The organism is Mycobacterium sp. G7A2, assembly GCF_041902445.1.
Classification (GTDB): Bacteria; Actinomycetota; Actinomycetes; order Mycobacteriales; family Mycobacteriaceae; genus Mycobacterium.
This window is the reverse complement of sequence record NZ_CP169251.1, coordinates 5,515,599-5,746,284: the sequence shown is the minus strand read 5'-3', so window position 1 is coordinate 5,746,284 and position 230,686 is coordinate 5,515,599. Positions and strand designations below refer to the sequence as shown.

Here is a 230,686-nt window from a genome sequence, read left to right as displayed (position 1 = left end):
GACTCAAGCGCGTCGTGGTGGGGCACAGCATGGGCGGGGCGATCGTGTTCACCTACGGAGTCGAGCGCCCGGACGACTACGCGGCCATGGTGCTGTCCGGCCCGGCCGTCGCCGCCCAGGCCTCGGTGTCCCCGGTGATGGTGCTGGCGGCGAAGGCACTGGGCCGGGTCGCGCCGGGACTGCCGGTCGAGAACCTGCCGGCCGACGCGGTCTCGCGCGACCCGCAGGTCGTGGCGGCCTACGAGAACGATCCGCTGGTGCACCACGGCAAGCTGCCCGCCGGCGTCGCCAAGGCGTTGATCGGCGTCGGCGAAACGATGCCGCAACGCGCGGCCGCGATCAGCGCGCCGCTGCTGGTGGTGCACGGCGAGGCCGACAAGTTGATCCCCGTCGAGGGCAGCAGGCACCTGGTGGAGTGCGTTGGTTCAGAAGACGTGCACCTCAAGAGCTACCCGGACCTCTACCACGAGGTGTTCAACGAGCCCGAACAGGACCTGGTGCTCGACGACGTCACCGCCTGGATCGAGTCGAAGCTGTGACACGCGTCAAAGTTGCTGCGGCGCTGCTGCTCTCGTTGTCGCTGGCGCTGCTGGCCGGGTGCTCGTCGGACGCTTCGCGCGGTGACGCGGCACCGACCTGGGCCGACGAGGAGGTGACGTTCGAGGCCGACGGGCTCACCCTGCACGGCACCTACCGCCACCGCGACGACGACCAGAGCGGTCCCGCGGCGTTGCTGATCTCCGAGAGCGGCAACACCGACCGCAACGGCGACAACCTCGTCGCCGGGCCGATCGGCAACATGCGCCAGCTCGCCGAGCTGCTCTCCGAGCGCGGAGTCGCCAGCCTGCGCTATGACAAGGTCGGCACCGGTCGCACCGGGCTGGGACCCTACGAAGCGAACCCCAACGACGTCGTCAGCGCCGTCTACACCACGGGTGCGAAGGCCGCGATCCGGTTCCTGGCCGACCGTCCCGGCACCGACCAGGACCGGTTGTCGGTCTACGCCCTGGGCGAGGGCACCGTGCACGCGATGACGCTGGCCGGCGACACCAGCCCGGGTGCGCCGACGGTGCACTCGCTGGGCCTGTTCCAGCCGCTGCCGGGGCGCTACCTCGACATCATCAGCAACCGGGTCAAGGCCGACGGCTCCCCGGAGACGATCGCCGCCTGGGAGGCCGCCGTCGAGCAGGTTCGTGCCGACGGAACCGCGCCCGCCGAACTGCCCGACGGTCTCGGCGCCATCCTCAACCCGGGCAACGTCAAGGCGGTGGCCGAAGCCGACAAGATCGACCCCCTTGCCCTGGCCGCCGCCATTCCCGCCGGCACCCCCGTGTTGGTGACCTGCTCGGACTCCGACAACCAGGCGCTGTGCAGCGCCGTCCAGCCTCTGGTCGACGCGCTGGGGCACACCGACCTGACTCTGGTCGAGCTCGACGGCGTCAACCACGTGCTGCGCGACGACCCCACCGACAACATCGCCAACTACGCCTCCGGGAAGCCGCTCTCGCCGCAGGTGGTCTCGGCCCTCGACGAGTTCGTGACCAAGTAGGACCGATGGGCCTGTGGATGAAAACCGCTGTGGGGACAGCGATGCGGACACGTCGTAGCGCCGACCTAACCTCGCGACCATGACAGACGACAAGATGCTGGCCCGTATCGCCGCGCTGCTGCGCCAGGCCGAGGGCACCGACAACCCGCACGAGGCCGAGGCGTTCATGGCCGCAGCCCAGCGGCTGGCCACCGCGACGTCGATCGATCTCGCCGTCGCGCGCTCGCACTCGGACAAGCGCACCGCAGCGCAGGCCCCGGTGCAGCGCACCATCACCATCGGTGAGGCCGGCACCCGCGGATTGCGCACCTACGTCCAGCTTTTCGTCTTGATCGCCGCCGCCAACGACGTCAAGTGCGACATCGCCTCCAACTCCACGTTCGTCTACGCCTACGGCTTCGCCGAGGACATCGACACCAGCCACACGCTCTACACGAGCCTCGTGCTGCAGATGGTGCGGGCGTCCAACGACTACATCGCCTCGGGCGCGCACCGGCCGACCCCGACGATCACCGCCCGGATCAACTTCCAGCTCGCGTTCGGCGCCCGCGTCGGTAAGCGGCTGGCCGATGCGCGGGAACAGGCCCAGCAGGAGGCCACCAAGGGTCCGGCGGCGGCGCCGGGCACCGCGATCGCCCTGCGCGACAAGGATCTGGAGTTGAAGGACTACTACCGTCAGGCTTCCCGGGCGCGCGGGACGTGGCGCGCGACGAGTGCGACCGCCGGGTACTCGTCCGCCGCGCGGCAGGCCGGTGACCGGGCGGGCCGGCGGGCGCGGCTGGGCGGGAGTTCGGAGCTGAGCGGCGCCCGTCCGTCCCTGGAGCGATGACGGGAGACGCTCGACGCGGTACGGCCCGCGATGTGCAACGCGCCCGGGTCCGCGATCCTCGAAGCGACACGGCCCGCGATGCGCAACGCGCGCGGGTCTATGCCGCCGAGAACTTCGTCCGGACGATGTTCGACCGGGCGGCCGAGCGCGGCAACCCCGTGGTGGACTTCTTCGGCACCTCGTTGACGTTGCCGCCGGAGGCGAGGTTCTCGTCGTCGGAGACGGTGCAGCGGTACGTCGACGACGTGCTGGCCCATCCCGCGGTCCGCGAGAGGTGGCCGGGGGTCTCTCCGCTGCGGGTGCGTGCGCGTCGGGGACACACCGCCGCGCACTACGAGTGCACCGCCGACGCCGACGGACGTGACGAGGCTCGCGCCGCGGCGATCATCGCGGTGCCGGAGCGCGGTACCTCGTGGGCGCTGCGCGAGCTGGTGGTGCTGCACGAGATCGCCCACCACCTCGTTCACCAGGTGAACGAGACAGCCGCCGCGCACGGACACGAGTTCGTCGTCACGTTCTGCGAACTGGCCGCCGCGGTCATGGGCCCGGAGGTGGCGCACGTCCTGCGGGTCGTCTACGCCAAGGAGGGCGCACGGTAGCGGCAGCCGGCGGAGGTACCGTCGGATCGTGACTGCCGACACCGACGCGGCGGCGTTGGACGACCTGTTCACCCGCCTCCTGCACACCGAGGACGACGCGCTGCGTGCGGCCCGCGACACCGCGACCAACGCGGGAATGCCGCCGATCGAGGTGTCGGCTCAGCACGCCAAGCTGTTGTCGCTGTTGGTGCGGATGGCCGGGGCACGCCGGGTTCTCGAGATCGGCACACTCGCCGGATACAGCACCATTGCGCTCGCCCGGGCCGTCGGGGCCGACGGTGCGGTGGTGTCACTCGAATACGATCCCGCCCACGCCGAGTTGGCCCGCGCCAACCTCGACCGGGCCGGTGTCGCCGACCGGGTGGAGGTCCTGGTCGGCGCCGCGCTGGACACGCTGCCGCAGCTGCAGGGCCGTGGCGAGCTGTTCGACCTGGTGTTCGTCGACGCCGACAAGGAGAACAACATCGCCTACGTCGAATGGGCGATCACGCTGGGCCGCCCCGGCACCGTGATCGTCGTCGACAACATCGCGCGGCACGGCCGGGTGCTCGACCCGGCGCCGTCGGACGCGCAGGCGCACGCCGTGCGGGACATGATCGAGATGATGGGCGCGCACCCCCGATTGGACACCGCCGCCATCCAGACCGTCGGCACCAAGGGTTGGGACGGTTTCGCGGTGGCGCTGGTCGACTAGCGGGCCGCCGACTCCCAGACCGCAGCGGCCGCCGCGGCGCGCAGCGCCTCGACGATCACCTCCTCGCGCAAGGTGAACCGATCCGTTGGCGCGGGCACCGAGACCGCCACGACGTGCCCGCCCGGTAGGCGGCCCGCGATCCCGGCCGCTGAGATGCCGGCGGTGTGTTCGTCGCGATCGAAGGCCAGGCCGCCGGCACGGACCGGCGAGATCTGGTCCCGCAGTGTTCGGGCCATGTCAGGGGACTGGCGTGAAAGCACCGCGTCGAGTTCGGCGTCGTCCAGCGCCGCCAGCGCGGCCTTCCCGTTGGCGGTGCCGAGCAACGGAAACCGGCCGCCGATCGCCGACACGGCCCGTAGGCGGTGCGTCGACTCGATCTGATCGACGAACCACATCTGGTCCCCCCGAAGCACCGAGACGTCCACCGTCTCGCCCGTGGCGTCGGCCACGGCCTCGATCACCGGGCGCACCGCCGCTGCCAGGTGGGCGCCGTCTGCGCTGGACAGACCCAGCAGCCGATCGCCGAGGCGGTAGCGGCCGGCGCTGTCGACGGCCGCGAAACCGACGTCCACCAGGCCGACCAGCAGCCTGCGCGCCGTCGACTTCGCCAAACCGAGCTGGGCGCCGATGTCGACCAACCTCAGCTGACCCGGCGCCGTCGCGATCTCGTCCAACGCCGACGCGGCCCGGCTGAGTACCTGCAGACCGTCGCGGGACTCCGGATCGACCTGCCGATTCTCTTCCGCCGTCGCCATGAACCCACTATATTGATCCGCTGAACGGACCTTCAAGGTCCACTATCCGGATCGGAGCGCAGCGCTATGAGCGAACTCCCTGCTGGACGCCACTTCTTCCGCGATGACGTGGGCTACGAAGAGGCCCGAGCAGCCACCGTGTGGAATGCGCGCACGCCGCAGCGCTATCCGGACGTCGTGGTGCAGGCCACCGAGACCGCCGACGTGGTCGCCACGGTCCGGTACGCGCAGCGGCACGGCCTGAAGATCGGTGTCCGTTCAGGCGGGCACAGCTGGGCCGGCAACCACGTCCGTGACGGCGGGGTGCTCCTCGACGTCAGCCGCCTCGACGGCTGCGCGATCGACGCGTCCTCCCGAACCGCTGTGGTCGGCCCGGGCATGGGCGGCAGTGTGCTGGCCGGACGGCTGGCGGCGCAGGACCTGTTCTTCCCCGCGGGCCATTGCCAAGGCGTCTGCATCGGCGGCTACCTCCTGCAGGGCGGATACGGCTGGAACAGCCGCGTGCTCGGGCCGGCCTGCGAAAGCGTGCTGGGTCTCGATGTGGTCACCGCCGACGGGCAGTGCCTGCACATCGACCGGGACAACCACGCCGACCTGTACTGGGCGGCGCGCGGTGCCGGCCCCGGCTTCTTCGCAGTGGTCACCGCTTTTCATCTCAAGCTCTATCCGCGGCCGCCCGTCTGCGGCAGCAGTCTCTACGTCTATCCGATCGAGCTGGCAGACGAGATCTACCCCTGGGCCCGATCGATCAGCGCCGACGTGGACCGTCGAGTGGAATTGCAGATCGTCGCCTCGCGCGCCGTCCCCGGCGCCGGCCTGGACACGCCGGGCATCGTGATGGCCTCGCCGGTGTTCGCCGACTCCGAAGCCGAAGCGGCCGCGGCGCTCTCGCTGCTGGAAACCTGCCCGGCGCGGGAGCGGGCACTGGTCGCGGTGCCGTATGCCCCCGCCGATCTCGACACCTGGTACGCGGGCGTGATGAGCAACTACCCGAGCGGATACCGCTACGCCACCGACAACATGTGGACCTCGGCGTCGGCGGACGACCTCATGCCGGGGATCGCCCGGATTCTCGAGACCATGCCCCCGCATCCCGCGCATTTCCTGTGGCTGAACTGGGGGCCTTCGCCGCAGCGTGAGGACATGGCCTACAGCCTCGAGGACGACATCTATCTGGCGCTCTACGGTGTGTGGCGCGATGCCGCCGACGACGGCGAGTACGGGGGCTGGGCCCGCACCAACATGGCGCAGATGGAACACCTGCAGACCGGAGTGCAGCTGGCCGACGAGAACCTCGGCGAACGGCCCGCGCCGTTCGTTAGCCCCGAGGCGATGGCCAGACTGGACCGGGTGCGAGCGGACTACGACCCCGACGGCCGATTCCACTCGTGGATGGGCCGGCCCTGATGTCGCAGGTCTATCTGGGCTACCGCGACGGGGACGCCGACACGGACTACGGCGCGTTCTTCGACCCCGAGATGGCGGGGCTTCCCGACCACGTTGTCACAGCTCTGCAGCACGGCCCGCAGGCCGACCAGGTGTTGCTCGAATTCGACCGGGCCGCAATGCTTCTCGACGAGGGCTACCAAGCGACCGAGACGGGGTACGGCTGGCTGCGCGCGGGGGGCTTCCAGGTGTCGGTGCGCACCGACATGCCCGGAGTGACTCCCCAGATGTGGCAGTGGTGGTTTGGCTGGCACGGCAGCCAGACGAGACGCTACAAGCTGTGGCATCCGCGCGCGCACGCGTCGGCGCGCTGGGCCGACGGCGGTGGCGACGGTTCCTACGTCGGCCGCACGTCGCTGATCGAGGAGTACCTCGGCTCTGCTTACGCGAAGGCCGCCATCCGGTTCCTCGAGCCCGCTGAGCTCGGGCTGGCCCCGGCGCCCGACGAGATCGCCGTCTGCGCACGTCTGGGCTCGTCGCAGGCGCCGGTCGACATCGGATGGTTCGTCCACCACGTGCGCCCGACTCCGGACGGCGCGGAGATGCGCTCACGCTTCTGGATCGGCGGACCGTGGATCACGGTCCGCGGGGTGGCCGGGACGGCGGACCGCCTGATCCGCCCGATCGCCGCGCGACAGCTGCCGGACCCGCGCGACCTGATGGTGCACTGCGCTCAGGAGATGAACCACCTGGCCGGCTTCCTTCCGGAACTTCACCGACGGTTCAGCTGAGCCCTGCTGGGCTACCCCTGCGCTCAGGAGATGAACCACCTGGCCGGCTTCCTTCCGGAACTTCACCGACGGTTCAGCTGAGCCCTGCTGGGCTACCCCTGCGCCGTGTGGACAGTGAGCAGACGGATTGCAGCGCCGGCCGAGGACGTCTGGCGCCTCCTCGTCGACCCCGAGGTGTGGCCGCGCTGGGGCCCCACGGTGGTGGCCGCCGAGATCGACGGCGGCTTCCTGCGTCACGGGGCCACCGGGCGGGTGTGGACGCCGGTGGGTGTCCCGCTGCCGTTCACGATCACCGACTGCGAACCGGGCAGACAATGGTCGTGGCGAGTCGCCGGGGTTCCGGCCACCGGGCACGGCGTGGAACCGGACGGCGCGGGTTGCCGGGCGTGGATGAGCGCGCCGCTGTGGGCCCCGGCCTACCTGCCCGTCCTGCAGATCGCGCTGCGGCGAATCGACGAGATGGCGGTTCAATCCGGCGCTGGGGGGCAATAATCCCGGTACCAGGTCTCACCGAGCAAGGAGAGCAAAGTGATCGGAACCATTCTCGGCGCCATCATCGTCGGCCTGATCGTCGGCGCGCTGGCACGCCTCGTGATGCCGGGTAAGCAGAACATCGGCGTGATCATGACCATCGTGCTCGGCGCCCTGGGCTCGTTCCTGGGCAGCTGGCTGGTGTACTCGCTGGGCTATTCCAACAGCAACGGCGGGTTCGAGATCATCCCGTTCTTGGTCGGCATCATCGTGGCGGTGCTGCTGATCGCCGCGTATCTGGGCATCACCGGCCGCAAGAACGCCAATCCGAAGGTGTGAGCCGCAGGGCTACGGCGTTGAACTTCGGCGCGACGCTGCGAGCGCTCGACCCAGAAGGTGTGAGCCTGGGCGCGAAGGCGTGAGCCTCAGCGCGACGCGGCAGCCATGCGTGCCGCCAGCGCCACATAGCTGACGGCGAAGGTGCGACGTAGCCACGTCACCACCCGGGGTCGACGGGTCACCTGGTCGCGCACCGCCGCCGCGAACACTCCGTAGCAGGCGAACACGACGAGCGTCACCGCCATGAACACCGCACTGAGTCGGAGCATCTGGGTCACCGCCGAGCCCTCGTCCGGTGCCACGAACTGCGGAAGAAACGCGAAGAAGAACAGCGTCAACTTCGGGTTGAGCAGGTTCACCGCCACCGCGGTGCCGACGATGCGCCACGTGCCCGGCGGCGCCGCAGGCTGGTTGACGGGCACGAACTCGGAGTCGTCGCGCCACATCGACCACGCCAGGTAGAGCAGGAATGCGATGCCGAGATACTTGAGCGTCTGAAACGCGACCGCGCTGCTGTGCAGCACAGCCGCCAGACCGGTGACCGCGGCCAGCATGTGCGGCACGATGCCCAGCGTGCAGCCGAGCGCGGCGACGGCCGCGGCCCGGCTGCCGTGGGCGAGGCCGGTGGCCACCGTGTACAGCGCGCCCGTACCCGGTGTGGCGACCACGACCAGCGTGGTGAGCAGGAACGCGACAGTCATCTAGCTGCAGACAGCACCGACGGCCGCGGAGCCGACCAGTTTCGTGTACTTGGCCAGCACACCGCTGGTGTATCGCGGCGGCAGCGGCTCGAAACCCGCTTTGCGGGCATCGAATTCGTCTTTGTCGACCAGAACGTCGAGTGTGCCCTTGCCGACGTCGAGCCGGATGCGGTCGCCGTCGCGCAGGAACGCGATCGGGCCGCCGTCCACGGCCTCGGGTGCGACGTGTCCGACGCAGAGACCGGTGGTGCCGCCGGAGAATCGGCCGTCGGTCATCAGCAGCACGTCCTTGCCCAGCCCGGCCCCCTTGATCGCGCCGGTGATCGCGAGCATCTCGCGCATACCGGGGCCGCCCTTGGGCCCCTCGTAGCGGATCACCACGACGTCGCCGGCCGTGATCGTGCCGTCCTCGAGCGCATCGAGGGCGGCTCGTTCACGCTCTAAAACCCGCGCTGTGCCCTCGAACACGTCGGAGTCGAAGCCGGCGGACTTGACCACCGCACCTTCAGGCGCCAGCGAACCGTGCAGGATCGTGATACCGCCGGTGGGATGGATGGGCCTCGACAGCGCGCGCAACACCTTGCCGTCGGGGTCGGGTGGCGCGATGTGAGAAAGGTTGTCGGCCATCGTCTTTCCGGTCACCGTCAGTACGTCGCCGTGCAGCAGGCCGGCGTCGAGCAGCGCCTTCATCACCACCGGAACGCCGCCGATGCGGTCGACGTCGTTCATCACGTAGGCGCCGAACGGTTTCACGTCGGCCAGGTGGGGCACCTTCGCCCCGATTCGCGTGAAGTCCTCCAGCGTCAGCTTCACGTTGGCCTCGTAGGCGATGGCCAGCAGGTGCAGCACCGCGTTGGTGGAGCCGCCGAACGCCATCACGACCGCGATGGCGTTCTCGAACGCTTCTTTGGTCAGGATGTCGCGGGCGGTGATGCCGCGGCGCAGCAGTTCGACGACGGCCATCCCGCTCTTGCGGGCGTACCCGTCGCGACGACGGTCGGTGGCCGGCGGCGCGGCGCTGCCGGGCAGCGACATGCCCAGGGCCTCGGCCGCACTGGCCATGGTGTTGGCGGTGTACATGCCGCCACAGGCGCCCTCGCCCGGGCAGATGGCCCGTTCGATGGCGTCGACATCCTCGCGGGACATCAGGCCGCGGGCGCATGCCCCGACCGCCTCGAACGCGTCGATGATCGTGACGTCCTTCTCGGTGCCGTCGCTCAGCTTCGCCCGCCCCGGCAGGATCGATCCGGCGTAGAGGAAGACACTGGCCAGATCGAGGCGCGCGGCAGCCATGAGCATGCCGGGAAGCGACTTGTCGCAGCCGGCCAGCAACACCGAGCCGTCGAGGCGTTCGGCCTGCATGACGGTCTCGACGCTGTCGGCGATGATCTCGCGCGAGACCAGCGAGAAGTGCATGCCCTCGTGGCCCATCGAGATGCCGTCGGAGACCGAGATGGTGCCGAACTCCATCGGGAAGCCGCCGGCTTCGAAGACCCCGTCCTTGACCGCCTTGGCGAGCCGGTCCAGCGAGAGGTTGCACGGGGTGATCTCGTTCCACGAGGACGCCACACCGATCTGCGGTTTGGCGAAGTCGTCGTCGCCCATGCCGACCGCTCGCAACATGCCGCGCGCGGCGGCGCGTTCGAGCCCGTCGGTGACGTCGCGGCTACGGGGCTTGATGTCTGGCTGCGTACCGGGATCTGAGGGCATTCGTCGATTATGCGCCCGGGTGTTTGGCCCGGACAAACCGCTGGAGGTACCCCCTCGGGGTACCTGTACCCTGTCCGGTATGCGTTCCCTGACCAGTCGCTTCGTCGCCGGGTTGGCCGCGCTCGGGCTGGCATTGTTGTTGACCGCGTGTGGCAGCGACACGGCGGACGCCGGGCATTCAAGCCATCCCACCACGGACGAACCGGTCATCACCGGCGAGCCCGCGGGATACAACGCCGCCGATGTCGCCTTCGCCACGAACATGGTCCCGCACCACAAGCAGGCGGTCGACCTCGCCGCGATGGTTCCCGAGCGCAGTGCCAACAACGAGTTGGGCCGGCTCGCGAGCGAGATCACCGCCACGCAGGTGCCGGAGATCAACATCCTCAACGTGTTCCTGGTCCAGTGGAACGAGAACCCCGAAATCGGCAGTGGCGAGAACGACGGTGAGCACGCCGCGCACGCCGAGCACGCCATGAAAGGCATGGTCGACCAGGCCACGATGACGCGGTTGGAGTCGCTGGAGGGCCCCGAGTTCGACAGACTGTGGCTGGAGTCGATGATCAGCCATCACCAGGGCGCGGTGGAGATGGCCAAGGCGGAGGTCGCCGACGGCAAGAACGTCGACGCCATCGCGATGGCCGAGATGATGATCACCACCCAGGAGGCGGAGATCGCCCAGATGCAGCAGATGCTGGAGGAGATTCGGCCGTGAGCGACCAACCAATCGTGAGTGATGACCAACCGGTGAACCGCGATCGGGTCACCGACCAGTCCGACGCCGGAGGACACGGCTACTCGGCGCACAAGGAGAACTACGCCAAGCGGCTGCGCCGCATCGAGGGCCAGGTGCGCGGCATCGCCCGGATGATCGACGAGGACAAGTACTGCATCGACGTGCTCACTCAGATCAGTGCGGTGAACAGTGCTCTGCAGTCGGTCGCGCTCGGTCTGCTCGATGAGCACCTGGGCCACTGTGTGTCCCACGCCGTGGCGAGTGGCGGTTCCGAGGCGGACGCGAAGCTCGCCGAAGCGTCAGCGGCCATCGCCCGACTGGTGCGCTCCTGAATCGCGGGGCTGGTCAAAGCCAGCATTGCGATTCTGAAACCTAGCTCCGCGGATCAGGCGGATCGGGGTCACCGCGCAGTAGTTCGTCGGGGTGGTGCGCGTGGTTGATCCGCGCGGGTGTGGTGCCGTCGGACCAGGCCAGGCGGCCCTCGGCGGTGACGTGGGTCGTGAGATGACCCTTGGTGACCTCGGCGTGGTCGGGTCCGCAGGCGAAAAACAGCGCGTCGGCGTCGGTGCGTCCGTCAGGATTCCAGTCCGGGCTGTGGTGGACCTCGCAGTGATAGCCGGGTTGCAGGCAGTCGGGCCGGGTGCAGCCGCCGTCGCGCGCGTAGCAGATGATGCGCTGATCGGTAGTCGCGATCCGGGCTTCGCGACCCAGGTAAAGCGGGCGCCCGGTGTGGTCGTCGAAGACCGCCAGGTAGTGGATGGCGTCGACAGCCATGCGGATGACGTCGCGCATGGGTAGCGCGCTACCACCGCCGGTGCGGGCCGGTGGGGGCATGGGCACCGCGGGGTCCGTCACGGCGTGGGCGGCCTGATTGAGCTCGGCCAGCGTGGTGCGCACGATCACGGTGACCGGATGTCCGCGGTGCGAACCCATCTGCCCGGACGCCATGCCGGCCTTGAGGCCGAGTTTGACCCCGTCGTGGCGGCGCTGAGACATGCTGCGGTCATCGGGCGTCTCTTCGATCGAGCCGTCGGTCAGGTGCCGGCCCGGCCGGACCGCTGCGGTGACGGCTTCGAGGTAGGCCCGCGTCTCCGGGTCGATCCAGCCGGACAGCTTCGACATGCCGTCGGGCTGCTGCGGGCCCAGGGCCAGGCCGCGTCTGCGCGCTCGGTCGGATTCGTCGAAGTGTCCGTCGGGATTGAACAGGTCATCGAGATGCGTGCCGAGTTCCTTGACGAACGCGGCGTCGTGCTTGCTGGCTGCGCGGGCGAGCCTGGCTTCGATTTCAGCACGCTCGTCGGAGGAGGTGGAGGACGCCAGCTTCTTCATGGTTTCGCTGATGACGGCCAGGTGATCGTCGCCGATCGCCCCGGCTTCCACCGCCTTTGCGGTCGCGGGTAGCAGCGGTGGTAGCGGAGGGCCGGTGATCTGGCGGCGGGGCCGAATCTTCTCTGCCACCTTGATGTGGCGCTTGATCTCGAGATCGGAGATGCGCAACCGCGCGGCCAGCCGCTTGACCAGATCCGGCATCGGGGCGGTCTCGTCGGGCGGATCGGCGAGTTCGCCGACCAAGCGGTACATCAGCCCCCGGTTGGTGCGGTGCTGCGTTTCCAGGCGCTCGGCCACCTGCGCGCGAAACCTGCTGCCGACGTCATCGGTGGACAACGCGCGCATCTCGGCGTGGGCGGCGTCGACCGCGTCGAGCAGCGCCATGAACCGCTGCCGTGCCGCCTCGGCGGTGACGAACTCACCCATGACCCGACGGTATCGAACATATGTACGAAACTTGGCTGCTGTCTCTGTGAACGGCTCGATCTGTGGATGAATCCGCGATTGGGGATAACTCGGCGTGGGCTCAGCGCGTTGGGTGTGTGGCTCCCCGCGACTCAGCGTGGGTCAGCCCGCTACTCGGTGTGGCACCGCCCATAACCCGGCATGACTAAGCCCATACTCCGCGTGGCTCAGCCCATTGACCCGGCGTTGCTCAGCCCTGAACTCCGCGTGACTCAGCCCAGTGCGTCCTCGATGCGCTGCACCTTCGCGGTGAGCTGACCGGTGAAGCCGGGGCGGATGTCGGCCTTGAGCACGAGGCTGACCCGTGGTGAGACCGCGGAGACCGCGTCGACGGCCTGCTTGACCACCGCCATCACCTCGTCCCACTCGCCTTCGATGTTGGTGAACATCGCATTGGTCTCGTTGGGCAGCCCGGAGGCGCGCACGACCCGTACCGCTTCGGCGACCGCTGCGCTGACACCGCCGCTCTCGTCGCCACCGGACGGGCTGATGCTGAACGCGACGATCATGAGACGAGCGTAATTCGCGCCCGCCTGAGTAACGCCTGGGAGCCCGGTGGCGATGAAAAGTGCAGTTCAACGCCCTTCTGGTCGAGAGCGCGTCTCGCGCTGTGCCACACTGGGGTGAATTGCGAATTGGAGGTACACGCATGCGGCTGCGCAATCGAAGCCGACTGCTCGCCACGATGACCGCCGCGGTCGTGCTCGCGGGTCTGGCGCTGACAGCGCCCTCGGCGCTGGCACAACCGGCGCCGCCCCCACCGCCGCCCGCCCCGGCGCCGCCTCCGCCGGCGCCCTTCGTCCTGCCTAATCCGTTCGCGCCGCCGCCGGCGGCTGCCAGCCCGATGGCCGCCGCGCAGCCCTCGACGATTCCGCCGGGCACCCCGGCCGGGCAGAACCCCACCCCCTACGTCGGCGAGCCGGTGTTCCTGCCGCCGTCGTTCAACCCGGTCAACGGCTCGATCGTCGGCGCCGCGAAGCCGATCTACATCAACTTCCAGCGGCCCATCGCCGACCGCCAGATGGCCGAGGACGCGATCCACATCTCGTCCGTCCCGCCGGTGCCCGGCAGGTTCTACTGGACCAGCGACACCCAGGTGCGCTGGCGTCCGCAGGACTTCTGGCCGGCCGGCACCGTCGTCAACATCGACGCGGGCGGCACCAAGTCGAGTTTCAGCGTCCCCGAGCAACTGGTCGCCACCATCGACAACGACACCAAGCAGATGGAGGTCATGCGTGACGGCGAGCTCGTCAAGACCTTCCCGGTCTCGATGGGCAAGTCCGGTTACGAGACCAAGAACGGCACCTACTACGTGCTGGAGAAGTTCGACGAGATCGTGATGGACTCCTCGACCTACGGTGTGCCCGTCGACGACCCGTCGGGCGAGGGCTACAAGCTCGACGTCGAGTACGCGGTGCGGATCGACAACAGCGGCATCTTCGTGCACAGCGCGCCGTGGTCGGTCGGCTCGCAGGGTGAGAGCAATGTCAGCCACGGCTGCATCAATCTCAGCCCCGCGAACGCGAAGTGGTTCTACGAGAACTTCGGCAGTGGTGACGCGGTCGTCATCAAGAACACCGACGGCGGGTGGTACACCCAGCCCGATGGTGGCTCCGACTGGCAGATGTTCTGACCGCCTGATCCTTTTGCGGCGCGGTGCGCCCGCCGCGTGCCACCATGGGGCACAGGCCGACGGCGTCCGGCCGCCGGTGCTGGATCCGAGGGTGGGCCGATGCCCGGCGATGGCAGGACGGTGGCGCGCACGATCACGGTGATCGTGCTGGTTCTGCTGGCCACCGTCGCCTTGGGCGGCTATCTGCCCGGCGCCGCGCAGCCGGATGAGACCCAGGAGGCCACCGAGGGTTCGGGCAGCCTGATCGCCGTCGTCGCCATGTTGGTGGTGTCGATGGCCGTCATCGCGCTGTCCCTGCTCAAACGGCCCCCACCCCGGCGGGCCGCACCCGCCCGGACGGAACTGCCGAACGACGGCCGCGGATACGGGCTGCCCTGGCGCCCGCTCCTGCTTGCCGCGGCGGCACTGCTGATCTGGCTGACGGTGCTCTACCTGCTTCTGCGCTGGGCAGCGCCGCCGGTCGACCCACCGCCGCCTGCGCCCGGAGCAGACCCGGCGTTGTCGACCGACGCCGCGCCGCCGACCGACACCGCTGCGCCCGAGCGCCGCGACCCCGCCCCCGACGGCGGCAGCGGCATGTTCGCGATTCTGGCGGTGACGACGCTGGTGCTGGTGGTGCTCACGGTTGTCGCCGCGATCCGTGGCCGCCGCAGGCCAGCCACCGTCACCGCCTCCTCGGCGCCCGAACCCGAGCCATCGGCGCCGACCGCCGATCCGGATCTGGCCCGGGCCGCCGAATTGGGGCTGGCCGAGATCGGTGACCTGAGCCGTGACCCCAGGCAGGCCATCATCGCCTGCTATGCGGCGATGGAACGCGAACTGGGGAAGTCGCCGGGGGCGTCCCCGCAGGACTCCGACACGCCGACTGAGGTGCTGGCGCGGGCGATCGATACGCAGGTGTTGCGCTCGGGCAGCGCCGGTGAACTGGTGGACCTCTTCGAGGAGGCCCGGTTCAGCGCACACATCATGGACGAGGGGCACCGGGCCGAGGCCGTGCGTGCCCTCCAACTCGTGCAACGCGAGCTGGCCGGTGCGCCGTGACGAAACTCGTTGTCGGAGCAGTGGCTCTGGTGGTGGCCGTGCAAGCCCTGGCGTTCACCCAGCTCGAGCGTGAACTCGTGCTGACGGTGACGGGGGCCGCCCTGGTCGTGGCTCTGCTGGCGTTGCGCCGGCGTCTCGTGCCCGACCGTGACCCCGAGGAGCAGGATCTCGGCGACGAGGCCGAGGCGGCGCTTCGCCGGTGGCGGGGCCGCACCGAAACGTTGATCTCGTGGGCGGAGTCGTCGCGCGCAGACTGGGACCGACGTCTGCGTCCGATGCTGGCCAGGCAGTTCGAACTCGCGGGTGGGCATCGGAAAGTCAAGGACCCCAATGTGTATCAACTGACCGGACGCATGGTGTTCGGCGACGAGTTGTGGCAGTGGGTGGACCCGCAGAACATCTCTCGCACCGGCGGGCGGGAACCGGGGCCCGGTCGTGAGGTCCTCCACGACATACTCGTGCGGTTGGCGAAGCTGTGACGCGCAGTTCCGGTCCGGCGGCCACGACCGCCCAGTGTGAAGCCGTTCTCGACGAGATCGGCCGTGCCGTCGTCGGCAAGCGCCGGGCGCTGAGCCTGATCCTCACCACGATGCTGGCCCGCGGCCACATGCTGATCGAGGACCTGCCCGGGCTGGGAAAGACTTTGATCGCCAAGTCTTTCGCGGCTGCCCTCGGCCTGGAGTTCACCCGTGTGCAGTTCACGCCCGACCTGCTTCCTGCAGACCTGCTGGGCTCCACCATCTACGACATGCAGTCGGGCCGCTTCGAATTCCGTCGCGGGCCCGTGTTCACCAACCTCCTCCTGGGCGACGAGATCAACCGGACCCCACCCAAGACGCAGGCGGCGCTGCTGGAGGCGATGGCTGAGCGGCAGGTCAGCATCGACGGTGTGACACATCTTTTGCCGGAACCGTTCCTGGTGCTGGCCACCGACAACCCGATCGAATACGAGGGCACCTATCCGCTGCCCGAGGCGCAACTGGACCGCTTCTCGGTGCGGCTGGAGCTCAAGTACCTCTCGGAACAGGAAGAAGCCACGATGTTGCGGCGGCGTCTGGACCGCGGCTCGGCGCCGCCGTCGGTGCAGCGGGTGGTCGACGTGCACGATCTGCTCGCCATGCAGGAATCCGTCGAGCAGGTGTCGGTGCACGACGACGTCCTGCAGTACGTGGTCGCACTGGCGGCCGCGAGCCGATCCCATCCACAGGTCGCCGTCGGCGCCAGCCCGCGTGCCGAACTCGATCTGGTGCAGCTGGCCCGCGCCCACGCGTTGCTCCAGGGACGCGACTACGTCATCCCCGAGGACGTCAAGGCCCTGGCAGTCCCCACCATGGCGCACCGGATCAGCCTGCGCCCCGAGATGTGGGTCCGGCGCGTGCAGGGCACCGATGTCGTCGAAGACCTGCTGTGTCGCACACCGGTACCCCGCGCCGACCGATGACTGAGGTCGAACTACGTTGGCGTGCCTCATCATTGACGCTCGCCATCGCGACGTGCGCGGCCGCCGCACTGGGCGGCGCTGTGCTCACCGGCCGCGCGGACCTCGTGGTGTTCGCCGCACCCCTGCTCGGCGTGTTGTGTTCGATCGGGTGGCAGCGTCGTCCACCGACGGTGACGGTGCAGGCGCAACCGCCACTGCACCGGTGTTTCGAAGACGAGGCGGTGCGCGTGACCGTCACCGCCGCCACGGATGACGGCGCGCCCGTCGCGCTGACGTGCTCCGCCCCGGCAGGAATGCACCTGGAGACGGTGGCACCCGGGGTCGTCGACGCGCGTGCCCCACGATGGGGCCGCTACCAGATCCGCGCCGCCGTACGGGTGCCCGGCCGCGGTGGACTGCTGGAGGGCGTCGGCGCCGCCGATGCCGCCGAGGTGTGCGTATTCCCCGTGGCGCCGCCGCAATCCACCGCTGTTCCGCGCACCGAACTGCTCGACAGGTTGGGCACCCACCTCACCCGCCACCATGGCCCCGGTGTCGAGTACGCCGACATCCGTCCCTACGTCCCCGGCGATCTCCTGCGCTCGGTCAACTGGCCGGTCAGCGCACGTCGCGGCGCCCTGCACGTCACCGAGCGGTTGACCGATCGCGCGGCTGACGTGGTCGTGCTCTTCGACACCTATCCGCAGCCGCCCGGCCCGGCGACCGAGGCGATGGAACGCACCGCGCGCGGGGCGGCGCAGGTGGTGCAGAGCGCACTGCGGTACGGGGACCGGGCAGGCCTGGTTGCTCTGGGGCAGCGCCGAACCCGCTGGCTGGGAGCCGATATCGGACAGCGTCAGTTCTACCGGATCCTCGACACCATGCTCGGTGCCGGTGACACCTACGAAACCGCTTCCGGAACGCTCACGCCCCGGGCCGCCGTCCCCACCGGGGCGATCATCATCGCGTTCTCGACCCTGCTGGACACCGAGTTCGCGCTCGCGTTGATCGATCTGCGCAAGCGCGGGCACACCGTGGTGGCAGTGGATGTGCTGGAAGGCAGCCCGATTCAGGGGGAGCGGGATCCGCTGGTGGACCGGATGTGGACGATGCAACGCTCGTTCATGTACCGCGACATGGCCACGGTGGGAGTCGACATCATCGGTTGGCCCGCCGGCACCACCCTGGATCAGGCGATGACGCTGGTGCCGGATCGGAGGCGCCGGTGACCACCGCCGCAAGCAGAGTGCTGCCGTTGGTGTTCGGCGTGTTGATGGTCGGCGCCGCGGCGTACCGCGCCGACGGATCCGCCGTGTTCGTCGCGGCGGCGGCCGTGGTCGCGGTCGCCTGGTCGGTCTGGTGGCGGCCGGCGAGCAGCGTCGCGGTGCTGTTGACGGTGCTGACGATCGCGCTGGCCGGGCCGGCAGAGATGTTCACCGCACTGGCCGGTCTGTCCGCCGTCGCGTATCTGGTGCTGCGCCACACCAACCCGACGGCACCGACGATGGCGTCGGCGGTCGGATTCACCGCGGCCGGCACCGTGGCGGTCGCCGTGCCCGCCACGCTGCCATGGCTTCCGATGGCGGCGCCGCTGGCGGTGCTCGTCGGGTACCTGGTGGCGGTGCGGCCGTATCTGGCCGCACGCCACTAGTTCCAGATGTGCACGCGCTGATCCGGAGCCAGGTAGAGCTCGTCGGAGTCGCTGACGTCGAACGCCTCATAGAACGCGTCCATGTTGCGGACGACGCCGTTGCACCGGAACTCCGGCGGCGAGTGCGGATCCACTGCCAGTCGGCGGATCGCCTCGGCCTCTCGGGATTTGGTGCGCCACACCTGCGCCCACCCGAAGAACACGCGCTGCTCGCCGGTCAATCCGTCGATCACCGGCGCCGGACGGCCCTGCAGCGACAGCTTGTAGGCCAGCAGAGCGATGGACAATCCGCCGAGGTCGCCGATGTTCTCGCCGACGGTGAACGCGCCGTTGACGTGGTGCGACTCGGCAAGGCCGCGCGGCACGAACTTCTCGAACTGCTCGATCAGCGCCTTGGTGCGGACCCCGAACTCGGCGCGATCGTCGTCGGTCCACCAGTCCACCAGGTTGCCGTCACCGTCGTACTTGGCGCCCTGATCGTCGAAGCCGTGCCCGATCTCGTGCCCGATGACCGCCCCGATGCCGCCATAGTTGGCCGCGTCGTCGGCGTCGGCGTCGAAGAACGGCGGCTGCAGAATCGCCGCCGGGAAGACGATTTCGTTCATGCCCGGGTTGTAGTACGCGTTGACGGTCTGCGGCGTCATGAACCACTCGTCGCGGTCCACCGGCCCGCCGAGCTTGGCCAGCTCGCGGGCGTACTCGACGGCGTAACCGCGCCGGTAGTTCCCGTACAGGTCGTCGCGGGCGATCACGAGCGCCGAATAGTCCCGCCACTTTTCGGGATAGCCGATCTTGGCGGTGAACTTGTCGAGCTTGACCAGAGCCTTCTCCCGGGTCTGCGGGGTCATCCAGTCCAACTCGTTGATGCTCACCCGGTAGGCCTCTCGCAGGTTGGCCACCAGTTCGTCCATCCGCGCCTTCGCGGCCGGCGGGAAGTGCCGCTCGACATACATCCGGCCCAGTGCGTCACCCATCAGGTTCTCCACCACCGACACCCCGCGCTTCCACCGCTCGCGGATCTGCTCGGTCCCGGACAGCAGCCGGCCGTAGAACGCAAAGTCCTCGGCCACCAGCTCATCCGGCAGCAGGAAGGCCCGCGCGTGGATCAGGCGCCAGCGCAGCCAGTTCTTCCACGTCTCGAGATCCTCGTCGGCCCACAGCTGCGCGAACGCGGTCAGGTAGTCGGGTTGGCGGACCACCAGCTCGGCGGCCTGCTCGTCGGTGATGCCCAGCCCGGCGAACCAGCCGGTCCAGTCGAAGCCGGGCGCCTGGTCCACCAACTCGGCGAAGGCGCGCAGGTTGTAGGTCAGGTCGGCGTCGCGGCGCTTGACCACATCCCAGTGCGCGGCGGCGATCTTGGTCTCCAGCGCGACGATGCTCGCGGCGGTGCCCGCATGATCGTCGGCTGACCCGCCCAGGGCCAACGCGAACATCGCCGCGATGTGGCCGGGGTAGGCGGCCAGGATCTCGGCGTGCTGCTCGTCGCGGAAATAGGACTCGTCGGGCAGGCCGATGCCGGACTGGCTCAGATGAAGCAGGTAGCGGCTGGAGTTCTTGGAGTCGGTGTCGACGTACATGCCGGTGCCGCCGCCGATGCCGGTGCGCTGCAACGACGCCAGCACCGCGGCCAGCTCGTCGGCGGTGCTGGCCGCGTCGATCGCGGCCAGTTCCTCCAGCAGTGGGGCGAGCCCGCGTTCCCGCACCGTCTGCTCGTCCATGAAGCTGGCGTACAGGTCGCCGATGCGCTGCTCGTCGGTTCCCGACGTCGCCGCCGCTTCGGTTCCCGATGCCGCCGAGGCGGCTCCGGTGATCAGGTCGCGGATCTGCTCCTCGGCGCGGTCGTACAGCGTGCGGAAGGCGCCGTCGGTGGCTCGGTCGGGCGGGATCTGATAGTCGGCCAGCCAGCGACCGTTGACGTGGCCGAAGAGGTCATCCTGCGGTCGGGCCGAGTCATCGACGTAGCGCAGATCGATTCCGGAAACGAGATTCGACTTGTTCGATGTTGCTTCTACCGTCACCCCGACATCCTTCCAGAAATGTCGCGGTACCCTCACGCGCATGCCCGACGACGAGCAGGAACCCGCCCCCGAGCCGGACCGGAACGTGCAGGCCGACCGCGTCTTCACCGGTTACGGAATCGCCTCGGCCGTGCTCGGAGTGGTGGCGGTCGTCGCAGTCGTTCTGGCCACGGTGATCTGGACGCAGCACCACGCGCACGAGGAGGAACTGGACTACCGGTCGCGCGCCCTGCAGGCCGCCGCGGCATGGACCGGCGTGCTGATCAACATGTCCCCGGAGACCATCGACCAGGACCTCACCACCCTGCACGAGGGCACGGTGGGGCAGCTCAACGTCGATTTCGAGGCCACCATGGCGCCGTTTCGCCGCCTTGTGCAGACCCTCGACTCCCGGACCTCCGGCCTGGTGGACTCGGTGGCCCTGGAGACGATCCACCACGAGCCGCCCGGCGCCCCGCCGCGGGAGCCGCGCAGCGATCTGGAGGGGCTGGCGGATCGCACCGACACCGTGATGGTGGTGGCGACCTCGGTCAGCGACAACGCCGGGTCCGACGCGCCGCAGACGGTGCGGTGGAACCTGCGCCTGGACGTCTCCGAGGTCGACGGCGAGATGCTGATCTCGCGGCTGGAGCCGATCCGATGAGGAACCGTCTACGGGTTGCCGCCTTCGATGTGCTGGCGCCGGTCGCTGTCCTGGCCGCCCTGATCTACATCGGTGTCGCGCTGCGCTGGCCGCTGTGGTGGGTGTCGGTGTGCTCGGTGCTGTGCCTGCTGGTCGTGCAGGCGGTCGTGGTCGACTTCGTGCTGGCCCGCCGCGACAGGGTGACCGTCGGCACTGACGACGAAGGCCCGGGACTGCGGTTGGCGGTGGTCGCGACGGCGACCGGGGCGCTCGTCGCGGCGGTCGCGGTGGGCTATCTGCAATGGACGAAGCCGGACCGGGCATTGGAGGCCGACTCCGCGGCGGTGACCGGCATCGCCAGCAGCGTGGCCGAGGCCTCGGCCACGTTCACCCCGCAGAACCCCACCGCCTCCATCGACCGCGCGGTGAGCATGATGACGCCCGACGCCGCCGACCGGTTCCGAAGCGAATTCGCCGAGGTCGCCGAGGACATGGCGGGGCGCAATGTGTCGGCCCAGGCCAGCACCGTCTCGGCGGGGGTGGAGGCGATCGGCCCCAGGGCCGCCAGCGTGGCGGTCATCCTGCGCGGCACCCAGAACTCACCCGGTCAGCCGCCGGACACCGCCGTGCTGGCGTTGCGCGTCACGCTGGGCGAGACCGACGGCCGCTGGCTGGTGCAGGACGTCTCACCCATCCACAACCGCTGATCGCGAGCGAGAAGCCAGGGCTGCGCCCGCGGGCCCGAGCAACGACCAGGAAGGCTATTCCGCGCGCAGAAGGCGAGTCGCCACCTCGTCGGGGTGGCTCAGCGCCGCCAGATGACCACCGGGGATCACCTCGACCTCGAGGCCGAGCCGCTCCCGGGTGACCCGGCGCTGGAACTCCAGCGGGAACAACCGGTCCTCGCGGCCGGCCAGCACCCGCGTCGGCACGTCGGGCCAGTCGGGCAGCGGCCACGGCCCCGCGAACGGCGTCTCGGACTGCTCCGGCTCGGGATGCTTCTCGGCCTCGGCCCGTACCTCGGCGGGGACGTCGTGGAAGAAGTCCTCGACGAAGTCGAATTCCTCCCGGCCCAGCCCGATCTCGCGGAAGTAGGCGACCTGCGCGTCCTGCTGACCGGTGGTTGCCCACCACTGACCCGGCGATTCGCCGGGGCGCGGCACCATCGGGTTGAGCAACACCAGCGCCGCCGTCGGAAGGCGCTCGGCGACGATCGGCGCGGTCAGCGCTCCCATCGACTGCCCGACCACGGTCAGCGGCCCGTCGGCGTCCAACACCGCGGTCGAGGCGATGTCGGCGTAGGTGATCAGGTCGGCATCGTCGTCGTCGGCGGGCAGATCGACCGCGACCGCCCGCTCACCGGCCTGTTCGAGCAGGGCGACGACGCGGTGCCAGTACCAGGCGCTGCCGCCCGCACCCGGGATCAGCAGAAACGTCACTGGTCGGCGCGTTGGGCCCGCATCCGGGCGAACCGGTCGGACAACCGGCCCATCCGGATCATCAGCGAGGCCGGCGGGCTGACGCTGCCCTGCAGATAGGTGGCGAAGTCCTCGGCGGGCACCCCGATGCGCGACGCGAACTCCTGCTCACCGAGGCCGGAGCGCTCCAACAGCAGATGCACGTGCTTGGCCACCTCGGCGCACTCGTTGGCCTCGAGGTGCTCGCGGGTACGCACCAGCACCTCCGACATCGCGCGGGACACCCCGTAGGGCCGTGCCGTTTCGAGGACCTCCTCGACCTGGCGGGCGGTGCGGCCGTACGGATCGCGCTTGATCGCGACCACGATGCGCTGCCACACGCTCAGGTCGTCGTTCTCCAGCGCGGCGCGGATGGCTGCCGTCGGCCAGAACTCGACGGGCCGGGTGTCCACCGGCGGTGGGGAAGCCGCGTCACGGTTCGATCCCCGTACCTCCCCGGTCACCGTCACCTCGCCTCCTCCAGCATCGCCACTGCCACGGTCAGGCACCGCTGCCGGACCCGAGCCCACTCCGTCTCGGAGCCCTCCCGGGTGAAATCGGGCCCGTCGGACGGTTGCGGATCGGCCAGCCTGCGCACCAGCTGGGTCGCCACCCAGTGCCCGTTGAGGGTGTTGGCCCGCTGAGCACCTGCCGGTGGACCAGAGTAATACCGGTCCATGCCGGTGAGCACTTCCGCGGCGGTCTGCGTGTCCATGGTGTCGACGAGGTCGGCCAGCTCGGTGTAGTCGCGGGCGTTGTTGCGCGCCATGATCAGGAAACTCTTCAACCGCAGCGTCTCGGCGCCGGTGGGGATCTGCAGCCGGTCACCGGTGGGCAGCAACACGTTGGTGGTCTCCATCGGGTCGGTGCGCTGCAGCGGGGAGCCGCCGTCCGGGCCGCCGGCCTGCACGGCCAGCGCATCGAGTGCGACGTCGAGGCGGCCCCGCCACATCGTCACCGGATGCTTGGGCAGCTTGACGGCAACGGTCTTGCCGTGGGCCCGGTTGCCGACCGCGACCGGGGTCCGCTTCTCCACCAGCCTGCCGCCCATCGACTTCGCGCACGGCTGGCACCCCGAGAACGCCAGCGGATCGGCGACGGTGATCGCTTGCGGTGCCAGCGTTTTCAGTTTGGCGGCCGACTTGACGACGGTGCGCAGATCCGCGCCCGACGGTGCCAGCGCGGAGATGTCGTCGGGGATGATGACCAGGTCGCCGATGTCGGCCTTGGGCAGCGGCTTCTCGAAGTCCACCGACGGCAGAATCCGGTCCAGCCAGCGCGGCAGCCACCAGTTCCACTCGTCGAACATCGCCATCAGCGCCGGCACCAACACCAGCCGCACCACCGTGGCGTCCACCGCGATCGCGACGGCCGACGCCACACCCAGCTGCGCGACCAGCGGCATGCCGGAGAACGCGAATCCGATGAACACCGCGATCATGATCAACGCGGCGCTGGTGATCGTGCGGGCGCTGGTGCTCACGCCGTAGGCCACGGCGTCGCGGGTGTTGCCGGTCTGCAGGAACCGCTCCCGGATCCGGGTGAGCAGAAAGATCTCGTAATCCATCGACAGGCCGAACGTCAGCGCCAGCACCAGCGGCGGGATGGTGCTGTCCAGCGACGAGAGCTGTTTGAAGCCCAGATCCGAGAGCCAACCCCACTGAAAGACGACCACCAGGCTGCCGTATGCCGCGGCCACCGACAGCACCGTCATCAGCACGCCCTTGAGCGCCAGGAACACCGACCGGATCGAGATCAGCAGCATGACGAACGCGATCAGCGCGACGAATCCGAACACCAGCGGCTGGGTCTTCGCGACCCGGTCGTCGAAGTCCTTGATCAGCGCCGTCGGGCCTCCGACGTTCACCAGGGCCTGACCCTCGGCCACCGGCGGGAGCTGCTCGCGCATCCAGTCGACGGTGTCGCGTGCCCCCATCTCCTCCGGATCCACCGACAGCACCGCAGACAGCAGTGCGCTGCGGTAGTCGTTGCCGAACGCCGCCGGGGTCACCGACACGACGTTGGGCGCCTCGGTCATCTTCTGCCGCACCGCGTTCAGCAGGGGCTCCTTGGCGGGCGCCGAGGCGGCGTTGCCGTCGGGGAAGGTGACCAACACCCGGACCGGCCCGAGAGCGCCGGGGCCCAGCGCGACCGCGGCCGCGTTGACCCCGCCGCGGATCTCGTGGGTCGGGTCGAACTGTCGTTGCATGCTGTTGCCCAGCGTCATCGAGAACGCGGGCGCGGCCAGCGTCAGCAGCAGCGCCGCGGCGGCCAGGGCCGAGGCCCACGGCCGGCGCATCACCCAGCCCGTCCACCGGGTCCAGAACCTCGACTGGGTGGCCTCCACCTGGCGACCCCAGTGCAGGTACGACGACCGCTTGGCGGCGCGGCGGCCGAAGGTGGCCAGGACAGCCGGGGTCAGCGTCGTCGACGTCAGCACCGCGACCGCGACGGCCAGGATCGCGCCGGTGGCCATCGACTGCAGCACCGGCGTGTTGATCAGATACAGCCCGGTGACCGACGCGATGACCGTCAACCCCGACAGCACCACGGCCAGGCCGGAGGTGGCCATCGCGGCGTCGGCGGCGTCCTGGGGTTCCCGCCCGGCGCGGAGCTCCTCGCGGAAGCGCATCAGGATGAACAGCGAGTAGTCGATGGCGACCGCGATGCCGAACATCGACACCGTCGAGGTGACGAACACCGACATCGTCATGTGCATCGACAACAGGAAGACCAGGCCCATCGTCACCGCGACGGTGCAGATACCCAGCAGCAGCGGCATCGCGGCGGCGGCCAGCGACCCGAACACCGCCAGCAGGATGAGCAGGACGATCGGGAAATTCCACTTCTCGGCCTGCGCGATGTCGTTCTTGGTGGCCAGCGTCGCGGCGGCGCCCAGTGCGCCCTGTCCGATGACGTAGAGCCTGACCTTGCCGTTGTCCATCTCGCCGGCGTCCTCGCCGTCGATGCCGACCTTCTCGCGCAATTGGTTGGCCACGTCGACCGCGCCGGTGTTGTCGAAGCTGATCTGCAGGGTCAGGACGTACGGGCGGTCGGGCTGGGGCGGCGGCTGCTGCGGGTTCGGCATGACCGTGACGCTGGGCACCTCGGCGGCGACCCGTTCGAGGAACGCCACCGCCTCGTTCATGTCGTCGAACGACGCGTCCGGGCGCGGGTCGGCCACCAGAGCCAACGGAGACGCCCCCTGGTCGGGGAACTGGGCCTCGAGCTGCCGCTGCACATACAGCGACTGGGAGCCCTCGACCTCGAAGCCGCCGCCGGTGAGGTTGCCGGACTGGTTGAGTGCGAGGTGCACCGAGGGCACCAGGAGAAGGATCCAGACCGCGAACACCGCCCAGCGGAACCTGCGCAGGTTGCTGCTCACGCGCATCATGAACTGCTGGATGGGATCTCCCCGCTTTCTCCCCGGCGTTTCGTAGCGAGAGCGTACAGCAGCTTGCTGTAGGGTGACTCGCCCTCGACCGACCGGTTAGAGAACCTTTATCCGGCTGCCACCTTGGCCGCTGGGCTCGCCGGTTGGCCAGCGCGGCGCCGCAGATGGCAGGATGTGCGCGGGAAGTATCGCGTCGGGGATCCTTTGCTACTGATCGCAGCGAGCCCGCGGCACCTCAGCGTGTCGGCGAGCTGATGGGAGACATGATGGACGCACCGAAGAACTTCGTAGCACCGTTCGTGCGGACCGCGCTGGGCGCCGTCGCCGCCGGTGGCGCAATCACGCTGGCGCTGGTGACCGGTCCGGCAGCCGGGGCGGCACCCGATCCGTGCGCGGCCAGCTCGGTCGCCAAGACGGTCGGCGCGGTCGCCACCAACACCGGCGTCTACCTCGCCGCCCATCCCGAGACCGATCAGGCGCTGACCGCGATCTCGCAGCAGCCGCCCGGGCCGCAGTCGGTGGCGATGCTCAAGGCGTATTTCGACTCCAACCCCGAGGTGGCCACCGACATGCAGCGATTGCAGCAGCCGTTGGCGACGCTGTCGGGCCGCTGCCGGCTGCCGGTGACATTGCCGCAGATGCTGGGTCTGCTGCAGAGCGTCCAGCAGGGCCAGGGCCAGGGCCAGGGCCTGCCCGCCCAGCTTCCGGCCACGCAGAACGTCGGCGCGGAGACGGCCCCCACGTCGGGTGCACGCGGCCCGGCGGCGGGGACGCGCGGCGCGGTGTCGTAGGGCGTGCACGGCGCGGTCTTGAGGCACGCGGTGCGGCGGCGCTTCCAGGGCTCACCGCGACGTACTGACCCGCCCGCGGCGAGGTCCAATCGGCGATTAAACGCCCGCTTGGCGGGAAAGTCGGCAGATGTTCTGTTTACATTTCTAGGATGGTCCTGACCGGGGCCCGACACGGGTCCGGTCTTGTCTACCTCTTGACGAAGGAGCCCCCATGTTGTTCTCGGCCCCTACGGTGCGGCGCGCGGTCGCGGGCGCCCTGGGTGCAGGTGCCCTCGGTGCGACGCTGTTCGGCGTCCTGCCGGCGGCATCCGCTCAGCCCGCCCCGCCGAACTGCACCGCCGCCGACTTCGCCGGCGTGGCTTCCGGTGTGTCGGCCGCGTCGTCGGCCTACCTGTTCACCCATCCGGACGTGAACGACTTCTTCACCAGCCTGCACGGGCTGCCGCGTGAGGAGATCAAGACCCGGGTGATGGACTACATGAACTCCCATCCGCAGGAGCGTGACGAGCTGACCGCGATCCGCCAGCCGCTGGTCGACATCAAGAACCGGTGCGGCTACGCGTTCGCGGATGCCGGCGACCCGGACATGCCCGAATAGCCGCCGGTGCGCGACAGGGTGGATGCTCCGCCCGCTCGTGAGGGGGAGCTGTCCATCCAGGACGGTGCGGGTCGGACAGTGTTGATGGTCGACGACGACCCGGATGTCCGGACCTCGGTAGCCCGGGGTCTGCGGCATTCGGGCTTCGACGTTCGCGTGGCGGCCACGGGCCGGGAGGCGCTGCGGTTGTTGTCCAGCGAACCGCACGATGCGCTGGTGCTCGACGTGCAGATGCCCGAACTCGACGGTGTCGCCGTGGTCACCGCGTTGCGCGCGCTGGGCAACGACATCCCGATCTGCGTGCTGTCGGCCCGTGACACCGTCAACGACCGCATCGCCGGTCTCGAGGCCGGCGCCGACGACTATCTGACCAAGCCGTTCGACCTCGGTGAGCTGGTGGCCCGGCTGCATGCGCTGCTGCGCCGGGCACACCATTCCGACCCCGGGTCGGACACCCTGACCGTGGGTTCGCTGACCATCGACACGGCGCGGCGGCTGGTGTTCGTCGCCGGGGAGCGGGTCGAGCTCACCAAGCGGGAGTTCGACCTGCTGGCCGCGCTGGCCGAGAACGCCGGCGTGGTGTTGAGCAGGCAACGCCTGCTCGAGCTGGTGTGGGGCTACGACTTCGACGTCGACACCAACGTCGCCGACGTGTTCGTGTCCTATCTGCGGCGCAAACTGGAACGCGACGGGCTGCCACGGGTGATCCACACGGTGCGTGGAATCGGGTACGTGCTGCGAGAAGATCCGTAAGAACCCGATCTGTTGGTGACACGTCCGAAGCTTCCCCGGTTCCTGCGGTCGGCCTCGCTGCGCACGCGGGTGGCCATCGCCTCTGCCGCGGCCGCCGCGGCGGTGGTCGCGGCGTTCACGATTCTGACCTCGGTCGTGCTGGCCAACAACGACGCCACGCAGCTCGACCGCCGGCTCGACGCGATCGTCGACGCCAGCATGTTTCCCGAGGAACTGTCCGACCCGCGCCGCGGCGTGCTCACCACCGGCCGGGACCGCACCTCGGGTCAGGTGGTGTTCCAGCGCGGCTTCCAGCTTCCGCCGCTGCCCCCGGGAACCGAGACCGCGTTCGTCAACGGCGTCGAGTACCGCGTGCGTACGGTGCCGGTGGAGCAGGACGGCGGCCTGCTGATGTCCATCGGCATCCGCGCCGACAGCGTCCTCCTCAATCGGGCCCGCGTCCCGCTCTACATCGCGGTCGGTGTGATGACGGTGTTGATTGCCGCGGGGCTGGGCTGGCTGCTGGCCGGCCCGGCGATCCGGCCGCTGCGCAAGCTGACCGAGAACACCAAGAGGCTGGGCAAGGACGCCGAGGACATCCCCGCGGTGCACGGCGTGCGCGAGGCCGAGGATCTCTCGGAGGCCATGAGCGCGATGCTCAGCCGGTTGGCCGCCGCGCAACGGGCCACCACGAACTCGCTGCAGGCGGCCCAGGACTTCGCCGCCAACGCCGCACACGAGCTGCGCACCCCGCTGACGGCGATGCGCGCCGACCTCGACACACTGCGCATCCACAACCTGCCTGACGACGAACGCGACGAGGTGGTCGCAGACCTGTCCCGCGCGCAGCGCCGCGTCGAGGGCATCATCACCGCGCTCGGCCAACTCGCGTCGGGGCAACTGGCCCAGGTCGAGGACCGCGAGGTGATCGACCTGACCGACATGCTGGACCGGGTGGCGCGGGAGAACATGCGCGGCGCCAACCAGGTGCAGATCGACGTGGTGCTCGACGACGATCTCGGCACCCTGCTGGGCTGGCCCAGCGGGCTCCGGTTGGCCGTCGACAACCTGGTGCGCAATGCGGTGACCCACGGCCAGGCGAGCCGGATCGTGTTGTCGTCACACCGCCACGACGGGGTGGTGACGATCGTCGTCGACGACAACGGTCGGGGACTGCCCTCCGACGAACACGAAACCGTGCTGGGGCGCTTCTCCCGGGGCAGCAACGCCGCCCCCGGTGGCTCGGGACTGGGTCTGGCGTTGGTGGCGCAGCAAGCCGCGCTGCACGGCGGCACCATCGAGCTGTCCGACAGCCCGCTGGGCGGGCTGAGGGCGACGCTCACCGTGTCCACGGCGCCGAACGAATCGTGGACGCCCCCGAACGAGATTTGAGCGCCGGGCGTCGACACATTGTGGGCGGGGGTGCCGAAGGGTTGCTGAGCGCGGTGCGCCGAGACAAACCTGAGCGCGGCGCGCTCAGCGGCGGCTCAACGCGCGTGCGCCGGCACGCCAGCCGAGCAGCAGTACAGCGGTCGTCAACGACGCCACGACGATGAAGCTGGTGGCGGTGCCCTGGCCGGTGGCCTTGCGCAGCAGCATGCCGACGACGACCGTGGCCAACCACACGGCCAGCCCCGTCGGAATCACGGCGATCGGACGGCGCCAGCCCTGCGCCAGCAGCCAGCCGACCGCGGTACCCGCAAGGAACGGCCATGCCGTCTCGGCGATTCCGGCCACCGTCAGCCCCTCGGCGTGGCTGCGCCGGCCGATCGTGCAGAACACCACGACACACACCGCATCGGCGGCGAGCGCCTTGACGGCGGTGGAACGATCAGCTTTCGGCATAGGTCATCACATCGTAAACCAATGGGCTGGTGCCGCTTTCGTCCCGCGGAGCGAATCCTGGCTCGAGCTCGGCGGGCTTGCCCCCCAGCAGTGCGTCCAGGTCGCCGGTGGAGCGGGAATCCAGCCGGAAGTCGGTGAACACGAACGGCAACCCGTTGGACCGCAGCGGATCCGGGGTGCTCATGACGTGGAAGTGCAGGTGTGGGGCGTCGGAGTTGCCGCTGTTTCCCAACGCGCCCAACACTTGTCCGGTGCTCAGGTGGTCACCGGGCTGAACCTGCACCGAGCCCGTCTGAAGGTGGGCGTAGAACGCATAGTTGCCGCCACCGAGGTCCTGGACGACATGGTTGCCGCCGTACTCCTCGAGCGGCAAGTCGGTCGGCGCGGAACCCGGAACCTGTTCGGGCAGGCCGTCGACGACCGACACCACCGGTCCCTCGCCGACGGCCACCACGTCCGATCCCACGTAGGGGTAGCTGTCCAGTTGCGCTTCGTCACCGGTGAACAGCCGGCCGTCCGGACCCAGTTGCACGTAGTCGATGGCGAACCGCTCGGCGGCCCAGATCTCGCCGTCGAGGGGGTTCAGTGCCGTGCGGTGTGCGGACATGTCGCAGCAGCTGTCGCCGTCGAGCCAGTTGGGCCCCTTCAACGGTGGTGCGATCGAGATGGGTTGGCGGGTCTGCACCGTGACCGGGGCGATGTTCTCGGTGAGCGAGGCGGGGATCAGCGGGGGCGACGGATCGGTCACCGAGATCGCCACGGTGTGGCTGAGTTCCGCGGGGACGGCTTCGTCGGGGTCCACCGCCACATCCAGCCACACATAGCCGGTCTGGGCGGGCCCGAGAGTCGTGGTGGGGACCGGGTTTCCCGCCAGCCTGGTCCAATAGGTGAGCCGCTCACCCGGCAGGCTGAGCAGTGTGCGGTCACCGGCGCGCACGTCCACCCCGGTCAGCGTGACGTCCTGGGGCGTGGTGTTGGTCAACACCAGCTCGTAGGCCAGATGGGTCTTGCCGTCGGTGGCAGGTACCGGGATCGGGGCCGCCAGCACCCGGCCCACCACCGGAGTCAGGACCGCGGGACCGGGCAGAGGTGGCGGCGTCGAGTCGGCCGCGGCCGGCGGTGGCGGGGTGGCCTGCGCGGTGGTCCCGGCGTTCTTCGTTTCCGGATCGGTGGCGCAGGCTGCGCACAGCATCAGCGTCGTCAGCGACACAGCGGCGATCAACGGACGAATCTGCATGCTGCGGCGACTCTTTCGCTAGGGACCGGGCTGACCCGGTGGATGGGGCGCCTCGGGATCGGGGCTGAACAGCAACGGTAGATGGGTGTCGGTGGAACGCATCGGCGTTGCCTCGGGGTCGGCGGGATCTCGGTCGGGGTCGAGGTCCTTCTCGGTGCGGAACATGATCAGGAACACCACCCAGCCGATCGCGGCGATGAAGATCCAACTGACCAGCCGGTAGATCAGCATGGCCGAGATCGCCGAGGCCAGCGACATGCCGCTCGACACCAGACCGGGGACCAGCACCGCCTCGACGACCAGCAACCCACCGGGCATCAACGGGATCGAGCCGACCGCCCTGGCCGCCGCATAGGCGACCGTCACTCCCGCCACCGAGGGGTGCCCGCCGGTGGCGTAACAGGCGAACAGCAGGCAGCCGACGTCGGCGACCCAGTTGAACAGCGACCAGCTGAACGCCTCCCCGAGGTCACGACGACCCAGTTGCACCGACTCGAGTTGCACCAGGGTGGCACGCCATTTCGTCAGCCCGGTGTCGGCGGGCTTGCCGCGCACCGAGTTGAACCAGGACAGCAGGCGCACCCCGATGCCGTCGATGAGCTCCGGGCGGCTCGCCACGGCCTGCGCGAGCAGGATCAGCGCGACGAAACCGCCGAGCGAGAAGATGAGCGACAGCGGATTCTTGCTCGCCCCCAACATGAAAGCCCCGCCCAGGCCGAGCAGGGCCAGACCGATGACCTGCAGCGCGCCCGACATGACCAGCTGCCAGGACGCCACCACAGGCGAGGCGCCCCACATCCGCTGCTGGCGGTAGATGAACGTCGCCGACAGCACCGGCCCACCCGGCATGGTGGTGGACAGAGCGTTGCCGGCGTAGAACGCCGCCTCGGAGCGCCACTGGTGCACGTGCACCCCCGCCGAGCGCAGCAGCGTGCGCTGGATCTGGGCGAAGCTGTGCATCGACGCCATCGCCGCCACCACCGCGGCCAGCACCCACATCCAGTTGGCGGAATACACGCTCTTCCATGCCTTGGCCAACTGGTCGTGCACCAGCGCCAATTCGACGGTCAGCACCACCAGTGCCAGCGCGATCAGCGCCCAGCGCAGCCACCAGTACTTGCCGCGGCTGCGCTCCGGGTTGGCGGCCCCTGCCGGGCTGCCGCTCGCTGGAGCGTCGTGTGACACGCAAGTAAGGGTAAGGCGTGGGTCAACGGTTTCCGCAGATCGGCGGGTGAGACCCGCGTGCCCGTTACGCTACCGGGATGTCCGCAGGACCCTCCCTCGATCCGCTCGCCGACGAGTCGGTGACCCCGCTGGTGCGCAAAACCGCTGCGTGGGCGTGGCGGCTGCTGATCATCCTGGCTGCGGTTGTGGCGTTGGGATGGTTGATCCTGCGGTTGGAGATCCTGTTCGTCCCGGTTGCGCTGGCCACGATCGTGGCGGCGCTGCTCATGCCCGTCGTCGACTTCCTGGACCGCAGGGGTGCGCCGCGCAGCGGTGCGGTCGCGCTGGTGCTGCTCAGCGGGTTCGCGGTGTTCGGTGGCCTGCTGGCGTTCGTCATCACCCAGTTCATCGAGGGCGTGCCGGCATTGGCGGGCCAGGTTTCGACCAGCATCGAGGGTGTCGGCGCCTGGCTGACCGACGGACCGCTGAAGGTCAGCGAGCAGCAGATCAACCAGTTCCGCGACTCGGCGCTGGAGGCGCTGCGCGACAACCAGGAACGGTTGACCAGCGGGGCCGTGTCCACCGCAGCGACCGTCACCGAGATCGTCACCGGTGCGCTGCTGATGCTGTTCACGCTGATCTTCCTGCTGTACGGCGGCCGCAACATCTTCACGTTCGTCACCGGCGTCGTCCCGACCGGGGTGCGCACACGCGTGCGCAACGCCGGCCGCGCCGGATTCCACACGTTGATCGGCTACGTCCGGGCCACGTTCCTGGTGGCGGCGGTGGATGCGACCGGCATCGGGCTCGGCCTGGCGATCATGGGTGTCCCGCTGGCGCTGCCGCTCGCGTCGCTGGTGTTCATGGGCGCGTTCGTGCCGCTGGTCGGCGCGGTGGTCACCGGGTTCCTGGCCGTCATCGTCGCGCTGATCGCCAAGGGCTGGATCTATGCCCTGATCACGCTGGGGTTGATCATCGCCGTGCAGCAGCTCGAAGGCCACGTGCTGCAGCCGTTGGTGATGGGCCGGGCGGTGTCAATCCACCCGTTGGCCATCGTGCTCGCGATCGCCGGAGGCGCCGTGCTGGCCGGCATCGTCGGCGCGCTGCTGGCCGTGCCGGTGCTGGCCTTCCTCAACAGTGCGGTGCGGGTGCTGCTCGCCGACGACCCGGTCGCCGAGGAAGAGGCGCAGGAAGCCGACGACGCCCCGGTGATCGAGGCCGAGCCCGACGACGTGGAGCAGATCGAGTAGCGTGCGGCGCTTGCCTCGGGCGCCGCGGGCGCCGCTTGCCTCGGATGCCGAGAATGCGCTGAGGGTCGTGCCCAAGGAGTTGGGCACGACCCTCAGTGCGCTTTCGCCGGTTGGCTACGCCAGGGTTGCCACGGAATCGGTCACGCCGATGACGAACACGCTCGATTCGAAGAAGTTCATGACGTAGGCGGTCCCATCGGGCAGGAACGCGACGTTGGCCACCCCGAGCCCGAGCGTTCCGACCGAAACGGTGCTGATGACGGTGTTGCTCGCGGTGTCGATCACCGAGACGGTTCCGTCTTCGAGGTTCGGAACGTAGACCACGCTGTCGTCGGGGCTGATCGCCAGGTTGGCTGGGGCGCTGCCGACGGCCACAGTGGCCACGACGGTATTGGTGCTGGTGTCGATCACCGACACGGTGTCGTCATCCTGGTTCGTGGCATAAACCCGGCTTCCGTCACTGTTCACGGCGACCCCGCCCTGGAATGTGGTGGAGCCGACGGGGATGGTGGCGATGATCGCGTTGGTGGTGGTGTCGACCACTGCGACGGCGGTGTCTTGTGCGAGGTACACCCGGGTGCCGTCGGGACTGACCGCCAAGTCCCTCGCGTCGAGATCGACGGTCGTGACGACCGAGTTGTCACTCGTGTCGATCACCGTGAACCCTTGGGAATCGTTGTTCGATACGAGGTAGAGCCGCGTGCCGTCCGGGCTGACGGCCACCTTGCGCGGATTGACCGGCAAATCGGTGATTGTCGTGATCACGGTGTTGGATGCGGTGTCGACCAGAGACAGCGTGCGATCGTCGGCGTCGACGACGTAGACCACGCTTCCATCCGGACTGATCGCGACGCCGTCGGTGGTCCCGCCGATGTCGAGTGTGGCGGTGATGGTGTTGGTGGCGGTATCGATAACCTTCAACTTGCCACCGCCCACGATGGAGTCGGTTCCGTTCGTGACGTACATGGTCGCACCGTCGATGCCGGCGACGCCGTCGATCGGTGTGCCATCGGTGAGAACAGCGGCGGTTTCGACCGGCGTCCCCGGAGCGATCGGCAAGCCGTCGACGGTGACGGTGACGGCGGCATTGGCACCATCGCTGATCTGCACGGTGAAGCCGTCGACGTCTTCACCGGGTGACTGGGCGGCCTTGATCCGACCCGCCAGGGTGGGGGTGTAGGTGAAGGTGCCGTCGGCATTGAGTGTCAGTGTGCCCGACTCGACTCCCTCGACGACGGTGAAGCTCAGGTCGTCATCCTCGGCGTCAGAAGCGCCCAAGGTGCCTGTCACAGAACCGTTCTCACCTGGAGCGCCGAACGTCGGTTCAGCGGCGGGCGGCTGGTTGGTGGTGCTCGCGGTGACCGTGACCGACACGGTGGCTGTGCCGGTGCCGCCCGCGGTGTCGGTGACGGTGTAGGTGAAGGTGTCGGATCCGTTGAAGTTGGCGTCGGGGGTATAGGTGACCGACAGCCCGTCGCCGCTGACCGCCGCGGTGCCGTTGGCGGCAGCGCTGACCGCGGTGACGGTGAGGGCTCCGTCGACATCGCTGTCGTTCGCCAGCACGTTGATGGTTGTGACCCCGCTGTTCTCGGCCACAGTGGCGGTGTCGTTGCCGAGGTTCGCCGGGTCGTCGACTGCGGTCACGGTGACCGACACGGTGGCTGTGCCGGTGTCGCCTGCGGTGTCGGTGACGGTGTAGGTGAAGGTGTCGGATCCGTTGAAGTTGGCGTCGGGGGTGTAGGTGACCGACAGGCCGTCGCCGCTGACGGCTGCGGTGCCGTGGGTGGGAGTGCTGACCGCCGTGACGGTCAACGAGTCGCCGTCGGCATCGGTGTCATTGGCGAGGATGTCGATGACATTGGCCGTGCTGTCTTCAGTCACGGTGGCCGCGTCATCAGTGGCCACCGGTGCCTGGTTGTCGGGTTCGGGCAGTGCGGCCACGGGGACGTTGATGGTGGTCATCGCGGACAGGCCGTCGGGGTCGGTGGCGGTGACGGTGAAGGTGTCGGCGCCGTCCGGTTCACCGGCTGCCGGCCGGGTGGTGGGGGTGTAGGTGTAGGTGCCAGCCACTGCGTCGATGGTGACCGAGCCGTTGGTGGGATCGGTGGCGGTGTAGGTCAGTTCGTCGCCATCGGGGTCGGTGAAGCCCAGAGATCCGGTGACGGAGCCGGTTTCGGGATCGACGGTCTGCGCTCCTGGAGTGCCTGCGACGGGGGCCTGGTTGTCGGGCTCCGGAAGCGCGGTGACGGGGACTTCGACGCCGATGGTGGAACTGGCTTGACCGTCCGAGGCGGTGAGCGTGAAGGCGTCGACGCCGTCTTCGTCGCCGAAGGCCGGCCGAGCCTGCGGGTCCGGGGTGTAGGTGTAGGTGCCGGTTTGGGCGTCGAGGGTGACGGTGCCGTTGGCGGGCGTGGAAACGGTGTAGGTCAGGTCGTCGCCGTCGGGGTCGGTGAAGCTGAAGGTGGCGGTGACGGCGCCGGTTTCGGGATCGACGCTCTGCTGGCCTAGATCCCCGGGGACGGGCGCGCGGTTGTCCGGGTCGGGCAGTGCGGTGACGGGGACGTCGATGGTGGCGCTGGCGGACAGGCCGTCGGGGTCGGTGGCGGTGACGGTGAAGGCGTCGGCGCCGTCGGGCTCACCGGCTTCCGGTCGGGTGGCCGGGGTGTAGGTGAAGGTGCCGGCCTGGGCGTCGATGGTGACCGAGCCGTTGGTGGGATCGGTGGCGGTGTAGGTCAGTTCGTCGCCGTCGGGGTCGGTGAAGCCCAGAGATCCGGTGACGGAACCGGTTTCCGGGTCGACGGTCTGGTCGCCGGGCGTTCCGGCGACCGGGGCCTGGTTGTCGGGTGCCGGCTGGGCGACGATGGGCAGGCCGATGGTGTTGGTTGCCGTCAGTCCGTCGGGGTCGGAGGCAACCACGGTGAAGGAGTCCTCCCCGTCGGGTTGACCGGGTTCCGGACGGGTTTCGGGCGTGTAGGTGTAGGTGCCGGCCTCGTTGTCGACGGTGACGACGCCGTTGTCGGGCTGCTCGGTGACCTCGTAGGTCAGCGGGTCACCGTCGGGGTCGGTGAAGCCGAGCGTGGCCGTGACCACACCGGTTTCCTCGTCGATCTGCCAGGGTCCGGACAGTCCGGCCTGCGGGGCCTGGTTGCCGGGTTCGGGGAGTGCGGTGACGGGGACGTCGATGGTGGTCATTGTCGTTGCCTGGCCGTCGGAGGCGGTGACGGTGAAGGAGTCGGCACCGTCGGGGTCGCCGAACGGCGGCCGGGTGGCCGGCGTGTAGGTGTAGGTGCCTGCTGCGGCGTTGAGGGTGACCGACCCGTTGGCGGGGGTGCCCGCTGTGTAGGTCAGGGTGTCGCCGTCGGGGTCGGTGAAGCCCAGTGTGCCGGTGACCGTGCCGGTTTCGGGGTCGACGGTCTGGGCCCCTGGGGTTCCCGCGACGGGAGCCTGGTTCTCGGGGTCGAACGGCTGGCCGTAGACGGTGCGCCCGTCGCCGGGGCCGGTGTCGGCGAGCAGGTTGTTACCGAAGACGAGCGCGTTGTTGTAGATGCCGGGGCCGGCAATGGCGCGGGAGTCGTCACCCCACACGAAGGCGGTGTTGCGCTCACCCAGCGAATCTGCGGTGCTGCCGTCGCCCCAGACGCGGGCCAGGCTGCCGGGCCCGTCGGCGGTCGCGGTGCTGCCGTCACCGGAGATCACTGCCCTGCCGTCGGTGGCCTGCACGGCGTTGCTGTCGCCGAAGACGGTGGCCTCGGCGCGGGCTTCGGCTGCGGTGGCCGAGGCGGCACTGTCGTCGCCGGTGATCCGGGCGATCGACGTCTGACCGAGCGCGTCGCTGGACGCGACGTTGGAATCGCCGGTGATGCGGGCGGCGGCGTAGCCATCGAGGTTGGCCGTGGCGACTGCGGAGCTGGTGTCGCCGATGATGCTCGCCCGTGCGGTGGAATCCTCGTCGGCCGACGCGGCCGCGGAGTTCCCGTCACCGCGCACGGTGATCTCGGCGCGGGAGCCGTCGGTGGCCAAGGTGGTGGCGTCGTTGTCGTCACCGACCACTGAGACGCGAGTTCGGCTGTCCTCCGAAGCGGCGGTGACGGTGTTGCGGTCGCCGACGACGCGGGCTCGTGCCGACCCGTCCTGGCCGGCGAGGACTACCTCGTTTCCCTCGCCGTAGACCGTGGCGCGGTTGCCGGCGCCGCTGCTGGTGGTCTCGTTGCCGACGCCGCGGACGTAGAGCGAGCTGGAGGCGCCGGTGGTCTCGGCGGTGTTGTCGTCGCCGTAGACACTGGTGCGGCTGCCCGGCCCGGACGCCCCGGCGGTGTTGCCGTCACCGCGGACCCGCACCCGGGTGAAGTTGCCCTCGGAGGTGGCTGTGGAGTCGTCGCCGCGCACGATTGCGACGTTGAACAGCCCGGAGGCGGAGGCGATCGCGTTCTCGCCGTGGGCGATCGCGAATGAGCCGAACCCTTGCGAGGTGGCGTAGGCGGTGCCGTTCTGCACCAGCTGGCGCCCGCCGATCGAGATGCTGAAATTGGCGAAGGTGTCCTCGAGTTCGCGGCGCACCCACGACAGCACGCCCCACATCAACGGCTGGGCCGACGGTGCCGGCGGAGCGGCCGGGGTGGTGACGAAGGGGGCGATGACCGCCGACAGCATCGACGACGCCACCTCGAGGAACGTGCCAGGCTGGGCCTGCAACGCCTTGGCCGGCGGCTCCGTGACCTCAGCGGTGCTGGTGCGGGCCGACATCACCGACGTTGACGTGTACGACGACCGTGAGCTGGCCGGTTCCGCGATCGCAGTGTGTGCCTCATCCACCGGCGCAGAGCCGGACGGGAACGAATCAGAAGTTTCCGGTTCGACGACGGGCTCGTCAGTCACCACCACGGGCTCGTCAGTCACCGCCACGGGCGCAGCTGACTCGGCGGTGCCGCTACCCGAAGCCGACGGGAGATCCTCGGCCACCTCGTCAGTGATGCCGTCCTCGGGGACGACCTCCACGTCGTCAGCGCCGGAAGACGACGCGCCCCCGGCTTCGCCGAGGTCGTCTGTCTCGGCGGCGTCCAGCTCAGCGTCGAGGTCGTCGTCGAGTTCGGAGTCGGGTTCGTCGCCGAGATCATCGTCCAGCTCGTCGTCCAGCGCGGAGTCGGCTTCGTCGTTGAGCTCGGACTCGAGTTCGTCGCTCAGCTCAGCGTCGAGATCTTCGGATTCCGAGTCGTCGTCATCGTCGGTGGCGCCCGAGGTATCCGAGCCACCGGACTCGCCGTCGCCGGCGTTGTCACCGACAGACTCCGAGTCGGCCGCCGGGCCCGTCTCACTCGACTCGCTCGTCCCCGAGGCTCCCTCGGTCTGCGCGGCCGCCGTCCACGGTGCGGCGAACAGCATGGCCCCCACACCCAGCGCGGCGGCCAGGGCGCCGACCCGGCCGATGCAGTCCGCCGCCGAACGGGACGAGGTGTCCCGGGCGCTTCCGGTCGAGACGAATGCCTGCCCGAGCCGCTGCTTGCTCATGCGAAACCCCCTGTGTTGCCCCGGCATTCACGCCGGTGCGGCACAGGTGCACAGGCGTATTCTGCGAAGGCGCTGAATAGTGACTGTGCATGAGGCTAGGGCGCAGCGGGCAGGCAGGAATCAGGGAAATCCCTACCCGAGGACCCTCGACATTGCGGGGGACGGGGGTGTGTCGCGAGGGGGCTGCCCGCCGGGCTAGAGCCGGCCCTCGCGCCGCAGCAACTCCTGAGCGCTGACCCCGCTGGAGCCGCCGCGCCGCTGGGGCTCGTCCTCCGCCCGCGTGTTCAGCTTCTCGGTGGCCGCCTCCGCGTCGCCGCGCCGGGCGGTCGGAATGGCGCGAGTCTCCGCGGCGGAGTCGTCGTCCTGCGGCCGGGGCTCGCGCTGCGCCGGGATCGCGGTCGTCGGCTCGTTACCGCCGGGCTCGGGCATCGCCCGGGTCGACTCCGCCGACGGCGGCTTGGGTTGCGGCGCGACCGGAGCTGCTCCGGTGCCCCGCAGGTCGCCGAGCCAGGACTCGATCTCGCGGTCTTCCCGCTTGGGGGCCGGCGGGGGCGTCGCCCGCGGAGTGCGCTGCGTGACCGCCGTGGCGTTGGTCACCGCGTTGCGCACCGCGTCCTTGGCAATGGACAGCCGGGTGGTCTGCGGTTCCTCGGCCGGCGCAGGCCGCGGCGGGGCGCTCGGCAGCCGGCTGGTGCCTGCGGCTGACGGACCGCTGGGCCGCGGGGGCGCCCCACGTCCGGGAACGCCCGGGCCCGGGTGCGTCGGGTCGTGGGGTTGCACGCGGCCCGACACGGCCACCGGCGGGCCCCCGGCACCGACCAGCGCCTCGGGGTGGGCCGGCTGCGCCGGCTCGCTGGGCTCGCCGGACTCCCGCACCGACGGACGTTTGCGCTCGTCGGGCAGCTCGGTCTCGCCGAGGCCGAGCCGGTCCTGCAGGCGCTTCATCCAGCGCGGCGCCCACCAGCAGTCGTCGCCGAGCAGCTTCATGATCGCCGGCACGAGGAACATCCGGATGATCGTCGCGTCCAACAGCAGCGCGATCAGCAGACCGAACGCCAGGTACTTCATCATCACCAGGTCGGAGAACACGAACGCGCCGGCGACCACCGCCAGCACCAGCGCGGCGCCGGTGATGAGACGTCCGGTGGTGGCGGTGCCGATGCGGATCGCCTCGGCGGTCGACATGCCGCGTTCGCGAGCCTCCACCATTCGGGAAACCAGGAACACCTCGTAGTCGGTGGACAGACCCCAGATCACCGCGATGATCAGACCGATCATCGGCGCCATCAGCGGCTGCGGGGTGTAGTTCATCAGCCCGGACCCGTGGCCTTCGACGAACATCCAGGTCAAGATGCCCATCGTCGAGCCGAGGGTCAACGCGCTCATCAACGCGGCCTTGATCGGCAACACCACCGACCCGAACGCCAGGAACATCAGGATCGTCGTCGTGACGATCAGCACCGTCACCATCAGCGGCAGCTTGTCGAACAGGCTGTGGATGCTGTCCTGTTCCAGCGCCGGCGTGCCGCCCACCGACAGCGTGATGCCGCGCGGTGGACTGATGGACCGCAGCTCGTCGATCTTCTCGGCCGCGTCGTTGCGGTTCACCAGACCGTTCTGGATCACCCGCACCGACGGGTCCTCCGAACCGCCCTCCTGGACGGATCGTTCCTGCCACATCTTCGTCGGGTCGTTGTCCGGATCGGTGAAGCCGCTGATGTTCATCGCCTTCGACCGGATCTCGGCCATCTGCTGGTCGGTGACGGGCTCACCGTCGTCGCGCTCGACCACCAGCGTCAGCGGTTCGGTGCGGAAGCCCGGGAAGCTCTGGTCGAAGTTCTCCTGCGCCAGTCGGACCGAGTTGTCCGGGGGCAGGTACTTCTCGCTGATGCCGCCGAGAGACAGCTGCCCCAGCGGAATCACCAGCAGGATCATCACGATCAGGATCGGCGCGGCGAAGGCGATCGGCCGCTTCATCACGACGTTGACCAGCCGGCCCCAGAAGCCCTTCTCGACCTCCTCGCGGGTCTTGGTCTTCTGCAACCGGTCGGCCAGCCAGTTCAGCCACCAGTTCATCGGCTTCCAGTTGCGGAAGAACGGCACGCGCAGCAACGTGCGCACTCCGAGTGCGTCGACGTTGCGGCCCAGGATGCCCAGCGTCGCCGCCAGCACGGTGATCGACAGGATCGACGCCAGCATGACGGAGGCGATGATCGCGTAGGTGATCGACTTCAGGAAGCCCTGGGGGAACAACAGCAGCGGCAGCGACGACGCGACGATGATCACCGCGGAGAACATCACCGTGCGGCCGGACGTCATGATGGTGCGGCGCACCGCGGCTTCGGTGTCGTAGCCCTCCGCGATCTCCTCGCGGAAGCGGCTGACGATGAACAGGCCGTAGTCGATCGCGATGCCGAGGCCGATCAGCGTCACGACCGGCTGGGCGAAGAAGTGCACGGGCATGAATTCGGCGGCGAAGCGCATCACACCCAGGGCGCCGGCGATCGTCAGGCCGCCGATGATGGCCGGCAAGCTGGCCGCCACCACACCGCCGAAGACGAAGAACAGCACCACCGCGACCAGCGGGATGGCGGCCACCTCGGCACGCTTCTGGTCCTCGCCGATGGTGCCGGTCAGTTCGCTGGCCAGCGGGTTGAGCCCGGCGAGTTGGATGTCGCCGTCGTTGACCTTCTTCAGATCCGGTTCGATGGCCTGGTAGTTCTTCAGGATGGTGTCGTCGTCATCGCCCTTGAGCGGGATGCTGATGAAGGTCTTGGAATCGTCGGCGGTCTTCATCTGCTGAACCTGGGCAGAGTCGGTGTCGGGGGCCCGCAGCCACCCGACCCAGCTGACGATCTGGTCCGGATGCTCTTCGACCAGGTCGTTCAGCTCGCCGGAGACCTTCTCCATCCACTGCGGATCGGTGACCTTCTCACCGTCGGGCGGAGTGAGGATGGCCACCACGTGGCTGGTCCGGTCACGGCCGTAGGCCTCGTCGGACACCAGGGACGCGTGAACTGATTCACTGCCCTCGTCGTAAAAACCGCTCTGTGTGACGTGCTGTCCCAGGCTGATGCCGTAGACGCCGCCGCCCAGGCACAGTGCCACCATGACACCGATGACGATGTATCGGTACTGGTACACCGTTCGACCCCACCAGGCGAACACGTTAGCTCCTATTGGTCTTGAACATCACCGTCGACCTGCGCACGGTAGAAATGTCTGGTTTCATCTTGTTCTACACACGCGAGGCCAGTAGCGAGGACAGCGGCCGGAATGGCTGCAGCCATGCGCCCTGCTCAGGTAGCGAATCGAGGCCGATTCGCGGTAGCGGCTCCCGGAAGACACCGTCGATGTCCTCGAGATCGACGAACTCCAAGGTATCCGACGCTAGCGCCCAACTGGCATGTTCGCGAAATCCGAGGACCTGAACCTCGACGCCTTCTTCAGCGAGGTTCTCCAGCGGCTGTTTGAACGCCTGACCGTCCGCCGAGGCGACCAACACGGCGGCCAATCCCTCGGTGCGGCGCAACGCGATGTGCTCGAGCATGTCGGAGTCCACATCGCTGTCGTCGTCGATCTTGGGCTTGGCGAACACGGCGAACCCGACGTTGCGCAACGCCTCCACCCAGGGCCGCACGACGTCCGCGCTGCCGGGCGCGATGTTGGTGAACACCGTGGCCTCCGGCTCGAGCGCCACACTGCGCCCGGCCTGCGCGTGTTGCGCGGACAGGTCAGCGGTGCGCGCCAGCAGCCAACGGCCCAGCGCGTCGAAACGTGGCCGGTGCGCCGCGGTGGGCCGGCCACCCAGAATCGACCCGAGCCCCATGTCCAGGTTCGGGGCGTCCCAGACGAGCAGCACGCGGGAGGCAGTCGGGGTGCCGGAAGCCCCGGTGTCGTCTGCGGCGCGGGTGCCGTCCGCGCTCATCTCCTGCGGGACGGGGATGTTCTCGGTCACGCTCACGGGATGCGCTCCCACAGCAGCTCCGTGACGATGGGGCCGGCCAGCGCTTTGCGCTCGTACTTCGTCACCGGCCGGGCCACCGAGATGGTCAGTTCGGCGGTGTCGCGGTCGATTCGGCGCAGACGGGGCTCGGCGTCACCGACCTCGGCGATGTGCTCGGCGTAACCGAGGTGGTCGGTCGCGGCGTGCAACACACCGCCGGGTCGCAGCCGATCGGCGATCAACGCCATCGTGTCCGCCTGCAGCAGACGCCGTTTGTGGTGCCGGGCCTTGGGCCACGGGTCGGGGAAGAAAACCCGCACACCGGTCAGCGAATCCGGCCCGACCATGTGAGTCAGCACGTCCACGCCGTCCCCGCGGACCAGCCGGATGTTGGTCACCCCGGCACGGTCGATCGCACTGAGCAGCTGGGCCAGCCCGCGGCGGTACACCTCGACCGCGACGACGTCGAGGTCGGGTTCCGTCTGCGCCATCGCCAGCGTCGAGGTGCCGGTGCCGCATCCGATCTCGAGGATCAGCGGCGCCTGCCGGCCGAACCACGCATCGGTGTCCAGCAGCGGGGCGGGAGACTCTCCGTGTCGGGCCTCGGTGCCCAGCTGCGGCCAGCGCTCGTCCCAGATCGCCTGCTGACGGTCCGAGATCGTCGATCGCCGGGCCCGGAAGCTGGTGACCCGGCGGTGACCCTGCGCAGTGGCGGCCTGACCAGGGGCGATGGACCCGGACGGCGCCGGCTCATCGGCGACGTCAGGGCCCGGAGCATGCATCCGTCCATGGTCGCTCATCAACGCCTGACTCCCTGCATCGTGTTACAGATTGATACCCAACAGTTGCCTACCACGCCTACCCGCTGGTAACCGGTCCGGCGAGCACCGGATCGAGCCCGGAAAAAGGTGTCCGGGGCGGTCCGCCCGTGGTGGGAGGATTCCTGTGCATGAGCTGGACATTTTCCAGCCGTGACCGGGGGCGGCACATCTTCGCTGATGTGCTGGCGCGGTATGCGGCTCAGACGCGCGACGGGCGGCTGGGCGCCGTCGAGCGTCGCGTGCGCGCTGCTGTCAGGGTAGCGGTGACCGGCCGGCAGGGGGTGGGCCGAAGGCGCGTCGCCGCCGTGCTCTGCGGTGCCGGGCACCTGATCACGCCCGACGTGGACGGCGCCGACGTGCACGTGCGGGTCATCGCCGAGACTCTCAAGCCCGAGGATGACCGAGCACTTCGGGACAACTCGGTGCCGGCCGTGGTGGTGCTGAACAAGGCGGACCTGGCCGGTGCAGACCCGGGCGGACCTCTGGCCAGGGCGGAGCGCACGGCCGACCGGTTGGCCGCGGCACTCGGGCTGCCCGTCGTGCCGATGGTCGCCCCGCTCGCCGACGTCGCGCTGGGCGATGGGGAGATGGCGGCGCTGCGTGTCCTGGCGCGCTGCGCGGCCGACATGACCTCCACCGACGCGTTCGTCGCCGTACCGCACGACGTGCCGGGTGCGATGCGCTCGCGGCTGCTGGTCTCGCTGGACCGGTTCGGGCTGGCGCACGCCATCCTCGCCGTGGCCGAGGGTGCTGCGGCCGGTTCGGTGGCGCAGCGGTTGCGGGAGCTCAGCCAGGTCGACCGGGTCCTGGACCGGGTGACGGCCGCGGCGGCGCCGGTCCGCCATCACCGGATCGCTGCCGCGCTGGTCGAGCTGCGCATCCTCGCCGCGTGCAGCGGTGACGAGCAGCTCGCGGCATTCTGCCGCGCGGACGACACGGTGCTCGCGGTGACTGCCGCCGCCGTCGACGTCGTCGAGGCCAGCGGGGGCACCGTCGCCGGCGGGGACGGTCCGCAGGATCACCTGACGCGGGCGGTGCGGTGGCGCCGTTACGGCCAGGGTCCGGTGAGCCCGCTGCATCAGCGCTGCGCGGAGGACATCGTGCGGGGCTCGCTGCGGCTGCTGGACCGCGTCCGGTGACGGCTGGGACGGCGATGACGGCGGTGGTGCACGTCGCCGGGCCGCCGCGGGCCGGGGTCAGCAGCGTGGCCGCGTGCCTGCGCGACCGGATGCCCGGGGTGATGGTCGTCGACACCGCTGACCCGGCCGGCACGCGTGACGTCCCCCGAGTCGCCGACGTTGTCGTCTTCGTCGTCTCGGCGGTCGCGCCGGTCACCGAGTCGGACTGCGCGCTGGCCGTCTCGGCCTGCCGGACGACCGATGCGGTGATCGCGGTGCTCGCCAAGATCGACGACCACCGCGACTGGCGCGGTGTGCTGGCCACCAACCGGCAGCGGCTGGCCGACTGTGCGGCCCGATTCGCGTCGGTGTGCTGGGTGACCGCCGCCGCCGCGCCGCGGCTCGGCGAGCCTGAGGTCGCCGACGTCGTCGCCGCGCTCACCGCGGCGCTGTCCGACCCCGACCTCGCGCGACGCAACACGCTGCGCCGGTGGGAAGCCCTCCTCGACGCGGTGCTCACCGCGGTGCGCGACGCCGACGCCGGGCACCTGGCCAGAGTGAGCACGCTGCGGGTAGACCGGGATGCGTTGGTGCGCAACCATCTTCGGCCGGGCGCGGCCTCGGTGCGCCACCCGGTGCAGCGCGCCCGGCTGGAGTTGGCCTCGGCCGCGCGGCAGCGGTGCGCGGCGCTGCGCACCGAACTGCTCGACGCCGCGGCAGAGACGACCGTGGTCGCAGAGATCGACGAGCGCGTGCGCCGACGATGCGGCGAGGTGCTCGCCGAAGTCGACGAGCGGGTATCGGTGCGGCTGGACGACCTGGCGAGCGAGCTAGGGGCGAGCCTGCCGGAGCCGTCGGCGGTGGCCGAGGTGTGTCTCGGGGATCCGCCGCTGCGGCAGCGCCGTCTGGAGTCGCGGGTGACGACGGTGCTCGGGGCCGGGTTCGGATTCGGCGCCGGCCTGGTGGTGGCACGGTGGGTCACCGGCCTGGCGCCCGGGCTGACCGTGGCCGGGGCGCTGGTGGGGGCGGCGGTCGGGCTGGCCTTGACGCTGTGGGTGGTTGCCGCGCGGGCCCTGCTGTATCGACGCGCGGTGCTGGCCCAGTGGATCGCGGAGGCGACGGTCGCGATCCGTGCCGCGCTCGACGAGCGGATCGCGTCGCGTCTGCTGGCCTTCGAGGCGGCGGTCACCACCGCCCGGTCGGCCTCCGTGCCGGCCCAACGCGCCGGCATGGCGGAACGCGTCGCCCAGTGCGACGCGCTGCTGCGCGGCCACGTTCTCGCCGCGCGGCGCGCCCAGGGGTTCCGCGAGGCCTGTGAACCCGGATTGGCCCGGACCTTGAGCGCCGTGCGGGACGGTTTGCGGGAACCGAATCCGACGCGCACACTTGTTACCGATCGGTAGGTCGCCCGGTGGAGGCCATCTGAATCGTTCCTGTGAGTGAACGGACATAGTCCTGAATTCCCGCGGGTATGTCACCCGCGTTAACCTCGATACCAGGGGCGGCGCTGACTGCTACCGATTTCGGGCCCACGGCCCCGATCGCGCAGCTGCGTCCCGGCAGACATCTCGCAGGACGATGCAGGAGACGACACAGCATGACCGCAGCGACCATTCCAGGTCTGGATTCCGCACCGACGAAGCATGAGGGGCTGCTGGCCTGGGTGCGGGAGGTCGCGGAGCTGACTCAGCCCGACCGCGTCGCCTGGGCCGACGGGTCCGACGAGGAGAACCAGGCCCTGTGCGACCAGCTGGTCGAGGCGGGCACGTTCCAGAAGCTCAACCCCGAGAAGAAACCCAACTCCTACCTGGCGCTGTCCGACCCGTCCGACGTGGCGCGCGTCGAGTCGCGCACCTTCATCTGTTCACAACGCGAGATCGACGCCGGCCCGACGAACAACTGGATGGATCCGGCCGAGATGCGCGGCCTCATGACCGACCTGTATCGCGGCAGCATGCGGGGCCGCACGATGTGGGTTGTCCCGTTCTGCATGGGTCCGCTCGAGGCCGAGGATCCCAAGCTGGGCGTCGAGATCACCGACTCGGAGTACGTCGTGGTCTCGATGCGCACCATGACCCGGATGGGTAAGGCCGCGCTGGACAAGATGGGCACCGACGGCTTCTTCGTCAAGGCGCTGCATTCGATCGGCGCCCCGCTGGAGCCGGGCGAGAAGGACGTGCCGTGGCCCTGCAACGACACCAAATACATCACCCACTTCCCCGAGACCCGCGAGATCTGGAGCTTCGGTTCCGGCTACGGCGGCAACGCGCTGCTGGGTAAGAAGTGCTACTCGCTGCGCATCGCGTCGGCGATGGCGCACGACGAGGGCTGGCTCGCCGAGCACATGCTGATCCTCAAGCTGATCTCCCCCGAGAACAAGGCGTACTACATCGCCGCGGCGTTCCCGTCGGCCTGCGGCAAGACCAACCTCGCGATGCTGCAGCCCACCATCCCGGGCTGGCGCGCCGAGACCGTCGGTGACGACATCGCCTGGATGCGCTTCGGCAAGGACGGCCGCCTGTACGCCACCAACCCCGAGTTCGGGTTCTTCGGTGTCGCGCCGGGCACCAACTGGGACTCCAACCCCAACGCCATGAAGACGATCGCCGCCGGCAACACCGTGTTCACCAACGTGGCGAAGACCGACGACGGCGACGTGTGGTGGGAAGGCCTGGAGGGTGAGCCCGACCACCTGATCGACTGGAAGGGCAACGACTACATCCTGCGTGAGACGGAAACCAAGGCAGCGCACCCGAATTCGCGCTACTGCACACCGATCTCGCAGTGCCCCACGCTGGCGCCGGAATGGGACGACCCGCAGGGCGTGCCGATCTCGGCGATCCTGTTCGGCGGTCGCCGCAAGACCACCGTCCCGCTGATCACCGAGGCGCGCGACTGGCAGCACGGTGTGTTCATCGGGGCCACGCTGGGCAGCGAGCAGACCGCCGCGGCAGAGGGCAAGGTCGGCACCGTGCGGCGCGACCCGATGGCGATGCTGCCGTTCATGGGCTACAACGTCGGCGACTACTTCCAGCACTGGATCAACATCGGCAAGCAGGCCGACGAGTCCAAGCTGCCGAAGGTGTTCTTCGTCAACTGGTTCCGCCGCGGCGACGACGGCCGGTTCCTGTGGCCCGGCTTCGGTGAGAACAGCCGCGTGCTGAAGTGGGCCATCGAACGCATCGAGCACACGGCCGACGGCAAGAGCACGCCGATCGGCATCGTGCCCACCGCCGCCGATCTGGATCTCGATGGACTCGACGTCGACGCCGCCGATGTCGACGAGGCGCTGAAGGTGGTCCCCGACGAGTGGCGCAACGAGTTGCCGCTGATCGAGGAATGGTTCGAGTTCGTCGGCGAGAAGCTGCCCACCAGCATCAAAGACGAGTTCGACGCGCTCAAGCACCGCCTCGACGAAGCCGAGTAAGGCCGGGTAGCCGCCTCACCCCGCGAGCGCGCGGCTATGCACGCCGACGCGCCCGCGCGGGCGTCCCCCGGTGCGCGCGTTTTCGCGGGCATCGAGTGAGCAGTTTCGGCCCTCGACGCGTTCGAGGAGCGCGGTCCGCGGTCGTCGCCCCACGCAGTCCGGTGAGGAACGCACGCCGCACGCAGGCGATCGCCAGCCCGGCACGCCAGCTGCTTGACACCTGTCAAGTCCGGCGAAGTATCCTCACCGCATGCAGATCCGCGACACTGCCGTTGCCACCCCCGACAAGCCCGCCGTCATCATGTATCCCTCCGGGACCGTGGTGACCTTCGGTGAGCTGGAGGCCCGGGCCAACCGACTGGCGCACCTGTTCCGCAAGGCCGGGTTGGTCGAGGGCGACGCGGTCGCGATCCTGATGGAGAACAACGCCCACATGCACGCGGTCATGTGGGCCGCCCGCCGTGCGGGGCTGTACTACGTGCCGATCAACACGCACCTGACCGCGGCCGAGGCGGCCTACATCATCGACAACAGCGCCGCCAAGGCGATCGTCGGATCGGCCAAGCTAAGCGGCACCCTGGCAGGCCTGGCCGACGAACTGCCCAACGGCCTACCGTCGTTGCTGCTGATCGCCGACGGCACCCTGGAGGGATGGTCGAGCTACCCCGAATGCGTGGCCGACCAACCGGACACCCCGATCGACGACGAGATCGAGGGCGATCTGCTGCAGTACTCGTCGGGCACGACCGGGCGCCCCAAGGGCATCAAACGCGAACTGCCGCACGTACCGCCGTCGGAGGCGCCGGGCCTGATGGCCGCACTGGTGTCGTTCTGGATGCACCCTGACACGGTGTATCTGAGTCCCGCACCGCTCTATCACACCGCTCCCTCGGTGTGGTCGATGCAGACCCAGGCGGGCGGCATCACCACGGTGGTGATGGAGAAGTTCGACGCCGAGGGTGCTCTGGACGCGATCGCCAAACATCGCGTCACCCACGGCCAGTTCGTCCCGGTGATGTTCACCCGCATGCTCAAGCTCCCCGACGAGGTACGCAAGGCCTACGACGTGTCGAGCCTGGAGCGGGTCATGCATGCCGCGGCGCCGTGCCCGGTGGAGATCAAGAAGCAGATGATCGACTGGTGGGGCCCGATCGTCGACGAGTACTACGCCTCCTCCGAAGCGCACGGCTCGACGCTGATCACCGCCGAGGAGTGGCTCACCCACCCCGGCTCGGTCGGTCGCCCGCTGGCCGGTGCGGTGCACATCGTCGGCGAGGACGGCGCCGAGTTGCCGCCCGGTGAGCCCGGCGAGATCTACTTCGAGGGCGGCTTCGACTTCGAGTACCTCAACGATCCCGACAAGACCGCGTCGTCGCGACATGTCAGCGGCTGGAAGACCGTCGGCGACATCGGCTACGTCGACGAGGAGGGTTACCTGTACCTCACCGACCGCCGGCACCACATGATCATCTCCGGCGGGGTGAACATCTACCCGCAGGAGGCGGAGAACCTGCTGGTCACCCATCCGAAGGTGATGGATGCCGCGGTGTTCGGCGTCCCCGACGACGACATGGGCCAACGCGTCAAGGCGGTCGTGCAGACCGTCGACCCCGCCGACGCCACACCGGAATTCGCCGACGAACTGCTGGCCTGGCTGCGTGATCGCCTCGCACACTACAAGTGCCCCCGATCGATATCGTTCGAGGCGCAGCTGCCCCGCACCGACACCGGCAAGCTGTACAAGCAGGAACTGATCGCGAGATACTCGCGCTGATGCATGTCGCCGACCTGTCGGAGCCCCCACCGCTCGAGGACGTGGGCCCGCCGGGCGTCGTGGTCGCAGTCGGCGACCTCGACTCGGCCCACGCCGAATACTGGTTACAGCGCGCCAGTTTCACGCTGACCGAGCACCCCAGCGACGACCCCCGCACGGTGTGCGTCAACTCGGTGCCCGACGTCGTCGCCGACCTGAAGCAGCGATGCCGCACCTGGCCGGTGACCGCCGCAACCGGTGACGACGTGCTGCGCGCGGTCGATGTCTCGGCACCCGCCTTCAGCGGGGTGATCACCGAGTCACTGGCCTACTCCACGCTGCAGAGTGGCGCCGAGTTCGCCGCCTGGCTGCAGCGGCGCGGGCCCAGAACCGTGCCTGGAGAAGCAGATCCGGTACTGGCCGACCGCGACGCGGACACGCTGCGCATCCGGTTCAACCGGCCGCGGCGGCACAACGCGTTCAGCACCGGAGCGCGGGCGGCGTTGCTCGACGCCCTCACCGTCGCCAGGCTGGACCCGACCGTCACCGAGGTCGTGCTCGCCGGAACCGGACCGTCGTTCTGCAGCGGCGGGGATCTCGACGAGTTCGGCACGTTCAGCGATCCGGCCGCCGCGCATCTGGCCCGCACCCGTCACAGCCCCGCGCTGGCGCTGGAGGAACTGCGCGGCCGGCTGGGTCAGCGACTCCGCGCGGAGGTACACGGTCAGGTGCTCGGCAGCGGTCTGGAGATGGCGGCGTTCTGCGGTCGGGTGAGCGCTGACCCGCAGACACGGATGGGGCTGCCCGAGCTCGAGCTCGGGCTCATCCCGGGTGCGGGCGGGACCGTCAGCATCACCCGCCGAATCGGACGGTGGCGCACCGCCTACCTGTTCCTGACCGGTGCTCTCATCGACGCGCGGCAGGCGCTGCAGTGGGGCCTGGTCGACGAGGTCACCGCTGACGCGCCGGCCGGATGATCATCTCGTTGACATCCACGTCGGCCGGCTGGGCGATGGCGAACGCGACCGCGGCGGCGATGGCGTCCGGGGAGATCGCCGCCGCCCGGTAATCGCGCATCGCCGCGCTCGCCGTCGGATCGGTGATCGTCTGCGCCAGTTCGGATTCGACGACACCCGGCGACACGGTGGTCACCCGGATCGACGGATCGGACTCCAGGCGCAGGCCCTCGGTGATCGCCCAGGCCGCGTGCTTCGTCGCCGAATAGACCGCCGAGGTGGGGACCACCTCGTGCGCGCCGACGGACGCGACGGTGACGACATGCCCGCCGCCCTGCCGCTGAAAGTGGGGGAGGGTGGCGGCGATGCCGTGCAGCAGGCCCCGCACATTCACGTCGATCATCCAGTTCCACTGCTCCACGAGCAGGGCATCCAGCCGTGACAGCGGCATCACGCCGGCGTTGTTGACGATGACGTCCACCCGGCCGTGCGCCGCGACAGCGGTGTCGACGAAGGCCGTCACGTCTGCCAGGTCGGTGACGTCGAGCCGACGTGTCTCGATGCTGCCGCCGGCGCTCCCGGCCGCGCGGGCCAGATCGGTCAGCCGGTCGGTGCGTCGTGCGCCGGCGACGACATGGTGCCCCTCTGCGGCGAGCCGCGCGGCGACGGCTGCACCGATTCCGCTGCTGGCTCCGGTGACAAGGACGATCTTCGAGTCGGTCATGCCTCCAGCTTCGACAACCCAGCCCGGACCAACCAGGGTGCGTTGCACCCAGCCGACGCCGCGGTTGCGCTCCTATGCTGGCGGTGTGGGTGACCTCGGGGACTACCTGCGCAGCCGTCGGGCCGCGGTCGCGCCGGCCGACGTCGGCCTGCCCGGCACCGGGCTGCGACGGGTCCCTGGCCTGCGCCGCGAGGAGGTGGCGCTGCTGGCCGGTGTCAGCGTGGACTACTACACACGTCTGGAGCAGGGCCGCGAACGCTCACCGTCAGTACAGGTCCTCGATGCGCTGGCCGCGTCGCTGCGCCTCGACGCCGACGGCCGGCGGCACCTGTTCGGCCTGGCCGGGCTGACACCGAGGCCGGGTGGCGGCCCGGTGTCCGGCACCGTCGACCCGTCACTGCTGCGCCTGATGCAGGCGTGGCCCGACAACCCCGCGCTGGTCTACAACCGGGCCTTCGACGTGTTGGCTGCCAATGCATTGGCAGCCGCGCTGTTCGGCGAGTTCGGCACCGTCGGCAATCTGATGCTGCTGGTGTTCAACGAGCCCGCTTCGCGGACGTTCTACGCGGACTGGCCGGTGGTGGCCGCCGACGCCGTCGCCGGGTTCCGGATGTCCTACGGCACCGACCCCGACGACCCGCGCGTGCGGGAGGTGCTGGCTCAGCTCCTGGCGACCAGCGAGGAGTTCCGGCGGTTGTGGGCGCGCCACGACGCCCGGCGAAAGAGCGCCAGCGTGAAGAGGTTTCATCACCCCGAAATCGGGACGCTCACACTGACGATGCAGACGTTCGATGTGCGGTCCGCCCCCGGCCAGGAACTCGTGGTGTACGACGCGGAACCGGGCGGTCCGGATGCCGATGCGCTGGCCATCCTGGGCAGCGTCGCCGCGCAGCGCTGAGTCAGCACGACCGGCAGCGCTGGGCAGCGTCGCCGCGCAGCGCTGAGTCAGCCCGACCGGCAGCGCTGGGTCAGCCCGACCGGCAGCGCTGGGTCAGCCCGACCGGCGCAGCGTCACCCGGTAGGCGTATTGCTCAGGCAGGAACTGGCTGACCGCCAGTTCCATTGCCCGCCCGGCACTGTCGGTGTAGAGCCGGTCGACGCGAAGCATCGGATGCCCGGGAGGGCAGCCCACCGCGGCCGCCGCGGCGTCGGTGGCCGCGGAGACGGTGATCGATTGGGCGGCCTCGGCGATCGGAACCGGTGAGCGCGGCTCGAGCAGTCCGATCACGGTGTGGGTGCTGGTCGCGCCGGTGACCAGGTGCGGTGAGCCGGAGACGGTTTCGGCCACCTCCGGGGGAAGGTGGACGACGGTGTGGCCGAATGCGACACCGGCGTGCAGCCGGCGGAACACCACCGTGTGCACGACGTCACCGTCCAGGCGCAGTCGGCTCGCGGCCTCGATGTCCACCCGGCGGCGCAGACCTTCGAGCACCTCCATCGTGGTGTCCTGCGACAGGCTCATCAGGTCCTCGATCGACCCCAGCTGGCGCAGATACCGTCGCCCTTGTCCACCGGCGTAGCTACCGCGACCCGGCACTCTGAACACCACTCCCTCGGCGACCAGGTCCTGGAAGGCGCGGCGGACCGTCTGGCGCGACAACCCGTGGCGGGCGACCAGTTCGGACTCGGTCGGCAACCGGGTGCCGTCCGGGTAGCGTCCCGCCGCAATGTCGGCCCGGAGTTGTTCCCGGAGAACCTGATACGCGGGTGCCCGGGCGGTGACGACCATCAGATTCCGCCTCGGGCCACCAGCTGGCCGGCGATGACGTTGCGCTGGATCTCGTTGGTGCCCTCGCCGACGATCATCAGAGGGGCGTCGCGGAAGTACCGCTCGACGTCGAACTCGGTGGAATAGCCGTACCCCCCGTGGATGCGGACCGCGTTCAGCGCGATCTCCATCGCCACCTCGGAGGCGAACAGCTTGGCCATCCCGGCCTCCATGTCGGCGCGCCGGCCGCCGTCGTACCGGTCGGCGGCATGCAGGGTCAGCTGGCGGGCCGCGGTCAGTTTGGTCGCCATGTCGGCGAGGTAATGGCCGACGGCCTGGTGCTTCCAGATCGGCTGCCCGAAGCTCTCCCGGCTCTGCGCGTAGTCCAGGGCATCCTGTAGCGCCGCGGACGCGACGCCCAGCGCGCGGGCGGCCACCTGGATGCGGCCGGTCTCCAGGCCCTTCATCATCTGGGCGAATCCGCGACCGGGTACGTCGCCCAGAATCGCCGATGCCGGCACCCGGCAGTCGTCGAAGCTCAGCTCACACGACTCGACGCCCTTGTAGCCCAGCTTGGGCAGGTCGCGTGACACGGTCAGCCCCGGGGTCGGGTTCTGCACCAGGACGATGGAAATGCCGGTGTGCCGGGGCGTGGCGTGCGGATCGGTCTTGCACAGCAGTGCGATGAGCCCGGACCGGCGGGCGTTGGAGATCCACGTTTTCGCGCCGTTGATCAGCAGATCATCGCCGTCCCGGCGGGCCGCCGTGGCCATGTTCTGCAGGTCCGAGCCGCCGCCGGGTTCGGTCAGTGCCATGGTGGCCCGCGTGTCACCGGTGGCCAGTGCGGGCAGGTAGCGCTGCTTCTGGGCGTCGGTGCCGAACAGGGCCAGCAGCTTGGCCACCACGGTGTGGCCGCCCATCGCGCCGGCCAGACTCATCCAGCCCCGGGCCAGCTCCTGGGTGACATGCACATAACACCGCGTGGAGACGGGGGTGCCGCCGTACTCCTCGGGGACCGCCAGTCCGTAGATGCCCAGCTGCTTCATCTGCTCGATCCACGCCTCGGGGTAGGTGTTGGCGTGTTCGATGTCGCGGACCCCGGGCTTGACATCGCGATCGACGAACGCCCGCACCGTGTCGACCAGCATGACCTCTTCGTCGGTCAGTCCGTCGCTCACGCAGCTTCCTCCTCCGGCCGAAAGGTACGGCCATTTGGGGCCGCGGCCTGGTCAGCATGTTGACACAGCTCGGGCCGTGGTGCCAGCATGCGCGCTGTGACTTTGTCCGGCCAAATTCCGGGGGGCCCGTTCTTCGACGACCTGTCCGTCGGTCAGGTGTTCGACGCCGCTCCGTCGATGACACTCACCGCCGGCGTGGCTGCCACGCACCAGGCGATCCTCGGGGACCGGCTGAGGTTGGCCCTCGACGCGGAGCTCGCGACCGCCGTCGTGGGTGCCACCGCCCCGCTGGCGCATCCGGCGCTGGTCTGTGACGTGGCGATCGGGCAGTCCACGGTGGTGACCCAGCGGGTCAAGGCGAACCTGTTCTACCGGGGTCTGACGTTTCACCGGTTCCCGGTCATCGGCGACACGCTGTTCACCAGGACCGAGGTGGTCGGCTTGCGGCAGAACACGGCGAAACCGGGCCGAGCGCCCACCGGTCTGGCGGCCCTGCGGATGACCACGGTCGACGGCGTAGGACGGCTGGTGCTGGACTTCTACCGGTGCGCAATGCTGCCGTGCAGGGGCGACGGGGTCGAGACGGGGCACCGCGACGACCTGGCCGGCATAGGCGTCGATGCCCCCGCGCAGGCCGACCCCACGGCGGACTGGGACGCGGCCGCCTACCGTACGCGGGTGCGCGGCGACCACTTCGGCGCCGTGTCGGCCGGCACGGCGCTGCGCAGCACCGCCGATGTCGTCAGCAGCGCACCGGAGTTGGCCCGGCTCTCGTTGAACATCGCAGCCACTCACCATGATTCGCGCGCCGGGGGCCGTCGGCTGGTCTACGGCGGGCACACGATCGGACTGGCGCTGGCGCAGGCCACCAGGCTGCTCCCCAACCTGGTGACCGTGCTGGGCTGGCAGTCCTGCGATCACACCGGGCCCGTGCACGAGGACGACACCCTCTACAGCGACCTGCACATCGAACACGCGGAACCGCGACCCGACGGACGCGGCGCCCTGCTGCGGTTGCGTTCGGTGGTGTTCGCCGCCGCCGACAGCGGGGACGACCGGCAGGTGTTGGACTGGCGCTTCACCGCGCTGATGTTCTGACTTCGAACGGCGGCGGCCACAATGGGGTGGTGACGCCCGTGATGCTGCCGACCGCCGTGCTCGAGCACGCGAGCGGTGTCGCGCGGGAGGTCGCCGCCGAGCTGGGCATCGACATCGACGTTCACGAGCTGCTCGGTGGCCGCGCCGCCATGCTGGGCCTGAGCGCCGGCGGACAGGTCTCCGCCGGCGGCGCCACGCGACTGCTGCCCGGCCACGACGGGTGGTGCGCGCTGACGCTGTCCCGCCCCGACGACATCGATGCGGTGCCCGCGCTGGTCGAGCGCGACGGCATCGGCGCCGACCCGTGGCCGGCCGTGCGGCACAGTGTGCGCCGCCTCGGAGTGCCGGCGTTCGCCGAGCGGGCCCGCCTCCTCGGGCTGCCCGTCGGGGTGCTCGGGGAGACCCGACCCAGCCCGATACGGCTGCGCCGCATCGGCGATCGGCAACCTCGTGGGGTGTTGAACGATCTGCTGGTGGCCGACCTGTCCTCGATGTGGGCCGGCCCGCTGTGCGGTGCGCTGCTGGCCCGGGCCGGTGCGACGGTGGTCAAGGTCGAGACCGCGGCGCGGCCCGACGGCACCAGGTCCGGCCCGGCGGCCTTCTTCAACTGGATGAACGGCGACAAGCTCTCCTACCGGGTGGATTTCGAGGCGCCGGAGGGGCTGCGCAGGCTGCTGCGAGCCGCCGATGTGGTGATCGAATCCTCCCGTCCGGGTGCGCTGGAGCGGCACGGCGTCGGAGTCGCCGACCTCGGCCCCCGCGATGGTGGGGTGTGGATCCGGATCACCGGACACGGCACCGAGGGCGAACGCGGCGGGTGGGCGGCCTTCGGCGACGATGCCGCGGTGTCCGGCGGCTTGGTCTGTGGCCGGGAGTCGTTCCCGCGGTTCTGCGGGGACGCCCTGGCCGATCCGTTGACCGGGTTGCACGCCGCCCGCGCGGTGCTGCGGTCACTCGCGCGCGGCGGAGGAGAGCTCGCGGATCTCTCGATGGCCGCTGTCGCCGCGCACTACGCCGGTGTGCCGTGCAGTGCTGGTCCGTACCGCGACGCCGAAACGCCGTGCACCGTTGTGCCGCAGAGCATCACGCCGGCATCCGAGCTGGGCGCCGACACGGCGCGCGTCGAGGCCCTCGTCGCCGGGCTTCTGGCCGCGCGATGCTGATCCGACGGGCCGTGCTGCTCGACGGTACGCCCGCCGACATCCGGGTCGGAGCGCGGATCGTCGACGTCGCCGACAGATTGGTGCCGCGACCCGGTGAGGACGTCTACGACGCGGCGGGCGGCACCGTGCTGCCGGGATTGCACGACCACCACCTGCACATCCGCGCCGCCGCGGCGGCGATGACCTCGGTGCATGTCGGTCCCGAGGTGGTGCGCAACATCGACGATCTGCGCCGGCTGCTCACCGGCGCGCCCGTCGGTGCCGACGGCTGGATCCGGGCGGTCGGCTACCACGACGCCGGCGCAGGCGAGCTCGACCGCGAGGTACTCGACGCGGCCGGCCCGGCTGTGCCGGTACGGGTACAGCACCGCAGCGGCGTGCTGTGGGCGGTGAATTCGGCTGGGCTGCAACGGCTCGGGCTGGCCGGGCATCCCGACGGACGGCTGCGCAGCGCCGACATCTCGTGGTCGGCGGCGCTGCCGCGCACCGAGCCGGACCTGGCGCAGTTCAGCAGCCGTTTGTGCGGTTACGGTGTCACCGGTCTGACCGACGCGACGCCCGACCTGGGTGCCAGGGACGCAGCGGTGATGGCCGAGGCGCGACAGCGCGGGGACTTGCGTCAGACGGTGCATCTTCTGGCTCCGGGCAAGAGAATTCTGCACGACGACGGTCTGGATCTCGACGAGCTCACCCGGTGGGTGGGTGACCGGCACGACGAGGATGTGGCTGTCGCGCTGCACTGCGTCACCGCCGCGCAGCTGATCGTGGCGTTGGCGGCGCTGCGCAGCGCCGGCCGGCACCCGGCGGACCGCATCGAACACGCCGCGACCGTGCCCGACGACGCCGTCGCCGAATTGGCTGCCGCCCGGGTCACCGTGGTGACGCAGCCGAACTTCGTTGCCGAGCGCGGCGATCAGTACCTGGTCGATGTTCCGGCCGCGCAGCATCACGAGCTGTGGCGGGTGGCGACACTGACACGGGCGGGCATTCCGGTCGCGCTGTCGACCGATGCGCCGTTCGGCGATGCCGACCCGTGGGCGGCGATGCGCGCGGCGGTCCACCGGCGGACCCCTGGCGGCGCTGTGCTGGGTCCGCACGAAAGGGTCTCGCCGCGTGCGGCGTTGACGATGTTTCTCGGCAGCGCCGTCGCGCCACTGTCCCCGCGCCGGGTCTGCCCCGGTGCCCCGGGAGATCTCTGTGTGCTGTCGGAGCCGCCCGCGACGGTGCTGGGTGAACTCGACGCCGGCCTGGTCGCGGCCACGGTGCTCGCGGGTGAGCTCGTCTTCGAACGCGGCTGATCAACTCAGGCCGCGGCCGGTGCGAAGGCCGTGGTGAGCATCGCGCACTGGCTTCGGAAGAACGACTGTGACACATCGGCTTTGGGGGCGATGCCGTCGAACCCGTGAAACGCTCCCTCGACCACCATGACCTCGCAGGGCACTCCGGCCGCGCGCAGGCGTTCGGCGTAGGCCAGGTCTTCATCATGGAACAGGTCGAACGTCCCCACGCCGATCCAGGCCGGGGGCAGCCCGGCCAGGTCGTCGCGCCGCGCCGGGACGGCTCGATCCGGATCGGCGCCGCGGAGGTAGACGCGCCAGCCGAACCGGTTGCTGGACTGGTTCCACAGCCGGTGCCCGGGGTGATCCAGGTCCTTACGCAGCACGGTGCGATCGTCGATCATCGGATACACCAGAAGCTGTGCGGCCACGGCAATCTCCCCGATGTCGCGGGCGTGCAGAGCCAGGGCGGCAGCCAGTCCGCCACCCGCGCTTGCCCCACCGATCGCCACTCGGGCCGGATCCACTGCCGGCAGCGCGACCAACCAGCGCAGCGCTGCATAGCAGTCGTCGAGCCCAGCCGGGTACGGGTGTTCCGGTGCCAACCGATAGTCCACCGCCACCACCGTGGCACCGAGCTCGGCGGCGAACCGGCGGCACAGCACGTCGTCCTGGGCGGCGTCGCCGAGGACGTAACCGCCGCCGTGGATCCACAGCAGCGCGGGTCCAGGCGAGCTGGTGGTGGGCGGACGATGCAACCGCACGGTGACTCCGGAGGCCAGGGTGAGCACTTCCACGCCCTCAGGCGTGTGGCGCCACATCATCCGGGTCGCGGCCCGGACGAACGGCAGTGTGACCGGGGTGATCATCTGCTTGGGAACGAGGCGGGCGCTGCGACGCAGCTCCGGGTGGAATTCGATGCGGGGCACCCGATAAGTATGCGCAGATCTCGCGGCCGATGGTGCACAGTCCCCACGCACGACCAGCGAGAATGTCTGCTTCATTTGCTGGATGGCAGTATTGACGGGTGTTCCAGTATCCGGTGGGGCGGATTGTTGAATCCGAGAGGATTGCTGGATTCCTGCGCGCGGTCGAGTCGTGGCCCGCCGCACTGGTTCTCGACGGGGAAGCCGGCATCGGCAAGAGCACGGTTTGGGAGGCAGGTCTGCAGCGTGCCAGGGAAGCCGGCATGCAGGTGCTGTCGGCGCGGGCGTGGGGAGCCGAGTCGGTGCGGGCCTGGGCCACGGTCGCCGAACTACTGGCCGACGTGCCGCCCGACATCGTCGCCGACCTGCCTGAGGTGCAACGCGGCGCGGTCACCGGCCTCCTGTTGCGCGACCGGCTCGACGAGCCCGCGGACCACGCGCCCGTAGCGAACTCACAGGTGCTGGCCGCGGCGATGCTGTCGATCATCGACGCGCTCGAGCAGAGCGCGCCTGTCCTGATCGCGATCGACGATCTGCAGTGGCTCGATCCGTCCAGCCAGGCGGTCATCGGATTCGTGGCGCGCCGGGTGCGGCGGCGCACCGCGCTGCTGCTCACCCATCGCACCGACGCCGACGCCGGGCACGCTTCGACCGCCTGGTTGCATCTCGACAGCGTCAACGGGATCCAGCGGATGCAGCTCCACCCCCTCACCCTGGGCGGCCTGCACGAGGTCATCGCCCAGCGTCTCGGCAGGTCCTTTCCCCGGCCGACCGTGGTACGCATCGCCGACGTCTCGGGCGGAAACCCTTTCTATGCGCTCGAACTCGCTCGCGCGCTCGGCAACCGTCCCCTGCGCAGCGACACCGAACTCCCCACCTCGCTGGCCGAGCTGGTACGCCTGCGGGTCGGCGCGCTGAGCGACGAGGTCCGCGCCGTCCTGCTGGTGACCGCCGCCACGTCCGACCCGACGGTAGAGATGATCTCCGCGGCCATGGGGGCGAGTGTCGAGCGCACCGTCGAGCTGCTGGAGAGCAGCGAGGGGGCGGGGGTGGTCACCGTGACCGGGAACAAGGTGAGGTTCAACCACCCGCTCCTCGCCCGGGGCGTCTACACCGACGCCGATCCGCAGCAGCGGCGGCAGGTGCACCGGAGCCTGGCCGACCTGGTCGCCGAACCCGAGCTGCGGGCACGTCACCTCGCCCTGGCCGCCACGACCGCCGACCCGGTCACCCTGGCCGCACTGGACGAGGCCGCCGCCGTGGCGCGGCACCGCGGAGCTCCCGCCGAGGCCGCCGAACTGCTCGAGCTGGCCATCGGGCTCGGCGCCGATACCGCCGAGCGCCGAATCCAGGCTGCCGACAATCACATTCGTGCCGGAGACACCGGAACCGCGTCGTCGATCCTCGCGCCGGCCATCGAGCGGTCGGCGCCCGGCGTCACCAGATCGGTCGCATTCCTGTTGCGCTCGGCCGTGGTCATCCACACACAGGGCTATCTGCGCGGCATCGACGACCTGCAGAGCGCGTTGGCCGATGCCTCCGGTGATGCCATGCTGACGGCGTTCGTCCGCACGATGCTGGCGTTTGCGCAGGTACGCGCGGACCTCTACGACGAGGCGACCGCGAACGCGCGGGAAGCGCTGGCCCAGGCGGAGCGGCTCGGGATCGATCAGCTCATCAGCTCGGCGCTGGCCGTCAACGCATGGATCGACTGTCTGTGCGGCAGAGACTACGACCGGGCGGCCATGCGGCGGGCGCTGGATCTGGAGGCGGTGGAACTCGATGCGCCGGTCACGTTGAGTGCCAGCGCCATCCACGCCGTCCTGCTGGTGTGGACCGGCGAGGTCGACGCCGCGGCGGTGCAGCTGCAGGCCGTCCGGGACCGCCTGCTCGACCGCGGCGCCGACACCGAGATGCTCTGGGTGTCGCTGAACGCCGTCATGCTCGGCATCCTGCGCGGCGACTACACCGCGGCCGCCGCCGACGCCCGCGACACCGTCGAACGTGCCGAACGACTGGGCGGTGCGCACGTGATGAGCATTGCGCTGACGATGCGCGGTGCCGTGGCCGCCTATACCGGCGACGACCACTCGGCCCGAACGGATCTGCGCACGGCGCTGGAACTGGCGAACAGCTGCCGGTCCCCGTATGCTGACCTCGCCTCGGCGCTGCTGGCCTTCCTCGAGGTGTCGGTCGGGGCGTACGAGGCCGCGCTGGCCACGTTGGAGCCGATGCTGCGGGTCTTCGACACGGTCCCCGGCGCCGAGTTCGCCACCAAGGGGTACCTGCCCGACGCGGTGGAGGCCCTGGTGGCGCTGGGCCGGCTGGAGCAGGCCGAACAGCTGGCAGCGGCCATGGAAGACACCGGCCGTCGACTCCATCGACCCTGGCAGCTGGCGGTGGGGGCGCGGTGCCGCAGCATGGTGCTGCTGGCGGCGGGCAAGGTGGCCGAGGCCGAAGCGGCCGCCGCCGAGGCGATGAGGCACCACCAAAGCCTCGCGATGCCCTTCGAACGGGCGCGGACGCAGCTGGTGTGCGCTCAGATCCAGCGCCGCCGGCGCCGTAGACGAGCTGCGGAAGCGCAGTTCGCCGAGGCGCTGGCCACCTTCGAGCAGCTCGGCGCGGTGCTGTGGGCCCGCCGGGCCGAAGCCGGGGCGGGGCCGGTGGGCGTCGATGCGGACGCCGGGCGCGCCTTGACCGGCACGGAGCGGCGCATCGCCGAGCTCGCCGCGTCAGGCCTGACGAACCGGGAGATGGCCGCAGAGCTGTACGTCAGCCCGAAGACCGTGGAGGCCCACCTGACCCAGGTCTACCGCAAGCTGGGTATCCGCTCGCGTGCCGAGCTCGGTCGGGTCATGGGCCGCTCGGTCCGGTGAGGGCTCCGAATGTTCACCGCAGCAGGGGATCTCGGGGCAGACCCAGGATCCGTTCGGCGATCGTGTTGCGGGTGATCTCCGAGGTGCCCCCGGCGATCGTCATGGCACGATTGCCCAGATAGCTCAGCGTCAACTGCGGCGTCTGACCAGCAACGGCGGCGGTGCCGGCCAGCTCGAACGCCAGCTCGGTGAGCCGCTGTCCGGACTCGGCGACCAGCAGCTTCGTCACGTTGCCTTCCGGACCCGGTTCGGCGCCGGCGATCGCGCGGGTCGCGCGGCGCAAGTTGAGCAGCCGCAGGGTGTGCATCTCGGCGATGACCTCACCGGCCTGTCGCACATACCGCGCGGCCGTCTCGGGCGCGCTGTCGAGCAACGTGATGAGGTGATCGGGCGTGGTCCCGGTCGGCGCGCCCGATCCGCCGCCGATCGAGATGCGCTCGTTGCCCAGGGTCGCTCGGGCCACCAGCCAGCCCTTGTTGACGTCGCCGACGACATCGGAGTCGGGAACGAACACGTCGTCGAAGAACACCTCGTTGAAGTGGGAGTCCCCGGTGATGCCCCGCAGCGGGTTGACCGTGACCCCCTCGGCGCCCATGTCGATCGCCATCATCGTCACGCCGGCGTGCTTGGCGGCCTCGGGGTCGGTGCGGACGGTGGCCAGCCCCCACTGGCACAGGTGGGCGAGGCTGGTCCAAACCTTCTGGCCGGTGACGCGCCACCCGCCGTCCACTCGTTTCGCCGAGGTGCGCACCGCGGCAGCATCGGAGCCCGCACCGGGTTCGGAGAACAACTGGCACCACATCACCTGCCCCCGCAGCACCGGCTCGACCCAGCGGTCACGCTGCTCCTCGGTGCCGGCCTGGGCGATGGTCAGCGCGACCCACCCGGTGATGCCCATGTCGGGGCGCTCGACTCCGGCGAACTCCTCCTCGATGACGAGCTGTTCGAGGACGGTGGCGCCCCGACCCCACGGCTGCGGCCAGTGCGGGACCAGATAGCCGGAGTCGACCAGGAAATCGCGCTGTCGTTCAGCGGGCAACCCGCGGACCCGGGTCGCGGCCTCCCGCGCCGCGGCTCGATGATCCTCGGCTTCCGGTGGCAGCGTGAACGAGGCGCCGTGCGCCCGGCCGCTGCGCCGGCCCTCCACCACATCGAGCAGCGGGTCGCCGCCGTCGGCCGTCAATGCCGCGAGCGTGCGCGCCCGGCGCAGATACAGATGCGCGTCGTGCTCCCAGGTGTAGCCGATGCCACCGTGCAACTGGATGTTGTGCTGCGTGGTGGACACCTGCGCGCGGATCGCCAGCGCGGCGGCGACGGCCGCGGCGAACCAGGCGCTGTCGAGGTCGTCGGCGCGAGCGGCGTCCCACGTCGCGGCCGTGGCGACCTCGACGTCGACGAGCATGTTCGCGGCATGGTGTTTGACCGCCTGGAAGGTGCCGATGGTTCTGCCGAATTGTTCGCGAACCTTGGCGTATTCGACTGCCATCTGCAGTGCGGCCCACCCGACTCCCACCGCCTCGGCGGCGGTCAGGATGCGCCACACGGTCCTGGCGTCGCGTGCTGCCCCCCGCAGCACCCGATCCTGTGGCACGGCCACCCCGCGCAGCGCCACCGAGCCCAGGCTGCGGGTGGTGTCCAGGGAATCCAGGGCAGTGACGGTGACGCCGTCGGCGGCCGCGTCGACGACCACGAGATCGTCACCGGCGGTCAGGACCAGCAGGTCGGCGTCGGGCGCGCCCAGTACGGTGGGGTGCTCGCCGGTGGCGACGTGGTCGGCTCCCACGGACACGGTCCCGGCCACGCCGAGGGCCGCTACGGTCTGACCGGCGACAAGTGACGGGAGTAGTTGGGCGGCAACGGATTCAGGGGCGCACCGGTCGAGGGCCACCGCTGCGCAGACGGTGGGAAGGAACGGTCCGGGTGCCAGGTGACGGCCCAGGCACTCCAGCACCACCGCCACTTCGCCGAGCCCGAACCCGGACCCGCCGTGCTCTTCGGCGATCGCCAGCCCGGTCCAGCCGAGTTCGCTTGCTGCCGACCAGATGTCGGCCGGATGAGTCGTGCCGCCGGCCAGCGTCGATCGCGCCTGCGCGAGGGCATCCAGCCGCGTCAGCTGCCCGGAGACGGCGTCGGCGAGGTCCTGGTGTTCTTCGGTGATGGCGAGCGCGGAGGTTTCCGCGACGGTCGGCGAGGTTCTGGCCACGATGACACCCTCTTCGGTGAAGTTGACAGTCGTCAAACGACGCTATCGCGCAGGTCTCGATGTCGACCGAGGTGTGACCCACATCACCGAAAAGTAACGTCCGAAAAACAGTAGACAACTTGGGCCGGATTGTCTGTTTGGTATCTGGGCTAGGGGGTACGCTCGCGCAATGACGGAACGACCGGCCACCCGGTATCCCGGACCCACCATGACTACCCGTTTGCACTGGTTGTTGAACGCGGGTCCGTCCGATTACATGCTGGCGTTGAGCGTGGCGTCCGCGTCGCTGCCGGTCATCGGCAAGCACCTCGAGCCGCTCGGCGCGCTGACGGCGGCAGGAGTGTGGGGAGCCAGGCACGCCCCCGATTTCGTCGGATCGCTGGCCAAGTCCCTGGTGGCGCCCAACGACGCAGAGAAGAAGCAGCAGGAACGGGACTGCACCAACGCCGTGACACAAGCCGCACTGCGCGGTTTGGTGTCCGCCAAGGACCTGGACATCGACTGGCCCCTGCCGGAACGTACGCCGCCGGTGTGGCGGATGCGCGATCACCGCCGTCACGTGCACAAGACCTCGGTGCGCTACGGACCGCGGCCGAGCCAGTTGCTCGACGTGTGGCGCCGCGACGACCTGCCCGCCGATGCTCCGGTGCTCATCTTCGTGCCGGGTGGGGCATGGGTACACGGAAGCCGCATGTTGCAGGGGTACGCCCTGATGTCCCATCTGGCGCAGATGGGCTGGGTGTGTCTGTCCATCGACTACCGCGTGGCGCCCCACAATCCGTGGCCGGCGCACATCACCGACGTGAAGCAGGCGATCGCCTGGGCTCGCGCGAACGTCGACAAATACGGCGGTGACCGCAACTTCGTCGCCATCTCCGGGACCTCCGCCGGGGGGCACCTGGCTGCGCTGGCCGGGTTGACCGCCAACGATCCGGACATGCAGGGCGAACTGCCGGAGGGCTCGGACACCTCGGTGGACGCTGTCATCGGCATCTACGGACGCTACGACTGGGAAGACAAGTCCACCGTGGAGCGGGTGCGCTTCATGGACTTCCTGGAGCGGGTCGTCGTGAAGCGCAAGTTCGACAAACACCCCGACGTATTCCGCAAGGCCTCGCCGATGGCCAGGATCCACCCGGAGGCTCCGCCGTTCCTGGTGGTGCACGGGACCGGGGACAGCGTCATTCCCGTGGCGCAGGCCCGCGGCTTCGTCGAGCGGCTCAAAGAGGTGTCCCGCTCGGTCGTCGGCTACGTCGAGCTACCCGGTGCCGGACACGGCTTCGACATGACCGACGGAGCACGCACCGGGGCGGCCTCGACCGCAATCGGATTGTTCCTCAACCATATCCACCGAAACAGAAGTCTTCTCGGAGCCAAAGAGGTTATATAGGACGCCTCCAGGAAGGTGTCGCGGTGAAAAGGCTTCGCGGGTGGGACGCTGTGCTGTTGTACAGCGAAACTCCGAACGTGCACATGCACACGCTGAAATTGGCGGTCATCGAACTCGACGGCCTGGGCGGGGCCAGTTTCGGGGTCGAGGAACTACGGCAGGTCATCCACAGCCGGCTCTACAAGCTCGACCCGTTCCGCTACGAACTCATCGACATCCCGCTGAAGTTCCATCACCCGATGTGGCGGGAGAACGCCGAAGTCGACCTCGAATACCACGTCCGCTCGTGCCGGGTGGAAGCCCCGGGCGGGCGCCGCGAACTCGACGAGGCGGTCGGCCGACTGGCCAGCACCCCGTTGGACCGAAGCCGGCCGCTCTGGGAGATGTATCTGATCGAGGGCCTCGCGGGCGGCCGCATCGCGGTCCTGGGCAAAATTCATCACGCCCTCGCCGACGGCGTGGCGTCGGCCAATCTGCTGGCCCGCGGGATGGACATGCAGGACGGCCTCGGTGCCGACCGCGACTCCTATGCCACCGACCCCGCGCCCACGCCAGGTGAGTTGGTGCGCACCGCATTCGCCGACCACCTGCGCCAGATCGCCAAGCTACCCGGGGTGATGCGCTACACCGCCGAAGGAATGCGCAGGGTGCGGCAGAGTCCGCACAAGCTCTCGCCCGAGCTGACCCGGCCGTTCACCCCGCCACCGACGTTCATGAACCACATGCTCGACTCGACCAGGCGGTTCGCCACGACCACGTTGTCCCTCGACGACGTCAAGCAGACCGGCAAGCACCTCGGCGTCACGATCAACGACATGGTGTTGTCCATCTCGGCCGGGGCGCTGCGCACCATGCTGCTGCGCTACGACAACCGCGCCGACCACCCGCTGCTCGCGTCGGTGCCGGTGAGTTTCGACTTCTCGCCCGACCGGATCTCCGGCAACTTCTTCACCGGAGTGCTGGTCAGCCTGCCGGTCGACGTCGAAGACCCGCTGGAGCGGGTGAAGGTTGCGCACGACTCGGCCGTCGCGGGCAAGGAAAGCAACACCCTGCTGGGGCCCGAACTGGTCAGCCGGTGGTCGGCGTACCTGCCGCCCGCCCCCGCCGAGGCGATGTTCCGCTGGTTGTCGAACAAAGACGGCCAGAACAAGGTGATGAACCTGCCCATCTCGAACGTGCCGGGCCCCCGCACCCGGGCGCGGGTCGGCGGGGCACTGGTGACCGAGATCTACTCGGTCGGGCCGCTGACCGCGGGCAGCGGAATCAACATCACGGTGTGGAGCTACGTCGACCAGATCAACATCTCGGTGCTCACCGACGGCAAGACGTTGAAAGACCCTCACGAGCTCACCGACGCGCTGAGGGAGGCTTTCATCGAGATCCGGCGTGCAGCTGGGCTTTCCGAGAAGCTCACCGTCGTCGAAACCGCGATGCCCGTTTAGTCGGCTCCTCGCAGTGTTTGTTCAGTCGGCTCGCCACGGTGTCTGTTCAGTCGGCTCGCCGACGTGTCTGTTCAGTCGGCTCGCCACGGTGTTTGTTCAGTCGGCTCGCCGACGTGTCTGTTCAGTCGGCTCGCCGACGTGTCGTGGCCGCCACCCACGACAGGAACTCCTCCACTGCCTGCGCGGTGTAATGCGCCCGCGGTGAGCCGTAGTAGAAGTCGAACGCGTGCTGGGCATGCGGGATCTCCGCGTACACCACCGGAGCCGTCGAGACATCGCGCAACGCGTCGGCGAACTCGCGACCTTCCTGCACGGGGATGATCGAGTCGTCCTGACCGTGCAGGATGAAGAACGGCGGCGCATCGGCGCGGACCCGGTACAACGGCGAGGCGTCGACGTAGAGCTGATGGTGGTGCACGATCGGTGTCTTGGTGACGAACTTCTGCAGGAACGCGATGAACTCCTTGCGGCCACTGCCGCGCGCAGACACCCAGTCGTAGCGGCCGTAGATCGGCACTGCCGCGACCACCGACGTGTCGGCATCCTCGAAACCCGGTTGGAACTGCGGGTCATCGGCGGTCAAAGCCACCAGAGAGGACAGATGACCGCCGGCCGAGCCGCCGGTGATCGCGACGAAGTCGGGGTCGCCGCCGTACTCGCTGATGCGCTCCTTGATCCAGGCCAGGGCACGTTTGACGTCGACGATGTGATCGGGCCAGGTGTGTCGCGGGCTGACCCGGTAGTCAATCGACACACACACCCAGCCGTGGTCGGCGAGATGGCTGAGTAGCGGGTACGCCTGCGGACGGCGCATGCCGATCGACCAGGCGCCGCCCGGAACCTGCAGCAGCACAGGAGCTTTGCCGTCCCGCGGCAGGTCAGCACGCCGCCAGATGTCGGCCATGTTCACCGCGCCGTGCGGGCCGTACTGCACCGTGTCGAGTTTGGTCACGTAACGCCGGCGGATCACGTCATTGGGTGGAACCCCGATTCGGCGGCGCCGCCGGTCCGACTGGGCCTTCTCCGAGATGGCCTGATAGTCGGCGCCGAGCGCCGCACGCAGCGGATCCTCGAAATGCGGTTGCGACGCCACGTTGCGGCGGTGGATCAACCACAGCAGGGCCCAGGCGACGGCGGTGAGAAGCAACGCGATTCGGCCGCGCACACCCCGGAAGTCACCACGCAGTCCTCGCCGGGCGGCGTCGAGCATCGAGCCGACCATGTAGAGCGGCGACATCTCCGATGTCGGCCAGCCGAACGCGAACACCGGGATGGTCACATACCCTTCGCGACCCAGCGGCCGCAGACCGTTGGCGGCGTTGAGCAACTCCGCGGCGGCGCGCAGCAGCGGTCGGCGCTTAGGCATTCTTTGCCCGGTCCTGCAACTCCTTGCGGGAAATCTTTCCGGTGGTGCCGCGCGGCAACTCGTCGAGCACGGTGATCGCCCGGGGAACCTTGAAATTGGCCAGGTGCTCGCGGACGTGTTGCTTGAGGTCCTCGGGGTTGGCCGACGCACCGGGACGCAGCACCACGAACGCCTCGAGGCGCTGGCCGAACTTCTCGTCGTCCACACCCAGCACCGCGGCTTCGGCGACGTCGTCATGGGCGGCGAGCGTCTTCTCCACCTCGATCGGGTAGACGTTCTCACCGCCGGAGACGATCATCTCGTCGTCGCGGCCGACGACGAACAACCGGCCGGCGTCGTCGACGTAGCCGACGTCACCGGAGCACATGAAGCCGTCGTGGAATTCCTTGGTCTGTCCCGAGGTGTAGCCGTCGAACTGAGTGGAGTTGCGCACGTAGATGCTGCCGACCTCGCCGACCGGTAGTTCGTGCAGTTCGGCATCGAGGATGCGGATCTGCGTTCCCTCGGCCGGTCTGCCCGCCGTGTCGGGCGCCGCGCGCAGGTCGCGCGGTGTGGCCGTCGCGATCATGCCGGCCTCGGTGGCGTTGTAGTTGTTGTAGATCACGTCGCCGAAGCGGTCCATGAACGCGATGACCACGTCGGGACGCATGCGCGATCCCGAAGCCGCGGCGAACCGCAGCGAGCGCCCGCTGTAGCGGTCGAGCACCTCGGCGGGCAGCTCCATGATGCGGTCGAACATGACCGGGACGACGCACAGCCCGGTAGCCCGGTGCCGATCGATCAACTCCAGCGTCGCCTCGGGATCGAACTTGCGCCGGGTGATGATGGTGCAGGACATGGACGCCGCGAACGCCAGCTGAGAGAACCCCCACGCATGGAACATCGGCGCCACGACCACGACCGGCTGCTCCGTTCGCCACGGCGTCCGGTCGAGGATCGACTTGAGCACGGTGGGGTCGCCTCCGGAATGGCTGGCGCCCTTGGGGGTTCCGGTCGTGCCCGAGGTCAGCAGGATCACCCGGCCCTTGGCGGAGGCGCGCTGCGGTTCCCGGTCGCCGTGCTCGGCGATCAGGCGCTCGACCGTCGGGTAGCTCACCGGACCGTCGGTCCATGCGACGATCCGTGCGGTGTCCGGCCGTCCGGCCACCGCCCGGTCGACGACCTCGGTGAACTCCTCGTCGTAGATGACCGCGACCGACTTGCCCTCCCCTTCGCGCTCCAGCACCTCGGCCATCGCCGGCCCGGCGAACGAGGTGTTGAGCAGCAGCACATCGGCGCCGATCCGATTCGCCGCGATCAGCGCGTCGACGAAGCCGCGGTGATTACGCGCCATCAGACCGATCACCTCGGGCTGCCCGCCGGGCAGGGCCTGCAGTGCGGCTGCCAGCGCGTCCGCGCGTCGGTCGATCTGGCGCCAGGTCAGGATGCCGAGTTCGTCGACCAAACCGGCCCGGTCCGGGCAGCGCTGCGCGGCGGCGGCGAAACCGGAAGTGATGGCCATGTTCTCGCGCTGCATCGCGGAGACGATCCGCAGGTACTTGTCGGGGCGCATCGGGGCGATCACGCCCGCCCGTGCCATCGTCGAGATCAGTCCCAGCGGTTTGGTCAGAGGATCGAGAATTCCCATCGGTCAGCCCAGCACCGGAAGCCGGCGCTCGCTGGCCAGTTCGTCGAGCGCCCGTTGCATGACCCGCCGGACGTGGGCGTCGACTTCGTCGATGTCGGGGTCCTCGCCGAATTCGGCGGCCACATCGATGGGCGGCAGCGTCTGCATCGTGATCTTGGTCGGCAACGGCACGTTGACCGGCAGCACGACCGACAATCCGAATGGAAAACCGAACGACACCGGCAGGATCTTCGTCCGGAACGCGCGCGCGATGGGGCCGAGCGCCTTGGCGATCTCGGTGCCGCGGGTGAGGAACAGCTGACTCTCCTGGCCGCCGATCGACACGGTGGGCACGATCGGGACGCCGTTGTTGAGCGCGGCACGCACGTAGCCGGTGCGCCCGCTGAAGTCGATCTTGTTGGCGCTGAGCGTGGGCCGGTACACATCGTAGTCACCGCCGGGGAATACGACGACCACGCCGCCGGAGCGCAGTGCCTCGTCGGCGTTCTCGTGGTTGGCCGGGATGAAGCCGGTCTTCTTGAAGAACGTCCCCGACGGCCCGACCATCAACATGTCATGGGACAGCGTGTAGACCGGCCGGTCGTAGCCGAAATGGTCGTAGAAGCCACTGGCGAACACCGGCACATCCATGGCGAGCAGACCGCCCGAGTGGTTCGACACCACCAACGCCCCGCCTGCGGGGAAGCTCTCCAGCCCCCGCACCTCGGCTCGGTGATAGCCCTTGAGGAACGGCCGCAGCACGCCCATCACCCGTTCGGTGAGCGCCGGATCCCACTTGGTGATTTCAGATGGCGTGATCTCAGACGGCGTGATGTCGGTCGCGCTCATGGCGTGCTCCCTCGAGAAGACGTCAGATTGGAACGTGTTCTAGTTTTGCCAGTGTACCCACTGCTCACGACCCCCAATCGACGTGGCCGCCGGCACCCCGGGCCATCCTGTCATCGCCGACGTCCGCTCAGTCGGGCTTTGACTGCGAAATGCGACACACCCGGTGGCGGCCGCGGTAGCTTCCTAGAGGCTATGGCGGGACCTGGTCGGGGATTCCGCCATAGCCCCGGGAGTCGAGCGGAGCAGGAATTGTCATGTCCTGCCCGGCGGGCGACGACCATACTCAGTCACCGTGACCGATCCGCTGCCCGTACCGGCGCCCGCCGGTCGCGACCGACTGCGTGAGTTGCTCGACGCGGTCACCGACGCCGGCAACACCGCCGTCGGCGACATGGCGCGCAGCAGTTACGCGTCGGAGTTCCACTTCTCCCGCCAGGTCCGCCGGCTCACCGGAGAATCTCCGGCGGCGCTGCGCCGCCGCGTCATGCTCGAACGTGCGGCGTGGCGTTTGCAGCGCGGCGAGGCTGTTGCGGTCGTCGCCGCCGCCGAGGGATGGTCGTCGGCCGAGGTGTTCTCCCGCGCGTTCCGGCGCGCCTACGGTGTGCCGCCCTCGCAGGCCGCCGCTGTGCACTTCAGGTTGACCGCCCCCAACGGGCTGCACTTCCATCCCCCCGAATCGCTGTGGCTGGACGCCGGCCCCGGTGCCGACCCCCCGGCGCCGTCGGTGTCCGCGCTGATGCTCGCCCACGACGTCGACGACACCGCCTCCCTGCTCGCCGCCGCGGCGCAGCTGAGCCCACAACAGTGGGTGGCCGAGGTCGCACCGGGCCAGACCGTGCTCGAGTGGGACGGTCCCGAAGCCAGCGTCGGAGCCGTGCTCGGCGCCATCGTCTGGACGAAGGAGGTGTGGCTGGCCACCATCGCCGGGCAGGACTTCCCGTCTCGGACGGCGACGCAGCCGGAATCCGTCGACGCGCCCACGTTGGCTGCCCACCATGACGTCATCGCTGCCCGGTGGCGCGCGACGATCGCCGAGCACTCGGCGGCCGGGCGACTCGGCGACACCGTGATCGACGCGCTGTGCGATCCGCCGGAATCGTTCCCGCTGCACGGCATCGTCGCGCATGTCCTCACCTATTCCGCGCACCGCCGCGAGCTCGCACGCACGATGCTGGGCGCACTGGGAGTGAGCGTGCGCAGCGGGGACCCGTTGAACTGGATGAGGGAGATCTGAATGGGCACCGTCTACTACACCGCGTCCAGCATGGACGGCTTCATCGTCGACGACCACGGCAGCCTGGACTGGCTGACGAGCCGATCGATCGACCAGAACGGGCCGTTCGGCATCGAACCGTTCCTGGCCACCGTCGGCGCACTCGTGATGGGTGCCGACACGTACGAGTGGATCCTGGCGAACCAACCCGGCGACTGGATGTACAGCCAGCCGTCCTGGGTGTTGACCCACCGGCCCGGCATCGTTGCCGCCGGGCATCCGGTTCACGTGTTCGACGGTGCCGTCGCCGACCTGCACCCGGATCTGGTGGGAGCCGCGGCCGGCAAGGATGTCTGGGTGGTCGGAGGAGGAGACGTCGCCAGGCAGTTCAGCGAGGCAGGCCTGATCGACGAGATGGTGGTCGCCTACGCGCCGTGCTCGCTGGGCGCGGGATCGCCGGTGCTGCCGGTCCGTTCCGAGTGGGTGCTGACGGATTCGGGACGCAACGGTGATTTCCTCTGCGCCCGGTGGCGCCGCGGCTGACCGGCCGAGGGTCGATACCTGCAGCGGCGACGATCACGCACAGATCCGTCGAATCATCGAACGCCGCTGCTCGAGACGTCGACGAGATCCGACTTTTGCCGGAGAAGTACGAGAAAACCTCGGCAAAAGTCGGATCTCGTGGAGCGTCGTCAGTCGGCGGGGGTGTACCCGAACGGCAGCAGGATGCTCTTGGGCTCGCAGTAGGCCTCGATGCCCTCGGGGCCGTTCTCGCGGCCGATGCCGGAGTTCTTGAAACCACCGAACGGTGCACCCGGGTCGAAGGCGTACATGTTGACCGCATAGGTTCCGGTGCGGATCTTGCGTGCGATCTTCAGCGCCTTGTCGTTGTCGGAGGTGTACACCGAGCCGGCCAGCCCGTAGACCGAATCGTTGGCGATGCGCACGGCGTCGTCTTCGTCCTCGTAGGGGATCACCGCCAGGACGGGCCCGAAGATCTCCTCCTGCGCGATGGTCATCGAGTTGTCGACGTCGGCGAACACCGTCGGCTGCACGAACCAACCGCTGTCCAGACCCTCGGGGCGGCCGCCGCCGGCCACCACCCGCGCGCCTTCCTCGATGCCCTTCTTGATGTAGCTCTCCACGCGCTCGCGCTGTTTCTCGCTGATCAGCGGCCCGATCGCGGCGCCGGGATCATCGGGCAGGCCGACCGGCATCGCGGCCACGGCCGCCGCCAACTTCTCCACGACCTCGTCGTAACGCGACCGTGGCGCCAGGATCCGGGTCTGGCCCACACATGCCTGCCCGCAGTTCATCAAGCCGGAGAACACCAGCATCGGCAGCGTCGAGTCGAGGTCGGCGTCTTCGAGGATGATGGCTGCGGACTTGCCGCCGAGCTCGAGCGTGCACGGCTTGAGGTTGTCGGCGGCGATCTTGCCGATCTCCTTGCCGACCGCCGAGGAGCCGGTGAACGTGTACTTGTCCAGGTTCGGGTTCGCGGTCAGGGCGCGGCCAGTCTCGGCGCCACCTGGCACGATCGACAGCACACCCTCGGGCAGCCCCGCCTCGGCGAACATCTCGGCCATCGCGAACACCGACAGCGGCGTCTCCGCGGCCGGCTTGAGCACCATGGTGCAGCCGGCCAGCAGCGCAGGCCCCAGCTTGTTGGCGGCCAGGAAGAACGGCACGTTCCAGGCGGTGACGGCGCCGACCACCCCGATCGGTTCCCGCACCACCAGCGTCTGGCCGTAGACGCCGTCGCGGATCTCCTGCCAGGTGAACTTGTCGGCCGCGCCGGCGTAGTACTGGAACGCCGACATCGCCGCGCCGTACTGCATCATGTCCACGATCGTGGGGGGCTGCCCGGTCTCGGCGGACAACAGGAACTTCAGCTCGTCGCCGCGCTCCTCCATGATCTTGACTGCGCGGCCGAGGATCTCGGCGCGCTCGTCCGGCGACATCTGCGGCCATGGGCCCTCGTCGAACGCCTTGCGCGCCGCCGCACAGGCCGCGTCGACGTCGGCGGCCGACGCCAGCGGCACCTTGCCCACCAACTCGCCGGTGGCGGGGGAGTGCACCTCGATGACATCCGAGGTGGCCGGCTCGACCCACTTCCCGCCGATGAACAGCTTGTCCCATTCGGTCTTGAAGGCGGTGCTCTGTGTCATAGACGTCACACTACCGATCGAAGCACAAAACGAGAACCTGTTGCAGTCCGGCAATCAGAGGGGGCGCAACACCAGCACCAGATTGCTCACCGCGAATTCCCGCAGGCCGGGAAGTTTCACCAGGCCCCACGCCCATCTCGGGTGGTAGCGAGGGAATGCCGCGACCAGAGCGCCGGTGCTCCGGGCCCAGTCGAGCCCGGCCGCCGCGGACACCGCGAACAACGACGAGCCGTAGTCGTTCTTGGGTCGATGCCCGTGCCTGCGGGTGTACCGATCGGCCGCGCGGCGACCGCCCAGATAGTGGGTCAGGCCCATCTCGTGGCCGCCGAACGGGCCCAGCCACACCGTGTAGGACAGCACGGCCAGCCCGCCGGGCCGGGTGACGCGCAGCATCTCCTCCCCCAGCTGCCACGGCTCGGGAACGTGCTCGGCGACGTTCGACGACAGGCACACCTCCACGCTGTGATCGGCGAAGGGCAGCCGCATCCCCGAGGCGCGGACGAAGGAGCCCGTCAGACGGTGCGTGCGCGGGGCGGCCGCGTGCATCTCGCGCGGATCCGGTTCCACTCCGATGTAGCGCATCCCGGCGTCGGCGAAGGCCGTCGCGAAGTAGCCCGGACCGCCGCCCACGTCGAGTACCCGGACCCCGGTCGGCGTCGTGCCGGTGGTGCCGGTCCACAGGTCGCCGACCAGCGCGGCCGTGTCCGCGGCGAGCGCGCCGTAGAACCGGTCCGGATCGGTCTGTTCGAAGCGGAACTGGCCGAGCAGACGCAGCGACCGGGACAACGTCGCCCGGCGTGCGAACAGATCGGTAGCGACCACCTGGCAACCCTAAGCCGACGGTTAGGCTGACGAGGATGTCTGCCCCGCCCGTGAAGTCCGTGCTGCTGTTGTGCTGGCGCGACACCGGTCACCCGCAGGGCGGCGGCAGCGAGACCTATCTCCAACGAATCGGCGCCCACCTCGCCGCATCCGGCATGCGGGTGACGCTGCGCACCGCACGCTATCCCGGCGCGCGGCGGCGCGAGGTCGTCGACGGCGTGCACATCCAGCGCTCCGGGGGGCCCCACTCGGTGTACATCTGGGCCGGTTTGGCGATGGTGGCCGCCCGGTTCGGTCTGGGTCCGCTACGTCGAGTGCGACCCGACGTCGTCGTCGACACCCAGAACGGGCTTCCGTTCTGCGCGCGCCTGGCCTACGGCCGGCGGGTCGTCGTGCTCGTGCACCACTGCCACCGGGAGCAGTGGCCGGTGGCCGGCCGGGTGCGTGGCCGCATCGGCTGGTTCGTCGAGTCCTGGTTGTCGCCGCGGTTGCACCGGCGCAACCAGTACGTGACGGTGTCGCTGCCGTCGGCGCGCGACCTGACCGACCTGGGGGCGCCCGCCGGCCACATCGCGATCGTCCGCAACGGTGTGGACGCCGCCCCTGCGGACACGCTCACTTCGGAGCGCTCGCCGACTCCACGGGTGGCGGTGCTGTCGCGGCTGGTGCCGCACAAGCAGATCGAGGACGCGCTGGACGCGGTCGCGCGGTTGCGTGGCGACGTACCCGACCTGCATCTCGACGTACTCGGCGGCGGCTGGTGGGCCCAGCCGCTCGTCGACCACGCCCGCCGCCTGGGCATCGCCGACGCCGTCACGTTCCACGGACATGTCGACGACGCGGCCAAACACGCCGTGCTGCAACGCAGCTGGGTGCACGTATTGCCGTCCCGCAAGGAGGGATGGGGACTGGCGGTGGTCGAGGCCGCCCAGCATGGCATACCCACCGTCGGTTACCGGTCCTCCGGCGGTCTGACCGACTCGATCGTCGACGGCGTCACCGGGTTGCTCGTCGACGACGACGGCGGCCTGGTCGACGCTCTGCGGCGCCTGCTCGATGACCGCGTCCTGCGCGAACAGCTGGGCGCCAAGGCCCTGGTGCGCAGCGGTGAGTTCTCGTGGCCTCAGTCAGCCGAGGCCATGCGAACGGTCCTCGACGCGGTGCACGCCCGAGTATTCCTCACAGGGATTGTCTGACCGTTCACAAATAACGCACGTAAAGGTCTTTCACGTGCCTTTTCGGCGTCGAAACCATACGCGTCGCCGCGTATGAGCATTAACATCGGGTCATGGTCGGCGTGCTGCGCAAGGTGTTCGCCTACGAGATGACGATCGCCGAGTGGATCGGTCTGGCGGTGCTGGTCAACATCCCCCACATCCTGCTCGGCCTGCTGTGGACCGCCACCCATCCCGATCACCTCGCCGGGGTGCACGGTCTGGAGAAGGTGGGCGCGCTGATCGGCGGCATCGCGTTCTGGCCGGTGCTGTGGGTCGCCGAGGTGGCGTGCCCGACATGACGGCCACGCGCATCCAGATCTCGCGGCGCACCGCCCGCTGGGACGACGCCGCCGCGCGCGTCGGGGACGCCATGGATTTCTAGTCGTTCGCCGCGGGAGCCGCGAACGTCGTGATGCAGATGTCACGGCCCGGCGTCGGACACGGCGTGGCCGAGAGCAGGGTGGAATCGGGCAGCCTGATGAAGCACCCGTGGAAGCGGGCGCGCACCACGTTCCAGTACCTGGCGGTCGCCGTGTTCGGAGACGAGGACGACCGGGCCGCCTATCGCGAGGCCGTCAACACTGCGCACCGCCACGTGCAGTCCGGGCCGTCGAGTCCAGTGCGCTACAACGCGTTCGACCGCGACCTGCAGATGTGGGTCGCGGCCTGCCTGTTCGTCGGGCTCGAGGACACCTATCAGCTGCTGCGCGGCGAGATGACCCCCGAGCAGACCGAGCAGTTCTACCGCTCAGCCTGGCCGCTGGGGACCACCCTGCAGGTCAGCGACGACCAATGGCCCCCATCCCGCGCCGACTTCGACCGGTACTGGGACGAGGCCTGCACGCAGGTCGCCGTCGACGACGTGGTCCGCGCCTACCTGCTCGACCTGATCAACCTGCGCATGATCAACCCGATTCTGGGGCTGCCGTTCCGGCCGCTGCTGACGTTCCTCACGACGGGCTTTCTCGCGCCGGTGTTCCGCGACGCCCTCGGTCTGGAGTGGGGCCCGGTGCGACAGCACCTCTTCGAGCGTCTGTTCCTCATCGTGGCGTTCGTCAACCGTTTCCTGCCGGGGTTCATCAGGCAGGGCGGTACCCACCTGCTGCTCGCCGATGTCCGGCTGCGGGTACGCCGACAGCGCCGTCTGGTCTGAGGAGAAATCGATGGGCGTGAAGACCGCCACCCGCCGGCTGCTCAGCCGGCGGGTCAGTGTGGCCGGCATGGTCGAGGTCGGATTGTGGCTGGCAATTCCGTACCTGCTCGTCGGACTGGTGTTCGCGTTCTTCGGCATCGAACAGGTCCGCCACATCGAATCGCTGGTCAGCCCGGTGCTTCCGGCCGGCGGGGAGATGGCCGGCTATCTGGTGGTCGCGGGTCTGTGGCCGGCTTTCCTGCTGCTGCCCGCGGTGTGCGGTGTCTGACCCGACCGATCAGCATCGCCAGCAGGCCGCCCAGGAGCTGGGCCAGCCAGACGAGGTGCGCCGCCAGCAGCACCCCGCGCTGCGGGGCCTGCGGAGCGTCACCGCCCACCGCGTACACCGCGATGTCGGAGTCCCGATAGGTCAGCGGCAGCGGCAATGATTGCGGGTCGGGGCCTTCGACGACCACCCAGCGCACCCCGGCGTCGGCGAGGCGGTGCGCGTCCGCCCCACCGATGAGCAGCTGTTGCACCTCGCGGGCCCGGGTGCCCTCCCCGGGAATGAGCCGCCCGGCGATGACGAGGTCACCGGTGCTGAGGACCTCCGCACGAACCCAGCGCGGCAGCGGATCGAGCACCGGGGCCTCACCCGCCCACGGGAACCGGCGCATGCTGTCGACCGGCAACACGGCGACCGGCCCCGGGTCGGCATTGATCACCGCCGCCGCCCTCTGCCACCCGGGCGGGTAGCGCACCGCCCGCACCTGCCCGCCCACCCCCCAGGCCAGATCGGGCAGCGACGCCACCAGCACCGCGCAGCACACCGCCGCCGACACCAGCGCCGGCACCCGGGGTCGCAACGTCACCACCGCCCCCGCGGCGGCCAACGCATACGCCGGCATGGCCAGCGCCACCCATTTCTGGCCGTCGCGCACCACACCCAGCCCGGGAAAGCCCCGGATCACCGCCTCGACGACGGCCAGCCCCGGGCCGGTCGCCATCAACGCCGGCACCGTGACCGCAACCAGCGCCAGCAGCAGCAGCGGCGTCGCGGCGCGCCGGCGGATCAGTAGCGGCACCCCGATCGCCACGATCGACAGCAACGCGACCACCGACAACACCGCGAACACGCTCGTCCGCGACGCGGGCACCGCCTCGGCGTTCCAGATGCCGCCCAGGCCGGCCAGACTGCCCAGGGTTCCGAGTCCCGGCTCGGCGCGCGCGGCGAATGCGGCCACCCCGGCCTCGGCGACACCAGCCTGAGCCGCCCAACCGGGTGCCACCGCCGAGGCCGTCAGCCACGGCAGCGCGGCGCCGACCGCAGCCCCCAGGCTCAGCAGCGCGCAGAACCGCCGGGACCGTCCCGCGCCGCCGGCCGCCGTGCACGCCAGCGCGATCGTGGCGGCCAGCATCAACCCGGTCGGCGTCAGTCCCGCCAGCGCCATCCAGAACAGCAGCGCCGGCACCTGCACCGCCCCGCGGGATTCGGACCGGCGCAGCGACAGCACCGTCAGCGCCACCCACGGCAGGCAGCCGTAACCGACCAGCAGGCTCCAATGGCCCTGCAACAGCCGCTCGGCCACGTAGGGATTCCAGATCGCCGCCGTCACCGCGACGGCCTGCCCGGCCAGGCCGGCGTCCGGCAGCAGCATCGCCACGAGTCGCGCGGCTCCCCAGCCCGCCAACCAGATACCGAGTATCAGCAGGACCTTGACGACCACGCCGCCGTCGAACACGTGCGAGACCACCGCGACGGCGAAGTCCTGCGGCAACGCGCGCGGCGCGGCCTGCGTCGCCCCCAGGGCCGCATCCGACAGATAGGACCGGGGCGTCGACACCGCGTCCCGCAACAGCAGGTAGCCCGGCGACAGCAGCGGACCGGTCACCGCCAGGGTCAGAGCCAGCGCGAAGGCCGGCGGGAATGCGCGGGTGATCAGCCCGGTCTGTCCGGGGGCAGATCGGACGGCCGCTGCGCGGGCAGCTTCTCGGTCTTCGCCTCGGCGCCGGGTACCGGCTCGCCTTCGTCGTCACGGTGACCGAAGAACCGTCGCCCCGCGTCGTCGAGGCCCGGATCGATGAGCATCGACTCCGCGCGCAGGCTGAAGGCGCCCAGCAGCGCCCCTCCGACGAGCGCGATCAGGCCCAGCGCAGTGAAGGTGATCGGCAGGATGCGTCCCCACAGGGCCACCCGGTCCCGTTCGTCCCGCGCCGCGGAGACCTGGGATTCGATCGACTCCTCGTTCGTGGTGACGCTGTAGTCGACGAAGGTGACCTCGGGTTCGAGCGCCTCGCGGGCGTAATAGTGATAGCCCCGATCGGTCTGTTTGACGATGGTCCCCGACACCGGGTCCACCCAGAAGGTGCGCTGCGCGGCGTAGTACCGCGTCATCGTGATCGGTTCCTCGGGATCCTCGGCCTCGATGCCCCACAACCGCGCGGGTGCGGTCGCCCTGCTGTCGGCCTCGTCGTCGTAGAGCGAGGCATAGGGGATCGGGTCGACCAGTTCACCGTCGTTGTCGAAACCGACGTTCTGGGTGAATTTGTAGGTCGTCAGCCCGTTGACGTCCTCTTCCCCGTCGTAGTTGGCGTCGAACGCCTTCTGCGCGATCGGATCGAAGTACGGGTAGGTCTTCTTCTCGGTGTCGAACGGGAAGCGATAGGACAGCCCCTCGTGCGGCAACGCGATGTTGGTGGGCGGTTCCTCGTTCTCGATCGCGCGCGGCTTCTGCACCGCACCGCCCGGATTGCTGTCGCTGGACACCGCCATCGCGGTCTCGCGGTCCAGGGTGACGGTGTCGACCATCGCCAGCAGCAGGCCGTTTTCCTGCTGTTTGTCGGTGCGCCGCAACGTGCTGCCCACCTGCAGCGTCACCACGTCGGCATTGGCCGGGGACTCGACGGTCACCTGCTCCTGCATCACCAACGGCACGTCTTCGTTGACCACGAAGTTCTGCTCGTTCAGCGACGCCGGGTCGAACGCGGTCCCGCTGCCGTCACTGACCACCGTGTGGTCGATGTCCAGCGGGATCTTGGAGATGTTGCTCTTGGTATAGGTGGACAACAGCAACGCGGCGATCAGCAACGCGGCCCCCAGGCCCATGATTCCGCACGCGGCGATCCTCAGCGCGACTGCGCGGTTCAATACCGTGTCTCCCTTCACCTACCGCCACAACCCAGACCTGTGTTGTGGCGGCAAAACCCGTTCGACCCTAACAGCAGAGAATAAGGTCGTCGCTCACTACGAGCCGTTGACGGACCCGTTCGGCACCCGTCTCCGTGCGGGGGTGACTACCCGTTCTCGCCGTCATCGACCGGAGCGGGGCACACTGTTGGACGTGACCGCCACCGCGACACCGCCCGGCGCGGCTCCCGACGCGGCGCAGAACGCCGTCGGCGGCACCCGCAGCTTCCTGCCCGCGGTCGAGGGACTGCGTGCGTGTGCGGCGATCGGGGTCGTCGTCACCCACGTCGCATTCCAGACCGGACACACCACCGGTGCGGTCGGGCGGGTGCTCGGCCGGTTCGACCTCGCGGTGGCCGTGTTCTTCGCGCTGTCGGGATTCCTGCTGTGGCGCGGTCACGCCGCGGCCGCCAGGGGGCTGCGCGAGCGGCCCAGAACCGGGCACTACCTCCGGTCGCGGATCGTGCGGATCATGCCCGGCTACCTCGTCGCGGTCGTCGTGATCCTGACGCTGCTCCCCGAGGCCCAGGCCGACCTCACGGTATGGCTGGCCAACCTGACGCTGACCCAGATCTACGTGCCGCTGACGTTGACCGCGGGCCTCACCCAGATGTGGAGCCTGTCGGTGGAGATGAGCTTCTACCTGGTGTTACCGCTGCTGGCGCTGCTGTGCCGGCGGGTACCGGTCCGCGCCCGGATCGCGGTCATCCTCACCGCCGCGGTCGCCAGCCTGTTCTGGGTGCACATCCCCTTCGACGGCGGATCCGGCCACAACCTGTGGAACTGGCCGCCCGCATTCTTCTCGTGGTTCGCCGCGGGCATGGTGCTGGCGGAGCTGACCGTCTCGAAGGTCGGCTGGCCGCACCGACTGGCGCGGCACCGCGTCCTGATGGCGCTGATCGCGGTGAGTGCCTTCGCCGTCGCCGCGTCGCCGCTGGCGGGTCTGGAAGGTCTGCACCCCGGCTCGATCGCGCAGGTGACGCTCAAGACCGCCATGGGTGCCATCGTGGCCGGCGCGCTGCTGGCGCCGCTCGTGCTGGACCGGCCCGACACGCCGCACCGAATTCTGGGCAGCGACACCATGGTCACGCTCGGCCGGTGGTCCTACGGGCTCTTCGTCTGGCACCTGGCCGCACTGGCGATGGTCTTCCCGATGATCGGGGAATTCTCCTTCAACGGACACTTCACCGTGGTGCTGGTGTTGACCGTCCTGTTCGGTTTCGCGATCGCCGCGGTCAGCTACGGGTTGATCGAATCACCCTGCCGCAACGCGCTGCGGCGATGGGAGCGGCGCAACGACCCCACCCCGCTGGACAGCTCGGTCACCGAGCATATCGAACCCGCCGTCGCGCGTTAGCCGTGTTGCGTGGCCCGCCGCGCTTGGCTCTACTGCGCGGCCCGCCGCGCGATGACCTCGTCGCGGACCGCCGACCTACGGGCCTTTCCCGCATCGTCGCGCAGCGGCCGCTCGGTGAACTCCACCGAGCGGGGCAACTTGTGCGCCGCGATCCGCGAGGCCAGGAAGTCCCGCACCGTGTCCTCGGACATGTCGGCAGCAGGTTGCACGATCACGTGCGGAACCTGGCCGAGATCGTCGTCGGGCAGCCCCACAGCCAAGCTGGACAACACGTGAGGGTGCTCGGCCAACGCCGACTCGATCTCAGCCGGATAGACGTTTCGCCCGCCCACGGTGAACATGTCCACGCGACGGTCGTTGAGGTACAGGAATCCATCGGCGTCGAAATAGCCCAGATCGCCCAGAGAGTCCCAGCCGTCGCGGCTCTTCGCGGTGCTGCCGATGTAACGGTAGGTCGGCCGGCTGCCCGGAGCGGGCCGCATGTAGATCTCGCCCGCCACACCCGGTGGGCACTCGTGCCCGTTGTCGTCGAACACCTTCATCTCGCCGGACACGACCACCCCCACCGAGCCCGGATGGCTCAACCACTGCGCACCCGAGATGAAGGTCAGCGCCTGTAACTCGGTGCCGCCGTAGAGCTCCCACACGACATCGGGACCCAGTAGATCGATCCAGGCTTGTTTGACGGCCGGCGGGCAGGGCGCGGCGAGATGCCAGAACCGCCGGATCGACGACAGATCGTACGCGTCGGGATCGGCGCGGTGAACCGGCAGCAGCCGCTGCATGATCGTCGGGACGGTCGCCAGGAACGTCACCCGGTACTCGGTGACCAGCCGCAGGAACTCCTGCGGCTCGAATCGCGGCATCAGCACCAGATGGTGTCCCTGCAGCAGGCCGATCGCGAACGTGGTGAATCCCGTGTTGTGGCTCAGCGGAACCGAAACCAAGTTGACGTCGCCGGGTTCGGCGCCCAGCGGGGCCCCGATCGTGGGCGGCACCCTGCTGTCGTTGCCGGCCTCGATGAGTTTGGGGCGCCCGGTACTTCCGCCCGACGCCATCGACTTCCACACCGGCGAAACCGCCTCCGGCAGCGGATCATCGGAGAAGCCGGCGGCGATCTCGGCGACCGCGGGCCCTGCGCTCGCGGTCTTGCCGGTCGGGTCGGGGCGCCCGACGAGCAGCGCCGGGGGCCGCAGTTCGAGCAGTGCTGCCAGTTCGGTGTCGGGCATCCGCGCCGACAACGGTTGCGGCACCGCCCCGAGCTTCCAGCACGCCAGCACCGCGTACACCCAGTCCAGCGAGTTGGGCAGCACGATCGTCACATAGTCGCCGACTCCGACGCCCTGCGACGCGAATGCTCTCGCCAGGCGGTTGGATGTCGCGTCGAGCTCGGCTCGGGTGACGGTGACACCCGAACAGGTGACCGCCGGCGCATCAGGGGCCTGCGCGGCCAGCGCCGATACCTGGGTGCCGATCGGGGGAACTCGTTGGCTGCCTGGGTGGGTCATGGGCTCCATTGTCGTCGGGGAGCTGCTCCGCTCGGCCGGAATCGGACAGGCCGGCCGAGTCGCTCACCGGTGTGCCGGGCGGCACCGCGGCGGACACGGCGACCGCCACCACCGACAGCAGCGCCAGCAGTTGGACACCGGCGGAGTGTCCGACGTACCCGTCGACCGACCGCCACGGGTTCTGGCTCAGGATCGCCCCGGCAAGGACCAGCCCGCCCGCCGCCGTGCCCAATGTCGCTACGCGGGTGATCTTCTCGTTTCCCCGGAACAGATGAGCCAGAGCCAGCGCGGCGCCGGCGACCATCGCTCCGGCCAGTCCCGAGATGACCGTGGCCGCGACGACCACCGCCGCGCCACGCACCGCCGCCGGCGGGCACCAGGGCCGCACCGCGGGAGGTGTGGTCCGGCGGCGCCGCCCCGGCACGAATGCCGCGACCAACAACATCGGCAGCAGTGCCAACCCGCCGATCAACCCCCAACGGTAGGTGGCATTGGAGGTGAAGCTCATCGTGACGGCTCCCGCGGTGCCGGCCGGCACGATCCAGCCCTGCTGCCAGCCGTTGACGGTGATCGCCGCCAGCGGCACACCGTCGGCGGTGCTCGCGGTCCAGCCCGGGTTGACACTCTCGGGCACCACGAGGAGCCGCTGCCGGTCGGAGCGGGTGACGTCGACCTCGCGGTGGTCGTTGCGCCAGGCGCCGGTGGGCACGGGAACCGTAGGGGCCGTGCGCAATTCACCCGCGCGTGGAGTGGCGAGCTCGACTCCGTCGACCAGGAGTCCGGGGCCGGGGCTGACCAGCAGTTCCTGTTCGCCCGCAGGCAGGGTGATCGGCTCGCTGCGGCAGGGTCGTGCCGCGATGGGCTCGTTGTCCAGCAGCGCGGCGACGGTGGTGGTGACCGAGGTCTGGACGAACTGGCCCGCCACACCGATCACCGGCCCGCGCCCGCACGGCAGCGTGACGGCCCTGGCCCGGTTGGTCGCAGCGTCGGCGGGTGCGATCGGCGCCCCTGCCTCGTCGAGGGGCACCACCTCGGCCAGCCCAGGTGGCTTGAGCTGATCGAAACCCAATGCGGTGCGGTCGATCACGTCGTCCCAGTCCATCAGCGACAGCGTGACCGTGTCGGTGCGGCGGGGCTGCAGGTCCAATGTCTGTGTGCCGTCGATCCGCCTGACCTGGGGGCCGTCGCCGAGGTCGACGGCGATCATCGTCGGATGGGCCGGCAGCGCTGAGGAACTCGGGGTGACCCGCAGGCCCGCCACGGTGCGCGGCTCGGGCAGTTTCACCACCAGTGTGGGAGGTGTGCGGGGTTGCACCACGCGCTGCGGGGCGGTCCATGCGGTGCCGGGGTCACCGTCGGCGGCGGCGTACGCCGAGCCCAGCACGTCGAGCGGGTCGGCATCACCGGCGGCGCGGACCACGCCGGGCTGGGCGATCAAGTCGGCGAGGTTGGGTCCCTGACGGGCGCGTACCCACACCGTCGGATCGACCGGCGTCGGCTCGGGCACGGTCAGCGTACGGCTGAGGTTGACCGGCTCCTCGGAGGCCAGCGCCATCGCCGCCGCACACCGGGTGCCCGTCGGGCTGTCCGCGCACCCCGACCGCCCCAGTAGCTCGGCACCGAGGTCCCATTGCGCGATGGCCGATCCCGGGGGAGGACCGGGAACGTCGACGGTGTGGCGCAGGGGGATCGGGTGGGCGAACCCGTTCGCGTCGTATTGGGTGACGCTGAAGTCGGTGATGCCGAACTGGACTCCGGGCGAACCGTCGTCGGTGGCGGTCGCGGTGATGCGCACCCACGGTGTCTCGCCATACGGCAGCGCGACGGTGACCGGGGTGCCGGGGTCCTCGACGCGCACCGTGCTGGTGCCGTTGACGGTGGCCACCTCCAGACGGCGCACCTGCGCGCCGACGGCGGTGGCGCTGGGAGTGATGGTGAGAGTGGCGTTGGTGACCGGCCGGTCGAAATCCACCTGCAGCCACTGACCGACCGCCGACTGCAGCGCGTTGGACACCCAGCTGGTCGATGCGTCGGCGTCGATCGCCGCGGCGGGCGAGGAAGCCGGAGACACATTGGGCAGCGCGGTCGAATCAGACGCCGCACTCGACACCGAAATCCGCCCGCCGTCCCATCGCCCGTAGACCAGCTCGGCGCCGTCGGCCGGATAGTCGGGCACCCGGTTGAACGTGTTGCGGGCGTCACCGGGACTGCGCACGGCCGACGAATGGTCGTCGACACGGCCGTAGTCGGTCTCGCGCGCCAGTGGGGTGTCGGTGATGGTCACCAGGGGCACCGGCAGTCCCGCGCGTTGAGCGTCCTGGGTCAGCAGCATCGGGCCCAGCGGCTGCTGACCGCTCAACCGCCTGCGCTCGTCGAGGCGAAGCAGAGCCTCCGGCCCGCCGTCCACCCGTGCCATGGCGTCGGTGTCCACGACGTACGGCGCCGCCGGTGGCGGACCTGCGCCGTCCACCCGGTAGATCTCGACCGCCGGGTAGCGCGGGCGCAATCCGCTGTCGGCAACGAACCCCTCCAGCGTGCCGGGACCGACCGGGTCGCCGAACTCGGCGACCTTCGTCAGCCCCGGGGAACCGTCCACGGCCTGGTGCACCAGGATCGGGCGTGCCGAGCGCGACGCATCCGGATCGAGGTCGTTGCGCACCACCACATACGAGATGCCCTGCCGGGTCAACGTGTCGGCGAGCCCCGCCGACGGCCGTCCCGAGGCGAAGAGCCGCTGCACCGAGTCCAGCGCGCGGATGGTCTCGGGCGGGGTCAGAGGAATGGAATCGCGCACCCCCCAGGGGCTGTCACCGAGAACCTGTAGCGGCTCGTCGTGGCTGTTGCCCCACACCTGGGTCGCGAACGGAGCGCCGGGGGCGACCAGTACCCGTCCCCCGGGGCCGGCCGGGGCTGAATTACCGTCTCCGCCGGCTCGGTCGGATTCGCCGTCTCCGCCGGCTGGGTCGGATTCGCCGTCTCCGCCGGCTGGGTCGGATTGGCCGTCTCCGCCGGCTGGGTCGGATTGGCCGTCTCCGCCGGCTGGGTCGGATTGGCCGTCTCCGCCGGCTGGGTCGGATTGGCCGTCTCCGCCGGCTGGGTCGGATTGGCCGTCTCCGCCGGCTGGGTCGGATTGGCCGTCTCCGCCGGCCGGGTCGGCCGCACCGGTGTTGTGCTCGTCGAGCCACGCCGCGGTGTCATGCCAGTACTGCGGGATCGCGTCGAACGCCCCGGGTGGGGTCAATCGGCTGGTCCAGGCCAGCGAGGTCGCCGCGGTGAGCGCCGCCAGCACCACGACCCCCACCGTCACCCGCTTGTCGTTCTCCGGATGCGCGAACGCGGCCCGCCACACCGGGCGGGGCGCACTGCCCGGCAACGGAATTCGCCCCAGCAGGTGCGCCAACCCCAGGGCCAGCGGCAACCGCAGCAGCGGCTCCAGTTTGTGCAGATTGCGCAGCGGGGTGCCGTCGGCATCGAGGAACGCCTGCACCTGGGCCGCGATCGGGGAGCCGAGCCCACCGGAGTACCCGGCCGCCAACAGCGCGACTCCGATCATCAGCATCGTGATCAATCGACCGCGAGCCGGCATCGTGCGCAACGCCAGACCGGCCAATCCCGCCGCGGCTACCAGCGTCGTCGCCAGCACCGCGACCGACCCGGTCACCAGCGGCGCCCCCGCCGTGGCGCCCGGCGCGACGTAGGGCGTCCACGCCCCGGTGCCGCGCAGCATCTCGGTCAGCGACATCCACTGCGTGGTGACCCCGGAGGACTCGATGAAGTCGAGGAACGGTGGGCTGATGCGGCCGAGGTGTAGCAGCGCGACCACCCACCACGTCACCGCCAACACCGTGCAACCCAGCCACCACGCGGTGAACCGCCACCAAGTGCGGTTCGGGCGGTGCGCCAACAGCCACACCACCGCGCACAGACACGCCGACAGCGTGGCGACCGCGTTGATCGCACCCATGAGCGCGATCGCCAGCGCTGATCGCGCAGCAAGCAGCCGAATTCGCGGATCGGCCCCTCCGGACCCAGCCCGGCTGTCTCCCACCCCTCCGGACCCACCCCGGAACGCGAGGATGACCGGCAGCAGCACCCACGGCGCGAGCATCATCGGCCATGTCTCCGACGAGATCGCGCCGAGCGTGGTCAACACCCGCGGCGACAACGCGAACGCAATGGCGCCCAGCACCCGTGAGGTCGGCGTACCGATGCGCAGGGCCTCGGCCACGCGCAACACACCCCAGAACCCGACGGTCAGCACCAGCGCCCACCACAGCCGCTGCGTCACCCAGCCGGGAATCTCGAGCAGGTCGCCGAGCAGGAAGAACGTCCCTTGGGGGAACAGATAGCCGTACGCCTGGTTCTGGGCCTGCCCGAACGGCAGGTCGCTGTTCCACAGGTCGAACGCGCGGGTCAGGAACCGCAGCGGATTGGCCGTCAGGTCCAGTTTGGTGTCGGGTGAGATCTGTCCGGGCGACTGGGCGAAGGTCAGGAGCAGAGCTACCGCGCCGACGAGCCACAGCCAGCGCCGTCGCAACGGCGTGACCGAGGCTACGGACGCATCAACTGCGGTTGCCGTACTCGACCCTGTTGAGCACTGACGACGCCGGATCGCCCGCCTGCAGCGGAGGCTTCGTGTCCTGCTGCACCATCAGCGTCACCCCGAACACGGCAGCCGCGCCCAGCAGCAGGCCGACGACGATGCTGGCCGCCGCGGGCACGAGAAACCGATCCATGGCCGCCAAACTAGCACGATGCGTGTGCTGCTCGATCGTTGCTGCATCGACCGGCTACTGTCGGGGCCTATGGTCACACGCACGACGGTGCCGAGAGCACTGACCGGGGTGCTGGCGGCGGCGTCGCTGCTGGTGGGCTGCGCGTCTCCGGCGCAGGAACCTGTCGCGGGTCCCCGCTCGACGGTGACGATGGCCGCCGGTCCGGTACCGCCGGCCGTGGTGCCCCCACCGGCCGCTCCGGCCCCGCCGGCGTGCGGCGACCCGAACGCGGTCGTCGCATCGATGTCGACCCGCGACAAACTCGCCCAGCTGCTCATGGTGGGCGTGACCGGAGCCGCGGACGCCCGCGCGGTCGCCGACAGCCATCACGTCGGCGGCATCATGGTCGGCAGCTGGACGGACCTGTCGATGCTGTCCGACGGTTCGCTGTCGGACATCGCTGCCGGGGCGGGACCACTGCCGTTGGCGGTCAGCGTGGACGAAGAGGGCGGCCGGGTGTCGCGACTGTCCAGCCTGATCGGCTCCCAACCCTCGCCCCGGGTGCTGGCACGCACCAGCAGCCCCGAGGAAGTCCGCCAGATCGCCGCCGATCGCGGTCGCCAGATGCGGGCCATGGGCATCACCATCGACTTCGCACCCGTCGTCGACGTCACCGACGCCGCCGACAACTCGGTGATCGGCGACCGGTCGTTCGGCTCGGACCCCACCGTGGTCACCGACTTCGCCGGGGCCTACGCGCAGGGCCTGCGCGACGCCGGCATCCTGCCCGTCCTCAAGCACTTCCCGGGTCATGGCCAAGCCTCGGGCGACTCGCATGCCGAAGGTGTCGTGACACCGCCGCTGGAGCAGCTGCTGGACCAGGATCTGGTGCCGTACCGCACGCTGACCTCCGCGGCACCGGTTGGCGTCATGGTCGGTCACATGCAGGTCCCGGGCCTGACCGGCAGCGAGCCGGCCAGCCTGAGCCCGGCTGCCTACGCGCTGCTGCGCTCCGGTGACTACGGCGGCCCACCGTTCGCGGGTCCGGTCTTCACCGACGATCTGTCGAGCATGCGCGCGATCAGCGACCGATTCGGCGTCCCCGACGCCGTGCTGCGTGGTTTGCAGGCCGGCGCCGACGTGGCGCTGTGGGTGACCACGGCGGAGGTACCGGCGGTGCTCGACCGGCTCGAGGCGGCGGTTGCTGCCGGTGAATTGACGCTGCCCAACGTCGACGCGTCGGTGCGGCGGGTGGTGGCGATGAAGGGGCCCTCGCCGCGCTGCGGCGGCTGAACGGCCAGTCGATGCTTACCCTGGGGTGAAAAGCTCGCTGTACTCCGGTGAACTTCTTCTCCGGTGAACACTGTCGGGTGAACAGTGCTCTCGGTCCCACGGACCCGCTCAGGAAGGCTCGCGCATGGCAGGTGGAACCAAACGGTTACCCCGTGCGGTGCGGGAGCAGCAGATGCTCGATGCCGCGGTACAGATGTTCTCGGTCAACGGCTACCACGAGACGTCCATGGATGCCATCGCGGCGACCGCGCAGATCAGCAAGCCGATGCTCTACCTCTACTACGGCTCCAAAGAGGAACTGTTCGGGGCGTGCCTGGATCGCGAGCTGCGCAGGTTCGTCGACGAGGTCCGCGACAAGATCGACTTCGACGAGGCCCCCAAGGAGCTGTTGCGCAACGCGGTCTCGGCGTTCCTGCGCTACATCGACGAGCACCGAGCCTCCTGGATGGTGCTCTACACCCAGGCGACGAGTTCGCAGCGCTTCGCCCACACGGTCCGGGAAGGTCGTGAACGCATCATCGACCTGGTCGGCCGGCTGCTGCGCACCGGAACCCGTTTCCCGGGGCCGGACACCGATTTCGACATGATGGCCGTCGCGCTGGTGGGGGCCGGCGAGGCGGTGGCGTCGAGGGTCAGCACCGGAGACGCCGATGTGGACGACGCCGCCCAGCTGATGATCAACCTGTTCTGGCTCGGACTCAAAGGTGCGCCGTCCGACGGGGCCGGGCCGGTCCCGGACACCGATTTCGGCACCGGAACCGACGCGGACGCCGTCACCCGCGCGTGAGCGGGCTGACCTTTCCGGTCAGATGTGGATAGCCCTTCGACAGGTGGCGCAGCGTCAGCTCCCAGCCGTCCTGGTCGCGCTCGACGTACAGACCGGCCGTCGCCGGTAGCACCACGGGTTTGGCGAAGCGCACCGAGTAACTCACCGCATCCGGCAGTTGGCCCTCGATGTTGGCCAGCACCGCGGCGGCGCTGTACATGCCGTGGGCGATGACGGTCGGGAATCCGAACAGCTTCGCGGCGATCGCATTGGTGTGGATCGGGTTGTGGTCGCCGCCGACCGATGCGTAGTGGCGGATCTCGCCGGGAGTGATGCGCAGCACCGCGTTGGGTGGACCCAGCTTGGGCTGCTTCTCCGGCGCCGGCTTGGGCTCATCCGACAAGCTCGTCCGCTGCTGGTGCAGGAACGTCGTGACCTGATGCCACGCCACGTCGTTGCCGACCTTGATGTCGGTGACGATGTCGACCAGCAGACCCTTGCGGTGCTCCCGCAGGTTCTCGGCGTGCACCGCGGCGTCGATGGTGTCGGTCACCGAGATGGGCCGGTACTGGGTGATGTGGTTCTCCAGATGCACCGAGCCCATCGCGGCGAACGGGAAGTCGAAACTGGTCACCAGCGACATCACCGTCGGGAACGTCAGCGCGAACGGATACGTCAGCGGCACCTGGTCACCGAACCGCAGACCCGTCACACCCGCGTACGCGGCGACGTGATCGGGGTCGATGCTCAGATCCGACACCGTCAACGTGCGGTTCGGCAGGCTCTCGCCGCGCGGTACGAACGGCAGCGCGCCTGCAGCGGCCCAGAACAGGTTCTTCAGCCCGGAGGGCTGTGCGCCTTCACTCATGGTTGCTCGATTCGTTCGCAAGCGTCACTCATGGTCCTCGATTCGTTCGCAAGCGTCACTCATGAACTCTCACGCACCCAGCATGGCCTGGCCGCAGACCCGGATCGTGTTGGCGGTCACCGCGTTGGAGGCCGGGCTGGCGAAGTAGGCGATGGCCTCGGCGACGTCCACCGGCTGGCCGCCCTGGAACAGCGAGTTGAGGCGGCGGCCGACCTCACGGGTGGCCAGCGGGATCGCCTCGGTCATCTTGGTCTCGATGAAGCCGGGGGCGACGGCATTGATCGTGATGCCCTTCTCGCCGAACTGGGGGGCCAGCGCCTCGGTGAGGCCGATCATGCCCGCCTTCGTCGCCGCATAGTTGGTCTGCCCGCGGTTGCCGGCGATGCCTGCCATCGACGACAGGCCGACGATGCGGCCGCCCTCACCGATGGTGCCGTTGCCCACCAACCCTTCGGACAGCTGCAGCGGTGCCAGCAGGTTCACTGCGATCACGCTGTCCCACCGGGACTCGTCCATGTTCGCCAGCAGCTTGTCGCGGGTGATCCCGGCATTGTTGACCAGGATGTCGAGCTTGCCTTCGTAGTGCTGGCCCACGTGTTCGGTGATGCGGTCCACCGCGTCGGCGGCGGTGACGTCCAGGGTCAGCGCGGTGCCGCCGATCTTGGTTGCGGCCTCGGCGAGGGCCTCAGCGGTGTCGGGCATGTCGACGGCGATGACCTTGGCACCGTCGCGGGCGAACACCTCGGCGATCGTGGCGCCGATCCCGCGCGCGGCGCCGGTGACCAGGGCGACCTTGCCGTCGAGCGGACGGTCCCAGTCCGCCGGCGGGGTGGAGTCGGCCGCGCCGACGTAGAACACCTGTCCGTCCACGTAGGCCGACTTCGCCGACAGCAGGAAACGCAGCGTCGACTCCAGTCCGGTGGCCGCCGGTTTCGCGTCGGCCGCGAGGTACACCAGCGCGACGGTCGAGCCGTTGCGCAGTTCCTTGCCCAGCGACCGGGTGAAGCCCTCCAGCGCGCGCTGGGCGATGCGTTCCCCGACTGAGCCGGCCTGCTCGGGCGTGGTGCCGACGACGACGACCCGCCCGCTGTGGCCGAGGTTGCGCAGCAGTGGGGTGAAGAACTCGTAGAGCTGCTTGAGATCCGCGGGCTCGGTGATGCCGGTGGCGTCGAAGACCAGCCCGCCGAACTTGTCGGCCCACCGACCGCCGAGGTTGTCGCCGACGACGTCGTAGTCCTCGGCCAGTGCGGCGCGCATCGGCTCGATGACGCGGCCCGCCCCGCCGATCAGCAGGGAACCGGCCAGCGGCTCCTGGCCGGGCCGGTAGCGGCGCAGCGGCTCGGGCTGCGGAACTCCGAGTTGTTTGGCCAGGAACGAACCGGGGCCGGAGTTGACGACTTGGGACAGGAGATCGGAAGCCACAGCGCTGCCTTTCGCGTGAGTCGAGGTGCACGGTCATTCGTGCCGCGTTGGACGCGGCCGGGTGTTGGGTACCCCACTGTCGTGTCGATCACGAACTTACTCCAGAGTAAGAACGGTGGGTAGTATGACCCTCGACACTGCAATGTTCCTCGCGACGCCGGGAGGCAGACGTGGCTGAGACCAAGAACACCCGCCGAGTGGCCATTCTCGGAGGTAACCGGATCCCGTTTGCGCGGGCCGACGGCGCGTACGCGCACGCATCGAACCAGGACATGTTCACCGCCGTCCTGGACGGTTTGGCCGATCGTTTCGACCTGAAGGGCACCAAACTCGACGCGGTGATCGGCGGCGCGGTGCTCAAGCACAGCCGTGACTTCAACCTGATGCGCGAATGCGTGCTGGGCAGTTCGCTGTCGTCCTATACGCCGGCCTTCGACCTGCAGCAGGCCTGCGGCACCGGCCTGCAGGCGGCGATCGCGGCAGCCGACGGCATCGCGATGGGCCGCTACGAGGCGGCTGCCGCCGGCGGGGTGGACACCGCCTCCGACGCTCCCATCGCGTTCGGCAACGATCTGCGCCGGGTGTTGCTCGGTCTGCGCCGGGCGAAGTCGAACGTCGACCGCCTCAAGCTGGTCGGCAAGCTGCCTGCCTCGGTCGGTGTCGAGATCCCGGTGAACAGCGAGCCGCGCACCGGGATGTCGATGGGCGAACACGCCGCGGTCACCGCCAAGGAGATGGGCGTCAAGCGCGTCGATCAGGACGAGCTCGCCGCGGCCAGTCACCGCAACATGGCCGCCGCGTACGACCGCGGGTTCTTCGACGACCTCGTGTCGCCGTTCCTGGGGCTCTACCGCGACAACAACCTGCGCGCCGACTCGTCCCCGGAGAAGCTGGCCAAGCTCAAGCCCGTGTTCGGGGTGCGCAACGGGGACGCGACGATGACGGCCGGCAACTCGACGCCGCTGACCGACGGCGCCTCGGTGGCGTTGCTGGCCTCCGAGGAGTGGGCTGCGGAGCGCTCCATCCCCGTGCTGGCCTACTTCGTCGACGGCCAGACCGCCGCGGTGGACTACGTCAACGGCCGCGACGGACTGCTGATGGCGCCGACCTACGCGGTTCCGCGGATGCTGGCGCGCAACGGGCTGACATTGCAGGACTTCGACTTCTACGAGATCCACGAGGCCTTCGCGTCGGTCGTGCTGGCCACCCTGGCGGCCTGGGAGTCCGAGGAGTACTGCAAGGAGCGGTTGGGCCTGGACAGCGCGCTGGGATCCATCGACCGGTCCAAGCTCAACGTCAACGGTTCGTCGCTGGCGGCGGGTCATCCGTTCGCGGCGACCGGCGGGCGCATCCTGGCGCAGCTGGCCAAGCAGCTGGCCGAGAAGAAGGCTGACACGGGGCAGCCGGTGCGTGGTCTGATCTCCGTCTGCGCCGCCGGTGGGCAGGGTGTCACCGCGATTCTCGAGGCGTAAGAAATTTCTTTCGCCGCCCTGTAACGCGGGGCTGTGAGAGGTCGATACACGGGATAGCTCCGTGTTGCCGTCTGACCCCCCGACCCGACGGCAACACGGGGTTTTTCTGTTCCGGACGGAATCGTCGGCGCTACAGTCCAGGCATGCAGATCAGCATGTTCGGGCAGCTCTCCGGCCTCGGCGACGGGTCGCCGATCGACGCCACCGTGGAGTTCCTGACGCTGTTACGCGACGAGGGCTTCGGCCGGGTCTGGATGAGCCAGCTGCCCTACGAGCCTGATCTGCTCACCGTGCTGGCCGTGGCATTGCATGAGGTCGATCGCATCGAGGTGGCCAGTGGAGTGGTCCCGATACAGAACGTGCATCCGATGCTGATGGCGCAGCGGGCGCTGACGCTCAACCTGGCCTGCGGTGGTCGTTTCCTGCTCGGGCTCGGGATGACGCACGCCGCGGTGACCGAGGGCATGTGGGGCATCCCCTGGGACAAGCCGGTGCGTCGGCTCGGCGAGTACCTCGACGGCCTGCTGCCGCTGCTGGCCGGGGAGGCGGCCGACGCGCCCGGGCAGACGGTCACCACCCGCGGCGCGCTGATGATCCCCGGCGCCCCGCGTCCGGACGTGTACATCGCCGCACTGGGTCCGCAGCTGCTGCGGCTGGCGGGCCGGCGCACGTCGGGCACGTGCACGTGGATGACCGGACCGCAGACGCTGCGCGGTCACGTCAGCCCCACCCTGCGCCAGGCGGCCGCCGATGCGGGCCGCCCCGAGGATGCGGTCCGCGTCGTCGCGGCCCTGCCGGTGGCCGTCACCGACGACGTCGACGGGGCGCGCGCTCAGGCCGCGGAGCAGTTCGCCGTCTACGGCACGTTGCCGTCCTACCGCGCGATGCTGGAGCGCGAGGGCTACGACGGGCCGGCTGACGCCGCGATCATCGGCGACGAGGCGACGGTGCGCGACCGCCTCGACGACGTGCGGGCCGCCGGCGTCGACGAGTTCGTCGCCGCGCCGTTCGACAGCTCACCGGAAGGGCGCGCCCGCACCCGCGCCCTGCTGCGTGACTACGCGCCCGACAACTGACATTCGCCCCCTGGTGTGAGACGTATCACAGGGGTAGCATCGACCGCACGACGGGTTCGGGAGTGACCTATCCGAAGAGCCGAACAAGGGATGAAAGTCGGCCGCGCGAGACTGATGTGACGCGCCCACAGTCCTCCCGAACCCGCCCTTATTCGCTGTCGTGGCAGCTCTTTTCGGCCGTGGTAACCCACGAGCCGTCACACCCCACCAGCAGTCGCACCGTGTGAGCAGTGTCCGATTGAGTACGGATCCACCCCGGCCCGCCGAGATCCGACTTCTGCTGAGGACTTCTCGCGGTATGTCTGCAGAACTCGGCTCTCAACGCAAGACGCCCCCGGGAAGAGTCCGGGGGCGTCTTGGTCGGTTGGGGCGAACGGTCAGAACGCCGCCTCGTCCAGCTCCATGACCTCGTTGTCGAGGTTGTCCAGGATGGACCGGGTGCTGGTGAGCATCGGCAGGACGTTCTTGGCGAAGAACGACGCCACCGCGACCTTGCCCTCGTAGAAGGCGCGGTCGTCACCCTGCGCACCGGCGTCGAGCTTCTCGATGGCCACTGCTGCCTGCTTGGAAAGCAGCCAGCCGATCATCAGATCGCCGACGCTCATCAGGAACCGCACCGAGCCCAGGCCGACCTTGTAGATGCTGGCCTGATCCTCCTGCGCGGCCATCAGGTAGCCGGTCAGCGTGGCGGCCATGCCCTGCACGTCCTCCAGCGCGGTGGCCAGCAGCGCACGTTCGGCCTTGAGCCGGCCGTTGCCGGTCTCGGACTTCACGAACTGCTCGATCTGGCCGGCCACGTGCCCCAGCGCCACACCCTTGTCGCGGACGATCTTGCGGAAGAAGAAGTCCTGCGCCTGGATGGCGGTGGTGCCTTCGTAGAGCGAGTCGATCTTGGCGTCGCGGATGTACTGCTCGATCGGGTAGTCCTGCAGGAAGCCGGATCCGCCGAGGGTCTGCAGGCTCTCGGTGAGCTTGGCGTAGGCCTGCTCGGAGCCCACACCCTTGACGATCGGCAGCAGCAGATCGTTGACCTTGACGGCCAGCTCCGGCTCGATGTCGTGCAGCGTCTTGGCGACCTCCGCGTCCTGATGGGTCGCGGTGAACAGGTACAGCGCGCGCAGGCCCTCGGCGTATGCCTTCTGGGTCATCAGCGAGCGGCGCACATCCGGGTGGTGCGTGATGGTGACGCGCGGCGCGGTCTTGTCGGTCATCTGCGTCAGGTCCGCGCCCTGCACCCGCTCCTTGGCGTACTCGAGCGCGTTGAGGTAGCCGGTGGACAGCGTGGCGATCGCCTTGGTGCCCACCATCATCCGGGCCTGCTCGATGACGTCGAACATCTGCGCGATGCCGTCGTGCACCTCGCCGACCAGCCAGCCCACGGCGGGGGTGCCGTGCTGGCCCAGCGACAGCTCGCAGGTCGCGGAGACCTTCAGGCCCATCTTGTGCTCGACGTTGGTGACGAACACGCCGTTGCGCTCGCCGGGTTCACCGGTCTCGGGATCGAAGTGGAACTTCGGCACGAAGAACAGCGACAGACCCTTGGTGCCGGGGCCGGCGCCCTCGGGGCGGGCCAGCACCAGGTGCATGATGTTCTCGAACAGGTCATCGGAGTCGGCCGAGGTGATGAAGCGCTTCACGCCGTCGATGTGCCAGGTGCCGTCGGCCTGCTGGACCGCCTTGGTGCGGCCGGCGCCCACGTCGGAGCCGGCATCCGGCTCGGTCAGCACCATGGTCGAGCCCCAGCCGCGGTCGGCGGCGAGCTTGGCCCACTTCTTCTGCTCCTCGGTGCCGAGGTGATAGAAGATGTCGGCGAATCCGGCGCCCATCGCGTACATGTACACCGCGGGGTTGGCGCCGAGAATGTGCTCCTGCAGCGCCCAGGACAGAGCGCTGGGCATCGGGGTGCCGCCGAGCTCCTCGTCGATGCCGAGCTTGTCCCAGCCGCCTTCGATGACCGCGCGCACCGACTTCTTGAACCCCTCGGGCAGCGTGACGGTGTGGGTCTTGGGATCGAAGACGGGCGGGTTGCGGTCGCCCTCTTCGAAGGACTCGGCAACCGGACCCTCGGCGAGACGGGCCATTTCGGCCAACATCTCGGTGGCGGTCTCGGCGTCGAAATCGGCGTAGGCACCGGTGCCGAGCACCCTGTCGACGCCGTACACCTCGAACAGGTTGAATACCTGGTCGCGAACATTGCTCTTGTAGTGGCCCACGGGTTTCCTCCTCATCGAGAACGCCACTTGCGGTTGGGTACTCGGGACAAGTTACCCACCAGTAACTGTGCGTAACTATACCGGCTGGTAACTTCAACGCAAGATGACTGTGGGTGATTTCCCGCCTCCGACCAACCGAGCGGTTGGCCGACCTGCGCCTCATCGCTCCTGCAACCTTCTGAGCTGCGCTTTTCCTGATTTGTGATGCTGGTCACGTGGCGCTGGATATGGTGTCCGGGTGCTGTCGCAACTCGGGGTCGCGGTGTGGGGAACGGGCAACATGGGGACGACGGCGATCCGGTCGCTGACGGCCTTTCCGGGGCTGCGGTTGACCGGTGTCATCACCTCGTCCGGGGACAAGGCCGGCCGGGATGCCGCCGCGTTCGCCGGCCTCGACACACAGACCGGGATCGCCGCGACCACCGACGTGGCGGCGGCGCTGGCCGACTGCGACGCGGTGGCCTACATGGCCTCCGGGGACATCCGCCCCGACGAGGCCGTCGCCGACATCGAACGCTGTCTGCGATCCGGCGCCCACGTGGTCACCCCGTCGCTGTACTCGCTCTACGATCCGCGCTCCGCGCCGCCGGACTGGGTGCAGCGGTTGACCGCCGCCGCCGAGGAGGGGCGCGCCACGCTCCTGGTCAGCGGCGTCGACCCCGGGTGGGGCAACGATGCGCTGGCGGTGACAGCAGCCGGGCTGTGCACCCGCATCCGAACGATCACGTGCCAGGAGATCTTCGACTACTCGACGTACAACCAACCGTTCGCGGTCACGGTGTCCTGCGGTTTCGGCGGCTCGATGGACGAGACGCCGATGATGCTGCTGCCGACCATTCCGACGATGGTGTGGGGCGGCAACATCCGCCTGATCGGCCGCGGCCTGGGCATCGAGATCGACGACATCACCGAGGAGGTCGAACGCGTCGCGCTGGAGCACACCGTCGAGACGGTGCTGGGGTCGTTCGAGAAGGGCACGCAGGGGGCGTTCTACCTCAAGGTCATCGGATGGTCGGCGGGTCGACGGCGGGTCGTCATCGAGCACATCACCCGGATCCATCCCTCGTGCGCACCGCAATGGCCACAACCCGACGACGCCGTCACCGGCGGGGCCGGCGACCACCGGGTGATCGTGGACGGCGACCCGCAACTGACCATCGTCGTGCGCGCCGACGTGCCGGGCGGCACCCGCGCCGACGGCGGCAACACCACCGCCACCAACCGGCTGCTCGGTGCCCTGCCCTGGCTGGCCGAACAGAAACCGGGCATCTACGACGGCCTCGACGTTCCGCTGCATCCCCCGCTGCCCCCGCAGCTGGAGGCGCAGCGCTGGACCTGACGCCGGCTACTTGTGGGCGAGCTGCTTGTTGACCAGCCGGGTCAGCCAGCCGGGGGAGAACCGTGAGGCCAGTGCCAGCGTCTTGGCCTGTGCGCCGACCGGGAAGTGCACCTGGCGCAGCGTGCGTCGCGTCCACGGCGCATCCACCGCGGCGACGATGTCGTCGGCGATGTCCTGTGCGGTGAGCCGGATCCCCAGCGACTGCGTGGTTCCGGTGGACACCCCTTTGGTCATCGCGGTGTTGACGTAGAGCGGCCACATGTCGATCACGCGGATGTCGTGGCCGGCCCACTCGATGTTCAGCGCTTCGGTGATGGCCCGCACGTAGAACTTGGTGGCGCTGTAGTTGGCGAGCTCGGCCTGCCCGTAGATCGCCGACGCCGACGCCAGGTTGATCACCGTGGAGCCCGGGGTGCGCTGCAGGAACGGGAACCCGACATGCAGACCGTTGACGACGCCCTTGACGTTGACATCGATGTCGCGGTGGTGCGTCGCGAGCGGGATCTCTTCGAAGGCGCCGGCGGTGAGCAGCCCGGCGTTGTTGATCATCACGTCCAGCCGGTCACCGGCGGCCGCGAAGAACTCGGCCAGTCGGGTGGACATCTCCTCGACGTCGGTGACGTCGAGATGGCCCACCGCTCCGGTGCCGCCGACGGCGGCGATGTCCGCCTCGAGCACCTTCAGCCCGGCCTCGTCGAGGTCATACCCTCCGACGAAGTAGCCACGGCGGGCGAAGTTCAGTGCGGTCGCCCGGCCGATACCGGTGGCGGCCCCGGTGATGAACACCGATTTCTTCACTCGAATTCTCCTTCCAGAGCGGCTGGCGTCATGAGTTGAGTTGCCAGACCGCGAAATTCAGCGACAGCGCGAACGCCGACCACAACAGATAGGGCACCAGCATCGCGCCGGCCGGCCGGCTCAACCGCCAGAACATCACCACCGTGGCGATCAGGACCACCAGCAGGACGCTGAGCTCGGCGAACGCGATGCCGCGCCAGCCGAGGCCGAAGAACAGCGGCGTCCACGTCGCGTTGAGCACCAGCTGCACAGCGTAGAACGTCAGCGCCAGGCGCGACCGGGCCGAGGGGCCGGTACGCCACACCAGCCAGGCCGCCACCGCCATCAAGAGATACAGCACCGTCCACGTCGGACCGAACACCCAGGACGGCGGCGCCCACGACGGCTGCTCGAGACGGCCGTACTCTTCGGACGCACGGCTGCTCGCCAGCCCGCCCAGCCCCGAGGCCACCGCGACGGCGACCAGCGAGACCGCCAACGCAAGCAGCGATTTCGGCCGGGTTCGCGAGGATTCGGCCACCATGGTCTGTCACCGTACCGCAGCGTCCCGGCACCGAATCTGATCATTCGGTGACAGGTGGTTCCTCCTGTGGGGCCGGCTCGGCGGCTTCGGCATCAGGCAGCTGCCCGACGAGGTACTCGGCCAACCCGCCGATGGTCGGATAGTCGAACACGGCGGTGGCGTTGATCGTGAACGCGCCACCGAACTGGCTGTGCAACCGGTTGCGCAGCTCGATCGCCATCAGCGAGTCCGTCCCGAGGTCGAGGAACCGACTGGTCGCGGCCGGCGGCTGAGCCAGCCGCAGGAAGTTCTGCACCTCGCGCTGCAGGAACTCCGTGACGAACCCGGCCCGCTGGGGCACCGGAATCTCCTGCAGCTGGCGCAGCAGCTCACTGTCCCCGGTCGCCTCCCCGGCGGCGCTCGGCAGCACGAGGTCCAGAATCGGCGGACGCGAACTGCCCAGGACCTTGGCGGCGCGCTGCCAGTTGGCCTTGAGCACCGTGGCCTGTCCGGTGCCGTTCACAACCACCTCCGCCATCGCGCTCAACGCGGCGGACGGCTCCAGCGGAATCAGACCCTGGGCACTGATGTTGGCCACCGCGGCCTCGGAGGAGGCCATGCCGCCCTGCGCCCACGGCCCGAAGTTGATGCCGGTCGCCGGCAGCCCCTGCGCACGCCGCTGCGCCACCAGGCCGTCGAGCAGCGCGTTGGCCGCCGCGTAGTTGGCCTGGCCGGGCGAGCCGAACAGACTCGACACCGACGACGACACGAGGAAGAAGTCGAGGTCGTCCTCGCGTGTCCGGCGGTCCAGATGGCAGGCGCCGAATGCCTTGGGCGCCAACGTGGCCCGGAACCGCTCCAGGCTCTGCTGGGACAGCAGCGCATCGTCGAGGACACCGGCCAGGTGTGCCACCCCCGCCAGTGGCGGCAGCTCCGCGCGGATCCGCTGTAGCAACGCGGCCACCTCGCCGTCGTCGCCGACGTCGGCGGCAAACGTGTGCACGCGGCACCGGTAACGCTCGGTGATCTCGTCGATCACCCGCTGGGTGTCGGCATCGGGGGCACGTCGGCTGGTCAGCACGATGTCCCCGGCGCCGAGCTGGGCCAGATACGCCGCGGTGTGCAGACCGACCGCACCGAGTCCACCGGTGATCAGGTAGCTGCGGTCGGGCCGCGGCTGCAGCGGGTGCGGGATCTGGACCACGATCTTGCCGATGTGGCGAGCCTGCTGCATCCGCCGGAACGCGGCCCTGGACTCCGTGATCGGGTAGATCTCGGCGGGCAGCGGCGCCCACTCGCCGGTGCCCAGTCCCTGCGACACCTCGGTCAACAGCCGGTGGATGTGACCGGGGTCCTGCAGCGTCGTGACATCCAGCGCGACGATCTCGTAGGCGATGTCGGGCCGGGCGGCGGCCATCTGCTCAGGAGTCCAGATGTCGCGCTTGGCGATCTCGGCGAAGCGACCGTTGGGAGCCGTGGCCCGCACCGTCGCCTCGACGAACCCGTCGTTGGTGAGGCTGTTGAGCACCACGTCGACGCCGGCGCCGTTGGTGTCGGCCAGGATCTGGTCGGCGAAATCCGTGCTGCGGGAGTCGTAGACGTACTTGACGCCCATCTTGCGCAGCGTGGCGCGCTTGAAGGTGCTCGCGGTCGCGAACACGGTGGCGCCGCGCTGCTGCGCCATCTGGATCGCCGCCAGCCCGACGCCGCCGCTGGCGGCGTGGACGAGGACACGTTCGCCGGGCTGGATCTTCGCCCAGTCGAACGCCAACCGCACCGTGAGCGCAGCGGCCGGAATGGTGGCCGCGGCGACCGGGCCCAGGCCGTCGGGTACCGGCGCCAGCAGCTGCGCGGGCACGTTGAAGCGGCTGGAGAAGGCGCCCTGCATGAAGCCGTAGACCCGCTGACCGACCTCCAGGCCGTTCACCCCCGCGCCGACCTGGGTGACGATGCCGGCGAAGTCGCCGCCGATCGGTCCCGGGTCGCCGGGGTAGAGGCCCAGGACGTTGAGCACGTCACGAAAGTTCAGCCCCGCGGCCTCGACCCGGACCTGCACGTAGCCGTCCGCCGGCGGCGCCACGTCCACCTCGGACAGCCGCAGGTTGTCGATCGCGCCGCGCTCGGTGGGCGCCAGCACGTAGTCACCGCCCCGCGGCACCGCCAGATGACCGCTGCGCGCCCACGGCAACAACCGCGAGGCCAGCAGCTTGCCCTGCCGAAGCGCGCACTCGGGCTCCGTCACGGGGTTGCTCAGCAGCCCGGCCAGCGCCGCCACGGCTTCCGCCGATCCGTCGACGTCGACCAGCCGGCAGCGCAGCGACGGCTCCTCGTTGATGGTGGTGCGGCCCAACCCCCACAACGCGGCCTGCACCGGGTCGACGGGCTCGCCGGACTCGCAGGCGACCCCGCGCTCGGTGACGATCCACAATCCGTCGGGCAGGGAGACCGGTGCGCTCCCGGAGCCGCCCTGCACCGCGTGCACGGCGCTGAGCAGGTGACCGATCTCGGCCTCCAGCCGCGCCGCGACGTGGTCGGCGTCCGCGTTCTCGGTGGGCGCCGCGGCGCGCCAGACGACGCCGGAGAACGGCAGTCCGCGTTCCCGCGCCTCGGTGAGCACCTGACCCAACGGGGCCGCGTCGGGGCCCCGGTCGAACGGGATGCAGCCGGGCACGGCCGCCGCCAGTTCGTCGAACCCGGCGATCAGCCAGGTGCCGGCGGTCTCGTCGTCGCGCGGCTCCGGTGGCGCGACCTCATGCCAACCCAGCGTGTAGAGCAGGCGGGTGGCGTCCCCACCGAGGCCGCGCAGCAGCGCCTCGCGCGGTGCGCGTTTGACCGTGAACTCGCGGATCCCGCCCAGCAGGCGGCCGTCGCGGTCGACGAAATCGAGGTCGAAGACCTGGGTTTCGCTGTTCAGTTCGGCGGCGTGCCACCTGGCGCGGCAGTAGAACCTGCGCGGCATCTTCTCCCGCAGCGTGACCTGCCCGTACCGCAGCGGCAGGAACAGGTCGTTGACGCCCTGCTCGGCGGCCAGCAGCGCCGGGAACGCCGGGAACGCGACGCCGGTGCACAGGTCCATCAATACCGGGTGCATCGGTTCGGAGCCGAGCTGTTCGGCGAGTTCCGCACCCACCAGGATGTCACCGATCGCTTCGCCGTCGCCGAGCCACAACGACTTCAGCGACCCCGACCACGTCGGCCCCCACGCCAGCTCCAGGTCTGCGAACGTCTCGAACAGCTCCTGCGGGCGCATGCGGGTGCACCGCTCGATCGCGTCGTCGACCGCCTCGGCCTGTTCGGCGGGCTGCTCGTCGTCGAGCCCGGCGGCCACCGTGCCTTCGGCGTTCAGCGACCAGTCGGTGTCGCGCTGACCGTAGGGCCGGCTGTGCACCTGGAACGTCCAGCCGCCGGCCTCCTGCGGGTGCAGCGTCAGCTGCACCTCGCGAGAACTCTTCTCCGGCAGGATGATCGGCTCGTAGAAGAAGACGTCCTGCACGCGTGCGGGGGTGCCGACCGCGGCCAGGGCCATCGCGGCATAGGTCGCACCCGGCACGACGACGGTGCCGTAGATGACGTGGTCACTGAGCCAGGGCTGCGACCGGACCGACAACCGGCTGGTGTACACGGTGTCGCCGGACGCGAGATCCTTGGCGCTGCCCGGGATCCCGGAGGTGGCCGCACCGCCGCCCTCCGTCGCGACGCCGGCCGATCGGGGCCAGAAGCGACGGCGCTGGAACGGGTAGGTCGGCAATTCGACGCGGCGACCGGCACGGCCGTGGACCGCCGCGAAATCGGGTCGGTGGCCACCGATGTACGCGGCGGCGAGCGCGTCGGCGATCTGGCGCCGGTCGGCGACACCTTTGCGCAGTGAGACGACGGCCCGTGGCGCGGCCACGTGCTCGGGCCACACCTGGACCGCGGCCCCGGTCAACACCGGCTGCGGCCCGATCTCCATCAGGATCGAGCACCCCAGCGCCGCCACGGTGCGCACGCTCTCGGCGAACTGCACCGGCTGGCGCGAATGCCGGCGCCAGTACCCGGCATCGATCGGGTTCTGGGCGGTGAGCACGGTGCCGGTGCGGTTGCACACCAGCGGAAGTGTGGGCGCGGCGAACGTCATCCCTGCCGCGAAGGCCTCGAACTCGTCGAGCACCGGGTCCAACAGCTCGGAGTGGAACGCGTGACTGGTTTCCAGCCAGGTGCAGCGGATGCCGTCGGCGCTGAACCCGGCGACGATCTGCTCCAGGCCCTCGCCGGGGCCCGAGAGCACGGTGTTGGGCCCGTTGTAGGCCCCGATCGACACCCGGGGGAACTGGGCGGCGGCTGCCTCGACACGATTGGCATCGGTGAACACCGCCACCATCCGCCCACCCGGTGGCAGGCTGCCGAACATCCGGCCGCGTTCGGCCATCAGCCGCACACCGTCCTCGAGGCTGAACACGCCGGCCACGCAGGCCGCCGCGTACTGGCCCACGCTGTGACCGAGGACGACGTCCGGTTCGATACCCCACGATTGCCACAGCCGCGCCAGACCCATCTCGACGGCGAACAGCGCCGGCTGAGCGAACGACGTGTGCCGCAACCGTTCCCCGGCCTTGCCGCCGGTCTCCCGGTCGGTGGCGAACAGCACCTCCAGCAGCGGATCGGCAAGCAGGTCGGCGACCGCCTCCGCGCAGCGGGTCACCGTCTCGGCGAAGACCGGTTCGGTGTCGAACAGTTCCCGGGCCATCCCCGGGTACTGGCTGCCCTGTCCGGTGAACAACCATGCCGTCGTAGGGCGGTGGGTGTGCTCGCCGCGCACCACCCCAGGGCGCAACCGATTCTCGGCCAGGTCGGTCAGCGCCGCCCGGGCGCCGTCGATCGAGTCCACCACCAGCGCGGCGCGGTGCTCGAAATGCGACCGCCCCGTTCCGGCCGTCAGGCACACGTCGCTCAGATCGGCATCCGGGTGGGTGCTCAACCAGCTGTCGTAGCGCTGCGCCAACGTCACCAGCGCTTCCGGTGAGCGGGCCGACAGCGGCAACACCTGCACGGCAGAGCGGTCCGCGGTGGGCTGCGGCGCAGTATCCGGTGTGTCCGGAAGCTCAGCTGCGGCCAGAGCCGGATTCGGCTGGGGCGGTTCCTCGATCAGCACATGGGCATTCGTGCCGGTGAACCCGAACGAGCTCACCCCGGCCCGGCGTGGCCTGCCGTCGGCCTGCCACGGCATCGCCTCGTCCACCACCCGCACCGGCAGCGAGTCCCACGGGATGTGCGGCGACGGCTGCTCGAAATGCAGGCTCTGTGGCAGCACCCCGTGCTGCAGGGACAACACCACCTTGATCAGACCGGCTGCACCGGAGGCGGATTCGAGATGGCCGATGTTGGTCTTCACCGATCCCATCAGCAGCGGCCGGTCGGCGTCGCGGGAATCGCCGTAGGCGGCTGCGGCGGCCTGCACCTCGATCGGGTCGCCCAGCGGGGTGCCCGTGCCGTGTGCCTCCAGGTAGTCGACGTCACCGCCGGACAACCCGGCGCGGGCCAGGACCGTCGAGATGAGCCGCTGCTGGGCGCCGCCGTTGGGAACGGTCAACCCACTGGAGGCTCCGTCCTGATTCACCGCGCTGGCGGGGATGACCGCACTGATCCGATCGCCGTCGCGCACCGCGTCGCTGAGCCGCTTGAGCACCAGCACGCCGCATCCCTCGCTACGTACGTAGCCGTCGGCGGACGCGTCGAAGGTCTTGCACCGCCCGGTGGGGGACAGCATGCGGGCGCGCGACGCCGCGACGACGGTGACGGGACTCAACAGCACGTTGACCCCGCCGGCCACCGCGAGATCGCAGTCGCCGGAATGCAGCGCCTGGCAGGCCTGGTGCACCGCGACCAGCGCCGAGCTGCATGCGGTGTCCACGGCCACGGCGGGCCCCTCGAAGCCCAGCGCGAAGGCGACCCGGCCGGAGATCGCGTTGAGCGCGTTGCCGGTGATGAAATGGGGCTCTATCTTGTCGATCGGCTCGGCGGAGAGCAGGTGGGCGTACTCGTTGGCGGCCACACCCACGAAGACCCCGGTGCGGCTACCGCGCAGGGCCGACGGCGCGAATCCCGCTCGTTCCAGCCCCTCCCACACCGTCTCCAGCATCAGCCGCTGCTGCGGCTCGATCCAGACCGCCTCGCGCGGTGAGATACCGAAGAACTCGGGGTCGAACCCGTCGATCTCGTCGAGAAAACCGCCCGACCGGGTGTACGTCTTGCCCGCGGCGTCGGGATCGGGATCGTAGAACTCGTCGATGTCGAAGCGGTCCTCCGGCACTTCGCGGATGGCGTCGACACCACCGGCCAGCAGGTCCCAGAAGGCCTCCGGATCGGGTGCGCCGGGGAAGCGGCAGGACACGGCGACGACCGCTATCGGCTCGTCGGTCCGGGCGGCGACCACGGTCGCCGGTTTGGCGGCGGCCTGGCCGCTGAGTCCGAGTACGTCGGCCAGCAGATAGTCCGCCACATCGGAGAGCCTGGGGTGATCCATCGCGAGGGTGGCCGGGATCTGGTCGCCCACAGCCTGTTCGATGCGCTGGCGTAACTCCACAGCCATCAGCGAATCCATGCCGAGATCGAAGAACCCGGCATCCTCGCGGATCTCGCCGGCGTCGATGCGGGTCACCTCGGCCACCGCGTCGCGCAGGTGGTCGATCAGCAGCACGCGGCGCTGCTGCACAGGGGCATTGGTGAGCTTCTCGACCAGGGCCGTCTTTCCGGACGGAGCCGTCGACACCGGCTGCGCGGGCAGGCCCTGCTGCATCTCGGCCAGGAACGCCCGCTGGCCCGCCTGCTGATACAGCGGCAGGAAGCGGGCCCAGTCGATGCGGGCCACCACGCCGTGCCCGGACGTGGTCGTCGCGACGTCGGCCAGCCCGGCCAGAGCGTCGGCGGGCGAGAGGGTCTGCACTCCGCGCTGCGCCAACCGCGCGCGGGACTGTTCGTCGGCCATACCGGCCGACCACGGGCCGAAGTTCACGCTGATGCCCGCGATGCCCTGGTCCCGCTGATACCGGCACAGTCCGTCGAGGAAGGCGTTGGCGGCGCCGTAGGCGGTCTGACCGAATCCACCCCAGACGGAGGCGATCGAGGAGGTGCTGAGGAAGAAGTCGAGCTTCAGGTCCGCCGCGGCCTCGCTGAGATGCCATGCACCCCAGACCTTTCCGGCGAAGACACGGTCGGTTTCGGCGTCGTCGAGGGCGCTCAGCGGGGTGGTGCCGACCTCTCCGGCCGCATGCACGATGCCGGCCAGCGGCGGCAGGTCGGCGGCGATGCCGGCCAACAGGCGCGCCACGTCGTGGGCGTCGGCGACGTCGGCCGTGATCACCTGCAGGGTGCACCCGTGCTGCGCGCGCAGCGCGTCGATCCGTTGCGCGGTGGCGTCGTCGGGCGCGCGTCGGCTCGTGAGCACCAGATGCCCGGCGCCGTGGGCGGCGAGATACCCGGCGATCTCCAGTCCGATCGCCCCCAGTCCACCGGTCACCAGATAGGTGGCGTCGTCGCGCAGCGGCAGCGGGTCCGCCCCGGGCCGGCCGGACCGGCGGACCAGACGGGGGACCAGCACCGCCTGGTCGCGGATCGCGACCTGGTCTTCCCGGGCGGCCGAGTCGGGTGGGCCCCCGATCAGGTCGACGAGGCGGGCCCATTCGTGTGCCGCGATGTCGCGGTCTGCGGCCAGGTCGGCGAGTCCGCCCCACAGCTGCGGCAATTCCAGAGCAGCGGCGCGGCCGAAGCCCCACAGACAGCTCTGCTCGGGGCTCACCGTGTCGGCATCGGTCGCGTGTTGCGCGCCCCGGGTCACCAGCCAGATCGGGCTGCGCAGTTCGGCGGCTGCGGCCGCGCGGAACAGCCGCCGCGTGCCGCTCAGGGTGCGGTGCTGCATCCGCAGCAGTGAGCGCATCGACGGGCCGGCCGCCGCAGACGGGTTCGCGTCCAACGCGGCGAGCTGCACGACACGCACCGCCGAACCATCCTCGGCCAGGGTGCGCAGCGCGGCGGCGAGCTGCTCGGCGTCGGCATCCGAGGCTGGCAGTGCGACCGACTCGTACCGCTGGCCGCGTGTGGTCAGCACGTCGACGAGGGGCTGGGCCGCCGCGGGGTCACCGACCAGGACCCAGGTCGCACTCACGCCGGCCGAGGTGCGGAACGAAGAGGCTTCCTGCCAGTGGATCTCGTAGCGGTCGTCGGTGATCGCCTGGGTGGTGCGTTGCTGATTGTGCTGTGCGGCAAGCTTGTTCAAAACAGCCACCGTCTGCTGGTCGCCCGCGCTGTCCAGCAGCGCCGCGAGCTCGTCGATGCGCCCGTCCTCCAGGAGGCCGACGGCCTCGGTGCGGGGACCGCTCAGGCGTTGCGGTGCAGCGGAATCGACCGTGCCGTCGCGGCCGTCGGAGAACCAGTACTGGCGCCGCTCGAACGGGTAGGTCGGCAGATCCAGCTTGCGCGCCTCCGGCCGGCGCAGCGCGGCGAAGTCGGGCAGGTGACCCAGCACGTAGGCGTCGGCGAGGGCCTCGGTGATCTGGCGGTGGTCCGCGGTGGTCGGGCGCAGAGACGCGATCACCCGCGGCGTGGTCGCCGGGTCCGGCCAGGCGCCCAGCGCCGCGGCGGTCAGAACCGGTCGCGGGCCGATCTCGACCAGCACCCTGCAGTTCATCTCTGCGAGGGTGCGCACGCTCCTGGCGAACTCGACCGGTTGGCGTGCGTGCCGCCGCCAGTAGGTCCCGTCGAGTTTCACACTGCGTCCCAGCGCAGCCCCGGTCCGGTTGTCGATCAGGATCCGTTGCGGCTGGTTGACCTCGAACTGTGCTGCGAACGACTCGAATTCGTCGAGGATCGGATCGAGCAGCGCGGAGTGGAAGGCGTGGCTGGTGTCGAGCCAGTCGCAGCGCACCCCGGCAGCGACCAGTCCCGAGATCGCCTGCGCGAGGTCGTCGGCCGGTCCCGACAGCACGGTGTTCGCACCGTTGTAGGCGGCCACCGACAGAGTGGGGAACTCGTCGGTCAGCGGCTCGACCCGCTCCGGGGCCGTGAACACCGCGACCATCCGCCCGCCGGCGGGCAGGCTGCCGAACAGGCGGCCGCGCTCGGCCATCAGCCGTGCCCCGTCGGCCAGTTCGAAGACGCCGGCCACACACGCCGCCGAGTACTGGCCGACGCTGTGGCCCAGCACCACGTCCGGCTCCAGCCCCCACGACTGCCACAGCCGGGCCAGGCCCATCTCCACCGCGAACAGGGCGGGCTGCGCGGCAGACGTCTGGCGCAGCTCCTCGTCGCTGGACCCGAAGATCACGTCGAGCAAGGGCTTTTCGAGAACATCGGCGACCGCGTCGGCGCACTGTCGCAGCGTGTCGGCGAACACCGGCTCGGTGTCGAACAACTCGCGGGCCATGCCGGGGTACTGGCTGCCCTGCCCGGTGAACAACCATGCCGTCTTCGGGGACTCGTGGGACTCGCCGCGCACCAGCCCCGGAGCAGGCCGGTCGTCGGCCAGCGCGCCGAGGAGTTCGAGCGCCGAGTCTTTGGAGTCGACCACCAGTGCCGCGCGATGCTCCAGGTGGGCACGCGCCGTGCCCGCGGTGAAGCAGACGTCGGCCAGCGTGGCCTCGGGATGCTCGACCAGCCAACTGCGGTACCGGTCGGCGAGGGTCGCCAGGGCGGCCGGGGTGCGGGCGGACAGCGGCAGCAGGCGGTAGCCGGCCTCCGGCTCGGCCGCCGTGACGTTGGCCGGCTCGGCCGCGCGGCCCATCAGCGGCTCCGCCGCCGGGCCCATGAGCGGCTCCGCCGCGGGGCTCACCAGCGGCTCCGCCGCCGGTGGCGCCTCTTCGAGGATGACGTGGGCGTTGGTGCCCGCGAACCCGAACGAACTGACCCCGGCGATGCGGGGGAGGCCGTTGCGCTCCCACGGCACGGGATCGGTGACGACCTCGACCGCCAGCCGGTCCCACGGAATGTGCGGCGAGGGCTTCTCGAAGTTGAGATGCCGCGGCAGCATCTCGTTCTCCAACGACAGGATGACCTTGATGACCCCGGCGATCCCGGCGGCCGCCTCGAGGTGGCCGATGTTCGTCTTGACCGACCCGATCAGCAGCGGCCGGTCGGCGGGGCGCCCGGCACCGAGCACCGCGCCCGCGGCCTGAGCTTCGATCGGATCGCCCAGCGACGTCCCGGTGCCGTGGGCTTCCAGGTAGCCGACGTCGGCGGGGGCGACCCCAGCGCGGTCCAGGGCGTCGGTGATCACCCGTTGCTGGGCCACGCCGTTGGGCACCGTCAGCCCGCCCGACGCGCCGTCCTGGTTGATGGCGCTGCCGCGGATGACCGCGCGGATCCGGTCGCCGTCGCGAAGCGCATCCTCGAGGCGTTTGACGACGATGACGCCGCAGCCCTCGCCGCGCACATAGCCGTCGGCGGCCGCGTCGAACGTCTTGCAGCGGCCGTCGGGCGCCAACATGTGCGCGCTGGAGAAGGTGATCATCGTGGCGGGCGTGAGCAGCACGTTCGCCCCACCGGCCAGCGCCAGGTCGCACTCGCCGAGGCGGAGCGCCTGGCACGCCTGGTGGATGGCCACCAGCGATGAACTGCAGGCGGTGTCGACGGCGACCGCCGGGCCCTGCAGTCCCAACCGGAAACTGATCCGGCCCGCGGCGGCCGCGTTGGACGTCCCGATGGCCATGTAGGCCTCGATCTCGGGGTAGGTGAGTTCGTCGGAGGCCATGCCCAGGTAATCGTGGGTGGCCAGCCCGACGAACACGCCGGTGTTGCTGCCGGCCAGCGACGTCGGCGCGATCCCGGAGTGCTCCACCGCGCGCCACGCGGTCTCCAGCAGCAGCCGGTGCTGGGGGTCCATCAACCGGACCTCGCGGGTCGACATCCCGAAGAACGGAGCGTCGAAGCCTGTCGCGTCCTCGACGAAACCCGCGCGCCGGGTGACCACCTTGCCCGGCGTGCCCGGCTCCGCGTCGAAGAACTCGTCGACGTCCCAGCGGTCACCGGGGACCTCGGAGATGGCGTCGCGGCCTGCCCGCAGCATGTCCCAGAACCGGTCGGTGTCCGGGGCGCCCGGGAAGCGCGCCGCGTAGCCGATGACGGCGAACCGCGGGGGCTGCCCGGTCGGATGCTCGGCGGATCCCATGCCGTTGTACTCCCTTGCTTCGACGGTGAGAATCTGACTGCACAGGTCACCTGTCGCGCCCTGAGATCGACTTCCCCCGACGGACACTATGGCACGTGTACAGGTGCCGTGTGGGGTGTTGCTGTCCCGGGCTGGGGCGGCGCGGAACGGCGGCACCGGTATGTTGATCGAGCAGTAGTCGGCGCCGGTTCCGGGGTCGACTGAGCGGGGTGTATTCGGGAGGGTCGAGTTTTGCGCATCGGCAAGATCACGGTTGGCGGACTTGACGAATGGTCGCTGACCCCGGGTGCTGTCGTCTCATGGCATCCGACGGCGGAAGCGCAGGACAAGGCCCGGCAGGCGCCCGTCAGTTCGGTGCCGGTCAGCTACATGCAGGGCCAGCATCTTCGTAACTACTGTGACCGTGCCGCGGCGGGATTGAACTTCTCCCGCCAGATCATCGCCAGCTGTGACGTCGCGGGCCAGTGTGACATCGCGGCGATGGACCATGCCGTCAACGCCTACCTGCGCCGGCACGACACTTTTCGCAGCTGGTTCAGACATGTCGGTGACAACGAATTCATCCGGCACGCGCTCGAGGATCCGGCCGACATCGAATTCGTGCCGATCGAGCACGGTGAGATGACCGTCGAGCAGATTCACGAGCACGTGGTGGCCATCCCGAATCCGTTGGAATGGGGTTGCTTCACGTTCGGGGTCATTCAGAACGACGAATTCTTCACGTTCTTCGCGTCCATGGACCACGTCCACGGCGACGCCACCCTGATCGGTACCACGATGCTGGAAGCCAACGGAATGTATTCGGCGCTCAGTGGCGGCGGATCGGCGCTCACCCTTCCCGACGCCGGCAGTTTCGACGCATTCTGCGTCCGCGAACGCGAATACACCGCGGATCTGGATGTGGATTCTCCCGGCGTGCAGGCGTGGATCGATTTCGCCGAGAACAACGACGGCGGTTTCCCCGAATTCCCGTTGCCCCTGGGTGACCCGCAGGAATCGGTGAGCAGCAGAATGACGTCAGAAGTGCTGATGGACGCAGCGCAGACGGAACGTTTCGATGCCGCCTGTGCCGGCGCGGGTGCGCGTTTCGTGGGCGGATTGTTCGCCTGCCTCGCTCAGGTCGAGCACGAATTGACCGGCACGCTGACCTATTACGGGTTGACTCCGCGGGATTCGCGCAACGCCGGAGACAATTTCATGACCCAGGGATGGTTCACCGGGCTCATCCCGATCACGGTGCCGATCGGGGCGGCGTCATTCGGCGAAGCCGCGTGGTCGGCCCAGTCGTCGTTCGATTCCGGTTTGAACATGGCGAAGGTGCCGTATTACCGGGTGCTCGAGTTGGCGCCGTGGTTGAAATGGCCGCAGCCGAATTTCCCGGTCTCGAATTTCCTGCATGGCGGCGCCGCTCCGCTCAACGCCATTCTCGCCGCCGGTGACATGGGCCTGGCCGACAACATCGGCATCTACCCCGACGGCCGGTTCTCGTATCAACTGACGATTTACATATTCCGCTACGGCGAGGGCACGGTGATGGCCATCATGCATCCGGACAATCCGGTCGCCGAGAAGTCCGTCACGCGTTATCTGCAGGCGATGCGGTCGGTGTGCGGGCAGGTCGCCGACAACGGTCATTGGGGACGCGTCGCCTGACGGGGCGCAGCGAGATGAGAGCGACATGCAGGTGACATGCGGAAACTAGCCGGCGTCGTGGTGCGCTGGCCCTGGGCCGTGATCGGGGTCTGGGTGGCGATGGCGCTCGCGCTGCCGCTGACGTTTCCCTCGCTCGGCGAGATGGCCGAGCGGCACCCCCTGGTCATCCTGCCCAGCGACGCGCCGTCGAGCGTCACCGCCACCAAGATGGCCGAGGCGTTCGGTGAAACCGGCTCGGACAACCTGATGGTCGTCGCGTTCATCAACGAGTCCGGGCTGACTCGAGACGACGAAGCGGTCTACCGCGACGTGGTGGACGCATTGCGTGACGACATCACCGACGTGGTGTCGGTGCAGGACTTCATCAGCACCCCGCAGCTGCGCCAGTTCATGACCAGCGAGGACAAGACGACCTGGGTGCTGCCGGTCAGTCTCGACGGCGAATTGGGCACCCCCCGGTCCTACGAGTCGTTCAACCGGGTGTCGACGATCATCGACCACCACTCCGCCACCGGCGCCTCGGGCGACGGTCTGGACGTCTATGTCACCGGGCCCGCGGCCACCGTCGCCGACCTGACCGTGGCCGGCCAACAGGACCGGTTGCCCATCGAGATCGCCATCGCGGTGCTGGTGCTGGGCGTGCTGCTGCTGGTCTACCGCAATCCGCTGACCATGCTGTTGCCGCTGGTGACCATCGGGTCGTCGCTGCTGATCGCGCAGGCCGTGGTGGCCGGCTACTCGCAGCTGACGGGCTCGGGGGTGTCCAACCAGTCGATCGTGTTCCTCAGCGCGATCATGGCCGGCGCCGGGACGGACTACGCGGTGTTCCTGATCAGCCGCTACCACGACTATCTGCGTTCCGGCGCCGGCTACGACCAGGCGGTCACCCGGGCGATGATCTCCATCGGCAAGGTCATCACCGCGTCGGCGCTCACGGTGGGCATCACGTTTCTCGTCATGAGCTTCGCCCAGATGGGGGTGTTCCGCACCATCGGGGTGTCGGCGGCGATCGGCATCGGTGTCGCCTACCTGGCCGGGGTGACGCTGCTGCCGGCGATCCTGGTACTGGCCGGGCCGCGCGGCTGGGTCAAACCGCGCCGGGAACTGACCGCCCGGTTCTGGCGCCGTTCCGGGATCCGCATCGTCCGGCGGCCGGTGCCCCACCTGGTCGCCAGCGTGCTGGTGCTCGCGCTGCTGGCCGGTGGCGCGACGCTGGCCACCTTCAACTACGACGACCGCAAGGCCGTCGCGGACTCCGCGCCCAGCTCGGTCGGCTACGCCGCCCTGGAACGCCACTTCCCGATCAGCCAGTCGATCCCGCAGTACGTGCTCGTCCAATCGCCGCACGATCTGCGCACCCCCCAGGCGCTGGCCGACCTGGAGCAGATGGCCTCCCGCATCGCCCAGCTGCCCGACGTCGCCCGGGTCATGGGCGTCACCCGCCCGCTGGGTGAGGTGCCCCCGGAGTTCCGGGCGACGTTCCAGGCGGGCATCGTCGGTGACCGGCTGGCCGCGGGTTCCGCCCAGATCGGGGAACGCTCCGGGGACCTCAACGAACTCGCCGACGGGGCGAACACGCTGGCCGACACCCTCGACGACGTGCGTGCCCAGGTCGACGAGATCGCGCCCAGCCTGCAGAGCCTGATCGGCACGTTCTCGTCGGTGCGCGCCGAGTACGGCGGCGAGAAGCTCGTGCGCGACGTCGAAACCGCGGCCAAGCTCGTCGACAGCGTCAACAAGCTGGGCCTGTCGATGGGGGTCAACTTCCGGGCCGTGCGCGACATGTTCGCCTGGATCGGTCCGGTGCTGACGGCGCTGCAGGGCAACCGGGTGTGCGACGCCAACCCGTCCTGCGTCGAGACCCGCGCCCAGTTCGAGAAGGTGATCGCCGCCCGCAACGACGGTCGCGTCGACGAGATCAACCAGCTGGCCGGCGAGCTGCAGGGCGTCGACGACCGGCAGAGCCTGACCGCCACCGTGAACAAGCTCAACGACGCGCTCGCCACGCTGACCGCGGCCGCAGCCGACCTGGGGCTGGACTCGCCCGCCGGCGCGCAGGCCGGGCTGGCCGACGTGCGGGACGGCGCCGACCGGCTGGCCGACGGCAGCCGTCAGGTGGCGGGTGGCGTCGATCAGCTCGTCGAACAGATCAAGGTGATGGCCGCCGGTCTGGATCAGGCCTCGGCGTTCCTGCTGACGATGCGCGCCGAGGCGTCGGGTTCGACGATGGCCGGGTTCAACATTCCTGCCGAGGTGCTCAACGCCGTGGAGTTCCAGCAGGCCGCCGAGGCGTTCCTGTCCCCGGACGGCCGATCGGCGCGCTACCTGGTGCAGACCGAGCTGAATCCGTTCAGCCCGGAGGCGATGGACCAGGTCGACGTCATCAGTGACGTCGCCCGCGGCGCGCAGCCCAACACCACCCTGTCCGACGCGTCGATCTCGATGGGGGGCTTCCCCGCCGCGCTGCGCGACACCCGCGACTACTACGAGCGCGACATCCGCTTCATCATCATCGTGACGTTGATCGTCGTGCTGCTGACGTTGATGGTGCTGCTGCGTTCGTTGGTCGCGCCCTTCTACCTGGTGGGCTCGGTGGTGTTGTCCTATTTCGCGGCCATCGGCATCGGTGTGCTGTTCTTCCAGGTGCTCCTGGATCAGCAACTGCATTGGAGCGTGCCGCCGCTGGCGTTCGTGGTGCTGGTGGCCGTCGGCGCGGACTACAACATGCTGTTCGTGTCGCGGATGCGCGACGAGTCGCCGCACAGCGTGCGCTACGGCGTCATCCGCACCCTGGGGTCCACCGGCGGGGTGATCACCGCGGCGGGGCTGATCTTCGCGGCGTCGATGGCCGGGCTGTTGTTCTCCAGCATCGGCATCGTGGTTCAGGGCGGGTTCGTGATCGGGGTCGGCATCCTGCTGGACACGTTCGTCGTCCGCACCATCACGGTGCCCGCCATCGCCGCGCTGGTCGGCAAGGCGAACTGGTGGCCGTCCAAGCCCCCGCAGACCGGACCGCGCCGGTCGGCGTCGCGGGCGCCGGCAGAGATCGACTGACCGAGGTCGGCAGTGCTGCGCGATCCATGTGAAACTACGAGACCGAGGCCCACCCCTGTGCAACCCCTGATGACCCTGTGCCACCCCTGATGACCCTGTGCCACCACTCATGACTCGACGAGCTGATACGGACCCATCGTGACAACACCGTCTGAGTCGACGCTCCTGTCGATGTTGCACGGGCGTGCCAGCCTGCGTCCCGACGAGATCGCGTTCACGTTCACCCACTACGACCGCGACCCCGCCGGCGTCGCGGAGAGTCTGACGTGGTCGCAGCTGGCGCGACGGACGATGAACGTGGCCGGGCAGCTGCGGCGGCACGGATCGGCCGGCGACCGGGCGGTGATCCTGGCCCCGCAGGGCCTGGAGTACATCCTGGCGTTCCTGGGTGCGCTGCAGGCCGGTCTGGTCGCGGTGCCGTTGCCGCTGCCGTTCCCGGGGTCGGGTCACGAACGCGTCGGTGCGGTGCTCACCGACACCGAGCCCGCGGTGGTGCTGACGACGTCGGCGGCCGCGGTCGACGTCGGTGACTACGTGGCGAAGGCCGACCTGGCTTCGCCGCCGCAGCTCGTCGAGATCGACGGGCTGGACCTGGACGCCGATCCGGTCGGAGCGGGGCTGGAACCTGTTGGCGCGCAGAGCCTGGCGTATCTGCAGTACAGCTCGGGTTCGACGCGTCAACCGACCGGGGTGATGCTCTCGCACCGCAACCTGACCGTGAATTTCGAGCAGCTGATGCGCAGCTTCTTCGCGGCCGCGCCGCTGCCCCCGGACGCCACGCTGGTGTCGTGGCTGCCCTTCTATCACGACATGGGCCTGGTACTGGGGGTGTGCGCCCCGATCCTGTGCGGCCGGCGCGCGCAGCTGATGAGTCCGGTGGCGTTCCTGGAGAAGCCGTCGCGCTGGGTGCGCGCTCTCGCCGAGAACCCGCACGCGTGGTCGTCGGCGCCGAACTTCGCGTTCGACATGGCGGCCCGCAAGACCACCGACACCGATCTCGCCGGTCTGGACCTGGGCGGGGTGGTGGGCATCATCAGTGGCGCCGAACGGGTCGAGCCGGCCACCCTGCACCGCTTCGTCGACCGGTTCGCCCACTTCGACTTCCGCGACCACATGATGCGCCCGGCCTACGGTCTGGCCGAGGCGACGGTGTTCGTGGCGACGGGAACGTGGGACGAGTCGGCGCCGGCGGCGTTCTTCGACGCCGAGGCGTTGGCGCAGCGTGAGGTGCGGCCGTGCCCGGCGGGACAGGGCACCGCGCTTGTCCGGTACGGGGTGCCGCAGTCCCCGACGGTGCGCATCGTCGACGGCGAGTCCGGACGCGAATGCGCTGCGGACGCCGTCGGCGAGATCTGGGTGCACGGCGACAACGTCGCCGACGGGTACTGGGGGCGCCCGCCCGCCGAGCAGGTCGGCTTCGGCGCGACGATCGTCGACCCGTCGCCGGGCACGCCGGCCGGGCCGTGGCTGCGCACCGGGGACCTGGGGTTCGTGCACGCCGGCGAGCTGTTCATCGTCGGCCGCATCAAGGACCTGCTGATCATCCGGGGCCGCAACCACTACCCGGAGGATATCGAGGCGACGGTGCAGGCGATCACCGGCGGCCGGGTGGCAGCGGTCTCGGTTCCGGTGCGCGGCACCGAGGAACTGGTGGCCGTCGTCGAGCTCAAGCGGCCGGCCGACCTCGACAGCGCCGCACGCCGCCGGTTCGACGACGTCAGAAGTCAGGTCACCGCGGCGATCTCGACCGCGCACGGGTTGAGCGTCGGCGATCTGGTGCTGGTGTCCTCCGGCTCGATCCCGACGACCACCAGCGGCAAGATCCGCCGTGCCGCCTGCGTCGAGCAGTACCGCAACAACGAGTTCATCCGGCTCGACGCCGCGGCGGAGTAAGGTCTGAGCCAGTGCAGCCGAGTAGGTGGGGGAAGCAGTGAGGCGTCTGGTCGCGTTCGGCACCGCGCTGAGCACCATCGGCGCCGCGGGCTGGCTCGGGTTCGGCACCGCCGCAGCCGATGAGCCCGGCCCCGCGCCGGCCCCGCCGCCTGGGCCCGCCGCCGAGGCGGGTGGGGCACCGGCGCTGGGCACCCCGGGACGCGCCTACGCGTTGGGCGGCGCGCACGTGCTCGGGATCCCCTACGACGAATACATCATGCGCACCGGCGCGGACTGGTTCCCCGGACTGGACCGCCAGATCGTCGACTACCCGGCCGGCCAGGTCCAGGGCCACACCCTGGAGCGGCTCTTCCCGGGTATCGGTGCCTTCGGGGACCGCTTCGTGCCCGGCCTCGGCCTCGACGGCCCCAGCGTCGGCGAGTCCGTCGACGTCGGTTCGCCCGACACCATCGCCGCGATCCGGGAGGGCGGACAGGGCACCGCGATCGGTCTTTCCGAGGGCGCGATGGTGCTCAACGACGTGCAGGCGCGCCTGGCTTACGACCCGGCTGCCCCGCCTCCGGACCAGTTGAGCTTTGCCATGTACGGGGACCCGGTGGCGCGCCACGCCTTCGGCGAGAGTTTCCTGACGCAGAACTTCCCCGTCGGCAGCGTGGTGCCCTCGCTGGACTACCGGATCCCGGCGCCGGTGGAGAGCCAGTACGACACCTACCAGTTCATCTCCGCCTACGACAGCATCGCCGACTGGCCCGACCGCCCGGACAACTGGCTGTCGGTGGCCAACGCGATCGTGGGGCTGGCGACCGGCCACACCGCGGTGGCGTTCACCGACCCGAGCATGGTGCCGCCGCAGAACATCCGAACCAGCGTCAACTCCCGCGGCGCCACGACGACGACGTACATGATCCCCGAGGAGCACCTCCCGCTGGTGCTGCCGTTCAAGTACCTCGGCGTGCCCAAGGAGACGTTGATCGAGCTCGACGCGGTGCTCAAGCCGTACGTGGACGCCGGCTACTCGCGCAACGACGACCCGGCGACCGCCCCGGTCACCGTGGACCCCGTCAACGGCTACGACCCCGCGGCCGTCACCGCCCCGGCCACGCAGGCCGCGTTCGGTGGTGGCGCGGATCCGGTGTCGCAGTTGCTCTCCGGCCTGCAATACGTGCTGAACAACCCGCCGACCGGCTAGTTCGCCCGGCTACAACCCGGACAGCCCCACCCCGATCAGCACGGCGCCGACCACGACCAGCAGCGCCGCCACCCCGTATCGGCCCCGCAGCCGCACCCAGTCGTACAGCGTCGACAGGGCGGCCCGGGTGCGGTTCGGGGCCACCAGATAGCACAGCAGCGGTATCTCCACCAGCGCGAACGCCACGACATTGAACACCACCAGGGCTCCGAACTGGATCGTTGCCGCGGTGCCGGAGGCCACGATCAGTGCCAGCGCGGCCAGGTAGTCCACGGAGGGCAGAGCGATGCCCAGACCCGCGGCGCCCGCGGTCCACAGCGAGCGGCCGCCGAGCAGCTGTTTGGCCCGGGCGATCAGCGGCGCCACCAGGCGGCCCGGGAGGCTGTCGGCTCCGTCGCGGCGCCGGCCCCCGATCACCCCGGCAGCCACCAGCGCTGCGTTGAGCAGCACCACCGCGCCCACCACGATCTGCACCCGGGGCAGGGTGAAGTGCGCCGACCCCAGCGCGGGTCGCAGGATGAACAGCACCACCACGCCCACCGCGATGCCCATCGCGAAGCCACCCAGCAGGAAGGCGAGCAACTGCAGGCCCGGGCGGGGTCGATTGATCATGACCACCGTCATGCCGATCCGAAACGGCTCCACGCTGACGGCGATGGCCATCGCCAGAAGCGGCATCCACATGGTGAGGCGTCGTACCGCTAGGCGCCGCGCCGCGCGGACGGGTTCGGCATGCGCGTCACGTTACCGCCCGCGGACCCGGCGCCGACGGCACGTGCGAGGATGGATCACGATGAGTGGTTCAGGGACCCATCCGGCTGCCGGCCTCGACCCGACGTCGTTGCGGGAGGCCTTCGGTCATTTCCCCACCGGGGTCATCGCGATCGCGGCGGAGGTCGACGGTGCCCGCGTCGGTCTGGCGGCCAGCACGTTCGTCCCGGTGTCGCTGGAGCCGCCGCTGGTGTCGTTCTGCGTGCAGAACACGTCGACCACCTGGCCCAAACTCGCCGACGCGCCGTATCTGGGCATCAGCGTGCTCGGTGAATCCCACGACGCCGCGGCACGCACGCTGGCGGCCAAGACGGGCGACCGGTTCGCAGGGCTGGAGACGACCTCGACCGACCGCGGCGCGGTGTTCGTCCACGGGACCAGCGTGTGGCTGGAAAGTGCGATCGATCAGCTGGTACCCGCCGGCGACCACACCATCGTGGTGCTGCGTGTTTGCGACATCAGGGTCGATCCGGAGGTGCCCCCGATCGTGTTTCACCGCAGCGCGTTTCGCCGGCTGGGCAGTTGACCGCCCGCGTCAGGGGCGCGCGCTGAGCTCCTCGCGGTAATGCGCGATGCGCCGGTCCAGTTCGGCGGCATCAGCGCTCCGCCCCTCTTTGCGGGCGAGCTGTGCGCGGGCACTCAGTTCGCGGATCGCGGTACGGATGTCGTTGATGCTCTGGGGTGCTTGGAGCGACACAATGCTGCCTTTCATCGTTGACTGGCTGCTTCCTGCAGCGTACCCCCGCTCCGGGTGTCCATACCGGCGTGCGGGAATCCTCGTCGGTGTCGATCGCGCGTGTCGGGACGCCGGTCCGCGGGGCGGCGCGTCCGGCCCTGCTCCTACTGGATCGCGAACCCTTCCCGAGCCCAGTGCTCGAAGCCGCCGATCACGGTCAGGGGCGCATGGCGTAGGCGCCGTCGTAGTCCCGCACGTGGCCCCACACCCGGTCGAAGCGCGCCGAGTCGGTGGCCGGCTTCCGGACCGACGACAACGCCCACGCCTGCTGTGCCGCGGTCGAACTGGGCTTGCCGTGCAACGCGACGGCGTAGGCGGAGAAGTCGCGGACCTGAACGTCGAAGATCTGGTCGACGAGCTCGCGGAAGTCGGTATCGAGCCCCGTCAACTCGGCCTGCTCGAGGATCAACTGTCCGTACACCACCAGCGTGAACAGGTGCCCGACCACGAGCACGAAGTCCAGGTCGCGCTGTTGGTCGGCGTCGGGCGCCGCGGTGGAGAGCAGTTCCTTGAACGCCTGCACCTGCTCGTAGAAGACGGCGACGTTGGGGATGTCGAGGTGCCTCTCGTACACCGGGGCCCAGTCGGCGAACTGGACCTTCGACGCGCCGCGGGCCGGACCCTGCGACCAGAAGAACACGTCGTCGCTCGCGTCGTGCCGGGTGCCGATCGGCGGGTAGTCGGTGGGATTGAACATGAAGTTGGGCATGAACTTGAGGATCTGGGCGACGTTGACGTGCACCGTGCCTTCGAGCCTGGGGAGCGCCCCGATCAGCCGGGCAACCTCGCAGAAGTAGGTGTTCTTCTCGAAACCCTTGGCGGCCAGGACGTCCCAGAGCAGCGTCACCACCGTCTCACCCTCGGAGGTGACCTTGGACTTGGTCACCGGGTTGAACAGCAGGTAGCGCCGGTCCTGTGGCCCCGCGCTGCGGAAGTAGTCGATGGCGCGGTCGCTGAACAGCTTCATCGCGATCAGCCGGGCGTAGGCGTCGACGAAGCTGGCCCGCACGTGCGGAAAGTCGGTGACCGGGTTGCCGTACAGGATGCGGTTGTTGGCGTGGGTGATCGCCTCGTAGAAGGCGTGCTCGCACATCCCGATCGAGCCGCTGCACAGGTTGAATTTGCCCACGTTGACGGTGTTCAGGGCGGCAGAGAAAGCCTCGGGCCCGGTGCACAGGATGTCCTCCTCGTACACCGGGTAATCGGTCAGCCGGAAGTTGCTGACGTACATCTGTCCGTGCACGACGTTGCCGAGCAGCTCGTACTTCTCGTGGCCGCTGTCGGCGACGAACCAGACGTAGCCGTCGGCGCCCTCGACGTCGGTGCGGCGCCCGAACACCGACACCATCCCCGCGACGTTGCCGTTACCGATGTAGTACTTCTCGCCGGTGGCCCGGAAGGCGACCCCGTCGTGCTCATCGGTACCGGCCTGCTCTTCGCGCGAGCGCTCATCGGTACCGGTCTGCTCTTCGCGCGAGCGCTCATCGGTATTGGGCGTGAGCAGCATGTCGGTGTTGTAGATGTCGGCGCCGTGTTCGCGTTCGGACAGCGCGAACGCCATGACGCCGCCGGCGTCGAGTTGGGCGGCCGCCTTCTCCTTGGCTTTGACGTTGTCGCTCTGCCAGATGGGGCCGAGCCCGAGGATCGTGACCTGCTCGGCGTACCAGTACGACAGCCCGTAGAAGCCGAGTATCTCGCTGAGGACCGCGTTGCGTGAGGTGTCCCAGCGCTTGTTCGGGTCGCCGCCGGCGAACTCCGACGGGGTCAGGAACGTGGCGAACAGTCGCTCACGCCGGACGAAGTCCAGAAAGTCGGTCACCCACGTGGCCTCCAGGTCGTCACGCAGCAGGCGGGTCTTTCCCCGCTCTTCGAACCAGTCGATCAGGGCCTGCAGCTGCCGCCGCGACTCCGCATCGAGGTGGTGCGGGTCGAAGCGGTTCGGGTCGAGCAGCAGTCGGGCGGTCGTCGGCATGCTCGAACTCTAGAGAAACCCGGGTCAGATGATCGCCGCTATGGCGCAGAACAGCCGGATCAGCCTCGATCGAAAAGGGCGTTGAGATCGAAAAGGGCGTTGAGGTTGAAAAGGGCGTTGAGACCGCAGCCACGGCGACGAAGTGCGAGTGGAGGCCGCGGTGAGCGCAGTATCAACGGAACTCGTGGGCACTCGTGAGCACTTGATCAACGGCACTCAGGCCGCGTGGACGTCGCGCAGACCCACCGCATTGGTCAGCCCGGAGCAGTTCACGCAGCCCACGCACCCGACGCAGCCCTCGCAGTTGACGCATCCGGCGCACACCTTGCAGCCACGGCACGCGACGCAGCCCAGGCAGGCCAGGCAGCCGGCGCACGCGATGGACAACACGGTCAGGATGCAGCCCGCGATGGCCGCACTGCCCGCGGTGGCGATCGAGCGGGCGACCGCGGCACTGCCTGCCGTGGCGACCGACCCGGCCACCCCCGCGCTCCCGGCGGTGGCAATCGAGCCCGCAACGCCGGCGCTCCCGGTGGTGGCGATGGACCCGGCGACTCCGGCGCTGCCCACTGTGACGAGCGAGCCCGCCACGCCGACGCTGTCGGACGTAGCGCGCGAACGCACCACGCCCGGGTCGTCGTCAGACTCGGTCAACGGCTTCACCTGATCTGCCTGCGCTCACCTGCGGAACAGCTTGTTTCCCAGCCACACGATCGGGTCGTACTTGCGGTCGGCCGCACGCTCTTTCATCGGGATCAGCGCGTTGTCGGTGATCTTGATGTGCTCGGGGCAGACCTCGGTGCAGCACTTGGTGATGTTGCAGTAGCCCAGGCCGTTCTCTTCCTGCGCCTGCTCAGCCCGCCGGCCGTGCACGTCCAGCGGATGCATGTCCAACTCGGCCTGGCGCATCAGGTAGCGCGGCCCGGAGAACGCTTCCTTGTTCTCCTCGTGGTCACGGTTGACGTGGCAGACGTTCTGGCACAGGAAGCACTCGATGCACTTGCGGAACTCCTGCGAGCGGTTCACGTCCTCCTGCGCCATCCGGTACTCGCCGGGCTGCAGGTCCTTCGGCGGGGTGAACGACGGGATCTCGCGCGCCTTCTCGTAGTTGAAGGACACATCGCACACCAGGTCCCGCATCACCGGGAAGGTCCGCATCGGGGTGACGGTGACGACCTCGTCCTCACCGAATGTGGACATCCGGGTCATGCACATCAGCCGGGGGCGGCCGTTGATCTCGGCCGAACACGACCCGCACTTGCCCGCCTTGCAGTTCCACCGCACCGCCAGGTCACCGGTCTGCGTCTGCTGCAGCCGGTGGATGATGTCGAGCACCACCTCGCCGTCGTTGACCTCGACGGTGTAGTCCTTGAGCTCGCCGCCGCTGGCGTCCCCGCGCCAGACCCGCATCTTCGCGTCGTATGCAGCCATGGCTTCAGCCCTTCCGTTGCGGGTGTTCGACGAGCTCGTCGTCGGTGTAGTACTTCTCGAGTTCGGAGAGCTCGAAACATTCGAGCAGGTCCGGTCGCATCGGCACCTGCCGTTGCTTCTCGACGGTGACGTCGGGGACCACCGGATCGTCGCCCTCGACGCGGCACGCCAGCAGGGCATTGCGCCACTGGGCGTCCATCTGGGGGTAGTCGTCGCGGGTGTGGCCGCCGCGGCTCTCGGTGCGGGTGATCGCCGACTTCGCGACCGACTCGCTGACCAGCAGCATGTTGCGCAGGTCCATCGCCAGATGCCAACCGGGGTTGAACTTGCGATCCCCTTCGACCTTGACGTTGCGGTAGCGCCGGCGCAGCTCCTGCAGTTTGTCCAGCGCCTCCTGCATCTCCTCGGACTTGCGGATGATGCCGACGAGGTTGTTCATCGTGTCCTGCATGTCCAGCTGCAGGGTGTACGGGTTCTCCGGTGCCGAGCCGTCGCCGGGGCCGTCGAACGGGGCCAGTGCCATCGCGGTGGCCTTCTCGACCGAATCGTCGCTGACCTTCGGACGGTCCGACATCGCCCGCACGTAGTCCGCCGCACCGAGGCCGGCGCGCCGGCCGAACACCAGCAGGTCCGACAGCGAGTTGCCGCCCAACCGGTTCGAGCCGTGCATGCCGCCGGCGCACTCGCCCGCGGCGAACAACCCGGGTGTCGCTGCGGCGCCGCTGTCCGGGTCGACCTCGATCCCGCCCATCACGTAATGGCAGGTCGGCCCGACCTCCATCTCGTCGGTGGTGATGTCCACCTCGGCGAGCTCGATGAACTGGTGATACATCGACGGCAGCCGGCGCTTGATCTCCTCGGACGACATCCGGGAGGCGATGTCGAGGTAGACGCCACCGTGCGGGGTTCCGCGGCCTTCCTTGACCTCGGTGTTGATCGCCCGGGCGACCTCGTCGCGGGGCAGCAGGTCAGGGGTGCGCCGGGCGGAGTCGTTGTCCTTGAGCCATTTGTCGGCCTCCTCCTCGGTCTCGGCGTATTGGCCTTTGAAGACGTCGGGGATGTAGTCGAACATGAACCGTTTGCCCTCGGAGTTCTTCAACACTCCGCCGTCGCCGCGCACACCCTCGGTGACGAGGATGCCCTTGACCGACAGCGGCCAGACCATCCCGGTCGGGTGGAACTGGATGAACTCCATGTTGATCAGCGCCGAGCCGGCCCGCAGTGCCAGCGCATGGCCGTCGCCGGTGTACTCCCAGGAGTTCGAGGAGACCTTGTACGACTTGCCGATGCCGCCGGTGGCCAGCACCACCGCGGGCGCCTCGAACAGGACGAACTCGCCGGTCTCGCGGTAGTAGCCGAACGCGCCGGCGACCTTGCCGTTCTCCAGGATCAGCTCGGTGACGGCGACCTCGTGGAAGACCCGGATCCGGGCCTCGTAGTCGCCGAGTTCGGCCTTGTCCTCCTGCTGCAGCGACACGATCTTCTGCTGCAGCGTGCGGATGATCTCCAGGCCGGTGCGGTCACCGACGTGGGCCAGCCGCGGATAGGTGTGCCCACCGAAGTTGCGCTGGCTGATCTTGCCGTCCTTGGTGCGGTCGAACAGCGCGCCGTAGGTCTCGAGCTCCCACACCCGGTCGGGCGCTTCCTGCGCGTGCAGTTCCGCCATGCGCCAGTTGTTGAGGAACTTGCCGCCGCGCATGGTGTCACCGAAGTGCACCTGCCACGAGTCCTTCGTGTTGACGTTGCGCATGGCGGCCGCGCAGCCGCCCTCGGCCATGACGGTGTGCGCCTTGCCGAACAACGACTTGGTGATCACCGCGACCCGCAGACCGCGCTCGCGTGCCTCGATCACCGCGCGCAAACCAGCGCCGCCGGCACCGATCACGACGACGTCGTACTCGTGCCGTTCCAACTCACTCATCACAAATCACCCTCAACTAGTCCTGGAATTAAGTTGTCAGCCAATGAAACGCAGGTCGGGGAACCACCCGGCGGCCAGCGCCATCACGTAGAAATCGGTGAACATCAAGGTGCCGAGGGTGATCCACGCGAAGGTCTTGTGCCGGGTGTTGATCTTGCTGATCTGCGTCCAGAGCCAGTAGCGCACAGGGTGTTTGGAGAAGTGCTTGAGCCGGCCGCCGGCGACGTGGCGGCATGAGTGACACGACAACGTGTAGGCCCACAACAGCACGACGTTGGTGACCAGGACGACGTTGCCCAGGCCGAAACCGAAGCTGCCGTCTTCCTTGGTGAACGCCAGGATCGCGTCGTAGGTGTTGATGATCGAGATGATCGCGGCGATGTAGAAGAAGTACCGGTGGGTGTTCTGGATGATCAGCGGGAAGCGGGTCTCACCGGTGTAGGTGGCGTGCGGTTCGGCCACCGCGCACGCCGTGGGGGCCTGCCAGACGGTGCGGTAATAGGCGCCGCGGTAGTAGTAGCAGGTCAGCCGGAACAGCAGCAGGAACGGTAGCGACAGCGCCGCATAGGGCAACCACCACACATCAGGCAGGAACTGGCCGAAGTGGCTGGCCTCCGGGACGCAGCCGGTGCTCACACACGGTGAGTAGAACGGCGTCAGGTAGTGGTACTCGGGTACGTAGTACCAGTTCTGCATGAACGCCCGCACCGTCGCGTAGATGATGAACGCGGCAAAGCCGAGGTCGATGATGACGGGCGACTTCCACCAGTTGTCGGTGCGCAGCGTCCGCTGCGAGATCTGGGCACGACCAGGAGAGAAGACGCCGGTCGCGTTGCGGTCGGCGGCGGGTGCGCTCACATTTGCCTTTCGGTGTTCTTTTGTCCCACGTGCTCAGTGTGCCTCCTCGGGCACAGCGTGAGCTCAGCGCGTCCCGCCGAGGCCTTCGTCGTCGACGCCGCGCCAGAAGTCCGTGTCGTATTGCGTATCCGGGATCGGGATGCGCTCGGCGACGTGCTGATGGCGGGTCACCCCGCGCGCCAGCTCCAGTTCTTCTGCGTCGATGTCGAGTCGGTCGATATCGTTGAGGATGCGCTCGGCGTCATTGACGATGCGACGGGTGGCTGGGCTGTCCCCGTATCGCGACGCCAGCGATGTCACGCACCGCCGGAGGTTTCCGATGAGATCGTGAAGCTCGGCGAGTTCGGTGGTGCTGGACAAGTGACCTCCTTGGGCTGAAGGGTGTCAGGAATCACATTACGACACCCGATGCTAGCCACATCATCGAAGTAATGGTGAGACAGATCACTTTGACGGGCGGAGCGTATCGATGGGTCCTGAACGGCTGAAAGACGCAGCGGAGACGCTGTTGCGGATGCACACGCCGGGCGACCCCGTGATCCTGCCGACGGTGTGGGATGCGTGGTCGGCCCGGCTCGCCGTCGACGCCGGGTTCGGCGCGTTGACGGTTGGCAGCCATCCGGTGGCGGACTCGATCGGCAAACCCGACAACGAGGGAATGTCGTTCGAGGAGCTGCTCGCCCGGGTCACGCAGATCACGACCGCGGTCGAGGTGCCGGTGTCGGTCGACATCTAGTCCGGCTATGCGCAGCCGCCTGCCCGGTTGATCGAGGGGCTGCTGTCCGCCGGTGCGGTGGGGCTCAACATCGAGGACACCGTCCACAGTGAGGGTGGTCGGCTGCGTTCGGCCGGTGAGCACGCCGAACTGGTCGACGCGCTGCGCGCCGCGGCCGCGGCGGCCGGCGTGCATGTCGTGATCAACGCCCGCACCGACCTGTTTCTCCGCGCCGACGGTGACGAGGCCGACCGGGTCGACCGTGCGATCGCCCGGCTGCGCCACGCCGCCGAGGCGGGTGCCGACGTGTTGTACCCCGTCGGGTTCCATGATCCGGATACGTTGCAGCGCTTGACGTCCGAGTTGCCGCTACCGGTGAACGCGATCGCCGATCCGGGCAAGGCGGACCCGTCGTCCTTCGGTCCGCTGGGCGTGGCGCGCATCAGCTTCGGGCCGCTGTGGCAGGCGGCGCTCGCCGAACGGGCCACCGAGATCCTCGGGCGCTGGACCTGAAGGACGGCTCAGTCCGTCTCGACGATCAGTACCTCGGTCTTGGCCCGCTTGCGCACCAGGCGTGGCACCGATCCGACGAGCCGTCCGACCATCGAGTTCATCCCGACGCTGCCCACCACGAGCAGATCGGCGTCGAGTTCCTCGGCGAGTGCCACCAGCGCGTCGGCGGGCGCACCCTCGACTGCTCGCTCTTCGACGTCGTGCGCGCCGGCTTTCCTGGCCCGTGACGAGGCGTCACGCAGCAGGTCGTAGACCGGCGCATTGCCCGTCGTCCGGTAGCGCTCGTCGCGGGGCTGGTCGGGGTCGGGAGCGCCGGAGGGGTGATGGTCGGCCTGGTACGCCGAGGCGACCACCAACCGGGCGTTGGACTCTGCGGCCAGTCCGGCGGCCTTCTCGACCGCGCGGATGGACGTCTCGGAGCCGTCGGTTCCGACGATGATCACGCGATGATCCGGCACAACGCACCTCTTCAGTAAACAAGTGTTCTTACTTCATGGTAATGAATACCGCACGGTGGGCCGGGAGGGGGCTGTTGTCGAGAAATCTGCCGCCGAGCCGGCTGTGTGGTCAATCGCTCGGCGCCCGCGCACAACCGTCATCGCCCGGCGCCCGCACAACCGTCATCGCCCGGCGCTGGCGCACTCTCCTCACCACACCGGACAGACGCGCAGGCAGATCCGCATCCGAGGGGGCGCGACGGCCGGTCAGCCGAACTGGCCCACCGCGAATCCGGCGAGCAACACGGCGAACCCGCCGAGCTCGCCGATGATCAGTGCGGCCATCGCCAGCCGGATCCTGGTGTCGACGTGCTCGAACTGATTGGTGGTGTCGCGGCGGAGGCCGTGGACGACGTAGGTCGCGATCGCTGCCACGAAGAAGAACACCACCACCGCGGCGGCGGCCAGATTGACCGCTGCCGGCCATGCGCTGAGCTCGACGAACACGGCCAGCAGCATGGTGGCGAACGAGTAGAGCAGCGCCGCGCGGTGCGCGATGTCGACGTAGGGGTGGGCCAGATGCGTCGGGCTGGTCGCCATCTGGCGGTACTTCCAGATCCCGAGGACCAGGGCCCAGGCGAAGATCAGCCCAGAGGCGAGCACGGTCAGCGTCGTGTCGATGCCCAGTCTCGTATCCATGGCGGCAACACAGTAACCGGTGGGAGCCGCTGGCTCCCACCGGTTCTACGTCGGAGTTACCTGCTTTCGATCGCGATGCGATGCGCGTCGGCGCTCTTGTGGGCTCCGGCCACGCGAACGGTCAGCACGCCGGCGTCGTAGGCCGCCGACACTGCGTCCCCGGTGACGTGGGCGGGTAGTCCGAACGAGCGGTGGAACGAGCCGTAGCGCACTTCGCTGAACCTGCGGTGGCCCTCGGCGTCCTCCTCGGTTCGTTCGTCGCGGCGTTCGCCCTTGATGACCAGTCGGCCCTTGTCGATCTCGACGGTGACGTCCTTGTCGACGTCGACGCCGGGCAGATCCACCCGGATCACGGCGTCCTCACCGTCTCTGGTGACCTCGACGGCCGGGTTGATGCCGCTGGCCCACTCGCCGGCGGCAGGGCCGAAGAAGTCGCGGACCCAGCGGTCGGTGTTCCACGGCGTCAGCGCCGGCCGCGACCACAGTGATACTGCATGTGCCATTGTCGTCATCTCCTCGAGTCGTGACCGGCTCGGGCGCCGGTTCGTTCACCCTGTAGAACTTGAGCGGACCACGCTCATGTTCCGGATGGGGTTTCGCTCTGAGCGAAGGTCCTCACAGGTCGTCGCGAGCCCACGTGAGCAAGCTGTGATGGCCGCTTCACAGGAGGCGACACGGCGGCAATATCGGCTTCGTAGGTTCAGCTCCATGGCTGCCACATCACATGTCGTGGTCGTCGGCCACGGGATGGTCGGCCACCGTTTTGTCGAGGCGCTACGCTCCCGCGACGCCGAGGGCAGGTGGCGGATCACCGTGCTCGCCGAGGAGCGCGACGCCGCGTACGACCGGGTCGGCCTCACCGGATACACCGAGCACTGGGACCGCAACCGGCTCGCGCTGCCCGGCAACGAGTACGCCGGCGACTCCTCGGTCGAGCTGCGGCTGGACACCCGGGTCGTCGACATCGACCGGGACGCCAGGACTGTCGTCACCGCCGACGGTTCCCGGATCGGTTACGACGCCCTGGTGCTGGCCACCGGTTCCGCAGCGTTCGTCCCCCCGGTCCCGGGCCGCGACCTGCCCTGCTGCCACGTCTACCGCACCCTCGACGACCTCGACGCGATCCACGCCGACGCCCAGCGGACCCTGGCCGCCGGGCACACCGATGCCGGAGTCGTGATCGGCGGCGGCCTACTCGGTCTGGAAGCGGCGAATGCGCTGCGCTCCTTCGGTGTGACGGCCCACGTCGTCGAGATGGCGCCGCGCCTGATGGCCCAGCAGCTCGACGAGGCCGGCGGCGCCCTGCTGGGCCGGATGATCGGCGACCTCGGTATCGCCGTGCACACCGGGGTGAGCACCGAGTCCATCGCACCGGCCCAACGCAACCGCCCGCTGCGGCGGTCGGCCGACAGCGACTCGGTGCACGTGACGCTCAGCGACGGGACCGTCATCGACGCCGGCCTGGTCGTCTTCGCGGCCGGGGTACGACCCCGCGACGAGCTGGCCCGCGCCTGCGGGCTGCAGCTCGCCGAGCGGGGCGGGGTGCTGACCGACCTGGCCTGTGTCACCGACGATCCCAGCGTGTATGCCATCGGTGAGGTGGCCGCGATCGAAGGCCGGTGCTACGGCCTGGTCGGTCCCGGCTACACCAGCGCCGAGGTGGTCGCCGACCGACTGCTCGGTGGCGGTGCGGACTTCCCCGAAGCCGACATGTCCACCAAGCTCAAGCTTCTCGGCGTCGACGTGGCCAGCTTCGGCGACGCGATGGGCGTCACCCCGGACTGCCTGGAGGTCGTCGTCAACGACGCGGTGGGGCAGACCTACGCCAAACTCGTGCTGTCCGACGACGCGAAGACGTTGCTGGGAGGCATTCTCGTCGGTGACGCATCGGCGTACGGGATCCTGCGTCCGATGGTCGGCGAGCAGCTGCCCGGCGACCCGATGGCGTTGATCGCCCCGACTGGGACATCCAGCGGGTCAACAGGTCTCGGCGTCGGCGCGCTTCCGGAGGCGGCCCAGATCTGCTCCTGCAACAACGTCACCAAGGGTGATCTCACCGGCGCGATCGCCCAGGGCTGCCACGACGTGCCCGCGCTGAAGACCTGCACCCAGGCAGGCACGAGCTGTGGTTCGTGCGTGCCGCTGCTCAAGCAGCTGCTCGAAGCCGAAGGCGTCGCGCAGTCCAAGGCGCTGTGTGAGCACTTCAGCAATTCGCGAGCCGAGCTGTTCGAGATCGTCTCGGCCACCACGATTCGGACCTTCTCGGGTCTGATCGAACGGTTCGGCACCGGAAAGGGTTGCGACATCTGCAAACCCGTCGTCGCGTCGATCCTGGCCTCGACCAGTTCGGAGCACATTCTCGACGGCGAACAGGCGTCGCTGCAGGACTCCAACGACCACTTCCTGGCCAACATCCAGCGCAACGGCAGCTATTCGGTGGTGCCCCGCGTGCCGGGCGGCGACATCACCCCCGACCACCTCATCCTGATCGGCGAGATCGCCAAGGAATTCGACCTCTACACCAAGATCACCGGCGGCCAACGCATCGATATGTTCGGTGCGCGCGTCGACCAGCTGCCCGAGATCTGGCGGCGCCTGGTCGAGGGCGGCATGGAATCCGGACACGCCTACGGCAAGGCGCTGCGCACCGTGAAGAGCTGCGTCGGCAGCGACTGGTGCCGGTACGGGCAACAGGATTCGGTGCAGATGGCCATCAACCTCGAGCTGCGCTATCGCGGCCTGCGCGCCCCGCACAAGATCAAGATGGGGGTGTCCGGATGTGCCCGGGAATGCGCGGAGGCGCGCGGTAAGGACGTCGGCGTCATCGCCACCGAAACCGGGTGGAACCTCTACGTGGGCGGCAACGGCGGGATGACGCCGCGCCACGCCGAGCTGCTCGCCGGTGACCTCGACGACGAGACGCTGGTCCGCTACGTCGACCGCTTCCTGATGTTCTACATCCGCACGGCTGATCGGCTGCAGCGCACCGCGCCATGGGTCGAGGAGCTCGGCCTCGACCACGTGCGTGAGGTGGTGTGCGACGACTCGCTGGGGTTGGCCGCCGAGTTCGAGGCGGCCGTGGAGCGTCACGTCGAGGGCTACGCCTGTGAGTGGAAAGGCGTGCTCGAGGACCCGGACAAGCTCAGCCGGTTCGTGTCGTTCGTGAATGCACCGGACGTCGTCGACCCGACTGTGACGTTCACCGAGCGGTCCGGGCGGCGGGTGCCCACCGACATCGGTATGCCGAAGATCGGTGGGTGAGAGACGATGACGCTGCTGGGTGACGTCACCGTGTGGACGACCGCGTGCCCGTACGACCGGCTGCTGCCCAACCGTGGTGTCGGCGTGCTGCTTCCTGACGGTGTGCAGGCCGCGCTGTTCCGGCTCGACGACGGATCGTTACGCGCGGTCGGCAACATCGACCCGTTCTCCGGGGCCGCGGTGATGTCGCGCGGCATCGTCGGCGATCGCGGCGGGCGCCCCATCGTCCAGTCGCCGATCAAGAAGCAGGCGTTCGCGCTCGACGACGGGCGCTGTCTCGACGACCCGGACCGCGGCCTGCCCGTGTACGCGACACGGCTCACCCCCGAGGGCGACGTCCAGGTCGGCTCCTGATCCACCGCGGCTGGGGCCGCCGGCCGGGGCCCGCGCCCGGGCGTTGTCCGTTCGAGACCAAAGTGAGGACTTTCGGCCCACGACGCGGCCACCGGCGCTGCCTACCGTGGTGGCCATGACCTACGTGATCGGCAGCGCATGCGTGGACATCGTGGACAAGTCCTGCATGCAGGAATGCCCGGCGGACTGCATCTACGAAGGCGACCGCGCCATGTACATCAACCCCAACGAATGTGTGGACTGCGGCGCCTGCAGGCTGGCCTGCCGGGTGGAGGCGATCTACTACGAGACCGACCTGCCCGACGAGGAGGCGCAGTACCTCGAGGACAACGCCGCGTTCTTCACCATGACGCTGCCGGGTCGCGATGCGCCGCTGGGTGATCCGGGCGGGGCGCTGAGCCTGGGTCGGGTCGGGGCCGACACCCCGCTGGTCGCGAGCCTGCCGCCGTCAACGACCCCGCATCCCTGAGAACTCTGCACCGGCCCGCTGGAAGCGGTTGCTGATCAGCCGGGTGATCCCCGGGTGCGTGCCCAACGGATCGGTGACGAGGTCGGCGCCGCTGGCGCGCAGCCGGTCCTGGAACAGCCCCTCCGACAGCAGGTAGGACGCCACCACGACGCGGCGGCGGCGGGCGCGGGCGGCGGCGACGGCCTCGGCGACGCGGGGTTCGCCGGTGGCGGCGAATGCCAGCTCGACCCGCGAGCCGAGGACCGCCGACAGTGCGGCGGCCGTCGTGTGCAGATCGCGCATCGCATCCGGATCCGAGGTTCCCGCCGCGCCCAGGATGACGGAATCACCCGGACGCCAACCTGTTTCGAGTAGCCGATCGACCAGGACACGGATCAGTGCAGGGTCGGGCCCGAGGGCGGCGGTGACGGTGACGTCGGGGTGGCCGCTGTCGGCGACGTGGGCGGGGATGTCGCGGCGGACGTGATAGCCACGCGCCAGGAACGCCGGCACCAGCACGGCGGCCCGATCGGTGGCGGCGCTGAGCAGTTCGGTCGGAGTGGGGCCCAAGACATCGACGAACGCGACGTGCACCGGCCGGTCCAGGGTCTGTGCCACCCGATCGGCGAGATCGCCGATGAGCGAGACCCCGCGGGACACCCGCGTGCCGTGGGCGACCAGCACGAAGCTCACGAGGCGAACGCCTCGTCGACGGGCAGCCGGTAGCCGCGCTTGACGACGGTGGCCACCATCTTCTTGTCGCCCAGCGCGGTGCGCAGCCGCAGCACGGCAGTCTCCACCGCATGGGTGTCGGTGCTGCTTCCCGGCAGCGCCCGCAGCAGATCCGCTCGCGACACCACGGTGCCGGGCCGCAGCGCCAGCGCCCGGATGGTCGCCATGGCCGCCGGCGACATCGTCCTGACCGCGCCGTCGACCAGCACGCAGTTGCCGCGGATCTCGAGCAGATGGCCCGCCACCCGCACGGTCCGGGATTGCAGCAGCGGCAGTTCGTCGGTGATGTGGCGGGCCAGCGCGCCCAGCCGCATCCGTTCGGGGGCCGAGGTGGGCACACCGAGACGGACCAGAGGCCGGGCGGTGACCGGACCGACGCACATCGCGTGCACGCCACCGCGCAGCGCCGAGAGCACCTCGGCTCCCAGGCCCATCTCACCCGCGCGCATCAGCACCGACGCGACGGCGGGGGCCGAGGTGAAGCTCACCGCGTCGAATTTCTCCTCGGCGATGCCGGCGACCAACTGGTCGAAGTCCCCGTTGCGGGGCGCCGGATGCCACCGGTACACCCGGATCGGCACGACTTCGGCGCCGGCTGCGCGCAGCTCGTCGAGGAACTCCGGGAACGGATCCCAGTCGTCGGTCGCGCCGTGCAGTTGCACCGCGATGCGCGCACCCGCGATCCCGCCTTCGAGCAGGTAGTGCAGCACCTCGCGCGAGGATTCCGAGTCCGGCGACCATTCCTCGGGCAGGCCGCCCGCGCGCAATGCGCCAGTGGCTTTGGGGCCCCGTGAGACGACGCGGGCCTTGCTAAGCGCGTCGGTCAGCGCGGTGGCCACGCCCCAGCCGTCCGCCGCCGACATCCAGCCACGGAATCCGATGCCGGTGGTGGCGATGACGATGTCGGGCGGCGAGTCGATCAGCGACGCCGTGTTCTGCTGCAGCTCGTCGTCGTCGGGTAGCGGCACCATCTCGATGGCGGCGGCGCTGGTGACGGTGGCACCACGACGCCGCAGCAGCGTGGCGAGTTCGTCGGCCCGCCGCGCTGATGTCACCGCCACCCGAAACCCGGTGAGCGGTGAGAAGTCCGGCTCACTCATGCGTTCTGTCTATTGGCGCGATGTTTCATGCTGATTAAGCGGTGATTGCCTGGTCGTGTCGCGCCCGCTCAGGCCGTGAATTTCCGCTCACCGTCATCGCCTCCGGCATGTGAGCTCGGCTCACCAGACATCTCCGGCGCGCCAGTCGCAGGTCAGGGCGACGTCGGGGTCCAGCTCGACCCCCGCGGGCAGCTGCGCGGGCAGGACCATCACCGAGCCTTCGTCGTCGGGTGTCGGGGTCAGCCCGGCTGGGGAGAGGACCGAGGTCGGCCCCCGCCACGCGAGCCACCCGCGACTGACGTACACCGGCCTGCCCAGCTCCGTCGCGCTCAGCGCCCCCAGGTGGTAGCCGCCGCGGATCACCTGCTCGGCGGCGTCCATCAGGGCGGTACCCAGCCCTTGGCCGCGCTGGTCCTCCCGCACGGCGACGGCCTCGACATAGCCGCACCGCAGCACGGTGTCGCGGTAGAGCAGGCGACGCAGGACCACAGCGGCGTGCCCGATCAGCGCCCCGCGCCAGCAGATGACGGCGTGCATGCCGCCGAGGGCGTGGTCCCAGTCGTCGTCGGTGAACCCACCGTCGAACGCCTCCATCACCATGGCGCGGGCGTGCTCACGGGTCTCGTCGTCGAGGTCCGCGGTGTGGACGAGACGTGCGCGCACACCTCCGGTTCTACCAGCGCCCGCCCCGACGCGCCGGAAACGCACGCCGGCGAACCGCGCGCCGGTGCGCGCGACCGGGACGGTGTCGGCGCACCGCAGCCGGGCGATGACAGCGGCGACCCTCAGTGCTCGGACGGGCGGCGCGGCCGCGACCAGTGCAGCCGGACTGTCTGCCCGGGGCGTGCCTGGGCGAGCCGGTCGATGTCGTCGTCCACCACGACCCCGACGACCGGGTAGCCGCCGGTGACCGGGTGATCGGGCCCGAGGATCACCGGGAAACCGTTGGGCGGGACCTGGATGGCGCCGCGGGTGGCGCCCTCGCTGGGCAGCTGACGGTCGGGTCGGCGGTACTCCAGCGGCATCCCGACCAACCGGATCCCCACCCGGTCGCTGCGGTTGGTGACCTGCCAGTTGGTGCGCACCAGGATGTCGGCGTCGGCGAACCAGTCGTCGCGGGGGCCGGGCACCACCGCCAGCTCGAGCACGTCATCGACGAGCGCGGCCACCGGTGCCTGGTCGACCTCCGGGAAGTCGGCGGTGTGTGCGCCGACCGGCAGGACGTCGCCGGGGCGCAGCGGCAACGGCCCGATCGCCGACATCACGTCGTAGCTGCGCGAACCGAGTACCGGCTCGACATCGACGCCGCCGCGCACGGCCAGGTAGGAGCGCAGGCCCGAACGCGGCGGGTGCAGCGAGATGACCTCGCCGTCGTGGACGTAGTGGATGCTGTTGGAGCCGAAGGGGATTCCGTCGGCAGCCGGGTCGGTGTCCGCGCCGGTCACTGCGATGGCGATTCCTTCCTCGCCTGCCCCGCCGTGCACGCGGGCGGTGAAGCCGCCCATGGTCACCTCGACGGTGGCCCGGTCGCCCGGGTTGGCGACCAGACGGTTGGCCAGCGTGTGGGAGCGCCGGTCGGCCGCGCCGGAGCGGGTCACGCCGAGATGCGACAGACCGGCCCGGCCCAGGTCCTGCACGAGCGCGAGCGGACCGGTCTGGAGAACTTCCAGGGTGACGCTCATGGCTGCACCGCCCGGAACTGCACCCACATGCCCGGCATCAGCAGGGCGGGATCGGCGCGTTTGATGTCCCACAACGTCGCCGACGTCCGGCCGATCAGCTGCCAACCCCCGGGGGACTCGCGTGGGTAGATCCCGCTGAACTCGCCGGCCAGGCCGACCGAGCCGACGGGAACCTTGGTGCGCGGATCCGTGCGCCGCGGTACGGCCAGGCGATCGTCTCCGCCCACCAGGTAGGCGAAGCCCGGTGCGAAGCCGCTGAAGCCGACCCGCCACGGTGTGCCGGTGTGGGCGGCGACGACCTGGTCGACGTCCAGCCCGGTCAGCCGTGCCACCTCGTCGAGGTCGGCGCCGTCGTAGACGACGTCGATCACGACGTCGGCGCGGCCCTCGGGAGGGGCGGCGGCGTGGACGCTCTCGTCGGTGGGGCGGACCGTGCCCAGGCGCTGCCGGGTGGGCGCCTGGTACTCGACCCCGGCAAGCTTGATCAACACGGTGCGGGCGGCCGGCACGAGGTCGTCCACGCCGGGTAGCTCGGCGGCGCGCAGCGTCTCGGTCCAGGCCAGGACCTCGGCGGTGCTGTCGCATTCGAGAAGCAGCGCGCGGTCACCGTAATCGCGGATCCCCACGTCGCCGGTGCGCATCGCGTCCTTCGCGTCGGCTGTCACGCTCATGACCCAAAGCTACCGCCGAGTAGCTTGGAAAGCGCCCGGTCGGCGCAGCTCTGGGACTCTTGCCAGAGCGGTCTTAACGAGAACTCAACCTGCGAGCTGATAGGTCGGCTCGCGCCGCTTGATCGCCGCGATCACGCGGTAGGTGATCGGCAGCATCACGACCTCGATCGCGGTCTTGTACACCCAGCCCTGGGCGGTGTACGTGGCGAAGTCGCCGAACGTCGAGATGCCGATCGCGCTGGCGGCGATCGCGCAGAACACCACGGTGTCACCCAATTGACCGACGAAGGTGGACCCGATCAGCCGCGCCCACAAGTGCTTCTCCTTGGTGCGCTCCTTGATCAGCACCACCACCCAGGCATTGAGCGTCTGGCCGACGATGAAACCGGCCAGGCCCGCGATGATCAGGGCCGTGTACGCGCCGACGACGTTCTCGAAGTGTTCCTGGTTGGGATAGAAGTCGGCCGCCGGCAGATACACCGTCGCCCAGAACGCGGCCGCGGCCAGCGCGTTCATCGCGAAGCCGGTGTAGATGGCCCGCCGCGCCGCCTTGAATCCGTAGACCTCCGACAGCACGTCACCGATGACATAGGTCAGCGGGAACACGATGAATCCGCCATCGGTGATGATCGGGCCGAACTCGACACCCTTGGTGGCGGTGACGTTGGAGATGATGACCAGCGCGGTGAAGACGGCGACGAGCACCGGATAGTAGGCCGAACCCACCCGAGCGAAGACGGCGTGCTCGTGGTCGACGGTTCCGGGGCTGGTCACGCAGTCATTAGATCAGTTCAGCGCAGCGGCGATCATCGGCGGCAACCTGTCGGCGACCACCGGCCACGACAACGTGGAGGCGTAGGCGATGGCTCCGGCGAGCTCCTTGTCGGTGAACACGTGGCGCTCTCGGTTGGTCGCGGACAGGGCGGCGATGACCGGGTCGGCGAGCAGCGCACCCTGCTCCTCGGGGCTCTCGGTGGTCCAGATCAGCACGTCTGCCGAATCGAGAACGTCGGCGATGCGGTCGCGGGGGATCAGTGGCTCGGCGGGGTCGGCAAGGGTCAATCCCATCTGGGTCAGGAACTCTCGCCGCCACGGCGGGCCGGTGACCCGCACGGCACCGCGCGTCAACCGGCCGTCGAGCAGGAGTACCGACGCGCCGGAGAACTGCGGATTGGCTTCTTTGACCTGCGTGAAGCGGGCCTCGACCCCGGAGATGAGCGCGGCCATGTCGTCGCGGCGGAACACCGCCTGGCCGATCGCGGTGGCCTGATCGCGCCACGGCTCGAAGAACGCCGCCGAGCCGGACTGCGGCAGCGTCGGCGCGATCTCGCCGAGCCGGCGGTAGGTCTCCTCGTCGAGGCCGGCGTCGGTGGCGACGATCAGGTCGGGCCGCAGCCCGGCGATCTGATCGACCTGGACGCCGTCGGCCAGACTGAGCACGACAGGCTGGGCACCGCCGAGACGGGCCTGCGCCCATGGCCACACCCCGTACGGTTCGTCGCCGAACCAGTCGGTGACCGCCACCGGCACCACACCGAGTGCGAGCAGGTCGTCGGCGTCGGTCAGGCCGGCGCTGACGACCCGGGTCGGGGGCGCCGGGATGCGCGTCTCCCCGAAGGCATGGGCGACGGTGACCGATCCGTCGTCGGCGACGGTCCCCGGTGGCTCGGGTGCGCACGCGGTGACGACGGCCGCTCCCGCGGCCATCGTGAAGAGGCCACGGCGGGACCACATCTCGTGACTGGGGGAGTCGATCAGGGAACGGGCGCCGGGATCGGCATCGGCGGCCAGATCGGCGGGGGCGCCGACGCGGGCACCGGCGGCGAGCCGGGCGCCGGCGGCGGGGGTGCGGCGGGTGGTCCGTACGGGGCGGGTGGCAGCCAGGCCGTCGGGCCCATCACTCCGGGGCCGACGGACTGGAAGAACTCTGCCGAATTGCCCATGGTCATCAGGTCGCGCACGAAGTCGAACTGGCCGGTGTTGTTGAAGTCGGCGTTCGGCACGGGCGGCACGTACGGGGCCCCGGCCGGCGGCGGCGCCGGGGGCAGTGCCGGGTCCACCGGCGGTACGGGCTGTGCCGCCGCCTGGGCGGCGGCCGTCAGCGCGGCCCCGCCGAGCAGGGCACCGGCGACGGCGACTTTGACGGCGAGCAGGCAGGTGGCCATGTGTGCAGGGTAGTGCGCGGTCGGCGAGTGCGTGACCCTTCGACTACAGCGGCAGACCGGCCTCGAGGAACTCCAGGCCCTCGAACAGGGTTTCCGGCGACATCGGGGTGCCGTGCAGTGCGGCCATCATGACGCCGGTCATCGCCCCTGCGGTGATGCGGAGTTGCGGGTCGTCGCCGTCGCGATCCAACCTCGTCGCCAGCGCATCGGTGATGAGCTCGATGACGTGGATGTAGGTGTGGTAGAGCCCGCCGGCAGCTTCGGGCAGGGTGTACAGCAACTGCTGGCGGTTCATTTCGGCGGCCCACTCCGGACCCGCCATGCCGCTGAAGACCTGCTGCAGCGCGTGACGGTAGGCGGCCAGCGGCGCCAGGTCTGCGGGTGCGGCCAGGAACAGATCGATGATCGGCTCCATGAGCTGATCGGGGATCAGCAGGTCGGCCTTGTTCGGGAAATACCGAAAGAAGGTCCGCGAGGACACGTCGGCGGCCTCGGCGATCTGCTCGACGGTCGTGGTCTGGTAGCCCTGTTCCTCGAACAGTCGAAAAGCGGCTTCGCGCACCGCCTCCCGGGTGCGGCGCTTCTTGCGCTCCCGGAGTCCCTCGGGACCGTCGCTCACGCGGCCTTCCCCCAGCAGCGCTTCATTCCTTCGGCGACGTCGATGCTGGGCACTCCCGGTTGCGGGTCGTCGGTGACGAGCACGACCCCGGTGTCGATCATGTCGATCCCGGTGTCGGGCACCGGTTTGTCGCCGGTGCTGAGGAACGTCGCGACGGCGTCGACGGCCTGCTCCGCCATCTGTACCGGGTTCTGCTGTGCGGTGGCGCCGATGACGCCCTCGGAGACCAGTCGCAGTCCCGGGTCGCAGCCGCCGTCGACGGAGACGAGCACCGCGGGATTGTCCGCCGCGGCGAGGATCTCGGCGGCGCCGCTGGCTGCGGGTTCGTTGATGGTGTAGACGAGGTTGATGTCGGGGCTGTGGGACAGGCACCGCTCCATCGCGGCGCGGCCGCCCGCGGCGGCGCCGAGGGTCACGTCCTGACAGGCGATGCGGTATCTCCCGCCGCGATAGACGCCGGTCGGCGCTTCATCGCCGGTCCTGCGGTAATCGCCGACCGGGATGCCCATGCCGGTCAGAAAGCCCTGGTTGCGTTGGTAATCCGACTCCACCTGCCGGTTGTGGAACAGGTCGAGCAGCGCGATGACGGCGGTCTGGCCGGCCATCTTCTCCGCCGCCCAGGCGCCGATGAGCCGCCCGGCCTCGAAATTGTCGGTGGCGAAGGTGATGTCGGCCGCGCCGGGGTCGGTGGGCTTGGTGTCCAGCGCGACGACGAAGACGCCGGCGTCGCCGGCGCGGCGGAGCGCGTTGTCGACACCCGCGCCGTTGGGGGTGATCATGATGGCCCGGTCGCCGCGCGCGACGGCGGCGTCGATCGCGGCCACCTGGCTGCCGACATCGCCGTCCTCAGTGCCCGCAGCAGTCGTCAACGTCAATCCCTTCGCCTCGGCTTCCCGAAGCGCGGTCTGCTTGATGTCGACGAAGAACGGGTTGGTCTCGGTCTTGATGATCAGCGCGACGCCGTTTCCGGCCTCTTCGGCGGGTTCGGTCTTGCTGCACGCGGAAACCAACGCGGCGATCAGCGTGCAACCGGCGGCGAGGGCGGTTAGCCGGCACCGGACTGATCGGCTGGCAGAGCTGAACATGCGAGGGCCTCCGCGCGGGTCTGTGCATCGCCGAGATCGGCGGTAACCCACCTCGAACTCGCTGGTCAGCCCGTGATCTCGGTAGCGGCGAGTGTAGTGGCAAGAGGTCATTGGCAAGTGAATTCCGCCAGCCTGTCACACTTTTCGGCCGGAGGTGACTACTGGCGCTGCGTTCGCCGACAGCGGGTGCTGCCGCCAAATCCGTTGGCCTGCCCGACCCCTAGCTGGGCTTTGCTGTTAGCTCACGACCAGGGAAATTGCGAGCGCGAACATGGTGAGCGCGATGGTCGCGTCGAGAATGCGCCAGGTCTTCGCAGACGCGAACAGCCGCCCCAACCGCCGGGCGCCGAAACCCAGGCTGGTGAACCACACGGCGCTGGCCGCCACCGCCCCGACGCCGAACAGCCATCGCTCGTCGCGGTGCTCGTTGGCCAGCGCGCCGAGCAGGATGACGGTGTCGAGATAGACGTGCGGGTTCAGAAACGTCAGCGCCAGACAGGTGATCAGCACTCCGGCGAGCCGAGACGGGTTGGCCTGCGACGGAGTGAGCGTGCCGGGGGTGACGGCGCGGCGCGCGGCCAGCAGGCCGTAACCGATCAGGAAGGCGGCGCCGCCGAACTTGGCGACAGTGACGACGTCGGGGTGGGCCGCCACCAGCGCGCCGAAGCCGGCGATGCCGGCGAAGATCAGCACCAGATCGGACACCGTGCACAGCGCCACCACGGGCAGCACGTGCTCGCCGCGGATGCCCTGTCGCAGCACGAACGCGTTCTGCGCGCCGATCGCGGCGATGAGGGCCATCGTGGTGGCGAAGCCGCTCAGGACGACGAGGAATCCGGTACTCACCCGCACCACGCTAGGAAGTCGTGACCGAGCAGTACAGCTAAAGATTCTTTCGGCAGATTAGTGAATCTAATGCCGGCGAACGACCCGTGCACCGGCGTGCGGCCGGTGCGTGGGTCTCCGGTGCGCGAGTGCGGTCTTCACCGGCGAATCCACCGTCCGGCCAGGGATGGCCGTCTGTGGCACGAGAGGTGGAATAGCACGTCGGTGCCGCTCGTTAGCTTGTCCAGTGACGCGTGATTCCCCACGTTTCGCTCTCCGGGCCGTACACCGTCTGCTGGACTAAGATCAGCTCGCGGTTCTGTGGCCTGAGCACGACCGGCGTTCCACCCCTGACCGAGCCAAGAAAAGGACTCACCATGGCATCAGCTCGTACGCGCCGCGTCGCGGCATTCGTTGGCGGCGGGGCCGTCATCGCGATGATCGGCTTCACCGCGGGGTGCGCCAGCGACAGCGAGACCCCCGAAGAGACGACCCCCACGACCACCACCACCACGACGACGACCACGCCGCCGCCCGTGGCCCCGACCGAGAAGGCCCCCGACCCGGATGGCCCGAACATCTTCACTCCTCCGGTCCAGGCTCCTCAGAACACGGTCAACCCGGGTCGCGACGACTACGGCCAGTGACCGAAGCGTGCCCGGACGCTGTCCGGGCACGCTCTGAGTTCTGCGGATGCCATGACCACGAGGGCGAGAAGGCTGGCGACAGGCCGCTCCTTGGCCGTCGTGCTCGTCATCGGGCTTGTGCTGGCAGCGATAGCGTGGTCCGCTCGCGAAACCGGCTCCGACGAGAAGCTCATCGAGGGTCCCTACGCGTCGTTGCTGGCCGCGTCGGTCGATCTCGGGCCGGCGCGCGAGAAGAGCATCGAGTTCACCGCCAGCCTGACCGACCGGTCCCGGCCCACGGCGCTGATCGAGTGGGCCCGCGACCGGTCGCTGTCGGTTCAGTGGCGACCCGGTGACGACTGGGTGGTGCTCGAGGGTGCGCCCGCGGCCGTCGAGCGGGCGTTCGCCGTGTCGGTGCGGGACTACCGGGGGCGGATGGGGCAGCACTTCTACGCCTCGCCGCACCAACCCGCGGTACCCGAACACCTGCAGGCCGAAGTGTCGGAGATCGGCCGGATCCTCAGCTACCTCCCGCATCACATGTCCCGCCCCGACCACTTCGCGCTCGACGTTCCCGACCGAGGGTTGTCGCCCGACGCGTTGGTGACCACCTACAACGCCGACGAACTGATCCGCTCCGGCTTCACCGGTGAGGGGATCACCATCGTCATCTTCGCCTTCGACGGCTTCCGGCAGTCCGACCTCGACCAGTTCACCACGATGTTCGGCTTGCCCCAGTTCACCCCGGAGGTCGTCGGTGGATCTCCCGGTGAGCCGCGGGCCGAGCTGTCGATGGATCTGCAAGTCGCCCATGCCATTGCGCCAGCGGCCCGCAAAGTCGTGGTCAACGCGCGGCCGACCGTCGAGGGCGACGGCGGCTACCGCAAGATCGGTGAGATGCTCGAGGACACCGACCGCCGGTTCCCGGGTGCGGTGTGGAGCTTCTCGATCGGCTGGGGATGCGACAAACTGATCACCGCCGCTGACCTGGCACCGGTCCGATCCGCGTTGCGCACCGCGCAGTCGCACGGAACCACGGCCTTCAACGCCAGCGGTGATCTGGCCGGGATGGAATGCCGTGGCGGACAGGACTGGTCGTCGCCGCCGAGTGAGCAGGATGTGGGCCTCGACTCGATCGCCTCACTGCCCGAGATGACCAGCGTGGGAGGCACGACGCTGTCCACCGACGCCGACGGCGAGTGGGTGTCCGAGCAGACCTGGTTCGATGTGCCGCTCTCGCAAGGCACCGGCGGTGGCGTCTCGTCGCTGTTCGAGCTGCCGCCGTGGCAGCAGGTCGCCGCGCAAGCCGTCCCGTCCGACCGCAATACCGGTATGCGCATGACACCGGATGTCGCCGCGGTGGCTGACCCGTTCACCGGGGTGAGGATCGTTCTCGACGGCCAGGTCGTCGTCGGGGGCGGGACGTCACAGTCGGCACCGATCTGGGCCGGTCTGACCGCGGTGATGAACCAGTATCTGCTCGCCAACGGCGGATCCCTGATCGGGGACATCAATCCGCTGCTCTACCGCATCGCCCAGGGTGCACCGCGACCCGCCTACCGCGACGTCACGTTGGGGGGCAACGCCGTCGACAATGCCGGCCCCGGTTATGACCTCGTCACCGGACTCGGGACCCCGGATATCGACAATCTCGCCGAGAATCTGCGGCTCGCGCAACGGGTGCAGTCCTGATGAGCGCGCCCGGCATGACGGAATGCCCGATCTGCCAGACCGACGTGCCCGCAGGCGAATACTGCGGGCAGTGTGGCGTACCGCTGGCCGAACATCGCAGCGGAGACGGCCCGCATTGGTTGCGGGCCCGCGCCTTCAGCGCCGCCCCCGGCCAGCGACTGCTTTCTCCGGCGCTGACCAGTTCGCTGTTCCCGCATCTGAATCCGCGGGCGCGCAAGGTGTTCCTGATGGGACTCGGACTGCTCGCGGCCGCCCTGTTCGCGGCGACGTTGTTGCGGATGCCGGCTGCGCTCGTCACCGTCGCCTCCCTCGGTCTTCCCCTGCTGTTCGCGCTCTACCTTCGCGAATCCGATGCTTTTCACGATCTTCCACGCAGCAAGCTGGCGCTGACGGCGGTGTCGGGCGTCGTCCTGGGCGTCGGGTGGGCGCTGCTGACCGGGGCTGCCGTCGCTCGTTCCTATGGTGTCCCGTTGGGCGCGGGTGTCGCCGCCGAGCGGATTCTGCGTGACGGGATCGCGGTGCCGCTGGGCAGCATGTTGCTGATGCTGGTTCCGGCGCTGGTGACCCGGTGGTCATGGCGGGGTGAGCGGGAGGCCCTGGACGGCTACGTCATCGGTGCGCTCGGCGCACTGACGTTCACCGCCGCAGCCAACCTGGCCCGGCTGGCACCCCAGTTCACCCTCGGGATGGTCAACCGGGTGCGTCCGCTGGACGGTCTGCTCGTCGAAGCGGGCGTGCGGGGAGTCGCGATGCCGTTGACCGCTGCGGCAGTCGGCGGGCTCATCGGGACGGCGCTGTGGTTCACCCGTCCGCCGACGAAGGTCCACCAGCACCGTGTTTTCGTTCGCGCCATCCTCGTCGTGATCGCCGTTGTGGTGGTCGCCATCTACGCGCTGTTGGGGGTCGTCGATGTCGCCCGCCTTCCGCAATTGGCTCAGCTGGCACTGCATCTGACGTTGACGGGGATTGCGCTGTTCGCGTTGAGGGTCGGCCTGCATCTGGCGCTGTTGCACGAGGTGCAGGACGACATGCACGCCGACGAGCCCATTCTGTGCGTCGAGTGCAACCACGTGGTCCCCGACGCGCCGTTCTGCGCGATGTGTGGCGCGGCGATGCGGGCGTGTTCGCGCCGGTCACTTCGGGACCGACGCGCGGAGCGCCCGGTCCGGCTCGCCGACGACGCGCGTGCCGGCGACATCACGGTGGGTCTGCTGCCCGGTTACTCCATACACTCCGGCACGTTCGAAGCGAACCGGCCGGCGACGACGTCCTTCCGCACCGTTGCACTGGCGCTCGGGGTCACCATCGCGGTGCTGGCGGTCGGGCTGGTCGGCGTCTCGGGGCTACTCTCCGAGCCGCCCCCCAGATATGTCTGCCCGCCTGACTGCGGGAACCCTCCGATGAACCGGGCAGTGGAGATCAACCCCCGCTTCACTGCGGCCGACGGCGTGTACTCGGTGTCCTACCCGGCTCCGGGAGCCGCATACGAGGTCACGACGACCGATGACGGGGTGACCGCGGTACTGCAGGCCGGGGACGGCGGCACGATGCGGTTGTTCAGCCGGCCCGCGCAGGGTCGCAGCGCTGAGGAGATCGCCGTAGAGCTGGTGAACGAAACGTTCCCGGACACCAAGACCGCCTACGAGATCCCGAACACGATGGTCGGCTATCAACCCGGATACGGGTTGGCCGCCGACCTCTGGCCGCAGGGTGCGATGAGCAGTACCAGCCGCATGCGCATCATCGTGATGGTCGCCGTGAAGAACGATGTGGCGCTCATCGCGGGGGCGGTCGGGCCATACCGCGCCTTCGGACCGGACTTCGGTTCGGGTAAACCCTCGGCGGCCAGCCTGCAGTTGGCGCTGGACATGGGCAAGTACGTCAACAGTTTCAGCTGGCGCGGCGACCCGCCCCGATAACCGGGCCGCGGAGCGGGCTCCGTTGGCCCGGACCGCGCCTCGGACCCGATCTGCTCCGGTGCTCGCCGCTATCGCGTCCTATCCCACTTGTGTTGCCAGCGGCAAGAACACATCGTCGACGATTTCGCGGATGGTGTCCGGTGGGACCGCCGCCATGGCCGGCACGTGCCGAGAACCGTTGCGCGTCATCGAAGCTGTCAATCGCCTGGGAGGTGAGGACTCGGCGATTGCCTGCGGTTGCCCCCGGGAAAACGACCGATACCAAACCACTGACCCCGAGGGTGGATCATGAATCGCTACATCGGTACAAGTGTCGCAGCAACGTCCATGATGTTCGGCGCGCTCACCTTCACCGGCACCGCATGGGCCCAGCCCGACGAGAACGGAACGCCGCAACCGCCGGGCGACGAGACCGCTGCGGCGACCATCGAGCGACTCCAGAGCGAAGGTCACTCCGTGGTGGTGCAGGGCGCCGTCGACGGGCCGCTGGAGGCGTGTGACGTCGAGGACGTGACGAGCGGTGAGCAAGAAACCACGATGATCGTGACGGTCGCCTGCGATCCCGACTACGCCGGCTGACCGGCTACACGATCTTGCGCAGCACTGTCCCGGGTGGGTAGTCGAGCACCATCGGTTTGCCGTCCCGGCCGACCGCGGTGGAGGTCAACGTGACGTGGGTCATCTGGCCGGTCGTGATCGGATGCGCCGACTTCACGTCGGCGACGTGAAAGGCGTTCGCGCGCGGGTCGGGATCGTCGGTGACTGCGAGTAGGTCTCCGGGGCGGACGTCGTCGACCGCCACCTCGACGATCTCGAACTGCTCGGACATGGCACCGAGTCTATGAGGTGTCGGCCCGGCGAACACCTCGTCGCTCGGCAGGGTCAGGCCCCATCGCGGCCCACCGCCGGGCGTAGTCTGCACAACCGTGATCGATATCGGCCTGGACGACATGCGCAACTGGTTCGGCTTCGGGGTGGCGGGCAACTTCGCCGGACATCTCGAACAGGCCGGTGAGGACGCCGACTTCGTCAACGTCAGCAGTGAAGGCACCGCGCCCAAAGGGATCTTCCCCTGGTACGCCCCAGGGACGGACTCGTTCCTGAGCGAATTCCCGCTGTCCACCGACGCGGTGGTGCTTCCGAACCAGACCGACGGGCCGCTGAACCTGCAGATCGAACCGGAGGTGGGCCTGGCCTGCCAGGTGGTCTGGGACGGTGACACCGTGGTGACATTGCGTCCGTTCGCGCTCGGAGCATTCAACGACTGCTCGATTCGGCGCCCCGGAGCCCCCAAGATCAGTCACAAGAAGAACTGGGGTCCGGCCTCCAAGGGCGTCGCGCCCACATTCTTCGAGATCAGCGACCTGACACCCGATGGGCCGACCGCGACGTTGCGCCTGGTCTGCTACCTGCACAGTGACGGCGAGGAGCACGCCTACGGGGTGGACAGCCCGTTGATCGGCTACTCCTACTACGGCGAGGTGTTGCTGGACTGGATCGTCGAGCGGTTGGCCAACCAGAAGGGCTCGCCCGACACCCCGCTGGAAGACGTCGGTGCGTTGATGGTGGCCAGCGGGCACCCCGAGAACGTGCTGATCGGGATCGGCGCGACGCGGTACACACCGTTGGGTGAGTCGACGTTCCTCAAGCCCGGCGACCGGGCGATCGTGCGGGTCTACGACACCGAGAGCGACGCAGCCTCCGAGCTGAACCAGTTGGTGCGGTAGACGGCGATACTGATGCATTCACCGTAGCGCCATCGCAGCATCGGATTCCGTCATCGAGCCGACGGTGAAGCCGCTGCGATCGTGGGACTGCCTGCTCTGGTTCTGGGAGCGAGCGGAGATGTCGGCAGGGCGGCGTGACCGACTACGCGCCGAACACCGGCCGGGGAGCTGGTGGATGCTCGAGAATCGCTGGTAGCACAAATGTTTCGACATACCGACGCGCCGTGTCGACCTTGTCGATGTCCGGAACCACGCCCAGAAGCATGGTGATCGCAGTAGACGTGATGAACCGCGCGATATCGCGCGGCGGGACCCCAGCTCGAAGTCGAGAGTCCGAGTCGTCGCCCGCCATCAACTCGACGAGTTGCTCGACGAGGTGGGGGAGCGCAGGGTCGTTGGCGACCAGATGCGCGACCGTACCGTCATCACTGTGTTGAGAGAGAGTCTTCAGCAGCGGATCATCAATCAGTTCAGTCGCCACGATGACCAGACTCTCGACGAGTACCTCTGCCGTTCCGGCGTTTTCCGGCAATCGCAGGGCGATCTCCTTCTGGCAGCGCAGTGTCTTTCGGCGCACCAACGACTCCAGCAGAGCCCTGCGATTGGGAAAGTGCCGGTACATCGCGGCGCGCGAGTAGCCTGCCTCCTGGGCGATGAGCTCCATCGTCGAAGCCTGGAACCCGCGGGTCAAGATCGACTTCTCAGCCGCATCCATCAGGACGGTTCTCGCCACCTCAGCATTGTTGCCGCCACCAGCCGGGCGGCCTCGGCCCCGGGCCGGTTTGCCAACCGGCGGCAGTGCGCCGCTTGCCGCGCGGGTGCCCTGCATGGCGTCACCCTACGCCAGCCGCCGGAAGGATCGACTGCCGCGCGCACTCTTGTCGGACACGTCCGCACGAGCTATAAATAGACGAATCACGGACTTTGTTTATTTTTGATCAGGGGTGGAATGCGGACCATCTGGGCGGCACTGTTGGGTGGGGGGCTGTTGATCGCGGTGCTGTCGGGAACGGGTGTATCGACCGCGCCCGTTGTGTCGGCTGCGCCCGGCGAGAGTGGATCGGTCTCAGCGGAACCAGGTTCGCCGGACGGCGACGACACCGACGGTGAGCGCGATCGCGCTGACCCGGCGAGTGGGCCCGCCGATGGCCGGTCTGAACTCGCCGACGGCACAGATGAGGCGCCCGGCGTTGTGGACGCCGAGGAGCAGCACATCGGGGCGGGCATTGACGATGAGCCTCGCGGGGTGGGCGTCGACGGCGACGAGTCCTCGGCCGCCGCCGAGGACGAGGAACCCGGCGTCGTCGTCGAGGATGAGGAACCCGGCGTCGTCGTCGAGGATGAGGAACCTGGCGTCGTCGTCGAGGATGCTGACATCGACAGCGCCTCGCACAACGACGAACCGGCGACCCATGGGGTGAATGCCGACGACAGCGCCGAGAAGAGGGAGTTCGCAGAGTCGAACCGCAGCGCCGGCACGCCGGAGACCGTTCCCCCGATCGCCGAGAAATCTGAGGATCTCCCGGCTGCGACCGAGCAGGACGCCGAGGGCGTGGCCGGTTGGATGGCCGCAGAGTCGGGCGCTGTCGTCGAGACGTTGCCCGAACAGGCGGTCGCCATTGACGCGGCAGAGGCTACCGAAGGCGAGGTCACCGACAACGAGGGAACCGACAGCGCCGAAGACGTCGGCGCGATCCGTGGTTCTACGAGCGAAGCGACCGCAACGACATCGCTGACCATGAGCGCCGTGGCGCCCAGCCCGCCGCGGTCCACTCTGCTCAGCTTGGTCGGCTCGGTGGTGCTGAATCTTGTTGTGGGATTGATCCAGCTCGTCGACGGGCCGCCTGTACTTCCGGCGAACAGCACCGTCACCGTCCGAACATCGTCGCTCGATCTGCCGATAGGCGCCGGTCGCTCTGTTCAGGCGGATTGGTACTTCCCCGAGCACATCGACGAGACCACCCGATTCGTGTACCTGCAGCATGGCTTCCTCGCCAGCGGCCCCATGTACAGCTACACCGCGGCCGACCTCGCCGAGCGCACCAACAGTATCGTTGTGGCACCGTCTCTTTCGTCGAACTTCTTTGCGCCCGACGCTGCATGGGTGGGCGGTTCGACGATGCAGCGTGCGGTGGCCGAACTGTTCGTCGGCGAGCGGACCGCCCTGACCGAGAGTGTCCGTGCTGCAGCAGGGTGGGACATCGAGCTACCGGACGACTTCGTCTTGGTAGGCCACTCGGCCGGCGGGACACTGGTCGTGAGCGCAGCAGGACGCCTCGTCGGTACCGGCGCGTTCGAGAACCTGCGCGGAGTGGTCATGCTGGACGGAGTCGAGCCCGCGGCCTCGCCGGCGGTGCGTCAGGCACTGGGCAAGCTGACGGGCGCCTCGGACAAGCCCATCTATCTGATCTCTTCGGAGCGCTACTTCTGGAGCCGCGGCGGTGACATGGCAGACAAGCTCGAGCTGGCGCGTCCTGACCGCTTCAACGGTGTGAGTCTCGACGGCGGTCTGCACATCGACTACATGGAGGGCGGCAACCGATTCATCCAGTTCATGCAGTACCTCATCGGCGGATTCTCCCGGCCGGCGAATGTTCAGGCGGCCGGCCTGATCGCCGCGGGGTGGGTGAACGACCTCTTCGCCGGATCGACCGAGAGCGGCGTCTATGGGCAACCGGACGAGCAGATCACGATCGACACCGCCGCCAGCGCCGCCACCGCGCGGATATTGCCCCTGGGGTATCCCTCGCGCCCGGTGTGGCCGCCTCTGCTGGAGGCGGCACTGACGGCGATCTTCGACGCCGGGGGCAAGTATCTGTTCGTCTACGAACCGTTGCCCGGGTTCGTGCCCGCATCCCCTGCGACGTCCCCTGGACTGCGCCTTGGCCCCCAATTGACCGCGCAGTGAGCCGAGGAGGGAATTTCTCGACCGTCGGAGAACTTTGACCAAGTGCTGCCGACGGGGCGGCACCTGATCGAGGAGAGCCGATGTCCGAGCGCCGCACCACCGCCAAGTCCCCTGCCCGATCCTCCGCCGGCAGCGTCCGTCGACTGCTCGCCATGGCCGGTATCGGCGGCGCGTTCGCCGCTGCCCTGATCGGCCCCGGCACAGCGTCCGCCCAAGCGGACTCATGTCCCGACGTCGAGGTGGTCTTCGCCCGCGGCACCGCCGAGCCCGCCGGGCCGGGCCGGGTGGGGCAGGCGTTCATCAGCGACCTGCAGAACAGTCTGAACGGTCAGAGCGTGGGGGTGTACGCGGTCAATTACCCGGCCTCCTACGACTTCCTGCAGTCCGCCCCGCAGGGGGCCGGTGACGCCAGCGCGCACGTGCAGAGCGTCGCAGCCAGCTGCCCCGACACCAGCATCGTGCTCGGTGGCTATTCGCAGGGCGCCGCGGTGGTGGACCTGATCACCGCCGATCCCGCCGCCACGTTCGGGTTCGGCCAGCCCATGCCGCCCGCAGTGGCCGACCACGTCGCCGCGGTCGCGGTGTTCGGCAACCCCTCCGACAAGATCGGGCGGCCGTTGAGTGCGATCAGCCCGCTGTACGGCGCCAAGACGGTCGATCTGTGCAACGGAGCCGACCCGGTGTGCTCCAACGGCGACGACCGGGCGGCACACAGCCTGTATGTGCAGACCGGGCTGACCGACCAGGCCGCCGACTTCGTCGCGGCCAGGATCTCCGCGGCGCCGGGGTCTGCCCCGATGGTCAACGCGTCGGATACGGTCGGCTGACGCACCGCCACGCGGCAGGCACCATGGAGGCGTGACGACCCCACCCACCGAGGACGCGGTGCTCGCCGAGCTCAGCCTCGCCGAGAAGGCGGCTCTGACCAGCGGTACCCGGTTCTGGTACACCCAAAGCGTTGAACGTCTGCAGCTGCCCTCCATCATGCTCACCGACGGACCCCACGGTCTGCGGAAACAGCGCGCCGGGGGTGATCACCTCGGGATCGGCGACAGCGTCCCCGCGACGTGTTTCCCGCCCGCGGCCGCCCTGGGATCGTCGTGGGATGTCGGCCTGGTCGAGCGGGTGGGCGCGGCACTCGGAACAGAAGCCGCGAACGCGGAGGTCGGAGTCCTCCTCGGTCCGGGACTGAACATCAAGCGTACTCCGTTGTGCGGCCGCAACTTCGAGTATCTGTCCGAGGATCCGCTCGTCTCCGGCGTGCTGGCCGCGGCGCTGGTGGCGGGAATCCAGAGCCGGGGAGTCGGCGCCTGCCCCAAGCACTTCGCGGCCAACAACCAAGAGCACGACCGCATGCGGGTCAGCGCTGATGTCGACCCGCGGCCGCTGCGCGAGATCTATCTGCGCGGGTTCGAACACGTGGTGACCGAGGCCCACCCGTGGGTGATCATGTGCTCCTACAACAGGATCAACGGTGTGCACACCGCCGAAGACCCCTGGCTGTTGACCACCGTGCTGCGCGACCAGTGGGGCTTCGGCGGCCTGGTGGTCTCGGACTGGGGTGCGGTCAACGACCGCGCGGCGTCGCTGTTCGCAGGACTCGACCTCGACATGCCCGGCTCCGCGTTCGCGGCCGCGCAGATCATCGATGCGGTCGCCGCGGGATCGCTCGACGAGGACGTTCTCGACCGCTCGGTGCGCCGTGTGCTGCACCTGGTGCGACGGACCGGGGCACACCAGGTCTCGGCGAGTTTCGACAGCGATGAGCACCACGCGCTGGCGCGCGAAGCCGCCGGCCGCGGCATCGTGCTGCTGAAGAACGACGACGGACTGCTCCCGCTGCCGCCGCAGACGCGGATCGCGGTCATCGGCGAGTTCGCCCAGTCCCCCCGATACCAGGGCGCCGGCTCGTCGATGATCGTGCCGACGAGGTTGGACTGTGCCCTCGACGAAATCCGCTCGCAGGCAACGGGTGACGTGGTGTTCGCGCGAGGCTTCACCGCGGAGGCAGACTCACCGTCCGGCGAAGCCGAGCGGCTTCTCGGCGAAGCCGAGCGGCTTCTCGGCGAAGCCGTGGACGCGGCGGCGCATGCCGAGGTCGCCGTCGTCTTCCTCGGCCTGCCGGCGCGCTGCGAATCCGAGGGCTTCGACCGAGACGACCTGGATCTGCCCGCGCCACAGCTGCGACTGCTCGACGCGGTGGTGGCGGTCAACCCGCGAACGGTGGTGGTGCTCTCCAACGGGGGCGTGGTGGCGCTGCCGTTCGCGAGCGAGGTCCCGGCCATCCTGGAGGGCTGGCTGCTCGGGCAGGCCGGTGGTGCGGCCACCGCAGACGTGTTGTTCGGTGCGGTCAACCCGTCGGCGAAGCTCACCGAAACCATCCCGGTACGAGTGCAGGACACCCCGGCACATCTCACATATCCGGGGGAGTTCGGTCACGTCCGGTACGGGGAGGGGCTGTTCGTCGGCTACCGCTGGTACGACGCGCGATGCCTCGAGGTGGCGTTCCCGTTCGGGCATGGGTTGTCCTACACCAGCTTCGACTACACCGACGCGGTGGCCACGGTCGACTCCGCAGGCGGGCTCGCCGTCTCGGTGACGGTCACCAACACCGGTGGCGTGGCAGGCCGTGAGATCGTGCAGGTGTACACGAGCCTGCCCGGCAGCGACGTGGCCAGGCCGCCCCGGGAGCTCAAGGCGTTCACGTCGGTGCACCTCGACAGCGGTGCGTCGACGCGGGTCACGATGCCGGTTCGGCGGAAGGACCTGGCCTACTGGGATATTCGGGTCGATTCGTGGGTTGTCGAGGGCGGTACGTACACCGTCGACGTGGCTGCATCGAGCCGTGACATCCGCAGCACGGTGACCGTCGCCGTCGACGGCGACGACCTCGATATCCCGCTGTCGCCGATGTCGTCGTTGGCCGAGGTGTTCGCCCACCCCGTCGCCGGTCCGGTCGTGGCATCAGCGTTCGCCGACCAGATGGCCTCCCTCGCCGGGGGTGACGGGCTCATGCCGGAGGGCGTGGACATGTCGCGGATGCTCGACTCGCTTCCGATCGGCAAGGTCGGCATGCTGGCTTCCGCCGCCGGCGTGGAGATCGACCCGGCCATGATCAGCGAACTGCTCGATCGCGCCAACGATCCGCCGGACTGAACGGATCATGAAATCCGTTGAGACTGCGTCCACCGCGGGCCGTCACTCGACATTGTCCGCGGTGGACGCAGTCTCAACGGGTTTCGGTGTGGGCGATGCCGGCGACGACATCGGCGATCGACGCGCGGACGGCGTCCTCACCCACGGGATCCAACGCCATGGCCCCCTGCAGGAAAGGCCGGAACAGGTACCAGCCCAGCTGCAGTGCGCTGATGTTGGCGGCCGCCAGCCGCGCCTCGGCGTCGGTGTCGAAGTTGGGTCGGATCTCGTCGAGCAGTCGGGCCAGGGTGGGAAAGCTGGACTGCAACTCGCCCACCGGATAGCCGTCCAGGATCGCGCGTGCCACCACTTTCGCGTGGCGGATCAACGCCTCCTCGACCTCGGCGCCCGACGCCTGCGATTCGATCTGAGCGGTGATCCGCCCGGCGAGATGGTCCAGCACGGCACCGACAAGGTTGTCCTTGGCGCCGAAGTGGCGGAACACCAGACCGTGGTTGACCTTCGAGCGGGCCGCGACCTCGCGGATCGACGTCGCGGCCGGACCCTTCTCGGCGAACAGGTCCGAGGCGGCCTCCAGCACCGCCGCCGCGACCTCGTCGCGCCCGAACGGAGTTGAGGTGCGCTGCCCCGTCGACTTCGTAGCCACCCGACTACGGTAACCCGTGCGCCGTTAGATGTGTTGAGGCGATCGGCCGGCGATTAGTATCGCTGATGTGGCCGAGCAACTCGACGCCGGGCAGTTGCGCGCTCTGGCAGCGGCGGTCGAGTTCGGCAGCTTCGACGCCGCGGCCGAGTACCTGCACGTCACCCCGTCGGCGATCAGCCAGCGCATCAAAGCCCTGGAACAACGCGTCGGCCAGGTGCTGGTGCTGCGGGAAAAGCCCTGTGTGGCAACGACAGCCGGCGTCCCCTTGATCAGGCTGGCGGCCCAGACCGCATTGCTGGAAGCGGAAACCCTCGCCGAGATGCGAGGCGGATCGCCCGAGCGGCCCCGCGTCGCGGTGGCTGTCAACGCCGACTCGATGGCCACGTGGTTCACCGGAGTGTTCGCCCGCCTGCCGGACGTGCTGTTCGACGTGCGCATCGAAGATCAGGATCACTCCGCGCGGTTGCTGCGTGAAGGTGTGGTGATGGGTGCGGTGACCACCGAACGGATCCCGGTCAGCGGGTGCCGGGTGCGACCGCTCGGGGTGATGCGCTACCTGCCGGTCGCGGCACCGCACTACCTGCAGCGCCACCTGCCCGACGGTCTGACCGCAGACGCGGCCACCGCGGCGCCGTCACTGTCCTGGAATCGCGCCGACGCTCTCCAGGATCAGCTGCTGCGCAGCGTGTTTCGCCGCTCCATTCGGCGGCCGATCCATTACATCCCCACTGCCGAGGGGTTCGGCGCCGCCGTGCGGGCCGGGTTGGGCTGGGGGATGTATCCCGAACAGCTCGTCGACGCGTCGTTCGTGCCGATCACCGATGCCCACCTCGACGTACCGCTGTACTGGCAGTCCTGGAAGCTCGACAGCGACACGGTCGCGCAGGTCACCGATGCCGTCACCGCCGCCGCGGCGGGGCTGCGTCGGCGCCGGTGAGCACGCCAGGCAGAATTGTGCGGGTGCACGCCAAGGTCAGGGTTCGGGTGCTCGGTGTGGGCATGGGACCGCAGCACGTCACCGGCGAAGTCGCCGAGGCGCTCGGCACCGTCGACTACGTGCTGGCCGCGGAGAAAACCGCCGACGACCAACTGCTCGCCCTGCGCCGCGCGATCGTTGCCGCGAACCCCGGTCCCACCGGTCCGGCGGAGGTGATCGCAGTGCCCGACCCCGAGCGCGACCGCTCCGCCGGGTTGTCCGCCGGCGGCTACGACGCCGCCGTGGCGGACTGGCACGACGCGCGCGCCGCCCAGTACGCCGCGGTGCTCACCGAGCGGGGCGGGACGGCGGCGTTCCTGGTGTGGGGCGACCCGTCGCTGTACGACTCGACGATCCGGATCCTGGACAAGATCCGCGCCCTGGGGGTCGACGCCGACTACGACGTCCTGCCCGGCATCAGCGCCCCCCAGCTGCTCGCCGCGCGGCACCGCATGGTGTTGCACGACGTGGGACGGCCGGTGCACATCACCACCGGCCGGCGGCTGCAGGACGCCGTGACCGAAGGCCAGGACAACATCCTGGCCATGCTCAACCCGCCGCCCGATCGGCTCGACTTCACCGGTCTCGAGGACTGGACGATGTGGTGGGGCGCCAACCTCGGGGCCCCCGGTGAGCAGCTGCTGACCGGTCGGCTCGCCGACGTGCTTCCGGCGCTCGCACCGGCGCGGGACGCGGCCCGCCGGGTCGACGGCTGGGTGATGGACGTGTTTCTCGTGCGGCGCACCTGATGGCGGGCCTGCTGGTCGCCGGCACCACCAGTGACGCGGGCAAGACCGCGGTCACCACCGGGTTGTGCCGCGCCCTGGCCCGTCGCGGCGTCAGCGTGGCGCCCTACAAGGCGCAGAACATGTCGAACAACTCCATGGTGTGCACGGGTCCCGACGGAGCCGGCGTGGAGATCGGCCGCGCCCAGTGGGTGCAGGCGCTGGCCGCGCAGGCCACACCCGAAGCCGCGATGAACCCCGTGCTGCTCAAACCCGGCAGCGACCAGCGCAGCCACGTGGTGCTGATGGGCCGGCCATGGGGTGAGGTGGCGTCGTCGGACTGGCTCGAGGGACGGCGGGCTCTGGCGGCGGCCGCGCACGCCGCGTTCGACGACCTGGCCGCCCGCTACGACGTCGTCATCGCCGAGGGTGCCGGCAGCCCGACCGAAATCAACCTGCGAGCAGGCGATTACGTCAACATGGGGCTGGCCCGCCACGCCGCGCTGCCCACCGTCGTGGTCGGCGACATCGATCGCGGCGGTGTGTTCGCCGCATTCCTGGGGACCGTGGCGCTGCTCTCGCCGCAGGATCAGGAGCTGATCGCCGGGTTCGTGGTGAACAAGTTCCGCGGTGACGTCGCGCTGCTGGCGCCCGGCCTGCGTGACCTCGAGCGGGTGACCGGACGGCGCGTGTACGGCACGCTGCCCTGGCACCCCGACGTCTGGTTGGACTCCGAGGATGCGCTCGACCTGCAGGGCCGGCGTGCGGCGCAGTCGGCGGCCCACCGCGTGGCGGTCGTGCGGCTGCCGCGGATCAGCAATTTCACCGACGTCGACGCACTCGGGCTCGAGCCCGACCTCGACGTCGTGTTCGCCTCGCATCCCGCGGCGGTGGCCGATGCCGATCTCGTCGTCCTGCCCGGCACCCGATCCACGATCGCCGACCTCGCCTGGCTGCGTTCGCGTGGTCTGGACCGGGCGGTGACCGAACATGCGGCCGCAGGCAAACCGTTGCTGGGCATCTGCGGCGGGTTCCAGATGCTGGGTCGGGTCATCCGTGACCCCGAAGGCGTCGAAGGCGCGCCCGCCGAGGTCGACGGACTCGGTCTGCTCGATGTCGAGACGAACTTCGTTGCCGAGAAAGCTCTTCGGCTGCCCACCGGGCAGTGGTCGGGCGTCCCGGCCGCCGGATACGAGATCCACCACGGCCGCATCACCCGCGGCCCCGACGCCGACGAGTTCCTGGGTGGGGCGCGCACGGGCCGGGTGTTCGGCACGATGTGGCACGGCGCGTTCGAAGGTGACGCGCTGCGCGGGGCGTTCCTGCGCGAGACGCTCGGCGTCCAGGTCTCCGGGGCATCGTTCCCGCGGGCCCGCGAACACCGCCTCGAGCTGCTCGGCGATCTCGTCGAAACACACGTCGACGTCGAAGCCCTGCTCGGCGTGATGGAGCGGGGCGCCCCCGCGGGGATGCCGTTCCTGCCGCCGGGGGCGCCGTGAGAGTTCTGCTGCTCGGCGGCACCGCCGAGGCCCGGGCGCTGGCGGCGCAGCTGTGCGGCGCCGGGATCGAGGTCACGACGTCGCTGGCCGGCCGGGTCGCCGATCCGCGGCTTCCGGTGGGGGAGGTGCGGATCGGAGGCTTCGGTGGGATCGAGGGATTACGCACTGCGGCAGCCGAATTCGATGCCGTCATCGACGCCACCCATCCGTTCGCCAAGAACATCTCGGCGAATGCCGCGGCCGCCTGCACCGGCGGTGTGACCCATCGGCCCCTGCTGCGCCTGGAACGCCCCGGCTGGGCCGACCGGTCCCGCGCCAGCTGGCACTGGGTGGACACCCACGAGGACGCCGCCGCGGTCGCCGCGACACTCGGTCGCCGCCCGTTCCTGACCGTCGGACGTCAGGAGATGTTCCGCTTCTTCGCCGACCTCGGCGGGCACGCCGTGCTCGCGCGCGTCGTTCAGGCTCCCGACCAGCCGTTGCCCGAGCGCTGGAACCTGATCACCAGCCGGGGTCCCTACGCGCTGCCCGGCGAACTCGCGCTGATGGCCGGGCATCGCGCCGACGTGCTGATCACCAAAGACTCCGGTGGTGAATACACCTGGCCGAAGATGGCCGCCGCCGAACACCTCGGCGTGCCGGTCGTCCTGGTCCGGCGCCCCGCCCGCTCGCCCGACGTCCCCACCGTGCACGACATCGCCGCCGCGCTGGCCTGGGTACACACGATCTCTACGATGTCCGAGTGAAGATCCTGGTCACCGGCGGTGCCCGGTCGGGCAAGTCGCGCCACGCCGAAGGGCTGCTGAGCCGCGCCGCTGCCGTCACCTACGTTGCCCCGGGCCGTCGGGCCGACGGCACCGACCCCGACTGGGACGCCCGGGTGGCCGAGCACCGGGCCCGGCGGCCGTCGCACTGGCGCACTGTGGAGACCAGCGACATCAGCGCTGCGGTGGCGGGGTCGACCGCACCCGTGCTGGTGGATTGCCTGAGCACGTGGCTGGTGGCGGTCCTGGACGAGGCCCGGCTCTGGGACGCCGCCGCGGCGTCGGTGCAGGCCGAGGTCGACGCCCGTCTGGACGTGCTGTGCAGCACCCTCGACAACGTCGCCGACGTGGTGCTGGTGACCAACGAGGTCGGCCTCGGCGTCGTCCCGGCGCACCGCTCCGGTGTGCTGTTCCGCGACCTGCTCGGCACCGTCAATCAGCGGGTGGCGGCGCGGTGCGACGAGGTGCACCTCGTCATCGCCGGTCGGGTTCTGACGTTGTGACCGACGGGCAGGCGACGTCGGCCTGCCAGCGGGCGCGCCGCTCGGCGTCGCTCTGCTCCCACCACGGCGGCGAGCCCCGTTCGCCGAGGGCGACTTTGGCCGCCTGCACACCCGCGCGCGCCGCCGGCTCGGCGTCGGTGCCGCGGGTGCGCCGGACCTCCCGGCGCCATGCCATCAGGATCCGGGTGAGCTCGGCACGGCGCGGCTCCGGGATGGCCGGATCGGTCGCGCGCCAGCGGCGCCCGTCGATCACGACGTAGTGCCCGTCGGCGCTGTGCTCGGTCACGACCGGTAGCGCTCCTCGTGCAGCACCGCCGCCAGCGACGACCGGGACCGCCAGCCATAGCGCTCCAGGTCCGGGGTGTCGGGCAGCTCGGCGACCGTGCCGAGGCACAGCCACGCCACCGGCCGCACGTGGTCGGGCATGCCGACCAGCTCGCGCAGGAAATCCTCCCGGTAGAACGACACCCACCCCACTCCCAGCCCCTCGGCGGTGGCCGCCAGCCACAGGTTCTGGATCGCACAGACCACCGAGTACAGCCCGGCGTCGGCAATGGCGTGCCGGCCCAGGACCTGCCGGCCGCCGCGGGTCGGGTCATAGCCGACGACGACGCCGAGGCCCGACTCACAGATGCCCTCGATCTTGATCCGGGCGAACACGTCGGCGCGTTCACCGGTCAGCCCGGCCGCGAACACCTCCCGCTCGTCGGCCACATGGTCCCGGAAAGCGTCGAGCGTCTGAGGTGAGCGGACGAGCACGAAATCCCACGGTTGCGACATCCCGACCGACGGCGCGGCGTGGGCGGCCAGTAGCACCCGCTCCAGCACCTCGGGGCGCACCGGCTCCCCGGTGAACTCCCGCCGGGTGTCGCGGCGGCGGTGGATGACGTCGTAGAGCGAATCCAAGGCGGTCATGAGCTTCGGCCCCTCACGCGGCACGTCGCGCTCATGTGTTGTCTGCTCTTCGCGCAAGCGCTCATGTGTTGTCTGCTCTTCGCGCAAGCGCTCATCGTCGCCCACCCATTCGCTTGGCCGCGCGGTCCCGGGCCGGGTCGTAGAGGTGGCTCTCGCCGGCCTGCGGGTCGGGACGGTCCGCCAATGCGCGGCCGACCAGCACGACCGCTGCCTGGCGCAGGTCAGCGGCCTCCACCGCGTCGGCGATGTCGGCGACGGTGCCGCGCAGCACCCGCTCGGCCGGCTGCGAGGCCCGGTACACCACGACGACCGGACAGTCCGCCCCGTAATGCGGTGCCAGTTCGGTCATCAGCTCGCGAACGCGGGTGATCGCCAGGTGTAGCACCAGCGTGGCCCGGGTCGCGGCGAACGCCGACAGCTGCTCGGTCTCCGGCATCGCCGTGGACCTCTGCTGGGTGCGGGTCAGCACCACCGACTGTGCGACCAGCGGCACCGTGAGCTCGCGTCCGACGCGGGCCGCGGCCGCCGCATAGGCCGGCACCCCGGGGGTGATCGCCCACGGCACGCCGGCGCCGTCCAAGCGGCGGGTCTGCTCGGAGACCGCCGAGTACACCGACGGATCACCGGACACCAGGCGCACGACGCGGTGGCCGGCCCGGTGCGCCTCGACCAGGCGAGCGACGATGGCGTCGAGGTTCATGTCCCCGGTGTCGACCAGCTCCGCGTCCGGTGAGCAGTGCGCCAGCACCTCGGCGTCGAGATAGCTCCCCGGGTACAGCACCACCTCGGCGTCGGCGAGCATGCGGGCTGCGCGCACGGTGAGCAGGTCGGCCGCGCCGGGTCCGGCGCCGACGAACTGCACCGCCCGGGGATCGTCGTTCATCGACCGAGAGTCTAGGGATGCGCAGGTTGCACGCGCGTAGCGCTCATCCGTGCAGGCTCTTGTCGAGCGCGTCGAGCGCCTGCAGGAACGCCTCGCCGGGTGTGGGGGCGTCATCGGACACGGCCATGTACACCCCGATGATCGCGCCGGCGGTCACCTGCATCTGTTCGTCGGGTTCCGGGCGGTTGTACCGCTGCGCGATCGCCTGGGTGAGCAACCGAATGGCTTTGACGTGCTCGACCCACAGCGCGCCCTTTGCTTCGGGCAGTGAGTACAGGAGTCGCTGACGCGCGATCACGTAATCGAAGTCAGGCCCGGCCAACGCGGTGAACACCTGGGCGACCGCGTGCCGGTAGGCGGCGACCGTCGACAGCTCAGGCGGCGCGGCCAGAAACGCCTCGATGATCGGCTCCAACAGGTCGTCGGAGAACAGCACCGACTCCTTGGTGGGGAAGTAACGGAAGAAGGTTCGCGGCGAGACGTCGGCGGCCTCGGCGATCTGGTCGACGGTGGTCTGCGCGTAGCCGTTCGACTCGAACAGGCGGAAGGCTTCGCGCCTCACCGTCTCCCGGGTGCGGATCTTCTTGCGTTCCCGCAGCCCAGGCTCGTCGTCGGTGCTCACGCGCCGGCGATCTGGTTGCGGCCGCGGCTCTTCGCCAAGTACAGCGCCTTGTCGGCACGGGCCAGCGTATCGGGCAGCGGTTCGGGGCTGCGGTAGTCGGTGTAGCCGATGGAACAGGTCTGGCCTGCGGGCACACAACTGCGGACCCGGTCGAGGATCTGGCGGGCCTGGTCGGCGGGGGTGTGCGGGAGTGCGATGAGAAATTCCTCTCCGCCCCATCGGGCGAACACGTCGGTGTGACGCAGCGAGGTGCCGGCCTCGGTCGTGAAGGCTTGCAGCAGAGCGTCGCCCGCGTCATGTCCGTGGCTGTCGTTGTACGCCTTGAAGTGGTCGAGGTCGATCACCGCGATGGTGAGCAGGGCCCCGGCGTGCTCGGCGTCGTCGAGGACGCCGCGCAACCGGTCGTCCCACGCACGCCGGTTCAACACCCCGGTCAGTGGATCGGTGGAGGCCGAATGCTTGAGCTGGGCGTAGGTGCGTGCCAGTTCCGTCACGTCACGGAACTCGAATTGCACTGTGCGAGTATCTTTTTGGCTGATCATCCGGGCGTTCAACTCCACCTTGATGGTCTCGCCGTCCAACCGCTTCAGGGTGGCGCGGTATCCGCGCAGTTCGATCCGGCCCGTCCACAGATCCCGCAGCATCGCCCGGGCGAAGTCGTGCTCCTCGACGGGCAGGAAGTCGGCCATGGTCCGGGACACGAGATCGGCGGGTCTCGACGTTCCGCACAGCTGTGCAGCGCCCGCGTTGGCGAACGCGATGGTGCCCCCGGCGTCGACCATCGTGACGGCGATCGGGGATTGCTCGATCAGGGCGCGCCAGCGGTGTTCAGCCGCGGCGTGTGCAGCCCTGGCGGCGGTCAGTTCGGTGACGTCGGTGGAGACGCCACCGACCCCGATCACCGCCCCGGCGTCGTCGAACAGGGGAAACTTCGTCGATCGGTACGTGTGCGTCGCGCCGTCCGGATGGATGACCTCTTCGCTGAAGACCTGCCATTCGCGGCTCGCCATGATCCGGGCATCGTTGCGCCGGTACGCGTCGGCGGTCTCGCGATCGAAGATGTCGTAGTCGGTCAGTCCGATGAGTGGCGCCTCCGACGATGTGAGCGCCTCCAGCGCCCGGTTGCCCATGACGAAGCGCCCCTCGATGTCTTTGGCGTAGATCAGCACGTCGGTGTGCTCGAGGACGCCGTTGAGCATCCGCTGCTGCTCGCGCAGCGCGGCGTCGGCCACCAGGCGGGCGCGGGCCTCGGCGGCGAACCGGCGGGCCTGCCGGCGCAGCTCGAGCTGACCGACGACCTGACGGGCCAGCGCCGCCAGATGACGGCGCTGGCGCTCGTCCAGCGACAGCGGCTCAGGACCGAACACGCACAATGTGCCCACGACGGTGCCGTCGGCGAGCACCAGCGGAGCCCCGGCGTAGAACCGGACATGGGGTGTGCCCACGACCATCGGGTGATCGGCGAAGCGGGGGTCGACGCGTGCGTCGTAGACCTCGACCACAGCGGCATCGCTGGGCTTGATGCGTTCGCAGAACGACAGCTCGCGAGACGTTTCGGCGAGGTCGAAACCATGGCGGGACTTGAACCACTGCCGGTCGGTGTCGACGAGGCTCACCGCCGACATCGGTACCCCGCACAGATCCGCGGCCAGCGCCGTCAGGTCGTCGAACGCCGGCTCCGGCGGCGTGTCGAGGATCTTGAAGGACTCGAGCGCGAGCAACCGCTCCGTCTCCTCGGCGACGGAGCGATGATCAGCGGCCTGGGTGCTCAAGCCGAGTGCCCCTTCGGGCGAGCAACCTTGGATTCCGACAACCCCCGCAGAGAACGGACTTGACGCGCGGATCAATGCTACACAGAGGCGCACCCAGGGAGCCCGGTGCGCAGCAGGGGCTCCGCGGACCCGAGAAGCCACCTTTCACCGCCCGGACTCGGGCTGTGCCGGTGACCCGAGGCGACTAGGGTCGACAGCTGTCGAGACCAGACGGAAACCCAATGCCGAACAGCGGCGGCGTCAACTGTGTGACGCCGCCATCGCGTTGCTGGCCGAAGAAGGTGGGCGCGGGCTCTCGCACCAGAAGGTGGACCGCCGCGCACAGGTACCCGACGGCACCACCTCGTTCTACTACCGCACCCGCTCGGCCTTGCTGCACGGCGTCGCCGACCAGATCCTGCACTACGACATCGAGTTCTTCACCGGCGCCTTCTCCGACGAAACCAGCGCCGAAACCATGCTGAGCATCCTCGCCGAGCAGATGATGCTGCTGCGCGCCGAGCCGCATCTGTCCCGCAGCCGGGCTCGGCTGGAGTTGACGATGATGGCCAAACCCGACAGTGAGCTGGCGGCGGGTTTCCAGAGCATGTTCCAGAGCTACCGGGCGCTGGCCGAGCGGCTCGTCATCGGTCTGCGCTCCGGCGCTCCCGAGCCCGATCCGGAACTGGTCAGTGAGCAGGCTGCGGTGCTGCTCACCTATCTGAGGGGGCTGGAGTTCGGCTTCGCCAACGGGGCGGGCGAACCCGCCACCCGCACCCACATCGAGTCTCAGCTCAGGGCCGTGATCACCGGGGTGGCCGTCGAGTGGGGGAACGCTCACGCCCCGATCAGCGACTCCACCGGCGTGCGCGCGAAGTAGACCGCGAACCCTGCCGCGACGACCCACAGCAGGGGGCTGACCTCACGCGCCCGCCCCGTCGCCGTGCGCATCACGACCCAGGAGATGAACCCGACGCCGATGCCGTTGGCGATCGAGAAGCTGAACGGCATGACGGTGACGGTCAGCACCACCGGCAGCGCCACAGTGAACTCCGAGAGATCGATGTGGCGCAACTGCGCGGCCATCAACACCCCGACGATCACCAGCGCCGCCGCCGCCACCTCGGTCGGCACGATCGACGCCAGCGGTGAGACGAACATCGCCGCCAGGAACAGCGCGCCGGTCACCAGGTTGGCCAACCCGGTGCGGGCGCCCTCCTCGACGCCGGCACCGGACTCGATGAACACGGTGTTCGACGACGACGAGGTGGCGCCACCGACCACGGCCCCGGCACCCTCGACGACCAGCGCGGAGCGCAGCCGCGGGAACGTGCCCCGCTCGTCGGCCAGCCCGGCCTCCCGGGACAGGCCGGTCAGGGTGCCCATCGCGTCGAAGAAGTTGGTGAACACCAGCGTGAACACCAGCATGACCGCCGACAGCACTCCGATGCGCGCGAAACTGTCCAGGCTGAACGCCCCGACCAGTGACAGGTCGGGCAGCGCGAACGGCGACCCGGACAGCGTGGGCACCGACAGGCTCCACCCACCGGGCTTCTCGGTGGCCGGCCCCAGCTGCCAGATCGCCTCGATGACGGCCGCCAGCACCGTGCCGCTGACCAGCCCGATGAGGATGCCGCCGCGCACTCTCCGCGCGACCAGGACAGCGGTGAACAGCAGCGTGACGATGAAGACCACCGTCGGGATCGTGCTGATGGAGCCGAGCCCTTCGCTGCCGAGGCCGACCGGCGGCGACGGCAGCCCCGTCGAGCTGATGAAGCCGGCGTCGACGAGACCGATGAACAGGATGAACAGCCCGATGCCCGCGGTGATCGCCAGTTTGAGCTGCATCGGCACCGCGTCGAAGACCAAGCGGCGCAGACCCGTCACTGCCAGAAGCACGATGATCAGGCCGTTGATGACCACCAGGCCCATCGCCTCGGCCCACGTGACGGAGCCGACGACGGTGGTCGCCAGGAACGAGTTGATGCCCAGGCCGGCGGCGAACGCGAACGGCAACCGCGCGATGAGCCCGAACAGGATGGTCATCACACCCGCAGCCAGCGACGTCGTCGCCGACACCTGCGCGAAGTCGAGTCGACTGCCGGTGACGTCGGCCGAGCCCGACAAGATGATCGGGTTCAGCACGATGATGTAGGCCATCGCGATGAACGTGACGACACCGCCGCGGACCTCGGTTCCGAGCGTGGATCCGCGCGCTGTGATCTCGAAGAAGCGATCCAGCGGTTTCACAGAGGCGGCCTATCCCCGTGGTGCGGGCGGTGGCGGGGGCACCGGCATGCACAGACCGGTGCTGGTGTCGAGGTATTTGCCCGGCACGCAGAACGGTGCGCAGCCGTAGATCACCCCGGTCTCACCGGGAGGGCACCCCGCGATCGAGGTCGCCGGGGCGGCGTGAATCGCCAGCGGCACGGCGGCGGCCGCGGCGGTGAGCGCAGTGGCTATCAGATAGCGCATGAGTTGTCCTCTCCTGCAGGTCATGTCGGAACGCCGGTGGCGACGCGGGGCGGGTTCTTCTCGGGCGGGCCGTCGAGCACGGACGCCGCGATCCGGTCGCGGTGCTGCTCGGCACTGCCCAGCAGCACGGCGTCGGTGTAGGCACGCTTGTAGTAGAGGTGAGCCTGGTGCTCCCAGGTGAAGCCGATGCCGCCGTGCACCTGGATGGTGTCGGTGGCGATCCGGGTGAGCGCGTCCGAACAGGTGGCCGCGGCGATACCGACCGCGAGACCGGGATCGTCGCTGCCGTCGGTCAACGCCCAGATCGCATGGTAGGCGGTCGACTTGGCGTGTTCGAGAGCGACGAGGTCGTCCGCCAGGCGATGCTTGACCGCCTGGAACGAGCCGATCGGCCTGCCGAACTGCAAGCGGCTCTTGGCGTACTGGACGGTGAGGTCCAGCAGATGCGCAGCCGCGCCGACCTGCTCGACCGCCAGTAACGCCGAACCGACATGCAGGGCGTGGCCGATGACCCGCCCGGCTTCTTCGGGGCCGGCGACCAGTCGGGCGGGCGCGTCACGCAGCTCGACGTCGGCCTGTGGACGGGTGAGGTCCAGCGTGGTCCGCACGGTGCGGCGCACTCCGGCGGCGTCGGCATCCACCGCGAACAGGCCGAGACCGTCGGGGCCGTTGGCCGCGACGAGCAGGATGTCCGCAGCACCGGCGTCGACGACGCGCTCGACGGTGCCGGTCAGCGCCCACTCCTGGGGTGTGCGCGCGGCTTCGACCTGCACGGTCGCCGGATCGAACGCACCGGCGGTGTCGGTGACGGCGAACGCCGCGGTGCGCGAGCCGTCCGTCAGCGGCTCCAGCAGCGCGGTGTTCTCCGGGCTCTCCGACGCCGCGACCAGCGCCGGGATGGCGAGGTAGACCGTCCCGAACAGCGGGCCACAGGCGAGCGCCGCCCCCAACTGCTCGACAGCGACGGCCTGGTCGATCAACGAGCCGCCGACGCCGCCCCGCGATTCCGGCACCGACAGTCCCAGCACGCCCAGTTCAGAACCCAGCCGCGCCCACACCTTCGCGTCGAACGGCGGATCGGATTCCATCTGAGCGCGGACGGCGGTCTCGTCGATGTGTTCGGCGCAGAACGCGGCGACGGCGTCGCGCAGCTGCCCCTGCTCCTCGCTGAACGCGTACTCGGCGCTGCTCATGCCCGCAAGCTCCTCAGCCACGCGGCACCTCCTTCCACGGCATACCCGCGTCCGCCCGCAGGTCACCGGGCAGCCCCAGCACCCGCTCGGCGAGGATGTTGCGCATCACCTCGGACGTGCCTCCTTCGATGGTGTTGGCGCGGCTGCGCAGGAAGCGCTGCTGAATCGGGCCGCGCCAGTCCTCGGCGTCGGCGTCGCCGCTCGTCCCGTAGCCGTCATAGAGGATGCCCTCGGGCCCGAGCAGGTCCATGCAGAACTCGTAGATGTGCTGGTTCAGCTCGGCGCCGACCAGCTTGCCGACCGACCCCTCGGGGCCGGGGCCGCCGACGCTGGCCGACACCCGGGAACGCTCCGAGGTCAGCCGTTGCGCCTCGGCGCGCAGCCACAGGCTGGTCAGCCGGTCCCGCAGCACGGGTGTCTGCAGGTCCGGCCGGGAGGCCCACAACGCGACCGCGTCGCCGATCGTGCCGGCGCCGCGCCGGTTGCCGCTGCCGCCGAGCGCGCTGCGTTCGTTCATCAACGTCGTCATCGCCACCCGCCAGCCGTCCCCGACCCCGCCGAGGCGGAAGGTGTCGGGGATGCGGGCATCGGTGATGTAGACCTCGTTGAACTCGGCGTGGCCGGTCATCTGCCGCAACGGACGGGTCTGGACACCGGGTCCGTGCATGTCGAGCACGAAGTACGTCAGTCCCTTGTGCTTGGGGACGTCCGGGTTGGTGCGGGCCAGCAGCAGACCCCAGCGGGCGCGGTGCGCCAGGCTGGTCCACACCTTCTGGCCGTTGACCACCCACTCGTCGCCGTCCTGGACAGCCGAGGTGGCCAGGCCGGCCAGATCCGAGCCGGCACCGGGTTCGGAGAACAGCTGGCACCAGATGTCCTCGGTGGTGGCCAGCGGCCGCAGCAACTGATGCCGCACGTCGTCGGTCTGGGCGTGCTCGCGCACCGTGGGCGCGGCCATGCCGTAACCCATCGGATTCAGCGACAGCGGCACCGGGCCGCCGGCATTCTGCAGGATGCGGTCCGCCACCACTTGGAGGCCGCGCGATACACCCAGGCCGCCGAATCCGGCGGGAAAGTGCACCCACGACAGGCCGGCGTCGAAACAGGCGCCGAGAAACTCGGGGATCGAAACGGAACGGGGGTCGTGCTCGGCGACGACCCGCTCGGCGGCGTCGGCGACGAGATCAACGTCGGCTGCGGTGCCCATAGGAGCACCTTAGCCAGGTCGGAATGAAGTCGGCTGGGGTATCAGCCTGCGGTCAGCGCGAGGTGGTCCAGGTCGGCCCTGTGGCGACGCTGAAGGAGGAACCGGAGCCACCGAACATCGATTAACACAGCAGTCCTTTACGCGGTCTTGGTGAGGAGGGGGAGGAGTTGGCGCCGGGCAACCATCACGTCGGCGAAGTGGTTGAGCGCCTCGGGGACCGATCCGGAGGTGGTGAACTCGACATCGTGCTCACGCAGCACCTGCTCGACGGCGCGGCTGGCGACCAGTGACCACTCCAGGCCGGCGGCATCACACAGGTCGTCGATGCGGAACAGCAGTGAAACCGCTTCCCGGGTAAAGGAAGTGACGCCGCTGAGATCGAGGATGAACGGCTTCTCGGGAATGATGAAGCGTTCGGTGTGGTCGCCGGCGCATTCGACGTTGGTGTCGCGCAACTGGCCGGTGATCGTCACGACGGTGGCCAATTGGCGGCAGTGCGCCCGGATGCCGGCGCCGTCGCAGTCGAACGTCGGATTGCCGTACATTGCAGCCTCCCTCGATCCCGTGCTTGCTCGGCCGCTGTCGGCCCTTACACCAATGAAAGGTAGCCAGGCAATCTAAGGCCGCTGGGTGTAATGACTAAAACATCGCTAAGAACTGGGATCAGGCCCGGTCAGCAAACTCGCCGGTAACTTGACGCCGACGCTCAGTCCCGCCGCTGCTGTTGGGCACCGGTGTAATTGGCCCACGGGTTGTAGTCGGCCAGCAGCGGCTCTTGCGCGGGGCGCGCGTCCTCGTCGACATGCTGAAGATTGATCCGGATGCGGTACCAGATCGAGCTCGGCCCCCGCATCCCGTCGACGAGAACGTCTGCGGGCTCGAGCTTTTCGGCCACCTGAGGATATTTGTCCTGCCACTGGTGCAGCGCGGCCATCGCCTCGTCCTTGGTCTTGGTCCGGGCGATCTCGATCAGCGGCATGCTGGAAACGCGGGAACCCTTGGCTCCCTCGGTGGAGCGGCGCGCCCCCTTGGGCGCCCTCTCCGCCGGTCCGAGCCGCTCGGCGAGTTCGAGCAGCGAATCGAGAGATCCGGCCGTGTCCGCCATGCCCTCCCACGGGTCACCGAGTTCGGCGACGCGCTCCGGCACCGTGGAGACCGTGAACGTCTCGGGCCGGCAGTCGGCGACCTCGTCCCAGAACAGCGGTGTGGACACCCGCGCGTCCGGGGTCGCCCGCACCGAGTAGGCCGAGGCCACCGTGCGGTCCTTGGCGTTCTGGTTGAAGTCGACGAAGACGCCGTGCCGCTCTTCCTTCCACCAGCGCGCCGTCGCCGATTCGGGCGCGCGGCGCTCGACCTCGCGGGCGACCGCTTCGGCGGCGGTTCGAACGATCTTGAACGGCCACCGGGGCTGGATGGCGGCATAGATGTGGAAGCCGCGTGAGCCGGAGGTCTTGGGCCAGGCCACCAGGCCGTGATCTTCGAGCACCTCGCGTGCGACGAACGCGACGTCGAGGATCTGCCGCCAGCCGACCCCGGGCATCGGGTCCAGGTCGACGCGCAACTCGTCGGGGTGGTCGAGGTCGTCGGCCCGCACCGGGTGCGGGTTGAGGTCCACGCAGCCCAGGTTCACCGCCCAGATCAACCCGGCGGCGTCGTGCAGCACCGCCTCCTTGGCCGACGTGCCCGACGCGTACTTGAGCTCGGCAACGGAGACGAAGTCGGGCCGGTTCACCGGCGCGCGTTTCTGGAAGATGGCCTCCTGTCCGATGCCCTTGACGAATCGCTTGAGGATCATCGGTCGATCCCGCACACCGCGCAGCGCCCCGTCGGCCACCGCCGCGTAGTACTGCATCAGGTCCAGCTTGGTCAGCCCGATCTCGTCGAAGACCACCTTGTCGGGGTGGGTGATGGGGACCTGCGCTCCACCGATCTCGAACGTCTCGCGAGCAGGCATTCCTTCATCGTATGTTCCAGACCGCGGTGCGACCGTCGTCACATAGGGTGGGCGCATGTCGAAGCTCAGCGATATCTCCGCGCAGGCCGCCGCCAAGGCCCAGCAAACGGTCGGCAAATACCTCGAGCGTGGTTCGGCCGAGTTGCACTACGCCCGCAAGATGTTCTCCGCCGGCGCGCTGAAACTGGAGCCCCCGCAAGACATCGCGGCCTTTGTCGCCGATATCCGCCGGTGGGGCGAGTTCGGGATGATCCCGGCCCTCAACGCACGACGGACACCCAACGCGGCCGCGGTGATCGACGACTTCGGTGAGATGACGTTCAAGGAACTCGACGACGCCGCCAACGCCGTGGCCAACGGCCTGCTCGCCAAGGGGATCAAGGGTGGTGACGGCGTGGCGATCCTGGCCCGCAACCACCGGTGGTTCCTGGTGTCGGTGTACGGCGCCGCCAAGACCGGCGCCCGCATCATCCTGCTCAACAGCGAGTTCTCCGGCCCGCAGATCAAGGAGGTGTCCGAGCGCGAGGGCGGCAAACTCATCATCTACGACGACGAGTACACCAAGGCGGTGCAGGCCGCCGAGCCCGAACTCGGCAAGCTGCGCGCGCTCGGCATCAACCCGGACAAGCCCGACGAACCGTCCGGTACCGACGAGACCCTCGAGGACCTGATCGCGCGCACCGGCAGTGCACCGCCACCCAAGGCCTCCAAGCACTCGTCGATCATCATCTTGACCAGCGGCACGACCGGTACCCCCAAGGGCGCCAATCGCAGCGCGCCCCCGTCGCTGGCGCCGATCGGCGGCGTGCTGTCGGCGGTGCCGTTCAAAGCCAACGAGGTGACCTCGCTGCCGGCGCCGATGTTCCACGCGCTGGGCTTCCTGCACGCCACCATCGCGATGATGCTCGGGTCGACGCTGGTGCTGCGCCGGCGGTTCAAGCCGGCCACGGTGCTGGCCGACATCGAGAAGCACCGGGCCACCGCGATCGTGGTCGTGCCGGTGATGCTCTCGCGCATGCTCGACGAACTCGACAAGACCAGCCCCAAGCCCGACCTGTCGTCGCTGCGCATCGTGTTCGTCTCCGGATCGCAGCTCGGCGCCGAACTGGCCACCAGGGCGCTCAAGGAGCTGGGCCCGGTCGTCTACAACCTGTACGGCTCGACCGAAGTGGCGTACGCGACGATCGCACGGCCGCAGGATCTTTCGAAGAATCCCGCCACGGTCGGGCCCGTCGTCAAGGGGATGAAGGTCAAGATCCTCGACGACAACGGTAACGAGCTGCCGCAGGGTGAGGTGGGCCGGATCTTCGTCGGCAACTTCTTCCCGTTCCAGGGTTACACCGGTGGCGGCGGCAAGCAGATCATCGACGGCCTGCTGTCGTCCGGCGATGTGGGCTACTTCGACGAGGACGGCTTGCTCTACGTCAGTGGCCGTGACGACGAGATGATCGTCTCCGGCGGCGAGAACGTGTTCCCCGCCGAGATCGAGGATCTGGTCAGCGGTCACCCCGAGGTCGTCGAGGCGACCGCACTCGGCGTCGAGGACAAGGAGTGGGGCCATCGGCTGCGCTGTTTCGTGGTGAAGGTGGAGGGCTCCTCGATCGACGAGGACACCATCAAGACCTACGTCCGGGAGAACCTGGCGCGCTACAAGGTCCCACGTGAAGTGGTCTTCATCGAGGAGTTGCCCCGTAATCCGACCGGCAAGATCCTCAAGCGCGAGCTGCGCGAGATGGACATCGAGCAGCCCGAGTAGCCAGCGCCGTGCACCGCGAGCGGGGTGTCTGCACGGAGACACCCTGCGCGCGGGCCGACCACGCGCGCTCGCCTTCGGTGAGGGTGCGCTGCCGCACGTGACCCGCCGCGCGCGGGCGTGCAGCCACCGGCGCTCGTCGGAGAGGCGGTGTTACTTGACGGCGTCGGCCATCATCGCCGCCCCCGGGATGGCCAGCGAGATGAGCATCACCAGCATCAGAAACCACCCGGAGCCTTGCCAGGCGGCCCAACCACCGCCGGCCTTCCACACGCGGTAGGTCTGGATGAAAGCGCCCACACCCCCGACGAACAGGAACACCGGCACCAGCGCAGCGGCGTACACCGAGTCGCGGGCCCCGAACGCGTGGAACGCGAGCGCCAACCCGGCCACCGCAATGACCACCAGCGTGTACAGAGCCGCCGGCCGGAAGGACCCGGGCTTGTCCAAGCGCTTCTCAGCGAAGTCGCGGTCAGTACTCATACCGCACGGATACCCCCGATCGGGAGCTCGAATCTGCGGTCAGATCGCGATTCTTCAGGAAACCACGATCTGACCGCACGCTCGGCGCCCGAGAGCCCGCAGGCTCGGCGCCCGAGAACCCCGCTCTAGGGATCGCGCGGCAGCCCGAGCAGGCGTTCGGCGATGATGTTGAGCTGCACCTCGGAGGTGCCGCCGTAGATCGTCGTCGCGCGACCCGCGAGCAGGTATTCGGCCCACTTGCCCGACGGCTGGCCCTGGTCACCCACGGCGGCATCGGTGCCGAACGACGACACGCCGAACTCGGCGTAGCCCTGGCCGGTCTTCATCGACAACAGCTTGGAGATGGCGGCGGCGGGCATCGGGTCACCGCCGGCGAGCGTCAGCAGCGTCGAGCGCATGTTGAGCAGCTTGGCGGCGTGCCCCTCGGCGATCAGCCGGCCGGCCTCGTTCTGCTCGATCTGGTCGAAGTGGCCGTCGCGGACGAACTCGACGAACTGGTCGAGGCTGGCCAGGAACGGCGGCTCGCTGCTGCCGATCGACACGCGCTCGTTGGTCAGCGTGTTGCGGCTGACCTCCCACCCGCGGTCCACCTCGCCGAGCACCATGTCGTCGGGGACGAACACGTCGTCGATGAAGACGGTGTTGAACATCGCGTTGCCGGTGAGCTCCCGCAGCGGTTTGACCTCGACTCCCTCGGCCTTCATGTCGAGCAGGAAGTAGGTGATGCCCTGATGTTTGGGTGCGCTCGGGTCGGTGCGGGCCAGCAGCGCACCCCATTGCGAGAACTGCGCGCCGGTGGTCCAGATCTTCTGCCCGGTGATGCGCCACCCGCCGTCGACCTTGGTGGCCTTGGTGGTCAGGCTGGCCAGGTCCGAGCCCGCGCCCGGCTCGGAAAACAGCTGACACCAGATCATCTCGCCACGGAACGTCGGCGGCAGGAACTGTTGCTGCTGAGCTTCGGTGCCGTAGGCGACGATCGACGGGATGATCCACGCCGCGATGCCCATCTGGGGTCGCTTGACCCGCCCGGTGGAGAACTCCTGGGCGATGATGATCTGCTCGATCGGGGTGGCGGCCCGTCCCCACGGTGCGGGCAGGTGCGGTTGCACCCAGCCGCCCTCGGCGATGGCAGCGTTGCGTTCTTCTCTCGGAATCTCTTTCAGTGCTGCGACCTCGGCGCGGATCTCCTCGCGCAGCTTGAGCGTGTCGGGGTCCAGGTCGATGTCGATGGAGCGCATGCCGGTCGCCGTGGCGGTGTCGACCACCTGCTGGGGGTAGTCGGCGGCGCGGCCGAACGCCGCCGCCAGCACGATGGCGCGCCGGTAGTACACGTTGGTGTCGTGCTCCCAGGTGAAACCGATGCCGCCGTGGACCTGGATGCAGTCCTGGGCGCAGTGCTGGGCGGCGACGGGGGCGAGGGTCGCGGCGACGGCGGCGGCGAACTCGAAGGCGCTGGCCTTCGCATCGTCGTCCTGACTGCCCGCGCGTTCCTCGTCGATGGCGCGGGCGGCGTCCCACACCGCGGCGGTGGCGCGCTCGGTTTCGGCGATCATGTTGGCGCACTTGTGCTTGATGGCTTGAAATTGGCCGATCGGGCGACCGAATTGTTCCCGGATCTTGGCGTAGGCCGCGGCGGTGTCGGTGGCCCACCGCGCGACGCCGATGCACTCGGCCGACAGCAACGTCGTGATCAGGGCCCGGGCCAGCGTCTGCGGCAGGTTGGCCAGCACGCGGTCGTCGGTGACTTCGACGCCGTTGGCGCGCACGTGCGCGACGGGGCGCAGCGGGTCGACGGAGGCGACCGGCTCGATCTCGAGCTGGTCGGCGTCGAGGACCACCCACTCCTCGCCCGATTCGATCGCGACCGGCAGAACCAGCACCGAGGCCTGCGCGGCGGCGGGCACCGAGCGGGCTTCGCCGCGGATCACCAGGCCGTCTCCGTGCCGCGTCGCGGTCAGCGCCGAGCTGATCGCGTAGGTGGCGATCGTCTCGCCGGAGGCCAGGCCGTTGAGTACGGCGGCGTCGGGATCGTCGGCTGCGATCAGTGCGCTGGCGATGGCCGACGGCACGAACGGACCGGGCACGGCGCCGTAGCCGAACTCGGCGGCGACGATGGCCAGTTCCAGGATGCCGAAGCCCTGCCCGCCGACCGATTCGGCGAGATGGACGCCCTGCAGGCCTTGTTCGGCCGCCGACTTCCAGTAGGGCGGCGGGTTGGGGATCGGGCTCTCGAGGGCTTCGTGCAGAACCTCCGAGGGTGCGACGCGTGCGACGTACGAGCGCACGGAGTCGGCCAGGTCGTTGTGCTCTTCCAGGATGGCGATGGGCATGCGTAACCCTCCGTTGGGCTGACTAACCGGTCGGTTGGGGCCGAGACTACCCCGCCACCTGGTTCACCACGTTGGCGAGGTCGCGACCGTCACGAAGCCGCACGCAGTTGTCGACGGCCAGTTCCAGGTAGCGGCGCATCGTGTCGGCGGTGTACCAGGTGACGTGCGGGGTGAGCACGACGTTGGGCAGGTTCAGCAGCGGATTGTTCTCGGGCACCGGTTCCACGGCGAACACGTCCAGGCCGGCGGCCGCCAATCGGCCCGACCGCAGGGCGTCGGTCAGGGCTTCCTCGTCGACGATCGGTCCGCGCGCGGTGTTCACCAGCACCGCGCCCGGCTTGAGCCGGCGCAACGCCTCACGTCCGAGCAACCCGGTGGTGGCCTCGGTCAGTGGCAGATGCAGCGACACGATGTCGCTCTCGGCGAGCAGGTCGGGCAGGCTGCGCCACCCCGGCGTGCCGTCGTCTCTGGTGCTGGTGTGCAGCACCCGGGCGCCCATGGCGGCGACGATCCGTTCGACCCGTTTGGCGATGCTGCCGTAGCCGATCAGTCCGACGGTGCAGGAGCCGATGTCGCGGACGGTCTCACCGAGGGTGGGGTCCGACGGCCAGCCCGACCCGGTGCGGGTGGCGTGATCGAGGGCGGGCAGGCGGCGCAGTGCGGCAAGCATCAGCAACACCGTTCCCTCGGCGACCGACGGCGCGTTCGCGCCGGGCATGTTGGCCACCGCGATTCCGCGGGCGGAGGCGGCCGCGACGTCGATGGTGTTCACGCCCGCGCCGAGTTTGTGCACCAGCCGCAGGTGTGGCGCCCGGGCCAGGTCCGCACCCGACACCGGCCGCAGCACGTGCCACAGCACCTCGGCGTCGGACAGCTCGCGGTAGAACGTGTCGTCGTCGTCTTCGGCGCAGAAGCGCACGTCGAGCCAATCACGCTGGGCGGACAGGAAATCGGTGACCTTCTCGCCGGCCACGAAGTGGGCGAGCACCCTCACCATCGCGCGGTGATCCATTCGGCGATGGTGTCGGCCTGCTGGGTACGGGCGCCAGGTGTCGTGAAGTAGTGGTCGGTGTCGATGCTGCAGGCGGTCTTGTCGGTGCCGGCCAGCGCATCGTGGATGCGCTCGGCGTCGGAGGGGAACACGCCGGTGTCCTGCTCGGCGTTGATCACCAGTGCCGGGCAGGCGATGCGGCTGAGGTGGGGTTCGGCCCGGGTCTGAGCATGGCGCAGGCTCCACATGCCCAGCCAGTTACGCAACGTGCATGCCGATGCGATGCCGTAGGTGGACCGGTTCGCCCGTGCCGGGACCCCGGCGTAACACATGTTGGGTTGCCGGTTGGTCGGCTCCAGCGTGGCATCGACCATCCGCGGGTCGGCCCAGGTGCGCATCACCGTGAAGGGCCGGTCGGAGAAGCCGGCGGCGCGGATCCGGACGAGCTCGGCCAGCGCCCAGTCGGTGATGGCTTCGTTGCGCGCGACCTGAGCGGCACGGTAGCGGGCGACGAAGTCGGCCGAGTACGGCGGTGCGTTGCGTTCGTCGAACAGATCCAGGTCGGGATCGGTTGCCACCGCGTCGTTCTCGTCGGTGACCGAGGCGTCCATCCACGCCGTGAGCACGTCGGGCCTGCCGGGATGCGCGGCCGTGGCGACATAGCCGTCCGCTGGCGGCAGGTCGTCGAGCCCGGCCGCGGGGCGCATACCTTCCAGCGGGGTGACGTGGTGTGCGACAGCGTGCGCCTGATAGGCGGCCATCAGCGATCCGCCGCCCGAATTGCCCAGCAGGACAATGGTGTCGATGCCCTGCTCTTCACGCAGCCAGCGCACCCCGACACCGATGTCGACCAGCGCGTGATCGAGCAGGAAACTGCTTTCGAATCCGCGGAAACGGGTGTTCCATCCGAGGAAGCCGAACCCGCGGTCGGCCAGGTACTCGGCGAGATAGTGCTCGGAGAAGTCGATCTGGTAATGCGTCGCGATCATCGCCACGGTGGGACGGTGTCCCTCGGGGCGGTAGTAGAGCCCCTGGCAGGGATGTCCACCCGACCCGGCTCGGTGCGCCGTCGTCGAGTCCAGCCCGACGAATTCGCGGGTGACAGCCGTGGATGTGGTCATGGTTCTCCCGACTCCCGATGGTAGATCGTCCGGTAGAAGATTTCGGCGAGCGTCGTGATGCAGGCGTCGTCGTCGACGCTGGCCTCGTCACGGCTGCCGGACAGTTGGGAATAACAGAACTGGTTGAACATCGACACCAGTGCCACGGCGATCAACTGGGGGTCACTGCCCGTGCAGTAGCCTTGTCCCTGAACCTGTTTGACCAGCGACGCGATCAATTCGGTGGGAAATGCGCAGATCTCGCTCCAGTACTCGGCGAAGTCGGGGCTGATCATCGCCATCTGGGACACGCTGATGATCTCTGCGAGCCGGTTGCGGTAGGTGTGCCAGTGCGCCGCGGCGGCCTGGCGGGAGCGTTCCCGGTTGCTCAGCCCGGGTGCCGCCGCGGCCCGCGCGCGTTCGCGGGCTTCGTCGCGAAAGCGCAGTGCCCACTCGCGGACCATCGCTTCCTTGGAGTCGTAGTAGTTGTAGAACGACGCCGTGGAGCGGCCGGCCTCGCCGGCGATGTCGGCGACCGTGGCCGCCAGGATGCCCTTGCGGGCGATGACCCTGCGCGCAGCGTCGTCGATCGCCGCCTGGGTCTGGCGGCCGCGCGCTGTCGGCAACGGAGACCGCGCCACCGTGCCCATGTATCCAGCGCTCCTCGTTGATCGGCAACTGAATCTGATGTTAGATTCAGTTTTCCGCGGTGGCTACCCCGCGGGGACCCGGGACGGGGAGGCGACGGCGTGATCAAGCCGCACAACACCAACACCGAATTCGACCTCGGCGGCATCAACCACGTCGCGCTGGTGTGCTCGGACATGCAGAAGACGGTGGACTTCTACAGCAACGTGCTGGGCATGCCGCTGATCAAGTCCCTCGACCTGCCCGGCGGCATGGGGCAGCACTTCTTCTTCGACGCCGGCAACGGTGACTGCGTGGCGTTCTTCTGGTTCGCCGACGCCCCCGACCGCGTGCCCGGTATCTCCTCACCGGAGGCCATCCCCGGCATCGGTGACATCGTCAGCGCCGTGAGCACGATGAATCACCTGGCCTTTCATGTCCCGGCCGAGAAGTTCGACGAGTACCGGCAGCGGCTCAAGGCCAAGGGGGTCCGGGTCGGCCCGATCCTCAACCACGACGAAAGCCCCGCGCAGGTCTCACCGACCGTCCACCCGGGGGTGTACGTGCGGTCTTTCTACTTCCTGGACCCGGACGGCATCACCCTCGAGTTCGCTTGCTGGACCAAGCAGTTCGATGACGCCGACACCACCACCGAGCCGAAGACCGCCGCCGACCGACGGGTGCCGACCCGCGCCTAGGGGTCGCGGTAGAGCGCCGGGTCGCCGAGCCGGTCGATCAGCATGCCGAGTTGGTCGGCGAGTTGCTCGGGCGTGAAATCGAGGTCACCGGCCAACCACGCGCTCAGGGTCTGAGCCACGCCGCCGACGACGAAGTGACTGGCCGCCTTGATCCGCTCGTTGGCGGTCACGTGTAGCGCCGCCTCTGCGTGCTGTCCGGACAGCAGCGCGAACAACGCGCCGGACTCCGCGCGCTTGCGCACCACCACCGGGTTGGCCAGGCGATCGCTGAACAGCAGCCGGCCCACCCGCGCGTCGTCGGAGATGGTGCGCACCAGGTTGGTCATGCCGGCCCGGCTCTGTTCGCGAGCCGGTGCGGCGGCCACCGCCGCCTGCGTGGTGGCCGCGATGTCAGCGACCACCCAGTCGAACACCGCGCTGACGAAGGCGTCCTTGTCGGTGAAGTTCTCGTAGAAGTAGCGCGCCGCCAGACCGGACTGCGCACAGATGGCGCGCACCGTGAGGTCGCCGGGGGTGGGCGCGGCGCCGAGCAGGTCCAGGCCCGCAGTCAACAACCGGCGTCTGCGCTCGGCGATGCGCTGGCCGGCCTCGATTCCCCGGTACGGACGAATCTGGGCCATCACCCCATATTGACACCCGCCGCGCGGGGGGAGCAATATCAGGAAACGCGTGTTCGCACATTTGGTGACGGCACCGCCGAGAGGAGTGTGTCCAGTGACGGTGAGCGAGCCTGTTCGACAGGTCGATTCCCCTGCCGGCAGCCCCGAGGCCGCCGCCCGAGGAGGACGGGGCGGAGCCGACGACGGCATGCTCGGGCTGGGCCTGCTGGCCGGTCCGGCGAATGTGATCATGCAGCTGGCGCGTCCCGGGGTCGGTTACGGAGTGCTGGAGAGCCGCGTCGAAAGCGGCCGCATCGACCGGCATCCGATCAAGCGCGCCCGCACCACCTTCACCTATCTCGCGGTGTCCACCAGCGGGACTGCCGAGCAGAAGGCCGCCTTCCGGCGCGCGGTCAACGGGGCGCACGCGCAGGTGTTCTCCACCGACGAAAGCCCGGTGAAGTACCACGCCTTCGACAAGGACCTGCAGTTGTGGGTGGGCGCGTGCCTGTACAAGGGCGTCGTCGACGTGCACCGGATCTTCGGCGGAGAACCTGACGAGGACACCGCCGACCGGCTGTACCTGCAGGGGCGCGCGCTGGCCACGATGTTGCAGGTGCCCGAGTCGATGTGGCCCGCCGATCGCGCCGCGTTCGACCGCTACTGGCAGAAGTCCCTCGACGAGGTCCACATCGACGACACCGTCCGGGAGTTCCTCCATCCGATCGCACTCTCGCGTCTTCAGGGGCTCACCCTGCCCGGCCCGCTCCGGCGTCATACCGAAGGGCTGGCCCTGCTCATCACCACCGGATTCCTGCCGCAGCGTTTCCGCGACGAGATGCAGCTGAGCTGGGGGCCCGAGCAGCAACGCCGGTTCGACCGGCTGATGACGGTGCTGCGTACGGTGAACCGGATCTCGCCGCGAGTCGTGCGGGAATTCCCGTTCAACGTGCTGCTCAAGGACCTGGACTGGCGCATCCGCACGGGCCGTCCGCTGGTGTGACACCGCACCGCGCCGGTGATCTGGTTCACCGTGCGGTGCTACCCGGTGAGTCTCGACAGTGAGCTTATGCAATGCTAACTTCAGCAAAAGTTAGCTTAGCCATACATAAGTACGCTACGAGGGAGACTGCGGGCCCGGGGGACTGTCAGCCGGCACCGCGAATCACACACGCATGGACATTGGAAGTGACACCGTCGCGACGGTCGCCGGTCACCCGCACCGGATAGACCGCGACGTCATCAGCCGGTTCGCGACCTGCTGTCGCGCGCTCGGGTTGTCGGTGCACGACCGGCAGCGACCGGCGGATCTGGCCGCTGCCCGATCCGGGTTCGGCGCGCTGACCCGCGTCGCCGCCGACCAGTGCGACGCATGGACCGGCCTGGCCGCCGCCGGAGACGTGACACCGCAGGTGGTCGAGCAGATCTGGCAAACATCGGCCACCGCGGGCGCGCTGCAGCGTCAGATCGAGCTGGCGCCCGGCGCGCTCGGCTTCGGCTACGACACCGGTCTCTACCTGCGTTTCCGTGCCACCGCCCCGGCGGACTTCTCCCTTGCCTATGCGGTGTCCCTTTGCGAGGCAGCAGATTTCGGGACTGCTGAGCGCCTGGTCGGTGAGCTGCTGGAACACCGGCCCGGGTGGCTGCAGGCCCGCTGGGTGCGCGCGGCGATCCACTACCGGGCCGAGCGTTGGTCCGACGTGGTGCGGATGCTGACGCCGATGGTCGGTGACCGGTCCCTCGACGACGCGAGCGCTCACGCCGCCCGGGTGACCCTCGGCATCGCGCTGGCACGGCTGGGCATGTTCGCACCCGCGCTTTCGCACCTCGAACAACCCGACGGCCCACTGACCGTCGCCGCGACCGACGGTGCGCTGGCCAAGGCGCTGGCCCTGCGCGCCCAGGGCGAGGACGACGACGCACGCGAGCTGCTGCAGGAGCTCTACGCCGCGAATCCCGAGAACGCGCAGATCGAAGAGGCCCTGTCCGACGCCACATTCGGGTTCGCGACCACCACGGCGGCGCGCATCGAGGCGCGCACCGATCCGTGGGATCCCGGCACCGAGCCCGGGGAATCGGACTTCGTCGACCCCGGGGCCAAGGACCGCAAGGCGCACCTGCTGGTCGAGGCCGAGGCTGAGCTCGCCGAGTTCATCGGCCTCGAGGAGGTCAAATACCAGGTCGCCCGGCTGAAAAGCTCGGTGGCGATGGCGATCCGGCGCCAGGAGCGGGGGCTGGCCGTCGCCCAGCGCACCAATCACCTGGTGTTCGCCGGGCCGCCCGGAACGGGCAAGACCACCATCGCGCGGGTGGTCGCCAAGATCTATTGCGGACTGGGCCTGTTGAAGAAGGAGACCGTCCGCGAGGTGCACCGCGCCGATCTGATCGGCCAGCACATCGGTGAGACGGAGGCCAAGACCAACGCCATCATCGACAGCGCGCTCGACGGTGTGCTGTTCCTCGACGAGGCCTACGCGCTCGTGTCCACCGGGGCCAAGAACGACTTCGGACTCGTCGCCATCGACACGCTGCTGGCGCGGATGGAGAACGACCGTGACCGCCTGGTCGTCATCGTCGCCGGCTACCGCAAAGACCTCGACACCTTCCTCGACACCAACGAGGGTCTGCGCTCCCGCCTCACCCGCAGCATCGACTTCCCGTCCTACTCGTCGAAGGAGCTCGCCGAAATCGCCACTCGCATGGCCGAGAAGCGGGACTCGCGCTTCGACCAGGCCGCCCGCGCCGACATGGAACGGCTCTTCGCCCACCTCGCGGAGTCCTCCACCCCCGACGCCGCGGGCGTGCAGCGACGCAGCCTCGACATCGCCGGCAACGGGCGTTTCGTGCGTAACCTCGTCGAGCGTTCCGAGGAGGAGCGCGAGTATCGCCTCGACCACACGCCGCGCACCGACGACGCCGGGGACTTCACCGACGACGAGCTGATGACCATCACCGCCGCCGACGTCGCCAACTCGGCGGCACCGCTGCTGCGCGGGCTCGGTCTGTCGGTGCCCGACCAACAGCCGGGCCGGTCGTGACCGCGCCCGACGGGGACCGGCGTTCGTTCAGCTCGCGGACACCGGCTAACGAGAACCCCGACCGCGTCAGCTACCGCCGCGGGTTCGTGACCCGGCATCAGGTGACCGGGTGGCGATTCGTCATGCGCCGCATCGCCTCCGGTGTCGCGCTGCACGACACGAGAATGCTGGTCGACCCGCTCCGCACCCAGTCGCGGGCCGTGCTCGTCGGCGCGCTGGTTCTCGTCACCGGCATCGTCGGCTGCTTCCTGTTCTCGCTGATCCGGCCCTCGGGGTCGGCGGGCGACGACGCGATCCTCGCCGACCGGGACACCGCAGCGCTGTACGTGCGTCTCGGCGAACAGCTGCACCCGGTCCTGAACCTGGCCTCCGCGCGGCTCATCACCGGCCGGCCGGACAACCCGGCGCTGGTGAAGAGCAGCGAGCTCGACCAGTTCCCCCGCGGCAACATGCTCGGCATCCCCGGTGCCCCGGAACGCATGGTGGCCAACCAGACCCGCGACGCCTTCTGGACGGTCTGCGACGCGGCGACCGGATCCCAGGCCGGGGTCACGGTCATCGCCGGGCCGCCCGCCACCGACGGCGAGCGCGCCGGCGCCCTGCCCGCCGATCAGGCCGTGCTGGCCGAGAACGGCGGCATCACGTGGCTGCTGTGGAACGGTCGCCGCAGCGCCGTCGACCTCGCCGACCGTGCCGTGGTCGAGGGCCTCGGCATCGGCGCCGAGATCGCCGGGCGAGGGCCACAGCCGATCGCCGACGGCCTGTTCAACGCGATACCCGAAGGGCCGGCGCTGGTCTCACCGCTGATCCCGGGAGCCGGCACACCCGCACAGGTGCCGCTGCCGGTCGATGCGCCGGTCGGGACGGTCCTGGTGGCCTACGAGGCGGACAACACGTTGCGCCACTACGTGGTGCTGCCCGACGGTCTGCAGCCCATCCCGGTGGTGCTGGCCTCGATCCTGCGCAACACCAACTCTTACGGTTTCGCCGCGCCCCCGCGGATCGGTGCCGACGAGGTGGCGCGGGTCCCGGTCGCCGACGGCATCGACACCTCGGTGTATCCGGCGCAGCCGCTCGACCTCGTCGACCCCACCGCCGACCCCGTCACCTGCGTCGTCTGGGCGAAACCAGAGGGTGCGCAGGAGAACTCGTTGACCTTGCTGTCCGGCTCCACGCTTCCCACCCCGGCCGGACTGCATACCGTCGATCTGGTGAGTTCGGGCGGCCCGGGTGGACCGGCCACCCGCGTAGCCCTGACCCCGGGCACCGGATACTTCGTCGACAGTCGCGGATCGCTGTTCTGGGTCAGCGACACCGGCGTGCGCTACGGCATCGACACCGGCCAGAGCGGCTCCGGTGAAGCCGGATTCGACTCCGTCGAGGCGCTCGGCTTGACCTCGGCTCCGCTGCCGATCCCGTGGTCGGTGCTGTCCCAGTTCGCCGCCGGTCCGACGCTGTCACGCGCCGACGCGCTCCTGGCGCACGACACGCTGGCTCCCGCCGCGGCGCCGGCCCGGTTGGAGAACCTCACGAGTATGGAAAACCCATGAGCAGGCTGATCTTCGAGCACCGCAAGCGGATCCAGCCGCCAGCGACCCGTCAAGGCACCATCACCATCGAGCCGCCGCCGGAGCTGCCCCGGGTGGTGCCGCCGTCACTGCTGCGCCGCGTCCTGCCGTTCCTGATCGTCATCCTGATCGTCGGGATGATCGTCGCACTGGTCGCCACCGGTCTGAGGTTGATCTCGCCGACAACCCTGTTCTTCCCGTTCGTGCTACTCCTGGCCGCGACCGCGCTGTACCGGGGCTCGGACAACAAGCTCCGCACCGAAGAGGTCGATGCCGAACGCGCCGACTACCTGCGCTACCTGTCGGTGATCCGCGACAACGTCCGCGCCCACGCCGACGAACAACGCGCCGGCCTGGAGTGGTCACATCCGGACCCGGTGGCACTGGCCGGTGTGCCGGGCACCCGCCGGCAGTGGGAGCGCGACCCCCGCGACCGCGACTTCCTGGTGCTGCGCGCCGGCCTGCACGACCAGGCCCTCGACGCGGCACTGCGGGTCAAGGACACCGCCGAGGAGATCGACCTGGAACCGGTGTCGCACACGACGTTGCGCGGCCTGCTCGACACCCAGCGGACCCTGCACGACGCTCCGGCCGGTATCGACCTGACCAAGGTCGCGCGGATCACCGTGGTGGGCGACGCCGACGAGGTCGACGGTGCTGTGCGCGCCTGGCTGGCCCAGGCGATGACCTGGCACGACCCCTCGGTGCTCGGAATCGGCTACGCAGGAACCAAATTGGACGACGACGACTGGTCGTGGCTGAAGTGGTTGCCCCATGTCGACGTGCCCGGCCAGGTCGACGGGGTCGGTCCCGCGCGTTATCTGACGGCCGACGCCACTGCGCTGCGCCGGCTGCTGGCCCCCGCCCTCGCCGATCGGGGACCGTTCACCGGTGACGGCAGCGAAAACGTCAAGCACCTGCTGCTCGTGCTCGACGACCCCGACGCCGACCCCGACGAGCTGACCGGGGGAGTCGATCCCGCCGGCGTCACGGTCATTCATCGGACCGTCGCCGAACCGCACCGCGAGCAGTACCCGGATCCCGAGCGGCCCATCCTGCGGATCTCCGACGGCCGGATCCAGCGGTGGCAGACCGGCGGCTGGGCCCCCTACATCGACACCGCCGACCGGCTCGACGCGGCCGACGCGCGGCACCTCGCCCGCCGGCTCTCGCGCTGGGATTCCAATCCCAGCCACGGCCGCTCGGCCGCCACCGGTGGAGCGGCCTTCACCACGCTGCTCGGCATCCCGGACGCCTCGGCGCTGGACGTGGCCGCGCTGTGGGCCCCCCGCAACCGCGACGACGAACTGCGGGTGCCGATCGGCGTCACCGCCACCGGTGAACCGCTGTACTTCGACCTCAAGGACGAAGCCGAGGGCGGTATGGGTCCCCACGGGTTGATGATCGGGATGACCGGCTCGGGCAAGTCCCAGACCCTGATGGCGATCCTGCTGTCGTTGCTGACCACCCACCCGGCCGACCGGCTGATCGTCATCTACGCCGACTTCAAGGGTGAGGCCGGGGCGGACATCTTCCGCAACTTCCCGCAGGTCGTCGCCGTCATCTCGAACATGGCCGAGAAGCGTTCGCTGGCAGACCGGTTCGCCGACACCCTGCGCGGCGAGGTCGCCCGGCGCGAGCAGCTGCTCAAAGAGGCCGGCCGCCGGGTGCAGGGCAGTGCGTTCAACTCGGTCACCGAATACGAGAACGCCGTGGCCGAGGGACACGACCTGCCACCGATCCCGACGCTGTTCGTGGTGGCCGACGAGTTCACCCTCATGCTCGCCGATCATCCCGAGTACGCCGACCTGTTCGACTATGTCGCCCGCAAGGGCCGCTCGTTCCGCATCCACCTGCTCTTCGCGTCCCAGACGCTCGACGTGGGCCGGATCAAGGACATCGACAAGAACACGTCCTACCGGATCGGTCTGAAAGTGGCCAGCCCCAGCGTGTCCCGGCAGATCATCGGGGTGGAGGACGCGTACCACATCGAGTCGGGCCGGGAGCACAAAGGCGTGGGGTTCCTCGTCCCGGCGCCGGGCGCACTGCCGGTCAAGTTCCGCAGCACCTACGTCGACGGCATCTATGAGCCGCCACGCGTGGACCGGTCGATCGTCGTGCACGCCATCCCCAAGCCGCAGGCGTTCCCCGCCGGCTGGGTGGACCCGGAACCGGACACCGTCATCGTCGACGACGGCGCCGACGTCGAGGTGCTGCCGCCGCGCAAGCTGATCGCCACCATCGGCGACCAGCTGGCCCACTACGGACCGCGCGCACCGCAATTGTGGCTGCCGCCACTGGACGAGCCGATCGCGCTCGACGACGTACTGACCCGCTCGGGAATCGCGGCCGGGCAGTGGCGTTGGCCGCTCGGCGAGATCGACCGCCCCTTCGACATGCGGCGCGACACGCTGGTTTTCGATGCCACCTCGGCCTCGTCGAACCTGGTGATCCACGGCGGCCCGAAGTCGGGCAAGTCCACCGCCCTGCAGACGTTCGTGCTCTCCGCGGCTGCCCTGCACGCGCCGGGTGACGTGACGTTCTACTGTCTGGACTACGGCGGCGGGCAGCTGCGGGCTCTGGACGGCCTCGCACACGTCGGTGGGGTGGCCTCCCCGCTGGAGTCGGAGAAGATCCGCCGCACCTTCGGCGAACTCGACCAGTTGCTGCGCGCCCGCCAGCAGGCCGGCGGGGCCAACGGCGGCGACTACCGCGACGGCTACGGCGAGGTGTTCCTGCTCATCGACAACCTGTACGCGTTCAGCCGGGACAACACCGACACGTTCAACACCCGTAACCCACTGCTGGCCAAGGTGACCGAGCTGGTGAACACCGGCATGGCCTACGGCATCCACGTCGTGATCACGACCCCGAACTGGCTCGAGGTGCCGCTGGGGATGCGCGACGGGCTCGGGCTGCGCCTGGAACTGCGGCTGCACGACCCCCGCGACAGCAACGTGCGGGTCACCGGAGCGCTGCGCCGCCCCGCCGAGGCGGTGCCGGTCGACCAGCCCGGCCGCGGCCTGACCATGGCGGCGGAGCATTTCCTGTTCGCCCGCCCCTCCCTGGAATCGATTCCCGCGCTCAACGCCCGGCACCCCGACCGCAGCGCGCCGCCGGTGCGGCTGCTGCCGACCAACCTGTCACCCGATGTGCTGGGCCCGCTGTACCCGGCAGCGGAGCGGGTGGTCATCGGGCAGCGCGAGACCGACCTGGCGCCGGTCGGCGTCGACTTCACCGACAACCCGCTGATGATGGTGTTCGGCGACGCCAAGACCGGTAAGACGACGCTGCTGCGGCACCTGATCCGGACCATCCGGGAGAACTCGCGCCCGGACCAGGTGGCGTTCACGGTGCTCGACCGCCGGCTGCACCTGGTCGACGAGCCGCTGTTCCCGGACAACGAGTACACCCCGAACATCGACCGGATCCTGCCGGCGATGCTGGGCCTGTCCGCGCTGATCGAGCAGCGCCGCCCACCCGCCGGCCTGAGCCCGCAGGAGCTCAGCCGCTGGGACTACCGCACCGTGGCCCGCGACAGCCACACCCACTACCTGATCATCGACGACGTCGACCAGATCCCCGACGGCCCCGCCACCAGCGGCCCGTTCGCGGGACAGCGTCCGTGGACCCCGCTGCTCGGATTGCTCTCGCAGGCTTCCGATCTGGGGTTGCGGGTGATCGTCACCGCCCGGGCGGCAGGCTCGGCGCATGCGGTGATGACGGCACCGCTGCTGCGTCGGCTCAACGACCTGCAGGCGACCCTGCTGATGCTGTCGGGTAACCCGCAGGACAGCGGCAAGATCCGCGGGCACCGGTTCAGCCGGCTGCCGGTCGGGCGGGGCATGCTGCTCGACGCCACCGACACCCCGAGCTTCGTTCAACTCGTCAACCCGTTGGCCGAAGCCGCCACCGCCCACCGCGGCGGAGAGGAGAACCACCGATGACCCTGCGTGTCGTCCCCGAAGGGCTCACCGCCGCCAGCGCGGCGGTGGAGGCACTCACCGCGCGCATGGCCGCCGCCCAGGCCGCCGCCGCGCCGGTCGTCGGCGCCGTCGTTCCGCCGGCGGTCGACCCGGTGTCCCTGCAGACCGCCGCGGCGTTCAGCGCCGCTGCGGCCGAACACCAGACGGTGGCGGCCCAGGGCGTCGAAGAACTCGGCCGCTCCGGTGTCGGGGTCGGCGAGTCCGCCGCCAGCTACGCCAGCGGTGACGCGATGGGCGCCACCGCCTACCTGATCGCCCGAGGCTGAGCGGTATGACGGCCCCCGTCTGGATGGCGTTGCCACCCGAGGTGCACTCGGCGTCGCTGAGCAGCGGCCCCGGTCCGGGGCCTCTGCTGGCAGCCGCAGGCACGTGGCACTCGCTGAGCGCCGAATATGCGACCGCAGCAGCCGAACTGACCGCCATCCTGGCCGACGTGCAGGCCGGAGCGTGGGAGGGGCCCAGCGCCGAACAGTACGTCGCCGCGCACGCCCCCTACCTGGCCTGGCTGACTCAGCAGAGCGCCGTCAGCACGGCGACCGCGGCGCAGCACGAGACCGCGGCCGCGGCCTACTCGAGCGCGCTGGCGGCGATGCCCACCCTGCCGGAGCTCGCCCTCAACCACACCACCCACGCGGTGCTGGTGGCCACCAACTTCCTTGGCATCAACACCATCCCGATCGCGCTCAACGAAGCCGACTACGTGCGGATGTGGATCCAGGCCGCCACCACCATGGGTACCTACCAGGCGGTCTCGGGCGCGGCCGTCGCCGCGACTCCGACGTCCACCCCGGCGCCGTTCATCCTGATGCCGGGGGTCGGCGAAGCCGGGCGCGCCGCCGCGGACACGATGGCCGCCGCCGCTCAGCTGCAGGCGGCCGAAGCAGGCAGCTCCTTCGATCTCGGCGACATCATCGCCGACCTGATCCGGTTCTACGGCGAGATCCTGCGGTTCCTGTTCGAGCCCATCATCGACTTCCTGCGCAACCCGATCGGCAACACTATCCAGCTGATCACCGACTTCCTCACCAACCCGGCGCAGGCACTGATCACGTGGGGGCCGTTCCTGTTCGCGGTGGCCTACCAGGCGGTTTCCTGGATCGGCGCCTCGATCCTGTACCCGTCGCTGCTGCTGGCCCCGCTGGTGGGCGCGGCGCTGGGCATCGTGCTGGGGATCGGCGCCTACCTGCTCGACCGGCTGCCCGAACAGCCTCCGGCCGAGGAACCCGTTGAGGAGACCGCGCCGGCCGCCCAAGGGCAGTCACCGACGCGCAGCGACCAGGGCCTGCCGGCCGCCCCGCTCTCGACGCCCGCGCCGGGAAGCGCTGCGCCCGCGGTCAACACCGTCTCCGCCGGATCGGCCCCCGGCGCGGCGGCACCGGCCTCGGCCGCAGCCCCCCTGGCGCCGTATGCGGTGGTGGGCCGCGACCCCGACGGCGGACTGTCACCCACCGTCCGTGACTCCACCGGGGCGAAGGCTCCTTCGGCGACGATCCCCGCAGCCGCATCGGGCATCGCCGCCTCGGCCGCCGAACGACGTCGACGGCGCCGCAGGCAGAAAGAAGACATCAAAGGGCGCGGCTACGCCGACGCCGTCATGGACTACGAGGACGAACCGGACGCCGACCCGACCGCGCCAGAGCCGGGTGTGAGCGCCTCGGCCCGCGGGGCCGGACCGATGGGGTTCTCCGGCACCGTCAGCACAGGCACCGAGCAGGCGGGCGGTTTGACCACGCTGGCCGGAGACTCGTTCGGCGGCGGGCCCAAGAGTCCGATGCTGCCGGGCAGCTGGGACCCCGACACCCCCACAGACGCAGACGACAACCACCACAGAGAGGAAAACCCATGAGCCTTCTCGATGCTCATATCCCGCAGCTGGTCGCCTCGGAGAGCGCGTTCGGCGCCAAGGCGGCCCTGATGCGCAGCACCATCACCCAGGCGGAACAGGCCGCGCAATCCGCGCAGGCGTTCCACATGGGCGAGTCGTCAGCGGCCTTCCAGGCCGCCCATGCGCGCTTCGTCGAGGTCTCGGCGAAGATCAACGCGCTGCTCGACCTCGCGCAGGCCAACGTCGGTGACGCTGCCGCCTCCTACGTCGCCGAGGACGCCGCCGCCGCCAGCACCTACACCGGCATCTGATCCGGTCCCAACCCGACCATCTACTAAGGACTTTCGATGTCACAGATCATGTACAACTACCCGGCGATGCTCTCGCACGCCGGTGAGATGTCCAGCTACGCGGGCGCGTTGCACGCTGTCGGCGCCGAGGTGGCCGCCGAGCAGGCCGCGCTGCGGGGTGCCTGGCAGGGTGACACCGGCATGACATATCAGGCCTGGCAGGCGCAATGGAACACCGCGCTCGAGGAGCTGGTCCGCGCCTACCGGGCGATGGCCGGCACCCACGAGATGAACACCACGTCGATGGCCGCCCGTGACCAGGCCGAAGGCGCCAAGTGGGGCTGATCGGCTTCCGTGCGAGCTAATGCTGTCGAGCTGACCGCGGAGTCGGCCTGGTTCCTCGCCGAGAAGCTCGGCGCCGGGACGTTTCCGTGGGTGCTGGCCATCACCCCGCCCTACGGCGACGAGGCGCAGCGGGCGCACTTCGAGCGCGACCGCATCTCGGAGCTCACCCAGCTGGGCGTGATGAACGCCGACGGGAACGTCGATCCTTCAGTCGCGCAATGGATCCAGTTGGTGTGCCGCCCCGCGCGGTGGCTCGAGCTCCGATTCGTCGCCGGCCGCGGCGAGATGTTGCGCGGCTTCGTGGCCCGCGGCGGGGCGGGCACGGTGGTCGCGTTGCGCAGCGCAGCACTGGTCACGTTCACGGCGATGGAGATCGACCACCCCGAGGCGCTGGTGCCGGTGCTGACGGTCGGACTGTCCGATCAGCGGCCCGCGCGTTTCGAGGAGTTCTCGTTGCCTGCGCACACCGGCGCCAAGGCCGACGAGCGGATCCGCAACGGCTCCTCGGTGCACGACATGCTCGACTACCTCGGTATCCCCGCGTCCGCGCGTACCGTGGTGGTGGCCGCGTTCGACGGGGACCGCAGCTACGTCGAGATCGTGGCCGGCCAGCACCGCGACGGTCACCGCGTCAGCACCGACGTCGGCGTCAGCGTCGTCGACACCACGGTCGGCCGGGTGCTGGTCAGCCCGACCAGAGCATTCGACGGCCAGTGGGTGTCCACCTTCGCCGCCGGCCACCCCGCCGCGGTCGCCGCCGCCGTGGAACGCCTGAACGCCGAATTGCCCGACGGCCCCTGGTTTCCCCGCCGCGGCGGCACCCGAGACTTCGACGTCCCCATCCGTGAAAGAGAAGAGCAATGTCAAACCCGGTCGTAGACGGAACCAACGGCTCGGCGCTGTCGACCGCGTCGCCCGAGAACATGAGGATGCCGATCGTGCGGATCGCGGTGTTCGGCAGTGGCCGGATCACCGAGGTCGCACTGCCCGCCGACCTGCCGCTGCGCGAGATCATCCCGGCGGTGCAGCGCCTCGTGTCGCCGAACGACGACACCACCGACACGGCGGCCCAGCAACTCAGCCTGGCCCCGATCGGCGGCGCCCCGTTCAGCCGCGACGCGACGCTGAACACGGTCGGTGTGGTCGACGGCGACCTCCTTGCGCTGCAGCCGGTTCCACCCGGTCCGTCCGCACCTCGGCTGGTCGAGGACATCGCCGACGCCGCGATGATCTTCTCGGCGGCGCGGGAACGGCCGTGGGGGGTGGACCACATCAGGCGTGCCGCGGCGCTGGCGGTCATCGCGCTGATCGTCGTCGCCACGGGTGTCTCGATCGTGCACCGGGTCGTCACCGGAACGGCCTACGGTGTGTTCGCCGTCAGCGCGGTCGCGGTGGTCGCGGTGCTCGGCACGTTGTTGAGCAGAACCGGCTCACCGCGGTTGGCGACCGCCCTGTCCGTGGCCGCGCTGCCCCCGATCGCCGCTGCGTTCGCGCTGGCGGTGCCGGGTGACTTCGGCGCCGCGCAGGTGTTGCTCGCCGCCGCCGGGGTGGCGGCGTGGTCGGTCATCAGCATCACCGTGGGACAACGCGCCATCGCCGTGTTCACCGCCGCCGCCGCGACGGCGCTGACGGTGGCCGCGGCGGCCGCGGCGGTATCGCTGTGGACGCTGTCGCCGGTGGCCGTGGGGTGCGGGCTGATCCTGATCGCGCTGGTGATCACCGTGCAGGCCGCGCAACTGTCCGCGATGTGCGCCCGGCTGCCGGTCCCCGTCATCCCCGCTCCCGGAGACCCCACGCCGTCGGCGCTGCCGCTGCGGGTGCTCGAAGACCTGCCCCGCCGCATCCGGGTCGGTGACTCCCACCAGACAGGGTTCATCGCCGCCGGTGTGCTGCTGGCCGTGACGGGTTCGCTGGCGGTGCTGTGGCCGGCCGTCACCGGAGAGGGCGCGGTGTCGCCGTGGGCGTGGTACCTCGTGGTGGCCAGCGCCGGGGCCGCCGCACTGCGGGCCCGGGTTTGGGACTCTGCGCCGTGCAAGGCGTGGCTGCTCGGCCACCCCTACCTGATCACCACCGCGCTGGTGGTGGGGTTCACCGCCGCCGGGGAGTACACCGCGATGTGGTGGTCGCTGGCGGTCCTGGTGGCCCTGGCGGTGGCCTGGGTGGTGGTCGCGCTGAACCCCGGTATCGCCGAACCGGCAACCTATTCGCTGCCGATGCGCCGTCTGCTCGGTTTCCTCGCGTCCGCTCTCGACGCCTCGGTGATCCCGGTGATGGCCTACCTGGTGGGGCTGTTCACCTGGGCGCTCAACGGGTTCTGAGCGATGACCGCCCTCTCAGCACCCACCCGGGTAGGCGTGGTTGCGACAGCCCTGGCGCTGCTCGCGGTCGGCGGCGCACCCGCCGGGGCGGTTGCGCCGCCGCAGGTCGACCCGCAGGCCACCCCGCCGGCGGGTAGCGCGGGCCCGGTCGAACCGATGGCCCAGCGCAGCGACTGCACAGACACCGGCGTGCTGCCCGGTACCGACCCCGGTGCGGTCACCGCGAGTCAGGCGTCGTTGGGCCTGCCCGAGGCGTGGCAACACAGCCGCGGTGACGGACAGCTGGTCGCGGTCCTCGACACCGGCGTCACCCCCGGGCCGCGGCTGCCCGTCGTCGAGGCGGGTGGTGACTTCGTCGCCGACACCGACGGCCTGACCGACTGCGACGGGCACGGCACCCTCGTCGCGGGCCTGATCGCGGGCCAGCCCGGTCCCGACGGATTCGCGGGTGTCGCGCCCGGCGCGCGCCTGCTGTCCATCCGGCAGAGCTCGGCGCACTACGCGCCGCGGAGCCTCGGCGACGATCCCGCGCTCGCGCAGGCGGTGGTGGCGGTCGACACGCTGGCGCGCGCGGTGGTGCGCGCCGCGGACCAGGGGGCACGGGTCATCACCATCTCGGTCGCGACGTGTATCCCGGCCGGCGCCGACGTCGATCAGAGCGCGCTGGGTGCCGCGCTGCGCTACGCCGCCGTCGACAAGGACGCGGTGATCGTGGCAGCCGCCGGTGACACCTCACGCGGAATGTCCACCGGCGCAGCGTGTGACAGCAATCCGCTCGGCGACGCCGCACGGCCGCGCGACCCCCGGAACTGGGACAGCGCCACGACGCTGTCGGTGCCGTCGTGGTGGCAGCCCTACGTGCTCTCGGTGGGCGCCGTGGGACCGGGCGGACAGGCCACGCCGTTCACGATGGCCGGCCCCTGGGTCGGGGTCGCGGCACCCGGTGAGGGCATCACCTCGGTCAGCAACGCCGAAGGCGGCGGGCTGGCCAACGGTATGCCGGACAATCAGAAGGGGCTGGCGCCGATCAGCGGCACGGGCTACGCCGCCGCGTACGCCTCCGGTGTCGCGGCGTTGGTGCGCAGCCGATTTCCCGATCTGAGCGCCCGGCAGGTCATCGACCGGATCACGGCCACCGCGCACGGGGCCGCCCGTGCCCCGTCCAATCTGGTCGGAGCGGGCAGCATCGATCCTGTCGCCGCACTGACCTGGAATGTGCCCGCCGCTGCGGACACCGATCCCGCGGCAGTCCGGGAGATCGCGGCGCCGCTAGCACCGCCACCGCCCGACCCCACCCCACGAATCATCGCCTTCACCGGAGCGGGCGTGCTCGCGCTGCTGGTGATCGTCACCGTCGTGATGAACAGAAAACGGAAGGACACGACGCCATGATCGTCCGGCTCAGTCTTGCGCTGCTGGTGGGGATCCCCGCCGCGATGGCCTACCCGTGGGATTCGGTCGGTGACCGCTGGCTCCTCGGGATCGCGGTCGGAGTCGTCATCATCGTGTTCGCCTGGTGGCGAGGGCATTTCGCGACGACGCTGATCGCGCGCCGCGTCGCGATGTGGCGCCGCCGCGGTGAATGCGCCGAGGGCACCCATCATTCCTCGGAGTACACCACGGTGACCCTCGAGGTCGCCGCGCGCGAGCACCAGCATCTGCCGATCGATCTGATCGCCGGCTACCTCGATCGGTACGGCCTGCGCTTCGCCAAGGTCCGCGTCACCGCGCGCGACCGCGACGGCGTGCGCATCACCTGGGTGGGCCTGACCCTCGGCGCCGCCGACAACATCGCCGCGTTGTCGGCGCGCTCATCGCGAATCCCGCTGCAGGACACGGCCGAGGTCGCCGCGCGCAGACTCGCCGACCATCTGCGGGAGTCGGGATTCGAGGTCAGCACCGCCGACACCGTCGAACCCGTCACTGCCGCACAGGCGAAAGAGACGTGGCGCGCCATCGCCGACGAGCGGGGACATCTGGCGGCCTATCGGATCACCGTCGACGAGGCGCTGACCGACACGCTGCAGGCCGTCTGGTCGCTCGGGGGGGCCGAGACGTGGACGGTCCTGGAGTTCAGCGGCAGCAGAGCCGATCCCGCGCTCGTGGCGGCGTGCGTCCTGCGCACCACCGATCAGCCGGCCACACAAGCGCCGATGAGCGGACTGACCGCGGAGAACGGGCTGCACGGCGTCGTGATCGCAGCGTTGTCGCCGGCCTCCGATCGCCGTCTGCCCGGCCGCCCGGTCAGGGTCTCGGCGCACACCCTCTCGACGCTGGGCTGGCCGGCGGGCGCCCAGCTCAGTCGAACATGAACTCGGCGAGGAATCGGGTCATCCGGCGCAGGTAGTCCGGCTGGCTCACATGCAGCACGTGGTTGCCGGGGAACCAGTGGAACGCGCAGTGATCCCAGTGTTTCCAGAGCATCTCGGCCTGCTCGGGCGGTGCGAGCCGGTCACCCAGACCGGCGATGATCAGCCGCCGGTCCTTGGCGGGTATCGGGCGGTAGTTCAGCGGTGAGGAGTACATCGTCGCCGCGTCGACCAGCGCTGAGTCGGTGCCGGCGAGCCGGTCGCGCAACGCGACCACCTTGTTGGCCGGAAACCACTCGTCGACGGTGCGGTCGGGAGTGACCACCGGAACGTTCGGGATGACCGCCTGGATGCGGTCGTCGACGCTGGCGATCAACGCCGACGTGTAACCACCCAGAGACATGCCCGTCAACGCGATGCGGTCGACGCCGGTGAACTCGAGATAGTTCAGCACCGAACGGAAATCGTGCACCGCCTGAGCCATGGCCTCGGCGAAGCCGGAGAACCCGTGCGCGAAGTAGCCGTAACCACTGAACGGTGAGTACTTCTCGGCGCGGCGGCCGTGGAACGGCAAGGTGTAGAGCATGACGTCGTAGCCGGAGCGGTAGAACCACGGCAGCGAAAAGAACATGCCGTTGAACAGGTAGGCCGAGCCCATGAAGCCGTGGATGACGCACAGGGTCGGGCGCGGACCGTCGTGATGGCGCCAGTGCTGGGCATGCACCACGTTGTTGCGCGCATAACCACGGCACTGATCCCGCAACGCGGGATTGACGGCTTGGAATGTGCTGTGGAACCGCAGGTTACGTACGTTGCCGTGAGCGAACCACTCGGCCACCGGGTTGGCCGCCCGCGACGACACCCGCGGTGGCTCGGTCGGCGCCGGGAAGGCGCGGTGCGGGTCCGCGGACGCCGCCAGCTCGGCGTAGAACTCCAGGTGCGCACGCTCGGCGCGGGACTGGGAGCGGCGCAGTGCCCCGGCGACCGTGGGCACCATCGTGGCGCTGAGCAGCGAGGCGATGGACGTCCGCAACGCCAGATCGGCCAGTGCCGACGAATCCACCAGCAGCCGTTGCCGGGTTGTCAGGTCGGCGCGGCGCGGCAGGCCGCGTGCCGTCGCGTCGGCTCCGGGAACATCCGGAACGGGGATGGGCGGTTCCGGCAGGGGCTCGGGCTCCACGCTTGGCATGCTAACGCCCGACACGGGCCACACTGATGTGGTGTGGCATCCGGAAAGCTATCTGGCCTTCGCCGACGAACGGGGTCGGCCATTCATGGACCTGCTGACCAGGGTCGGCGCCGATGAGCCTCGCCGGGTGGTCGACCTCGGCTGCGGCCCCGGCAACCTGACCGAGACGATGGCTCGCCGCTGGCCCGGCGCGGTGGTCGAGGCGTGGGACTCCTCGCCCGAGATGGTCGACGCCGCCCGCACCCGGGGGATCGACGCCCGCGTCGGTGATGTGCGGAGCTGGACGCCCGCGCCGGACACCGACGTCGTGGTGTGCAACGCGGTCCTGCACTGGGTCCCCGAACACGCGGAGCTGTTGGTGCGGTGGGCGGGTCTGCTTGCGGCAGGGTCGTGGCTCGCAGTCCAGGTGCCCGGGAACTTCGCCGCGCCGTCGCATCGGGCGGTGCGTGCGGTCGCGGGACGGCCGCACTGGTCGCCGACACTGGCCGGCGCTGCACTCGACGACGACGCGGTGCGCACCCCGGCGGAGTATGCCGGCCTGCTCGCCGACGCGGGGTGCGCGGTCGACGCGTGGGAGACGACCTACGTCCACCGCCTGAGCGGACCCGACCCGGTGCTGCACTGGATCGCGGGCACGGCGCTGCGCCCGGTGCGCAGACTGCTCGACGACACCGCGTGGGCGCGGTTCAGCGCCGAACTCGTCCCGTTGCTCGACGCCGCCTATCCGGTGCGCTCAGACGGCACCACGTTCGTCCCGTTCCGGCGGGTGTTCCTCGTCGCCCGGGTGGGGTAGCCGCCGAGCGCTCAGCGCCGCCACACTCCTGTCGCCGCGCTGCGCAGCACGTACTCCTCGAATGTGCGCGCGGGCCGGCCCAGCACGGTCGTCACTCCGTCGGTGGGATCGGCCAGCACGCCACGCTGCATCATCACGAACATCTCGGTGATGTGATGCGCGTCCTGCTCGGTCAGGCCCTGCCTGACCAGAGCCTCGGTGTACTCGGCGGGTGAGATCGACCGGTAGGCAACGGATGTCTCGGCCGCCAGCGAGATCAACTCGGCCGCCTCGGAGAAGGTGACCGCGCGCGGACCGCTGAGCTCGTAGATCTTCCCGGCGTGCTGTCCCGGTTGCGTCAGCACGGTGGCGGCGGCGTCGGCGACGTCCTCGATGTCGATGAACGGTTCGGCCACATCGCCTGCGGGCAGGGCCAGCTCCCCCGCGAGCACCGGTGCATACCACAGCTCCTCGCTGAAATTCTGTGCGAAGTTGTTGGGACGCAGCACCGTCCACTCGAGCGTAGAGGAGCGCACCGCCGACTCGGCGTCGCGCATCTCCAGGCCGAACGTGGTGTCTCCCCAGGTGTCGGCGCCGCGGCCGGACAGCAGCACCATCCGCTTCACGCCCGCGGACTCGGCCCGGGCGACGAACTCGTGCGCTGGTCCGGGCGTGCCGGGAGCCACCACGTACACCGCGGCGACCCCGCGCAGCGCCGGTTCCCAGGTGGTCGGATCAGACCAGTCGAACGGTGTCCGGCTCGATCTCGACGCGGCGCGCACCGGGACACGATGCATCCGCAAACGGGCGGCCACGCGCCGGCCGGTCTTTCCAGTAGCTCCCAGAACCAGGGTGGTGTCGTTGCTCATGACTCCAGTCAACGCGCACCGATTGGACGATTCCATGGGTGACAAGCCGAATCACCTGTCCATTCGTCTAATCTCGTTGGGGTGGACGTGTTCGGTGACCTGTTCCGTGGCGTGCGGGCGCACGGTTCGCTGTTCGGCAGCTCGACGCTGACGGCGCCGTGGGCGTTGCATTTCGTCGACGGTGCGCCGTTGACGCTGTGCACGGTGCTGGGCGGGTCGGGTTGGATCGTGCCCGACGAGGACGCCGGGGCGGCGCCGGAGCGGCTCGGCCCGTACGAGACGGTGGTGGTGCGCGGACCGTCGACGTTCACCTTCGTCGACGAGATCGGTACCCGCGCCGAGCCGGTGGCGTGCGGCAGGCACTGCGCCACCGTCGAGCAGGGCGGCACCCGCCACCGGCTCGGCTGGAGCGACGGCGGCGACTCCGGCGCACCCACCCTGATCGTCGGGGCCTATCCGGTGCGCGGTGAGATCAGCCGGCGGCTGCTCGACGTGCTTCCCGTCGTGCTGCGGGTGGAGGCCGGCGGCACCGGCGACGCCGTCGTCGATCATCTCGCCGCCGAGCTCGCCACCGATGTGCCCGGTCAGCAGGTCGTGCTGGACCGGTTGCTGGACTGGATGATGGTATGCACGCTGCGCGAATGGTTCGACCGGCCCGGTGGTCACCCGCCGGCGTGGTGGGCCGCCCAGCGCGATTCTGTCGTCGGCCGCGCGCTGCAGTTGCTGCACGCCGAGCCGGCGGCCCCGTGGACCGTCGCCACGCTGGCCGACCGCGTCGGGGTGTCGCGCGCGACGCTGGCCAAGCGGTTCACGATGCTGGTCGGTGAGCCGCCGCTGACCTATCTGACCCGCTGGCGGATGACGTTGGCGGCTGATCTGCTCGTCGAGCAGCCCAGTTCGACCGTCGCCGACGTCGCCGCAGCGGTCGGATACTCCGACCCGTTCGGGTTCAGCGCCGCGTTCAAACGGGTTCGCCGGGTCAACCCGAGCGAGTTCCGCCGGTCGTCGGCGGGGCCGTCGGGCGACGGTGGCTGGGACGCGGCGGCGTCGGACGATCGCCGAGGGTGAACCCTGTGCGAAAAATCGGCCTGGGATTCGCAGAGGATTCACGTTCGGCGGATGGTGACCGGGGGGAGTACGCTGCGCGAACGCGCGACGGCGACGGCCGGCCGCTAGGGGTGGTAGGCGACCCCCACGGCGCGGAACACGAATTCCGGTGGTGCGTCGAACGCCAGCGAGGTGCGGGGCAGTCGATCGATGACGTCGCTGGGGATGTCGGTCTTGTAGTGCATCGACAGCTCGCCGGACCAATGTTCGTCGATCTCGGCGACGTCCACGTCGAGCGTCAGGCCGGAGGTCGACAGCTCGGCCTTGACCGCGCCGGCCTGCGGCTCGTCCCAGCGCAGGTCGATGGTGCGGCCGGCCAGCTTCGGCACCGACGACAGCGTGCCCAGTACCCGTTCCTCGGTGAGCACGAGCGCGCCGGCGTAGCTGGCGATGCTGCCCGACGAGCGAAGGCCGGGCACCGCACCGTGAAAGCGGCGCGTGACCGGGACATATTCGTCGAAGAACAGGATCCCTTCGGGTTCGAGTTCGGCCCGTAACGCGCCGGGAAGCCTGCCGATGCGGAGCAGCCTGCGGAGGATGACGGCCATGGGTGCACGGTAGCTCAGCCGGCTGAGTGGTAGTGATGGTCAGATGACGGTGAACCGGCGTCTGCTGGGCGCGACCGCACTGGCGGCCGTCGGCGTCCATCTGCTGATGTGGGTCGGGTTCACCTGGCAGTGGGGCTGGTTGGCCGACGTGGATGCCTGGGCGCTGCAGCCCACCGCGCGCTTCGGGCAGGCGCATCCGGGCTGGGTGACGGGCTGGGACGTGTTCTGCACCGCCCTGGGTCCGTTCGCGTTCCGGTTCGCCACGTTGGTCGTGATCGTCGTCGCGTTCGTGCGGCGCCGGGTCAGGGTCGCGGTGTTTCTGATCGTCGCTGTGGAGTTGAGCGGGGTGGTCACCGAGATCGCCAAAGCGCTGGCCGAGCGCCCGCGGCCGGACACCGCGTTCGTCGATGCGTACGGGTTGTCGTTCCCCTCCGGCCACGCGTTGGGGGTGACGGCCGCGGTGCTCGCGCTGTACGTGGTGGCGCGTCCTCTGCTGCGACCGCGGTGGCGGCCCTGGACCCTCGGCGCCGGGGTGGTGCTCATCGTCGTCATGGGCATCGGCCGGGTGGTGCTCAACGTGCACCACCCCTCAGACGTCCTGGCGGGCTGGGCGCTGGGCTATGCGTACTTCGCGGCGTGCCTGCTGGCGGTGCCGCCGTACCGTCCGCGCGTCACGGAAGTGGACGAAACACCGGCAGTGTCCGGTACTGCGCCGTGAAGCTCGCTTCGGTGACCTCGGTGCCGACCTCCCCGTCGAGCGCCAGCACGGTGGGTCCGTCCACCGAGCGGAACGCGAACTGCGGCACCCGCAGTTCGTGATAGAGCGGACTGCGTTCCAGCCGGCCCAGCGCCAGCCCTGCCAGGATGCGCAGCCGGGACAGCGGGCGCCCGGTTTCCAGGATCCGCACGTCGATGAGCCCGTCGTCCATGCGAGTCCGCCGCGACGGCGCGAAACCCGACGGCAGGTACGTGGAGTTGCCCAGGAAGAACAGCGACGTCCGCAGCGTCTTGTTGTCGTAGGAGATGCGCACGGACTCGTCGCGGCGCAGCGTGTGGAACATCGCGTAGAGACCGGCCAGCGGCTTGCCGATCTTGTGTTCGAGCTTCTCCCGGGTCTGCACGAACCGTGGGTAGGCGCCGATGCTCGCGGTGTTGATCACCATCTGCTGCTCGTTGAGACACACCAGGTCGACGTAGGAGGCCTGGCCTTCGCGGATCGCGGCGATGGTCTTCGCGATGGTGTCACAACCGATGTCCTTGGCGAAATGGTTGAACGTGCCGGCCGGGAACACCGCCAACGGCACGCCCTCGCTGATCGCCACCTTCGCGGCGGCGGCCACCGTGCCGTCGCCGCCGGCCACCGCCAGCACCGCGCATCGGCGCCCGGCCTCGCGCAGTGCGTCGGCGAAATCGTCGTCCGCGCCCAACTCCACGATCTCGGTGCCGGGCAGCGCGTCACGCACTTCGTCGATCACCCGCGCGCCCGTCCCGCTGCCTGAGGCCGGGTTGACGACCAGCGTGACGCCGGCGCCGTCCGGCCGGGCCCGGGTCTCGAACCGCAGCGGATCGGCGGCGGGCACGCTGGTCGGGACAACGGGCGGCACGATCCGGGCGCCGAGAACCGCGATGCCCGCGCCGATGCCGAAGCCGGCGAGCACGTCACCCGGGTAGTGCGCGCCCACCGCGACCCGGGACATGCCGACGAGTCCGGCGAGCATCGCCAATCCCAGGCCGACCGGCGGAGTCTCCAGACCGACGCCGACGGCGAATGCGGCGGCGCTGGCCGAATGGCCCGACGGCAGCGAGTACGACGTCGGCAGTTTGCGGATCTGCCTGGTCAGCGGGACCAGGATCGGGCTGGGCCGCTCGCGACGCCACACCCGCTTGGCGACTTGGTTGGTGACGAGGCTGGTCACCCCCAGCGTGGCCAGCCCCCGTACGGCGCCGCGCTTCAGCGACGGGCTGCCGAATGCACCCAGGCCCGCGGCGATGGCGAACCACAACTTCGAGTGGTCGGCGGCCCTGGTCAGCCGGGGCATCACCGAGTCGATCAGCGGACTGGGTGACTCGGCGACCGCCTCGAACACCTCGCGGTCCAAGCTGCCCAGCCCGCGGGTGATCTGACGGATTCCGCGCCCACGTCGGCGCATCGGAAGAAAGTCCACACCGCTCAAGTTATCCGGCGGCCCCGTGAGGTAAACGCGACCGGATCGTGTCCGTCCCTTGACACGGCGGGCGGGCGCAGGCGGCGATGATGAAGTGATGCGCCGACTGCCGACCCTGCTGTGCGCGGCGGCGGTCGCTCTGCTGGCTTTCGGGCCGACCGCCGCACCGGCCGCAGCGCAGTTCACGCCGTGGTTCGCCCAACAGGTGGGCTCGGCCACGCAGGTGCTGTCGGTGACCGGCGGCGGCGGCTCGGACGCCAAGCTGGACGTCTGGCAGCGCACAGCGGCGGGGTGGCAACCCGTCGACGGCGGCGTCGGTGTCCCGGCGAAGATCGGCGCAAAGGGCATGTCCCCGAACCACTTCGAGGGCTCGATGATGACGCCGCAGGGGGTGTACTCCTTGGACTTCGCGTTCGGCACCCAGCCCGACCCCGGCAGCGGACTGCCGTACGTCGAGGTCGGCCCCCGCCACTGGTGGGACGGCGATTCCAACAGCCCGACCTACAACACCATGCAGGTGTGCGAGCCGGAAGCGTGTGCCTTCGCGACCTCGGGGACCGGTACCGAGAACCTCGACATCCCGCAGTATGCGCACGCCGTCGTGATGGGCGTCAACAAGCAACGCGTGCCCGGCAAGGGCAGCGCCTTCTTCGTGCACAGCACCGATGGCGGAGCCACCGCCGGGTGCGTCGCGATCGACGACGCCACCCTCGTCAAGATCATGCGCTGGCTGCGGCCCGGCGCGATGATCGCGCTCAGTCCTGCGGCAGGTTCAGCGCGCGTCCCGGTTTGACCTTGAAGTTCAACGCTTCCAACGACATCGACGCGTCGTAGGTGCGGTCGTAGCCTGTCTCGCAGATCTTCCAGCCGTCGGCGGTGCGGCGGTAGCGGTCGTGGTAGAAGCCCGCCCCGATGAGCATGAAGTTGAACGCCGGCGCGATCACCCGGTCCTGCAGGTACCAGGTCGCGGTGGCTTCGTCGCCGTCCAGACTGATCTCGGGGTGGTTCACGCGATGCTCGGTGAGCACCTCCGCGCCGCCCAGCGAGTTGCGCATGAAGCCCACCAGTTCGTCGCGCGTGGTGAAGTGGTGCTCCTCGCCGATGGACTCGCCGTAGCGACCGATGACGTCCTCGGTCAGGGTGTCGGCGAACTCGTCCCAGTTCTTGGTGTCGAGCGCTCGGAGGTAGCGATACTTGACCTGCTTGATCTCGTCGATGTCGGGCATGGCCGCAATTGCAACACACCGGTCGGCGAGGACGTATATTTTCGCCGTGAAGTTCATTGACGCCTACGTCAAGTCGCCCTTCGCCGGTCTGGCCCCGTGGATCTTGATGGCGGTACTCAACGGGCCCGGCCGGTTCGAGGAAGCGGCCTCGGCCGGGCTCGGCCTGACGTTGCTGACGCTTTGGGTCGGCAGGCGCCGAGGCGTGCCCGTGCACCTGATCGAGGCGTTCACCGTGGTGTACTTCGCCGCGCTGGCGGTCCTGGGGATCGTCGCCCCACCCGCCACGATCTCGTGGTTGGAGATGTGGGCGGGGGAGCTGAGCAACATCGCGCTCGCGTTGTTCGTCATCGTCACGCTGCTGATCCGGCGACCGTTCACCCTGGCCTACGCCAAAGACACCACTGCCGAAGAGCATTGGGACAGTCCGCTGTTCCGGCGGATCAATTACGTGATCTCGGCGTTCTGGGGCGGCGCATTCGTGGTCTCGGCGCTGGCCGGCGCCTACGGCGATCTGGTGCTCGGCGACAACGACAACTTCTGGACGGCCTGGATCGTGCCGATCGGCATGATCATCTGGGCGGTCGCCTTCACCGAGTTCTATCCCGATTACGCAACAGCAAAAGCGCAGCACGAGGCCGGCGAGCCCGCCGAAGCGACACCGTCGCTGCTCGCGGTGTTCGACTGGTTCCCACCGTTCGTCACCGTGATCGGGATCGTCGCGCTTGTTTCGGACACCCTGCCCGCCGTCGGCGCGATCGTGCTGATCGCGGCGGGCGTGGTGGGTTCGGCGGTGTTGCGCCTGCGTACAGCAAAAGCGTGACCGCTGCGGGCCCGGGGCGAGCCCGTCCCGCGGAGTGTCAGCGCGGCTGAACTGAACGCGGCCCGCTATCGTGGCGGGGATCATGAGCGATCCGTTGGGGATGTCCATCGGGACGACCAACGTCGTCGCGGTGGGCATCGGACATCAACCCGTGCTCAGGCGGGCCGCGCTGACGCGTTCCGGCACGGTCCTGACCGGTTTCGTCGAGCGCGTCGGCGATCCGGTCCCGCTGGTTGCCGCTGACGGCACCAGCTACCCGGCAGAGCAACTGCTCGTCGCGGTCCTCGACGAGGCGGCCGCCGCGGCGATGCCCACGCCGCCGTCGGGGGTGGCGATCGCCACCCCGTCGTACTGGAACCCCTCGGCGACGGCTGCGCTCGCGTCGGCCTTGGCGGGTAGCCGGTTGACGGCCGCGACAGGTGCCGTTCCGCGGCTGGTCCCCGACGCCGTCGCGGCGCTGACCGCGCTCAACGCCAACCCCGGCTTCGACCGGTCGGGTGTGGTGGCAGTGCTGGACTTCGGCGGCGGCGGCACGAGCATCACGCTCGCCGACGGCGCGTCGGCGTTCGCGATGATCGGCGGCACCGAACGCTACGCCGAGTTCGCCGGCGACCAGGTCGATCAGGCCCTGCTCGCATATGTCCTCGACCGTCTCGGCGGCGACCACGGCGCCGATCCCGCCCAGACCGCCGCGGTCGGCTCGCTGGCGCGGCTGCGGGAGGAGTGCCGCGCGGCCAAGGAGAGGTTGTCGTCCGACACCGCCACCACGCTGCCCGTCGACCTGCCCGACCTGCAGACCGAGATGCGGCTGACCCGCGCCGAACTCGAGGAGCTCATCGCCCGTCCGCTGGCAGGCGTGAGTGCTGCGCTGGAGAACACGCTGACCGCCAACGGCGTCGGCTGGAGCAACCTGTCCTCGGTGGTGCTCGTCGGCGGTGGTGCGAGCATTCCCCTGATCACCCAGCAGATCTCCGAACGCTCGCGGGTTCCGGTGGTCAAGACACCGCAACCGGCCCTCGACGCGGCGGTCGGCGCGGCGATGATCGCCGCCTACGGGCGTTCGGCGGAGACCGCCACCTGGGTCGCCCCCGCCCCGCCGGTCGCTGCGCCGCCGGTCGACGAGGCTGCCTCGTCGACGATGCGCGCTCTCGCCTGGTCGCAGGCCGACGACGGGGACGACGACGTCGTGCCCTACGCCGGTGAGGACCCCTACCAGGCGCCCAACCCGTACAGCTCGCTGCAGACCGGTTCGCCCGACGACACCGAACAGCCCGAACCCGCCGACGACGTCGCACCGTGGCAACGGGTGCCCCTGCCGGTGGCAGGCCTGCTGGCGGTGATCGCGCTCGTGGTCGTCGGTGGGTTGGCGATCGCCCTGACCAGTTTCGACTCCCCGGACCGGCCTCAGCCGAAGCCGGGGACGAACCCGCTGAGCAGCGCGCTGACGCCGTCCGGGCAGGTCACGGTCACCGACGCGCCGCCGCCACCGGACGAGCCGGTGCCCGCGCAGCCGCCGCCGAGCCCGGCTTTCACGCCGACGACCCAGCTCACGCGCACGTCCACGACGACACCCACCACCACCACGACGACCACGACCACGACCACGACGACCACCACCACGACCACGACGACGACCACCACGACCACCACGACGACGACTACGCCGCCGACGACCACGACGCCGCCCACCACCACGACACCACCGACGACGGCGCCGACCACCACCCGCACCCCGGCCCCGACGACCGCACCGCCGACCACGGTCGACGAGCCCGACCCGCCGGAACCGGATCCGATCACCACGACGAATCTGGAGGTGCCGTTCGTTCCGGTGCCCATCCCGATCCCGGTGCCTGCGGGACCCTGACGCCGACGAGCGATCCCCCCGAGAAAGAACTAGGGAATTCCCCGATTCCCCCCGCAGGCCGACCCACTTAAAGTTTGAGCGTCGGTTCGATCGGCTGCGGAGGGGACAGCCGATCGGGCCGATTCGGGGATTCAGCGGGCGAGGACCGCGATTCAGCGGGGCGCCGACCGCCGGGCGAACGCCGGTGCATGCTCGGGCAGTACGCCGACACCCACCACATACGCCGGCACCACCGCCAGCCACGGCATCCGCTCGAACAGGCGAATCAGCGCGGGGGGCGGACCCGAAATGTCTTCTTCCCGCACCACCGGTCCGAACAGCCGCTTGTCGAACTGCCGTTGGAAAGCCTGGGTCAGCGCGGTGGGCACGACCCGGCGCCGGCGCACCGCCCCCAGTTCCCGATCGCTCGGCCGGCCCCGGCGCAGCGGCTCGGCCAGCAGCCGCGCCGCCGCCACCCCGTCCTGGACGGCCATGTTGATGCCCACCCCGCCTGCGGGTGACATCGCGTGGGCGGCGTCCCCGATACACAGCAGTCCGTCGGTGTGCCAGCGGCGCAGCCGGTTCAGCCGCACGTCCAGGTGCTTGACGTCGTCGAGCGAGCCGATCGCCTCGACGCTGTCACCGGCCTCGGGTAACAGCTCGAGGACATCGGCGTGGAAGGCGGCCAGGCCGCGGGCCCGCAGGCGGGCGTCGGCACCCTTCGGGATCAGCAACGCGATCTGCAGGTAATCCGTGCGCGGGATGACGATCAGCGCCTTGCCCGAGGCGATGCGCGGAAACAACGTGAAGATCTCGTCATCGGCGCGGTGGGGCAGCCGGAACCACCACACGTCGAAGCTCACCGGCCACTCCGTGACCTGCAGTCCGGCGTCCTGGCGGACGACGGACGTGCGCCCGTCGCAGCCCACCGTCAGGTCCGCGCGCAGTTCGCCCGGCCCGTCGTCGCTCTGATACCTGACCCCGACGACGCGGCCGCCCTCCCGCAGCAGTTCGGTGACCTCGGTGTCCATCCGCAGCGTGAACGTGGGCTCGGCCTGGGCGGCCTCGGCGAGCAGATTCAGCAGGTCCCACTGCGGGACCATGGCGATGTACGGGTGAGGTTGGCGCAACCGCTCGAAGCTGACCATGGTCACCGGATTTCCGGGGCGGGCATCGAACGTGACGTTGCGGACGCGGCTCTGCGGCAGCTCGGTGAACTTCGGCCACAGGCCGAGCTCGTCGAGCAGCCGCAACGTGGTGGGGTGCACGGTGTCACCGCGAAAGTCGCGCAGGAAGTCACCGTGTTTCTCCAGCACGGTGACGTCGACCCCGGCCCGGGCGAGCAGCAGGCCGAACACCATGCCGGCTGGGCCTCCACCGACGACGGCGCAGGTGGTCTTCGCAGTCACCCAATCACGCTAGCCGCCCGCCGGCGCCTCGGGAAACCTTTCGGTGATCCATCGTCTGCCCTGCTTGGCCGCGCGGGCCAAGGCGCCGCACTCGCCGAAGTACGAGGCCACCGCCCCGACACCGGGAAGCATCCCCAGGTACCGGAAGGGGGCGCGCGGCTGGGGACGTTTGGCGAGTTCATCGCCCACCGCCTCGAGCACGCCGGGCAGCCGCCACACCGCCGTGCGCAGGCTCGACGGGGTCGACCGGGCGGGCTCATCGGCCTCGTCGGTGTCGCGGCTGCACAACACCTCGGCCAGCATCCGGGCCTGTTCGCGCGGCTCGGTCAGCCCCAATTCCCTTGCCACCGCGCACAATACAAGTGCCTGGTTGACGAATCCGAGCAGATCCTGCACCGGCAGCAGCCGGCCCACGATGCCGAGAACTCCGGGATAGGCCACCGCGACGGTGTTCAGCGCGCCGATCCGCCACACCCACCACCGGATGCGGGCGTCGGTGCCCATGCCGTCCCACGCGACCGTGCCGGGCAGATCGGCGGCATTGAGCGCGCGGGCGATCCCGTCGGCGACCAGATCGATCGGCCCGCCATCCGGCCCACTCTCCGGCGATGAGGAAGGCACCCGCCGCTTGAGTTTCAGCGGGTCGGTCGCGCCCACCACGTCGAGTACCGGATTGAGCATCCGTACGGTGCGGTACAACGCGTCCTCGACGTCGTCGTCGGTGATCGTCACGTCGGTCGTCGGCCACATCGGCATGGCTGGAACATGTCCTGTTCGCGCCGACCTCAAACGCGACGCCACGTTTGTCTGCCGCCCGCCGACGACCGGTGCGATAGTTGTCCGGTGGGGGTGGATCGGGTGATGGGGGGGTCGCGTCTCGCACGGTCGGCGTCCCAGGGTCCGGTGTTCGTCGTGTTGTGTCTTCTCGCGGTCGCGGTGATCAGCTGGTTTTCCCTGGTGACGCAGCCGGCGGCGCTGGCCACCACGGCATGGTGGCCGGCTGCGGGTGTCGCGCTCGGCCTCGGTCTCCGCCTGCCCCGTCGGTGGGTGTGGCTGCTGGCCACAGCGGTCGCCGCCATCACGATTCCCCTCGCGCTGTGGGCCGGCCGACCCGCGCTCCTGGCGACAGGACTCTCGGTTGCCGCTGGTCTCGAGTTGGTCGTGGGAACGCTGATCATGCGGGGCCGGCGCGATGAGCTTCCCGCCCTGTCCACCCCACGCGACATCGGACGGTTGGTGGTGGCGGTCTTCGCCTCCGCCGCCACCTTCGACGTGCTCTCGGTGCTGGTGTCGCTCGCCGTCGGGGACACCGCCGGCGCCTGGACGCGCTTCGTCACCGGTGCTCCCCGGCATGCCGCCGGCATGATCCTGCTCGCACCGCTGTTCATGAGCCATCCCCGCCGACCGCGCGTAGCACAACCGGTGGAGATAGCCGCGCAGATCGTGGTGACACTGGCGGTCGCCGCCTTCGTCTTCGTGCTCAACGACCTTCTGCCGCTGGCGTTCCTGCCGTTCCTTCCGCTGGTCTGGGCCGCGATGCGGCTGACCACCCGGATGATGCTCGTCGAGATGCTGGCGGTGGCGATCGTTGCAACGGTGGGCAGCGCCGCCGGGCGCGGGCCCTTCTCGTTCGACCGCCTCACCCCCGAGACCGGCAGCATCGTCCTGCAGATCTTCGAGGTGTCCATCGTCATCGTGTTTCTCGCGCTGTCCCTGGCGGTGGGCCAGGAACGGGACACCGCGCAGCGTCTCAACATCAGCGAGGAACTGTTCCGCCGGAACTTCGAGGCCTCGGTCGCTGGGAGCCTGATCGTCGCCCGCGACGGCGACGGTTGGTCGGTTCGGCGCAGCAACCTGTCTGCCGAGGAGATCCTGCCCGGCCTGAGCGCAGGCCGCACCCGGCTCGATGATCTGTTGGGCGCACAAGCGAGCGAGGTGCTTTCGCGTCATGCCGACAGTGTTTCCGACGGGTACCGGGAAGTCCGGGTGACCACCGACGCGGGCCGCATCCTGCATTTCAGCATCGTCGCGATCTCCGCGGAGCGGGCCGATTCTCTTCTCGCGCTGCAATTTCGCGACATCACCGAAATCAGCCGCGCGCGCCGGCTGGAACGGGAAGAAATAGCCCGTGCCGCCGAGGTGCAACGCGCGTTGCTGCCGTGGAGCCTGCCGACTGTGGCCGGATGGCAGGCGGCGGCGAAATCGGTTCCAGCCAAACAGGTTGGCGGCGACTTCTACGATCTGCGGCTGCAGGACGGGCAGGTGGTGCTGAGCCTGGGCGATGTGATGGGCAAGGGCATGGGGGCGGGCATGCTCGCTGCGGCATCGCGCGCGGCGCTGCGCACCAACCCCCTGGATCTGCCGCCGGCCGCAGCGGTGCGCAATGCTGCGGCCGCCCTCGACGGCGACCTGCATCGCACCGGTGCCTTCGTCACCGTCGCCTATGTCCACGTCAACCTGGCATCCGGTGAGTACCGATTCGCCGACGCCGGCCATGGACTGCACTTCGTGGTGCGTGACTGTGGAGACACCGTCGAGCACGTCACCTCCGGGGACCTGCCGATCGGTCTCGGCAGCGACTGGCACGAACGCCGCGGGAAACTCGATCCCGGCGACGCCGTGCTGCTGGTCAGCGACGGTGTCATGGACGTGTGGGGAGGCACGGTCGAGGACCTCCACCACGCGGTCACCGACATCGCACGCCGACACTGCGGCGACGCCCGCGCGCTGATCGACGCGTTGTGTGCCGGTGCAGCCAAGGTCAGTGACGTCGACGACGTCACCGCGCTGATCTTCGGTCGTGAGCCGATACCCGCGGGGTCGAGCGGGCCGGACCATGTGGTGGCCGGCGAGCCGTCCGCATCGAGCTGACGGCCCGCCGCGGACCGCTCAGCCCTGGCGGGCCACGATCACCGGGATGCGGGCGCTGTGCACCACCTTGCTGCTGACCGAGCCGAGCAGCATGCCGGCGAAGCCGCCTCGACCGTGGCTGCCGACGACGATCAACTGCGCTTTCTCGGCCTGTTCGAGAAGCTGATGTGCCGGCTTGTCGCAGGTCACCACCCGACGCACCTCGACGTCGGGATAGCGTTCGTGCCATCCCGCGAGTCGTTCACCCAGCACCTCTTCGCCCAGGCCCTGCATGATCTCGTAGGTCACGCCCGGATGTTCGATGGCGGTGGCGTCGCTCCACGCGTGAACCGCCACCAGCGGAACGCCATGGCGCGCGGCCGCGTCGAAGGCGATCGCGGTGGCGGCCTCCGAAGCCGGCGATCCGTCGATACCCACCACCACCGGCGCGCCGGCCAGTTGGTCGGCGGGAGTGTCGTCATGGATCACCGCGACCGGGCACCGCGAATGGTGCACCATCGCCGAGCTCACCGATCCCATGACGGCGCGGCTCACGGCGCCCTGTCCGCGGCAGCCGACCACGATCAACTCGGCGTCCTTGGACAGGTCGATCAATGTGCCCATGATCGTCTCGGAATGCAGCTCACTGGTGATCGTCACCCCGCCGAGCGATTGTGCGAGTCCCTCGGCCCGCGTCGTGGCCTCGTCCAGCACGGCGCGACCGTGGTCTTCCAGGGATTCCCCGTAGGCGGGCCCCGGTGGCATCTCCGGCCAGGCGACGACCATGGGGGGCCGTACGACGTGCACCACCGTCAGCGTTGTCTTGCGGGATGCGGCCTCCCGCACCGCCCACTCGAGTGCCGTGTCGGAGGGCGCGGAACCGTCGACCGCCACGACGATCCCGCGAGCGTTCGGTTGTGCATTGCGGTGTTCACTGTGGGCAGTCATCGTCCGTCTCCCTTCTGCCCGGGTTCCGGTGGGTACACCTCCACGCTAGGACGTGACGCAACCCCATCGCACGGGTCGAAAGTCCCCGATCGGGCTCAGAACTTCAGATAGCCGCCGTCGATGCGCAGCACGTCACCTGTCTGGTAGCGGCTCGCCGGGCTGGCGAGATAGACCGCGACGCCGGCGACGTCCTCCGGTCCTCCCCAGCGCCGGGCCGGTACGCGAGGCAGCACCCGGGAACTGAACCGCTCGTCGGCCAGACCCGCGGAGGTCATGTCGGTGTCGAACCACCCCGGTTGAATGGTGTTCGCACGGATACCGTGTCGAGCGAGTTCGACGGCCATACTGTCGATCAGCGCGGTCACCCCGGCTTTCGACGCGGCGTAGGCGGGTTGACGGGGCATGCCCTGCAACGCACCCAGGCTGGACACCCCCACCAGGCTGCCGCCCCGTCCGGCGGCGACCATCTGCCTGGCCGCTTCCCGCAGGGTGAGGAACACGCCGTCGAGATCGACGGCGGTGGTCGCCCGGAACTCGGCCAGCGAGGTGTCCAGCACCGGGGTGAATGTTCCGCGCACCCCGGCATTGGCGAAACATGAGTCGAGACCGCCGAATTCAGCACGCACGCGGGCCATCGTGTCGGTCACCGCCTGCTCGTCGGTCACGTCACAGGTCAGAGCCAGCACCGGATTGCCCTGGGTGCGCAGTTGCGCCGCGGCGTCCTCGAGACGATGCGGGTTGCGTCCGATGACGACCACCGATGCCCCCGCGCGGGACAGCCCTGTCGCCATACCAAGACCGATTCCGGAGCCGCCTCCGGTGATGACGGCGACATGGCCGGTCAGGTCGAACGGATCGGTGCGCGCGGCATCGTCGGTCACGCGTCGACCCTACGTGGACCCGTGCCGGGTGACTCGATCCGGATTCGCACGCAAAGTCGCGCTCGGTAGCCCGTGCGGAGGCGCGCAGAGATGACCGTGCCACGTCACGCTTGGATGTCATTGTGGCCGAAAGCCTCACGACGTGATCCGGTAGTGGTTAATCTCCGAAACGAGGTGGGGGCCAGCAAAAATCATGTTTGACGACATAGAGATTGGCAATAAGTAGATTTATGGGCTTTGTCGAGTTCGTACGGGACCGTTGGACGGTCTTGTCGTTTCTCGCCTATCAGCACATGAGCCTCGTCGTGCAGACCCTGGTGGTCGCCACCGTGATTGCGCTGCTCATCGGGATACTGATCTACCGTTCGCCCTGGGGTGTGGCGCTGGGTAACACCGTCACCGCGGTGGGACTGACCATTCCGTCCTACGCACTGCTCGGTGTGCTCGTCGGCATCGTCGGACTCGGCGTGCTGCCGTCGGTGATCATGTTGTCGTTCTTCGGGGTGTTCCCGATCCTGCGCAATGTCGTGGTCGGCTTGTCGGGAGTCGACAAGACGCTCGTCGAGTCGGCACGGGGGATGGGTATGGGGCGGCTCACCACGCTCGTGCGACTCGAGTTACCGCTGGCATGGCCGGTGATCATGACCGGTGTGCGGGTGTCGGCGCAGATGCTGATGGGCATCGCAGCGATCGCGGCGTTCGCGCTGGGGCCCGGTCTGGGCGGCTACATCTTCTCCGGCATCTCGCGGATGGGTGGGGCCAACGCCACCAACTCGATCGTCGCCGCCACCATCGGCATCCTCATTCTCGCCGTGATCCTCGACAGCGTTCTCAACGTCCTCACCCGTCTCACCACCCCGAGGGGGATTCGTGTCTGACTCGGCTCGCACCGGGGGTGCCCGCATCCTGCTCGACGGGGTGACCAAACGTTACGGCGAGGGGTCGGCGCCGGCGGTCGACAACATCTCGATGGAGATCCCCGCCGGTGAGATCGTGATGCTCGTCGGACCGTCCGGGTGCGGCAAGACCACCACGATGAAGATGATCAACCGCCTGATCGAACCGACCAGCGGGCGCATCCTGATCGGCGACGACGACGTCACCAAGGGCAATCCCGACCAGCTTCGCCGCCACATCGGCTACGTCATCCAGGGTGCGGGGCTGTTCCCGCACTTCACGGTCGGCGACAACATCGCGATGGTGCCCAAACTGCTGAAATGGGACAAGGACCGCATCGCCGCGCGGGTCGACGAACTTCTCGACCTGGTCAGCCTGGATCCCGCGCAATATCGCGACCGCTACCCCCGCGAACTCTCCGGTGGTCAGCAGCAGCGCATCGGTGTCGCCAGAGCGCTGGCCGCCGATCCACCGGTGTTGTTGATGGACGAGCCGTTCGGCGCCGTCGACCCGATCACCCGTCAGCGGCTGCAGGACGAACTGTTGCGTCTGCAGGAGGATTTGCGGAAAACTATCGTGTTCGTCACCCACGATTTCGACGAAGCGGTCAAGCTGGGCGACCGGATCGCAATCCTGCAGACAGGCTCGAAGATCGTGCAGTACGACACACCGGAGCGGATCCTCACCAATCCGGCCGACGACTTCGTGCGGACCTTCGTGGGCGCCGGGGCCGCGCTGAAGCAGCTGACGCTGACCAGGATTCGGGACGTGGGCCTGCACGAGGCCGCCGTGGCTCACATCGGTGACGATCCCGGCGAGGCGGTGCGCACCGCGCGAGCGATCGAGCGCGAGCATGTCATCGTGCTCGACGCCCAGGACCGGCCGCAGCGCTGGTTGTCGCTGGAGGATCTGGCCGACCCGCGTTCGCTGGAGCACGTGTCGCGCGACGAGGACCTCGAGTGCGTCAGCCTGGCCTCGACGCTCAACGACGCTCTCGACGAGATGCTGACCTCCTCGCACGGCGTGGTGGTGGTGACGGGCCGCCGCAACACCTATCAGGGCGTGGTGCGGGTCGAGACCATCATGGACGCGATGTCCGGGGTGCGCTCGGCGGCGAATACGGCAGGGCGCGCACCGTGACCGCCGCCGTCACCGACGAAGAGCCCGCCGAAACCCCGGACGACACCGAGTCGGGCGGTGCAGGAAGCCCTTTCAGTTTCGCGCGCTGGTTTCTGCAACCGCTCGTGTGCGTCGCAGCGGTGGCCGGCTGTCTGATCTACGTCAAGCTCGCTGACGTCACGCCGTCGGAACAACGCTCGTTGGGTGTGCCGAACCTGCTGGAGTTGCTGGGCCAGCACATGTCGGTGAGTCTGGCCGCCACGCTGTTGACCTGCGCCATCGGCATTCCCCTCGGTGTCGCACTGACGCGGGGGCAGATGCGCCGCTACTCCAAGCCCATCATCACCGTGGCCGGTTTCGGGCAGGCGGCCCCCGCGATCGGCCTGATCGCGCTCGGGGCAGTCATCTTCGGCATCGGTGAGGTGGGCGCGATCGTCGCGTTGACCGTCTATGGCGCGCTGCCCATCGTCGCCAACACTGTCACCGGCCTCGACGGCGTGGATGCGCGCCTAGTCGAAGCCGGGCGGGGGATGGGGATGTCCGGCACCGCGACCTTGATGCGGGTGGAGCTGCCGCTGGCGTTGCCGGTGATCGTGGCCGGAGTCCGCACCGCGCTGGTCCTCATCGTCGGCACCGCCGCGCTCGCAGCGTTCACCGGGGCCGGTGGCCTCGGGCAACTGATCACGACCGGAATCAAGCTGCAGCAGACCGTCACACTCGTGGTGGGCGCCATCCTGGTGGCCGCGCTGGCCCTGTTCATCGACTGGCTGGCCCGCGTCGTCGAGATGGTCGCGTCTCCGAAAGGACTGTGAACACCATGGGCGGGCGCGCTGTCGCACTGATCACGGCGATCGTGGTGGCGAGCGTGACCAGCTGCGGTCTGCAGTCGGCGAGCGGCACCGTCCTGGACGCGGCGCCGGGGACGATCCAGCATTACGACTCATTGGAAGGCGTCCCGGTGACGGTGGCCGCCAAGGACTTCACCGAGCAGTTGATTCTCGGCAACATGCTGTCGATCATTCTCGCCGCTGCCGGGGCCGACGTCACCAACATGACCAACACCCCGGGCAGTTTCGGCGTGCGCCAGGCCATGCTGTCCGGTGATGCGAACATCTCGCCGGAGTACACCGGCACGGGTTGGATCAACTACCTGGGCAACGAAGACCCGATCAAGGACCCCACGGCGCAATGGCAGGCCGTCAACGAGGCTGATCAGGCCAACGGTTTGACCTGGCTTCCGCCGGCGCCGATGAACAACACCTACGCGTTCGCCATCCGGGAGTCCGAGGCGCAGCGTCTCGGGGTCACCAAGCTGTCGGATCTGGCCACGCTGGACCGCTCGGAGCTGACGTTCTGTGTGGAAAGCGAATTCGCCAGCCGCAACGACGGTTTCGTGCCAATGCTGCAGACCTACGACCTGTCCAGAGACCAGCTGGGTCAGGTCATCACGCTCGACACCGGAGTCATCTACACCGCGACCGCCAACGGCGACTGCAACTTCGGCGAGGTCTTCACCACCGACGGTCGCATCCCGGCACTGGATCTGCGGGTGCTCGAGGACGACCGGCAGTTCTTTCCGCTGTACAACCTCACCGAGGTCATCGACACCGATCTGTTGGAGGCGCACCCCGAACTGGCCGAGATCTTCGGACAACTCAACCCGCGCCTGACCAACGAGGTCATGCTGAAGCTGAACGCCGAGGTGGACAACGAGGGCCGGGACCCCGCGCTGGTCGCCCGGGACTGGTTGATCGAAGAAGGTCTGCTCTCAGCGCCGTCGTGACCGTCCGGTCAGAGTGCTTTCCACCAACCGACTGTCGGTGACGTGTCGGACCAGTACTGCTGCGGGCTCGGACAGCGCGGCGCACCCCAGTCGCGAAGCGCTGTGCGCAGACGTTGGATCAGCGGCGCCACCGCCTGCGCCGACAGGACCGGGATGTTCTCCGATAGCGACACTGTGCCCTCCCTCAACCCTCCCGAAGTGACGCGGGAGGTACCCCTCCTACAGAGCATTCAAACATCCGTTCAAACACAACGAAGCCCGGTGCGAGGCAACTCGCACCGGGCCCGTGTCGGAAGATCAGCTGATGCCGACGACTTCCTGAGCGATGGCGGCCAGCCGCGTCTGCGCGGCCGACACCACACGCTGACGGTTCTTGTGCGCCTCCTCGTAGGCCACGATGGCGCGGATGTCAGCGGCGTCCGTCAACTCCTTGGCGGCGTTGGCGGCCTCGTTGACGTTGAGGTCGTCGTAGTCCGAGATCGGCAACTCGGCAGCATCGAGGATGCCGGTGTTGCCGCGCACCGAGTGGATCGCGTCGGCGGCGTCGTCGGCGCCCTCCTGACGGGTGATCCGCTCTGCGGCGTCCAGTGCGGAGTCGCGAGCACCGGTCAGTGTCTTCGTCACGACCTCGGTGCTGCGTGAACCACGCTCGACCAGATCGGCGAATGCAGGTCGCACCGAGCGCACGGCCTCGGCCACCCGCTCGGCTCCGCGGGTCGACCACGTGAACGGCAGGTTGGCGAACTTGACGGCCAAGCCGGTCGCCGCCTGCAACGGGGTCCGGCGCAGGGCTGCCGGACCGCCGAGGGCGTCCTCGGCGAGCACCGTGGTCAGCCACTCGACGGTGGCGGTGTGGGCCGTGATCAGCCGAGTGGCGAGCTCCTCGACATCGGAATTCTTCGCCGACACGGCCAGGGCCTTCACGTAGCGGGCACGGTCGAGCAACTGGCCCTCGAGCGCGAGATCACCGAGAAGGGCCTCGTCGAACGGTTCGGCCTGCTCGGTCAACGCCTTGACCGCCGCGGCGGCACGGCCCAGGAACGGACCGATCACATCGGGGAAGCCGCCGAGGTCGCGGATCGCCTGCTCGATGGCGATGGCGCGGGTCCGGCCGTGCTCGGCGTTCTGGGTGAGCTCGCGGCGTACCGCGTCGGTGCGCGCCTGCGCGATGCGGGTCTCGGCGACCTGGATCTCAGTGTGGGTCAGGTCCAGCACCGTACGAAGCTGGGCGATGAGCGTGGCGGTGGTCGATTCGATCGACACGGCGGTGGGAGTCGTCATTGTCTCGTGCACTCCTTCTCTCGAGTAGACGGATGAAGCGTTCTGGCGCTAGTGGCGCTCACGCAGTCGCATACCCGATGGCCCGACAGCTCATCGCGGATTCATCAGCTGTGAGATATGCGGCAATCACGTGAGGCCTGAGGCGAATCGGGTAGTGCCGGTGTCTGCTCGGGGCGGGCGGACGTGATTGGCTCGGCTACCAGCGGGGTAACTACTTGCTCGTGTTTTCGACGTTTGTTCAGCCCACCCTCCCTGCCCCTCGCGGTCCGATTTCGATGTCCGTGGTGGAGCTGCTGGCTGAGCGCGCGCCGTTACGGTCCTTCAACCGGGTGGAGACCTCGCTGGCCGACGCGGATCCCGCGGGCTTGGACGTCCAGTTGGCGCTGTACCTGTGCTACGAGCTGCACTATCGCGGATTCGCCGGCGTGGACGCCGGATGGGAGTGGAATCCCGGTCTGCTGTATCTGCGGGGCCGACTCGAAGATGTGTTCCTCGATGACATCCGTCGTGCGGTCGGCGACCTCGAACCCGGCGTCGGCGCCCTCACCGAGCTCGACGAGCTGTGCATCGAACCGGTGGACGGCAGCGGACTGTCGTACTTTCTGCGCGACGAAGGCTCGTGGGAGCAGATGCGTGAGTATTTCGCGCACCGCTCCCTCTACCACCTCAAAGAAGGGGACCCGCACGCGTGGGCGATTCCGCGCCTCAGCGGGCAGGCCAAGGCCTCGTTCGTGGCCGTGGAATTCGACGAGTTCGGCGCGGGCCGGGGTGCGCGGTTGCACCAACAGCTGTTCGCCGACCTGCTCGACGCGGCCGATCTCGATTCGGCCTATCTGGGCTATCTGGACGATGTGCCCGCTGCGACTCTGGCGGTGGTGAACCTGATGTCGTTGTTCGGCTTGCACAGGCGCCTGCGGGGCGCCGCGGTCGGGCACTTCGCCGCCACGGAAGTCACCTCCCCGCCCGGTTCGCGACGGATGGTGCAGGCACTCGAGCGGCTCGACGCTCCTGAACCGTGCCGTGCGTTCTACGCCGAGCATGTCGAGGCCGACGCCGTGCACGAACAGGTGGTGCGCACCGACGTGGTCGGCGACCTGGTGGCCCGTGAACCCGAACTCGACGCCGACGTCGTGTTCGGCATCCGGGCGTTCGACGTGGTGGAGACGCGGCTGGCCGATCACCTGATGGAATGCTGGCAGACCGGGACGCCGTCACTGCGTCGAGAGATCGCCTGAGTCAGTCGTCGTGGTGCGGCGCCGTTTTCGTGCGGCGCCGGTGGCTGGTGTCGCACAGCGGATAGGTTTTGGACCTGCGGCAGGCACAGATCGCCACCATGAAACGGTCAGATTCGACCACGTTCCCGTCGGGCATCTCGATGCGGACCGGGCCCTCGACCATCACCGGCCCGCCCGGCACCACGCGTACCGTCCGAGGCGGTTGCTCGGTCACGGGGCGTCCGCGCGGACGACCACGATGCGTTCCTGTCGACTGCCGCGAGGCAGCAGACCGCTCTGCATCAGCCACGGGGCGCGGGCTGAGAGTACAGGACCGAACGGAATCAGTTGCTGAGCAACGACTTCAGCGTGCATACCCTGCGCCCGCAGTGCGCGCAGGGTGCTCATGACGTTCGAGCATTCCGACTGGACCACCAGCATGGTGCCACCCTCATCCAGCAGAAGTGGGGCGGCGGCGCACATCGGGTCGAGGACCATTCGTCCGTCGGCGCCGGCATCCCAGGCGCGCGACGGGCCGGCGGTTGCCGGGATCGAACACGGGTCTCCATCGGGCGCCTGCGGGACATAGGGCGGATTGGCGACCACGAGGTCGAACGGGGCGAATTCCACCGCCCTGGCCCAGGATCCGCGATGCACGTCCATGCGGGTGCCCGCGGTGAGGGCTGCCTCCCTGGCCTGTCGTACGGCGCTGGGGCAGATGTCGAACGCCGTCACCTGGCTGGCTCCGGCGGTGGCCGCCGCCATGGCGATCACCCCGCTGCCGGTGCACAGGTCCGCCACCCGGGCGCCGGGGACCAGCCCGGTCTCGATCATGGCGTCGATCAGCAGAAGCGAATCTTCTTGAGGGGGATAGACCTCGACCGTCGTGTCTGCCGAACCGAACCCGGTGTATGCACTCGTCACCCAGCATCTATGCCCGTTCCTGCACTGCCGAAACGTGTGTCACACGCCGGTAAGGTCTGCGCAGGCACGCTCCGGACTAGACCGTGACGGTGTCCGCCGCCGGTTGGCGGGTCGGAGTGATCCGTCCCTTGACGCCCTTGACCGACGCCCGGTTGAGCAGTTCCTGGTAGAAGTCGTCGGAGACGGTCCGGGTACGGGTCAACAGGAATCCGCTCAACCCGGTGAAGTCGGTGACGATGGCCCACTGGTAGTCGGGGTCGAGGTCGACGATCCAGTAGTTGCCGGGCGGGTTGGTCGAGGGGCTGCCGAAGAAGAATGCGACGTTGAGCTTGTTCTCCGAGCCCTCGACCGGCAGCGCCGCACCGACGATGCGGGATTCGGGGCCGTTGTTGACGAAGTAGTTGCCCGAGTTCTCCACCCTGATGGACCCGTCGGGGTTGAGGCTGTACTGCGCGGTGGTGTTGACCAGCCCGATGGAGAAGAACTGCTTGACGCTGCCCACCTCGTACCAGGTGCCCAGGTAGCGGTTCAGGTCGACGACGGGCGGCGGAGCCAGGACCACCGCCGCGGTGTCGCCCATCACGATGTACTGGTCCGGGGCTCCGTAGATGCCGGCGCCGTCGGCGGGGCCCAGGCCCTGGTAGAGGTCGTTGATCCACCCGGTGGCCAGCGTGTACACCGCCTCGGTGTTGCCGGCAGGGGAGAACCGGGTCACCAGTTGGGCGAAGAAGTCGATGATCGGGTTGCTGCCCAGCATCGAGTCGACGTGCGAGCCGTTGGCCAGGGTCACGCCCACGAACTGGCCGGGGCGAGCGGCCACCAACTCGGCGGTGGTCGCGCCGTTGGAGTTGAAGGGCTGCGGCGGCGCGGCGATCTGATAGACGGGGATGTAGGGGTTGTCCAGGCGTTGCAGCGCGTCGGTGACCACTCCGCTGAACGAGAACCCGTCGAACATCACCACCCCGCGCAGATTGCCTCCGCTTCCCGGATCTGCGGCGTAGTAGCCGCCCGCGGCGGTGGCGAAGCCCCCGCCGGCGGAGTGGCCGGAGAGCACGAAGCTGGTCGGCAGGGTGCCCACCAATCCTGCCGCGGTGGCGCTCGTGTTCAGCGAGTCCTCGCCACCGACGAACATCGCGGCCACGCCCTGCTGCAGCGCTGCGCCGTTGATCCAGCATCCGCCGCAGCGCAGCGACGGGAAGGACGGAAGGTTCGCGGCCACCACCACGCTGTTGGTCTGCTGAGCCAGGGTCTTGGCGAGCGCGGAGTACGCCGATTTGGTGCCGAGGAAGCCGTGCTGCAGCCAGATGACGCCGGTCGCGGCGACCGAACCGTCGGCTTGGGTGGGGAAGTACCAGTCGGCCCGCGTCCGGAACTCGTCGTCATCGAGGGGAATGGTCAGCGTTGCGCGCCCGGTCTGAACACCGGTCACGGGGCCTGCCGCGGCGGCCTGCAGGACCGCAGGCGCGGCGTTTCCGCTGTCGGAATCGGCCGTTCCCGATGCCGCGACGTCGGCCTCCGCGGCCTCGTCAGCGACGGCCGCTGCTCTGCCGCTGGGCTGGGTGGCCGCCGCGTCGGAGGCGGCCTCTGCGGCCTCGGGATCCGTGGACGGGGTGACCGGTTCGGTGTCGCGGGCCGCTGAAAGCTCGGATTCGGTGGCGTCAGTGATCCCGGCGTCGGTGGTCTCGGCATCCGTGATCTCGACGTCGGTGCCGTCGATGTCCGGGTCGGTGCTCTCGACGTCGATGCCCTCGGTGGCGTCGGTGTCCTCTTCGCCGGCCGAGGCGAGGTCGTCGATCTCGAGCTCAATCGCGTCCGCCAGGGCCGCGTCAGCCTGCGCCTCGTCATCCGCGTCGTCGTCCGCCGAGCGTTTGATCGACGCGGGGATCGTTGCCGGGTCGGCGGTAGTACCGGAACCCTCGGTGGTACCGCCGTCGGGGGAGTTCTGCGAGGCCGCCGACGAGTCCTGCTCTGTCGACGAGCTGGCCGAGTCTGCACTGTCAGACTCGGTGTCGGCGGCCGCCACACCGGTCGCTGCGGCGAGCGTGAGGCACCCGCCGGCCCCGATGGCCCCAACCCAGATCAACAGTCTTCTCGAGGTCACGGACCGGAATCTAGCCGCGGCACCCTGCGTCGCACAGCGAATTGTCTCGAACGTCAGATTGTTGTCACGCCACGCGACAGAGCAACCAGCAAATTTGCTCCACAGTGACACGACTAGGTATAGCCTTAGCCGCGATCACTGACCTGGGGGGAAAATGTGGCGTTGACAAGCAGTGATGGCGGGGATTCGCGACGCCCAGCGGTGCGGCGCCGGGCAGAAGACTTCCCGGTGCGGCAATGGCTGAAGCTGGGTGCGGCGTCGGCCGGTCTGGGTGCGGCCCTGTGGGGGTTCTCGTTGCTGGGGCCCGACGCCGCGACCGCGGCCGCGGACAGCGGTGCGGAGTCGTCGGTGTCGCAGCGCAGCGATTCGGCCGAGACGTCCGGCAATCACACCGGGGCGGCGCAGTCGGACGCCGACGACGCCTCGGACGCTGATGACACCGCCGACGCCGCGGAAACAGAGGACGCCGAAGCGTTCGACGCCGGCGACGCCCTCGACGACAGCGACGCGGACGAGAACGGCTCCGCCGAGACCGATGGCATCGACGAGGACGGCGACATCGACGAGGACGCCGGCACCGTCGAGGACGGCAGCGACTCTGTCGACGACGGCAGCGACTCCGTCGACCAGGTCGAGACTCTCGCCACCGTTGACGACACGCCGGGCGCCCCCGTTGAGGTGGCCCTCGACCACTCCTCACGTGTGTCGACCACTGATGACGCGGTCGAGGAGGACGCCGCTCTCGCGGCGGCGGCCGCGGTGGAGACGCCGGCGGTCGCGGACGAACCCGCGGCCGAACCGGTACCCGCCCCGCCGTGGTTGGCGCCCCGGCGCACCTGGAGCGACGTCGTCGCCGACACCATCGACGCCTGGACGAACAGCACGCAGGCCTGGATCGACTCGCTGTCGGTCAGCGAAGAGCGCAAAGCCGAACTGACAGAATCGTTCTGGAATCTGCGCCGCACCTTTTTCAACCAGGCACCCACCGTGGCGCCGGTGCAGATCAGCGGTCTGATCACGGGTCCGATCGGCGGAACGATCGGTGCCGTGGATGCCGACGGAGACGAGATCGTCTACCGGCTGGTGCGCGGACCCCGGCAGGGAACGGTCGAGATCAACGCCGACGGCTCCTACGTCTACACGCCCGATGCGGATTTCGACGGCGTCGACACGTTCCGTGTGATCGCCATCGATCGTGGCTTCCACGTCAACCTGCTCAGCCTGCTGCGCCCGATCGGCACGCGAGCCACCTCCCTGATCAACCAGAACGCCATCACATTCGCCTTCAATTACCTCGACGACGGCGTCGGCTGGACCGAGGAACGACGACAGGCCCTGGAAGACGTTGCGGTTCAGCTTCTCTGGTACTTCCGGGTCGATCAGCCGGTCACCCTGACCTACGACGTGGGTCTCGAGGACGACGAGTTCCTCGCCTCCGCGGGCAGTGATCAGATCTCAGAGCGTGCGGGCTTCTGGCGCACGGTGGTGCAGAACAAGCTGCAGACCGGAGTCGACTCCAACGGCGACAAAGCCGACGGGGAGATCTTCTGGAATTTCGCCGAATTCGAGTGGGGCCTGGCCGACACCGTGGGCAGCGGCGAATACGACTTCGCGTCCACCGTCATCCATGAACTGATGCATTCCTTCGGTTTTCTGTCCGCTGTCGATGCGCCCGGAAAGAACAACGATCGCGACTGGGTGACGTTCGACAGATTCGTCGTCACCTCGGCGGGTGCCCGGCCGATCAGTCCGTTCTACCGGTGGCGCAACCGCTTCGATCCGTTGCTGACCGACCCAGAGGACGGACTGTACTTCGGGGGTGCCAACGCGATCGCCGCGTACGGCGGGCTGGTGCCGCTGTACACGCCGGATCCGTGGCAGCCGGGAAGCGCGATGAGCCACCTCGACGACTTCACCTTCACCGGCGCGAATCAGAAGATCATGAACGCCGCGACCGCCAGCGGGCTGAGTGTGCGGGTCCTCAGCCCGGTGGAACTGGCCATCCTCACCGACCTCGGCTATCACGTGGTGATGCCGGATTCACCGCCGTACGCGGCGGCGGGCCTCGCGTTCGTGCTGCTGGGTGGGCGCCGTCGCAAGTCGAAGGCGGCGCAACGCTGAGTTCGGGCCGAACTGCGAAACGGGCCGATCCGTTCGGTCATGTTCCGGCAGGTGAACGCGGCGCCTGCCTATAGTGCAACTGTGCCTGAGATGAATCGCCGCGGTGCCATGCTCATGATGGGCTTGGGGATGGCCGCTGCGGCCACCCCGATACGGTCCGCTCACGCTCAGCCGCCCGCGGCGGAGACCGGCCCGCAGATGTTGTGGCAGGACGAGTTCAACGGCCCCGCGGGAGCACCACCCGACCCCGCGAAGTGGTTCATCGTGCCCGCCCGGGAGACGATCCGGAACCCGCACGAGTGGGACAAGCCGTTCAACATGGGCCGCTACGTGACCGACCAGGAGCACGTGTTCCAGGACGGCACCGGAAACCTCGTCATCCGCGCCACCCGCGGTGAAGGCGCCAACATCCAGGAGAAGTACGCCAGCGCCAAGATCATGGGGCTGTGGCGCGGCGGTATCGGGACCACCTGGGAAGCGCGGGTCAAACTCGACTGCCTCACCGACGGCGCCTGGCCGGCGTTCTGGCTCGTCAACGAGAACCCGGTCCGCGGCGGTGAGGTCGATCTGGTCGAGTGGTACGGCAACAACGACTGGCCGTCGGGAACCACGGTGCATGCCCGTCTGGACGGCACCTCCTTCGCGACCGACCGCCATCCCGTCGACAACGCCTGGCACACATGGCGGATGACCTGGCAGCCCAGCGGAATGTACTTCTGGAAGGACTACCAGCCGGGCATGGAGCCGTTCTTCACGGTGCCGGCGAACTCGCTGCAGGACTGGCCGTTCAACGATCCGGGCTTCACGATGGTCCCCGTGTTCAACATCGCCGTGGGCGGCTCCGGCGGGCGTGAACCTGCCGGCGGCACCTATCCCGCCGAGATGCGCGTCGACTGGATCCGCGTCTTCAGCAGCTAGCGGGTGTCGACGGGACTCCGTCGAGCGCGTTTCCGGCCGTACGCCCGTGCGCGTACTTCTGTACCCCTAAGGGGGGATTCTCGTTTCCCAGCGTTGACCGCACCTGTTTGACCGACGCAGCATCAGCAGCGCGATGCCCTCCGCCTCGCCCGCGCGAACCAGCGGAGTCGTTCATTCACAGGAGGTCAGTGATGTCCCTCGTCGATGCCCACGGGAAGGCGCAGACGCGCCACCGGAACGAGTCGGTGCAACGGTTCGTGCGTCGGTTCGTGCCGGCCACCGGGACGCACCCACCGTCCTACGACTCGGTTGTCATCGCAGGAAACGGTATCGGTGCTCAAGCGTTCGCGGCCCAGCTGGCCCAGCATCCCCGGTTCGAGGGGAAGGTCACCTTGGTCTCACCACCAGCTCAGGAGTCACGCCGACTCATCAACGGGGTCAGCCTGCGCGGGGTTGCGGCTGATTTCCTGAGCTCGGCCGTCGGTGTCGATCATGCGACGCTCCTTCAGGCGGCGACGGGCACCAGCCTCCCCGGACCTGTGGCCCACCGCCAGACCGCCGCGATGGCCGTCGACCGCCATGGTGAGTGGACATTCAGCGATTCCGGTCCCTGGCAGGGCGGAAACAAGGGCAATGCGGCCCCGCTCGTCTACGGCATGCGCAACAGCCGCCTGGTTGCGGGGCTGCGCGAACTGCTGGCCGAGCATCCTGTCGAGTACGTCGACGACATGGTGGAATCCGCCGCGCACCTGCGGAGTCACGCTGCCGGGACACGGCCGCTGTTGGTGAATGCGACCACCAAACCCACACTGCTGGGTGGTGACTCCAGGCGGCCGCAGCGGCTCGTCCTGGCTGTGCAAGCCCCGATGTTCGAAGCGGATTCGGGAATTTCGTACCCCCTGCAACGAGATACCACCTTCGCCCCGCTGATTCGGCGCAACGGCATCATCGACGTCGGGTACTTCACCCCGTTCGCCGACCCGCTGTCGCCACGCTCGACGTGGTACGGCATCTTCGCCCGAGTCGTCGGCGCGGATTCCGGCTTCGAAAAGGACGCCGAACTGGCGACCATGACCGCCGAACTGTACGGAGTCGCCAACGCGCTGGGGCTGGTGGTCGACGACGCAGCAGAGACCCTGGCCGGTGCACTGGTCCCGGCGTCGTCGTGGGGCAAGGTGGCACCCTCCAAACCAGGAACCTTGGAGCTCAAGCGGATGTACTCCGGGGGCGCGCCCTGCTATTACGCAGACGGCATGGTCTCCGCGGCGATCGGTGGTGTCATCGGCGCAGAAGCCGTGGTGCACGGTCAGGATCCCGATACTGCGATCCGGCGCGCGTTGCGCCCCTGGCGTCGACACAATTTTCTGTGGTGGCTGGAGACCAACAAGATCTCCGTGCTGACAGACAGGTTTCTTCGCGTCAATGTTCAAGCCTCCATGGCCTATCCACACAGTGCGGGTCTGAGGATGTGGAAGTCCGCGGCGTGAACAGCCTCACGCGAAGCGCGATCGGCGCCGACGAGTTCCGGACGGCCATGCGTCGCCTCGCTGCCGGAGTGAGCATCATCTCGGCGCCGAGTCCGAAAGGCCCCCTGGGTATTACGGCCACCGCGGTCACGTCACTGACCGCAGAGCCTCCCAGCCTGCTCTGCTGTGTCAACAAGAACCTGGTCGTCGGTGAAGCCATCAAGTCGATGGGTCGGTACGCGGTCAACGTCCTCAGCCAGGAACACTGCACGCTGGCCAGGCGCTTCGCCGGCATGGACGGTGCCCGGGGCGCCGAGAAATTCACGGCGGGCGATTGGGAGTACACGCCAGATGGCGTTCCCCGGCTCGCCGACAGCCTGGTGTCATTGACGTGCGACGTCGACCGCGTCGTGGCGGCCGGCACGCACGACATCCTGATCGGGGTCATCACCGACATCCGGACCGGCAGCCAGGGTGAGCCGCTCATCTACTGTGACGGATCGTTCTCCGGGGTACTGGCCTTGTGACGGTATCGCTTGTCCAGCAGCGTATTTCATGCCTCCGCTGCCGTCGAACGCAGGGCTGACCCGTCGACCGGGCCAGTCAGCCGCTCGCCGCGGGTCGCGCTTCGTAATCCTGGGCCCCGCGATGCGAGTCAGAGGTGGCCCCTGTTCTGCATCACGGTGGTGTAGTGCGCGACAGCTTGCCCTCGGTTGCCGACGTTGAGCTTCCGCAGAATCCGCTTGACGTGCGTCTTGATGGTGCCCTCGGCGAGGAACAACTGTGCCGCAATGTCGGCGTTGGTCGCCCCGGTGCTCATCAGTTGCAGAACTTCGAGCTCGCGGCGGGTCAGATTGCGCACCAATCTCAGCGAGCGTGCCGCCCGGTTTTCTCCGGTGGCCGGCTCGTGCACCAGATCGGGCTGCACAGTCAGGTGGCTCATGGCCACGTTGGTCAATTCACCTGAGCCGACGATGGTGCGGAGCTGCGCCTCGGTCTGGCACGTCAGAGTCTCCAGGACGGCGCGCTGCCGCATGAGCTGCTGCAGCGTCAGGACACGCTCGAGTGCCTGGCCGATGGAGAAAGCCAACTCGGCGGCGATGTCGCGGTCGAAGGCGTCGAGTTCTCGTCCGCTGTCGTAGGCGTCGAGGTGCAACGTGGCCTCGATCTGTCCGTTGACGAAGATCGGTGAGGCCACATATGCCTGGGTGCGGAGCATCCCCACGATCGGCTGGTAGGCCTGCGGCTCCTGCTGTGCGTCGGACACCAGCGCTGGCATCCGGCGCCGGACGACCTCGGCCTCCAGCACTCCGGGCACCAGCGGTATCGCGATCTGCTCAGCGCGGGTCTGGCAGTCTGCGGCCCACTCTTGGTTGGACGAGAAGTACGTGGACGTGGCGTGCAGCCGGCCACTGTCGATTTTGAACACCATCGCGCGATCCAGACCGGATGCCCTGCACGCTGCCTCTGCAGCAGCCCTGAGCAGGCTGGCCGGGTCGTTGTGCCCGGCGAACCGCATCCGTTGGCGCATGCTGCCGAGTGAGCGGATGCGGTCCTCGACCAATATCTGCTGCTGTTTGGCAGCGAGCTGCTGCAACGTCAGGGCGACCTCGCAGATCGTCGCCATCCGGGTCGGATCGTTGGCGGCGAAGTGCATCTGCCGGCACAACTCGGCGATCACGTGTTCGACATGCTGCCCGAGTTCGCCGCATTCAGCCTCGTCCACGGAGGGTGACCACGGCGGGATGTCCACGAGGGTACGTGCACGCTCGAGTGCCTCGGTCAGTAGCGCAGAGAGGGATCGGCCATCGTGGCCGCGGTTGCTACGCCCGCCTCGTGACGAGGTCCGCGTCGGGGCGAACTTGATCGGCATATGACCTCCCGCACGGTCGAGGACATTCCCGCAGCATGCCTGCTGCGGAGATCGCCGCGCAACGGAATGCGCCCGATGTACCCCGAACTGGGTACGCCTTGACCTGCGCCGCGCAGTCGCCGCGTTCTGTCTCCGCGAAGACGAGCCACCCCAGAGGTGCCGACGTCCACGCGGGTACTGCGCAATTCGATTCTCGGGCGAGAGCTTTCCCCGCGGTTCAGTAACGTGCCGGACCGTGGACACACCTGCGGAGGAAAGAAAAAGCCGGTGGGCGGGTGCAGCGTGCGCTGGCGGACATTCGTGGAGCCGATGACGGGAATCGAACCCGCGTATTCAGCTTGGGAAGCTGATGTTCTGCCATTGAACTACATCGGCCTGGTCGAACAGAAAGGCTAGCACCCCCGCCCCGTCAGCTTGCGCCGGTCAGGCCTTCCACGTCGATCACCTCGCCGCGGTTGATGCTCACCCAGTCCCGGCCGTCGAGATACGGGCGCAGGGACTGCCCGATCAGTTCGGCGTCGGCGGCGGTCTTGGGTCGTTGCAGCTCGTAGACGTGCGGCAGCGCGGCCATGCCGGTCACCACGTCCCACAGCCGCAGCGCGTCGGCCCCGCTCGGCGGATCCACCAGCACCGGCCCGAACAGGCAGTGCCCGTCGAGGAACAACGTCGGCACCCCGTAGCCCCCGGCGTCGAGCACCCGCTGATGATCGGCGCGCACGTCGTCATGCGTGGACGGATCCGCCAGCGCCTCATCCAGCAGCCCGGCGTCGACGCCGATGTCGGTCAGCAGCCGCCGCGCCACCTCGGGATCGTGGGGCTTGCCGCCCAGCGTGTGCAGTTCATGGCCGATCACGGCGTACCACCGGTCCAGCAGGCCCGGGTCGCGGCGGCCCAGCAGCACCCCGATGCGCATCAGCGACCAGCCGTAGGACCACTCCCGCTCCCACGGGTGTTTCTTGCCCTCGACCCGGTTGACCTCTTCGAGGGAAAAGAATCGCCAGGTCACCTCGAGGCCAGTCTGGTTGCGGACGTCGCGGATCCACAGTGAGGTCTGGTAGGCGAACGGGCACATGGGGTCGAAGTGGAAATCGACGCTCGTGGTCATGGTTCGAGCATCCCACTCGGCGGCTACGCTCGTGCCGTGCTGCTCTCAGACCGCGACATCCGGGCCGAGATCGACGCCGGCAGGCTCGGCATCGACCCGTTCGACGACAGCCTGATCCAGCCGTCCAGCGTCGACGTCCGGCTGGACAACCTGTTCCGGGTCTTCAACAACACCCGCTACACCCACATCGACCCGGCGCAGCGCCAAGACGACCTGACCTCGCTGGTGGAGCCCAAGGAGGGTGAGCCGTTCGTGCTGCACCCGGGCGAGTTCGTGCTCGGCGCGACGCTGGAGCGGTGCACGCTGCCCGACGACCTGGCCGGCCGCCTGGAGGGCAAGTCGTCGCTGGGACGGCTGGGTCTGCTCACCCACTCCACCGCCGGGTTCATCGACCCCGGCTTCTCCGGGCACATCACCCTCGAACTGTCCAACGTCGCCAACCTGCCCATCACGTTGTGGCCGGGCATGAAGATCGGTCAGCTCTGTCTGCTGCGGCTGACCAGCCCCGCCGAGCACCCGTACGGCAGCGACCGGGTGGGCTCGAAATATCAGGGCCAGCGCGGCCCGACCCCGTCGCGGTCGTATCAGAACTTCATCAAGACCAGCTGACGAACACGTCACAGCCGGGACTCGGCTGCCGCTTGTAGAGTCGGTGCCACCGGAGCGCCGGGCCATATTTGCGTCGCCGTCAGCTAACACGCCGACGGTGTAACGCAGCGGCTGGTCACGGCGATGAAGTACTAGTTGCGGGCTCGCCGTGCGCGGCGCGACCGGAACTTCCAGGCACAGGCAGCAAACAATATTGGAGGGCCGGTGGACATCGTATTAGGTGTGTCGATGACACCTACGACGGTCCGCATGGTGCTGGTCGAGGGCGAGAACGCCGACGGGGTCACCGTCGACCACGACGTCTTCGACGTGGCATCGGCAGACGACTCGGCAAACGCCGCCGAGCAGGTGGTCTCGGCGGTGCTGGGCACCAGGGAGAGCGCGGAGACCGGCGGACATCACCTGCGCTCGATCGGCGTCACGTGGAGTGACCACACCGCGGCGACCGCGCTGCGCGACGCGCTGGCCCGGCACGGCATCGACGACGTCATGCTCGTCTCGGAGGGCCATGCCGCCGCCTCGCTGGCGCAGGCCGTGGGCCGAGCGGTCGGATACGAGAAGACCGCGCTGTTGTTCGTCGACCGCGACACCGCCACGCTGTCGGTGGTGCAGACCGACGACGGCTCGGTCGTCAAGGTGCTCAGTCGCAGCCTGCACAGCGCCGACGCGATGGCGGTGCTCACCGAGCTCGCCGGCGCGGTCACCGCTCAGCAGTCTGCGCCGCAGGCCATGTTCGTCGTCGGATCCGGTGTCGACATCGCCTCGGTGAAGGCGCACCTCGAGCATCTGGTCTCCATTCCCGTCAACGCGCCCGAGGACGCGGAGCTGGCGCTGGCCCGTGGCGCGGCGTTGGCCAGTGCGTCGGCGCCGGCGTTCGAGGCCACCACCGTGGGCCTGGCCTACTCGCAGGACCCGGACGGTCCGACCGCGGGATCGGTGTACGCCGCTGCGGCCGCCGACACCCAACTGGCGCCGGCAACGGGCGAGCCAGACGAGGTCGACGAGGTCGACGAGTATGCCCCGACCGCGGCCCGCGCCGTCGAGGACGACCGCAAGCCGTTCCTGCTGGTGGGCAGTGCCTTGACGTCGATCTTCGTCGTCGGTGTCGTCGCACTGGCGATCTCGCTGGCGGTCAGCATCCGCCCGACCGCCGATCAGCGGCCCAGCCCGGCCCAGAGCGCCATTGTGCCGAGCAGCCAGGTCCCCGCTCCCGCGCCGGTCGAGGAGGCTGTGCAGCTGCCACCCGAGCAACCGTCGGCCGAGACGATCAAGCCGCCGGTGCCCGTCGTGCAGGAGGCGCCGCAGCAGGCGCCGCGGACCGTCTACGTCGAACGCCAACCCGCGCCTGCGCCCGCCGCCCCGCCGCCGGCACCCGCCCCGGCAGCACCGCCGCCGGCACCCGCGCCGCCGCCGGTGGTCGCCCCGGTCGTGGTACCGCCGCCGGTGGTCGTGGCTCCGCAGCCGCAATGGCCCGACTGGCAACCGCCGCGCCGGATCTGGGAGTGGCCCAGCCAACGTGACGACGACGGCGACGACGACTCCGAGCTGCCGACCCGGACCGTCGAGCCGACGCGCACCGCAGAACCGACAAGGACCTCGGCGCCGCAGCCCACGTACACGCAGTCGCCGCAGCCGACCCGCACGCAGACGCAGGCACCGCAGGTGCCCGAGGTGCCCCAGCAGTCGCAGTGGCCGCAGTGGCCCGGCAGCGGCTCGGGTTCCGGCTCAGGCTCGGGCTCCGGCAGCGGTTCCGGCTCGGGGAGCGGTTCGGGTTCGGGTTCGGGCTCGAGCTCTGGCGGCCGCGGCTCCGGAGACTCGGGCTCGTCGCGCGGCGGGTCCAGCGGCGTGCCCGGCGACCTCAACGGCGACGGTTGCTTCCTGGTCTTCTGCGCCAAGGACTGACCACCGCCGACGCACCACCCGGCCCACTCGCCACCCGCTGGCGCACCACCGTCGCCAGCGTGCACACACGGTAGTTGCGAGTACGGCGGCGCTACCGCAGCGGCACCCTCGCGGCCAGAGTCCGTCGGCGCTACCGCGGCTGCACCCTCGCGGCCAGAGTTCGTCACCCGCTGTTGGTCTGGCGATCAGTGTCGCGTAGCAACCCGATCATCGGGGCTCCCTATAGAGGGCGGTATGCGATGCACTGTGTTCGGGACGGGATACCTCGGCGCCACCCACGCCGTCGGAATGGCCGAGCTCGGTCACGACGTGATCGGCGTCGACATCGATCCCGGCAAGATCGCCAAACTCGGCGGCGGCGACGTGCCGTTCTACGAACCCGGACTGCGGGAGATGCTGCAGCGCAACATCTCCGCCGGGCGGCTGCGGTTCACCACCGACTACGCGGAGGCGGCTGAATTCGCCGATGTGCACTTCCTGGGCGTGGGCACGCCGCAGAAGAAGGGGGAGTACGCCGCCGACCTGCGCCACGTCTACGCCGTGGTCGACGCCCTCGTCCCGCAGCTGCGCCGCGACGCGGTGATCATCGGCAAGTCCACCGTCCCGGTGGGCACCGCCGCCGCCCTGGGCGCGCACGCCCGAGACCTGGCACCGGCCGGGGTGACGGTGGAGGTGGCGTGGAACCCGGAGTTCCTGCGCGAGGGTTTCGCCGTCCACGACACACTGCACCCCGACCGCATCGTGCTCGGCGTGCAACGCGACTCGAGACTGGCTGAGGAGGCGGTCCGCGACCTCTACGCCGCGCTGCTGGCCG

At 69.3% G+C, this 230,686-nt stretch carries 198 protein-coding genes, 1 tRNA gene and 3 pseudogenes (2 of these 202 only partly in view); 104 read left to right on the top strand and 98 right to left on the bottom strand.

From position 1 onward, the window contains the following. The 5 genes from ACEWX3_RS27280 to ACEWX3_RS27260 form a co-directional block, all read left to right on the top strand. A protein-coding gene (locus ACEWX3_RS27280; protein WP_221350572.1) for an alpha/beta hydrolase crosses the window boundary here: on the top strand, positions 1-539 show its 3' portion. 304 nt of this gene lie to the left of the window's left edge; the window shows 539 of its 843 coding nt (coding positions 305-843); its start codon lies beyond the left edge, outside the window; the stop codon is at positions 537-539. Then, positions 536-1,549, top strand: coding sequence for a hypothetical protein (locus ACEWX3_RS27275; RefSeq protein WP_374158259.1), 1,014 nt, complete (start codon positions 536-538; stop codon positions 1,547-1,549). The genes ACEWX3_RS27280 and ACEWX3_RS27275 overlap by 4 nt, the downstream gene beginning before the upstream one ends. Before the next feature lie 79 nt (positions 1,550-1,628). Then, complete coding sequence (locus tag ACEWX3_RS27270; protein ID WP_374158258.1) at positions 1,629-2,378, top strand: DUF2786 domain-containing protein; 750 nt, start codon at positions 1,629-1,631, stop codon at positions 2,376-2,378. Further along, positions 2,375-2,977, top strand: a complete 603-nt coding sequence (locus ACEWX3_RS27265; protein ID WP_374158257.1) for a TIGR04338 family metallohydrolase — start codon at positions 2,375-2,377, stop codon at positions 2,975-2,977. The genes ACEWX3_RS27270 and ACEWX3_RS27265 overlap by 4 nt, the downstream gene beginning before the upstream one ends. A 28-nt stretch (positions 2,978-3,005) precedes the next feature. Continuing rightward, the gene (locus tag ACEWX3_RS27260) at positions 3,006-3,671 is read left to right on the top strand and encodes an O-methyltransferase (RefSeq protein ID WP_163672613.1); all 666 of its coding nucleotides are present in this window, start codon (positions 3,006-3,008) and stop codon (positions 3,669-3,671) included. Here ACEWX3_RS27260 and ACEWX3_RS27255 read toward each other — a convergent pair. Beyond that, on the bottom strand, positions 3,668-4,426 hold the full coding sequence (locus ACEWX3_RS27255; protein ID WP_374158256.1) for an IclR family transcriptional regulator: 759 nt from the start codon (positions 4,424-4,426) through the stop codon (positions 3,668-3,670). The two genes, ACEWX3_RS27260 and ACEWX3_RS27255, sit on opposite strands and share 4 nt — an antisense overlap. Before the next feature lie 66 nt (positions 4,427-4,492). Between ACEWX3_RS27255 and ACEWX3_RS27250 the strand changes: the two genes are divergently transcribed. From ACEWX3_RS27250 to ACEWX3_RS27235, 4 genes are all read left to right on the top strand, one after another. Then, entirely contained in the window at positions 4,493-5,833 is a 1,341-nt protein-coding gene (locus ACEWX3_RS27250) for an FAD-binding oxidoreductase (RefSeq protein ID WP_374158255.1), read from the top strand. Beyond that, positions 5,830-6,603, top strand: a complete 774-nt coding sequence (locus ACEWX3_RS27245; protein WP_374159970.1) for a DAPG hydrolase family protein — start codon at positions 5,830-5,832, stop codon at positions 6,601-6,603. The genes ACEWX3_RS27250 and ACEWX3_RS27245 overlap by 4 nt, the downstream gene beginning before the upstream one ends. Positions 6,604-6,708: 105 nt before the next feature. Then, complete coding sequence (locus tag ACEWX3_RS27240) at positions 6,709-7,095, top strand: SRPBCC family protein (RefSeq protein WP_374158254.1); 387 nt, start codon at positions 6,709-6,711, stop codon at positions 7,093-7,095. A 36-nt stretch (positions 7,096-7,131) separates the two neighbouring features. Beyond that, entirely contained in the window at positions 7,132-7,413 is a 282-nt protein-coding gene (locus tag ACEWX3_RS27235; RefSeq protein WP_152514965.1) for a GlsB/YeaQ/YmgE family stress response membrane protein, read from the top strand. Between the two features lie 86 nt (positions 7,414-7,499). On the opposite strand, the gene ACEWX3_RS27230 is transcribed toward ACEWX3_RS27235, so the two are convergent. Continuing rightward, positions 7,500-8,114 carry a LysE family translocator gene (locus ACEWX3_RS27230; protein ID WP_374158253.1) on the bottom strand — a complete coding sequence of 205 codons (615 nt, stop codon included), beginning with the start codon at positions 8,112-8,114 and terminating at the stop codon, positions 7,500-7,502. Beyond that, a complete protein-coding gene (ilvD, locus tag ACEWX3_RS27225; RefSeq protein WP_374158252.1) occupies positions 8,115-9,824 on the bottom strand; it encodes a dihydroxy-acid dehydratase in 1,710 nt (569 codons plus the stop codon). It abuts the gene before it with no gap. A 79-nt stretch (positions 9,825-9,903) separates the two neighbouring features. Here ilvD and ACEWX3_RS27220 point away from each other — a divergent pair, with 79 nt between their 5' ends. Beyond that, positions 9,904-10,539 carry a DUF305 domain-containing protein gene (locus ACEWX3_RS27220; protein ID WP_374158251.1) on the top strand — a complete coding sequence of 212 codons (636 nt, stop codon included), beginning with the start codon at positions 9,904-9,906 and terminating at the stop codon, positions 10,537-10,539. A 32-nt stretch (positions 10,540-10,571) separates the two neighbouring features. Then, positions 10,572-10,892, top strand: coding sequence for a metal-sensitive transcriptional regulator (locus tag ACEWX3_RS27215; RefSeq protein WP_207069057.1), 321 nt, complete (start codon positions 10,572-10,574; stop codon positions 10,890-10,892). 40 nt (positions 10,893-10,932) lie between these two features. Here ACEWX3_RS27215 and ACEWX3_RS27210 read toward each other — a convergent pair whose 3' ends face one another. Beyond that, positions 10,933-12,315 (bottom strand): 13E12 repeat family protein, encoded by a 1,383-nt coding sequence (locus ACEWX3_RS27210; RefSeq protein WP_374158250.1) that lies wholly within the window; start codon positions 12,313-12,315, stop codon positions 10,933-10,935. A gap of 251 nt (positions 12,316-12,566) precedes the next feature. Continuing rightward, positions 12,567-12,863 (bottom strand): MTH1187 family thiamine-binding protein, encoded by a 297-nt coding sequence (locus ACEWX3_RS27205; protein ID WP_374158249.1) that lies wholly within the window; start codon positions 12,861-12,863, stop codon positions 12,567-12,569. A gap of 140 nt (positions 12,864-13,003) precedes the next feature. Between ACEWX3_RS27205 and ACEWX3_RS27200 the strand changes: the two genes are divergently transcribed. From ACEWX3_RS27200 to ACEWX3_RS27175, 6 genes are all read left to right on the top strand, one after another. Then, positions 13,004-13,987, top strand: coding sequence for a L,D-transpeptidase family protein (locus ACEWX3_RS27200; protein WP_221350553.1), 984 nt, complete (start codon positions 13,004-13,006; stop codon positions 13,985-13,987). Between the two features lie 99 nt (positions 13,988-14,086). Beyond that, the gene (locus ACEWX3_RS27195; protein ID WP_374158248.1) at positions 14,087-15,028 is read left to right on the top strand and encodes a DUF4129 domain-containing protein; all 942 of its coding nucleotides are present in this window, start codon (positions 14,087-14,089) and stop codon (positions 15,026-15,028) included. Then, positions 15,025-15,507 (top strand): hypothetical protein, encoded by a 483-nt coding sequence (locus ACEWX3_RS27190; protein WP_374158247.1) that lies wholly within the window; start codon positions 15,025-15,027, stop codon positions 15,505-15,507. Before ACEWX3_RS27195 ends, ACEWX3_RS27190 begins: the two co-directional genes overlap by 4 nt. After that, positions 15,504-16,469 carry an AAA family ATPase gene (locus tag ACEWX3_RS27185; protein ID WP_374158246.1) on the top strand — a complete coding sequence of 322 codons (966 nt, stop codon included), beginning with the start codon at positions 15,504-15,506 and terminating at the stop codon, positions 16,467-16,469. Before ACEWX3_RS27190 ends, ACEWX3_RS27185 begins: the two co-directional genes overlap by 4 nt. After that, the gene (locus ACEWX3_RS27180; RefSeq protein ID WP_374158245.1) at positions 16,466-17,677 is read left to right on the top strand and encodes a DUF58 domain-containing protein; all 1,212 of its coding nucleotides are present in this window, start codon (positions 16,466-16,468) and stop codon (positions 17,675-17,677) included. Before ACEWX3_RS27185 ends, ACEWX3_RS27180 begins: the two co-directional genes overlap by 4 nt. Further along, on the top strand, positions 17,674-18,099 hold the full coding sequence (locus ACEWX3_RS27175; protein ID WP_374158244.1) for a hypothetical protein: 426 nt from the start codon (positions 17,674-17,676) through the stop codon (positions 18,097-18,099). Before ACEWX3_RS27180 ends, ACEWX3_RS27175 begins: the two co-directional genes overlap by 4 nt. Here the strand turns inward: ACEWX3_RS27175 and ACEWX3_RS27170 are convergent. Further along, positions 18,096-20,117 (bottom strand): M13 family metallopeptidase, encoded by a 2,022-nt coding sequence (locus ACEWX3_RS27170; protein WP_374158243.1) that lies wholly within the window; start codon positions 20,115-20,117, stop codon positions 18,096-18,098. The genes ACEWX3_RS27175 and ACEWX3_RS27170 overlap by 4 nt on opposite strands. A gap of 40 nt (positions 20,118-20,157) precedes the next feature. Between ACEWX3_RS27170 and ACEWX3_RS27165 the strand changes: the two genes are divergently transcribed. Continuing rightward, complete coding sequence (locus ACEWX3_RS27165) at positions 20,158-20,760, top strand: hypothetical protein (protein ID WP_374158242.1); 603 nt, start codon at positions 20,158-20,160, stop codon at positions 20,758-20,760. Further along, complete coding sequence (locus ACEWX3_RS27160; RefSeq protein WP_374158241.1) at positions 20,757-21,446, top strand: hypothetical protein; 690 nt, start codon at positions 20,757-20,759, stop codon at positions 21,444-21,446. The genes ACEWX3_RS27165 and ACEWX3_RS27160 overlap by 4 nt, the downstream gene beginning before the upstream one ends. Positions 21,447-21,500: 54 nt before the next feature. Here ACEWX3_RS27160 and ACEWX3_RS27155 read toward each other — a convergent pair whose 3' ends face one another. From ACEWX3_RS27155 to ACEWX3_RS27145, 3 genes are read right to left on the bottom strand one after another with little or no spacing between them, the layout of a single operon-like run. Then, positions 21,501-22,178, bottom strand: coding sequence for an alpha/beta fold hydrolase (locus ACEWX3_RS27155; RefSeq protein ID WP_374158240.1), 678 nt, complete (start codon positions 22,176-22,178; stop codon positions 21,501-21,503). Next, on the bottom strand, positions 22,175-22,666 hold the full coding sequence (locus ACEWX3_RS27150) for an XRE family transcriptional regulator (protein WP_152514981.1): 492 nt from the start codon (positions 22,664-22,666) through the stop codon (positions 22,175-22,177). The genes ACEWX3_RS27155 and ACEWX3_RS27150 overlap by 4 nt, the downstream gene beginning before the upstream one ends. Then, the gene (locus tag ACEWX3_RS27145; protein WP_374158239.1) at positions 22,663-25,590 is read right to left on the bottom strand and encodes an MMPL family transporter; all 2,928 of its coding nucleotides are present in this window, start codon (positions 25,588-25,590) and stop codon (positions 22,663-22,665) included. The genes ACEWX3_RS27150 and ACEWX3_RS27145 overlap by 4 nt, the downstream gene beginning before the upstream one ends. Before the next feature lie 266 nt (positions 25,591-25,856). Here ACEWX3_RS27145 and ACEWX3_RS27140 point away from each other — a divergent pair, with 266 nt between their 5' ends. From ACEWX3_RS27140 to ACEWX3_RS27125, 4 genes are all read left to right on the top strand, one after another. Further along, the gene (locus ACEWX3_RS27140; RefSeq protein ID WP_374158238.1) at positions 25,857-26,381 is read left to right on the top strand and encodes a hemophore; all 525 of its coding nucleotides are present in this window, start codon (positions 25,857-25,859) and stop codon (positions 26,379-26,381) included. Positions 26,382-26,592: 211 nt separating this feature from the next. Continuing rightward, positions 26,593-26,979 (top strand): heme-binding protein, encoded by a 387-nt coding sequence (locus ACEWX3_RS27135; protein ID WP_207069029.1) that lies wholly within the window; start codon positions 26,593-26,595, stop codon positions 26,977-26,979. Positions 26,980-27,063: 84 nt separating this feature from the next. Then, positions 27,064-27,732: a response regulator transcription factor gene (locus tag ACEWX3_RS27130; RefSeq protein WP_173012153.1), complete on the top strand. Its 669-nt coding sequence runs from the start codon at positions 27,064-27,066 to the stop codon at positions 27,730-27,732. Between the two features lie 69 nt (positions 27,733-27,801). Continuing rightward, positions 27,802-29,103 (top strand): sensor histidine kinase, encoded by a 1,302-nt coding sequence (locus ACEWX3_RS27125; protein WP_374159969.1) that lies wholly within the window; start codon positions 27,802-27,804, stop codon positions 29,101-29,103. Between the two features lie 84 nt (positions 29,104-29,187). Here the strand turns inward: ACEWX3_RS27125 and ACEWX3_RS27120 are convergent, their stop codons facing one another. Genes ACEWX3_RS27120 through ACEWX3_RS27110 form a run of 3 tightly spaced genes read right to left on the bottom strand, consistent with a single transcriptional unit; the run spans position 29,188 to position 31,978 of the window. Then, complete coding sequence (locus ACEWX3_RS27120; protein ID WP_374158237.1) at positions 29,188-29,556, bottom strand: DUF3054 domain-containing protein; 369 nt, start codon at positions 29,554-29,556, stop codon at positions 29,188-29,190. Then, positions 29,543-30,793, bottom strand: a complete 1,251-nt coding sequence (locus tag ACEWX3_RS27115) for a M23 family metallopeptidase (protein WP_374158236.1) — start codon at positions 30,791-30,793, stop codon at positions 29,543-29,545. The genes ACEWX3_RS27120 and ACEWX3_RS27115 overlap by 14 nt, the downstream gene beginning before the upstream one ends. A gap of 18 nt (positions 30,794-30,811) precedes the next feature. Then, positions 30,812-31,978 (bottom strand): YbhN family protein, encoded by a 1,167-nt coding sequence (locus tag ACEWX3_RS27110; protein ID WP_207069025.1) that lies wholly within the window; start codon positions 31,976-31,978, stop codon positions 30,812-30,814. Between the two features lie 77 nt (positions 31,979-32,055). Between ACEWX3_RS27110 and ACEWX3_RS27105 the strand changes: the two genes are divergently transcribed. After that, positions 32,056-33,207 (top strand): AI-2E family transporter, encoded by a 1,152-nt coding sequence (locus ACEWX3_RS27105; protein WP_374158235.1) that lies wholly within the window; start codon positions 32,056-32,058, stop codon positions 33,205-33,207. Positions 33,208-33,321: 114 nt separating this feature from the next. On the opposite strand, the gene ACEWX3_RS27100 is transcribed toward ACEWX3_RS27105, so the two are convergent. From ACEWX3_RS27100 to trmB, 4 genes are all read right to left on the bottom strand, one after another. Continuing rightward, positions 33,322-38,712 carry an Ig-like domain-containing protein gene (locus ACEWX3_RS27100; RefSeq protein ID WP_374158234.1) on the bottom strand — a complete coding sequence of 1,797 codons (5,391 nt, stop codon included), beginning with the start codon at positions 38,710-38,712 and terminating at the stop codon, positions 33,322-33,324. 195 nt (positions 38,713-38,907) lie between these two features. Then, positions 38,908-41,880 (bottom strand): MMPL family transporter, encoded by a 2,973-nt coding sequence (locus ACEWX3_RS27095; RefSeq protein WP_207064739.1) that lies wholly within the window; start codon positions 41,878-41,880, stop codon positions 38,908-38,910. Positions 41,881-41,950: 70 nt separating this feature from the next. Beyond that, positions 41,951-42,676, bottom strand: a complete 726-nt coding sequence (locus ACEWX3_RS27090) for an NYN domain-containing protein (RefSeq protein ID WP_374158233.1) — start codon at positions 42,674-42,676, stop codon at positions 41,951-41,953. Further along, positions 42,673-43,458, bottom strand: a complete 786-nt coding sequence (gene trmB / locus ACEWX3_RS27085) for a tRNA (guanosine(46)-N7)-methyltransferase TrmB (RefSeq protein WP_374158232.1) — start codon at positions 43,456-43,458, stop codon at positions 42,673-42,675. Before trmB ends, ACEWX3_RS27090 begins: the two co-directional genes overlap by 4 nt. 149 nt (positions 43,459-43,607) lie before the next feature. On the opposite strand from trmB, the gene ACEWX3_RS27080 reads away from it, so the two are divergent. The 5 genes from ACEWX3_RS27080 (at position 43,608) to ACEWX3_RS27060 (ending at position 50,754) form a co-directional block, all read left to right on the top strand. After that, positions 43,608-44,618: a hypothetical protein gene (locus ACEWX3_RS27080; RefSeq protein WP_374158231.1), complete on the top strand. Its 1,011-nt coding sequence runs from the start codon at positions 43,608-43,610 to the stop codon at positions 44,616-44,618. Next, positions 44,615-46,000, top strand: coding sequence for a hypothetical protein (locus ACEWX3_RS27075; protein WP_374158230.1), 1,386 nt, complete (start codon positions 44,615-44,617; stop codon positions 45,998-46,000). Before ACEWX3_RS27080 ends, ACEWX3_RS27075 begins: the two co-directional genes overlap by 4 nt. Before the next feature lie 194 nt (positions 46,001-46,194). After that, positions 46,195-48,024, top strand: coding sequence for a phosphoenolpyruvate carboxykinase (GTP) (locus ACEWX3_RS27070; RefSeq protein WP_221350519.1), 1,830 nt, complete (start codon positions 46,195-46,197; stop codon positions 48,022-48,024). Positions 48,025-48,274: 250 nt separating this feature from the next. Continuing rightward, positions 48,275-49,798: a fatty-acid--CoA ligase FadD4 gene (gene fadD4, locus ACEWX3_RS27065; protein WP_374158229.1), complete on the top strand. Its 1,524-nt coding sequence runs from the start codon at positions 48,275-48,277 to the stop codon at positions 49,796-49,798. Continuing rightward, positions 49,795-50,754 carry an enoyl-CoA hydratase/isomerase family protein gene (locus ACEWX3_RS27060; protein WP_374159968.1) on the top strand — a complete coding sequence of 320 codons (960 nt, stop codon included), beginning with the start codon at positions 49,795-49,797 and terminating at the stop codon, positions 50,752-50,754. Before fadD4 ends, ACEWX3_RS27060 begins: the two co-directional genes overlap by 4 nt. Here the strand turns inward: ACEWX3_RS27060 and ACEWX3_RS27055 are convergent. After that, positions 50,729-51,457 carry an SDR family oxidoreductase gene (locus ACEWX3_RS27055; RefSeq protein WP_374158228.1) on the bottom strand — a complete coding sequence of 243 codons (729 nt, stop codon included), beginning with the start codon at positions 51,455-51,457 and terminating at the stop codon, positions 50,729-50,731. The genes ACEWX3_RS27060 and ACEWX3_RS27055 overlap by 26 nt on opposite strands. A gap of 85 nt (positions 51,458-51,542) precedes the next feature. Here ACEWX3_RS27055 and ACEWX3_RS27050 point away from each other — a divergent pair, with 85 nt between their 5' ends. Further along, positions 51,543-52,355, top strand: coding sequence for a helix-turn-helix domain-containing protein (locus tag ACEWX3_RS27050; RefSeq protein WP_374158227.1), 813 nt, complete (start codon positions 51,543-51,545; stop codon positions 52,353-52,355). Between the two features lie 93 nt (positions 52,356-52,448). On the opposite strand, the gene ACEWX3_RS27045 is transcribed toward ACEWX3_RS27050, so the two are convergent. Next, positions 52,449-53,186 (bottom strand): GntR family transcriptional regulator, encoded by a 738-nt coding sequence (locus ACEWX3_RS27045; RefSeq protein ID WP_374158226.1) that lies wholly within the window; start codon positions 53,184-53,186, stop codon positions 52,449-52,451. Beyond that, positions 53,186-54,343 carry an acyl-CoA dehydrogenase family protein gene (locus ACEWX3_RS27040; RefSeq protein WP_207064750.1) on the bottom strand — a complete coding sequence of 386 codons (1,158 nt, stop codon included), beginning with the start codon at positions 54,341-54,343 and terminating at the stop codon, positions 53,186-53,188. Before ACEWX3_RS27040 ends, ACEWX3_RS27045 begins: the two co-directional genes overlap by 1 nt. Positions 54,344-54,430: 87 nt before the next feature. On the opposite strand from ACEWX3_RS27040, the gene ACEWX3_RS27035 reads away from it, so the two are divergent. The 3 genes from ACEWX3_RS27035 to ACEWX3_RS27025 are packed head-to-tail and all read left to right on the top strand — an operon-like array spanning position 54,431 to position 57,902. Beyond that, positions 54,431-55,441, top strand: coding sequence for a MaoC family dehydratase (locus tag ACEWX3_RS27035; RefSeq protein WP_374158225.1), 1,011 nt, complete (start codon positions 54,431-54,433; stop codon positions 55,439-55,441). A gap of 29 nt (positions 55,442-55,470) precedes the next feature. Continuing rightward, positions 55,471-56,604, top strand: coding sequence for a CoA transferase (locus tag ACEWX3_RS27030; protein ID WP_374158224.1), 1,134 nt, complete (start codon positions 55,471-55,473; stop codon positions 56,602-56,604). After that, the gene (locus tag ACEWX3_RS27025; protein WP_374158223.1) at positions 56,598-57,902 is read left to right on the top strand and encodes an amidohydrolase family protein; all 1,305 of its coding nucleotides are present in this window, start codon (positions 56,598-56,600) and stop codon (positions 57,900-57,902) included. The genes ACEWX3_RS27030 and ACEWX3_RS27025 overlap by 7 nt, the downstream gene beginning before the upstream one ends. 5 nt (positions 57,903-57,907) lie before the next feature. Here the strand turns inward: ACEWX3_RS27025 and ACEWX3_RS27020 are convergent, their stop codons facing one another. Further along, positions 57,908-58,750, bottom strand: a complete 843-nt coding sequence (locus ACEWX3_RS27020; protein ID WP_374159967.1) for an alpha/beta hydrolase — start codon at positions 58,748-58,750, stop codon at positions 57,908-57,910. Positions 58,751-58,908: 158 nt separating this feature from the next. Between ACEWX3_RS27020 and ACEWX3_RS27015 the strand changes: the two genes are divergently transcribed. After that, positions 58,909-61,683 (top strand): AAA family ATPase, encoded by a 2,775-nt coding sequence (locus tag ACEWX3_RS27015; RefSeq protein WP_374158222.1) that lies wholly within the window; start codon positions 58,909-58,911, stop codon positions 61,681-61,683. Positions 61,684-61,696: 13 nt separating this feature from the next. On the opposite strand, the gene ACEWX3_RS27010 is transcribed toward ACEWX3_RS27015, so the two are convergent. Then, entirely contained in the window at positions 61,697-63,886 is a 2,190-nt protein-coding gene (locus ACEWX3_RS27010) for an acyl-CoA dehydrogenase (protein WP_374158221.1), read from the bottom strand. Between the two features lie 169 nt (positions 63,887-64,055). Here ACEWX3_RS27010 and ACEWX3_RS27005 point away from each other — a divergent pair, with 169 nt between their 5' ends. Both ACEWX3_RS27005 and ACEWX3_RS27000 read left to right on the top strand, forming a co-directional pair. Next, the gene (locus ACEWX3_RS27005; protein WP_374158220.1) at positions 64,056-65,276 is read left to right on the top strand and encodes an alpha/beta hydrolase fold domain-containing protein; all 1,221 of its coding nucleotides are present in this window, start codon (positions 64,056-64,058) and stop codon (positions 65,274-65,276) included. A gap of 23 nt (positions 65,277-65,299) precedes the next feature. Next, complete coding sequence (locus ACEWX3_RS27000) at positions 65,300-66,718, top strand: wax ester/triacylglycerol synthase family O-acyltransferase (RefSeq protein ID WP_221350498.1); 1,419 nt, start codon at positions 65,300-65,302, stop codon at positions 66,716-66,718. A 121-nt stretch (positions 66,719-66,839) separates the two neighbouring features. Here ACEWX3_RS27000 and ACEWX3_RS26995 read toward each other — a convergent pair whose 3' ends face one another. Genes ACEWX3_RS26995 through ACEWX3_RS26985 form a run of 3 tightly spaced genes read right to left on the bottom strand, consistent with a single transcriptional unit; the run spans position 66,840 to position 70,539 of the window. Next, entirely contained in the window at positions 66,840-68,084 is a 1,245-nt protein-coding gene (locus tag ACEWX3_RS26995; RefSeq protein ID WP_374158219.1) for an alpha/beta hydrolase, read from the bottom strand. Beyond that, the gene (fadD12, locus tag ACEWX3_RS26990) at positions 68,077-69,711 is read right to left on the bottom strand and encodes an acyl-CoA ligase FadD12 (protein WP_207064758.1); all 1,635 of its coding nucleotides are present in this window, start codon (positions 69,709-69,711) and stop codon (positions 68,077-68,079) included. Before fadD12 ends, ACEWX3_RS26995 begins: the two co-directional genes overlap by 8 nt. Positions 69,712-69,714: 3 nt before the next feature. After that, complete coding sequence (locus ACEWX3_RS26985) at positions 69,715-70,539, bottom strand: 1-acyl-sn-glycerol-3-phosphate acyltransferase (RefSeq protein ID WP_374158218.1); 825 nt, start codon at positions 70,537-70,539, stop codon at positions 69,715-69,717. A gap of 292 nt (positions 70,540-70,831) precedes the next feature. Between ACEWX3_RS26985 and ACEWX3_RS26980 the strand changes: the two genes are divergently transcribed. Next, positions 70,832-71,773 carry a helix-turn-helix domain-containing protein gene (locus tag ACEWX3_RS26980; protein WP_374158217.1) on the top strand — a complete coding sequence of 314 codons (942 nt, stop codon included), beginning with the start codon at positions 70,832-70,834 and terminating at the stop codon, positions 71,771-71,773. After that, entirely contained in the window at positions 71,774-72,295 is a 522-nt protein-coding gene (locus ACEWX3_RS26975; protein WP_374158216.1) for a dihydrofolate reductase family protein, read from the top strand. It abuts the gene before it with no gap. A gap of 149 nt (positions 72,296-72,444) precedes the next feature. Here the strand turns inward: ACEWX3_RS26975 and ACEWX3_RS26970 are convergent, their stop codons facing one another. Next, positions 72,445-73,920: an aldehyde dehydrogenase gene (locus tag ACEWX3_RS26970; protein ID WP_221350488.1), complete on the bottom strand. Its 1,476-nt coding sequence runs from the start codon at positions 73,918-73,920 to the stop codon at positions 72,445-72,447. Between the two features lie 54 nt (positions 73,921-73,974). After that, positions 73,975-74,742, bottom strand: a complete 768-nt coding sequence (locus ACEWX3_RS26965; protein ID WP_374158215.1) for a class I SAM-dependent methyltransferase — start codon at positions 74,740-74,742, stop codon at positions 73,975-73,977. A gap of 35 nt (positions 74,743-74,777) precedes the next feature. On the opposite strand from ACEWX3_RS26965, the gene ACEWX3_RS26960 reads away from it, so the two are divergent. The 4 genes and pseudogenes from ACEWX3_RS26960 to ACEWX3_RS26945 all read left to right on the top strand — a co-directional run bounded on the left by ACEWX3_RS26960 (position 74,778) and on the right by ACEWX3_RS26945 (position 77,380). Beyond that, positions 74,778-75,938 (top strand): glycosyltransferase family 4 protein, encoded by a 1,161-nt coding sequence (locus tag ACEWX3_RS26960; RefSeq protein ID WP_374158214.1) that lies wholly within the window; start codon positions 74,778-74,780, stop codon positions 75,936-75,938. A 92-nt stretch (positions 75,939-76,030) separates the two neighbouring features. Next, positions 76,031-76,258, top strand: a complete 228-nt coding sequence (locus tag ACEWX3_RS26955) for a hypothetical protein (protein ID WP_374158213.1) — start codon at positions 76,031-76,033, stop codon at positions 76,256-76,258. Next, positions 76,255-77,112: pseudogene (locus tag ACEWX3_RS26950) on the top strand (oxygenase MpaB family protein). Before ACEWX3_RS26955 ends, ACEWX3_RS26950 begins: the two are co-directional and overlap by 4 nt. 10 nt (positions 77,113-77,122) lie before the next feature. Then, entirely contained in the window at positions 77,123-77,380 is a 258-nt protein-coding gene (locus tag ACEWX3_RS26945; protein ID WP_374158212.1) for a hypothetical protein, read from the top strand. Here ACEWX3_RS26945 and ACEWX3_RS26940 read toward each other — a convergent pair. Together ACEWX3_RS26940 and ACEWX3_RS26935 are read right to left on the bottom strand one after the other, a co-directional pair. After that, positions 77,280-78,995 (bottom strand): hypothetical protein, encoded by a 1,716-nt coding sequence (locus ACEWX3_RS26940; protein WP_374159966.1) that lies wholly within the window; start codon positions 78,993-78,995, stop codon positions 77,280-77,282. The genes ACEWX3_RS26945 and ACEWX3_RS26940 overlap by 101 nt on opposite strands. A gap of 35 nt (positions 78,996-79,030) precedes the next feature. Next, positions 79,031-80,239, bottom strand: a complete 1,209-nt coding sequence (locus ACEWX3_RS26935) for a DUF3068 domain-containing protein (RefSeq protein WP_207069429.1) — start codon at positions 80,237-80,239, stop codon at positions 79,031-79,033. Positions 80,240-80,426: 187 nt separating this feature from the next. Here ACEWX3_RS26935 and ACEWX3_RS26930 point away from each other — a divergent pair, with 187 nt between their 5' ends. Next, complete coding sequence (locus ACEWX3_RS26930; RefSeq protein WP_374158211.1) at positions 80,427-81,635, top strand: acyltransferase family protein; 1,209 nt, start codon at positions 80,427-80,429, stop codon at positions 81,633-81,635. Between the two features lie 29 nt (positions 81,636-81,664). Here the strand turns inward: ACEWX3_RS26930 and ACEWX3_RS26925 are convergent, their stop codons facing one another. From ACEWX3_RS26925 to ACEWX3_RS26905, 5 genes and pseudogenes are all read right to left on the bottom strand, one after another. After that, the gene (locus ACEWX3_RS26925; protein WP_374158210.1) at positions 81,665-83,143 is read right to left on the bottom strand and encodes an AMP-binding protein; all 1,479 of its coding nucleotides are present in this window, start codon (positions 83,141-83,143) and stop codon (positions 81,665-81,667) included. After that, the gene (locus ACEWX3_RS26920; protein WP_374159965.1) at positions 83,070-85,994 is read right to left on the bottom strand and encodes an alpha-(1->3)-arabinofuranosyltransferase family protein; all 2,925 of its coding nucleotides are present in this window, start codon (positions 85,992-85,994) and stop codon (positions 83,070-83,072) included. The genes ACEWX3_RS26925 and ACEWX3_RS26920 overlap by 74 nt, the downstream gene beginning before the upstream one ends. Positions 85,995-86,058: 64 nt before the next feature. Beyond that, positions 86,059-86,328: a DUF4573 domain-containing protein gene (locus tag ACEWX3_RS26915; RefSeq protein ID WP_374159964.1), complete on the bottom strand. Its 270-nt coding sequence runs from the start codon at positions 86,326-86,328 to the stop codon at positions 86,059-86,061. Beyond that, positions 86,319-87,680 (bottom strand): annotated as a pseudogene (locus ACEWX3_RS26910) (alpha-(1->3)-arabinofuranosyltransferase family protein); the annotation flags it as partial. The pseudogene ACEWX3_RS26910 and the gene ACEWX3_RS26915, both read right to left, overlap by 10 nt. 25 nt (positions 87,681-87,705) lie before the next feature. Then, positions 87,706-87,879, bottom strand: coding sequence for a DUF2613 domain-containing protein (locus ACEWX3_RS26905; protein WP_152515025.1), 174 nt, complete (start codon positions 87,877-87,879; stop codon positions 87,706-87,708). Positions 87,880-87,948: 69 nt separating this feature from the next. Between ACEWX3_RS26905 and ACEWX3_RS26900 the strand changes: the two genes are divergently transcribed. Further along, a complete protein-coding gene (locus tag ACEWX3_RS26900) occupies positions 87,949-89,151 on the top strand; it encodes a glycoside hydrolase family 3 N-terminal domain-containing protein (protein WP_374158209.1) in 1,203 nt (400 codons plus the stop codon). A 124-nt stretch (positions 89,152-89,275) separates the two neighbouring features. Beyond that, positions 89,276-89,938 (top strand): TetR/AcrR family transcriptional regulator, encoded by a 663-nt coding sequence (locus ACEWX3_RS26895; protein WP_207068193.1) that lies wholly within the window; start codon positions 89,276-89,278, stop codon positions 89,936-89,938. Here ACEWX3_RS26895 and ACEWX3_RS26890 read toward each other — a convergent pair. Both ACEWX3_RS26890 and ACEWX3_RS26885 read right to left on the bottom strand, forming a co-directional pair. Continuing rightward, positions 89,925-90,785: a MaoC/PaaZ C-terminal domain-containing protein gene (locus tag ACEWX3_RS26890; RefSeq protein WP_207068194.1), complete on the bottom strand. Its 861-nt coding sequence runs from the start codon at positions 90,783-90,785 to the stop codon at positions 89,925-89,927. The genes ACEWX3_RS26895 and ACEWX3_RS26890 overlap by 14 nt on opposite strands. 69 nt (positions 90,786-90,854) lie before the next feature. After that, positions 90,855-92,207: a 3-oxoacyl-ACP reductase gene (locus tag ACEWX3_RS26885; protein ID WP_221350462.1), complete on the bottom strand. Its 1,353-nt coding sequence runs from the start codon at positions 92,205-92,207 to the stop codon at positions 90,855-90,857. A gap of 170 nt (positions 92,208-92,377) precedes the next feature. Here ACEWX3_RS26885 and ACEWX3_RS26880 point away from each other — a divergent pair, with 170 nt between their 5' ends. Beyond that, the gene (locus ACEWX3_RS26880) at positions 92,378-93,679 is read left to right on the top strand and encodes an acetyl-CoA C-acetyltransferase (RefSeq protein ID WP_207068196.1); all 1,302 of its coding nucleotides are present in this window, start codon (positions 92,378-92,380) and stop codon (positions 93,677-93,679) included. A gap of 143 nt (positions 93,680-93,822) precedes the next feature. After that, positions 93,823-94,755 carry a TIGR03564 family F420-dependent LLM class oxidoreductase gene (locus tag ACEWX3_RS26875; protein WP_374158208.1) on the top strand — a complete coding sequence of 311 codons (933 nt, stop codon included), beginning with the start codon at positions 93,823-93,825 and terminating at the stop codon, positions 94,753-94,755. A 377-nt stretch (positions 94,756-95,132) separates the two neighbouring features. On the opposite strand, the gene ACEWX3_RS26870 is transcribed toward ACEWX3_RS26875, so the two are convergent. Next, positions 95,133-96,968: an acyl-CoA dehydrogenase gene (locus ACEWX3_RS26870; protein WP_207068198.1), complete on the bottom strand. Its 1,836-nt coding sequence runs from the start codon at positions 96,966-96,968 to the stop codon at positions 95,133-95,135. A gap of 241 nt (positions 96,969-97,209) precedes the next feature. Between ACEWX3_RS26870 and ACEWX3_RS26865 the strand changes: the two genes are divergently transcribed. Continuing rightward, positions 97,210-98,307, top strand: a complete 1,098-nt coding sequence (locus ACEWX3_RS26865; RefSeq protein ID WP_374159963.1) for a dihydrodipicolinate reductase — start codon at positions 97,210-97,212, stop codon at positions 98,305-98,307. 6 nt (positions 98,308-98,313) lie between these two features. Here the strand turns inward: ACEWX3_RS26865 and ACEWX3_RS26860 are convergent, their stop codons facing one another. From ACEWX3_RS26860 to ACEWX3_RS26850, 3 genes are read right to left on the bottom strand one after another with little or no spacing between them, the layout of a single operon-like run. Continuing rightward, positions 98,314-99,105 carry an SDR family oxidoreductase gene (locus ACEWX3_RS26860; RefSeq protein ID WP_207068200.1) on the bottom strand — a complete coding sequence of 264 codons (792 nt, stop codon included), beginning with the start codon at positions 99,103-99,105 and terminating at the stop codon, positions 98,314-98,316. A 28-nt stretch (positions 99,106-99,133) separates the two neighbouring features. Next, positions 99,134-99,628, bottom strand: a complete 495-nt coding sequence (locus ACEWX3_RS26855; RefSeq protein ID WP_374158207.1) for a TspO/MBR family protein — start codon at positions 99,626-99,628, stop codon at positions 99,134-99,136. A gap of 40 nt (positions 99,629-99,668) precedes the next feature. Next, complete coding sequence (locus tag ACEWX3_RS26850) at positions 99,669-110,744, bottom strand: type I polyketide synthase (protein ID WP_374158206.1); 11,076 nt, start codon at positions 110,742-110,744, stop codon at positions 99,669-99,671. A gap of 231 nt (positions 110,745-110,975) precedes the next feature. Between ACEWX3_RS26850 and ACEWX3_RS26845 the strand changes: the two genes are divergently transcribed. The 4 genes from ACEWX3_RS26845 (at position 110,976) to pe (ending at position 118,533) form a co-directional block, all read left to right on the top strand. Next, the gene (locus ACEWX3_RS26845; protein ID WP_374158205.1) at positions 110,976-112,397 is read left to right on the top strand and encodes a condensation domain-containing protein; all 1,422 of its coding nucleotides are present in this window, start codon (positions 110,976-110,978) and stop codon (positions 112,395-112,397) included. Between the two features lie 36 nt (positions 112,398-112,433). After that, entirely contained in the window at positions 112,434-115,451 is a 3,018-nt protein-coding gene (locus tag ACEWX3_RS26840) for an RND family transporter (protein WP_374158204.1), read from the top strand. Between the two features lie 138 nt (positions 115,452-115,589). Next, a complete protein-coding gene (locus ACEWX3_RS26835) occupies positions 115,590-117,344 on the top strand; it encodes an AMP-binding protein (protein ID WP_374158203.1) in 1,755 nt (584 codons plus the stop codon). A gap of 37 nt (positions 117,345-117,381) precedes the next feature. Next, complete coding sequence (pe, locus tag ACEWX3_RS26830; RefSeq protein WP_207068206.1) at positions 117,382-118,533, top strand: acyltransferase PE; 1,152 nt, start codon at positions 117,382-117,384, stop codon at positions 118,531-118,533. Between the two features lie 9 nt (positions 118,534-118,542). Here pe and ACEWX3_RS26825 read toward each other — a convergent pair whose 3' ends face one another. Then, positions 118,543-119,217: a GAP family protein gene (locus tag ACEWX3_RS26825; protein ID WP_207068207.1), complete on the bottom strand. Its 675-nt coding sequence runs from the start codon at positions 119,215-119,217 to the stop codon at positions 118,543-118,545. A 109-nt stretch (positions 119,218-119,326) separates the two neighbouring features. On the opposite strand from ACEWX3_RS26825, the gene ACEWX3_RS26820 reads away from it, so the two are divergent. Beyond that, complete coding sequence (locus ACEWX3_RS26820; RefSeq protein ID WP_374158202.1) at positions 119,327-119,830, top strand: flavin reductase family protein; 504 nt, start codon at positions 119,327-119,329, stop codon at positions 119,828-119,830. Positions 119,831-119,839: 9 nt separating this feature from the next. Here ACEWX3_RS26820 and ACEWX3_RS26815 read toward each other — a convergent pair whose 3' ends face one another. The 7 genes from ACEWX3_RS26815 to ACEWX3_RS26785 form a co-directional block, all read right to left on the bottom strand. Beyond that, entirely contained in the window at positions 119,840-120,016 is a 177-nt protein-coding gene (locus tag ACEWX3_RS26815) for a hypothetical protein (RefSeq protein ID WP_207068210.1), read from the bottom strand. A gap of 181 nt (positions 120,017-120,197) precedes the next feature. Then, entirely contained in the window at positions 120,198-122,012 is a 1,815-nt protein-coding gene (locus tag ACEWX3_RS26810; RefSeq protein ID WP_374158201.1) for an acyl-CoA dehydrogenase family protein, read from the bottom strand. Positions 122,013-122,228: 216 nt separating this feature from the next. Then, complete coding sequence (locus ACEWX3_RS26805) at positions 122,229-122,639, bottom strand: hypothetical protein (RefSeq protein WP_373889137.1); 411 nt, start codon at positions 122,637-122,639, stop codon at positions 122,229-122,231. A gap of 51 nt (positions 122,640-122,690) precedes the next feature. Further along, entirely contained in the window at positions 122,691-123,443 is a 753-nt protein-coding gene (locus ACEWX3_RS26800) for a succinate dehydrogenase/fumarate reductase iron-sulfur subunit (RefSeq protein WP_207069319.1), read from the bottom strand. A 4-nt stretch (positions 123,444-123,447) separates the two neighbouring features. Beyond that, the gene (locus ACEWX3_RS26795; protein ID WP_207069318.1) at positions 123,448-125,364 is read right to left on the bottom strand and encodes a fumarate reductase/succinate dehydrogenase flavoprotein subunit; all 1,917 of its coding nucleotides are present in this window, start codon (positions 125,362-125,364) and stop codon (positions 123,448-123,450) included. A gap of 36 nt (positions 125,365-125,400) precedes the next feature. Continuing rightward, a complete protein-coding gene (locus ACEWX3_RS26790) occupies positions 125,401-126,222 on the bottom strand; it encodes a hypothetical protein (RefSeq protein WP_207069317.1) in 822 nt (273 codons plus the stop codon). Positions 126,223-126,285: 63 nt separating this feature from the next. Beyond that, on the bottom strand, positions 126,286-126,582 hold the full coding sequence (locus ACEWX3_RS26785; protein WP_152515049.1) for a hypothetical protein: 297 nt from the start codon (positions 126,580-126,582) through the stop codon (positions 126,286-126,288). 109 nt (positions 126,583-126,691) lie between these two features. On the opposite strand from ACEWX3_RS26785, the pseudogene ACEWX3_RS26780 reads away from it, so the two are divergent. Next, positions 126,692-127,450 (top strand): annotated as a pseudogene (locus ACEWX3_RS26780) (isocitrate lyase/phosphoenolpyruvate mutase family protein). A gap of 8 nt (positions 127,451-127,458) precedes the next feature. Here the strand turns inward: ACEWX3_RS26780 and ACEWX3_RS26775 are convergent. From ACEWX3_RS26775 to ACEWX3_RS26765, 3 genes are all read right to left on the bottom strand, one after another. Further along, entirely contained in the window at positions 127,459-127,908 is a 450-nt protein-coding gene (locus tag ACEWX3_RS26775; protein ID WP_152515051.1) for a universal stress protein, read from the bottom strand. Between the two features lie 246 nt (positions 127,909-128,154). After that, entirely contained in the window at positions 128,155-128,586 is a 432-nt protein-coding gene (locus ACEWX3_RS26770) for a hypothetical protein (RefSeq protein WP_374158200.1), read from the bottom strand. A 56-nt stretch (positions 128,587-128,642) separates the two neighbouring features. Beyond that, entirely contained in the window at positions 128,643-129,098 is a 456-nt protein-coding gene (locus ACEWX3_RS26765) for an Hsp20/alpha crystallin family protein (RefSeq protein ID WP_374158199.1), read from the bottom strand. A gap of 196 nt (positions 129,099-129,294) precedes the next feature. Here ACEWX3_RS26765 and nirB point away from each other — a divergent pair, with 196 nt between their 5' ends. The 3 genes from nirB to fdxA all read left to right on the top strand — a co-directional run bounded on the left by nirB (position 129,295) and on the right by fdxA (position 132,670). Beyond that, a complete protein-coding gene (gene nirB / locus ACEWX3_RS26760) occupies positions 129,295-131,847 on the top strand; it encodes a nitrite reductase large subunit NirB (protein ID WP_374158198.1) in 2,553 nt (850 codons plus the stop codon). Between the two features lie 6 nt (positions 131,848-131,853). After that, positions 131,854-132,201, top strand: coding sequence for a nitrite reductase small subunit NirD (nirD, locus tag ACEWX3_RS26755; RefSeq protein ID WP_374158197.1), 348 nt, complete (start codon positions 131,854-131,856; stop codon positions 132,199-132,201). Positions 132,202-132,316: 115 nt separating this feature from the next. Continuing rightward, positions 132,317-132,670: a ferredoxin gene (fdxA, locus tag ACEWX3_RS26750; RefSeq protein ID WP_163672692.1), complete on the top strand. Its 354-nt coding sequence runs from the start codon at positions 132,317-132,319 to the stop codon at positions 132,668-132,670. Here fdxA and ACEWX3_RS26745 read toward each other — a convergent pair. The 11 genes from ACEWX3_RS26745 to lysE form a co-directional block, all read right to left on the bottom strand. Next, entirely contained in the window at positions 132,650-133,342 is a 693-nt protein-coding gene (locus tag ACEWX3_RS26745; RefSeq protein ID WP_221350427.1) for a sirohydrochlorin chelatase, read from the bottom strand. The genes fdxA and ACEWX3_RS26745 overlap by 21 nt on opposite strands. Beyond that, a complete protein-coding gene (locus tag ACEWX3_RS26740; RefSeq protein WP_207069309.1) occupies positions 133,339-134,481 on the bottom strand; it encodes a uroporphyrinogen-III synthase in 1,143 nt (380 codons plus the stop codon). Before ACEWX3_RS26740 ends, ACEWX3_RS26745 begins: the two co-directional genes overlap by 4 nt. 120 nt (positions 134,482-134,601) lie before the next feature. Next, positions 134,602-135,189, bottom strand: a complete 588-nt coding sequence (locus tag ACEWX3_RS26735; RefSeq protein ID WP_374158196.1) for a GNAT family N-acetyltransferase — start codon at positions 135,187-135,189, stop codon at positions 134,602-134,604. A gap of 77 nt (positions 135,190-135,266) precedes the next feature. Next, complete coding sequence (locus tag ACEWX3_RS26730) at positions 135,267-136,163, bottom strand: 5-oxoprolinase/urea amidolyase family protein (protein WP_374158195.1); 897 nt, start codon at positions 136,161-136,163, stop codon at positions 135,267-135,269. After that, positions 136,160-136,834 (bottom strand): allophanate hydrolase subunit 1, encoded by a 675-nt coding sequence (locus tag ACEWX3_RS26725; protein ID WP_207069306.1) that lies wholly within the window; start codon positions 136,832-136,834, stop codon positions 136,160-136,162. The genes ACEWX3_RS26730 and ACEWX3_RS26725 overlap by 4 nt, the downstream gene beginning before the upstream one ends. Positions 136,835-136,918: 84 nt before the next feature. Then, the gene (locus ACEWX3_RS26720; protein WP_207069305.1) at positions 136,919-137,608 is read right to left on the bottom strand and encodes a queuosine precursor transporter; all 690 of its coding nucleotides are present in this window, start codon (positions 137,606-137,608) and stop codon (positions 136,919-136,921) included. Positions 137,609-137,620: 12 nt separating this feature from the next. Beyond that, positions 137,621-138,541 (bottom strand): ABC transporter substrate-binding protein, encoded by a 921-nt coding sequence (locus ACEWX3_RS26715; protein WP_374158194.1) that lies wholly within the window; start codon positions 138,539-138,541, stop codon positions 137,621-137,623. A gap of 47 nt (positions 138,542-138,588) precedes the next feature. Beyond that, positions 138,589-138,999 carry a hypothetical protein gene (locus ACEWX3_RS26710; RefSeq protein WP_322486690.1) on the bottom strand — a complete coding sequence of 137 codons (411 nt, stop codon included), beginning with the start codon at positions 138,997-138,999 and terminating at the stop codon, positions 138,589-138,591. Positions 139,000-139,042: 43 nt separating this feature from the next. After that, positions 139,043-139,618, bottom strand: coding sequence for a TetR/AcrR family transcriptional regulator (locus ACEWX3_RS26705; protein ID WP_374158193.1), 576 nt, complete (start codon positions 139,616-139,618; stop codon positions 139,043-139,045). Further along, positions 139,615-140,703 carry a substrate-binding domain-containing protein gene (locus ACEWX3_RS26700; RefSeq protein WP_374158192.1) on the bottom strand — a complete coding sequence of 363 codons (1,089 nt, stop codon included), beginning with the start codon at positions 140,701-140,703 and terminating at the stop codon, positions 139,615-139,617. Before ACEWX3_RS26700 ends, ACEWX3_RS26705 begins: the two co-directional genes overlap by 4 nt. A 237-nt stretch (positions 140,704-140,940) precedes the next feature. Beyond that, positions 140,941-141,504 carry an L-lysine exporter gene (lysE, locus tag ACEWX3_RS26695; RefSeq protein ID WP_207068074.1) on the bottom strand — a complete coding sequence of 188 codons (564 nt, stop codon included), beginning with the start codon at positions 141,502-141,504 and terminating at the stop codon, positions 140,941-140,943. A gap of 401 nt (positions 141,505-141,905) precedes the next feature. On the opposite strand from lysE, the gene ACEWX3_RS26690 reads away from it, so the two are divergent. The 4 genes from ACEWX3_RS26690 to ACEWX3_RS26675 all read left to right on the top strand — a co-directional run bounded on the left by ACEWX3_RS26690 (position 141,906) and on the right by ACEWX3_RS26675 (position 146,344). Next, positions 141,906-142,175 carry a hypothetical protein gene (locus ACEWX3_RS26690; protein ID WP_374158191.1) on the top strand — a complete coding sequence of 90 codons (270 nt, stop codon included), beginning with the start codon at positions 141,906-141,908 and terminating at the stop codon, positions 142,173-142,175. A 51-nt stretch (positions 142,176-142,226) separates the two neighbouring features. Then, positions 142,227-143,846, top strand: coding sequence for a protease pro-enzyme activation domain-containing protein (locus tag ACEWX3_RS26685; protein ID WP_374158190.1), 1,620 nt, complete (start codon positions 142,227-142,229; stop codon positions 143,844-143,846). Then, positions 143,846-145,765: a zinc ribbon domain-containing protein gene (locus ACEWX3_RS26680; RefSeq protein WP_374158189.1), complete on the top strand. Its 1,920-nt coding sequence runs from the start codon at positions 143,846-143,848 to the stop codon at positions 145,763-145,765. The genes ACEWX3_RS26685 and ACEWX3_RS26680 overlap by 1 nt, the downstream gene beginning before the upstream one ends. Before the next feature lie 288 nt (positions 145,766-146,053). Beyond that, positions 146,054-146,344, top strand: a complete 291-nt coding sequence (locus tag ACEWX3_RS26675) for a hypothetical protein (RefSeq protein ID WP_374158188.1) — start codon at positions 146,054-146,056, stop codon at positions 146,342-146,344. Positions 146,345-146,348: 4 nt separating this feature from the next. Here ACEWX3_RS26675 and ACEWX3_RS26670 read toward each other — a convergent pair whose 3' ends face one another. Continuing rightward, positions 146,349-146,594, bottom strand: coding sequence for a hypothetical protein (locus ACEWX3_RS26670; protein WP_207068070.1), 246 nt, complete (start codon positions 146,592-146,594; stop codon positions 146,349-146,351). Positions 146,595-146,691: 97 nt separating this feature from the next. Here ACEWX3_RS26670 and ACEWX3_RS26665 point away from each other — a divergent pair, with 97 nt between their 5' ends. Then, positions 146,692-147,492, top strand: a complete 801-nt coding sequence (locus tag ACEWX3_RS26665) for a DUF5718 family protein (protein ID WP_207068071.1) — start codon at positions 146,692-146,694, stop codon at positions 147,490-147,492. Positions 147,493-147,634: 142 nt separating this feature from the next. Here ACEWX3_RS26665 and ACEWX3_RS26660 read toward each other — a convergent pair whose 3' ends face one another. Beyond that, positions 147,635-148,321, bottom strand: a complete 687-nt coding sequence (locus ACEWX3_RS26660; RefSeq protein WP_374158187.1) for a TetR/AcrR family transcriptional regulator — start codon at positions 148,319-148,321, stop codon at positions 147,635-147,637. Between the two features lie 120 nt (positions 148,322-148,441). On the opposite strand from ACEWX3_RS26660, the gene ACEWX3_RS26655 reads away from it, so the two are divergent. The 3 genes from ACEWX3_RS26655 (at position 148,442) to ACEWX3_RS26645 (ending at position 153,556) form a co-directional block, all read left to right on the top strand. Then, positions 148,442-150,400 carry an alpha/beta hydrolase gene (locus ACEWX3_RS26655; protein ID WP_374158186.1) on the top strand — a complete coding sequence of 653 codons (1,959 nt, stop codon included), beginning with the start codon at positions 148,442-148,444 and terminating at the stop codon, positions 150,398-150,400. Between the two features lie 80 nt (positions 150,401-150,480). After that, positions 150,481-151,227 carry a cutinase family protein gene (locus ACEWX3_RS26650; protein WP_207068072.1) on the top strand — a complete coding sequence of 249 codons (747 nt, stop codon included), beginning with the start codon at positions 150,481-150,483 and terminating at the stop codon, positions 151,225-151,227. 31 nt (positions 151,228-151,258) lie between these two features. Further along, positions 151,259-153,556 carry a glycoside hydrolase family 3 C-terminal domain-containing protein gene (locus ACEWX3_RS26645; protein WP_374158185.1) on the top strand — a complete coding sequence of 766 codons (2,298 nt, stop codon included), beginning with the start codon at positions 151,259-151,261 and terminating at the stop codon, positions 153,554-153,556. A 73-nt stretch (positions 153,557-153,629) separates the two neighbouring features. Here ACEWX3_RS26645 and ACEWX3_RS26640 read toward each other — a convergent pair whose 3' ends face one another. Continuing rightward, positions 153,630-154,202 (bottom strand): TetR/AcrR family transcriptional regulator, encoded by a 573-nt coding sequence (locus tag ACEWX3_RS26640; RefSeq protein WP_374158184.1) that lies wholly within the window; start codon positions 154,200-154,202, stop codon positions 153,630-153,632. A 67-nt stretch (positions 154,203-154,269) separates the two neighbouring features. Here ACEWX3_RS26640 and ACEWX3_RS26635 point away from each other — a divergent pair, with 67 nt between their 5' ends. From ACEWX3_RS26635 to ACEWX3_RS26615, 5 genes are read left to right on the top strand one after another with little or no spacing between them, the layout of a single operon-like run. After that, complete coding sequence (locus tag ACEWX3_RS26635; protein ID WP_374158183.1) at positions 154,270-155,139, top strand: LysR family transcriptional regulator ArgP; 870 nt, start codon at positions 154,270-154,272, stop codon at positions 155,137-155,139. A 23-nt stretch (positions 155,140-155,162) separates the two neighbouring features. Further along, positions 155,163-155,927, top strand: a complete 765-nt coding sequence (gene cobF, locus ACEWX3_RS26630; RefSeq protein ID WP_374158182.1) for a precorrin-6A synthase (deacetylating) — start codon at positions 155,163-155,165, stop codon at positions 155,925-155,927. Further along, a complete protein-coding gene (locus tag ACEWX3_RS26625; RefSeq protein WP_374158181.1) occupies positions 155,927-157,402 on the top strand; it encodes a cobyric acid synthase in 1,476 nt (491 codons plus the stop codon). Before cobF ends, ACEWX3_RS26625 begins: the two co-directional genes overlap by 1 nt. Further along, positions 157,399-158,148, top strand: a complete 750-nt coding sequence (locus tag ACEWX3_RS26620; RefSeq protein ID WP_374158180.1) for a cobalt-precorrin-6A reductase — start codon at positions 157,399-157,401, stop codon at positions 158,146-158,148. The genes ACEWX3_RS26625 and ACEWX3_RS26620 overlap by 4 nt, the downstream gene beginning before the upstream one ends. Then, entirely contained in the window at positions 158,145-158,669 is a 525-nt protein-coding gene (locus ACEWX3_RS26615) for a bifunctional adenosylcobinamide kinase/adenosylcobinamide-phosphate guanylyltransferase (RefSeq protein ID WP_374158179.1), read from the top strand. Before ACEWX3_RS26620 ends, ACEWX3_RS26615 begins: the two co-directional genes overlap by 4 nt. Here the strand turns inward: ACEWX3_RS26615 and ACEWX3_RS26610 are convergent. The 5 genes from ACEWX3_RS26610 to ACEWX3_RS26590 form a co-directional block, all read right to left on the bottom strand. Next, positions 158,641-158,955, bottom strand: a complete 315-nt coding sequence (locus ACEWX3_RS26610; RefSeq protein ID WP_374158178.1) for a hypothetical protein — start codon at positions 158,953-158,955, stop codon at positions 158,641-158,643. The two genes, ACEWX3_RS26615 and ACEWX3_RS26610, sit on opposite strands and share 29 nt — an antisense overlap. Then, a complete protein-coding gene (gene bluB / locus ACEWX3_RS26605) occupies positions 158,952-159,584 on the bottom strand; it encodes a 5,6-dimethylbenzimidazole synthase (protein WP_207064976.1) in 633 nt (210 codons plus the stop codon). Before bluB ends, ACEWX3_RS26610 begins: the two co-directional genes overlap by 4 nt. A gap of 91 nt (positions 159,585-159,675) precedes the next feature. Next, entirely contained in the window at positions 159,676-160,467 is a 792-nt protein-coding gene (gene cobM / locus ACEWX3_RS26600) for a precorrin-4 C(11)-methyltransferase (protein WP_374158177.1), read from the bottom strand. 43 nt (positions 160,468-160,510) lie between these two features. Beyond that, positions 160,511-161,089, bottom strand: coding sequence for a TetR family transcriptional regulator (locus ACEWX3_RS26595; RefSeq protein WP_374158176.1), 579 nt, complete (start codon positions 161,087-161,089; stop codon positions 160,511-160,513). After that, the gene (locus ACEWX3_RS26590; RefSeq protein ID WP_374158175.1) at positions 161,086-162,861 is read right to left on the bottom strand and encodes a diguanylate cyclase domain-containing protein; all 1,776 of its coding nucleotides are present in this window, start codon (positions 162,859-162,861) and stop codon (positions 161,086-161,088) included. Before ACEWX3_RS26590 ends, ACEWX3_RS26595 begins: the two co-directional genes overlap by 4 nt. 307 nt (positions 162,862-163,168) lie before the next feature. On the opposite strand from ACEWX3_RS26590, the gene ACEWX3_RS26585 reads away from it, so the two are divergent. Continuing rightward, a complete protein-coding gene (locus ACEWX3_RS26585; protein WP_374158174.1) occupies positions 163,169-163,720 on the top strand; it encodes a TetR/AcrR family transcriptional regulator in 552 nt (183 codons plus the stop codon). Here ACEWX3_RS26585 and ACEWX3_RS26580 read toward each other — a convergent pair. From ACEWX3_RS26580 to ligD, 6 genes are all read right to left on the bottom strand, one after another. Continuing rightward, on the bottom strand, positions 163,678-165,090 hold the full coding sequence (locus ACEWX3_RS26580) for an NCS2 family permease (protein ID WP_374158173.1): 1,413 nt from the start codon (positions 165,088-165,090) through the stop codon (positions 163,678-163,680). The two genes, ACEWX3_RS26585 and ACEWX3_RS26580, sit on opposite strands and share 43 nt — an antisense overlap. 9 nt (positions 165,091-165,099) lie before the next feature. After that, the gene (locus tag ACEWX3_RS26575) at positions 165,100-165,315 is read right to left on the bottom strand and encodes a hypothetical protein (RefSeq protein ID WP_374158172.1); all 216 of its coding nucleotides are present in this window, start codon (positions 165,313-165,315) and stop codon (positions 165,100-165,102) included. A gap of 20 nt (positions 165,316-165,335) precedes the next feature. Further along, on the bottom strand, positions 165,336-166,508 hold the full coding sequence (locus tag ACEWX3_RS26570; RefSeq protein WP_374159962.1) for an acyl-CoA dehydrogenase family protein: 1,173 nt from the start codon (positions 166,506-166,508) through the stop codon (positions 165,336-165,338). Positions 166,509-166,521: 13 nt separating this feature from the next. Next, entirely contained in the window at positions 166,522-167,715 is a 1,194-nt protein-coding gene (locus tag ACEWX3_RS26565; RefSeq protein WP_207064980.1) for an acyl-CoA dehydrogenase family protein, read from the bottom strand. 137 nt (positions 167,716-167,852) lie between these two features. After that, entirely contained in the window at positions 167,853-168,260 is a 408-nt protein-coding gene (locus tag ACEWX3_RS26560) for an STAS domain-containing protein (RefSeq protein WP_207064981.1), read from the bottom strand. A gap of 161 nt (positions 168,261-168,421) precedes the next feature. Continuing rightward, positions 168,422-169,669 (bottom strand): non-homologous end-joining DNA ligase, encoded by a 1,248-nt coding sequence (ligD, locus tag ACEWX3_RS26555; protein WP_374158171.1) that lies wholly within the window; start codon positions 169,667-169,669, stop codon positions 168,422-168,424. Between the two features lie 55 nt (positions 169,670-169,724). On the opposite strand from ligD, the gene fadD2 reads away from it, so the two are divergent. Continuing rightward, positions 169,725-171,425: a long-chain-fatty-acid--CoA ligase FadD2 gene (gene fadD2, locus ACEWX3_RS26550; protein WP_207064983.1), complete on the top strand. Its 1,701-nt coding sequence runs from the start codon at positions 169,725-169,727 to the stop codon at positions 171,423-171,425. A gap of 150 nt (positions 171,426-171,575) precedes the next feature. Here fadD2 and ACEWX3_RS26545 read toward each other — a convergent pair whose 3' ends face one another. From ACEWX3_RS26545 to ACEWX3_RS26525, 5 genes are all read right to left on the bottom strand, one after another. After that, the gene (locus tag ACEWX3_RS26545; RefSeq protein ID WP_374158170.1) at positions 171,576-171,905 is read right to left on the bottom strand and encodes a hypothetical protein; all 330 of its coding nucleotides are present in this window, start codon (positions 171,903-171,905) and stop codon (positions 171,576-171,578) included. Positions 171,906-172,030: 125 nt separating this feature from the next. Next, on the bottom strand, positions 172,031-174,235 hold the full coding sequence (locus ACEWX3_RS26540) for an acyl-CoA dehydrogenase (protein WP_221350369.1): 2,205 nt from the start codon (positions 174,233-174,235) through the stop codon (positions 172,031-172,033). A gap of 46 nt (positions 174,236-174,281) precedes the next feature. Continuing rightward, positions 174,282-175,247 carry a 2-hydroxyacid dehydrogenase gene (locus tag ACEWX3_RS26535; RefSeq protein WP_374158169.1) on the bottom strand — a complete coding sequence of 322 codons (966 nt, stop codon included), beginning with the start codon at positions 175,245-175,247 and terminating at the stop codon, positions 174,282-174,284. Further along, entirely contained in the window at positions 175,226-176,347 is a 1,122-nt protein-coding gene (locus ACEWX3_RS26530; RefSeq protein WP_374158168.1) for an alpha/beta hydrolase, read from the bottom strand. The genes ACEWX3_RS26535 and ACEWX3_RS26530 overlap by 22 nt, the downstream gene beginning before the upstream one ends. Beyond that, entirely contained in the window at positions 176,344-176,976 is a 633-nt protein-coding gene (locus ACEWX3_RS26525; RefSeq protein WP_374158167.1) for a TetR/AcrR family transcriptional regulator, read from the bottom strand. Before ACEWX3_RS26525 ends, ACEWX3_RS26530 begins: the two co-directional genes overlap by 4 nt. Before the next feature lie 99 nt (positions 176,977-177,075). Between ACEWX3_RS26525 and ACEWX3_RS26520 the strand changes: the two genes are divergently transcribed. Further along, complete coding sequence (locus ACEWX3_RS26520) at positions 177,076-177,651, top strand: VOC family protein (RefSeq protein ID WP_374158166.1); 576 nt, start codon at positions 177,076-177,078, stop codon at positions 177,649-177,651. Here ACEWX3_RS26520 and ACEWX3_RS26515 read toward each other — a convergent pair. Then, positions 177,648-178,271 carry a TetR/AcrR family transcriptional regulator gene (locus tag ACEWX3_RS26515; protein WP_152515114.1) on the bottom strand — a complete coding sequence of 208 codons (624 nt, stop codon included), beginning with the start codon at positions 178,269-178,271 and terminating at the stop codon, positions 177,648-177,650. The genes ACEWX3_RS26520 and ACEWX3_RS26515 overlap by 4 nt on opposite strands. A gap of 94 nt (positions 178,272-178,365) precedes the next feature. Here ACEWX3_RS26515 and ACEWX3_RS26510 point away from each other — a divergent pair, with 94 nt between their 5' ends. The 12 genes from ACEWX3_RS26510 to eccE all read left to right on the top strand — a co-directional run bounded on the left by ACEWX3_RS26510 (position 178,366) and on the right by eccE (position 193,932). Next, positions 178,366-179,253: an oxygenase MpaB family protein gene (locus ACEWX3_RS26510; protein ID WP_374158165.1), complete on the top strand. Its 888-nt coding sequence runs from the start codon at positions 178,366-178,368 to the stop codon at positions 179,251-179,253. Positions 179,254-179,425: 172 nt separating this feature from the next. Further along, positions 179,426-181,288: a type VII secretion AAA-ATPase EccA gene (gene eccA, locus ACEWX3_RS26505; RefSeq protein WP_374158164.1), complete on the top strand. Its 1,863-nt coding sequence runs from the start codon at positions 179,426-179,428 to the stop codon at positions 181,286-181,288. Further along, positions 181,285-182,838, top strand: coding sequence for a type VII secretion protein EccB (eccB, locus tag ACEWX3_RS26500; RefSeq protein ID WP_374158163.1), 1,554 nt, complete (start codon positions 181,285-181,287; stop codon positions 182,836-182,838). Before eccA ends, eccB begins: the two co-directional genes overlap by 4 nt. Continuing rightward, positions 182,835-186,803 (top strand): type VII secretion protein EccCa, encoded by a 3,969-nt coding sequence (gene eccCa, locus ACEWX3_RS26495; RefSeq protein ID WP_374158162.1) that lies wholly within the window; start codon positions 182,835-182,837, stop codon positions 186,801-186,803. Before eccB ends, eccCa begins: the two co-directional genes overlap by 4 nt. Further along, positions 186,800-187,108, top strand: a complete 309-nt coding sequence (locus ACEWX3_RS26490; RefSeq protein ID WP_207064993.1) for a PE family protein — start codon at positions 186,800-186,802, stop codon at positions 187,106-187,108. Before eccCa ends, ACEWX3_RS26490 begins: the two co-directional genes overlap by 4 nt. 5 nt (positions 187,109-187,113) lie before the next feature. After that, on the top strand, positions 187,114-188,688 hold the full coding sequence (locus tag ACEWX3_RS26485; protein WP_207064994.1) for a PPE family protein: 1,575 nt from the start codon (positions 187,114-187,116) through the stop codon (positions 188,686-188,688). Next, the gene (esxG, locus tag ACEWX3_RS26480; RefSeq protein ID WP_374158161.1) at positions 188,685-188,978 is read left to right on the top strand and encodes a type VII secretion system protein EsxG; all 294 of its coding nucleotides are present in this window, start codon (positions 188,685-188,687) and stop codon (positions 188,976-188,978) included. Before ACEWX3_RS26485 ends, esxG begins: the two co-directional genes overlap by 4 nt. A 36-nt stretch (positions 188,979-189,014) precedes the next feature. After that, the gene (locus ACEWX3_RS26475) at positions 189,015-189,302 is read left to right on the top strand and encodes a WXG100 family type VII secretion target (protein WP_207064995.1); all 288 of its coding nucleotides are present in this window, start codon (positions 189,015-189,017) and stop codon (positions 189,300-189,302) included. A 9-nt stretch (positions 189,303-189,311) separates the two neighbouring features. Further along, a complete protein-coding gene (locus tag ACEWX3_RS26470) occupies positions 189,312-190,181 on the top strand; it encodes an ESX secretion-associated protein EspG (protein ID WP_374158160.1) in 870 nt (289 codons plus the stop codon). Next, on the top strand, positions 190,163-191,620 hold the full coding sequence (eccD, locus tag ACEWX3_RS26465) for a type VII secretion integral membrane protein EccD (protein WP_374158159.1): 1,458 nt from the start codon (positions 190,163-190,165) through the stop codon (positions 191,618-191,620). The genes ACEWX3_RS26470 and eccD overlap by 19 nt, the downstream gene beginning before the upstream one ends. 3 nt (positions 191,621-191,623) lie before the next feature. Then, positions 191,624-193,012, top strand: a complete 1,389-nt coding sequence (mycP, locus tag ACEWX3_RS26460) for a type VII secretion-associated serine protease mycosin (RefSeq protein ID WP_374158158.1) — start codon at positions 191,624-191,626, stop codon at positions 193,010-193,012. Continuing rightward, complete coding sequence (gene eccE, locus ACEWX3_RS26455; protein WP_374158157.1) at positions 193,009-193,932, top strand: type VII secretion protein EccE; 924 nt, start codon at positions 193,009-193,011, stop codon at positions 193,930-193,932. Before mycP ends, eccE begins: the two co-directional genes overlap by 4 nt. Here eccE and ACEWX3_RS26450 read toward each other — a convergent pair. Beyond that, positions 193,919-195,118, bottom strand: coding sequence for an alpha/beta hydrolase family protein (locus ACEWX3_RS26450; protein WP_374158156.1), 1,200 nt, complete (start codon positions 195,116-195,118; stop codon positions 193,919-193,921). The two genes, eccE and ACEWX3_RS26450, sit on opposite strands and share 14 nt — an antisense overlap. A gap of 31 nt (positions 195,119-195,149) precedes the next feature. Between ACEWX3_RS26450 and ACEWX3_RS26445 the strand changes: the two genes are divergently transcribed. Then, entirely contained in the window at positions 195,150-195,911 is a 762-nt protein-coding gene (locus ACEWX3_RS26445) for a trans-aconitate 2-methyltransferase (protein ID WP_374158155.1), read from the top strand. Between the two features lie 11 nt (positions 195,912-195,922). Here ACEWX3_RS26445 and ACEWX3_RS26440 read toward each other — a convergent pair whose 3' ends face one another. After that, complete coding sequence (locus ACEWX3_RS26440) at positions 195,923-196,759, bottom strand: NAD(P)H-binding protein (RefSeq protein WP_374158154.1); 837 nt, start codon at positions 196,757-196,759, stop codon at positions 195,923-195,925. Positions 196,760-196,840: 81 nt separating this feature from the next. Between ACEWX3_RS26440 and ACEWX3_RS26435 the strand changes: the two genes are divergently transcribed. Then, a complete protein-coding gene (locus ACEWX3_RS26435) occupies positions 196,841-197,827 on the top strand; it encodes an AraC family transcriptional regulator (RefSeq protein ID WP_374158153.1) in 987 nt (328 codons plus the stop codon). Between the two features lie 104 nt (positions 197,828-197,931). Here ACEWX3_RS26435 and ACEWX3_RS26430 read toward each other — a convergent pair whose 3' ends face one another. Further along, complete coding sequence (locus tag ACEWX3_RS26430) at positions 197,932-198,414, bottom strand: hypothetical protein (protein WP_207064999.1); 483 nt, start codon at positions 198,412-198,414, stop codon at positions 197,932-197,934. A 43-nt stretch (positions 198,415-198,457) separates the two neighbouring features. On the opposite strand from ACEWX3_RS26430, the gene ACEWX3_RS26425 reads away from it, so the two are divergent. Continuing rightward, positions 198,458-199,132, top strand: coding sequence for a phosphatase PAP2 family protein (locus ACEWX3_RS26425; RefSeq protein ID WP_374158152.1), 675 nt, complete (start codon positions 198,458-198,460; stop codon positions 199,130-199,132). On the opposite strand, the gene ACEWX3_RS26420 is transcribed toward ACEWX3_RS26425, so the two are convergent. Beyond that, the gene (locus tag ACEWX3_RS26420; protein WP_207065001.1) at positions 199,086-200,579 is read right to left on the bottom strand and encodes a bifunctional phosphatase PAP2/diacylglycerol kinase family protein; all 1,494 of its coding nucleotides are present in this window, start codon (positions 200,577-200,579) and stop codon (positions 199,086-199,088) included. The genes ACEWX3_RS26425 and ACEWX3_RS26420 overlap by 47 nt on opposite strands. Positions 200,580-200,676: 97 nt before the next feature. On the opposite strand from ACEWX3_RS26420, the gene ACEWX3_RS26415 reads away from it, so the two are divergent. Beyond that, complete coding sequence (locus ACEWX3_RS26415; RefSeq protein WP_221350332.1) at positions 200,677-201,372, top strand: L,D-transpeptidase family protein; 696 nt, start codon at positions 200,677-200,679, stop codon at positions 201,370-201,372. Here the strand turns inward: ACEWX3_RS26415 and ACEWX3_RS26410 are convergent. Continuing rightward, on the bottom strand, positions 201,335-201,805 hold the full coding sequence (locus ACEWX3_RS26410; RefSeq protein WP_152515134.1) for a nuclear transport factor 2 family protein: 471 nt from the start codon (positions 201,803-201,805) through the stop codon (positions 201,335-201,337). The genes ACEWX3_RS26415 and ACEWX3_RS26410 overlap by 38 nt on opposite strands. Positions 201,806-201,911: 106 nt before the next feature. Between ACEWX3_RS26410 and ACEWX3_RS26405 the strand changes: the two genes are divergently transcribed. Continuing rightward, the gene (locus tag ACEWX3_RS26405; RefSeq protein WP_374159961.1) at positions 201,912-202,625 is read left to right on the top strand and encodes a hypothetical protein; all 714 of its coding nucleotides are present in this window, start codon (positions 201,912-201,914) and stop codon (positions 202,623-202,625) included. Between the two features lie 82 nt (positions 202,626-202,707). Continuing rightward, positions 202,708-204,492, top strand: coding sequence for an Hsp70 family protein (locus tag ACEWX3_RS26400; RefSeq protein WP_374158151.1), 1,785 nt, complete (start codon positions 202,708-202,710; stop codon positions 204,490-204,492). A gap of 152 nt (positions 204,493-204,644) precedes the next feature. Here ACEWX3_RS26400 and ACEWX3_RS26395 read toward each other — a convergent pair whose 3' ends face one another. Both ACEWX3_RS26395 and ACEWX3_RS26390 read right to left on the bottom strand, forming a co-directional pair. Further along, positions 204,645-205,880 carry an FAD-dependent oxidoreductase gene (locus ACEWX3_RS26395; RefSeq protein ID WP_374158150.1) on the bottom strand — a complete coding sequence of 412 codons (1,236 nt, stop codon included), beginning with the start codon at positions 205,878-205,880 and terminating at the stop codon, positions 204,645-204,647. A 9-nt stretch (positions 205,881-205,889) separates the two neighbouring features. Continuing rightward, a complete protein-coding gene (locus tag ACEWX3_RS26390) occupies positions 205,890-206,636 on the bottom strand; it encodes a hypothetical protein (protein ID WP_374158149.1) in 747 nt (248 codons plus the stop codon). A gap of 105 nt (positions 206,637-206,741) precedes the next feature. Between ACEWX3_RS26390 and ACEWX3_RS26385 the strand changes: the two genes are divergently transcribed. Next, a complete protein-coding gene (locus ACEWX3_RS26385; RefSeq protein WP_374158148.1) occupies positions 206,742-208,751 on the top strand; it encodes a SpoIIE family protein phosphatase in 2,010 nt (669 codons plus the stop codon). Positions 208,752-208,769: 18 nt separating this feature from the next. Here ACEWX3_RS26385 and ACEWX3_RS26380 read toward each other — a convergent pair whose 3' ends face one another. Both ACEWX3_RS26380 and ACEWX3_RS26375 read right to left on the bottom strand, forming a co-directional pair. Continuing rightward, entirely contained in the window at positions 208,770-209,678 is a 909-nt protein-coding gene (locus ACEWX3_RS26380; RefSeq protein ID WP_374158147.1) for a universal stress protein, read from the bottom strand. 95 nt (positions 209,679-209,773) lie between these two features. Beyond that, positions 209,774-210,559, bottom strand: a complete 786-nt coding sequence (locus ACEWX3_RS26375; protein WP_374158146.1) for an SDR family NAD(P)-dependent oxidoreductase — start codon at positions 210,557-210,559, stop codon at positions 209,774-209,776. Positions 210,560-210,789: 230 nt separating this feature from the next. On the opposite strand from ACEWX3_RS26375, the gene ACEWX3_RS26370 reads away from it, so the two are divergent. From ACEWX3_RS26370 to ACEWX3_RS26355, 4 genes are read left to right on the top strand one after another with little or no spacing between them, the layout of a single operon-like run. Next, on the top strand, positions 210,790-211,437 hold the full coding sequence (locus ACEWX3_RS26370; RefSeq protein ID WP_207065009.1) for an ABC transporter permease: 648 nt from the start codon (positions 210,790-210,792) through the stop codon (positions 211,435-211,437). Then, positions 211,430-212,596 (top strand): ABC transporter ATP-binding protein, encoded by a 1,167-nt coding sequence (locus tag ACEWX3_RS26365; RefSeq protein WP_374158145.1) that lies wholly within the window; start codon positions 211,430-211,432, stop codon positions 212,594-212,596. Before ACEWX3_RS26370 ends, ACEWX3_RS26365 begins: the two co-directional genes overlap by 8 nt. Next, positions 212,593-213,387 carry an ABC transporter permease gene (locus ACEWX3_RS26360; protein ID WP_374158144.1) on the top strand — a complete coding sequence of 265 codons (795 nt, stop codon included), beginning with the start codon at positions 212,593-212,595 and terminating at the stop codon, positions 213,385-213,387. The genes ACEWX3_RS26365 and ACEWX3_RS26360 overlap by 4 nt, the downstream gene beginning before the upstream one ends. 5 nt (positions 213,388-213,392) lie before the next feature. Then, positions 213,393-214,358 (top strand): glycine betaine ABC transporter substrate-binding protein, encoded by a 966-nt coding sequence (locus ACEWX3_RS26355; protein WP_374158143.1) that lies wholly within the window; start codon positions 213,393-213,395, stop codon positions 214,356-214,358. An 8-nt stretch (positions 214,359-214,366) separates the two neighbouring features. Here the strand turns inward: ACEWX3_RS26355 and ACEWX3_RS26350 are convergent, their stop codons facing one another. Continuing rightward, positions 214,367-214,531 (bottom strand): hypothetical protein, encoded by a 165-nt coding sequence (locus ACEWX3_RS26350; RefSeq protein ID WP_374158142.1) that lies wholly within the window; start codon positions 214,529-214,531, stop codon positions 214,367-214,369. Positions 214,532-214,655: 124 nt separating this feature from the next. Next, on the bottom strand, positions 214,656-215,639 hold the full coding sequence (locus ACEWX3_RS26345) for a ferritin-like domain-containing protein (RefSeq protein WP_374158141.1): 984 nt from the start codon (positions 215,637-215,639) through the stop codon (positions 214,656-214,658). Positions 215,640-215,914: 275 nt separating this feature from the next. Between ACEWX3_RS26345 and ACEWX3_RS26340 the strand changes: the two genes are divergently transcribed. Beyond that, positions 215,915-216,874, top strand: a complete 960-nt coding sequence (locus ACEWX3_RS26340) for an iron-containing redox enzyme family protein (RefSeq protein WP_207065012.1) — start codon at positions 215,915-215,917, stop codon at positions 216,872-216,874. A 1-nt stretch (position 216,875) separates the two neighbouring features. On the opposite strand, the gene ACEWX3_RS26335 is transcribed toward ACEWX3_RS26340, so the two are convergent. The 3 genes from ACEWX3_RS26335 to ACEWX3_RS26325 all read right to left on the bottom strand — a co-directional run bounded on the left by ACEWX3_RS26335 (position 216,876) and on the right by ACEWX3_RS26325 (position 219,878). Next, positions 216,876-217,088, bottom strand: a complete 213-nt coding sequence (locus ACEWX3_RS26335) for a CDGSH iron-sulfur domain-containing protein (RefSeq protein WP_207065013.1) — start codon at positions 217,086-217,088, stop codon at positions 216,876-216,878. Continuing rightward, positions 217,085-217,777, bottom strand: coding sequence for a HemK2/MTQ2 family protein methyltransferase (locus ACEWX3_RS26330; protein ID WP_207065014.1), 693 nt, complete (start codon positions 217,775-217,777; stop codon positions 217,085-217,087). Before ACEWX3_RS26330 ends, ACEWX3_RS26335 begins: the two co-directional genes overlap by 4 nt. Positions 217,778-217,853: 76 nt before the next feature. Next, positions 217,854-219,878: a lipocalin family protein gene (locus ACEWX3_RS26325; RefSeq protein ID WP_374158140.1), complete on the bottom strand. Its 2,025-nt coding sequence runs from the start codon at positions 219,876-219,878 to the stop codon at positions 217,854-217,856. Positions 219,879-220,040: 162 nt separating this feature from the next. On the opposite strand from ACEWX3_RS26325, the gene ACEWX3_RS26320 reads away from it, so the two are divergent. From ACEWX3_RS26320 to ACEWX3_RS26305, 4 genes are all read left to right on the top strand, one after another. Further along, complete coding sequence (locus tag ACEWX3_RS26320) at positions 220,041-221,999, top strand: Ig-like domain-containing protein (protein WP_374158139.1); 1,959 nt, start codon at positions 220,041-220,043, stop codon at positions 221,997-221,999. A 90-nt stretch (positions 222,000-222,089) separates the two neighbouring features. After that, positions 222,090-222,917 (top strand): family 16 glycosylhydrolase, encoded by an 828-nt coding sequence (locus ACEWX3_RS26315; RefSeq protein WP_152519453.1) that lies wholly within the window; start codon positions 222,090-222,092, stop codon positions 222,915-222,917. A gap of 191 nt (positions 222,918-223,108) precedes the next feature. Beyond that, positions 223,109-224,404, top strand: a complete 1,296-nt coding sequence (locus ACEWX3_RS26310; protein WP_374158138.1) for a hypothetical protein — start codon at positions 223,109-223,111, stop codon at positions 224,402-224,404. Continuing rightward, a complete protein-coding gene (locus tag ACEWX3_RS26305; protein WP_207065018.1) occupies positions 224,401-224,910 on the top strand; it encodes a flavin reductase family protein in 510 nt (169 codons plus the stop codon). Before ACEWX3_RS26310 ends, ACEWX3_RS26305 begins: the two co-directional genes overlap by 4 nt. Positions 224,911-225,038: 128 nt before the next feature. Here ACEWX3_RS26305 and ACEWX3_RS26300 read toward each other — a convergent pair whose 3' ends face one another. The 3 genes from ACEWX3_RS26300 to ACEWX3_RS26290 all read right to left on the bottom strand — a co-directional run bounded on the left by ACEWX3_RS26300 (position 225,039) and on the right by ACEWX3_RS26290 (position 227,361). Then, entirely contained in the window at positions 225,039-226,109 is a 1,071-nt protein-coding gene (locus ACEWX3_RS26300; RefSeq protein WP_374158137.1) for a LuxR C-terminal-related transcriptional regulator, read from the bottom strand. A 448-nt stretch (positions 226,110-226,557) separates the two neighbouring features. Continuing rightward, positions 226,558-226,631: transfer RNA gene (locus ACEWX3_RS26295), tRNA-Gly, on the bottom strand. A 34-nt stretch (positions 226,632-226,665) separates the two neighbouring features. Continuing rightward, positions 226,666-227,361: a DsbA family protein gene (locus ACEWX3_RS26290; RefSeq protein WP_374158136.1), complete on the bottom strand. Its 696-nt coding sequence runs from the start codon at positions 227,359-227,361 to the stop codon at positions 226,666-226,668. Between the two features lie 36 nt (positions 227,362-227,397). On the opposite strand from ACEWX3_RS26290, the gene dcd reads away from it, so the two are divergent. From dcd to ACEWX3_RS26275, 3 genes are all read left to right on the top strand, one after another. After that, a complete protein-coding gene (gene dcd, locus ACEWX3_RS26285; protein WP_152515164.1) occupies positions 227,398-227,970 on the top strand; it encodes a dCTP deaminase in 573 nt (190 codons plus the stop codon). A gap of 204 nt (positions 227,971-228,174) precedes the next feature. Further along, positions 228,175-229,872, top strand: coding sequence for a hypothetical protein (locus ACEWX3_RS26280; protein WP_374158135.1), 1,698 nt, complete (start codon positions 228,175-228,177; stop codon positions 229,870-229,872). Positions 229,873-230,106: 234 nt separating this feature from the next. Further along, positions 230,107-230,686 carry the 5' portion of a UDP-glucose/GDP-mannose dehydrogenase family protein gene (locus tag ACEWX3_RS26275; protein ID WP_207068862.1) on the top strand. Its footprint extends 761 nt past the window's final position, so the window shows 580 of its 1,341 coding nt (coding positions 1-580); the start codon lies at positions 230,107-230,109; the stop codon falls past the right edge of the window.

What these genes read in the sequence shown, in the direction of transcription:
- ACEWX3_RS27270 (WP_374158258.1), top strand. Translation starts at nt 1,629, where the DNA reads ATGACAGACGACAAGATGCTGGCCCGTATCGCCGCGCTGCTGCGCCAG.
- ACEWX3_RS27265 (WP_374158257.1), top strand. Translation starts at nt 2,375, where the DNA reads ATGACGGGAGACGCTCGACGCGGTACGGCCCGCGATGTGCAACGCGCC.
- ACEWX3_RS27255 (WP_374158256.1), bottom strand. Translation starts at nt 4,426, where the DNA reads ATGGCGACGGCGGAAGAGAATCGGCAGGTCGATCCGGAGTCCCGCGAC.
- ACEWX3_RS27250 (WP_374158255.1), top strand. Translation starts at nt 4,493, where the DNA reads ATGAGCGAACTCCCTGCTGGACGCCACTTCTTCCGCGATGACGTGGGC.
- ACEWX3_RS27230 (WP_374158253.1), bottom strand. Translation starts at nt 8,114, where the DNA reads ATGACTGTCGCGTTCCTGCTCACCACGCTGGTCGTGGTCGCCACACCG.
- ilvD (WP_374158252.1), bottom strand. Translation starts at nt 9,824, where the DNA reads ATGCCCTCAGATCCCGGTACGCAGCCAGACATCAAGCCCCGTAGCCGC.
- ACEWX3_RS27220 (WP_374158251.1), top strand. Translation starts at nt 9,904, where the DNA reads ATGCGTTCCCTGACCAGTCGCTTCGTCGCCGGGTTGGCCGCGCTCGGG.
- ACEWX3_RS27210 (WP_374158250.1), bottom strand. Translation starts at nt 12,315, where the DNA reads ATGGGTGAGTTCGTCACCGCCGAGGCGGCACGGCAGCGGTTCATGGCG.
- ACEWX3_RS27205 (WP_374158249.1), bottom strand. Translation starts at nt 12,863, where the DNA reads ATGATCGTCGCGTTCAGCATCAGCCCGTCCGGTGGCGACGAGAGCGGC.
- ACEWX3_RS27200 (WP_221350553.1), top strand. Translation starts at nt 13,004, where the DNA reads ATGCGGCTGCGCAATCGAAGCCGACTGCTCGCCACGATGACCGCCGCG.
- ACEWX3_RS27195 (WP_374158248.1), top strand. Translation starts at nt 14,087, where the DNA reads ATGCCCGGCGATGGCAGGACGGTGGCGCGCACGATCACGGTGATCGTG.
- ACEWX3_RS27180 (WP_374158245.1), top strand. Translation starts at nt 16,466, where the DNA reads ATGACTGAGGTCGAACTACGTTGGCGTGCCTCATCATTGACGCTCGCC.
- ACEWX3_RS27165 (WP_374158242.1), top strand. Translation starts at nt 20,158, where the DNA reads ATGCCCGACGACGAGCAGGAACCCGCCCCCGAGCCGGACCGGAACGTG.
- ACEWX3_RS27160 (WP_374158241.1), top strand. Translation starts at nt 20,757, where the DNA reads ATGAGGAACCGTCTACGGGTTGCCGCCTTCGATGTGCTGGCGCCGGTC.
- ACEWX3_RS27145 (WP_374158239.1), bottom strand. Translation starts at nt 25,590, where the DNA reads ATGATGCGCGTGAGCAGCAACCTGCGCAGGTTCCGCTGGGCGGTGTTC.
- ACEWX3_RS27140 (WP_374158238.1), top strand. Translation starts at nt 25,857, where the DNA reads ATGGACGCACCGAAGAACTTCGTAGCACCGTTCGTGCGGACCGCGCTG.
- ACEWX3_RS27135 (WP_207069029.1), top strand. Translation starts at nt 26,593, where the DNA reads ATGTTGTTCTCGGCCCCTACGGTGCGGCGCGCGGTCGCGGGCGCCCTG.
- ACEWX3_RS27130 (WP_173012153.1), top strand. Translation starts at nt 27,064, where the DNA reads ATGGTCGACGACGACCCGGATGTCCGGACCTCGGTAGCCCGGGGTCTG.
- ACEWX3_RS27120 (WP_374158237.1), bottom strand. Translation starts at nt 29,556, where the DNA reads ATGCCGAAAGCTGATCGTTCCACCGCCGTCAAGGCGCTCGCCGCCGAT.
- ACEWX3_RS27115 (WP_374158236.1), bottom strand. Translation starts at nt 30,793, where the DNA reads ATGCAGATTCGTCCGTTGATCGCCGCTGTGTCGCTGACGACGCTGATG.
- ACEWX3_RS27105 (WP_374158235.1), top strand. Translation starts at nt 32,056, where the DNA reads ATGTCCGCAGGACCCTCCCTCGATCCGCTCGCCGACGAGTCGGTGACC.
- ACEWX3_RS27100 (WP_374158234.1), bottom strand. Translation starts at nt 38,712, where the DNA reads ATGAGCAAGCAGCGGCTCGGGCAGGCATTCGTCTCGACCGGAAGCGCC.
- trmB (WP_374158232.1), bottom strand. Translation starts at nt 43,458, where the DNA reads ATGAGCGACCATGGACGGATGCATGCTCCGGGCCCTGACGTCGCCGAT.
- ACEWX3_RS27080 (WP_374158231.1), top strand. Translation starts at nt 43,608, where the DNA reads ATGAGCTGGACATTTTCCAGCCGTGACCGGGGGCGGCACATCTTCGCT.
- ACEWX3_RS27070 (WP_221350519.1), top strand. Translation starts at nt 46,195, where the DNA reads ATGACCGCAGCGACCATTCCAGGTCTGGATTCCGCACCGACGAAGCAT.
- fadD4 (WP_374158229.1), top strand. Translation starts at nt 48,275, where the DNA reads ATGCAGATCCGCGACACTGCCGTTGCCACCCCCGACAAGCCCGCCGTC.
- ACEWX3_RS27055 (WP_374158228.1), bottom strand. Translation starts at nt 51,457, where the DNA reads ATGACCGACTCGAAGATCGTCCTTGTCACCGGAGCCAGCAGCGGAATC.
- ACEWX3_RS27045 (WP_374158226.1), bottom strand. Translation starts at nt 53,186, where the DNA reads ATGGTCGTCACCGCCCGGGCACCCGCGTATCAGGTTCTCCGGGAACAA.
- ACEWX3_RS27035 (WP_374158225.1), top strand. Translation starts at nt 54,431, where the DNA reads ATGCGCGCTGTGACTTTGTCCGGCCAAATTCCGGGGGGCCCGTTCTTC.
- ACEWX3_RS27025 (WP_374158223.1), top strand. Translation starts at nt 56,598, where the DNA reads ATGCTGATCCGACGGGCCGTGCTGCTCGACGGTACGCCCGCCGACATC.
- ACEWX3_RS27020 (WP_374159967.1), bottom strand. Translation starts at nt 58,750, where the DNA reads ATGATCACCCCGGTCACACTGCCGTTCGTCCGGGCCGCGACCCGGATG.
- ACEWX3_RS27005 (WP_374158220.1), top strand. Translation starts at nt 64,056, where the DNA reads ATGACGGAACGACCGGCCACCCGGTATCCCGGACCCACCATGACTACC.
- ACEWX3_RS26995 (WP_374158219.1), bottom strand. Translation starts at nt 68,084, where the DNA reads ATGCCTAAGCGCCGACCGCTGCTGCGCGCCGCCGCGGAGTTGCTCAAC.
- fadD12 (WP_207064758.1), bottom strand. Translation starts at nt 69,711, where the DNA reads ATGGGAATTCTCGATCCTCTGACCAAACCGCTGGGACTGATCTCGACG.
- ACEWX3_RS26985 (WP_374158218.1), bottom strand. Translation starts at nt 70,539, where the DNA reads ATGAGCGCGACCGACATCACGCCGTCTGAGATCACGCCATCTGAAATC.
- ACEWX3_RS26975 (WP_374158216.1), top strand. Translation starts at nt 71,774, where the DNA reads ATGGGCACCGTCTACTACACCGCGTCCAGCATGGACGGCTTCATCGTC.
- ACEWX3_RS26970 (WP_221350488.1), bottom strand. Translation starts at nt 73,920, where the DNA reads ATGACACAGAGCACCGCCTTCAAGACCGAATGGGACAAGCTGTTCATC.
- ACEWX3_RS26960 (WP_374158214.1), top strand. Translation starts at nt 74,778, where the DNA reads ATGTCTGCCCCGCCCGTGAAGTCCGTGCTGCTGTTGTGCTGGCGCGAC.
- ACEWX3_RS26955 (WP_374158213.1), top strand. Translation starts at nt 76,031, where the DNA reads ATGGTCGGCGTGCTGCGCAAGGTGTTCGCCTACGAGATGACGATCGCC.
- ACEWX3_RS26945 (WP_374158212.1), top strand. Translation starts at nt 77,123, where the DNA reads ATGGGCGTGAAGACCGCCACCCGCCGGCTGCTCAGCCGGCGGGTCAGT.
- ACEWX3_RS26925 (WP_374158210.1), bottom strand. Translation starts at nt 83,143, where the DNA reads ATGACCCACCCAGGCAGCCAACGAGTTCCCCCGATCGGCACCCAGGTA.
- ACEWX3_RS26905 (WP_152515025.1), bottom strand. Translation starts at nt 87,879, where the DNA reads ATGGATCGGTTTCTCGTGCCCGCGGCGGCCAGCATCGTCGTCGGCCTG.
- ACEWX3_RS26900 (WP_374158209.1), top strand. Translation starts at nt 87,949, where the DNA reads ATGGTCACACGCACGACGGTGCCGAGAGCACTGACCGGGGTGCTGGCG.
- ACEWX3_RS26895 (WP_207068193.1), top strand. Translation starts at nt 89,276, where the DNA reads ATGGCAGGTGGAACCAAACGGTTACCCCGTGCGGTGCGGGAGCAGCAG.
- ACEWX3_RS26890 (WP_207068194.1), bottom strand. Translation starts at nt 90,785, where the DNA reads ATGAGTGAAGGCGCACAGCCCTCCGGGCTGAAGAACCTGTTCTGGGCC.
- ACEWX3_RS26875 (WP_374158208.1), top strand. Translation starts at nt 93,823, where the DNA reads ATGCAGATCAGCATGTTCGGGCAGCTCTCCGGCCTCGGCGACGGGTCG.
- ACEWX3_RS26855 (WP_374158207.1), bottom strand. Translation starts at nt 99,628, where the DNA reads ATGGTGGCCGAATCCTCGCGAACCCGGCCGAAATCGCTGCTTGCGTTG.
- ACEWX3_RS26850 (WP_374158206.1), bottom strand. Translation starts at nt 110,744, where the DNA reads ATGGGATCCGCCGAGCATCCGACCGGGCAGCCCCCGCGGTTCGCCGTC.
- ACEWX3_RS26840 (WP_374158204.1), top strand. Translation starts at nt 112,434, where the DNA reads ATGCGGAAACTAGCCGGCGTCGTGGTGCGCTGGCCCTGGGCCGTGATC.
- ACEWX3_RS26825 (WP_207068207.1), bottom strand. Translation starts at nt 119,217, where the DNA reads ATGTGGATGCCGCTTCTGGCGATGGCCATCGCCGTCAGCGTGGAGCCG.
- ACEWX3_RS26820 (WP_374158202.1), top strand. Translation starts at nt 119,327, where the DNA reads ATGAGTGGTTCAGGGACCCATCCGGCTGCCGGCCTCGACCCGACGTCG.
- ACEWX3_RS26815 (WP_207068210.1), bottom strand. Translation starts at nt 120,016, where the DNA reads ATGAAAGGCAGCATTGTGTCGCTCCAAGCACCCCAGAGCATCAACGAC.
- ACEWX3_RS26810 (WP_374158201.1), bottom strand. Translation starts at nt 122,012, where the DNA reads ATGCCGACGACCGCCCGACTGCTGCTCGACCCGAACCGCTTCGACCCG.
- ACEWX3_RS26800 (WP_207069319.1), bottom strand. Translation starts at nt 123,443, where the DNA reads ATGGCTGCATACGACGCGAAGATGCGGGTCTGGCGCGGGGACGCCAGC.
- ACEWX3_RS26795 (WP_207069318.1), bottom strand. Translation starts at nt 125,364, where the DNA reads ATGAGTGAGTTGGAACGGCACGAGTACGACGTCGTCGTGATCGGTGCC.
- ACEWX3_RS26770 (WP_374158200.1), bottom strand. Translation starts at nt 128,586, where the DNA reads ATGGATACGAGACTGGGCATCGACACGACGCTGACCGTGCTCGCCTCT.
- ACEWX3_RS26765 (WP_374158199.1), bottom strand. Translation starts at nt 129,098, where the DNA reads ATGACGACAATGGCACATGCAGTATCACTGTGGTCGCGGCCGGCGCTG.
- nirB (WP_374158198.1), top strand. Translation starts at nt 129,295, where the DNA reads ATGGCTGCCACATCACATGTCGTGGTCGTCGGCCACGGGATGGTCGGC.
- nirD (WP_374158197.1), top strand. Translation starts at nt 131,854, where the DNA reads ATGACGCTGCTGGGTGACGTCACCGTGTGGACGACCGCGTGCCCGTAC.
- fdxA (WP_163672692.1), top strand. Translation starts at nt 132,317, where the DNA reads ATGACCTACGTGATCGGCAGCGCATGCGTGGACATCGTGGACAAGTCC.
- ACEWX3_RS26740 (WP_207069309.1), bottom strand. Translation starts at nt 134,481, where the DNA reads ATGAGTGAGCCGGACTTCTCACCGCTCACCGGGTTTCGGGTGGCGGTG.
- ACEWX3_RS26730 (WP_374158195.1), bottom strand. Translation starts at nt 136,163, where the DNA reads ATGAGCGTCACCCTGGAAGTTCTCCAGACCGGTCCGCTCGCGCTCGTG.
- ACEWX3_RS26725 (WP_207069306.1), bottom strand. Translation starts at nt 136,834, where the DNA reads ATGAGCGTGACAGCCGACGCGAAGGACGCGATGCGCACCGGCGACGTG.
- ACEWX3_RS26715 (WP_374158194.1), bottom strand. Translation starts at nt 138,541, where the DNA reads ATGGCCGCGGGAGCGGCCGTCGTCACCGCGTGCGCACCCGAGCCACCG.
- ACEWX3_RS26710 (WP_322486690.1), bottom strand. Translation starts at nt 138,999, where the DNA reads ATGGCCACCTGCCTGCTCGCCGTCAAAGTCGCCGTCGCCGGTGCCCTG.
- ACEWX3_RS26700 (WP_374158192.1), bottom strand. Translation starts at nt 140,703, where the DNA reads ATGTTCAGCTCTGCCAGCCGATCAGTCCGGTGCCGGCTAACCGCCCTC.
- lysE (WP_207068074.1), bottom strand. Translation starts at nt 141,504, where the DNA reads ATGGCCCTCATCGCCGCGATCGGCGCGCAGAACGCGTTCGTGCTGCGA.
- ACEWX3_RS26690 (WP_374158191.1), top strand. Translation starts at nt 141,906, where the DNA reads ATGGCATCAGCTCGTACGCGCCGCGTCGCGGCATTCGTTGGCGGCGGG.
- ACEWX3_RS26685 (WP_374158190.1), top strand. Translation starts at nt 142,227, where the DNA reads ATGACCACGAGGGCGAGAAGGCTGGCGACAGGCCGCTCCTTGGCCGTC.
- ACEWX3_RS26680 (WP_374158189.1), top strand. Translation starts at nt 143,846, where the DNA reads ATGAGCGCGCCCGGCATGACGGAATGCCCGATCTGCCAGACCGACGTG.
- ACEWX3_RS26675 (WP_374158188.1), top strand. Translation starts at nt 146,054, where the DNA reads ATGAATCGCTACATCGGTACAAGTGTCGCAGCAACGTCCATGATGTTC.
- ACEWX3_RS26670 (WP_207068070.1), bottom strand. Translation starts at nt 146,594, where the DNA reads ATGTCCGAGCAGTTCGAGATCGTCGAGGTGGCGGTCGACGACGTCCGC.
- ACEWX3_RS26660 (WP_374158187.1), bottom strand. Translation starts at nt 148,321, where the DNA reads ATGCAGGGCACCCGCGCGGCAAGCGGCGCACTGCCGCCGGTTGGCAAA.
- ACEWX3_RS26655 (WP_374158186.1), top strand. Translation starts at nt 148,442, where the DNA reads ATGCGGACCATCTGGGCGGCACTGTTGGGTGGGGGGCTGTTGATCGCG.
- ACEWX3_RS26650 (WP_207068072.1), top strand. Translation starts at nt 150,481, where the DNA reads ATGTCCGAGCGCCGCACCACCGCCAAGTCCCCTGCCCGATCCTCCGCC.
- ACEWX3_RS26625 (WP_374158181.1), top strand. Translation starts at nt 155,927, where the DNA reads ATGGCGGGCCTGCTGGTCGCCGGCACCACCAGTGACGCGGGCAAGACC.
- bluB (WP_207064976.1), bottom strand. Translation starts at nt 159,584, where the DNA reads ATGACCGCCTTGGATTCGCTCTACGACGTCATCCACCGCCGCCGCGAC.
- cobM (WP_374158177.1), bottom strand. Translation starts at nt 160,467, where the DNA reads ATGAACGACGATCCCCGGGCGGTGCAGTTCGTCGGCGCCGGACCCGGC.
- ACEWX3_RS26575 (WP_374158172.1), bottom strand. Translation starts at nt 165,315, where the DNA reads ATGCGCTATCTGATAGCCACTGCGCTCACCGCCGCGGCCGCCGCCGTG.
- ACEWX3_RS26570 (WP_374159962.1), bottom strand. Translation starts at nt 166,508, where the DNA reads ATGAGCAGCGCCGAGTACGCGTTCAGCGAGGAGCAGGGGCAGCTGCGC.
- ACEWX3_RS26565 (WP_207064980.1), bottom strand. Translation starts at nt 167,715, where the DNA reads ATGGGCACCGCAGCCGACGTTGATCTCGTCGCCGACGCCGCCGAGCGG.
- ACEWX3_RS26560 (WP_207064981.1), bottom strand. Translation starts at nt 168,260, where the DNA reads ATGTACGGCAATCCGACGTTCGACTGCGACGGCGCCGGCATCCGGGCG.
- ligD (WP_374158171.1), bottom strand. Translation starts at nt 169,669, where the DNA reads ATGCCTGCTCGCGAGACGTTCGAGATCGGTGGAGCGCAGGTCCCCATC.
- fadD2 (WP_207064983.1), top strand. Translation starts at nt 169,725, where the DNA reads ATGTCGAAGCTCAGCGATATCTCCGCGCAGGCCGCCGCCAAGGCCCAG.
- ACEWX3_RS26545 (WP_374158170.1), bottom strand. Translation starts at nt 171,905, where the DNA reads ATGAGTACTGACCGCGACTTCGCTGAGAAGCGCTTGGACAAGCCCGGG.
- ACEWX3_RS26540 (WP_221350369.1), bottom strand. Translation starts at nt 174,235, where the DNA reads ATGCCCATCGCCATCCTGGAAGAGCACAACGACCTGGCCGACTCCGTG.
- ACEWX3_RS26535 (WP_374158169.1), bottom strand. Translation starts at nt 175,247, where the DNA reads ATGGATCACCGCGCGATGGTGAGGGTGCTCGCCCACTTCGTGGCCGGC.
- ACEWX3_RS26530 (WP_374158168.1), bottom strand. Translation starts at nt 176,347, where the DNA reads ATGACCACATCCACGGCTGTCACCCGCGAATTCGTCGGGCTGGACTCG.
- ACEWX3_RS26525 (WP_374158167.1), bottom strand. Translation starts at nt 176,976, where the DNA reads ATGGGCACGGTGGCGCGGTCTCCGTTGCCGACAGCGCGCGGCCGCCAG.
- ACEWX3_RS26515 (WP_152515114.1), bottom strand. Translation starts at nt 178,271, where the DNA reads ATGGCCCAGATTCGTCCGTACCGGGGAATCGAGGCCGGCCAGCGCATC.
- eccA (WP_374158164.1), top strand. Translation starts at nt 179,426, where the DNA reads ATGGACATTGGAAGTGACACCGTCGCGACGGTCGCCGGTCACCCGCAC.
- eccCa (WP_374158162.1), top strand. Translation starts at nt 182,835, where the DNA reads ATGAGCAGGCTGATCTTCGAGCACCGCAAGCGGATCCAGCCGCCAGCG.
- ACEWX3_RS26490 (WP_207064993.1), top strand. Translation starts at nt 186,800, where the DNA reads ATGACCCTGCGTGTCGTCCCCGAAGGGCTCACCGCCGCCAGCGCGGCG.
- ACEWX3_RS26485 (WP_207064994.1), top strand. Translation starts at nt 187,114, where the DNA reads ATGACGGCCCCCGTCTGGATGGCGTTGCCACCCGAGGTGCACTCGGCG.
- esxG (WP_374158161.1), top strand. Translation starts at nt 188,685, where the DNA reads ATGAGCCTTCTCGATGCTCATATCCCGCAGCTGGTCGCCTCGGAGAGC.
- ACEWX3_RS26475 (WP_207064995.1), top strand. Translation starts at nt 189,015, where the DNA reads ATGTCACAGATCATGTACAACTACCCGGCGATGCTCTCGCACGCCGGT.
- eccD (WP_374158159.1), top strand. Translation starts at nt 190,163, where the DNA reads ATGTCAAACCCGGTCGTAGACGGAACCAACGGCTCGGCGCTGTCGACC.
- mycP (WP_374158158.1), top strand. Translation starts at nt 191,624, where the DNA reads ATGACCGCCCTCTCAGCACCCACCCGGGTAGGCGTGGTTGCGACAGCC.
- eccE (WP_374158157.1), top strand. Translation starts at nt 193,009, where the DNA reads ATGATCGTCCGGCTCAGTCTTGCGCTGCTGGTGGGGATCCCCGCCGCG.
- ACEWX3_RS26450 (WP_374158156.1), bottom strand. Translation starts at nt 195,118, where the DNA reads ATGCCAAGCGTGGAGCCCGAGCCCCTGCCGGAACCGCCCATCCCCGTT.
- ACEWX3_RS26440 (WP_374158154.1), bottom strand. Translation starts at nt 196,759, where the DNA reads ATGAGCAACGACACCACCCTGGTTCTGGGAGCTACTGGAAAGACCGGC.
- ACEWX3_RS26430 (WP_207064999.1), bottom strand. Translation starts at nt 198,414, where the DNA reads ATGGCCGTCATCCTCCGCAGGCTGCTCCGCATCGGCAGGCTTCCCGGC.
- ACEWX3_RS26425 (WP_374158152.1), top strand. Translation starts at nt 198,458, where the DNA reads ATGACGGTGAACCGGCGTCTGCTGGGCGCGACCGCACTGGCGGCCGTC.
- ACEWX3_RS26415 (WP_221350332.1), top strand. Translation starts at nt 200,677, where the DNA reads ATGCGCCGACTGCCGACCCTGCTGTGCGCGGCGGCGGTCGCTCTGCTG.
- ACEWX3_RS26410 (WP_152515134.1), bottom strand. Translation starts at nt 201,805, where the DNA reads ATGCCCGACATCGACGAGATCAAGCAGGTCAAGTATCGCTACCTCCGA.
- ACEWX3_RS26405 (WP_374159961.1), top strand. Translation starts at nt 201,912, where the DNA reads ATGGCGGTACTCAACGGGCCCGGCCGGTTCGAGGAAGCGGCCTCGGCC.
- ACEWX3_RS26400 (WP_374158151.1), top strand. Translation starts at nt 202,708, where the DNA reads ATGAGCGATCCGTTGGGGATGTCCATCGGGACGACCAACGTCGTCGCG.
- ACEWX3_RS26390 (WP_374158149.1), bottom strand. Translation starts at nt 206,636, where the DNA reads ATGCCGATGTGGCCGACGACCGACGTGACGATCACCGACGACGACGTC.
- ACEWX3_RS26385 (WP_374158148.1), top strand. Translation starts at nt 206,742, where the DNA reads ATGGGGGGGTCGCGTCTCGCACGGTCGGCGTCCCAGGGTCCGGTGTTC.
- ACEWX3_RS26380 (WP_374158147.1), bottom strand. Translation starts at nt 209,678, where the DNA reads ATGACTGCCCACAGTGAACACCGCAATGCACAACCGAACGCTCGCGGG.
- ACEWX3_RS26370 (WP_207065009.1), top strand. Translation starts at nt 210,790, where the DNA reads ATGGGCTTTGTCGAGTTCGTACGGGACCGTTGGACGGTCTTGTCGTTT.
- ACEWX3_RS26355 (WP_374158143.1), top strand. Translation starts at nt 213,393, where the DNA reads ATGGGCGGGCGCGCTGTCGCACTGATCACGGCGATCGTGGTGGCGAGC.
- ACEWX3_RS26345 (WP_374158141.1), bottom strand. Translation starts at nt 215,639, where the DNA reads ATGACGACTCCCACCGCCGTGTCGATCGAATCGACCACCGCCACGCTC.
- ACEWX3_RS26340 (WP_207065012.1), top strand. Translation starts at nt 215,915, where the DNA reads ATGTCCGTGGTGGAGCTGCTGGCTGAGCGCGCGCCGTTACGGTCCTTC.
- ACEWX3_RS26315 (WP_152519453.1), top strand. Translation starts at nt 222,090, where the DNA reads ATGAATCGCCGCGGTGCCATGCTCATGATGGGCTTGGGGATGGCCGCT.
- ACEWX3_RS26310 (WP_374158138.1), top strand. Translation starts at nt 223,109, where the DNA reads ATGTCCCTCGTCGATGCCCACGGGAAGGCGCAGACGCGCCACCGGAAC.
- ACEWX3_RS26290 (WP_374158136.1), bottom strand. Translation starts at nt 227,361, where the DNA reads ATGACCACGAGCGTCGATTTCCACTTCGACCCCATGTGCCCGTTCGCC.